At 64.3% G+C, this 220,136-nt stretch carries 235 protein-coding genes, 7 tRNA genes, 1 other RNA gene, 1 pseudogene and 1 riboswitch (1 of these 245 running past the window's edge); of the genes and pseudogenes, 126 read left to right on the top strand and 118 right to left on the bottom strand.

The genetic code is table 11. From position 1 onward, the window contains the following. Positions 1 to 245: 245 nt before the first annotated feature. The 23 genes from HH800_RS05915 to HH800_RS05805 all read right to left on the bottom strand — a co-directional run bounded on the left by HH800_RS05915 (position 246) and on the right by HH800_RS05805 (position 11,684). On the bottom strand, positions 246 to 431 hold the full coding sequence (locus HH800_RS05915) for a hypothetical protein (RefSeq protein WP_063976845.1): 186 nt from the start codon (positions 429 to 431) through the stop codon (positions 246 to 248). Beyond that, on the bottom strand, positions 432 to 764 hold the full coding sequence (locus tag HH800_RS05910) for a hypothetical protein (RefSeq protein ID WP_169860488.1): 333 nt from the start codon (positions 762 to 764) through the stop codon (positions 432 to 434). Further along, the gene (locus tag HH800_RS05905) at positions 761 to 1,159 is read right to left on the bottom strand and encodes a hypothetical protein (RefSeq protein ID WP_063976843.1); all 399 of its coding nucleotides are present in this window, start codon (positions 1,157 to 1,159) and stop codon (positions 761 to 763) included. Before HH800_RS05905 ends, HH800_RS05910 begins: the two co-directional genes overlap by 4 nt. Then, entirely contained in the window at positions 1,156 to 1,365 is a 210-nt protein-coding gene (locus tag HH800_RS05900) for a hypothetical protein (RefSeq protein ID WP_169860487.1), read from the bottom strand. The genes HH800_RS05905 and HH800_RS05900 overlap by 4 nt, the downstream gene beginning before the upstream one ends. Continuing rightward, positions 1,365 to 1,739, bottom strand: coding sequence for a hypothetical protein (locus HH800_RS05895; RefSeq protein ID WP_169860486.1), 375 nt, complete (start codon positions 1,737 to 1,739; stop codon positions 1,365 to 1,367). The genes HH800_RS05900 and HH800_RS05895 overlap by 1 nt, the downstream gene beginning before the upstream one ends. Beyond that, a complete protein-coding gene (locus HH800_RS05890; protein ID WP_169860485.1) occupies positions 1,732 to 2,277 on the bottom strand; it encodes a hypothetical protein in 546 nt (181 codons plus the stop codon). The genes HH800_RS05895 and HH800_RS05890 overlap by 8 nt, the downstream gene beginning before the upstream one ends. Beyond that, positions 2,274 to 2,444 carry a hypothetical protein gene (locus HH800_RS05885; protein WP_169860484.1) on the bottom strand — a complete coding sequence of 57 codons (171 nt, stop codon included), beginning with the start codon at positions 2,442 to 2,444 and terminating at the stop codon, positions 2,274 to 2,276. Before HH800_RS05885 ends, HH800_RS05890 begins: the two co-directional genes overlap by 4 nt. 106 nt (positions 2,445 to 2,550) lie before the next feature. Further along, on the bottom strand, positions 2,551 to 3,309 hold the full coding sequence (locus HH800_RS05880) for a DUF5131 family protein (RefSeq protein ID WP_169860483.1): 759 nt from the start codon (positions 3,307 to 3,309) through the stop codon (positions 2,551 to 2,553). 59 nt (positions 3,310 to 3,368) lie between these two features. After that, positions 3,369 to 3,653, bottom strand: coding sequence for a hypothetical protein (locus HH800_RS05875; RefSeq protein WP_169860482.1), 285 nt, complete (start codon positions 3,651 to 3,653; stop codon positions 3,369 to 3,371). Continuing rightward, positions 3,653 to 3,913, bottom strand: a complete 261-nt coding sequence (locus tag HH800_RS05870; protein ID WP_069338365.1) for a hypothetical protein — start codon at positions 3,911 to 3,913, stop codon at positions 3,653 to 3,655. The genes HH800_RS05875 and HH800_RS05870 overlap by 1 nt, the downstream gene beginning before the upstream one ends. 31 nt (positions 3,914 to 3,944) lie before the next feature. Further along, positions 3,945 to 4,451 (bottom strand): single-stranded DNA-binding protein, encoded by a 507-nt coding sequence (gene ssb, locus HH800_RS05865; protein ID WP_169860481.1) that lies wholly within the window; start codon positions 4,449 to 4,451, stop codon positions 3,945 to 3,947. Beyond that, positions 4,439 to 4,609 (bottom strand): HNH endonuclease, encoded by a 171-nt coding sequence (locus HH800_RS29570; protein WP_419248223.1) that lies wholly within the window; start codon positions 4,607 to 4,609, stop codon positions 4,439 to 4,441. The genes ssb and HH800_RS29570 overlap by 13 nt, the downstream gene beginning before the upstream one ends. Before the next feature lie 344 nt (positions 4,610 to 4,953). Beyond that, positions 4,954 to 6,087 carry an AAA family ATPase gene (locus HH800_RS05855; RefSeq protein ID WP_169860479.1) on the bottom strand — a complete coding sequence of 378 codons (1,134 nt, stop codon included), beginning with the start codon at positions 6,085 to 6,087 and terminating at the stop codon, positions 4,954 to 4,956. Then, entirely contained in the window at positions 6,084 to 6,914 is an 831-nt protein-coding gene (locus HH800_RS05850; protein WP_169860478.1) for a YqaJ viral recombinase family protein, read from the bottom strand. The genes HH800_RS05855 and HH800_RS05850 overlap by 4 nt, the downstream gene beginning before the upstream one ends. A 2-nt stretch (positions 6,915 to 6,916) precedes the next feature. Next, positions 6,917 to 8,161, bottom strand: coding sequence for a hypothetical protein (locus HH800_RS05845; RefSeq protein ID WP_235682031.1), 1,245 nt, complete (start codon positions 8,159 to 8,161; stop codon positions 6,917 to 6,919). A 35-nt stretch (positions 8,162 to 8,196) separates the two neighbouring features. After that, entirely contained in the window at positions 8,197 to 8,337 is a 141-nt protein-coding gene (locus tag HH800_RS05840; protein WP_169860476.1) for a hypothetical protein, read from the bottom strand. Next, positions 8,334 to 8,639, bottom strand: coding sequence for a hypothetical protein (locus HH800_RS05835; RefSeq protein ID WP_169860475.1), 306 nt, complete (start codon positions 8,637 to 8,639; stop codon positions 8,334 to 8,336). Before HH800_RS05835 ends, HH800_RS05840 begins: the two co-directional genes overlap by 4 nt. Beyond that, positions 8,636 to 9,013 (bottom strand): hypothetical protein, encoded by a 378-nt coding sequence (locus HH800_RS05830; RefSeq protein WP_169860474.1) that lies wholly within the window; start codon positions 9,011 to 9,013, stop codon positions 8,636 to 8,638. Before HH800_RS05830 ends, HH800_RS05835 begins: the two co-directional genes overlap by 4 nt. Next, positions 9,010 to 9,309: a hypothetical protein gene (locus HH800_RS05825; protein ID WP_169860473.1), complete on the bottom strand. Its 300-nt coding sequence runs from the start codon at positions 9,307 to 9,309 to the stop codon at positions 9,010 to 9,012. Before HH800_RS05825 ends, HH800_RS05830 begins: the two co-directional genes overlap by 4 nt. 256 nt (positions 9,310 to 9,565) lie before the next feature. Further along, positions 9,566 to 9,748, bottom strand: coding sequence for a hypothetical protein (locus HH800_RS05820; protein WP_169860472.1), 183 nt, complete (start codon positions 9,746 to 9,748; stop codon positions 9,566 to 9,568). Between the two features lie 182 nt (positions 9,749 to 9,930). Then, complete coding sequence (locus HH800_RS05815; RefSeq protein ID WP_169860471.1) at positions 9,931 to 10,458, bottom strand: GNAT family N-acetyltransferase; 528 nt, start codon at positions 10,456 to 10,458, stop codon at positions 9,931 to 9,933. A gap of 4 nt (positions 10,459 to 10,462) precedes the next feature. After that, a complete protein-coding gene (locus HH800_RS05810; RefSeq protein ID WP_169860470.1) occupies positions 10,463 to 10,630 on the bottom strand; it encodes a hypothetical protein in 168 nt (55 codons plus the stop codon). A gap of 313 nt (positions 10,631 to 10,943) precedes the next feature. Further along, a complete protein-coding gene (locus HH800_RS05805; protein ID WP_169860469.1) occupies positions 10,944 to 11,684 on the bottom strand; it encodes a S24 family peptidase in 741 nt (246 codons plus the stop codon). Positions 11,685 to 11,775: 91 nt separating this feature from the next. Between HH800_RS05805 and HH800_RS05800 the strand changes: the two genes are divergently transcribed. Beyond that, entirely contained in the window at positions 11,776 to 11,973 is a 198-nt protein-coding gene (locus HH800_RS05800; protein ID WP_169860468.1) for a hypothetical protein, read from the top strand. Positions 11,974 to 12,036: 63 nt separating this feature from the next. On the opposite strand, the gene HH800_RS05795 is transcribed toward HH800_RS05800, so the two are convergent. Continuing rightward, positions 12,037 to 12,288 carry a hypothetical protein gene (locus tag HH800_RS05795; protein ID WP_169860467.1) on the bottom strand — a complete coding sequence of 84 codons (252 nt, stop codon included), beginning with the start codon at positions 12,286 to 12,288 and terminating at the stop codon, positions 12,037 to 12,039. 154 nt (positions 12,289 to 12,442) lie between these two features. Here HH800_RS05795 and HH800_RS05790 point away from each other — a divergent pair, with 154 nt between their 5' ends. From HH800_RS05790 to HH800_RS05660, 27 genes are all read left to right on the top strand, one after another. Next, positions 12,443 to 12,715: a hypothetical protein gene (locus HH800_RS05790; RefSeq protein WP_169860466.1), complete on the top strand. Its 273-nt coding sequence runs from the start codon at positions 12,443 to 12,445 to the stop codon at positions 12,713 to 12,715. Positions 12,716 to 12,718: 3 nt separating this feature from the next. After that, complete coding sequence (locus HH800_RS05785; protein WP_169860465.1) at positions 12,719 to 13,030, top strand: hypothetical protein; 312 nt, start codon at positions 12,719 to 12,721, stop codon at positions 13,028 to 13,030. Next, on the top strand, positions 13,023 to 13,448 hold the full coding sequence (locus HH800_RS05780; protein ID WP_169860464.1) for a hypothetical protein: 426 nt from the start codon (positions 13,023 to 13,025) through the stop codon (positions 13,446 to 13,448). Before HH800_RS05785 ends, HH800_RS05780 begins: the two co-directional genes overlap by 8 nt. Next, positions 13,445 to 13,681: a hypothetical protein gene (locus HH800_RS05775; RefSeq protein ID WP_169860463.1), complete on the top strand. Its 237-nt coding sequence runs from the start codon at positions 13,445 to 13,447 to the stop codon at positions 13,679 to 13,681. Before HH800_RS05780 ends, HH800_RS05775 begins: the two co-directional genes overlap by 4 nt. Continuing rightward, positions 13,678 to 15,087: a DEAD/DEAH box helicase gene (locus HH800_RS05770; RefSeq protein ID WP_169860462.1), complete on the top strand. Its 1,410-nt coding sequence runs from the start codon at positions 13,678 to 13,680 to the stop codon at positions 15,085 to 15,087. The genes HH800_RS05775 and HH800_RS05770 overlap by 4 nt, the downstream gene beginning before the upstream one ends. Continuing rightward, a complete protein-coding gene (locus HH800_RS05765; RefSeq protein WP_169860461.1) occupies positions 15,084 to 15,404 on the top strand; it encodes a hypothetical protein in 321 nt (106 codons plus the stop codon). Before HH800_RS05770 ends, HH800_RS05765 begins: the two co-directional genes overlap by 4 nt. Then, positions 15,401 to 16,165 (top strand): hypothetical protein, encoded by a 765-nt coding sequence (locus HH800_RS05760; protein ID WP_169860460.1) that lies wholly within the window; start codon positions 15,401 to 15,403, stop codon positions 16,163 to 16,165. Before HH800_RS05765 ends, HH800_RS05760 begins: the two co-directional genes overlap by 4 nt. A gap of 2 nt (positions 16,166 to 16,167) precedes the next feature. Further along, entirely contained in the window at positions 16,168 to 17,343 is a 1,176-nt protein-coding gene (locus tag HH800_RS05755) for a virulence-associated E family protein (RefSeq protein ID WP_235682113.1), read from the top strand. Between the two features lie 265 nt (positions 17,344 to 17,608). Next, positions 17,609 to 17,749: a hypothetical protein gene (locus HH800_RS05750; protein ID WP_155276457.1), complete on the top strand. Its 141-nt coding sequence runs from the start codon at positions 17,609 to 17,611 to the stop codon at positions 17,747 to 17,749. Next, a complete protein-coding gene (locus HH800_RS05745; RefSeq protein WP_164546053.1) occupies positions 17,746 to 17,892 on the top strand; it encodes a hypothetical protein in 147 nt (48 codons plus the stop codon). Before HH800_RS05750 ends, HH800_RS05745 begins: the two co-directional genes overlap by 4 nt. Continuing rightward, positions 17,892 to 18,284, top strand: a complete 393-nt coding sequence (locus HH800_RS05740) for a hypothetical protein (protein ID WP_169860458.1) — start codon at positions 17,892 to 17,894, stop codon at positions 18,282 to 18,284. Before HH800_RS05745 ends, HH800_RS05740 begins: the two co-directional genes overlap by 1 nt. Continuing rightward, the gene (locus tag HH800_RS05735) at positions 18,281 to 18,481 is read left to right on the top strand and encodes a helix-turn-helix domain-containing protein (protein WP_169860457.1); all 201 of its coding nucleotides are present in this window, start codon (positions 18,281 to 18,283) and stop codon (positions 18,479 to 18,481) included. Before HH800_RS05740 ends, HH800_RS05735 begins: the two co-directional genes overlap by 4 nt. Next, entirely contained in the window at positions 18,478 to 19,011 is a 534-nt protein-coding gene (locus HH800_RS05730; RefSeq protein WP_169860456.1) for a hypothetical protein, read from the top strand. The genes HH800_RS05735 and HH800_RS05730 overlap by 4 nt, the downstream gene beginning before the upstream one ends. Next, complete coding sequence (locus tag HH800_RS05725; protein WP_169860455.1) at positions 19,008 to 19,247, top strand: hypothetical protein; 240 nt, start codon at positions 19,008 to 19,010, stop codon at positions 19,245 to 19,247. Before HH800_RS05730 ends, HH800_RS05725 begins: the two co-directional genes overlap by 4 nt. A 142-nt stretch (positions 19,248 to 19,389) precedes the next feature. Beyond that, positions 19,390 to 20,013, top strand: a complete 624-nt coding sequence (locus tag HH800_RS05720; protein ID WP_169860454.1) for a putative metallopeptidase — start codon at positions 19,390 to 19,392, stop codon at positions 20,011 to 20,013. Positions 20,014 to 20,027: 14 nt separating this feature from the next. Further along, complete coding sequence (locus tag HH800_RS05715; RefSeq protein ID WP_169860453.1) at positions 20,028 to 20,528, top strand: DUF2280 domain-containing protein; 501 nt, start codon at positions 20,028 to 20,030, stop codon at positions 20,526 to 20,528. Further along, positions 20,491 to 22,002, top strand: a complete 1,512-nt coding sequence (gene terL / locus HH800_RS05710) for a phage terminase large subunit (RefSeq protein WP_206379194.1) — start codon at positions 20,491 to 20,493, stop codon at positions 22,000 to 22,002. Before HH800_RS05715 ends, terL begins: the two co-directional genes overlap by 38 nt. A gap of 46 nt (positions 22,003 to 22,048) precedes the next feature. After that, complete coding sequence (locus HH800_RS05705; protein WP_169860452.1) at positions 22,049 to 23,998, top strand: anti-CBASS protein Acb1 family protein; 1,950 nt, start codon at positions 22,049 to 22,051, stop codon at positions 23,996 to 23,998. A 1-nt stretch (position 23,999) separates the two neighbouring features. Further along, positions 24,000 to 24,185 carry a hypothetical protein gene (locus tag HH800_RS05700; protein ID WP_169860451.1) on the top strand — a complete coding sequence of 62 codons (186 nt, stop codon included), beginning with the start codon at positions 24,000 to 24,002 and terminating at the stop codon, positions 24,183 to 24,185. Between the two features lie 4 nt (positions 24,186 to 24,189). Then, on the top strand, positions 24,190 to 25,059 hold the full coding sequence (locus HH800_RS05695; protein ID WP_169860450.1) for a phage minor head protein: 870 nt from the start codon (positions 24,190 to 24,192) through the stop codon (positions 25,057 to 25,059). A gap of 70 nt (positions 25,060 to 25,129) precedes the next feature. Continuing rightward, positions 25,130 to 26,494: a DUF2213 domain-containing protein gene (locus HH800_RS05690; RefSeq protein ID WP_235682030.1), complete on the top strand. Its 1,365-nt coding sequence runs from the start codon at positions 25,130 to 25,132 to the stop codon at positions 26,492 to 26,494. Positions 26,495 to 26,506: 12 nt separating this feature from the next. Continuing rightward, positions 26,507 to 26,980: a structural cement protein Gp24 gene (locus HH800_RS05685; protein WP_169860449.1), complete on the top strand. Its 474-nt coding sequence runs from the start codon at positions 26,507 to 26,509 to the stop codon at positions 26,978 to 26,980. Between the two features lie 7 nt (positions 26,981 to 26,987). Then, positions 26,988 to 27,944, top strand: coding sequence for a DUF2184 domain-containing protein (locus HH800_RS05680; protein WP_234781647.1), 957 nt, complete (start codon positions 26,988 to 26,990; stop codon positions 27,942 to 27,944). A gap of 3 nt (positions 27,945 to 27,947) precedes the next feature. Next, positions 27,948 to 28,265, top strand: a complete 318-nt coding sequence (locus tag HH800_RS05675) for a hypothetical protein (RefSeq protein ID WP_169860448.1) — start codon at positions 27,948 to 27,950, stop codon at positions 28,263 to 28,265. A 66-nt stretch (positions 28,266 to 28,331) separates the two neighbouring features. Further along, positions 28,332 to 28,718, top strand: a complete 387-nt coding sequence (locus HH800_RS29565) for an HNH endonuclease (RefSeq protein ID WP_081331792.1) — start codon at positions 28,332 to 28,334, stop codon at positions 28,716 to 28,718. 10 nt (positions 28,719 to 28,728) lie between these two features. Further along, a complete protein-coding gene (locus tag HH800_RS05665) occupies positions 28,729 to 29,187 on the top strand; it encodes a DUF4054 domain-containing protein (protein WP_169860447.1) in 459 nt (152 codons plus the stop codon). Then, positions 29,187 to 29,543, top strand: coding sequence for a hypothetical protein (locus HH800_RS05660; protein ID WP_169860446.1), 357 nt, complete (start codon positions 29,187 to 29,189; stop codon positions 29,541 to 29,543). Before HH800_RS05665 ends, HH800_RS05660 begins: the two co-directional genes overlap by 1 nt. Here the strand turns inward: HH800_RS05660 and HH800_RS05655 are convergent, their stop codons facing one another. Next, positions 29,544 to 29,810, bottom strand: coding sequence for a hypothetical protein (locus HH800_RS05655; protein ID WP_169860445.1), 267 nt, complete (start codon positions 29,808 to 29,810; stop codon positions 29,544 to 29,546). Between the two features lie 85 nt (positions 29,811 to 29,895). On the opposite strand from HH800_RS05655, the gene HH800_RS05650 reads away from it, so the two are divergent. From HH800_RS05650 to HH800_RS05630, 5 genes are all read left to right on the top strand, one after another. Further along, complete coding sequence (locus HH800_RS05650) at positions 29,896 to 30,288, top strand: hypothetical protein (protein WP_169860444.1); 393 nt, start codon at positions 29,896 to 29,898, stop codon at positions 30,286 to 30,288. Positions 30,289 to 30,435: 147 nt separating this feature from the next. Beyond that, positions 30,436 to 30,666 (top strand): hypothetical protein, encoded by a 231-nt coding sequence (locus tag HH800_RS05645; protein ID WP_169860443.1) that lies wholly within the window; start codon positions 30,436 to 30,438, stop codon positions 30,664 to 30,666. After that, entirely contained in the window at positions 30,644 to 31,048 is a 405-nt protein-coding gene (gp17, locus tag HH800_RS05640) for a tail completion protein gp17 (protein WP_169860442.1), read from the top strand. Before HH800_RS05645 ends, gp17 begins: the two co-directional genes overlap by 23 nt. Before the next feature lie 68 nt (positions 31,049 to 31,116). Next, positions 31,117 to 31,572 (top strand): phage tail tube protein, encoded by a 456-nt coding sequence (locus HH800_RS05635; protein WP_169860441.1) that lies wholly within the window; start codon positions 31,117 to 31,119, stop codon positions 31,570 to 31,572. Further along, a complete protein-coding gene (locus HH800_RS05630) occupies positions 31,572 to 32,063 on the top strand; it encodes a gene transfer agent family protein (RefSeq protein ID WP_169860440.1) in 492 nt (163 codons plus the stop codon). The genes HH800_RS05635 and HH800_RS05630 overlap by 1 nt, the downstream gene beginning before the upstream one ends. Before the next feature lie 127 nt (positions 32,064 to 32,190). Here HH800_RS05630 and HH800_RS05625 read toward each other — a convergent pair whose 3' ends face one another. After that, entirely contained in the window at positions 32,191 to 33,222 is a 1,032-nt protein-coding gene (locus tag HH800_RS05625; protein WP_020818605.1) for an IS110 family transposase, read from the bottom strand. Between the two features lie 128 nt (positions 33,223 to 33,350). On the opposite strand from HH800_RS05625, the gene HH800_RS05620 reads away from it, so the two are divergent. Then, entirely contained in the window at positions 33,351 to 33,533 is a 183-nt protein-coding gene (locus HH800_RS05620) for a hypothetical protein (RefSeq protein WP_169860439.1), read from the top strand. A gap of 296 nt (positions 33,534 to 33,829) precedes the next feature. Here HH800_RS05620 and HH800_RS05615 read toward each other — a convergent pair whose 3' ends face one another. Next, positions 33,830 to 34,102, bottom strand: coding sequence for a hypothetical protein (locus tag HH800_RS05615; protein ID WP_169860438.1), 273 nt, complete (start codon positions 34,100 to 34,102; stop codon positions 33,830 to 33,832). A gap of 57 nt (positions 34,103 to 34,159) precedes the next feature. Here HH800_RS05615 and HH800_RS05610 point away from each other — a divergent pair, with 57 nt between their 5' ends. The 12 genes from HH800_RS05610 (at position 34,160) to HH800_RS05555 (ending at position 46,071) form a co-directional block, all read left to right on the top strand. Continuing rightward, positions 34,160 to 37,126: a tape measure protein gene (locus HH800_RS05610; RefSeq protein ID WP_169860437.1), complete on the top strand. Its 2,967-nt coding sequence runs from the start codon at positions 34,160 to 34,162 to the stop codon at positions 37,124 to 37,126. A gap of 73 nt (positions 37,127 to 37,199) precedes the next feature. After that, positions 37,200 to 37,676 (top strand): hypothetical protein, encoded by a 477-nt coding sequence (locus HH800_RS05605; protein WP_235682029.1) that lies wholly within the window; start codon positions 37,200 to 37,202, stop codon positions 37,674 to 37,676. Next, positions 37,673 to 38,062 (top strand): DUF6950 family protein, encoded by a 390-nt coding sequence (locus HH800_RS05600; protein ID WP_169860435.1) that lies wholly within the window; start codon positions 37,673 to 37,675, stop codon positions 38,060 to 38,062. Before HH800_RS05605 ends, HH800_RS05600 begins: the two co-directional genes overlap by 4 nt. After that, a complete protein-coding gene (locus HH800_RS05595) occupies positions 38,062 to 40,386 on the top strand; it encodes a hypothetical protein (protein WP_169860434.1) in 2,325 nt (774 codons plus the stop codon). Before HH800_RS05600 ends, HH800_RS05595 begins: the two co-directional genes overlap by 1 nt. Positions 40,387 to 40,441: 55 nt before the next feature. Continuing rightward, complete coding sequence (locus HH800_RS05590; RefSeq protein WP_169860433.1) at positions 40,442 to 41,128, top strand: hypothetical protein; 687 nt, start codon at positions 40,442 to 40,444, stop codon at positions 41,126 to 41,128. Next, positions 41,118 to 41,465 carry a hypothetical protein gene (locus HH800_RS05585; RefSeq protein WP_169860432.1) on the top strand — a complete coding sequence of 116 codons (348 nt, stop codon included), beginning with the start codon at positions 41,118 to 41,120 and terminating at the stop codon, positions 41,463 to 41,465. The genes HH800_RS05590 and HH800_RS05585 overlap by 11 nt, the downstream gene beginning before the upstream one ends. Then, complete coding sequence (locus tag HH800_RS05580) at positions 41,465 to 43,663, top strand: hypothetical protein (RefSeq protein WP_169860431.1); 2,199 nt, start codon at positions 41,465 to 41,467, stop codon at positions 43,661 to 43,663. The genes HH800_RS05585 and HH800_RS05580 overlap by 1 nt, the downstream gene beginning before the upstream one ends. Positions 43,664 to 43,997: 334 nt before the next feature. Further along, positions 43,998 to 44,309 (top strand): hypothetical protein, encoded by a 312-nt coding sequence (locus HH800_RS05575; RefSeq protein ID WP_169860430.1) that lies wholly within the window; start codon positions 43,998 to 44,000, stop codon positions 44,307 to 44,309. After that, positions 44,306 to 44,659 (top strand): hypothetical protein, encoded by a 354-nt coding sequence (locus HH800_RS05570; RefSeq protein WP_169860429.1) that lies wholly within the window; start codon positions 44,306 to 44,308, stop codon positions 44,657 to 44,659. Before HH800_RS05575 ends, HH800_RS05570 begins: the two co-directional genes overlap by 4 nt. Further along, positions 44,659 to 45,243 (top strand): glycoside hydrolase family 19 protein, encoded by a 585-nt coding sequence (locus HH800_RS05565; RefSeq protein ID WP_169860428.1) that lies wholly within the window; start codon positions 44,659 to 44,661, stop codon positions 45,241 to 45,243. The genes HH800_RS05570 and HH800_RS05565 overlap by 1 nt, the downstream gene beginning before the upstream one ends. Continuing rightward, on the top strand, positions 45,240 to 45,467 hold the full coding sequence (locus tag HH800_RS05560; protein ID WP_169860427.1) for a hypothetical protein: 228 nt from the start codon (positions 45,240 to 45,242) through the stop codon (positions 45,465 to 45,467). Before HH800_RS05565 ends, HH800_RS05560 begins: the two co-directional genes overlap by 4 nt. Before the next feature lie 85 nt (positions 45,468 to 45,552). Further along, positions 45,553 to 46,071, top strand: a complete 519-nt coding sequence (locus HH800_RS05555; protein ID WP_169860426.1) for a hypothetical protein — start codon at positions 45,553 to 45,555, stop codon at positions 46,069 to 46,071. Here the strand turns inward: HH800_RS05555 and HH800_RS05550 are convergent. From HH800_RS05550 to HH800_RS05530, 5 genes are all read right to left on the bottom strand, one after another. Continuing rightward, positions 46,061 to 46,678: a hypothetical protein gene (locus HH800_RS05550; RefSeq protein WP_169860425.1), complete on the bottom strand. Its 618-nt coding sequence runs from the start codon at positions 46,676 to 46,678 to the stop codon at positions 46,061 to 46,063. The genes HH800_RS05555 and HH800_RS05550 overlap by 11 nt on opposite strands. Positions 46,679 to 46,885: 207 nt before the next feature. Continuing rightward, positions 46,886 to 47,089: a hypothetical protein gene (locus tag HH800_RS05545; RefSeq protein ID WP_169860424.1), complete on the bottom strand. Its 204-nt coding sequence runs from the start codon at positions 47,087 to 47,089 to the stop codon at positions 46,886 to 46,888. After that, positions 47,086 to 48,450 carry a class I SAM-dependent methyltransferase gene (locus HH800_RS05540; protein ID WP_169860423.1) on the bottom strand — a complete coding sequence of 455 codons (1,365 nt, stop codon included), beginning with the start codon at positions 48,448 to 48,450 and terminating at the stop codon, positions 47,086 to 47,088. Before HH800_RS05540 ends, HH800_RS05545 begins: the two co-directional genes overlap by 4 nt. Beyond that, on the bottom strand, positions 48,447 to 48,983 hold the full coding sequence (locus HH800_RS05535; RefSeq protein ID WP_169860422.1) for a GIY-YIG nuclease family protein: 537 nt from the start codon (positions 48,981 to 48,983) through the stop codon (positions 48,447 to 48,449). Before HH800_RS05535 ends, HH800_RS05540 begins: the two co-directional genes overlap by 4 nt. A 238-nt stretch (positions 48,984 to 49,221) precedes the next feature. Then, positions 49,222 to 50,547: an NAD(P)/FAD-dependent oxidoreductase gene (locus HH800_RS05530; RefSeq protein ID WP_169860421.1), complete on the bottom strand. Its 1,326-nt coding sequence runs from the start codon at positions 50,545 to 50,547 to the stop codon at positions 49,222 to 49,224. Between the two features lie 86 nt (positions 50,548 to 50,633). Here HH800_RS05530 and HH800_RS05525 point away from each other — a divergent pair, with 86 nt between their 5' ends. Further along, the gene (locus tag HH800_RS05525; protein ID WP_169860420.1) at positions 50,634 to 51,254 is read left to right on the top strand and encodes a TetR/AcrR family transcriptional regulator; all 621 of its coding nucleotides are present in this window, start codon (positions 50,634 to 50,636) and stop codon (positions 51,252 to 51,254) included. 26 nt (positions 51,255 to 51,280) lie between these two features. Here HH800_RS05525 and HH800_RS05520 read toward each other — a convergent pair whose 3' ends face one another. Both HH800_RS05520 and HH800_RS05515 read right to left on the bottom strand, forming a co-directional pair. Further along, positions 51,281 to 52,579 (bottom strand): carbohydrate porin, encoded by a 1,299-nt coding sequence (locus tag HH800_RS05520; RefSeq protein WP_169860419.1) that lies wholly within the window; start codon positions 52,577 to 52,579, stop codon positions 51,281 to 51,283. A 92-nt stretch (positions 52,580 to 52,671) separates the two neighbouring features. Next, on the bottom strand, positions 52,672 to 55,086 hold the full coding sequence (locus HH800_RS05515) for a membrane-bound PQQ-dependent dehydrogenase, glucose/quinate/shikimate family (RefSeq protein ID WP_169863252.1): 2,415 nt from the start codon (positions 55,084 to 55,086) through the stop codon (positions 52,672 to 52,674). Positions 55,087 to 55,390: 304 nt separating this feature from the next. Here HH800_RS05515 and HH800_RS29455 point away from each other — a divergent pair. Then, positions 55,391 to 55,849, top strand: a pseudogene (locus HH800_RS29455) (Lrp/AsnC ligand binding domain-containing protein). A gap of 42 nt (positions 55,850 to 55,891) precedes the next feature. On the opposite strand, the gene HH800_RS05505 reads toward HH800_RS29455, so the two are convergent. The 8 genes from HH800_RS05505 to HH800_RS05470 form a co-directional block, all read right to left on the bottom strand. Continuing rightward, the gene (locus tag HH800_RS05505) at positions 55,892 to 57,583 is read right to left on the bottom strand and encodes an amidohydrolase family protein (RefSeq protein WP_169860418.1); all 1,692 of its coding nucleotides are present in this window, start codon (positions 57,581 to 57,583) and stop codon (positions 55,892 to 55,894) included. Positions 57,584 to 57,623: 40 nt separating this feature from the next. Further along, positions 57,624 to 59,273, bottom strand: a complete 1,650-nt coding sequence (locus tag HH800_RS05500) for an amidohydrolase family protein (protein WP_169863251.1) — start codon at positions 59,271 to 59,273, stop codon at positions 57,624 to 57,626. Positions 59,274 to 59,372: 99 nt separating this feature from the next. Next, positions 59,373 to 61,658 carry a TonB-dependent receptor gene (locus tag HH800_RS05495; protein ID WP_234893254.1) on the bottom strand — a complete coding sequence of 762 codons (2,286 nt, stop codon included), beginning with the start codon at positions 61,656 to 61,658 and terminating at the stop codon, positions 59,373 to 59,375. 239 nt (positions 61,659 to 61,897) lie between these two features. Continuing rightward, on the bottom strand, positions 61,898 to 62,683 hold the full coding sequence (locus HH800_RS05490) for an SDR family oxidoreductase (RefSeq protein ID WP_169860417.1): 786 nt from the start codon (positions 62,681 to 62,683) through the stop codon (positions 61,898 to 61,900). A 20-nt stretch (positions 62,684 to 62,703) separates the two neighbouring features. Further along, complete coding sequence (locus HH800_RS05485) at positions 62,704 to 63,513, bottom strand: NAD(P)-dependent oxidoreductase (protein ID WP_169860416.1); 810 nt, start codon at positions 63,511 to 63,513, stop codon at positions 62,704 to 62,706. Then, positions 63,510 to 64,265, bottom strand: a complete 756-nt coding sequence (locus HH800_RS05480) for an SDR family NAD(P)-dependent oxidoreductase (protein ID WP_169860415.1) — start codon at positions 64,263 to 64,265, stop codon at positions 63,510 to 63,512. Before HH800_RS05480 ends, HH800_RS05485 begins: the two co-directional genes overlap by 4 nt. Further along, positions 64,262 to 65,068, bottom strand: a complete 807-nt coding sequence (locus tag HH800_RS05475; RefSeq protein WP_169860414.1) for a carboxymuconolactone decarboxylase family protein — start codon at positions 65,066 to 65,068, stop codon at positions 64,262 to 64,264. The genes HH800_RS05480 and HH800_RS05475 overlap by 4 nt, the downstream gene beginning before the upstream one ends. Continuing rightward, positions 65,065 to 66,552, bottom strand: a complete 1,488-nt coding sequence (locus HH800_RS05470) for an aldehyde dehydrogenase family protein (protein WP_169860413.1) — start codon at positions 66,550 to 66,552, stop codon at positions 65,065 to 65,067. Before HH800_RS05470 ends, HH800_RS05475 begins: the two co-directional genes overlap by 4 nt. Before the next feature lie 157 nt (positions 66,553 to 66,709). On the opposite strand from HH800_RS05470, the gene HH800_RS05465 reads away from it, so the two are divergent. From HH800_RS05465 to HH800_RS05440, 6 genes are all read left to right on the top strand, one after another. Further along, positions 66,710 to 67,432 carry a GntR family transcriptional regulator gene (locus tag HH800_RS05465; protein WP_169860412.1) on the top strand — a complete coding sequence of 241 codons (723 nt, stop codon included), beginning with the start codon at positions 66,710 to 66,712 and terminating at the stop codon, positions 67,430 to 67,432. A 232-nt stretch (positions 67,433 to 67,664) separates the two neighbouring features. After that, complete coding sequence (locus HH800_RS05460) at positions 67,665 to 70,016, top strand: TonB-dependent receptor (protein WP_169860411.1); 2,352 nt, start codon at positions 67,665 to 67,667, stop codon at positions 70,014 to 70,016. A 141-nt stretch (positions 70,017 to 70,157) separates the two neighbouring features. Then, a complete protein-coding gene (locus HH800_RS05455) occupies positions 70,158 to 70,547 on the top strand; it encodes a nuclear transport factor 2 family protein (protein ID WP_169860410.1) in 390 nt (129 codons plus the stop codon). A 221-nt stretch (positions 70,548 to 70,768) separates the two neighbouring features. Beyond that, positions 70,769 to 71,812 (top strand): choice-of-anchor A family protein, encoded by a 1,044-nt coding sequence (locus HH800_RS05450; RefSeq protein WP_169860409.1) that lies wholly within the window; start codon positions 70,769 to 70,771, stop codon positions 71,810 to 71,812. A 144-nt stretch (positions 71,813 to 71,956) separates the two neighbouring features. After that, positions 71,957 to 72,994, top strand: a complete 1,038-nt coding sequence (locus HH800_RS05445; protein ID WP_004212110.1) for a rod shape-determining protein — start codon at positions 71,957 to 71,959, stop codon at positions 72,992 to 72,994. A 123-nt stretch (positions 72,995 to 73,117) separates the two neighbouring features. Beyond that, on the top strand, positions 73,118 to 74,344 hold the full coding sequence (locus HH800_RS05440) for an NAD(P)/FAD-dependent oxidoreductase (protein WP_169863249.1): 1,227 nt from the start codon (positions 73,118 to 73,120) through the stop codon (positions 74,342 to 74,344). 389 nt (positions 74,345 to 74,733) lie between these two features. Here the strand turns inward: HH800_RS05440 and HH800_RS05435 are convergent, their stop codons facing one another. Beyond that, complete coding sequence (locus HH800_RS05435) at positions 74,734 to 75,375, bottom strand: hypothetical protein (protein WP_169860408.1); 642 nt, start codon at positions 75,373 to 75,375, stop codon at positions 74,734 to 74,736. Between the two features lie 203 nt (positions 75,376 to 75,578). After that, positions 75,579 to 76,082 (bottom strand): 2'-5' RNA ligase family protein, encoded by a 504-nt coding sequence (locus HH800_RS05430; RefSeq protein WP_169863248.1) that lies wholly within the window; start codon positions 76,080 to 76,082, stop codon positions 75,579 to 75,581. Positions 76,083 to 76,189: 107 nt separating this feature from the next. Between HH800_RS05430 and HH800_RS05425 the strand changes: the two genes are divergently transcribed. Further along, complete coding sequence (locus HH800_RS05425) at positions 76,190 to 76,609, top strand: sugar transporter (protein ID WP_169863247.1); 420 nt, start codon at positions 76,190 to 76,192, stop codon at positions 76,607 to 76,609. Positions 76,610 to 76,619: 10 nt separating this feature from the next. Here HH800_RS05425 and HH800_RS05420 read toward each other — a convergent pair whose 3' ends face one another. The 4 genes from HH800_RS05420 to HH800_RS05405 form a co-directional block, all read right to left on the bottom strand. Next, positions 76,620 to 77,546, bottom strand: a complete 927-nt coding sequence (locus HH800_RS05420) for a homoserine O-succinyltransferase (RefSeq protein ID WP_169860407.1) — start codon at positions 77,544 to 77,546, stop codon at positions 76,620 to 76,622. 39 nt (positions 77,547 to 77,585) lie between these two features. Continuing rightward, a riboswitch (SAM-I-IV-variant riboswitch) is annotated at positions 77,586 to 77,694 on the bottom strand. A 60-nt stretch (positions 77,695 to 77,754) separates the two neighbouring features. After that, on the bottom strand, positions 77,755 to 78,726 hold the full coding sequence (mltG, locus tag HH800_RS05415; RefSeq protein ID WP_048937054.1) for an endolytic transglycosylase MltG: 972 nt from the start codon (positions 78,724 to 78,726) through the stop codon (positions 77,755 to 77,757). Positions 78,727 to 78,835: 109 nt separating this feature from the next. Beyond that, complete coding sequence (fabF, locus tag HH800_RS05410) at positions 78,836 to 80,095, bottom strand: beta-ketoacyl-ACP synthase II (protein WP_004212097.1); 1,260 nt, start codon at positions 80,093 to 80,095, stop codon at positions 78,836 to 78,838. 178 nt (positions 80,096 to 80,273) lie between these two features. Beyond that, positions 80,274 to 80,507, bottom strand: coding sequence for an acyl carrier protein (locus tag HH800_RS05405; RefSeq protein ID WP_004212096.1), 234 nt, complete (start codon positions 80,505 to 80,507; stop codon positions 80,274 to 80,276). A gap of 207 nt (positions 80,508 to 80,714) precedes the next feature. Here HH800_RS05405 and HH800_RS05400 point away from each other — a divergent pair, with 207 nt between their 5' ends. Beyond that, a complete protein-coding gene (locus tag HH800_RS05400) occupies positions 80,715 to 81,938 on the top strand; it encodes a glycosyltransferase family 87 protein (protein ID WP_169860406.1) in 1,224 nt (407 codons plus the stop codon). A 12-nt stretch (positions 81,939 to 81,950) separates the two neighbouring features. Here the strand turns inward: HH800_RS05400 and fabG are convergent, their stop codons facing one another. Genes fabG through fabD form a run of 3 tightly spaced genes read right to left on the bottom strand, consistent with a single transcriptional unit; the run spans position 81,951 to position 84,431 of the window. Next, positions 81,951 to 82,691 carry a 3-oxoacyl-[acyl-carrier-protein] reductase gene (gene fabG, locus HH800_RS05395; protein ID WP_004212094.1) on the bottom strand — a complete coding sequence of 247 codons (741 nt, stop codon included), beginning with the start codon at positions 82,689 to 82,691 and terminating at the stop codon, positions 81,951 to 81,953. Position 82,692: 1 nt separating this feature from the next. Beyond that, positions 82,693 to 83,499: a crotonase/enoyl-CoA hydratase family protein gene (locus tag HH800_RS05390; protein ID WP_169860405.1), complete on the bottom strand. Its 807-nt coding sequence runs from the start codon at positions 83,497 to 83,499 to the stop codon at positions 82,693 to 82,695. Beyond that, positions 83,496 to 84,431 carry an ACP S-malonyltransferase gene (gene fabD / locus HH800_RS05385; RefSeq protein WP_097382735.1) on the bottom strand — a complete coding sequence of 312 codons (936 nt, stop codon included), beginning with the start codon at positions 84,429 to 84,431 and terminating at the stop codon, positions 83,496 to 83,498. Before fabD ends, HH800_RS05390 begins: the two co-directional genes overlap by 4 nt. Positions 84,432 to 84,621: 190 nt before the next feature. Here fabD and HH800_RS05380 point away from each other — a divergent pair, with 190 nt between their 5' ends. The 7 genes from HH800_RS05380 (at position 84,622) to HH800_RS05350 (ending at position 91,120) form a co-directional block, all read left to right on the top strand. Continuing rightward, on the top strand, positions 84,622 to 86,073 hold the full coding sequence (locus HH800_RS05380; protein WP_169860404.1) for an efflux transporter outer membrane subunit: 1,452 nt from the start codon (positions 84,622 to 84,624) through the stop codon (positions 86,071 to 86,073). Continuing rightward, on the top strand, positions 86,063 to 87,610 hold the full coding sequence (locus HH800_RS05375; RefSeq protein ID WP_169860403.1) for an efflux RND transporter periplasmic adaptor subunit: 1,548 nt from the start codon (positions 86,063 to 86,065) through the stop codon (positions 87,608 to 87,610). The genes HH800_RS05380 and HH800_RS05375 overlap by 11 nt, the downstream gene beginning before the upstream one ends. Before the next feature lie 4 nt (positions 87,611 to 87,614). Then, positions 87,615 to 88,337 carry an ABC transporter ATP-binding protein gene (locus tag HH800_RS05370; RefSeq protein ID WP_161733605.1) on the top strand — a complete coding sequence of 241 codons (723 nt, stop codon included), beginning with the start codon at positions 87,615 to 87,617 and terminating at the stop codon, positions 88,335 to 88,337. Further along, positions 88,337 to 89,542, top strand: a complete 1,206-nt coding sequence (locus HH800_RS05365; protein WP_004212085.1) for an ABC transporter permease — start codon at positions 88,337 to 88,339, stop codon at positions 89,540 to 89,542. The genes HH800_RS05370 and HH800_RS05365 overlap by 1 nt, the downstream gene beginning before the upstream one ends. 110 nt (positions 89,543 to 89,652) lie before the next feature. Beyond that, a complete protein-coding gene (locus HH800_RS05360; RefSeq protein WP_017501187.1) occupies positions 89,653 to 89,844 on the top strand; it encodes a hypothetical protein in 192 nt (63 codons plus the stop codon). A gap of 28 nt (positions 89,845 to 89,872) precedes the next feature. Beyond that, positions 89,873 to 90,589, top strand: coding sequence for a CPBP family intramembrane glutamic endopeptidase, BDIM_20840 family (locus tag HH800_RS05355; protein ID WP_169860402.1), 717 nt, complete (start codon positions 89,873 to 89,875; stop codon positions 90,587 to 90,589). 177 nt (positions 90,590 to 90,766) lie between these two features. Continuing rightward, positions 90,767 to 91,120 (top strand): RcnB family protein, encoded by a 354-nt coding sequence (locus tag HH800_RS05350; protein WP_010335400.1) that lies wholly within the window; start codon positions 90,767 to 90,769, stop codon positions 91,118 to 91,120. Between the two features lie 55 nt (positions 91,121 to 91,175). On the opposite strand, the gene HH800_RS05345 is transcribed toward HH800_RS05350, so the two are convergent. After that, positions 91,176 to 92,579: a GntP family permease gene (locus tag HH800_RS05345; RefSeq protein ID WP_169860401.1), complete on the bottom strand. Its 1,404-nt coding sequence runs from the start codon at positions 92,577 to 92,579 to the stop codon at positions 91,176 to 91,178. A 246-nt stretch (positions 92,580 to 92,825) separates the two neighbouring features. Here HH800_RS05345 and rpsF point away from each other — a divergent pair, with 246 nt between their 5' ends. Genes rpsF through rplI form a run of 3 tightly spaced genes read left to right on the top strand, consistent with a single transcriptional unit; the run spans position 92,826 to position 94,078 of the window. Continuing rightward, positions 92,826 to 93,230: a 30S ribosomal protein S6 gene (gene rpsF, locus HH800_RS05340; protein ID WP_004212077.1), complete on the top strand. Its 405-nt coding sequence runs from the start codon at positions 92,826 to 92,828 to the stop codon at positions 93,228 to 93,230. Between the two features lie 13 nt (positions 93,231 to 93,243). Then, positions 93,244 to 93,468: a 30S ribosomal protein S18 gene (gene rpsR, locus HH800_RS05335; RefSeq protein ID WP_004212076.1), complete on the top strand. Its 225-nt coding sequence runs from the start codon at positions 93,244 to 93,246 to the stop codon at positions 93,466 to 93,468. Positions 93,469 to 93,481: 13 nt separating this feature from the next. Further along, the gene (rplI, locus tag HH800_RS05330; RefSeq protein ID WP_004212072.1) at positions 93,482 to 94,078 is read left to right on the top strand and encodes a 50S ribosomal protein L9; all 597 of its coding nucleotides are present in this window, start codon (positions 93,482 to 93,484) and stop codon (positions 94,076 to 94,078) included. A 344-nt stretch (positions 94,079 to 94,422) separates the two neighbouring features. Here the strand turns inward: rplI and HH800_RS05325 are convergent, their stop codons facing one another. Next, on the bottom strand, positions 94,423 to 94,692 hold the full coding sequence (locus HH800_RS05325; RefSeq protein ID WP_069336817.1) for a plasmid stabilization protein: 270 nt from the start codon (positions 94,690 to 94,692) through the stop codon (positions 94,423 to 94,425). A 104-nt stretch (positions 94,693 to 94,796) separates the two neighbouring features. Here HH800_RS05325 and HH800_RS05320 point away from each other — a divergent pair, with 104 nt between their 5' ends. The 5 genes from HH800_RS05320 to HH800_RS05300 all read left to right on the top strand — a co-directional run bounded on the left by HH800_RS05320 (position 94,797) and on the right by HH800_RS05300 (position 98,307). Continuing rightward, positions 94,797 to 95,156 (top strand): hypothetical protein, encoded by a 360-nt coding sequence (locus HH800_RS05320; RefSeq protein ID WP_017501193.1) that lies wholly within the window; start codon positions 94,797 to 94,799, stop codon positions 95,154 to 95,156. Next, entirely contained in the window at positions 95,153 to 95,395 is a 243-nt protein-coding gene (locus HH800_RS05315; RefSeq protein WP_169860400.1) for a hypothetical protein, read from the top strand. The genes HH800_RS05320 and HH800_RS05315 overlap by 4 nt, the downstream gene beginning before the upstream one ends. Before the next feature lie 118 nt (positions 95,396 to 95,513). After that, complete coding sequence (locus tag HH800_RS05310) at positions 95,514 to 96,443, top strand: DUF808 domain-containing protein (RefSeq protein ID WP_169860399.1); 930 nt, start codon at positions 95,514 to 95,516, stop codon at positions 96,441 to 96,443. Positions 96,444 to 96,562: 119 nt separating this feature from the next. Next, positions 96,563 to 97,873, top strand: coding sequence for an MATE family efflux transporter (locus HH800_RS05305; RefSeq protein WP_051886708.1), 1,311 nt, complete (start codon positions 96,563 to 96,565; stop codon positions 97,871 to 97,873). 113 nt (positions 97,874 to 97,986) lie between these two features. Further along, entirely contained in the window at positions 97,987 to 98,307 is a 321-nt protein-coding gene (locus HH800_RS05300) for a hypothetical protein (protein WP_004212065.1), read from the top strand. 66 nt (positions 98,308 to 98,373) lie between these two features. Here the strand turns inward: HH800_RS05300 and HH800_RS05295 are convergent, their stop codons facing one another. After that, on the bottom strand, positions 98,374 to 99,144 hold the full coding sequence (locus HH800_RS05295; RefSeq protein WP_010335393.1) for an ABC transporter permease: 771 nt from the start codon (positions 99,142 to 99,144) through the stop codon (positions 98,374 to 98,376). Next, a complete protein-coding gene (locus tag HH800_RS05290; protein WP_169860397.1) occupies positions 99,141 to 100,073 on the bottom strand; it encodes an ABC transporter ATP-binding protein in 933 nt (310 codons plus the stop codon). The genes HH800_RS05295 and HH800_RS05290 overlap by 4 nt, the downstream gene beginning before the upstream one ends. Positions 100,074 to 100,232: 159 nt before the next feature. Here HH800_RS05290 and HH800_RS05285 point away from each other — a divergent pair, with 159 nt between their 5' ends. Further along, complete coding sequence (locus HH800_RS05285) at positions 100,233 to 100,868, top strand: RcnB family protein (RefSeq protein WP_169860396.1); 636 nt, start codon at positions 100,233 to 100,235, stop codon at positions 100,866 to 100,868. A 54-nt stretch (positions 100,869 to 100,922) separates the two neighbouring features. Here HH800_RS05285 and HH800_RS05280 read toward each other — a convergent pair whose 3' ends face one another. The 6 genes from HH800_RS05280 to folE form a co-directional block, all read right to left on the bottom strand. Beyond that, a complete protein-coding gene (locus HH800_RS05280) occupies positions 100,923 to 101,552 on the bottom strand; it encodes a class I SAM-dependent methyltransferase (RefSeq protein WP_169860395.1) in 630 nt (209 codons plus the stop codon). A 119-nt stretch (positions 101,553 to 101,671) separates the two neighbouring features. Next, on the bottom strand, positions 101,672 to 102,901 hold the full coding sequence (locus tag HH800_RS05275) for a dipeptidase (RefSeq protein ID WP_169860394.1): 1,230 nt from the start codon (positions 102,899 to 102,901) through the stop codon (positions 101,672 to 101,674). Then, positions 102,901 to 105,279, bottom strand: a complete 2,379-nt coding sequence (locus HH800_RS05270; RefSeq protein WP_169860393.1) for a TonB-dependent receptor — start codon at positions 105,277 to 105,279, stop codon at positions 102,901 to 102,903. Before HH800_RS05270 ends, HH800_RS05275 begins: the two co-directional genes overlap by 1 nt. 334 nt (positions 105,280 to 105,613) lie before the next feature. Beyond that, complete coding sequence (locus HH800_RS05265) at positions 105,614 to 106,390, bottom strand: enoyl-CoA hydratase-related protein (RefSeq protein WP_169860392.1); 777 nt, start codon at positions 106,388 to 106,390, stop codon at positions 105,614 to 105,616. Positions 106,391 to 106,474: 84 nt separating this feature from the next. Beyond that, complete coding sequence (locus HH800_RS05260) at positions 106,475 to 107,335, bottom strand: SDR family oxidoreductase (RefSeq protein ID WP_169860391.1); 861 nt, start codon at positions 107,333 to 107,335, stop codon at positions 106,475 to 106,477. Further along, the gene (gene folE / locus HH800_RS05255) at positions 107,332 to 107,940 is read right to left on the bottom strand and encodes a GTP cyclohydrolase I FolE (protein WP_017501203.1); all 609 of its coding nucleotides are present in this window, start codon (positions 107,938 to 107,940) and stop codon (positions 107,332 to 107,334) included. Before folE ends, HH800_RS05260 begins: the two co-directional genes overlap by 4 nt. Before the next feature lie 157 nt (positions 107,941 to 108,097). On the opposite strand from folE, the gene HH800_RS05250 reads away from it, so the two are divergent. Beyond that, positions 108,098 to 108,694, top strand: coding sequence for a nucleotidyltransferase family protein (locus HH800_RS05250; RefSeq protein WP_037507878.1), 597 nt, complete (start codon positions 108,098 to 108,100; stop codon positions 108,692 to 108,694). Positions 108,695 to 108,736: 42 nt separating this feature from the next. Here HH800_RS05250 and HH800_RS05245 read toward each other — a convergent pair whose 3' ends face one another. Beyond that, positions 108,737 to 110,407, bottom strand: a complete 1,671-nt coding sequence (locus HH800_RS05245; protein WP_004212052.1) for an MFS transporter — start codon at positions 110,405 to 110,407, stop codon at positions 108,737 to 108,739. A 47-nt stretch (positions 110,408 to 110,454) separates the two neighbouring features. Then, the gene (locus tag HH800_RS05240) at positions 110,455 to 111,189 is read right to left on the bottom strand and encodes a metallophosphoesterase family protein (protein WP_169860390.1); all 735 of its coding nucleotides are present in this window, start codon (positions 111,187 to 111,189) and stop codon (positions 110,455 to 110,457) included. 172 nt (positions 111,190 to 111,361) lie between these two features. On the opposite strand from HH800_RS05240, the gene HH800_RS05235 reads away from it, so the two are divergent. From HH800_RS05235 to pgl, 5 genes are all read left to right on the top strand, one after another. After that, entirely contained in the window at positions 111,362 to 112,570 is a 1,209-nt protein-coding gene (locus HH800_RS05235; protein WP_048937022.1) for an acetyl-CoA C-acetyltransferase, read from the top strand. Between the two features lie 25 nt (positions 112,571 to 112,595). Further along, a complete protein-coding gene (locus HH800_RS05230; protein WP_169860389.1) occupies positions 112,596 to 114,773 on the top strand; it encodes a 3-hydroxyacyl-CoA dehydrogenase NAD-binding domain-containing protein in 2,178 nt (725 codons plus the stop codon). A gap of 67 nt (positions 114,774 to 114,840) precedes the next feature. Further along, positions 114,841 to 115,842: a UDP-glucose 4-epimerase GalE gene (galE, locus tag HH800_RS05225; RefSeq protein ID WP_169860388.1), complete on the top strand. Its 1,002-nt coding sequence runs from the start codon at positions 114,841 to 114,843 to the stop codon at positions 115,840 to 115,842. Next, positions 115,839 to 116,315: a YbaK/EbsC family protein gene (locus tag HH800_RS05220; RefSeq protein WP_169860387.1), complete on the top strand. Its 477-nt coding sequence runs from the start codon at positions 115,839 to 115,841 to the stop codon at positions 116,313 to 116,315. The genes galE and HH800_RS05220 overlap by 4 nt, the downstream gene beginning before the upstream one ends. 5 nt (positions 116,316 to 116,320) lie before the next feature. Beyond that, positions 116,321 to 117,013: a 6-phosphogluconolactonase gene (gene pgl / locus HH800_RS05215; RefSeq protein ID WP_169860386.1), complete on the top strand. Its 693-nt coding sequence runs from the start codon at positions 116,321 to 116,323 to the stop codon at positions 117,011 to 117,013. A gap of 17 nt (positions 117,014 to 117,030) precedes the next feature. Here pgl and HH800_RS05210 read toward each other — a convergent pair whose 3' ends face one another. After that, positions 117,031 to 117,294, bottom strand: a complete 264-nt coding sequence (locus tag HH800_RS05210; protein ID WP_169863246.1) for a hypothetical protein — start codon at positions 117,292 to 117,294, stop codon at positions 117,031 to 117,033. 57 nt (positions 117,295 to 117,351) lie between these two features. Between HH800_RS05210 and HH800_RS05205 the strand changes: the two genes are divergently transcribed. Next, positions 117,352 to 118,488, top strand: coding sequence for a pyridoxal phosphate-dependent aminotransferase (locus HH800_RS05205; RefSeq protein ID WP_169860385.1), 1,137 nt, complete (start codon positions 117,352 to 117,354; stop codon positions 118,486 to 118,488). Between the two features lie 122 nt (positions 118,489 to 118,610). On the opposite strand, the gene HH800_RS05200 is transcribed toward HH800_RS05205, so the two are convergent. Beyond that, a tRNA-Leu gene (locus HH800_RS05200) sits at positions 118,611 to 118,695 on the bottom strand. A gap of 435 nt (positions 118,696 to 119,130) precedes the next feature. Here HH800_RS05200 and HH800_RS05195 point away from each other — a divergent pair. Next, entirely contained in the window at positions 119,131 to 119,286 is a 156-nt protein-coding gene (locus HH800_RS05195; protein ID WP_169860384.1) for a hypothetical protein, read from the top strand. Positions 119,287 to 119,365: 79 nt separating this feature from the next. Here HH800_RS05195 and HH800_RS05190 read toward each other — a convergent pair whose 3' ends face one another. The 3 genes from HH800_RS05190 to HH800_RS05180 all read right to left on the bottom strand — a co-directional run bounded on the left by HH800_RS05190 (position 119,366) and on the right by HH800_RS05180 (position 120,890). After that, entirely contained in the window at positions 119,366 to 119,983 is a 618-nt protein-coding gene (locus tag HH800_RS05190; RefSeq protein WP_169860383.1) for a hypothetical protein, read from the bottom strand. Positions 119,984 to 120,219: 236 nt separating this feature from the next. Beyond that, complete coding sequence (locus tag HH800_RS05185) at positions 120,220 to 120,597, bottom strand: ammonium transporter (RefSeq protein WP_235654697.1); 378 nt, start codon at positions 120,595 to 120,597, stop codon at positions 120,220 to 120,222. Continuing rightward, positions 120,582 to 120,890: an autorepressor SdpR family transcription factor gene (locus HH800_RS05180; protein WP_169860382.1), complete on the bottom strand. Its 309-nt coding sequence runs from the start codon at positions 120,888 to 120,890 to the stop codon at positions 120,582 to 120,584. Before HH800_RS05180 ends, HH800_RS05185 begins: the two co-directional genes overlap by 16 nt. 116 nt (positions 120,891 to 121,006) lie before the next feature. Between HH800_RS05180 and HH800_RS05175 the strand changes: the two genes are divergently transcribed. Next, positions 121,007 to 121,345 (top strand): hypothetical protein, encoded by a 339-nt coding sequence (locus HH800_RS05175; protein ID WP_017503721.1) that lies wholly within the window; start codon positions 121,007 to 121,009, stop codon positions 121,343 to 121,345. A gap of 35 nt (positions 121,346 to 121,380) precedes the next feature. Here HH800_RS05175 and HH800_RS05170 read toward each other — a convergent pair whose 3' ends face one another. Continuing rightward, the gene (locus tag HH800_RS05170) at positions 121,381 to 122,829 is read right to left on the bottom strand and encodes a S41 family peptidase (protein WP_097382709.1); all 1,449 of its coding nucleotides are present in this window, start codon (positions 122,827 to 122,829) and stop codon (positions 121,381 to 121,383) included. A gap of 196 nt (positions 122,830 to 123,025) precedes the next feature. Here HH800_RS05170 and HH800_RS05165 point away from each other — a divergent pair, with 196 nt between their 5' ends. The 6 genes from HH800_RS05165 to HH800_RS05140 all read left to right on the top strand — a co-directional run bounded on the left by HH800_RS05165 (position 123,026) and on the right by HH800_RS05140 (position 129,108). Further along, entirely contained in the window at positions 123,026 to 123,436 is a 411-nt protein-coding gene (locus tag HH800_RS05165) for a MerC domain-containing protein (protein ID WP_169860381.1), read from the top strand. Positions 123,437 to 123,584: 148 nt separating this feature from the next. Beyond that, the gene (gene zwf, locus HH800_RS05160; protein ID WP_125987056.1) at positions 123,585 to 125,048 is read left to right on the top strand and encodes a glucose-6-phosphate dehydrogenase; all 1,464 of its coding nucleotides are present in this window, start codon (positions 123,585 to 123,587) and stop codon (positions 125,046 to 125,048) included. Beyond that, the gene (gene edd, locus HH800_RS05155; RefSeq protein ID WP_169860380.1) at positions 125,041 to 126,873 is read left to right on the top strand and encodes a phosphogluconate dehydratase; all 1,833 of its coding nucleotides are present in this window, start codon (positions 125,041 to 125,043) and stop codon (positions 126,871 to 126,873) included. The genes zwf and edd overlap by 8 nt, the downstream gene beginning before the upstream one ends. A gap of 62 nt (positions 126,874 to 126,935) precedes the next feature. Next, a complete protein-coding gene (glk, locus tag HH800_RS05150; RefSeq protein WP_048937033.1) occupies positions 126,936 to 127,916 on the top strand; it encodes a glucokinase in 981 nt (326 codons plus the stop codon). Next, positions 127,913 to 128,530, top strand: a complete 618-nt coding sequence (eda, locus tag HH800_RS05145; RefSeq protein WP_169860379.1) for a bifunctional 4-hydroxy-2-oxoglutarate aldolase/2-dehydro-3-deoxy-phosphogluconate aldolase — start codon at positions 127,913 to 127,915, stop codon at positions 128,528 to 128,530. Before glk ends, eda begins: the two co-directional genes overlap by 4 nt. 56 nt (positions 128,531 to 128,586) lie before the next feature. Continuing rightward, complete coding sequence (locus HH800_RS05140) at positions 128,587 to 129,108, top strand: hypothetical protein (protein WP_169860378.1); 522 nt, start codon at positions 128,587 to 128,589, stop codon at positions 129,106 to 129,108. A gap of 27 nt (positions 129,109 to 129,135) precedes the next feature. On the opposite strand, the gene HH800_RS05135 is transcribed toward HH800_RS05140, so the two are convergent. The 8 genes from HH800_RS05135 to HH800_RS05100 form a co-directional block, all read right to left on the bottom strand. After that, the gene (locus HH800_RS05135; RefSeq protein WP_125987048.1) at positions 129,136 to 129,555 is read right to left on the bottom strand and encodes a TadE/TadG family type IV pilus assembly protein; all 420 of its coding nucleotides are present in this window, start codon (positions 129,553 to 129,555) and stop codon (positions 129,136 to 129,138) included. Next, a complete protein-coding gene (locus HH800_RS05130) occupies positions 129,552 to 130,067 on the bottom strand; it encodes a TadE/TadG family type IV pilus assembly protein (RefSeq protein WP_037518960.1) in 516 nt (171 codons plus the stop codon). Before HH800_RS05130 ends, HH800_RS05135 begins: the two co-directional genes overlap by 4 nt. Beyond that, positions 130,064 to 132,082, bottom strand: a complete 2,019-nt coding sequence (locus tag HH800_RS05125) for a pilus assembly protein TadG-related protein (RefSeq protein WP_169860377.1) — start codon at positions 132,080 to 132,082, stop codon at positions 130,064 to 130,066. The genes HH800_RS05130 and HH800_RS05125 overlap by 4 nt, the downstream gene beginning before the upstream one ends. Before the next feature lie 140 nt (positions 132,083 to 132,222). Beyond that, positions 132,223 to 132,798: a gamma carbonic anhydrase family protein gene (locus tag HH800_RS05120; protein ID WP_169860376.1), complete on the bottom strand. Its 576-nt coding sequence runs from the start codon at positions 132,796 to 132,798 to the stop codon at positions 132,223 to 132,225. 7 nt (positions 132,799 to 132,805) lie between these two features. Next, on the bottom strand, positions 132,806 to 133,801 hold the full coding sequence (gene hemB / locus HH800_RS05115) for a porphobilinogen synthase (RefSeq protein ID WP_169860375.1): 996 nt from the start codon (positions 133,799 to 133,801) through the stop codon (positions 132,806 to 132,808). A gap of 248 nt (positions 133,802 to 134,049) precedes the next feature. Beyond that, on the bottom strand, positions 134,050 to 134,367 hold the full coding sequence (locus tag HH800_RS05110) for a hypothetical protein (protein ID WP_150131181.1): 318 nt from the start codon (positions 134,365 to 134,367) through the stop codon (positions 134,050 to 134,052). Between the two features lie 96 nt (positions 134,368 to 134,463). Continuing rightward, a complete protein-coding gene (locus tag HH800_RS05105; protein ID WP_037507858.1) occupies positions 134,464 to 135,240 on the bottom strand; it encodes a hypothetical protein in 777 nt (258 codons plus the stop codon). A gap of 117 nt (positions 135,241 to 135,357) precedes the next feature. Continuing rightward, complete coding sequence (locus HH800_RS05100) at positions 135,358 to 135,600, bottom strand: hypothetical protein (protein WP_004212020.1); 243 nt, start codon at positions 135,598 to 135,600, stop codon at positions 135,358 to 135,360. A gap of 114 nt (positions 135,601 to 135,714) precedes the next feature. Between HH800_RS05100 and HH800_RS05095 the strand changes: the two genes are divergently transcribed. The 7 genes from HH800_RS05095 (at position 135,715) to trmB (ending at position 144,408) form a co-directional block, all read left to right on the top strand. After that, the gene (locus HH800_RS05095) at positions 135,715 to 136,236 is read left to right on the top strand and encodes a GNAT family N-acetyltransferase (protein WP_169860374.1); all 522 of its coding nucleotides are present in this window, start codon (positions 135,715 to 135,717) and stop codon (positions 136,234 to 136,236) included. Positions 136,237 to 136,247: 11 nt separating this feature from the next. Continuing rightward, a complete protein-coding gene (locus tag HH800_RS05090) occupies positions 136,248 to 136,883 on the top strand; it encodes a YqaA family protein (protein WP_048937039.1) in 636 nt (211 codons plus the stop codon). Positions 136,884 to 136,893: 10 nt separating this feature from the next. Next, complete coding sequence (gene lnt / locus HH800_RS05085) at positions 136,894 to 138,435, top strand: apolipoprotein N-acyltransferase (protein ID WP_169860373.1); 1,542 nt, start codon at positions 136,894 to 136,896, stop codon at positions 138,433 to 138,435. 57 nt (positions 138,436 to 138,492) lie between these two features. Next, positions 138,493 to 139,692 carry a methionine adenosyltransferase gene (gene metK / locus HH800_RS05080; RefSeq protein WP_004212015.1) on the top strand — a complete coding sequence of 400 codons (1,200 nt, stop codon included), beginning with the start codon at positions 138,493 to 138,495 and terminating at the stop codon, positions 139,690 to 139,692. Between the two features lie 201 nt (positions 139,693 to 139,893). Then, positions 139,894 to 142,095: a DUF3141 domain-containing protein gene (locus tag HH800_RS05075; RefSeq protein ID WP_169860372.1), complete on the top strand. Its 2,202-nt coding sequence runs from the start codon at positions 139,894 to 139,896 to the stop codon at positions 142,093 to 142,095. Positions 142,096 to 142,574: 479 nt separating this feature from the next. Beyond that, positions 142,575 to 143,660 (top strand): hypothetical protein, encoded by a 1,086-nt coding sequence (locus HH800_RS05070; protein WP_235682027.1) that lies wholly within the window; start codon positions 142,575 to 142,577, stop codon positions 143,658 to 143,660. 52 nt (positions 143,661 to 143,712) lie between these two features. After that, positions 143,713 to 144,408 (top strand): tRNA (guanine(46)-N(7))-methyltransferase TrmB, encoded by a 696-nt coding sequence (trmB, locus tag HH800_RS05065; RefSeq protein WP_169860371.1) that lies wholly within the window; start codon positions 143,713 to 143,715, stop codon positions 144,406 to 144,408. A gap of 424 nt (positions 144,409 to 144,832) precedes the next feature. Here the strand turns inward: trmB and HH800_RS05060 are convergent, their stop codons facing one another. Further along, positions 144,833 to 145,735, bottom strand: a complete 903-nt coding sequence (locus HH800_RS05060; RefSeq protein ID WP_169860370.1) for a LysR family transcriptional regulator — start codon at positions 145,733 to 145,735, stop codon at positions 144,833 to 144,835. Between the two features lie 94 nt (positions 145,736 to 145,829). Between HH800_RS05060 and HH800_RS05055 the strand changes: the two genes are divergently transcribed. The 4 genes from HH800_RS05055 to HH800_RS05040 all read left to right on the top strand — a co-directional run bounded on the left by HH800_RS05055 (position 145,830) and on the right by HH800_RS05040 (position 154,065). Further along, positions 145,830 to 146,708: an oxidoreductase gene (locus HH800_RS05055; protein WP_017502316.1), complete on the top strand. Its 879-nt coding sequence runs from the start codon at positions 145,830 to 145,832 to the stop codon at positions 146,706 to 146,708. A gap of 455 nt (positions 146,709 to 147,163) precedes the next feature. Continuing rightward, positions 147,164 to 149,962, top strand: a complete 2,799-nt coding sequence (locus HH800_RS05050) for an EAL domain-containing protein (RefSeq protein ID WP_169860369.1) — start codon at positions 147,164 to 147,166, stop codon at positions 149,960 to 149,962. A gap of 309 nt (positions 149,963 to 150,271) precedes the next feature. Continuing rightward, entirely contained in the window at positions 150,272 to 152,938 is a 2,667-nt protein-coding gene (locus HH800_RS05045; protein WP_155737993.1) for a TonB-dependent receptor, read from the top strand. Beyond that, complete coding sequence (locus HH800_RS05040) at positions 152,938 to 154,065, top strand: Ca2+-dependent phosphoinositide-specific phospholipase C (RefSeq protein ID WP_169860368.1); 1,128 nt, start codon at positions 152,938 to 152,940, stop codon at positions 154,063 to 154,065. Before HH800_RS05045 ends, HH800_RS05040 begins: the two co-directional genes overlap by 1 nt. Here HH800_RS05040 and HH800_RS05035 read toward each other — a convergent pair. From HH800_RS05035 to HH800_RS05020, 4 genes are all read right to left on the bottom strand, one after another. Further along, positions 154,042 to 154,212: a hypothetical protein gene (locus tag HH800_RS05035; protein ID WP_168708713.1), complete on the bottom strand. Its 171-nt coding sequence runs from the start codon at positions 154,210 to 154,212 to the stop codon at positions 154,042 to 154,044. The genes HH800_RS05040 and HH800_RS05035 overlap by 24 nt on opposite strands. Before the next feature lie 279 nt (positions 154,213 to 154,491). Next, positions 154,492 to 154,567 (bottom strand) — tRNA-Ile (locus HH800_RS05030). A 26-nt stretch (positions 154,568 to 154,593) separates the two neighbouring features. Continuing rightward, a complete protein-coding gene (locus HH800_RS05025; protein ID WP_169860367.1) occupies positions 154,594 to 155,634 on the bottom strand; it encodes a polysaccharide deacetylase family protein in 1,041 nt (346 codons plus the stop codon). A gap of 73 nt (positions 155,635 to 155,707) precedes the next feature. Continuing rightward, the gene (locus tag HH800_RS05020; protein WP_169860366.1) at positions 155,708 to 157,441 is read right to left on the bottom strand and encodes a sensor histidine kinase; all 1,734 of its coding nucleotides are present in this window, start codon (positions 157,439 to 157,441) and stop codon (positions 155,708 to 155,710) included. 200 nt (positions 157,442 to 157,641) lie between these two features. Here HH800_RS05020 and HH800_RS05015 point away from each other — a divergent pair, with 200 nt between their 5' ends. Further along, on the top strand, positions 157,642 to 158,115 hold the full coding sequence (locus HH800_RS05015) for an Lrp/AsnC family transcriptional regulator (RefSeq protein ID WP_004207648.1): 474 nt from the start codon (positions 157,642 to 157,644) through the stop codon (positions 158,113 to 158,115). A gap of 94 nt (positions 158,116 to 158,209) precedes the next feature. On the opposite strand, the gene HH800_RS05010 is transcribed toward HH800_RS05015, so the two are convergent. Together HH800_RS05010 and HH800_RS05005 are read right to left on the bottom strand one after the other, a co-directional pair. Then, a complete protein-coding gene (locus HH800_RS05010) occupies positions 158,210 to 159,487 on the bottom strand; it encodes a tetratricopeptide repeat protein (RefSeq protein WP_169860365.1) in 1,278 nt (425 codons plus the stop codon). A gap of 106 nt (positions 159,488 to 159,593) precedes the next feature. Next, complete coding sequence (locus tag HH800_RS05005; RefSeq protein WP_169860364.1) at positions 159,594 to 160,865, bottom strand: hypothetical protein; 1,272 nt, start codon at positions 160,863 to 160,865, stop codon at positions 159,594 to 159,596. Between the two features lie 276 nt (positions 160,866 to 161,141). Between HH800_RS05005 and gyrA the strand changes: the two genes are divergently transcribed. Next, positions 161,142 to 163,877: a DNA gyrase subunit A gene (gene gyrA, locus HH800_RS05000; protein WP_169860363.1), complete on the top strand. Its 2,736-nt coding sequence runs from the start codon at positions 161,142 to 161,144 to the stop codon at positions 163,875 to 163,877. Beyond that, positions 163,874 to 164,221 carry a DUF952 domain-containing protein gene (locus HH800_RS04995; RefSeq protein ID WP_010336100.1) on the top strand — a complete coding sequence of 116 codons (348 nt, stop codon included), beginning with the start codon at positions 163,874 to 163,876 and terminating at the stop codon, positions 164,219 to 164,221. Before gyrA ends, HH800_RS04995 begins: the two co-directional genes overlap by 4 nt. 44 nt (positions 164,222 to 164,265) lie before the next feature. Here the strand turns inward: HH800_RS04995 and HH800_RS04990 are convergent, their stop codons facing one another. Next, a complete protein-coding gene (locus HH800_RS04990) occupies positions 164,266 to 165,381 on the bottom strand; it encodes a glycosyltransferase (RefSeq protein ID WP_169863244.1) in 1,116 nt (371 codons plus the stop codon). 65 nt (positions 165,382 to 165,446) lie between these two features. On the opposite strand from HH800_RS04990, the gene HH800_RS04985 reads away from it, so the two are divergent. The 7 genes from HH800_RS04985 (at position 165,447) to HH800_RS04955 (ending at position 171,874) form a co-directional block, all read left to right on the top strand. Then, complete coding sequence (locus tag HH800_RS04985; RefSeq protein ID WP_169863243.1) at positions 165,447 to 166,298, top strand: lysophospholipid acyltransferase family protein; 852 nt, start codon at positions 165,447 to 165,449, stop codon at positions 166,296 to 166,298. Between the two features lie 38 nt (positions 166,299 to 166,336). Next, positions 166,337 to 166,981 (top strand): phosphoribosylanthranilate isomerase, encoded by a 645-nt coding sequence (locus tag HH800_RS04980; RefSeq protein WP_169860362.1) that lies wholly within the window; start codon positions 166,337 to 166,339, stop codon positions 166,979 to 166,981. A gap of 96 nt (positions 166,982 to 167,077) precedes the next feature. Then, positions 167,078 to 168,331 carry a tryptophan synthase subunit beta gene (gene trpB / locus HH800_RS04975; protein WP_169860361.1) on the top strand — a complete coding sequence of 418 codons (1,254 nt, stop codon included), beginning with the start codon at positions 167,078 to 167,080 and terminating at the stop codon, positions 168,329 to 168,331. A 2-nt stretch (positions 168,332 to 168,333) separates the two neighbouring features. Beyond that, the gene (trpA, locus tag HH800_RS04970) at positions 168,334 to 169,152 is read left to right on the top strand and encodes a tryptophan synthase subunit alpha (RefSeq protein WP_169860360.1); all 819 of its coding nucleotides are present in this window, start codon (positions 168,334 to 168,336) and stop codon (positions 169,150 to 169,152) included. Beyond that, positions 169,149 to 169,997 (top strand): acetyl-CoA carboxylase, carboxyltransferase subunit beta, encoded by an 849-nt coding sequence (accD, locus tag HH800_RS04965; RefSeq protein WP_004207658.1) that lies wholly within the window; start codon positions 169,149 to 169,151, stop codon positions 169,995 to 169,997. Before trpA ends, accD begins: the two co-directional genes overlap by 4 nt. Positions 169,998 to 170,030: 33 nt before the next feature. Further along, positions 170,031 to 171,365 (top strand): bifunctional folylpolyglutamate synthase/dihydrofolate synthase, encoded by a 1,335-nt coding sequence (locus HH800_RS04960; RefSeq protein ID WP_169860359.1) that lies wholly within the window; start codon positions 170,031 to 170,033, stop codon positions 171,363 to 171,365. Positions 171,366 to 171,433: 68 nt separating this feature from the next. Then, the gene (locus tag HH800_RS04955) at positions 171,434 to 171,874 is read left to right on the top strand and encodes a DUF6628 family protein (protein WP_069338132.1); all 441 of its coding nucleotides are present in this window, start codon (positions 171,434 to 171,436) and stop codon (positions 171,872 to 171,874) included. On the opposite strand, the gene HH800_RS04950 is transcribed toward HH800_RS04955, so the two are convergent. The 3 genes from HH800_RS04950 to HH800_RS04940 all read right to left on the bottom strand — a co-directional run bounded on the left by HH800_RS04950 (position 171,871) and on the right by HH800_RS04940 (position 174,542). Beyond that, the gene (locus tag HH800_RS04950; RefSeq protein ID WP_169860358.1) at positions 171,871 to 172,626 is read right to left on the bottom strand and encodes a tetratricopeptide repeat protein; all 756 of its coding nucleotides are present in this window, start codon (positions 172,624 to 172,626) and stop codon (positions 171,871 to 171,873) included. The two genes, HH800_RS04955 and HH800_RS04950, sit on opposite strands and share 4 nt — an antisense overlap. Further along, entirely contained in the window at positions 172,623 to 173,957 is a 1,335-nt protein-coding gene (locus HH800_RS04945; RefSeq protein WP_169860357.1) for an AmpG family muropeptide MFS transporter, read from the bottom strand. Before HH800_RS04945 ends, HH800_RS04950 begins: the two co-directional genes overlap by 4 nt. Before the next feature lie 102 nt (positions 173,958 to 174,059). Then, a complete protein-coding gene (locus HH800_RS04940; protein ID WP_169860356.1) occupies positions 174,060 to 174,542 on the bottom strand; it encodes a response regulator in 483 nt (160 codons plus the stop codon). Between the two features lie 174 nt (positions 174,543 to 174,716). Between HH800_RS04940 and HH800_RS04935 the strand changes: the two genes are divergently transcribed. Further along, positions 174,717 to 176,228: a pseudouridine synthase gene (locus HH800_RS04935; RefSeq protein WP_169860355.1), complete on the top strand. Its 1,512-nt coding sequence runs from the start codon at positions 174,717 to 174,719 to the stop codon at positions 176,226 to 176,228. Further along, positions 176,225 to 176,779, top strand: a complete 555-nt coding sequence (gene rsmD, locus HH800_RS04930; RefSeq protein WP_004207665.1) for a 16S rRNA (guanine(966)-N(2))-methyltransferase RsmD — start codon at positions 176,225 to 176,227, stop codon at positions 176,777 to 176,779. Before HH800_RS04935 ends, rsmD begins: the two co-directional genes overlap by 4 nt. Before the next feature lie 15 nt (positions 176,780 to 176,794). On the opposite strand, the gene HH800_RS04925 is transcribed toward rsmD, so the two are convergent. Then, entirely contained in the window at positions 176,795 to 177,241 is a 447-nt protein-coding gene (locus tag HH800_RS04925; RefSeq protein ID WP_125999766.1) for a globin domain-containing protein, read from the bottom strand. A 107-nt stretch (positions 177,242 to 177,348) separates the two neighbouring features. Here HH800_RS04925 and HH800_RS04920 point away from each other — a divergent pair, with 107 nt between their 5' ends. Continuing rightward, entirely contained in the window at positions 177,349 to 177,843 is a 495-nt protein-coding gene (locus HH800_RS04920) for an Rrf2 family transcriptional regulator (RefSeq protein WP_169860354.1), read from the top strand. On the opposite strand, the gene HH800_RS04915 is transcribed toward HH800_RS04920, so the two are convergent. Next, positions 177,800 to 178,141: a hypothetical protein gene (locus tag HH800_RS04915; RefSeq protein ID WP_169860353.1), complete on the bottom strand. Its 342-nt coding sequence runs from the start codon at positions 178,139 to 178,141 to the stop codon at positions 177,800 to 177,802. The genes HH800_RS04920 and HH800_RS04915 overlap by 44 nt on opposite strands. Positions 178,142 to 178,249: 108 nt before the next feature. Next, a complete protein-coding gene (locus HH800_RS04910; protein WP_169863242.1) occupies positions 178,250 to 178,645 on the bottom strand; it encodes a GFA family protein in 396 nt (131 codons plus the stop codon). Between the two features lie 113 nt (positions 178,646 to 178,758). Between HH800_RS04910 and HH800_RS04905 the strand changes: the two genes are divergently transcribed. Then, complete coding sequence (locus tag HH800_RS04905) at positions 178,759 to 181,035, top strand: ATP-dependent helicase (protein ID WP_169860352.1); 2,277 nt, start codon at positions 178,759 to 178,761, stop codon at positions 181,033 to 181,035. Between the two features lie 199 nt (positions 181,036 to 181,234). Here HH800_RS04905 and HH800_RS04900 read toward each other — a convergent pair whose 3' ends face one another. From HH800_RS04900 to HH800_RS04875, 6 genes are all read right to left on the bottom strand, one after another. Then, entirely contained in the window at positions 181,235 to 181,384 is a 150-nt protein-coding gene (locus tag HH800_RS04900; protein ID WP_169860351.1) for a hypothetical protein, read from the bottom strand. A gap of 179 nt (positions 181,385 to 181,563) precedes the next feature. Beyond that, a complete protein-coding gene (locus tag HH800_RS04895) occupies positions 181,564 to 181,917 on the bottom strand; it encodes a hypothetical protein (RefSeq protein ID WP_169860350.1) in 354 nt (117 codons plus the stop codon). Positions 181,918 to 182,182: 265 nt separating this feature from the next. After that, positions 182,183 to 182,258: transfer RNA gene (locus HH800_RS04890), tRNA-Ala, on the bottom strand. A gap of 71 nt (positions 182,259 to 182,329) precedes the next feature. Continuing rightward, positions 182,330 to 182,405 (bottom strand) — tRNA-Ala (locus HH800_RS04885). A 72-nt stretch (positions 182,406 to 182,477) separates the two neighbouring features. Next, positions 182,478 to 182,553: transfer RNA gene (locus HH800_RS04880), tRNA-Ala, on the bottom strand. A gap of 88 nt (positions 182,554 to 182,641) precedes the next feature. Further along, positions 182,642 to 182,980, bottom strand: coding sequence for a TIGR02300 family protein (locus HH800_RS04875; protein WP_004207671.1), 339 nt, complete (start codon positions 182,978 to 182,980; stop codon positions 182,642 to 182,644). Between the two features lie 176 nt (positions 182,981 to 183,156). Here HH800_RS04875 and aroA point away from each other — a divergent pair, with 176 nt between their 5' ends. From aroA to HH800_RS04850, 5 genes are all read left to right on the top strand, one after another. Continuing rightward, positions 183,157 to 184,467, top strand: coding sequence for a 3-phosphoshikimate 1-carboxyvinyltransferase (gene aroA / locus HH800_RS04870; protein WP_169863241.1), 1,311 nt, complete (start codon positions 183,157 to 183,159; stop codon positions 184,465 to 184,467). Beyond that, positions 184,464 to 185,093 carry a (d)CMP kinase gene (locus tag HH800_RS04865; RefSeq protein WP_017500901.1) on the top strand — a complete coding sequence of 210 codons (630 nt, stop codon included), beginning with the start codon at positions 184,464 to 184,466 and terminating at the stop codon, positions 185,091 to 185,093. Before aroA ends, HH800_RS04865 begins: the two co-directional genes overlap by 4 nt. Positions 185,094 to 185,268: 175 nt before the next feature. After that, a complete protein-coding gene (gene rpsA / locus HH800_RS04860; RefSeq protein ID WP_004207674.1) occupies positions 185,269 to 186,981 on the top strand; it encodes a 30S ribosomal protein S1 in 1,713 nt (570 codons plus the stop codon). 181 nt (positions 186,982 to 187,162) lie between these two features. After that, complete coding sequence (locus HH800_RS04855; protein WP_004207675.1) at positions 187,163 to 187,453, top strand: integration host factor subunit beta; 291 nt, start codon at positions 187,163 to 187,165, stop codon at positions 187,451 to 187,453. Positions 187,454 to 187,500: 47 nt separating this feature from the next. Next, a tRNA-Leu gene (locus HH800_RS04850) sits at positions 187,501 to 187,586 on the top strand. Between the two features lie 19 nt (positions 187,587 to 187,605). Here HH800_RS04850 and HH800_RS04845 read toward each other — a convergent pair. Further along, the gene (locus tag HH800_RS04845) at positions 187,606 to 187,905 is read right to left on the bottom strand and encodes a hypothetical protein (RefSeq protein WP_235682025.1); all 300 of its coding nucleotides are present in this window, start codon (positions 187,903 to 187,905) and stop codon (positions 187,606 to 187,608) included. Between the two features lie 186 nt (positions 187,906 to 188,091). Here HH800_RS04845 and HH800_RS04840 point away from each other — a divergent pair, with 186 nt between their 5' ends. Next, positions 188,092 to 189,876, top strand: a complete 1,785-nt coding sequence (locus HH800_RS04840) for a cation:proton antiporter (protein ID WP_169860348.1) — start codon at positions 188,092 to 188,094, stop codon at positions 189,874 to 189,876. Between the two features lie 259 nt (positions 189,877 to 190,135). On the opposite strand, the gene HH800_RS04835 is transcribed toward HH800_RS04840, so the two are convergent. The 7 genes from HH800_RS04835 to HH800_RS04805 form a co-directional block, all read right to left on the bottom strand. Further along, on the bottom strand, positions 190,136 to 191,077 hold the full coding sequence (locus tag HH800_RS04835; RefSeq protein WP_169860347.1) for a glutaminase: 942 nt from the start codon (positions 191,075 to 191,077) through the stop codon (positions 190,136 to 190,138). A gap of 20 nt (positions 191,078 to 191,097) precedes the next feature. After that, a complete protein-coding gene (locus tag HH800_RS04830) occupies positions 191,098 to 191,604 on the bottom strand; it encodes a DUF2306 domain-containing protein (protein ID WP_169860346.1) in 507 nt (168 codons plus the stop codon). A gap of 42 nt (positions 191,605 to 191,646) precedes the next feature. Next, positions 191,647 to 192,201: a nucleoside 2-deoxyribosyltransferase domain-containing protein gene (locus tag HH800_RS04825; protein ID WP_169860345.1), complete on the bottom strand. Its 555-nt coding sequence runs from the start codon at positions 192,199 to 192,201 to the stop codon at positions 191,647 to 191,649. Between the two features lie 40 nt (positions 192,202 to 192,241). Beyond that, complete coding sequence (gene alaS / locus HH800_RS04820) at positions 192,242 to 194,896, bottom strand: alanine--tRNA ligase (protein ID WP_169860344.1); 2,655 nt, start codon at positions 194,894 to 194,896, stop codon at positions 192,242 to 192,244. A 205-nt stretch (positions 194,897 to 195,101) separates the two neighbouring features. Beyond that, positions 195,102 to 196,361 carry a M24 family metallopeptidase gene (locus tag HH800_RS04815; protein ID WP_169860343.1) on the bottom strand — a complete coding sequence of 420 codons (1,260 nt, stop codon included), beginning with the start codon at positions 196,359 to 196,361 and terminating at the stop codon, positions 195,102 to 195,104. After that, the gene (locus HH800_RS04810) at positions 196,348 to 196,974 is read right to left on the bottom strand and encodes a glutathione S-transferase family protein (protein ID WP_136186878.1); all 627 of its coding nucleotides are present in this window, start codon (positions 196,972 to 196,974) and stop codon (positions 196,348 to 196,350) included. The genes HH800_RS04815 and HH800_RS04810 overlap by 14 nt, the downstream gene beginning before the upstream one ends. Positions 196,975 to 197,039: 65 nt before the next feature. After that, positions 197,040 to 199,154: a malate synthase G gene (locus HH800_RS04805; protein WP_169860342.1), complete on the bottom strand. Its 2,115-nt coding sequence runs from the start codon at positions 199,152 to 199,154 to the stop codon at positions 197,040 to 197,042. 96 nt (positions 199,155 to 199,250) lie between these two features. On the opposite strand from HH800_RS04805, the gene HH800_RS04800 reads away from it, so the two are divergent. Genes HH800_RS04800 through HH800_RS04790 form a run of 3 tightly spaced genes read left to right on the top strand, consistent with a single transcriptional unit; the run spans position 199,251 to position 203,204 of the window. After that, a complete protein-coding gene (locus HH800_RS04800; protein WP_169860341.1) occupies positions 199,251 to 200,168 on the top strand; it encodes a LysR family transcriptional regulator in 918 nt (305 codons plus the stop codon). A 27-nt stretch (positions 200,169 to 200,195) separates the two neighbouring features. After that, complete coding sequence (locus HH800_RS04795; protein ID WP_004207688.1) at positions 200,196 to 202,463, top strand: NADP-dependent malic enzyme; 2,268 nt, start codon at positions 200,196 to 200,198, stop codon at positions 202,461 to 202,463. Between the two features lie 60 nt (positions 202,464 to 202,523). Then, the gene (locus tag HH800_RS04790; RefSeq protein ID WP_169860340.1) at positions 202,524 to 203,204 is read left to right on the top strand and encodes a L,D-transpeptidase family protein; all 681 of its coding nucleotides are present in this window, start codon (positions 202,524 to 202,526) and stop codon (positions 203,202 to 203,204) included. Positions 203,205 to 203,313: 109 nt separating this feature from the next. Here the strand turns inward: HH800_RS04790 and HH800_RS04785 are convergent, their stop codons facing one another. Further along, positions 203,314 to 204,186: an EamA family transporter gene (locus HH800_RS04785; RefSeq protein ID WP_169860339.1), complete on the bottom strand. Its 873-nt coding sequence runs from the start codon at positions 204,184 to 204,186 to the stop codon at positions 203,314 to 203,316. Between the two features lie 184 nt (positions 204,187 to 204,370). Between HH800_RS04785 and HH800_RS04780 the strand changes: the two genes are divergently transcribed. From HH800_RS04780 to HH800_RS04765, 4 genes are all read left to right on the top strand, one after another. Continuing rightward, on the top strand, positions 204,371 to 205,567 hold the full coding sequence (locus HH800_RS04780; RefSeq protein ID WP_004207691.1) for an MFS transporter: 1,197 nt from the start codon (positions 204,371 to 204,373) through the stop codon (positions 205,565 to 205,567). Positions 205,568 to 205,607: 40 nt separating this feature from the next. Beyond that, positions 205,608 to 206,744: an aspartyl/asparaginyl beta-hydroxylase domain-containing protein gene (locus HH800_RS04775; protein ID WP_169860338.1), complete on the top strand. Its 1,137-nt coding sequence runs from the start codon at positions 205,608 to 205,610 to the stop codon at positions 206,742 to 206,744. Positions 206,745 to 206,837: 93 nt separating this feature from the next. Beyond that, positions 206,838 to 207,497 (top strand): YitT family protein, encoded by a 660-nt coding sequence (locus HH800_RS04770; protein WP_004207693.1) that lies wholly within the window; start codon positions 206,838 to 206,840, stop codon positions 207,495 to 207,497. Positions 207,498 to 207,569: 72 nt separating this feature from the next. After that, positions 207,570 to 208,874: a M20/M25/M40 family metallo-hydrolase gene (locus tag HH800_RS04765; RefSeq protein WP_169860337.1), complete on the top strand. Its 1,305-nt coding sequence runs from the start codon at positions 207,570 to 207,572 to the stop codon at positions 208,872 to 208,874. A 36-nt stretch (positions 208,875 to 208,910) separates the two neighbouring features. Here the strand turns inward: HH800_RS04765 and HH800_RS04760 are convergent, their stop codons facing one another. Together HH800_RS04760 and hisI are read right to left on the bottom strand one after the other, a co-directional pair. After that, a complete protein-coding gene (locus HH800_RS04760; protein WP_169860336.1) occupies positions 208,911 to 209,444 on the bottom strand; it encodes a hypothetical protein in 534 nt (177 codons plus the stop codon). Next, positions 209,431 to 209,817, bottom strand: a complete 387-nt coding sequence (hisI, locus tag HH800_RS04755) for a phosphoribosyl-AMP cyclohydrolase (protein ID WP_004207696.1) — start codon at positions 209,815 to 209,817, stop codon at positions 209,431 to 209,433. Before hisI ends, HH800_RS04760 begins: the two co-directional genes overlap by 14 nt. Positions 209,818 to 210,057: 240 nt before the next feature. Here hisI and HH800_RS04750 point away from each other — a divergent pair, with 240 nt between their 5' ends. Continuing rightward, positions 210,058 to 212,334: a TonB-dependent receptor gene (locus HH800_RS04750; RefSeq protein ID WP_169860335.1), complete on the top strand. Its 2,277-nt coding sequence runs from the start codon at positions 210,058 to 210,060 to the stop codon at positions 212,332 to 212,334. A 192-nt stretch (positions 212,335 to 212,526) separates the two neighbouring features. Here the strand turns inward: HH800_RS04750 and HH800_RS04745 are convergent. From HH800_RS04745 to HH800_RS04700, 10 genes are all read right to left on the bottom strand, one after another. Continuing rightward, positions 212,527 to 212,603, bottom strand: a tRNA-His gene (locus HH800_RS04745). An 82-nt stretch (positions 212,604 to 212,685) separates the two neighbouring features. After that, positions 212,686 to 213,270, bottom strand: a complete 585-nt coding sequence (locus tag HH800_RS04740) for a septal ring lytic transglycosylase RlpA family protein (protein WP_169860334.1) — start codon at positions 213,268 to 213,270, stop codon at positions 212,686 to 212,688. 241 nt (positions 213,271 to 213,511) lie between these two features. Continuing rightward, positions 213,512 to 213,784, bottom strand: coding sequence for an HU family DNA-binding protein (locus HH800_RS04735; RefSeq protein WP_004207699.1), 273 nt, complete (start codon positions 213,782 to 213,784; stop codon positions 213,512 to 213,514). 162 nt (positions 213,785 to 213,946) lie between these two features. Then, a complete protein-coding gene (gene lon, locus HH800_RS04730) occupies positions 213,947 to 216,346 on the bottom strand; it encodes an endopeptidase La (RefSeq protein WP_004207700.1) in 2,400 nt (799 codons plus the stop codon). A gap of 155 nt (positions 216,347 to 216,501) precedes the next feature. Then, the gene (locus HH800_RS04725; protein WP_004207701.1) at positions 216,502 to 216,825 is read right to left on the bottom strand and encodes a YbaB/EbfC family nucleoid-associated protein; all 324 of its coding nucleotides are present in this window, start codon (positions 216,823 to 216,825) and stop codon (positions 216,502 to 216,504) included. After that, positions 216,822 to 218,450: a DNA polymerase III subunit gamma/tau gene (locus tag HH800_RS04720; protein WP_169860333.1), complete on the bottom strand. Its 1,629-nt coding sequence runs from the start codon at positions 218,448 to 218,450 to the stop codon at positions 216,822 to 216,824. The genes HH800_RS04725 and HH800_RS04720 overlap by 4 nt, the downstream gene beginning before the upstream one ends. A 73-nt stretch (positions 218,451 to 218,523) precedes the next feature. Further along, an RNA gene (gene ffs, locus HH800_RS04715) (signal recognition particle sRNA small type) lies at positions 218,524 to 218,621 on the bottom strand. Between the two features lie 63 nt (positions 218,622 to 218,684). After that, positions 218,685 to 219,665, bottom strand: coding sequence for an SGM family class A beta-lactamase (gene blaSGM / locus HH800_RS04710; protein WP_169860332.1), 981 nt, complete (start codon positions 219,663 to 219,665; stop codon positions 218,685 to 218,687). Between the two features lie 3 nt (positions 219,666 to 219,668). After that, positions 219,669 to 220,004, bottom strand: a complete 336-nt coding sequence (locus HH800_RS04705; protein ID WP_010337134.1) for a 2Fe-2S iron-sulfur cluster-binding protein — start codon at positions 220,002 to 220,004, stop codon at positions 219,669 to 219,671. Positions 220,005 to 220,023: 19 nt separating this feature from the next. Further along, positions 220,024 to 220,136: the end of a cysteine desulfurase family protein gene (locus HH800_RS04700; RefSeq protein ID WP_169860331.1), read on the bottom strand. Its footprint extends 1,006 nt past the window's final position; 113 of the gene's 1,119 nt are visible here — the last part of the coding sequence; the start codon falls outside the window, past its right edge; the stop codon is at positions 220,024 to 220,026.

Here is a 220,136-nt window from a genome sequence, read left to right as displayed (position 1 = left end):
TCGTGCGCTTACCTAATTCCCCAAATTCGGGGCTGGCGAGATATGCGGTGATGATGCGATCGAGATTGTCGGAAGCGGTTGCCGTCCTGTGCCTGCGCGCATCAGCGGCGGCGTCAAGGATTTCCGGCGTGATGGTCGGGCGCTCACCTTCGCAGCTATGGATCTGCGGGCCGCCTCGATAGGCGTATACGTAGAAAAGCGCTGGCTTGCCGTCACGCAGCTTGCGCACGACATGAAGGCCAGTCTCAACTTTGGTTTTGCGCTTTCCAGATGTCATACGGAGACTGGCCCTGTTCCTTCGCGGGCGGATAGATTGTCACCCCGTCAGGGCGAATGTCGATAGAGCCGATCTGCATCCCAGCGTCACGGGCAGCCTTGATGAGGCGCTTGATCTCGGGAGACTTCGGAAATTTGAGCGCCTGGCTCGCCATTCACCCCTCCCCCACAAGAGCGGCGTCGATGGCGGAAATCATCTTGAAGATCGCGCCGGGCGCAATTCCGCGCAACGGGTTGCCATGCGTCAGAAGTTCGCCGATATCCGCCCCGATGCCGTGCTCGGCAAGCGCGACAATTGCTGCTGCGGCCGCCTGCCAGTCAGGATTCGGCCGCCCCTCGCGCATAGCCTTGATGGCTGCGGCGGCAATGCGGCGATACGGTTCCGGCGACCCCTGACTTTCGTTCAGGTCGGGCCACGGCCACGCCTTGTGCCACGGGTCGTCCTCCTCGTAGATGGCTTTGGCGACACGTTCGATCATCTCGCTCACGGCCTCACCTCCCGGATGGCGGGCAACCGATAGTGGCCTGCTTCTGCAAGCCTGATCCGATCCGCCATGATGGCAAAGACTTCCTCCTTCGACCGGCGTTCGATGCCATTGATCGGGCGCCGCATGTCGAGGAAATCGATAACCCTCTCAGCCGCCTCCAACCGATCCAGCAGGGCCGGGAGGTGGTTGATTGCGGCGACGATGAGGGCGGCGTTAGCGCGAATTTCGCTATCGGAGGTCAGCCCAAAGCCTTCACGATGCCCGTTAGGCAGTAATGCGAGCCATTCGCCCGCACCACCTGCTATCGCGCGCTGGTTCGACCTGACGCCCAAAGCCCATTCCCCCGGCGTCGCCTCCGCGATCAGCCCGCGCAACTCCTGGATGATGTCAGTCATGATTTCTCTCCCGGCGCAGGGGCCAGCATAAGGCGGGTGGACCGGTGGCGACGCTGAGCGCAATTCCACGACCGCATGGCATCCAGCGCGGCCTCTGCGGCGATGCACGATTCCTCGACACCGAAGCGCGCCTGCCCGCTGGGATAGCGACACCGCGCCCGGATATGGCCGGCGACGAAATGCACCATGTCGGGAGCCTCTGCCATCACAAACCTCCCGCCCGCGCGCGCAGCGAAGCCGCCACCAGCGACAGCGCCATATCAGCGCCCCGCCCCACAGCATCCCGGCACGGCTCTTCGTTCTGCGTCAGGCAGCAACTCGGGCTGTCGTCCTCATCGCATTCGGTGAGCATGCCGACGTGCCAGCCTTTGGGGACTAGCGTTTTGGCGGCGTCGAGCGAGGCGGTGTAGGCCGGGGATATGGCAGGGGCCATTTGTCCATCGGCGAAAAGGAGGAGCCTATGCGTGTCGAAGTTTAACAGCCCGAGTGCCATGACGATGTCCCCGTCAATTTCAGCATTCGGATTGCTCAGCGCCTCCACCCGCTCCGCCAAAGCCAGCAGGGTATCGCGATCAGTCATGGCGGGCCTCCTTCATGTTGGTGTCGGCAATGCGGTCGCCGAAGCCATGCCGAAGCGCAGCGTCGATCTCGTCATCAGTGATTGAGCTTTCGCCGATCGCGGAGTGCATCGCGTGGCAGAAATCCGAATGGCCAAGATAGCCGCCGTTCATGTCATGCTCGCAGCCATAATGGACCGAAGCCGCCCATTTGGCCGCCTCGACCGGATCGCTGGAAGCCTTGACCTCGCGCGCCATCTGGAGACTGAACGGTAGAAGTTGGACGCGGGCGTTTCCGACATGCTTCCCATCGCCGCGGTAGATCGGCCCCTCGGTTCGCTCCGACCAGCACCGGCCCAGCTTGGCAAACACGGCGTCGAGAATTTCGCGCGCGTCGTCAGGTCCGACATCGCCCTCGACTTCCAAGGTGATGCGCTTCATGTGCTGCTCAGCCATCGCCCGATCCTCCGCCCTGCACTCCTCGCACATCAGGCCATGGTCGGCAGGCTTGCCAACATGATCCTCCCGCATGACGCAGGTGTCGGTGCCGTGGTGTTTCATGGCCGCGCCTCCATGTATGTGGCGACGATAGCCACCGTTGCCAAAAGGCTCGTGAGGTGCATCGGATCGGTCCACCCGGTGGCGCGCTCCAGGATAATCCCGCCCGCCGTCACGATGAAGAACGACCCAAAGCAGGCCAGAATGGTGATGATCGCTGACCTTTTCATTCCCCCACCTCCACCTTGACGAACTCCCCACCCTTGAGAACCCACTGGCCGGGGCGCTTGGGCGTTGGCTGGAAGGGCTTGGGCGCGGGGTGTTTGCGGGGCGGGGTCATGCGGGCACCTGTTCGACCTGCGGACGGGCGAAATAGGTCTTGCCGTCCAGTTCGTGGCCACCCTTGTCAGCGCCGCGACCGCCGACCTGCTTGAAGTTGAACACCCGGCCCAAATCCAGCGACTGGTCGCGCAGGTCACGCGCCCACTGGATATCCATCGGACGAGCATTGCGGCCGCTCTCGCCTCCGACAATGATCCAGTCGGGCGCATTGCAATCGAGGATCACCGGGCCAAGCAGCGGCTCGAAACTGCCGAAGGTGAACAGCGCATCCAGCGCCGCGCCCGCATTCTTCAGCTTGATCCGGTCGCGGTCATATTCGGCCTGGCTGCCGAACGTCGCGCCCAGCGCCGCATTGGGAGGGAAGCCGCCGCACTCGATAGCCATGTCGATCGCATTGCCGATCCGCTTCGACAGGTAGAGCATGACGAGGTTGGGGCATTCCCGTGCCCGGTCGAACGCTTCGCGGCGCCATGCCATCGGGACGCGGTTGTCCCAGATGTCGCCAAGGCTAAGCGAGAACACGAAAGCGCGCTTGCCTTCCTCGCCGGCAATGCGGTTCCATTTACGCAACTGCGCCCAAGTCGAGGACGAGGTGCGCACCCGGTCGCCGTCGTTGCCCCAGACAACCTTGCCATAGCGGTTGTCCATGAGGTCTTCGGCATAGCAGTTGTCGCACGGCGCGCCGACCTTCGTGCAGCCCATCCACGGGTTCCATGTATGGTCGGCCCATTCGATCTTCGTGTTCTGTGCCATAATCCTTACCCCGCCGCTATCAGCTTGCGCCGTCGCGGCGGGGCCTCCTTGGTGAATGGTTAGGCAGCGGCCGGATCGGCGGTCTTCGCGCGATCCTTCGCCGCTTTGGCGCGGGCACGGTCCTGATCGATCTTGCCGCGCGCCATGTGGATAGCGTCGTAGAGGTGGACAGCCTCGCAGGTCGCTTCGTCGCTGCCGTCGCGGACAGTCGCCACCGCGCTGCCGTTCTTGCAATCGAAGCTGGGAGCGATCACGCCGAACGAAATGACCACGCGGTCACCGCTGAAATGGTCGCGGACCTTGTGGAGCATGGCGCCGAGGTCGTTCACTTCATCGCGGGTCATCACGCCGCCTCCGTCTTCGCGCGCGGGATCAGGCGGCCGGTCTTGGGGTCGCGAAGCTGGCCGTTGGCGCGCCAGTGGGCCAGTTCGGCTTCCTGTGCGGCAACCCTGTCCTGCATCTTGTCCAACTGCCGGCGCAGGTGACGGGCCTCGCCATCCATGCTCTCAGCCATGCGGCGCTTGTTGTCGGTCTGCACGCCGATCTGCCGGCGAAACTCCGCCACCACCGCCTTGTGCTTCTTCACGCTCATCAGTCCGAACATGCTTGTTCTCCTCTAGGCCGCGCGGGCGGCGTTAAAACGGGACTTCATCGTCAAGGTCATCATCGAAGGCGCCGCTGGACTGGCTGCCAAAGCCGCCGCGCTCTTGCTCGGAACGGCGATAGTCACCGCTGCCATGCGAGCCTGCGCCGCCGCCCCAGCCATCGTCCGACTGGCGATTGCCGCCGCCCTGGGCGCCGTCGAGCATGACCAGAACAGCGCGCGGGCCGTTCAACACGATCTCGGTCGTGTATCGGTCGTTGCCGCTCTGATCCTGCCATTTGCGAGTGCGAAGCTGGCCCTCGATGTAGACCTTGCTGCCTTTGCGCAGGAACCGTTCGACCACACCGACCAGCCCCTCGGACTGCACCGAGACGCTATGCCATTCGGTGCGTTCCTTGCGTTCGCCGGACTGCCGGTCCTTCCAGCTTTCGGAGGTGGCAAGGCGCAGGTTCGCGATCTTGCCGCCGTTCTGGAAGGACTTGGTTTCCGGGTCGGCGCCCAGCCTGCCGATCAATATGCACTTATTCACGCTAGACATTGCCCGACTTTCATGAGTTGCTCCTCGCGTCGGTGAAGCCGCGCGTGCCCCGCTCTGGTTAGAAGGGCTAGATTGTCCGAAGTATTGTTCGAACGGTTACCATCGACATGGTGAACCACTTCGTCCGGTAGCAATCGTCTACCTAGCCGCTCCTCCATGAGTACTACGTGCTCAGACCGGCCCTTGTTCGGCCCACGCGTGAACTCGACGTAACCATTCGGCTTTATCGAAACGCCAGCAGCAGTGGCGTCCGCTTGCTTAATTCTGACCGCGCTCAAGTGCGCTTTCGCCTCAGCCGACATTGGCCTGCGCGGCGACTTAGCCCCAAGCCTTCCGCCAGAAGCGGCAAGCTGGACTCCTTCGGCGCGCGTCCTTAACGCTCCGGCATTTTTGATATGATACCGTGCCGTGCTGGTGGCTATCCCATGCTGACGCGCCACCTCAGGCAAGCTCATGCCAGCTCGATAATCCGCGATCAGGCAGACCTTGTTCAGGGAGGCCATTACGCTGCCGCCGCCATCGCATTGGTTTCATCACGGACGCGCTTGGCGATCTCGTCCTCATCGGTGCCATTGAAGGCCTCGCCGCGCTGCTCGTCCGCCGGGCCTTCGTTCGCGAACGGGTCATCGTCCGACTGAGCCGCCGCCTTGTCGGCGTCAGCCGCGATCTGCTGAATTTCGTCCATGATCGGGCGCAGCATCGGTCGGGCGGCCTTGCCCTCGTCCGTCGCCCACCAGGCCTTGAAGGCATCCGAGCCGGCGCGCGCCTTCTCGCGGGCGAAGTCCATCATTTCCTTCTGACGCTGCGCCTCACCCTCGCCCTTTGCCCATTCTGCCATAGCGGCGCCGGTCATTTCGCCCATCGGGCGGCGCGGGTCGAACAGGTTCTTGAACTGGTCGGACACCTTGATCTGGTGGACCGGGCAACCGGGAGCGACGGGATCGAGAATGATCATCGCGGTCATTTCGAACATCAGGTCGCCGTCGCTCGCCGGATCCCACGGCACATCCTTGCGCCGGGTCTTGGTGGCGCGCGCGTTCTCCGCCTTGTCGCCGAACCCCTTCTGCATGACCGGCTTGGCGCGGGTGCAGATGATGATGTTGGTCTTGGCGCGAACGATGCGATCGATCAGCCGGCGATACTTCGGTTTCACCTCGGCCCAGGCCAGTTGCCCGAACTTCGACGGGTCGATCTCGTAGCGGCCGTTGGCGCGCTTCTGCGCCTGCTCGACAAGCCGGTCCAGCGCCAGCGCCTGCTCATCTAGCACGCCGCCGATGCCTTCCCAGGCATGGGAGAAGCTGTCCAGAATGACCACCGGCAGCTTCGCCGCCTCTGCCGCGTCGATCACCTCGATCCAGCGGTCCACCCCGAAGCCGACCAGTTCGCCGTCATCGTTGATGGCGGTGAAGTCGAAGTGCATCATTTCCGGAAACGCTTCCTTGTAGTGAAGCGCGCGCTTGTTCTCGGTGTCGACATAGCCGATCGGGGCGCCCTTCTTGCCGGTCATGCTTTCGGCAATGCCGCGCGCGACGCGCAGGGCGGTGAAGGTCTTGCCCGTGCCGCTGCCGCCGGACAGGCCAAGGGCGATGGTGCGCGGCTCGGTGATTTCGTGGACGGGAATGAACCTGATGGTCATTGTGTCTGCTCCTGATAGATTTCGATGATCTTGGCGATTTTCGCCTCTGCGGCGGCGGCGGCCTCTTCGATCGCCGCCTGAATGATGTGGTCGGGGTAGACCCGGATCACGGCCATCGGCAGCTTGTCGGAGAAGCTGATGAAGTCGATCCAGTCGAGTTCGCCGACCATCAGGCCGGTCTGGTGCTGCATGATGAACTCAGACGGGATCGCGCCGGTCAGGGCATGCTCCACCACCGTCTGCACCTGATACTTCTGCTTGCGGCTCTTGCACTCGATCGCGCCGCGCGTGCCGACAGGGATGCCGTCAGGCGAATAGCCCAGCGTGAAGCCCCATTTGTCGTTGGTGATGAAACCGACTTCCTGGACGGGGCCGAACTGCTCAGCATAGCGCGCCCGCGCTTCCGCTTCGTCGTTCTGACCGCGGATCATGTCGAAGGTCTGGAACAGCGGTTCCACGAAATTGGTGATCCGCTGGGCTGCCAGTTCGTAGATATGCTTCCGGCAAGCATCGTCATCAGCGACAACATTCCATTCGCGCTGCTTGTAGGGTTCACCGTTCTTCTTGACCCGCGTTTCTTCCTTGGGCGGCGCGTTGATGATCAGCTTCATTTCGCTGGCGGTGATCAGGCCGCAGCGGGCTTGCAGCCATTCCATGCTGCCCTGTTCCATGTGGTCGTGGATGACCTTGCCCTTGCCGGTGGCGCCACCTTTCGGTTCCACCTTCGGCTCCGGCTTGATCTGCTCCACGCGCTCACGGTCGAAAGCGTCGAATATGTCGTCCTGGCGCGGCTCGACATAATCGAGGGCAAAGGGATTGTCCGTCATGGTCAGAACCTCAGCGTGACGTTGGGGACTTCGCCGGCAAGGATGGCGACCACGATCTTGCGGGCGGTTTCCTCGTCGGCGCCGCAGGTCATGAGTGCCTGCTTGGCGGCGGTCTTGACGCTGGTGCGGTGCGCTTGGTCAGCCTCGCGGCGCGCCTGCTCGGCGGCGATGCGATTAGCTTCTGCCTGCCGGTCAGCCTCTTCCTTGGCGATCCGGTCGCGTTCGGCCTGTGCGGCGCGCTCGGCTTCCTCGGCACGGCGGTTTGCCTTGTCGATTTCCGCCTGCTTCTCGCGTTCGGATTCTTCGAGCGCCTGCCGCCTCGCTTCCTCGGCTGCTTCACGCTCGGCACGCTCAGCTTGGGCTTTGGCCGCTTCCTTAAGCCGCTCCAGTGTGGAGAACCGGACACGCTCAACATCTTGAGCCATGTCCCCATAGGCCTGCTTCGCGGCCTCCCCCATTTCGATCTTCTCTTCCAGCTCGCGCATGAGAATGACGTATGGGTAGGTTTTGCCGCCGATCATCCCGAGGCCGCACTGCTCGATATGAGCGATGACATCCCGAGCGTGGCGACGCTTTCCTTCCGCGCGCTCCTCCTCTTCTCGCTTCGCTGCATCAGCAGCTTCACGCTCAGCTTCAGCGGCACGCAGGCGCTCCAGTTCAGCGCGATCCGCCTCTTCCTTGGTCAGCCGGGCAAGCGCATTCTTGAGCGCATCCACGGCCTCGGCCTTGATCTGCTCGACCTCGGCCAGGCGCTCCTGATAGACATCGGGATCGAGCGTGATGCACCACACCTGAGTGCCGCGCTCGCGGACCATGGCGGCGGTGTCGAGGCTATCGACGCGGGCATGGGCTTTGAGCTGGGCAATCATGCCCTCGATCGCCGCGATGCGCGACTTCTCCGCCTCTTCCCAATCGGTCAGGGGTTTGCGCGCACTGACGGCCAAATCGTCAAGCCGCGCCTCGATCCCCTTCCACGCGCCATTTACCAGCGCGGTATTGTCCCGCCATTCCTGCGTCAGGCGCTTGCGGTCCCGATCGATGCTGGCCTTCTCGGTGCGCACCTTTGCAGCGGCCGACGCGATGGCATCGCGGCCCTTCTTGGTGGTCAGATCAACCGGCACAGCGTCGATGTCCGCCTGCAGCTTGGCATAGAAGGCGTCAAACTTGTCCTGATCGAACAGGACGACGGCAGCGGCTGCATTGCTGGCTGCGGCGGGCACGATTTCATTCGCAGGCGCGATGGCCATGTCAGTTCCTTTCGCGATATCGGGAGTTTCGGCGGTCAAAGGTGCGACCCCACCAACAACCCCATCATGAACACCACAGCCCCCGCCCCGATCAGCTCGGCATATGGAGGGTGGAGGCCGATGCGGGCGTCGCGGTTGGTCAGGGCGGATATGATCTGGCGGATGGTGTCGGTCATGACCGGGCCTCCATCTTCTCGCGGTGGGCGCGCTGGTGCATTTCATCCATGCTGACCGGCGGTTCACCCTCGCACATGTCAGAAAAGGCATCGGCCGCAGCGTCGTCCATTTCGTCCTGCGTCATCGGACGCCAGCCATGGCCAGCGCAGTCGCTGCACTCGACCATGAAATCATCCGGCGAAAGATCATCCATGCCGACGAAGCGCGACCGTCGGTTCGGGTTGACCCCGCACACTTCGCCATGGCCGTTGCAGGTCGTGCATTCGATGTCTGGCGCAAAGCCGTTGAGGTAGTGCGTCATGCTTCGCTCCTCACAATCCTTATGGCCATCGACACGGAAACCACGTCCCGGCGCAGCGCATCGTTGAACTCTTCGACCGCACCCCATTCGGCTTCGGTCATTTCGCTGGTGCCGCTCACGCTGTGGTCGCAGATGGCTTCCTCGCGGATATCCTCGATCTGCTGGTGCAGGCGGTTGGCGGCCTTTTCGATATGCGGCCAGGCGGCGTCGAAGGTGCGCGGATCGCATCCCGACAACTCGTTCGCGTCCATGTCGAACAGCGCGATCATGGCGCGGATCACGGGCTTGGCGGTCACCAGCCAGTTGCCCGCCTTCTCGGCAGCCGCTCCCAGGGCGGTGTGCGACGTTGCGTCGATGAGGGTGGCGATGGTCATGCCGCAATCCCCCGCCCCGCATTGACCGCGACCGCAATGTCGATCGCTTCATCAACGCTCAGGCCGACAGCGATGCGCGCGGCTTCACGGCCACCAAGGCGTTCTGCGGCAAGGAAATGCTCGTTCTGGATGGCCGACAGCTTGGTGACACGTTCGTCGCTCTCGTCGTAGGCCAGCCATTCGTCGCTGGTCAGGTAGAACTGCTTGACGTGCCGCAGCTTGGCCGGCGGTTCGATCGCGCAGGACGCGAGGATCGCGATCGCCTGCGGAGTGTCCTGCCATGGAATGATGCGCATGTGGTGGCTCCATCTCGCGGTTTCCCGCTGGTGCCGGGTCTGCGCTTTCGGCTCACCGGCTGATGGAGGTGTTATAAGGTGTGTTTTGACACACCGTCAATAGAGAAGTGTGTTTGGGCACACATTTTTATGCGCCCACAAAAAAGCCCCGCAGCGAACGAGCGCGCGGGGCTAGTGGGGGAGGAAGGCGAGCAGGGGTATGCCGCCGTCAGCCGCTAGAGCAGGGTTGTGTTACGACGATGTGGCAGACCGACGCCTAAGCCATCTCAAGATCGCCGCCCTGTTCAGCATCCGCCTCCATTGAGCGAACGTGCTTGAGATAGTTGGCCGCCAGAGCGAGATGAACCCGCTTGGCTGACGGATCGCTGGTCATATTGGCTTTCCGGATCTCAGTCCTGGCGCGGCGCTCATAATAGGCCTTTTCCGAAATTCTGCGCATTTTGCTCCTCCTTGAGTTGAACAAAAGCGACCTCGTTGAGAGACCGCTATCCCAGGCGGCGAGTCTTGGGACGCTCCGAATTTACCAAAGAGCGGCTCGATTCTTCAAGAGGGAGGAGCCATGAAAGACCCCGCCTCGAGCTGGTCGGGCGGGGCGGTGAAGGCGTGGGATGTTCGGAAGGGTTATTCTTGAGGAAAGACTTCTAGCGCTGCTTGGAGTGGCAGGAACATTTTGCTCCCCTTGTCATAGTCCTCAAACCCAAGCGAATGATAGAACGGCTTCACTTCTTCGCTGATTGGGACAAGCACCAGATGCGGTAGCCCGATTTTATAACCGACTTCTGCGAAGGTCGCGATCACACTACCGACAAGCCGCTTCCCAATCTTCTGGCCTTGCATAGGTCGATGCACGCCAAGCCAGACCAGTTGCAGGCAGGGGAACCGATCGCCTCCGCCAAACAAATGATATTTCCCTGGCAGCTTGCTAGCCACCTCGGTTGCGCAAGCGTAAGATGCAAAGCCCGCAGGAGCTTTCGCAGTTTTTAGCGAAGCGCAGGTTATGCGATGGGATCCGCGAGAATGCGCCTTCCACGCTTCGCGCGCGAAATACTTGTCGATGTCCTTTTCGCCACAACTGAAAGCCTGCCCGCACGCTTCCTCGGTGACGTGCCAGAAGTCGATCGGTGGCGGCCCCTCCCCCTGGTCCGCCAAGCCGTTACTCCGCTTTAATGCTTTCCTTATAGAGGCGAGCTACCTCTTTGAGCATCGGCGTGGCGCCGCCGCTCTTCTTGTAGGCCTTCTCGCCCACCTTGAAAGCAGCAGCAGTGGCGCGCTGGGTCACATGACCGCGCGAGAAGCCAAAGGGCTTACGCATCGCTACCATTTCAGTTGCTCCTTTCTAAACGGTTGTAGCGCGGATCGGATTAACGAGGCGTTTCAACCTTCGCTTGAAATAGTGCAATTCGCACTAAATTGACAGGGGCCGATTTATCATTTACGTACCTGAACAGGCGGTACGTAAATGACGCAGCCAGCCGCCCTTCACCCACTTTCCGAATCAACGATCCCACTCAGGGAACGTTCCAGCCGCCCGCTCAGGCGACGGAAGTAACTTCCACTCGGAAATGATTTCCGGATAACGTTGTCCGCCGCGGACTTATCCCCATCCAAATCCCGATAGGAAACGCCCTGCCCCGCTAGGTGTAATCGTCCGCCGTCAAAACCCGATCAATCCGCAACACCTCGGCCATATCGATGCGAAACACTTTTGCCGGATTGTATTGCTCCAGCTCGACATACTGCGCTGATCGCCTGACCAAACGCTTCACCAGCACGCATACCGCGCGCGAGCCATCGTCGCTTTCATCCTTGGGGCGAAGATAGACCACAACATCATCATCGACCCGCAGCCTGGCGTCCCGCTGGGCGAATAGAAACGCACCGTCGCGGTGAGCCGGATACATGCTGGAACCTTGCACGTAGAGGCCATAGACCTTCTCCACGCCATGCGAGATCGGCGGCCGCTTTCTGTATTCGATAACATCGCCGGTGTTCAGCGTCGTCTGCTCGATCCTCTCCCCTTCAATCAGCATCTCCGCTCCCAATGCCGTGCCATATACCGGCAGATTTTCAGGCAGCCGCTCTAGCGACGCACCTTCAAATTCGACAGGCCGCGCGTTCGACTTCGGACGCTCGGGGAGACCGACAGTTGTGGCGGTTCCGGCCATGATTTCGTCAACCGTGACACCATAATGCCTAGCGATAACAGCAAGTTTAGGCCCGCCGACGCTTTTCGTCTTTTCAAGGAAAATGTCGCGAATACCGGTCTCACTGAGGCCGAGACCAATCGCCAGTGGTTTAGCTTTATCGCCCCGCTCATCCATCATTCTTCGGATGGACTCGCGGACTGCATCAATGGGAAACGGCTGCTTAGACATGTGTGTGTTATCACACGACAAAGCGCTATTTATGTAGGGGGCATCGGACACACCTTGACGGTGTGTTTGGACACACCTATAGTCCACATCCATGGACACCATACTCTCAGACATCGAAGCCTTTCTCGACGCTCAGGAGTTGGGAGCCGCCACGTTCGGCGACCTCGCGATGAAGGATAGGCACCTCGTCCGCCAGTTGCGCAATGGCCGCCGGCTATGGCCCGAGACTGAGCGGAAGATCCGCCATTTCATGGCCACCTACCGCCCCACCAAGCAGGTGGCGGCATGAGCGGCGCCCTGTTCGATCCCGTGACTTACGGCAAGCTGCTCGAGCGGCTCAGCGACGCGGAAGCTACTGCAAAGACGCGGGGTTGCCCTGCCGCTCATCCCCAGTCCTGCACGTTTCCAGTATCTGGGCTGCAAGCTGTTCAGCGAGCGCCACAGGAAGCACGAATGGCTGATCGTGCAACTGTTCTGATCCCTGCTCATCTTCTGTCTGATACCGAAGCTGGATTAGAAAATAGTCGTCTATCTTCGCAGTCAGCCAATCTGCGACCGGCGACGCTGCAACATTCTGCCCATCCGGGGTTGTCTTCCACTTCATGCGATTCTCCTTCGCAGGCATCTGAGCCTAGCGAAGCCGGAGAGTCCACCAAGCCCGCGAGCGCGGCGGCGTGAGCTACGCATGCGCATCCGGCGGCGCCCGCGCCTGCAACTGCATCGGCCCGCAGAACGGCGATCCCGTCTGCCCGTGCGCCATGCCAGCCTATCGCGAGCAAGAGCTTGGCCGGCGGGCGCTGGACCTGATCCGTGAGCAGGGCCGTATGCGCGATCTCAAGGAGACGCCAGCGGAGAAGGCGAAGCGCATCGGCGTCCCGCTCATCCCTGCCAAGCCAAAGGTTCCTGCCGCCCCTTTCAATCCGAACCGCACGGTCAGCGTCTGTGGCGAATGCGGCTTGGAAATGAAGGCTGTCATGGGCTTCGTCTGCTCGCGAGCCAATTGCCCCTGTTTCCCGCAGGTAACGGCCTAGCACATGTCCCACCCCCTCACCGATCACCTGTCCCCCACGCCGATCCACGCCCCCTGCGCGGTCAAGGTCGGCGGTCATAGCTTCGGCTTCGGGGCGCGGTTCTTTGCCATCGCCACCGTGCCTAACGGCGGCGTCGGCGGGCGTCCGGTCGCACCCGTTCCCTGCGATCGTTCGTCCGCCACCAATTCTGTTCCTGAGGGTCGCACCCAGGACGGCGCCGAGGGTCGTTCCCCTTCTCCGGCTCTCGGCGCCAATGTTTCCACTCTCGATCATGCTGCAACCGCTAACGGAAAGGCAGTCCGACATCATGCGTGACAGAAACGAGATTGTGCGTGAGCGCCAATCCGCGATCCGCCGTGAACTCGATCGCCGGGGCATCGCCCTCAAGGTCGTCGCGATGGATGCTGAGATCAGCTATTCATCGATCGCCAGCTATTTCCCGCTGCCTGGCGGGGAACGCCCGGCAATGATCCCGATGGGCGTCGTCTATGCGCTGGCAGAGGCTCGCGCCATCCCGGACGATTTGCTGTCGCTCCTGCTGCCTGTCGGCTGCCTCATGGTCCGCGCGCCGGAGGATATCGATCACGACGAAATGGAGCGGGTCGCCCGCGACTATCTCGCCGCCAAGGGCGCCGCGCACCATCCCGATAGCCCCGGCGGGCGCGAGATCAGCGACTGCGAGGACGATGCCCTTGATGCGAAGGCCGCGCGCCTTCGGGCGGTGGCAGCATGACCGGCCCCCAGGAAGCCGCGCTGGCTGAGGCTGTGCGGAAGGCGAAGGCGGCGACCCGCAACGTCGGTCGTGTGATCCTCCAGCCCGCGCACGTCTATGACGATATCCGGGCTGATCGCGATGCGCAGGTCCGTGCACTCAAGGGTGAGGGCCTTAGCCCCATCGCCATCGCTCGCAAGATCGGCTGTTCCCCGCCCACTGTGCGGGAAGCGATACGGAGGTTGGCGCTGTGACCGTCACCCTGCGCCCCTATCAAACCGCCCTTCTCGATGGCGCACGCCAAGCGTTCCGCGAGCGCAAGCGGGCTGTCCTGCTGCAACTCCCGACCGGCGGCGGCAAGACCGTTTCGGGCTCGAAAATGATCGAGGGCAGCAGCGCCAAGGGTAATATCTGCTGGTGGCTTGCCCATCGCCGCGAGCTGATCGGCCAGACCTCCAAGACCTTCGCTGCCATGGGCATCCAGCACGGTGTCATTGCCGGCGGCCACTCCTCCGATCCCGCCAAGCGCGTTCAGATCGGCAGCATCCAGACGGTCGCGCGCCGGCTCGACAGCCTCACGCCGCCTGACCTGATCATCTTTGACGAATGCCACCACCTCGGGGCCAGCCAGTGGCAGAAGGTTTTCGAGGCATTCCCGGATGCCAAGATCATCGGCCTCACCGCTACGCCCTGGCGCCTCGATGGCAAGGGGCTCGGCCAATGGTTCGAGGACATGATCAACGGGCCCACCGTTTCCGAGCTGATGGATGAAGGCGCGCTGTCCCGATATCGCCTGTTCGCCCCGACCCAGATCGATACCGGCGCGATCAAGATTCAGGCCGGCGACTTCAAGAAGGACGACCTGGCCGCCGCCATGGACAAGCCGTCGATCACTGGCGACGCGGTGGCGCATTATCTCAAGCTGTGCCGTGGCAAGCGCGCCGTCGCCTTCGCCGTCAACGTCGAGCATAGCCAGCATATCGCCGCGCAGTTCAATGCCAACGGCGTTCCGGCTGAGCATGTCGATGGCACGATGGACGCCGCATCGCGTGATGGGGCGATCCAGCGGTTCATCGCCGGCGAAACGCTGGTCCTGACCAACTGCGAACTCTTCGGCGAAGGCTTCGACGTCCCCGCGATCGAAGCCGTCATTCTCTTGCGCCCGACCAAGAGCCTGTCGCTTCATCTGCAGCAGGTGGGCCGCGCGCTCCGCCCGGCGCCTGGCAAGGCTGAGGCGATCATTCTCGATCATGCCGGCAACAGCCTGAACCATGGCCTGCCCGACGATGACCGGGAATGGACATTGGCCGACAGAGAGAAGCGCAAGGCCAGTGACAAGGCCACGGTCGCGATCAAGACCTGTCTCGAATGCTTCCATGTCTACCGCCCGGCCCCGAAGTGCCCACAGTGCGGCCATGTGCCTGAAGCACAGGGGCGCGAGATCGAGCAGCGCGACGGTGAACTGGCCGAGGTTGACCCGGCGGTTCTGCGCGCCGCCCGCAAGCAAGAGGAGCGCCGGGCCCAGAGCGTCGATGACCTGATCGCACTCGGCAAGGCGCGTGGATACAAGAACCCGGTAGCTTGGGCGTCGAAATTCCATGCCGCGCGGCAGGCGGCCCGGTCCCGATATCAGCCTGATTACGGGAGGCGCTACGGATGAACGCTGCCCACACTGATCTTGTCCGCTCGATCCTGCTGGCCGTTTCCCCGCTCGGCCTGTGCTGGAGCAACGACACGCCGGGGCTCGCCTATACGCGCGACGGCAAGCCCTTCAAATCCGGCCTGACCGGTTCCAGCGATATACTCGCCTGCATCAAGGGTCGGTTCGTCGGGATCGAATGCAAGACCGGCAAGGGCCAGCTGTCCACACCGCAGCGTCGGTTCCGCGACGCCGTGATCCGCAGCCATGGCGTCTTCATCGAGGCCCGCAGCGTCGATCAGGTCATGGCCTGTCTCAAGTCGGAGGGCCTGGCATGAGGCACCGCGACATCATCGACGTGGCCCAGCCCACACGCCCCTATTTCGACGCCATCGCGGCCGACTGCGCCGAAGTGGTCACCGGATATGCCCGCCATCATGCCTATGGCGAGGCGGCATCATTCCAGCGCCAGATGATCAGCGCCCTCGACGCGATGCTTGGCGACACGATCGGCACCGGCTGGCGCAAGGCTGTCCGTGCGCAGGCGAAAAACCCGCGCGCCGCCACGGCATGGAAGGCTCGCGCGCTCAATCTCGACGCGGAAGACCCGCACATGTCCGTAGCGCTGGCCTGCTTCGCGCCGTTCAAGGCCGAGACATGGATGCTCGCCGTGCCGCTGCCGATCCCCTGCCCCATGGGCCCGAAATTCGCCGAACCGGAGGATATTGTCTTGATCGACCCCGCCACTGGCGCGGCCGCCCTTCATAGTGGCGACACCGACACTTTGATCCGCTGCGATGACGCAGACCGTTTCAGCGTCATGGCAGACGCAAAGGCATGGGCCCGAGAGATCGCCGCCAGCGCCGTGGAATGGTTCTATCGCCGCGAGCAGGCGCACCGCGTCGCCAATATCGCGCCGGATTGGCTTGGCGCACCGTCCGCTCTTGCGATCGGGAACCAGGACAAGATCGCGTGGCCCCGCGTGACCGCCATCACGGCGGGTGACGGCATCGATGCCGCGCGGCTCAAGAAGGCCATCTTCCGCCAGACCCGGATAACCCATGTCGAGAGCGCCATGCAGATCGGGAGGGCGGCGTGACCATGGCGAATGTCATCGACCTGAACGCCTGGCGCCACAACCTCCAGATGGGGGACAAGGGGCCCAAGCGTAACCTGACCAACACGATCGCCCATCTTCGCGGGCTGCAGGGGCTCGGCAAGAGCCTGCGGTTCAACGAGATGACCCAGAGCATCGAGTGGAACGGAAAGCCGATCGAGGATCCCGATATCGTGGATATCCGGCTGATCATCGAGCGCAATAATTACCAGCCCCAGGACCGCGATGTCCGCCCGGCGATCGACCGCGTTTGCCGCGAGAACAGCTACAACCCGGTCACCGATTATCTGAACGCGCTGAAATGGGACGGCACCGCCCGGCTTGAACGCTGGCTGCCGCACCTGCTTGGCGCGCCGGCATCGGACTTCGTGCGCCTGGTCGGGCCCAAAGTGCTGATCAGCGCAGTCGCGCGCGCTTATGAGCCGGGCTGCAAGGTCGACACCGTTCTGGTGCTGGAGGGCGAACAGGGGCTCAAGAAGTCGAGCGCCATCGCCGCGCTGTTCGGCGAGGATTACACCGCCGAATCCGTCAGCCTGTTCGACCAGCACAACAAGATGGTCATGCAGATGATGGGGGCATGGTGCGTCGAGCTGGCCGAGTTCGTCGCCGTGATCCGCAAGGACATGAACGCGGTCAAAGGGCTGATTTCGATGCGCTCCGATCGCGTCGTGCTGCCCTATGCCAAGATGGCCAGCACGCACCCCCGGCGATGCATCTTCTTCGGCACGATCAACCCCGACAGCATGGGCTACCTGACCGACAGCACCGGCAACCGTCGCTATTGGCCGGTCACCGTCACCAAGATCGATATCGAGGGCATCCTGCGCAGCCGGGATCAGCTCTGGGCCGAGGCTGTGCATCGCTACCGCGCCGGCGAGCGCTGGTGGCTGGAGGGCGACGAGAACAAGGTTGCTGCGTCTGAGCAGGTTGAGAGGCAGGAAGAGGACGCATGGGCGCCTATTCTGGAGGCCAAGCTGTATGGCAGGACGGCCGTGACAACCGACGAGGCTCTGACCGAGCTCGGCATCCCCCATGAACGCAAGGACAAGCGCGCCCAGATGCGCGCGGCAACGGCTCTGGGGCAGATCGGGTTTGAGCGGGTGAAGACGCGCCCAACGCCTGGAGCAAAGCCGATATGGGCTTGGAGGCGGTTGCCATGATCGCTGTTCCCACCTCGCGCCTTGTTCCCACCTTTGCGGGAATTCTTGAAACAATATTTCAAGTTTTCGTTCCCGCCTGTCGTGTTCCCACCTCCTGTCACCACCTTTTCAAGAGGTGGGAACGAGGTGGGAACGCACGGTTTTCTGCGCCTTTCACCCTATTTGTTCCCACCTTTGAACAAAAAGGGGAAAGAATAGGGAGAGGGGTAAAATATAAAAGTATTGTGGCGGTGGGAACGTGGGAACGTGGGAACGGAGCCGCCGCATGAGCCCCCTCACCTCCTTCATCTGCTTCGTGCTGAAGAACCGGCCATCGCGCCAGGACGCCGGCAAGGAAGCTCGCCGCCTCAATCTCAGGATCGATTGGGCTCGCTATTATTTCGACACATTGGGAGCAGGACGATGACCCCCACCACCCTCCAGCAAGCCCGCGAGAACGTCGCGGCCCGGTATGCGCAGCCGTATCACCAGCGCGCGATCCTCTCCGGACAGTGGGACGCAGGCTCCCTCGTTCGGGATGAGATCGCCAAGGTTGAGGGGAGGAAGTGATGCATTGGGGAAGGATATCCGCCGCACTCGCAACGGCCATCGTCGGCATCGGTGGCGCATGGATCATTCTGGCGGCTGATGAAGCGCCCAAGGCGCTGATCGCGATTTCGGGGCTACTGGGCATTGCGGGGCTGGCCGGTGCGGCGCTTCTCGTCGCAGCCGTCTCCTACCTCGTATCTGAGGTCATCCGGCCCGCCTTCCGTTTCCGCAAGCCGGCCGTGCCCATGGCGCTTTCCCATCGTGAAGCCGCACTGATCGGCCACAAATCGTTCCGCAACCACCCGGTGAAATTCTGGGGCGGCCTGATCTTGGGCAACAGCTTCTTCTTCGGGTTCATGATCTTCGGCGCGCCTGAATATGAGCGGTTCAAGGTCGAGGAGCAGCGCCCATGAACCCCCGCGCCGCCCGCCAGGCATCCGGCATGACCCGCAACGAATGGGCAAGGGCCATGGGGGTGTCAGTGCTGACCACCAAGCGCTGGGAATCCCCCGGCAGCCGATACGCCCGCGCCCCAACGCAGCAACGCGTCGAGCGCATGGAGCGCGTGCTTACCGGGTGTGGGGTCGATTTGAGGGAGGTGATGGGATGAATGCTGTTGCTGTGATTGAGCCGGCGGTATCGCCTGCCGAGGAATGGATCGACCGGGGCCGCACGCTCGCCGCCAAGCGCCGCGATGTCGATTGGGCCATCGCTGACTGGATGGTCGAGGGCAAAGCCGCCGGGCACCTCGATCAGGCCCGTTTCGACTTCCTGGCAGACAATCTCGGCATCGGTCCGGCCAAGCTGAAGCTGATCCACAAGGCAGCGGCGATCCCGGCGCACCTACGCGACACCAGCCTGACGGTCGAGCATCATGCACATGTGGCCGAATTGCCGGTGCAGGAGCAGATCGAACTGCTGACCGAGGCCAAGCGCCAGCACTGGAGCGATGATGACCTGCGCAAGCAGACGATCAGCCGGCGCGCCCAGATCGGGGGATATGAGATGCTGACCCCGGAGGAGTGGGAATATCACTCCCTCATGGCGATGCAGCACGCATGGAACCGCGCGCCAAAGCAGGCCCGCATCGATTTTCTGGAAATCGCGACCAAGGCAAACGGGGGTTTGATCGACGTATGAAGTGGAAACGCCCATCATCGAAGAAGTTGTGGCCCGTGCCGCCAGAGTTTGCCGAAGCCTTCCGCGAAGGAGGCCACCGCAAGCTTGAGCGATGCTACAACATGCGGAACCACCGCAAGCGCATATGGCAGGAGATGGCCGGCGGCGTTGAGAACCTGAAACTGGAGCGCAAGCAGTTCATGACTGTGGCGCGCAAGGCCCGGCAGGGCGATATGGCTGGGAGGCGGAAGGGATGAGTGATCGTCAAGCGGCGGCTCTGCGCATCATGGAATCGTTCGTCCGTCAGCGTGGCGGCGATCCTCAGGACATCGCGTTGGAGGGCGGCGCGTATCGTTGGGCCGCGCCTGATGGTCGGGTGGCGTGCGTGGGGTGGGAGGCATGAGACCTTACCCGCCCGAGGATCTAGCCACCTTCTCCGATATCGAGATGGCTGACCGCTTCATGCCAGCGCCCGAAGTTCTGGATTGGCTGCGGGACACCTTTCTCGATGAGGGGAGCGAACTGTTCAACGTCGACCACCAGCACCTGCGCGACGCCAAGCTGGGCGTCCTCTGGACCAACTGCGACAACAGCCGTGCCATGCGCAGCGTCATCGGCCAGGCTGAGTTGATGCCGCCCATGGCGATGGGGAAGTGGCAGCGGGCGCGCGCGATTCAGCAGGTCGAAGAATGGTTCGGCGACATGCCGGATTTCCTCATCACGTTCAGCGCGCCGGCAGCGCACGGGATGGACGACGCTTCGTTCTGCGCCCTGGTCGAGCATGAGCTTTACCACTGCGCCCAGAAGATGGACCAATACGGCATGCCCAAATTCAAAGAGGACGGGACGCCATCGTTCGCGATCCTTGGTCATGACGTGGAGGAGTTCGTGGGGGTCGTAGCGCGCTATGGGGCGATCGATCCTGGCGTTGCTGCGATGGTCGAGGTGGCCAACCATAAGCCGCTGATCGGCGCGGCATCGATCGCTGGCGCGTGCGGCACTTGCCTACGCACGGCAGCTTGACGGACATTTGACGCATGGCAGCCCGGCAACCAAGCATTCCAGACGAGATTAAGCGCTTCATCATCAATGCGCTGGCGGCCTTTGACACGCCCAGCCAGGTTGTGGCAGCGGTAAAGGAAGAGTTCGGCGTTGACGTGTCGCGTCAAGCGGTTGAGGGGCACGATCCCACCAAGCACGCCGGCCGCAATCTGGCCGCGAAATGGCGCGAGATGTTTGAGGCGGCGCGTAGCGGATTCATCAATGAGGCAACGCTCGTACCGATCGCTCACAGGGCAACCAGACTGCGCGCCCTTGAGCGCATGGCGAAGGCTGCTGAGAGGAAAGGGAATTACCCCCTTGCGGCCGCCATCAACAAGCAGGCCGCCGAAGAAATGGGCAATGCCTACACGAACCGGCGCGAACTGACCGGGCGAAATGGCGGCCCGATCCAAACCGAGGACCGGACTCCGGCCAACCTGATTGAGGAGGCGAAACGCCTTGGCATCGACCCTAGCGCCCTTGGTATCACCGGCTGACGATCAGGCTGCGCGTCTTGCCTTACTCGCGGCCGTCGTCGCCCAGCGCAAGGCCTCGGCCCTCGCCCCTGAAGGCAAGCTGCTCGACTTCGCGCGCTGGTATTTCCCCGAGCGCGAAGGGATGGAGTTCATCGAAGGACCGCATCACCGGGTGATCGGTGAAACGCTTGATCGCGTCCTGCGCGGCGAAATCACCCGCCTCATCATCAACGTGCCGCCCGGCTACACGAAGACCGAAGCGGCGGTGGTCAACTTCATCGCCAAGGGCTTCCATGTGAACCCCAAGGCCCGGTTCATTCACTCGACATTCTCCGACGACCTGGCGCGCGAGAACAGCGACAAGGTGCTGCAGCTCATCGCCCTGGATGGCTACCAGTCGATCAAGCCCGTCACCATCCGCGTTGACAGCAAGGCCAAGGATCGGTGGAAGACGGCTCAAGGCGGCGGGATGCTGGCGAAGGCAGCAGGCGGCCCTATCACCGGGTTCCGCGCCGGATACATGGACCGAACCATCTTCACGGGCGCGCTCGTCATCGATGACCCGCTCAAGCCCGATGACGCGTTCTCGGTCGCCAAGCGGAAGACGGTCAACCAGCGCGCCACCAACACCTTCCGTTCGCGCCTCGCGCATGACGATGTGCCGATCATCGTCATCATGCAGCGCCTGCATTCCGACGACTTCGTTGGGCACCTCCTGACCGGCGGAACGGGCGAAAAGTGGCATCACCTCAACCTGCCGGTGCTGATCAACAGCACGGACGCTTATCCGCCTGAGTGGACCCATGGCATCCCGATCCTGCATGGCCTGCCTGACGGCCCCTTGTGGGATGAGAAGCACGACGCTGATGAGATCGAGGTGTTGAAAGCTGACGCCTACACCTTCGCCAGCCAATACATGCAGCGCCCGGTGTCGATCGAGGGCGCGCTGTTCAACATGGAGGGCTTCAAATGGTGGACCGACCTGCCGCCCATGGAATATTACTCCATCTTCGCCGATACTGCGCAGAAGACTGGCGAACGCAATGACTATTCGGTCATCCAGCTTTGGGGCAAGGCACAGGGTGCCAAGGCAATCTATCTAGTCGATCAGGTGCGCGGAAAATGGGAGGCGCCCCAACTGGAAACGACGGCACGCGCCTTCTGGGACAAGCATGTCGGCAAGGTCGTTCGGGGCTTCAATGTCGAAGACAAGGCGTCGGGCACCGGCCTGATTCAATCGCTCAAGACCAAGGGCGTCCCTATCATCGGCATCCCCCGCGACCGCGACAAATACACCCGAGGGCTTGACGCCGCACCATGGATCTCGACCGGTATGGTCCACCTGCCAGCCAATGAGGAGTGGACGCCGGCGCTGCGGTCTGAGTTGCAGATGTTCGACGGCCTCGGCACCGGATGGGACGATCAGGTGGACCCGCTCATGGATGCGGTGGCCTCGATGCTGAGTGGCGGCGCTTCGTGGGGCGCCTCCCTATAGCCTACCGTCCGTAGCATATCCCCCCCTGTCGCCGCAGCGTTCGGGCATGGCCCAACTGCTCGACCATCGCGGCAACCCGATCCAATCTGCCGCGCGCAGCAATGTCGTGCCGATGGTGCGGGACGGCCTTGGTGGGCTGGTCAACGGCGTGACCGGCGCAGGCACCGGGATCGACCGCAGCGTCTGGGATTCCTGGCATTTCGTGCCGATGACGCCGCATGAAATCGTCTCCGGCTATCGGACCAACTGGTTGCTCGGCAAGATCGTGGACATTCCCGCCGAGGACATGGTGCGGGAGTGGCGCGACTGGCAGGCTGATGAGGCCCAGATCGAGACGCTGGAAGAGGCTGAACGCAATTTCGATATCGTCGGCAAGGTGCAGCAGGCCATCGCCTACGGGCGCCTGGGCGGCGGCGCGATGCTTCTCGGATATGGTGACGCCAACCCAGAAGCCCCCGCCCCGCAGCCGGGCAAGGACAGCCTGAAATATGTTCACGTCTTCAACCGCTGGGAACTGACGATCGGCGAGGAACAGCGCGACATCACGTCGACATGGTTCGGCCAGCCCCAGTATTTCCAGATCAACGGCAAGCTCGACAACCCGAAGATCCACCCGTCCCGCGTGATCGTCTTCAAGGGTTCGCCTGTGCCCCGTTTCCCCGGCGTGACATGGGAAGATCATTTCTGGGGCGATAGCATCGTCTTCCGCATCGACCGGGCCGTGAAGAACGCGATCAAGGCCAATGACGGCTTCGCGCGCATGATCGATGAGGCGAAGATCGACGTCTACCGCCTGTCGGGCTTCATGCAGAACCTCATCAGCAACGAGGATGAGGTGCGCAAGCGGGTGCAATATACCGATGCGGGCAAATCCTCGCTGCGGGGCGTCTATCTCGACAAGGACGATGAGTTCACCCAGCGCCAGCTTTCGCTGACCGGGATGCCGGAAATGATCGAAGCGCTGCTTTCGGTCGTCGCCGGTGCCGCCGATATCCCCGCAACTCGGCTACTCGGCCGCGCGCCGCAGGGCATGAATAGCACCGGCGACCACGACGAGCAGAACTACCACACGATGATCCGCAGCAAGCAGCGGCTCTATCTGTCGCCCTCGGTCGATCGCCTCGATGCCACGCTGATCCCGTCTGCGCTCGGCAGTCGGCCCAAGGAAATCAGCTATAAGTGGTCGCCGCTCTCGCTCCCCAGCGAGAAGGAGCAGGCGGAAACCAACAAGCTCAAGGCCGAGACGATCAAGATCTACGTCGATGCAGCGCTGCTGCCGTCGAGTGCGATCGAGAAGGCCACGCAGTCCATGCTGTCCGACGACCAGTGGTTGCCGGGCTTGGACAAGGCGCTGGACGAAGCCGAGGCCGCCGGTGAAGAGCCAGGCGGCGAAGAATCCGAACTGGGGATCGTGCCCCTCGGAGAGAAAGGAGGTGGTCAGGGATCTGCCGGCAGCGGCGGGAATGCTGACCCCAATCCCGCCCGCCGTGCTGTGAATGATGCCGCGACCTGGCTATCCGACGCCACGCCGCGCCCGCTCTATGTCCAGCGCAAGCTGCTGAACGCCGCCGACCTGATCGCATGGGCCAAGGACAACGGCTTTGCCACCACCCTGCCCGCCAGCGACATGCACGTGTCCGTCCTCTATTCCCGCAGCCCGGTCGACCCCATGAAGATGGGCCGCGACTGGCGAGAGGATGAGAAGGGCCAGATCATCGTTCGCCCCGGTGGCCCGCGCGTCATCGAGAAGCTGGGCGAGAACGCCGTCGTGCTGCGCTTTGCCTGCCCCGATCTGGACTGGCGACACAAGGATATGATCGAAGCCGGCGGGTCGCATGACTGGCCGGAATACATGCCTCACGTCACCATCAGCTACACTGCGCCCGAGGGTGTCGACATTGACGCACTCAAGCCGTTCAACGGCGCGCTTCGGTTCGGGCCTGAGATTTTCGAGGCGCTCGATCTGGATTGGAAATCGAAGATCGCGGAGGCCTGACATGGACGTTGCCGGACACAAGCGGATCTCTGCTGCGGCAAAAGCGGCCATGCATGAGGGAATGATGGGGCGACGCCACGAAGCATCTGTTTCCATCTCCGGCACCCCAGAAAACATTAGACTGTTCTGGGAGGCGGTCGCATCTGCCGCTATCCGGTCATTTGAAGGCAAGGACGGCGGTCAGTAGTATCATGAGCTTTTCCCTCCCCCGCATGGCTCGCCAGGCAGGCAAGAGGCGGGATATTGTTCTCAGGCCCATCATCCCGACCCAAGCCGCCGCGGCCGACCTAGCCGCGATCTACGCGCCCGCCTGGCAGATATGGGCCGACAACATCGACCGCATCCTTGCCGGCTATGATCCGCAGCCTCTCCCCACCGCTGACACCCTGACCGTCGACACCGTGGATCAGGTGCAGGCCGCCATCAGCAGCGTGGCGCAGGAATTCCTGACGATCCTCACCGCACGGATCGCGCCGGGACTGCGTAATTTCGCGGTCAGGGCTGAAAGGGTGCATAGGAGCAAGTTCGCCGCGTCGGTGAAAGCGGGCGTAGGCATCGATGTAGACATGTTGATGTCAGCGCAGGATGTCGAAGAGACGCTGGGCACGTTTCTCGCGAGGAACGCCGCGCTTGTCCGCAATGTCAGTGACCAGGCGCAGGCGAGAATTTCTGATGCTGTTTTCCGTGGGTATCAGAACAGAACGCCAATCCGAGACGTGGCGAAAGAGATACGATCTGCGACCGGAATGGGGAGAACGCGAGCGACCGGCATAGCCTCCGACCAAGTGTCGAAACTCTCAGGCGCTCTTGATACCGAGAGGATGGCCAATGCCGGAATCAGCTTATGGAAATACCGTCATTCCGGGAAGCTGCATCCGCGATCGACCCACAAGGAGAGGGACGGCCGCATCTACACGCTAAACGGAAACCGGCAAGTGAACGCTGATGGCTCAAAAATGTCTGGCGGGGATGTGATCGAGCCAGGGGATGAGCCGAGTTCACCACCTTGGTGTGGATGCAGGAAGCAGAGCTATATCCCTCTCCTTTCAAAGATCGAATAGTTGACCACCCCGCCGAGGGAAGCCCTCCCGTCCGTAGAGCCTAGCCAAGACCATGCGGCAGACAAGCCCCATGGTGCTATTCTCCGACGCCCTGACCCTTGACGCGCCCCGCCGGACTTCTGACGGCTACATGGCTGTGCGGGCAAAGGCGGCCAGGACCGGAACCTACGCCTACCTTGGCAGCGAAATCGACCCCGACAACAAGCACGGCCTGCGCGACGCTGGTATGGTCAATGTCCTGCGCGATGACAGCGCCGTTTTCGACAACAAATCCGCGCACAGCTTCATCGGCAAGCCCGTAACCGACGATCACCCGCGCGAGGCCGTCAACGCCGGGAATTGGCGCGATCATGCGCGCGGTGTCGTCATGGGTGCGATGCGCGACGGTGAATATCTCGCGTTCGACCTTCTGCTGACAGATGCCAGCGCAATCGCGGCTGTGAATGGCGGCAAGCGCGAATTGTCTAACGGGTATGCCGCTGATCTGGAGTTCGGCGACTTCACCGCCGCAGACGGCACTAAGTGCGTTGCCCGTCAGAAGTCCATCACTGGCAATCACGTCGCAATCGTGGACCGTGGCAGGGCCGGTCCGTCGTGCCGCATCGGCGATGCCGCGATCTGCGACGCGTTGCCTATCGCGTTGCAGGATGGAGCGAAAGAGGCCGCCGCATGGCTCAAGAAGGCCATAGCGCTCCACGAGAAACACATGAACGGCTCTGCCCCGACTACCGGCAAAGAGGGCGAGAAGAGTCAGATGCTCATGATGGAGCAGATGAAGAACGCGCTGGCCGAACTTGGGGGCGGCGACGCCAAGTCCGGCGAGGCCGGCATGAAGATGGACGTTTACCCCTTCCACATCCTTGAACAGGAGAAGCCTGTGAAGACCATGTTGATCGACGGGCTGACCGTCGACGTGTCCAACGCCGATACGGCCGAGGCCACGATCAAGACCCTCATCGCCTCGCGTGATGCGGCCGGAGCGAAGGTTGCCGGCCTCGAAACGCAGGTGGCGACCCTGACCGCTGCCGGCCAGACCAAGGACGCGCAGATCAGCACGCTCGAACAGCAGGTGAAGGACGCCAAGCCGACGCCCGCGCAGCTTCGTGAAGCCGGCAAGTCGCTGATGCAGACCGCCGACAAGGCCAAGACCCTCGGCATCGCCGTCACCGACGCGATGGACGAGGCGCAGATCATGCGCGCCACCGTCGACAAGCACATGGGCGAGAAGGCCAAGGACTGGTCGGATGAATCGATCGCCGCTTCGTTCGCTGTGCTGACCAAGGACGCCAAGCCGGCGGACCCGCTGCGGCAGGTGATTTCGGATGGTGTGCAGACCTTCGGTGATGCCGAGGCCGCGTTCGCCGATGCTCAGCGCAAAGCCAGTGAAGAGCGCCGCAACGCCTGGAAGACCCCCGCCACCTCGGCCGCAGCGTAAGGAAACCGCGACATGGCAATCACCATCCAGACCACTTACGCCGAGGACTATGCCAAGGGTTACCCCGGCATGGTCGCCAATGGCGAAACCTCCAACCGCATCAGCCGCACGGTCGAATCCGCTGCGGGCGCTGCGTTCGGTGCGCCGCTCTATCGTGGCGCAGGCGATCACGGCTGTGTCACCACCGTTGGAACGCTGGCCACCTTCCTGGGCTGGGCCATTGCCGATCGCGGCATCGTCCCGACTGTGGTGACCGGCGCGGTGGACACCTACCCGCAATATTCGACCGCCGGCATCCTCACCGATGGCGCAATCTACGTCACCATCACCGGTTCGGTGGCGGATGGCGCGGCGATCACGGTCGGCACCGGTGCGGGCGCCGCCGATGGCATTGGCGGAACTGCTGCCGACGCAACCCACATCGCGACCGGGTGGGTCGCGGACGAAACCGTGACGAACGGCATCTGCCGCATCGTGCGCCGCTAAGGGGGAAATGACCCAAATGACTGGCCTGATCTTCACCGACGCGCAGCAGGCAATCGGCTTCGCCCGCCCCGCGCTCTATCGCACTCACTCCACCGTCATGGAGGAAAAGTACCCGGCATTCCAATATGCCAAGTACATCCCCACCAACGAAGACGGCGACATGTGGGATGTCGGCACCGTCGTGACCTCGCTGAACGGTCCCGCTGGCCGCGCCGAATATCTCTCGGGCAAGGGCTTCGACATTCCCAACGTGTCGGCCCAGATGTCGCAGGGCGTCAGCAACTTCTACCTGGCGGGCTGCGGCTACGAACTGTCGCTGCAGGAGGTCAATCGCGCCTCCAAGATGGGCGTCGATATCAACACGCGCGACGCCTCGGACGCTCGCAAGATCGCTGAGAAGTTCATCTATGACCGGGCAATGACCGGTTCGACGGAAAAGGGCTTCACCGGCCTCCTTAACAACGCGACCGTTCCCACCGCGAACGTCCCGGCTGATGGCACCGGTTCGGTCACCTCGTGGTCGGCAAAGGACGCCGACAAGAAGGCGCGCGACATCAACCTGGCGCTCACCGATGTCTATACCGCCACCAAGGAAACGGAACTCGCGGACACGCTGCTCCTGCCGACCTCCAGCTTCCTCGATGCCTCGACCACGCGCATGGGCGACACGGGCATGACTGTGCTGGCGTTCCTGCAGCAGAACAACGCCTATACCGCGATCACCGGCCTGCCGTTGAACATCATGCCGGCGCGCGAGCTGGAAACGGCGGGCGCAGGCGGCACCAAGCGCATGGTCGCCTATGCGCGCAATCCGGGTATCCTCGAATTCTTCCTGCCCGGCGCCTTCACCTTCCTGCCGCTGCATCCGCTGTCGTCCATGTCCTGGCGCGTCGACGGGATCATGAACGTCGGCCAGACCGAAATCTATCGCCCCAAGGGCATCAGCTACCGGGATGGGATCTAAGCCATGAAGTCGTTCACGAACCACACCGCCGGCCCCAAGGGCGTCAATATCGTGGGTGGATCGACCGTATGGATCGATCCCGGCCAGACCGTCGAGATCGATCCGAAGACGATCGATGGCAAGGTGCCTGATCTGGGCAAGGCTGCCGACGCTTCGACCAATGGCGATAATGGTGCGGTCGAAGCCCTCACCGCGCAGGTCGCCGACCTCGCCAAGCAGGTCGAGGCCCTGACGACCGAGCGCGACGGCCTGGCGAAGGACAAGGAAGACCTCACCAAGCAGGTCGAGGCGCTGACCAAGCCCGCCGACGCCAAGAAGTAACCGCCACCTCCGGGGGCAAACGGGGCCGCTGCTTCACGGCGGCGGCCCATTCTTTTGGGGCAAGGTATGGGACGACGACCTGCAAATGCTGATCCGGCTACTGTTCGGGGAATCTGCATTGATTGCCTTGCCCGGCCGCAATCGCCAAAGACCAAGACAACGTTTAGGCCACGTTGTAGGCCATGCCATGAAAGGCGCTTCCCACGGAAGACGAGGTGGGTCCGCCCGCCTGGCTTTGCAAGAAGGGCATATCAGCGGCACCGCGGTTCAGCGTGCGAGAAATGCGGCTTTATCGCTGAGCATCCTTGCCAACTCGATGTTGATCACATCGACGGAGATCACGGCAACGATTCGCCAGATAATCTTCAGACGCTTTGCGCCAACTGTCACCGCTTGAAGTCGCACAAAAGCCGAGATTATGTGCAGAAGTCTCGGCGGCGGCCCTATTCGTAAGGACTGACCCATGGCCTACACCCCGCCGACGAAGGCGACGTTCATTGCGATCTTTCAGGCCTTCTCCGCGGTGACGGACGAGGCTTATGCGTTCTGGTCGGCGCGCGCCGGGCGGATCGTGGACCCGATGCAGGACTGTCTGGGCGAGGATGCCGATCTGGCCGCCATGCTGCTCACGGGGCACTATCTGACGCTTCAAGGCGTCGGCATCGGCGCAGAGGCGGAAATGGCTGCACAGGGCGCCAGCGGGTTCAAGCGCATCAAGTCGGGCACGATCGAACTGGAGCGCGGCGATGCGGCGTCCAGTGGTGCCGACATGGGCGAATACGGCGCGACCAGCTATGGCCAGCAGGTCTACCCCATGCTCAAGGCCTGCGTGGCTGGCCCTCGCGTAACCGGCACCGGCGCTGTCATCGGTGGCTGCGGGTTCAACGGGTTCGCTGGACCGCTTCCCTATGGGAGGTTCTGATGGGGTTGTTGGACGGCGGGATAGCCAGCATCTTCGGCGCTGCGCTGGGCGGGCTTTACCTGCCCGCGACGTTGCATGTGCCAGGCGCCCGCACCGACGATGAAGAGGGCAATATCTCCTATGGCCCTGGAACCGATATCGCCTGCCGCGCGCAGATGGACGCCGCGACCTATGCTATGCGCCAGAGCGAGGGCTTCAGCGATGGCGACGTGCGGATCATAATTCTGACCGCCGGGCTTGGCGCGCAGGTGACGACGGACTGCCAGATCAGCGTCAGCGGCAAGCGGTGGATGGTGCAGAGCGCGGAATTGGACGCTGCGTCCAGCCATTGGATTTGCCGGGGGCGGGCGGCGTGATTAGTTCATGGGCCTTTGATTTCTGGTCATCATGTCGGCGACTTGCAAAAAATGCTCGCCAAGCATCCGGCATCCATCTGCATCGAGCAGGAATTGAAGGCCCATCGTCTCAGCCTCATTCGGGACTTCACCTTTGGCCGCGTCTGCCGGGAATGTGGTTTCAAGTCGCAGGGCAGCGACCGGACCAGCAAGAGCAATCCCATATCGCACGATTATGGCGGCCCTGGTCTCATTTTCTGGCCACCAATCACTATCGTCCGGTCTCATTTTCCACCTCCCTGATTCGTGATGACGCATCCTGCGTGGACGAAGGCGCGGAGTCGAATCCGGGGCGGGCGGCGTAGTGGCTCGGATGAAGGGGGCCGATGCGCATCTCAAGCGGCTCAGAAACATGACAAGAGGGATGCGCAAGGAGGCTTCAAAGCTTGTCTATGTGCTGGCCGACATGCACGCGACCGAAGCCGCATTGAGCATTACCGAAGGTGCAGTGAGCGGCAAAGGCCACGTTCCATCCAAGTCTGGCGAAGCGCCAAACGCCGACACCCATTTTCTCGACAGGTCAGTTCATGTCGAGCGCACAGGCGAACTCACCGCGCAATCTATCGCAGACGCCCCTTATGCGGCCAGGCTAGAATTTGAAATGGATCGCCCCTTCATGCGGCCGGCAGCCAAGAAGATCCGCAAGGCCGCTAGTAGGCTGGCCGCGAAGGGCGTTTCCATCATCGTGAAGGGCGGCAAGCTGTAGGCGTCCGTAGCAAATCAGGCCCCTTGCGCGGCCAATAGGCTATGGCCAAAATCACCTTCACCTCCGACTATAACCATCGGTGGCCATCGCGCGCCGTCACCCATTTCAAGGCGGGCTGGAGCGGCACTGTCAAACGCGAGGTGGCAGATGCAGCTATCGCGCTTGGGAAGGCGACAGGCGACGGCAAGCCTGTTAGACAGAAAGCCGATGGGGATCAGGTTCGATATCGACGTGCTGGCGATCTGGATGGATGCCATTCTGGATCGGATGGAGACAGAGCATCCGGAAACGAATTGGAATCTGCTCGCGCTCCTGGGGGAGATGATGTCCTTGCCGTTGTGGTTGGGGGCTGACAATGACAATCAGCCCGACCGTTGAGGCCCGCTCGGCAATCATCAGCGCGCTCAAGTCGTCCCCGTCCGTCACGACGTTGATACCCGCGAGCCGCCTCTACCCCACGGTAACGCCGGCAAGCCCTGAGAAGCCTTTCGGGAAATACGGAGTGGAGGATACAGAGCCACTGCGCGCGTCGGGCTGGCGCGGTGGGGACGTGGACGCATCATACGATGTCGTCGTTGCCAAGAGCGCGGCCATTCCTGATCCCAAGACTTATGCCGAGAAGGCCGTCGCGGCAATCGCAGATGCCATCGACGCGCTGCCAGATTGCAATGTCGATCGAACCGTTATGGTCCAAAGCTCTGAGGCCGATAGCTGGCGGGGTGTCGTCTATTTCACCGTCAGCATAGTCGAGCAGCTTTAGGCGTCCGTAGCGCATAGCAGCCCTCCCCCCGCAAAGTCGGCCAAATCTCATCAACGAGGGTATCGGCAATGGCATACGCGGCGAAGGTAAAGGGCAATTACGCCGACATCATGTTCGGCGATGGCGACAGCCCGGAAGTGTTCACCCAGCTCTGCGGGATCAACACGCGCGGCATCACCATCACCTATGCCAACGCCTTCGAGTTGACCGACTATGATTGCGCTGACCCGGAGGATGCTGGCCAGACGATCCGCGATGTCGGCGCGCAGGACTGGTCGATCACCGGCTCTGGCCTCTATAATCGCGCTCAGATGGCGGCAATCCGCGGTCTGATGGGCGCCACGCAGAACTGGCGATTCGCTCTGGACGAGCCGCCCGCCCCTGCCGCCGCAGTTGACGATGGTTACTGGCAAGGCCCTGGCTTCATCTCGTCGTTCGAAATCACCGGCAACGATGGTGAGTGGACGCAGGCGAGCATCACCATCACCGGCGCCGGCCTGCTCGAATGGGCTGACGCAGCCTGATGCAAAACCATCTGACGCTTGATTTCGGCGACGGCATCTATGATTTCAGGCTGCCCTGGGCGGCCTGCGCCGAGATCGAGCGCAAGGCGGACGCGGGCATCCAGACCATCTATGAGCGCGTGATGGCCGGGCATTCCCGCTTGATCGATGTCTCCGAGATCATCCGCCAGGGGCTGCTCTGCGGCGCGGGCGGAACGGTTGATGGGCAGCCGGTCGAATGCACGCCTCGCGTCGTAACTGCGCTGGTGGAGCGCTACGTGACCGGACCGGAAGCCCGCCCCTTCATCGAGAGTTGGAATCTCGCTGCGTCGGCCCTGCACACCTTCATGCAGGGCTATGAAGACGCACAGGAAGGCTCAAAAAAAACGTATGGCCCGCCCCGTTTGCAAGTAGGATTTTACGGTGTTCTGATCAGTCTGCGTCAACGTATGCGGTCTCACGGGAGCATCCCGTGGCCAAGATGGACATCCGCACGTCTGGAGCCACAATAAGGGAACCGGCAACAGGTGCCATTTTTTTGCCCGGGCTTTCCAGACGCCGATCGACTGTCAGGCCATCTTCACGATCCTTCCTGCAAACATCGTTGGGCTACGCGCGCAGAAGCACGCAGCCGATCCGTTATGCCGCTGCTGGATAGCCGCGTTCGAAGCTCACTTCTTTGCGAAGGGCTGCCCAAGCGATCCGCGCCAGTTTATTAGCCAATGCGACGACGATTGCGTTGCGATGAACTCCTCGCTCGATCATTCCTGTCAACCAACGTCCCAGCGGGGTTTCGCTGCGCGCCAGTGACGGTAATGCTGCCCGGGCGCCATGGATGAGCAAAGTGCGCAAATAGGTGTTGCCACGCTTGGAGATGCCGAGCAGCCGGGGCTTGCCGCCGGTAGTATGTTGCCTGGGTACCAAGCCGAGCCAAGCACCCAAGTCTCGCGCTTTGGCAAAGCTGCTGGCATCGCCCACGGCTGCAATCAAAGCGGTTGCGTTCAACGTGCCGATGCCGGGGATGGACGTGAGCCGCCGGGCAGCTGCATCATTGCGAGCCAGTTCGACAAACTCGCCGTTCAGTGCCTCGACCTTGGTATCAAGTTCGTGCCATTCGGCGCGCAGTTCACCCACCAGTTGCTTCAAGCGTGGTGATAGGGCCGTATCTTCGGCGGCCAGCATGGCATCAATGCCCAACTCCAGCTTGCGCCGGCCGGCCGGAAAAATGGTCCCCCGCTCCAGGAGGATCGCCCGCAGTTGGTTGATAAGGTTTGTGCGCTCGGCTACCAGGCGGGACCTGACGCGGTGGAGGGTCTGGATGTCCAACTGCTCCTGAGTCTTGAGTTCGACGAAGCGCATAGTCGGGCGCGAGGCGGCCTCGGCAATCCCCTCCGCATCACGATCATCATTCTTCTGCGCTTTGACATACGGGCGTACGTACTCCGGCGACATCAATCTGATTTCGTGCCCCTGCGCGGCGAAAAGGCGACCAAGGTTGTGGGCACCACAGCACGCCTCCATTGCAATCACGCAAGCCGGAAGCTTGGTCACGTAATCGATAAGTGTCTGTCGGCGCATCGACTTACGCACGATGACAGCGCCTGCTGCATCAACGCCTACGACACTGCAGGCATTCTTGCCCAAATCAACGCCAAGGATAACAATAGACATCGGTCCGCTCCTTTCCTTTTCAAGCACCGGCATCATACCTGATGCCGGGGAAAAGGGGCGGGCCATCCCATAAAGGAAGACGCGGAAGCGGCCGAATAGACATCGGCCAGATCCTCGCCAATTGCGCCATGATGGGCGGCATCCCCCCATCTGAGGCAAAACAACTCACCCTCTACGAATACCAGGCGATGCTCCATAATTGGGAGCAGGCGCACAAGACTGGTGAAGAACAGCCCGAGCCGCCGTCCATCGAGGAAACGGAAGAGCGTCGCCGCAGGCTGGAGGCAAGAGGTGTCGCGGTTTTGGGTTAGGAAGCCGCGTCGGCGCAAGCGGTGATTTCATCCACGGTCGTTGCCTTTTCCATGCATGAAGATTGGTCATGCATAGTGGGTATGGTCGCGCTCGGGAATGCTCTACCTTGCACATTGAATGCCAGCGCAAATCCCACTGCGCCAAACCAGGCTATCACGGACGCTGCCATGGCAGAGTTAGTCATCTTCCCGTCTGCATTTCTAAAAGATGGATTGGAGGCGATCTCCAACGCTTTCACGACCAGATACAAGCACCCGAGCCAGCCAATTAATTGAAGCACCCACGTCCTCCCAACTCAATCTCTAAGCGCATTCTCTATCCGAGTTTCTGCCCGGTCAAATGTCTCGTTTAAGGCTGTGGCAAGTTCGTCCCACACCTGATCCGCGAAATCGCCACTCGCGCGATCGATATGCTGGAGAGAGCTGAACAAGCCGGTCCTCATAGACTTCAGAGAACTAAGCGGATCGTCTCCGGGTGTTCGCATGCTCATATCCACCAAACTGGTGGTCGCCAGCAGTTCAAGGGCAGCAATCCGGCCCATGAGATGTGCGTGGTCGTCGCTGCTCATTGCGCTTCCTCCGTGTCCGTGCCGTCCGTAGCACAGGCGCCGCCACCATGGCCATCCATGGCCATGCCAACCGCAGACGAAGTGATTGTCGAGTTCGAGGCTCGCGTCGGCAAGTATGAAGCCGATCTTCGTAGGTCGGCAGCCACTTTCGAGCGCGTTACGCAGGCCCAGCAACGCCAGATGGTCGCGCTCGAACGCCAGATTTCAGTGTCATCTGGCCGGATTGGCTCGGCGTTCAAGGCGCTGGCGGGCTTGTTCGGCGCTCAACAGGTCATCGGCCTCTCAGATTCCTACACCCGCCTCCAGAACAGCCTCAAGGTTGCCGGCCTTGAGGGTGAAGCGCTGGCGGAGACGCAGGCAAAGCTGCTCGACCTTGGCGGGAAATACGGCGTTTCGGTCAACACTTTGGCTGACCTCTACGGCAATCTCTCTCAGGTCAGTGGTGAGCTGGGGGCCAGCCAAGCCCAGGTGATGAAGATCAATGAGGCTGTTGCCCAGTCGTTGATCGTCACCGGCAAAAGCTCGCAGGAAGCATCCGGCGCCGTGCTTGGCCTCGTCCAGGCATTCGGCAACGGCAAGCTGCAGGCCGAAGAGTGGGCGCAGATCAACGAAGGTGGCCTTCGCCCGCTGCTTGAAGCTGCGGCGGCTTCCGAGAAATATGGCGGGTCCGTCCAGAAGCTGCGCAAGGCAGTCTATGACGGCAAGGTCAGCAGTCAGGAATTTTTCCAAGCCATCCTGTCTGGCGCCAACGTCATCGAGGGCAAGGCGGCAAATGCAACGCTCACACTGGAAGGCGCGTTCACCAGCCTCAATAACCGGCTGATTGAGTTTGTCGGGTCGGCGGCCTCAACTAGCGGCGCTGCTGGCGCGATAGCATCAGGCCTCCAAGGTCTTTCTGACAATTTGTCGACCGTATCAATGGCCCTTGCCGTCATCGCGACAGCAATGGGTGTGCGCTACGTATCTGCTGCGGTTGGAGCCAAGGCGGCCACGCTTGCTTTGACGATCGAGCAGGTACGAAAAGAACAGAGCGATGTTGCCCTGGCATCATCGACATTCCAGGCAAATCGCGCCCTCTTGGGTGAAGCGGCTGCGGCCCGTTTGGCTGCCAGAGAAGTCACCGCGCTCTCGGTCGCGCAGGGTGTGGTGGCTCGGTCTGGCCAAGCGCTGCTTGCCGCTGTAGGTGGCCCGGTTGGAGCCGCAACTTTGGCGTTGGGTGCGGCGGTGACGGTCCTGTCCACCCGTCAAGCTGAGGCGAAGGCTGCAGCAGATGAGCTAAACGCTTCGATTGCCAGTCAGTCCGCGCAGTTCGATGTAGCGCGCCAGAAGAAGGCGCAGGCCGCGGCCGAAACCAACAATCTCACCAAGAAAGAGCGGGACGCTTTAACCGCGACCGCGAACCTGACTGGTGAGGCAAATCTTCTCGCGCAGGCGTGGGGGCGAGTTGCGGCACAGGCGAAGCAAGCGGCAATCGAACAGGCGAAGGCAGCCCTATCTGCGGCCCGCGTCAACCGCAACCAGGCGCAGGCCGCGATTGATCGGCGCGCGCAGCAGGCCGCGTCGAACCCCGCGAACCAATCGGCAGGTAGCCCTGTTGGGATAATCGGCCGTGGCACCCGCCTAATCCGGGATACTTTGTTTCCCGGTTCGCAGGCGGCCGCTGTGGCCGAGGAAAAGAAGGAGCGCGACAGCCTCAATGCCGCGCTCAAGAATGAGGCCGCGGCCCGCGACGCCTATACCGATGTCGTCAATTCTTCGCTCAAGGAGTTTAAGCAGGACGCCCCCGCCGTCACCACCGACGATCCCAAGAAAACGCCAAAATCCAAAGCTGACAAGCCGGACGCCCTCGCCGCCGATCGCGAGCTGGCACAACTTCGCATTGAGGAATTGCAGGCCCGCCTGGACCTCGCCACCACAGCAGAGGCCCGCGCCCAATTGCAGCGCAAAATTCTCGCGGAAGAACGCGCTCAACGCGTTGCCGAGATTGCGGCAAACAAAGATCTGTCGACCAAGCAGCGGCAGGATGCCCTGGACGCCATCGACCGGCTCTATGGTTCCGGCGGCAACGGCGACGATATCGTTGTTGCGCCGGGCCGATACGATCAGCGGATTTCTCGCGATCTGGAGCGGGAACAGGCCCAGCAAGCGCAGGACATCGCAGATGAGCGGTTCCGCGCAGAGCAGGAAATCCTGCGCAACCAATATGACCTTGCCGACAGCAGCACGGAACGGAAGCGCCTCGCACTGGCCTCGATCGACCTTGAGGAGCGATACCAGCGGGCGCAGCTGCAAGCGATAATCGATCTGGAAGGCAAAAATTCCGCTGAAGGTCAGCGCGCGCAAGCAGGTCTGGATGGATTGGGCGAGATCAGTGATGGCCGACGCCGGATAGCCGAGCGTTCAAATCAATCGCCCCTTGAGGCCTACAGGGACCGCCTCGATCGAGATGGCGGGGAAACCAGCGACATGGTTGAGGGCTATGTCGTGGACGAGCTTCAGCATGTCAGGGACAGCATCCGTGGCGGCATCGAAAAGCAGCTTGGTATCAAAGATCCGCTGATCAGCGGCTTGTTGAATATGCTGATCGAAGACGTGCTGATCAAGCCGATCACTGACGCCTTGTCGGAGGCTTCGACCAACGGAGGCGGAACGGGCGGCTTGCTGAAATCCATCGGTGCTGCCGCAAGTAAACTGTTCGGCGGCGGTCGGGCGATCGGCGGTCCTGTGCGTGCCGGAACCCCCTACATGGTTGGCGAAAGCGGGCGCGAGATGTTTGTGCCTCAGCAATCCGGGGTGATTGTTCCGAACCACAGGCTAAACGGCCGATCAGCAGGCCAGCAGACCGTCATCAACTACATCGGCCCCGGCGCGGACGAGTTCTGGGGTTCGGTCGATGCCCGATCGGCGCGCGTGGCGGCTCCTATCGCTCGCACCGAATCCTCTCGGTCTGGCGCCGCATCCTACGCGCAGGGCCAGAAATCGGCCCCCGGCACCATGTACAAATATTCGCAGTTGAAGGGCTGACATGCGCGAGGCATTTGGCATCCGCATCGATAGCGACCCGGTGGCGAGGCTTTGGACCGGCTTCGGCAGCCTGTTGATCCCTGCCGACATCGTGGAGAGCGCGCCGGCCCTTTATCTCGGCGGCGGGCAGTTGCTCAGCGCGCCGGATTTCGAGCACCCGTTTAACGGGCAGGCCGAGCGCCTGGATATCCGCCTGTCCGGTGTGAGCGCCGATGTGGTCGCCATCGGCACCACGGAGGCGGCATCCGTCAAAGGCGCGAAGGTCCATTTCGCCCGCTTCTACTTCGATGACAATTGGGCGCTCGATGGCGTCGAATATGAGGCGGTATTCCGCGCGGACAAGCTGACGTTCAGCAGCGAGGATGACGGCAACGGCGGCCGCACTCGCACGCTCACCCTGTCGATCGCGACGGATGACACGAACCGCAACCGCTCTCCTGCCGCGTTCTTCACCGATCAGGATCAGCGTCGCCGATCCCCGACCGACGCGATTTTCAGCCATGTCGCGGGCATCACGCAAGGTGTGCTGCGGAGGTTCGGCACGCGATGAACCTTGGCGACTTCCTCAAAGCACCGCGGCCAAAATGGGATTGGCAGTCGCACGACTGCTCGCGCTGGCTCGACCGGTGGCTGGTGCATAACGGCCACGCCAGCGCCATGGAGGCGATCGGCATATCCTATGACAGCGAACGCAGCGCGGTCCGCGTGATCGTGCGCGGCGGCGGCCTCCTGCATCTGTGGCAGCGCGGCATGGAGGCGATCGGCCTGCCCGTGGTCGATGAGCCACAGATGGGCGATGCAGCGATCCTGGACGCGCCGACCGACGACGGGCACAATCGGACGACTGGAATCTGGACCGGAGAGCGCTGGGCCAGCGTCCACCGTAACGGCCTGATCTGCGCGCCCGGCGCTCCCCTTGCGATCTGGAGGGTCTGATGGGCGGCGTCGTCAGGGCGATCGTCTCGCCGCTCAGTCTGATCGACAAGGATCTGGGGCGCATCTCTCTACAGATCGTCGCGGTAGCCGCTGCCTTCATACCCGGTGGCCAGCCCTTTGCCGCCGCCGCTGCGCTGGCGCTGGCCGTCCTCTACAAGCCGAAGGGGCCGAAGCCCGAGCAGCAGGAACGCTCAATCAAGAGCAGCACCCCGCCGCGCATCGGTGCGTTCGGCAGGGTCAGGCTGTATGGCGCCTATATCCTCTATGTCACGAACGAGGATGGCTATGCGGTCGATGTCTGGGCCTATCATGACGGTCGGGTCGACTTCATCGAGCGCATCTATCTGGGTGACAAGCAGGTCAAGCTGAACGGCTCCGGCTTCGTCATCGGCCAGGAAAATGGCGAGTTCGGCTCGGGCAATGACACGATCAAGATCGGAACGCGCCTCGGCCTCGATACCGAAACCGCCTTCGCCGAGGTCATTTCCCGTCTGCCAGGCATCTGGACATCGAACCATCGGGGCGACGGCGTTGTCACTGGATGCATGATCTCTAAGCCGGTGAAGGCGAAGAACTACAACGATGTCTATCCGACCGGCGGGCCGGATGCGAACCAGATGTCGCTTGTCGTCCGTGGCCGCCGCGTGTTCGACTGGCGTGACCCGACCCAGAACATCAGCAACCGCAGCACATGGAAGTGGTCGGAGAACGCGGCGCTCGCCATTGCCTATTACTATCTGAACCACAACAACAAGGATTGGGACACGCATTTCGCGCCGACCCTCTCCTACTGGACCGCGTTCGCTGACGACTGCGATGTTCAGATGGCGGTGCAGAATGGTGCGGGCGTGTTCGTGGATGACGCGGATTCAAACGATCACAGTTTCGAGCTGACCAGCGTCGAAGGCCTCACGCCGGGCAAGACGATCACCCTCGCGGCATATGGCATCAACAAGGTCGTGCAGTCCGTCAGCGGCAATATAGTCACGATCACTACCTCGCTGGGGGATGATTATCGCGCCGGGACCGTGATGCGCTGGACCGGAGGCGGGACCGAGGCGCGCTACCGTGTCGCGCTGGCCTACAAATACACCGACCAGCACAAGGTCACGCTTGGCAATCTGCTGGCGGCCTGTGACGGCATGGTGACGCCGCGCGGTGATGGCGCGCTTATTCCGTGGTCGGGGCGCTATGTCGAGCCAGACCCTGACGATGCGATCGGCCCGGCAGAGATCATCACATGGACCATGGACGATGGCATTGTCGATGAGGATCAGGCCAACGTCGTATCCCTGACCTACCTGTCGTCGGATCACAATTTTACCAGCGTCGACACCACCGCCTGGCGCGACGAGGACAGCATTGCCGATGTTGGCGAGAAGTCCACCAGCCTGGATAACAGCGTCCCGAGCCATGCGCAGGCCCGGCGGCTTGCAAAGCGGCTGCTCGACAAGTCTATGGCGCCCTATCGGGGCACGCTGGTCCTCAACACCAAGGGCCGCAAACTGTTGGGTAAGCGCTTCTTCCCGCTCAACATCACGGAAGCTGGCACCACATTCTTTGCCGGGCCTGCGGAGATTGTGCGCATCCGGCGGACGCAGACGGGCGTTGAACTCGACTGGGTGCGCGCCAATCCGAACATCGACGCCTGGAACCCGGCGACCGAGGAAGGTGAGCCGGCCCCCGTTGGCGCGCGCCCCGCTGCCGTTCCCCTCGACGCCCCCGCCATCACCGAAGCGGTTGCCGAGTTGGGCGACAGCGGTTCTAGCGCCCGCGTTCGCATCACGGTCGACGGCTTCGATCGCGACGACATCACTTGGTATGCCCGCTGGCGCGTCACCACCGACACGACGTGGAACGAGCAAGAGTTTTCCGACATCGATCCCGGCGCGTCCGCAGTCCTGCTGACCAACCTCGTCCCGACCGATCTCGCGGTCGATGTCGCGGTGGCCTATGGCGTTGGTGACGGTCGCGTTTCGCCCTGGTCTGCGCTGGAGACGGTCAGCACCTCTACCAGCGGCCTCGCGCCCGGCCCGGTCACAGATGACGCGGTGTCCTCCCCTGCCACCGGACAGGCGACGATCGCATGGCGTGACCCGACCAACTCCAACTATTCGGCGACCCGGCTCTATCGGAACACGGTCAATAACTTCATCACGGCGAGCCAGGTCAACGGCGACATGCTCGGCTCGCTGGGCGCCACGCAGGTCTATGACGACACCGGCCTGACTGCTGGATCGACCCAACATTATTGGCTCGTCACGGTCAGCCAGTCTGGTGTCGCGGGCAGTCCAACCTATGTCGGATCGGTTGTGATCACATAAATCCCAGCCTTTACCGTCCGTAGCTTGAGCCAGCCCGCATAATCATCGTTCGGCCATGCTGCCAATCTTTCCCACGCACCGGTTCAATCCGCAGAATATCAAGGCGGACGTGGTGCCGACCATGATTGACGGCGGCACCGCGATCAACGGCGACCATACCGTTATCCAGACCGATGGCGGCGGGCGCTGGGAGATCACCTATTCCGGCATCATCTTGCGCAACCCGGCGATCATCCGCCTGTGGGATGCCTGGACAGCCTACATGCCAGGCCGCAGCTTCTGGGTTCCACTGGTGTCGCTCTACACCGGCCCTCGCCCTGCCAATGGCGCGCACCCCGCCCGCCCTTCCGCGATCCACGCCAATGATCCCGATTTTCCCACGGAAGTCGGTTATGCTGTGCCCTACATTGTCGCAGAGGTAGTCACCCCGCCGTCCACGATCCCGACGCAGATGACGGCGAACGTTACTCAAGGCGCGCGGTTGCAGGCTGGTATGAAGGGTAGCGTCGGCGGGCGGGCATTCAAGATCGAGCGCATCCTTTCGCGCGATGGTCAGCAGGCCGAGTTCTCATTCCTGCCCCCTATCCGGGACGTGATCGAAGCTGGCGCACAGGTCAATTTCGACTGGCCTCTGGCGCGGTGCAAACTGGTGTTGGGCCAAGACCTGGCGCCCACCCTCTCCTTCGGCCGCAGCGCGCAGATGGCGATCAGTTTCGTGGAGGACTTCTCCAATGCGGGCTGATCGCCTCGATATTCGCGTGCCTCGCAATGGCGATTATCATGAAGGCTGGCAGCTTCATTCCGGTGGCGAGCCGATCGATCTCACCGGCTGCACGCTGGAACTTTTCGTGCGCTACTCCGCTGGGCAAGGCTTGGTGCTGTCACAGGCATCGTTCGATATCTATGATCGTGCCAACGGCAAATTCGACCTCCTAATCACCGGCAGCGCCTTCGGATCTGTCCCCGGCCCGGCCGAGATCGTCCGCCTCGCCTACGATATCCGGCTCACCTACCCTGATGGCGTGAAGGCCGTCCCGGTTGCTGGGCAAATCCTTCTCACCCCAGGAGCAACCTACTGATGGCTGTGTCACCCACGGTTAGGATCGATGTGTCTGGCGCGCGCGGTAAGAGCGAGGCCGACATCTTGCGAGCGACTGGCGCCTACGGCGTCCTGCCAACCGACGATGACCTGACGGCCGAGCTTAAAAAGAACGCCGTCGCAATCGCAGCGTCGGAATCTGCCGCCGCCTCTGCCGCCCTTGCGGAATCCGCGAGCGGCCCGACCTATACAAGCGTCGCTGCCGGCGAAGCGGCTACCACGGTCGGCCACTCGTTCGCGGTGAGCAACGGCGATGGGACCGTCACTGTCTATCTGCGCACTTCGGGCGGATCTGCGGTGCAAAGGACGCTTGCCACCACCGCCGCCCTTGCGTCTGATGAGACGGGCAAGGGCTCCGATCTCGTCGCATCATCGGGCGCCCCTTTTCCCGCCCACTATCTCCAGATGCTAAGCGATATTGAGATGGGTAATCCCATTTCAATCTACCGCATCTGCGATCGTACCAAGCTGGCCGGCATCCGCGATTTCACCTCGACCTACAATGTGTCGGAGGTGCTTGAGGACGCATGCATGAACGGGGTGCGCCGGTTCATCGGCGAATACGGGCTTTTCAATTTTGAAAGCTCTGTCGTGCTCGACCGGCCCATCACGATCGACGGCGCGGGCGAGGGCACGATCTTCGATCAACGGTCGATCACCGACAAGGCGACGTTCAAGTTCAAGTCGGCCAGCAACGCGGATTTCATCAGCGGGATCAATTTTCGCAATTTCGTGATGCGCTGCCAGACCGGGACGTTTTTTGAACAGCAGCACTTTCTGGAGTTCAACGGTGCCGCGGACGTGAACATTCACGGTATGCAGTTCATTGGCTTCCGTGGTGACGCGCTGTATTTCGGCAGTGGCGTAGGCGGCGAACAGCGGCACAACCGGAATATCAGCATATCCCGCAACCTGTTCGACGGTATTAATCGCGAAAACCGCAACGCCGTTTCGGTGATCGATGGCGACGGCGTTTTTATCACTGAGAACCTTTTCCGTCGCTGCACCCGCCCGAACATGCCCGGGCCAATCGACTTTGAACCAAACGCCAACGCCTGGCACATCATCCGTGCGGTAAGGGTGCTGCGAAACATTTTTGAAGACAATGGCGGTAATGTCGGCGAGGTATCCGTATTTGTGCCTCCAGCCGTCACACTAGCGCCTCAGGATATCGAAGTCAGTGGCAATCATAGCCGGGGCTATGTCGGCACTGGCAACTTCCTCTATTACAACGAGCAGCGAATTTCGTCTGATACTGATCCAGACACCAACCTGCGCGCTGTTGGTAACGTCGCGAAAAATGGCAACCGGCCCTTCTCGATTTTCAATGGTAAGAAGGCGACCCTAGAGCGCAATGGCTGGTCGGATTTCCGGCAGAGCGCCATCGTTGGTTTCGATATCGATGCGTTGCCTTCGGGCCTCCCTAGGGATGTTTCCGTCGCGGACAAGTTCACGCGCGTGGGAACCGTGGACGGTAATGGCATCAGCATCTTCAACGTTGATGGCCTCGACCTAAGCAGGTCTGAGTTCGCAGATTGCGGAACGGGCGCACCGGCTGCGGCAAACGCAATCAGGTTTGGCAAGGGTTCCAGCTCGCGGGTTCGGCTGGACGACATTCGTGCCAGCAGCCCGACCGGCAAAACGCTGGTCGCCGTCCAGAAGGAGGCAACCCACACATTCGCGCCGACTACCAACCGTATGCGCGGAGCAAAGATCGGCAGCCTCCCCAATGGCTTCCAGGCCGACGACAGTGACGTGCTGATGACCAGCTATTCCCCTGTCGTTGAAGGGAGCACGACGCCGGGCACAGGCACCTATGCAGAAGCATATGGTCGCTACCGTTGCGATGGCGATTGGGTTGTCGGCTATTATCGCATGAGCGTAACGACCCATGACGGAACGGGCGCTATCGAAATATCCTTGCCTCGGGAAGTCGCCGCCCCCGGAAGCGCATCCCCTCTGCGCACCGTGGGCGTCGCCAACATTACAGGCCTTAGTTCTATCAATGGCCCTGTTCTGGCTCGGATTAACAAGGATGCTGTGGCTGGCGGCGTAACAGGCGCGCTGCGCTTTTACACGGTGTCATCTGGCGTTGAGACGTTGGTCGGGATGCCGCCTGCCGGCACTGCCTTCGTGGTCGAAGGCCCATTCGCCTATCTCGCCGCGCGTCGCGCGTGATGTCCCCATCAGGAGGAGATTCCATGCCTGACGAACAACCGAAGCGCCCGACGCAGGCTGAGTATGACGCTTATCGCGCGGTTCAGGGGAAGCCCCCCGCCCGATCGAAAACATGGGAGCAGCCGAGTTTTCGGAGCTGGTCTTGAAGCCGTGGACCGGGACCGAATGACCCCAGTTGAGCCAGCGACCCAATCAGTCCTTCGTGAGGTGGGCCGCCGCCTCTGTGTCTGGGTGTCAGGCGGGGGTGGATGCGGGAAGATCGGTGAGTCGCGCTGATGTCACAGGCAATTTCTCATCAAGGAGAGCATGCGATGACGCCATGGAGTGAATCGGGATGAGCGCCGAACCATTCAGCAGCGTGGCCTCTACGATCATGGCGGCTCTCGCCGGCGCGGTGACGGCGCTCGCCTTCCGGCCCTGGAAGAAGATGACCGGGCTGGAGATCGCCCTGACGCTTTTCGTCGGATTCTCCTTCGCGATCTTCGTCAGCCCATGGGTTGCGCATTCCATCATGCAGGTGCCGGCGAACGAGCCGCGTGCTGCATCATTCATCACCTATGTCATGGGAGCAGGCTCGAACATCCTTCTGCCTCGGATCATTCAGTTCTTCGAGCGCCTCCTTGGAGCGAAAGGAGACGGGCAATGACCGAGTTCTTCGTGTTCGATCTGCTCAACACCTGTTTGCGCGTCGCGGTCACGCTGATCGTGGCCTACAAGCTGGTCGAGTTCTACGACGATTATAAGCCTGCCGAGCGCGTCGGACTGGCCCTGATGGGGTCCGGCTCATTCCTGACCGTGCCGCCGATCTGGGCCTATCAGGTCGGCCAGGGCGTGTTCGATGGCTGGGCCGTCACCGTCATGACGCTGGGCATCATCCTCATGCTGTTCGGGCGCATGTCGCGGCATATCCGGCACCGGGCGAACAATGCCAGGCACGCGGCGCAGATGGAGCGGGATATTGCAGAGCGGCGCCGCGCGCGCGGGGGAGAACGGTGATGCACTGGAAGCCGATCCAAACCCGCCTTGGCGTCGTAGCTGATGGCATCGCAGGCCCGAAGACCTATGCCGTGCTGTTCCGGGCCATGGGCGCGCGCGACAATGCCAACGCGCTGGGCAAACAGGCTGCGCGGGATTTCGTTCTCTATGGCATCACCACGCCGCTGCGCATCGCCCACTTCATGGCGCAGGCGGCGCACGAAACTGGCGGCTTCAAATGGCTGCGGGAAATCTGGGGACCAACCCCGGCGCAGCTTCGCTATGAGGGCCGCAACGACCTCGGCAATGTCCAGCCTGGCGACGGGAAGCGCTTCCTCGGCCGCGGCATCTTCCAGCTCACCGGGCGGGCGAACTACGAGCGCGCGGGCAAGGCGATCGGGCAGCCGCTTGCATCGCATCCTGAGCTTGCAGAGCGCCCCGACATCGCCGTCACCACCGCCTGCGATTACTGGCAGTCGCGCGGGCTGTCGGCGCTGGCGGATCGCGACGACGTGCTGGCGGTGACCAAGAAGGTGAACGGCGGCACCAATGGCCTGACTGATCGCAAGGTGCAGTTGGCCAAGGCGAAGGGGCTGCTGCTATGACCGACCGCCACCCCCTCATCGCCTTCGCCCTCCTGCTGTTCGCCATCTGCTACCTCGCCACGGTTGCCGCTTGGCTGGCATCGCAGGGCAAGTATGCCGAGGCGCTGGGCTTCGGCGGGATCACGACCGGGCTTGTCGGCGTGCTTGGCACCTTTCGGCCGCGCAGCAACGTGACGATCGATCAGCCGCCCGAGAAGCCCGTTCCCGTGGAGACGCAGCCATGATCTTCGCCGCCGCTTTCTTCATGGGCGCCGCAGCCGTGGCCGGCGGGCTGGTGATCGCGGCCTGCCTGATCTGGAAGCAACTGGCATGATCCCCCTCCCCACCACCCTACGCCCCTATCTGCTCGGCGCGGCCGGCATAGCGATCCTTGCCGCTGCAATCTTGGTCTGGCGCATCGACAGCCTGCGCGCGTCCCACAAGGCCGACGCGGCGAACGTGCGGCGCGAATACCGCCTGTTCCGCGAGCAGGTGACAGCCAAGGCCACGCAAGCCCTGATAGCCCAGAAGGCGGTCAACGCTGCCCATGAACAGAAGTGGAAGGATGAAGCCCATGCGGCTGACCAGAAGCACGAAACCGAACTGGCTGCGGCAAACGCTGCTGCTGAGCGCTATATTCGCGACAACCGCCTGCTGCGGCAAGCAGTCGATCGAGGTGCGGGCGGGGAAGCCGGTGGAACCGCCCAAGGTGACGGTGCCCAAGGTGGCGACAGATCCCGTGCGGAAGCCGACCTGGTTGCAGTGACGGCGGATGATGTGCGGATCTGCACCGAGAACACCCGCCGGCTGATCGATGTTCGGGATTGGGCGCTGGGGCTTAATCCTTAGCCCCCGCCTCCCGCGCTTCGGAGAGGGCAGCGCGGGCTTGCAAGATCGCTTCGTCATGCTCGCGTTTGCGTCGGCCCATTTCTTCGATCCGCGCCTCCACAGTGTCAGGCATGGGATCGTGCTTGCCCTCAATGACTTCGGCCACAGTTGGGCGATTGGCAAAATAGGTCAGCGCCTCCCGCAGCCGCTCGCCCCGTCCCTTATAATGCTCAATGCAATATTCCGCGTGAGACAACTCTTTTTCGTATTGGTCGATCTCGGCATCCTTCGCGGCGGTTGCAGCGGCGACGGACTGGAGGCGGTGGCGGGCGAAGGCTTGGATAAGATGCCAGCTATCGACAACGCCCTGCCTGACATTGAGCGGGTTCGGGCGGGAAAGACCGTGCTCAACGCATTTTGCCGCCGCCTCCCGATCAGCATCCGTTACCCCGCCAGCGTCCGCGACCGGGTGGGCGGGGAATATGGCGACGATCTGCGCGGCGGCGTCCATGTAGTTGCGCCAGCCCCACCCATTGCGGGCAGCACCGTCAGGATCATAGCCCGCCTGCCGGCACAATTCACGGGCGACGCGCTCTTGAAGCCCCTCGGGTTCGTTCGGCTTAGTCATGGGCGGGTTCCTTGGATAGGAGGTGGGCGCGGACGGCGAGGCCGAGCGGGGTGAGTTGGTCAATCCATCCATCATCCCCTGTGACCCCATGAAATTCCAATTCGTCCAAGCTGATGTCGTTAAGACCGGTCACAGATCGGCCATTTGATCTTTTGATCGCATTCCGCTGCGCCTCTGTCAGCTTCTCGGCTAGCTGGTGGGCGGGGGTCATGGGGCGCCATCCTCCGGGGTCAGGCCGGCCTTCAAAGCAGCATTCGCCAGGCGGCACAGGTCATAGAGTTCTTGCGGGTGGCCGATCCGTGAAAGCTGGGCGATCACGATGTCGTCACTTCCCTCGGGATGCTCGCGGACGATGCTGGGCACGCGAGAGCATTCCCACGCGTCGCTGATGAAGCAGAACCGCCGGATCATGCTGGCGCCCTCATCCGAAGCATCCCGGTCGGCACATTCGTCCCGCTCTCGGAGAAGCTGCCCACCGGCAGGTCGCGCCACTCGCCTGCCAGCTCGCCGTGATCATAATGCGCAGTCGCCGGAAGGATCGAAACCAGCGTGCCGCCCGGCTTCAGGAAGCGCAGGGCATGTTGAACGTGCTTCACATAGTGGCGGCCATAGAACGGCGGGTTCATCACCACCGCGTCAAATTCCGGCGTCGGCGGGTGGTCGAGGAAGTTGGCGGTCAGGACGGCATGACCCTTTGCCTTGGCTTCGGCCGCCCGGCCCGGATGATACTCGATCCCGAAAGCGTTCTGGCGGCGTTCGCGCAGGGCGTCCATGATCCGGCCATCGCCGCAGGATGGCTCCAGCACGCGCAGGACAGGCATATCGCCATCGTAGCGGCTGTAATGCGCCGGGTTTGGAATATGCGCGAACTCCAGCGCAGCGTCGACCACGGCGCGCGGCGTCGGGTAGAATTGCAGATCCTTCGACACGGCAGTGCTGGCGCTCGGCTTCACGCCCTCCGGCTCAACATCAGGCAGCACCTCGCCGTAGAACTCAGCCAGACCGCGATTGATGGCCAGCAACGAATCCCGGTCGAAGAAGACATGCGCGTTGCCATTGGCGAACTTGCGCACCGTGATGCCGCGATCGGGGACAAGGATCGCCTCATCGCCGCGCCCAGCCTTAAACCGCATCAGTTCGCGCGCCGAGAAGGTCGCATCCTCGCCGGCCTTGTGATCCGCCTCCATCGCCTGAATTTCGCACCATTCAAGCGCGGCCTGACCACGAACCGCAGCCAGAGCGTTCACCATGTCCCGGAATTGGTCGAAGCCATAGCCGGAACAGTAATGGCCGAACGAGAAGATGACGCGCTTGGGCAGCCCCTTCACGCCGATGCGCACCTTGCTGTGCGACTTGTATGCCGGGTCCAGCGCGGTGAACGATTCCGCCAGGCCGCGCAGAATGTGGAAGCGCGGGCGCATCAGATAATCGCCAAAGGTCGCCTTCGCCGTCTCCATCGTCAGCGGCGGCGGACTGGCTAGCGTCTGGTCGAAAAGCTTCTTGTCCTTGGCGCTGGCGATCTTGGCGATGTCGAGGCGGCTATAGATCGCGCGCCATCCCGATATCAGCAGGTTCTTGCGGAGCTTATCGGCATAGAGGTAAGACTTGCTGCCCACCGGCTCGACAAAATGCCCCTGGACGGTGGCGGCCATGCCGAGCGCGGTAAAAGCGTCATCGAACGAACTAATCGCCTGCTCGATCGCGGCGTGCTTGGCCTCGTATTCCTCGATCAGGTCAGCGACTGTGCGCTGGGGTGCTAGGGCGGTGCTCATACCCCCCTCCCCAGATCGGCGGGGCGGGTGGCGTTGAGGCGGGCGATCTCGGCTAGGATGGCGGGCGTGCGGGCGAACCATTCGCCGTGCGACCATGACGCTCCGAACTGGGCGTGATAGGCTCGTTCGCGCGCGCCGCCGCCATGAGCAAGCGCCAGTATGCGGATTGGGACCGGGCAATTGATCTGTATCTGGCGCAACCGCTTATCGGGCGCCACGCTCTTGCCGATCTTGATCGCGCCGTCATCGCCGCCGATGAAATAACACATCTCGGGACGGAAATTATCTGCGTCCGCCATGGCGTGGAGGCGGATCGCCTCCTCTTCGAATGATTCTGGCTTGATCTCAGCCCGCAAAGCCACCGGGATCAACGGATGGATATTGCGACCATCCTCCATGAAAATGGCAACCAGCTTGCCGTTCTCGATGATCGGATAAATGCGCGTCGCCCGCCCATATCTGTCGCCACACAAGCCGGTGACGGCAGTCCCAATTTGGTTTACATCGCTCCCCGCAGGTATTTGATTCTGCACGGTCGTTCTCCATTGGGTTTACAGATAACCCGTTGAAAATGACCGCTAAGCACCTGTATCATAATCCGCGTGTCGGGGGTTCAAGTCCCTCCTCCGCTACCATTTCCAAGACATCGAAAATGGCCCTTAGGGGCGCGTTCAGGCGAGAGACCAGGCCGCAGACGCCGCCCGTCTCAACCTGATCGCAGTAATTCTGTGGTGATGGCCCTGTCACTTGCGGCCGCAGCCGCCCGGCGCCTCAGTGCAACTTGAGGCGCGGGCGCACAAAGCGGTTGATATGGCTGACCAGGATCAGCGCGGGACCACGTATGTTGCCGTGAACGGCGAGCAGATGCATGCGATAGAGCGACATATAGACGAAGCGGGCCAGCCGCCCTTCCACCGCCATGCGCCCGCCCACCAGCTTGCCCATCAATGATCCGACCGTCGAATAGCGGCTGAGCGACACCAGCGAGCCATGATCCTTGTAGACGAAGCTCTTGAGCGGGCGATCAGCCATCAGCCGGCCGAGATTGGCGAACACCGTGTCGGCCATCTGATGCGCGGCCTGCGCGCGCGGCGGGATCGGCCGATCGGCGCCCTGTGGCGTGTAGGAGGCGCAATCGCCCATCGCGAAGACGCGGTCGTCAGCCAGGCTCTGTAGCGTCGGGCGCACGATCACCTGGCCGGCGCGGGACAGTTCCAGCCCATCCAGGCCATCGCGGATCGCCGCCGCCTTGACCCCGGCGGCCCAGACCTGAAGATCGGCGGGGACGAAGCCGGCATCCTTCGTTTCCATTCCCTCTGGCGTGGAGGCGGTGACGGCGACGCCAGCGCGCACCTTGACGCCCAGCACTTCCAGTTCCTCCCGCGCGGCGTCGGCCAGCCGGTCCGGCAAGGCCGGCAGGATGCGTGGCCCGGCTTCCAGCAGGGTGACGTCGAGCCGCTGGCGATCGAACACTTCCAGCCCATAATAGCCCAGCGCATCGGCGGCATTATAGAGTTCGGCGGCCAGTTCGACCCCGGTGGCGCCACCGCCGACGATCGCGATCCGCACCCGCGCGTCCGATGCGGGATCGGCCGACATGGCGCGCGACACGCGCAGGCAATGGTCGAGCAACTGGTCCCGGAAACTGTCGGCCTGGGCCCGGCTGTCGAGGAACAGGCAATTGTCGGCGACGCCCGGCGTCCCGAAATCATTGGTGACCGACCCATAGGCCAGCACCAGATAGTCGTAGCGCACCGAATGGGCGCTCACCACCTCACGCCCCTTAGGATCGAACACCGGTGCGACATGGACCCGCCGTGCAGTCCGATCGATGCCCTGCAGCGTCCCATAGAGATAGCGATAGCCCCAGCGATGGCAGTGGCTGCGATAGCCGACCTCGTCCAGGCTGGCGTCGAGCGATCCGGTCGCGACCTCGTGCAGCAGCGGTTTCCAGATATGGGTGCGGTTGCGATCGATCAGGATGATGTCATGCCGCTTGCGGCCGTAGCGGGCGCCGAGCTTGCGCGCGAGTTCGAGGCCGGCGGCGCCGCCCCCGACGATGACGATCTGGGTCTTCTTGTCGGGGATCAAGCGCATTCCTCCTCGATCGGCAGACCGGCGGATCGCGATCCGGCGCGCCGGTTGTGCATTGCAATAGGCCGCCCGGCGTCGCAAAGCGAGGCGTGGACAAGCAGAATTTCACCGAACGCAACCGGCGCGACATCGTCGCGATCGCTACCCAGCATTTCGCGGAAAAAGGCTATGCCGGCGCGCGGGTGGACGAAATTGCGGCCGCGACCGCAACGTCCAAGCGGATGATCTATTATCATTTCGGCAGCAAGGACGGGCTGTATCGCGCGGTCCTGACCGAAGCCTATCGCGGCATCAGATCGGCCGAACTGGAGGCCGAACTGGGCGACCTGCTGCCGCTTGCCGCGCTGGAGCGGCTGACCGCCCTCACCTTCGACTATCATTTCAACCATCCCGAACTGGTGCGGCTGGTGATGGACGAGAATATCCGGGGCGGCCCGCATGTCGGCGAGATTTCGGAAGGGCATAACGAGATCGTCCTGCCCAAGACCCAGGCACTGATCGATCGCGGCATTGCCGATGGCAGTTTCCGGGCCGGGCTGGACGCCGTCGACCTGCACATGACGATCAGCGCCCTCGCCTTCTACTTCGTGTCCAACCGCCACAGTTTCCACGCGATCTTCGGCATCGACATGACCAGCGAAGCGGCGGCCGAACGCCGCCGCGCGCAGGTGATCGACAATGTGCTGCGCTATTGCCGGGCAGACGTCTGAAGGCTGGGCCGAGACCATGAGCCAGGTCAGAACTGCATCTTGACCTGGCCGCCCAGCGCCAGCGCATCATTGGTGCGGCGGTAGGAAAACGCGCCGGGATCGAGAATATATTGGACGTCCGGCCGGATGCTGAGCCAGCGCCGCAGCTGGATGCCATAGCTCATCTCGATCGCGGTCTCGCCCACCGGCAGCGCGGCGTAGCCGCCGGGAATATCCTGCGCAGTGGCGGCTGCGCGGCGCAGGCGTGGATTGACCTGTGCATGGACGATGCCGATCGAGATGCTGTCGGCGTCCCTGCCGGCAAAGGTGCCGGTCTTGACCAGCCCGGCCGCATACCAGTGGGTGATCTGGGCTGACGCCTCCGGGTTGGCGGTGAACTGGGCGAAGATGGAGAGGCCGCGATTGCCCGTCCCTTCGCGCAGGATCATCTGGTCGGCCAGCGCATAGACGCCGTATCGCCCCCGCAACATGCCCTGCTCGCCGCGCCGGGCGGCGCGGGACGTGTCATAATAGGCGCCGATCTTGTAATGGCCCGGCAGCACATGACTGCCCGGCGCGATGCCGGGATCATATTCCAGCTCCAGCGGCAGCAATACGCCGGTCGTGCCGCCGGCAAAGGGACGGAAGGCATTGTCGGGATCGTTGAGGCGGGGATTGACCTGATAGACGCCGGTGCGCAGCGCCAGATCCGGCCGGATGCGATAGCGCACCGCCGCACCCCAGCGGGCATTGGGATAATTATACCAGCCGCTATTGCCCGATTCCGACAGCGGATGGGCACAGAAGGCCGCATTGACGAAATTGCAGCCCAGGATCATACCGCCCAGATCATTGCCCATGGCAAAATAGCCCAGGCGCAGGTTGAGCCGGCCATTGTCGATATTCTGCTCATAGCTGAGTTCCGACAGACGGGTATAATTGCCGCCGGCCGCCTCCTGGATCGGCAGGCGATTGCCGACAATGTCGGAAGAGAGGCCGACGCCGCGCCGGTCGTTGATGGTGACATGCACGATGCCGCCGGAGAGGCCGACGATCCGGTCCATGTCGAAATCGAGGCTGGCGCGCAATTGCTGGGTATAGGCGCTGCCCTGCCGCTGGCCGCCATCGACCGCGGCAAAGGCTTCGCCGACATAGTCCGCGCGCACCGTGACGCCCGCCTGCTTCAGCCGCGTACGCAGCCCGCCCCAGTCGCCGGTCAGCGTTTCGCGCGGGGCCACAACCGGCTTTTCCGGCGCGACCTCCTGCGCATGGGCGCCCGCAACCGGCAGCAGGGTCAGCAACGTCGCCAGGGTCAGGCGGGCATGGAGGTGAAGATGTTGGGCCAAAGCCCCTCCCTTCCGCGCGGCACATCTGCGCGCGGTGACATGAATGATGACGACAGACAGGCGGAGCGGCGCCGGGCCGCCCCGCCCATGGTTCAGCGCAGCGTGTAGGCGATCACATAATCGCCCCGGTCGGGGGACTGGCGCGCACCGCCCGCCGTCACGACTACATATTGCTTGCCGCTCTTGGGCGACTTATAGCTCATCGGGCCGCCCTGGCTGCCGACCGGCAGGCGGGCCTTCCACACTTCCGCGCCGGTCGCCGCGTTGAAGGCGCGCAGGTAGAAATCCTGCGTGCCGGCGATGAAGACCAGGCCGCCCTGCGTCGCCAGCGTACCGCCCAGCGTGGGCATGCCGATCGGGATCGGCAGGCCCATGCGGATGCCCATCGGCCCGGTGTCGCGCACCGTGCCCACTGGCACCTGCCACTTGATGGCCCGGCGCTTGAGATCGATCGCGGTCAGCGTGCCATAGGGCGGCGCCTGACAGGGGATACCCAGCGCCGACAGGAAGCGGTCCTTCACCACCGAATAGGGCGTGCCCTTCAGCGGGACGCTGCCCATGCCGGTATTGACCGCCTCGCCGGCGCTGCCCGACTGGCTCTTCTGCGCCGCGGTCTGCGGGAACATCTGCACCCACAAGCCCAGCCGCATGTCGTTGACGAAGATGGTGCCGCTGGTCGGATCGGTCGAGATGCCGCCCCAGTTCATGCCGCCCAGCGATCCGGGGAAGCTCAGCGACTTGTCGGTGCCCGGCGCGGTGTAGAGCCCTTCATAGCGCATGCCCTTGAAGGCGATGCGGCAGAGCAGCTGGTCGAACGGGGTGGCGCCCCACATGTCCGCCTCGGTCAGCGGACCGACGCCGATCTGCGGCATGCCCAGCGACCTGGGCTGGGTCGGCGAATAAGGCTCGCCCGGAATGTTCGCCGGCTTGACCGGCACTTCCTTGACGTCGGTGAGCGGCTTGCCGGTGGCGCGGTCGAGCACATAGACCTGCCCGGCCTTGGTGCCAAAGACCAGCGCAGGCACCTTGCGGGCAGCATCGACGGGGAAGTCGACGAAGCTCGGCTGCATCGGCAAGTCGAAGTCCCACAGATCATTATGGACCGTCTGGAAATGCCATTTCTCGCGGCCGGTGGTGGCATCGAGCGCCAGCATCGACGCACCATATGTGTGATCGAGCGCGCTGCGGGTGACGCCATAGAGATCGACCGAGGCGCTGCCCACCGGCATGAACACGGTGTTCGACGCCGGATCATAGGACATGGCCGCCCAGACATTGGGGGTCGAGCGGGTGTAGCTCTTGCCCGCCGGCGGCGCGCCGGTAATCGCCGGATTGCCCGGATCGAAGGCCCAGCGCAGCTTGCCCGTGATGACGTCGAAGCCGCGCATCACGCCGCCCGGCATGTCGACCTGCACATTGTCGGCGACGCGGCCGCCGACCACGACGGTCGTGCCCGCCAGCGTCGGCGCGGAGGTGAGCTGATATTGGGGATCGGGCGCATCGCCGAGGCCGGCCTTCAGGTTCACCCGGCCGTTGGTGCCGAAATCGGCGCAGAACTTGCCGGTGTCGGCATCGAGCGCGATCAGTTCGGCATTGATCGTGTTCATCAGGATGCGGCGCTGACAGGCGGCGCCGGTCGGCACCGTCACGGCCGTCACCGGCGTTGCACCGGGCAGGCTGGGCTGCTGGATCGGCGCATGGGCGTCGAAATAGGCAAGGCCCCGGCAGCGCATCCAGACCGATGCCTTGGCATTGATCAGCGTCTTCCACTTCTCGCGCCCGGTATCGGCGTCGAGGGCGATGACGTTATTGTGCGGGGTGCAGATGAACAGCGTGTCGCCGACCTGCAGCGGGGTATTCTGGTCCTCGGCGCCATTGCCGTCGCTCTGCGCGACGTCGCCGGTGCGATAGGTCCAGGCGACCTTGAGCTTGCTCACATTGTCGCGGGTGATCTGGTCGAGCGCGACGAAGCGGCTGCCGCCTGGCGTATTGCCATAGGCGGTCCAGTCCTTCTGCTCGCGCGCCGGATCGACCGGCACCAGCGATGCCATCTGCCCGGCAAAGGGCACGGTCGGATGGACCATGAACATGCCGGCCGCACCAGCCGCCGAGCCGAGGCCGACCAGCGCCGTCATCAGCAATGCAGGCCGCCAGGCGGGCGACGAACCGTCACCGCGCCGCAGCAGCGGATAGGAGAGTGCAACGACGGTCGCGCCGACACCCATCGCCAGCAGGCGGGAGATCAGTGGCCAGAAGCTGAAGCCAACCTCCCACAGCGCCCAGAATATGGTCAGCAGGAAGGTGGCGCCGAACAGCAGGCCGCCGCTGGCCTTGCGCAGGGCGATGAGGCCGCCCGCAAAGACCAGCGCGATGCCGGCGATCAGGAAATAGGGACTACCGCCCAGGCTGACGAGCTTGCCGCCGCCGATGGCGAAAAAGAGGCCAGCGGCAAGGATCACCGCCCCCAACAGAAGCAGCCAACCGCGAACAAGCGGCTGGCCGTGCATTTTCGTGCCTGACACGCGGCACCTCCTTCATCTCTTATGGTCGTCGGAGAGCGGTGCCCACGGGTCCACAGGCCGATCGAGTCGCCCAGCCCTGACGGCTGCGACATTGTGTACCATTTAGTACACTCCTGTCTCGCTGGCAAGTTGGGCGCTAATCCTGCGAGGGACGTGCGATGCCGCTGAGGGTTTCCCACAGCGATACGTTATCCCCGGCATGAGCCCATGGGATCGCAGCCCAGCATTTTCCGCGACTTGCACAGATATCGTTGACGTTTGGCCAACTGCTAGCGTTTTGGGGGTTTCGATGAACCTGGACGAAACTGACCGGAAGATATTGAACAAGCTTCAGACCGATGGTCGCATAACCAACCAGGATCTGGCCAAGCATTGCAATCTCTCGCCATCGGCCTGTTTCGACCGGACGCGCAAGCTGCGCGACAATGGCTATATCTCTTCCTATGTCGCGCTGCTCGACCCGCACCTCAACCAGCGGCCGCTGCTGATCTTCATCGAAGTGCTGCTCAACCGCACCACCGGCGACATCTTCCGCTAGTTTGCCGAAGCGACGCGGCGGCAGCGGGACATATTGGAATGCCATATGGTGGCCGGCGGCTTCGACTATCTGATCAAGGTCCGGATGAAGGACATGGCCGCCTATCGGAAATTCCTGGCCGAGGAATTGGTCGACATGCCGGGTGTGCGCGAGACGCGGACCTATGCGGTGCTGGAAGAGGTCAAGTCGACGACGGCGCTGCCGCTATGACATGAAAGCGGCGCCCTATCCCAGAGCGCCGCTTTCGATCCATTACATGGCGTTGGGATTGGCCGGGCCGGCGCCAGCCTGGCCGGTGCGCGCCTTTTCCGCCTTCACCATCTCGGCCACTTCGGCCAGCAGCTTCTTGGCATCATAGACGATGCCGTCCTTGATCGTGTAGCTGACGCCGCCGACCATTTCCTGCTTGTTGGTTTCCGGGTTCAGGCGCGAATGACCGGTGCCATAGAGCGTCTTGAGATTGGCCAGCGGGTTTTCCCTGGTGATGACCATATCTGCCAGCATGCCGACGCGCAGCACGCCGGTCGGCGGCGCCATGCCCTTGGGCTCATAGAGGGTCTGCGAACCCCACATGGTAGCCGAGCGCATGATTTCCAGCGGCGAGAAGCCGGCTTCCCGCAGCAGTTCCAGTTCCTCGATATAGGCGAAGCCATAGACTTTGTAGATGAAGCCGGAATCGGTGCCGACCGTCACCCGGCCGCCGATATTCTTATAGTCGTTCACCAGCTTGAAATAGTTGTTGTAGAATTTCTTCCACGCAAACTCGTTCTCGGTGCCCCAGTCGTAGAAATAGGAACCGTGATTGTCGCGGGTCGACTGGAAATAGGCCCAGAGCTGCGGCGTGGTGTAGAGATTTTGCCAGTCGGCATTGCGCGCCCGCATCAGGTCGCGGGATGCGGCATAGATGTTCATCGTCGGGTCGAAGGTGACATGCTTCTCCTTCTGATGCTTCAGATAATCCCACCAGCGTTCGGATTCCGGCTCGACCGTCTGGTTCCAGATTTCCGCCACCTCGCCGAAGCGATGCTGTTCATTGTTATAGTCATAGTCGGACGGAAAGCGCTGGATCGTCCCGTCCTTCAGCAGGGATTCGAAATGACCATAATAATGGGTGACGGTATCCAGTCCCGCCTCGGCCGCGTCATAGGCGTTGAAATTGGCGACGCCGGTCTGTGACAGATGGGCCGTGGTGCCCATCTTGTTCTTGTGCGCCTCGTCAATGGCGGCGGCGATGATCTGTGGCGTTTCCTCGGGCCGGTTGAAGAATTTGATGCCGTCGATATTGTGCGCGGCTGCCCATTTGACCCAGGCGCGCGCCTTGTCCGGGCTGTCGATCGGCCCGCCGTCCCAGCCGGCGCCCAATGTCTGATAGTTGAAGATGCGCGGCGCCGCGATCTCGTTGGCGGCGGAGCGGTTCTTTTCCGAACTGGCCACGACCGGATCGGCCAGCGGCACGCCGCGCACGGTAGTCACGCCATGGGCCAGCCACAGCTTGTAGGCATAGCTCATGTCCGGCGCCTTGTCGCTGGCGGGGGTGTGGACATGCATGTCGTTGAAACCGGGCATCACATACATGCCGGTCGCGTCGATCTCATAATCGGCGTCGGTCGGCGCACGCCCCTTCGCCTGCGGCAGGCCGGGCCAGCCGGCCTGGGTGATGGCGGTGATCTTGTTGCCTTCCACCACGATGTCATAGGGCCCCCGCGGCGGCGCGCCGGTGCCGTCGATCAGGGTCGCGCCACGGATCACCAGCTTGCGGAAGGGACCGACATTGTCAGCGCTGCCGCGTGCCGGCGCGGGCACGAAGGTCGGCTTCTTGCCATTAACGATGCCGGCAGCGCCGCCGACATACCATTCATCCGGATCATGCGCGTGGGAGGCACTGGCGACCGTCATGAGGGCGAGCGCAGCAAGGCCCGACCGGATCAGCATCTTCTTCTTCATTCTTTTCCCGTCCCTGTTGAATATATGATGCCCCATCCCGTCACGGGTGAGGCAGCCCCTGTTCCGGCATGCCCATGCGCCGCTTTTCCGCAACGACCATGTCCGCGACATCCGCCAGCAATTTCTTCGCGTCATAGACGATGCCGTCCTTGACCGTGTAGCTGACGCCGCCCACCCGTTCGAGCCGCTGGGTCTGTTCGTTCAGGCGCAGCGTGCCGGTGCCGTAGAGCGTCTTGAAATTCTGCAGCGGATTTTCCTTGAGGATGACAAGGTCCGCCAGCTTGCCGACGCGAACCGTGCCGATCGGTGGCACTTCGCCCCTGGGATCATAGAGCGTCAGCGCGCCGTTCAGCGTCGCCGACTGGATCACCTGTGACGGATTGAAACCCGCTTCCTGCAGCAGTTCCAGTTCCTGGACATAGCCAAAGCCATAGGGCTTGAAGATGAAGCCGGAGTCCGACCCGGTGGTGACGCGCCCGCCGATATTCTTGTAGTCGTTAATCAGGCGCATATATTTGTGGTAGAAATTCCGCCACTTGACCTCGATCGCGGTGGTCCAGTCATAGAAATAGGAGCCGTGGTTCTCGCGCGAGGACATGTAGAAATTCCACAGCTGCGGCATGGTATATTTGTCGTGCCAGTCGGCATTGCGCGCCAACATCAGATCGCGGCCGGCGGCATAGATGGTCATGGTCGGATCGAAGGTGACATGATTGGCCTTCTGATGCTCCAGATAGGCCCACCAACGGTCCGATCCCGGCTCAACGCTTTCTTCCGCCAGATTGGCGACATTGCCGAACCGATCCTGCTCGTCGGCATAATTATAGTCGACCGGCCAGTTCTGGACCGGGCCATTCTTCAGCAGGGATTCGAAATGGCCGTAGAAATGGGTGACGGTGCCAAGGCCCGCATCGCCGGCCTGTTCGGCATTCATGCGCCCCACGCCGATCTGGGAGAGATGCGCCGTGGTGCCCAGCTTCAGCTTCTTCGCCTCATCCATGATGGCGGCCATCACTTCGGGCGGCTGGTCCGGGTCGTCCAGCAGCTTGATGCCGTCGATCCCCTGCTTGGCCGCCCATTGCACCCAGGCGCGGGCCTTTTCGGGCGTATTGGTGCGGCCACCGGTCCAGCCCTTGCCCTGGCCAGGACGCTGATAGGCGAAGATGCGGGGCGCGACGATCTCGTTACGGGCGGAGCGTGCCCGTTCGCTCAGCGACACTTCCATGGGGGCGAGGTCGACACCGCGCACGGCGGTGACGCCATGGGCGAGCCACAGCTTGTAGGAATAGGACAGGTCCGGCGCCTTGTCGTCCGTGGATCCATGGACATGCATGTCGATGAAGCCGGGCGTCACGAACATGCCGGTCGCGTCCAGTTCATAATCGGCGTCGGTCGGTGCGCGCCCCTGCTTGAACGGCAGGCCCGGCGTTCCGGCTGGCAATATGTCGGCGATGACGTCATTTTCGATGACGATGTCGACCGGGCCGCGCGGCGGCGCGCCGCTGCCGTCGATCAGGGTGACACCGCGGATCACCATCTTGCGGAACGGGCCGGCGCCTTCGCCCGCAGCGCGCGCCGGTGCGGGGTTGGCGCCGGCGCGGGGCTTGACCGCTTCCACGGGCGCCTTGGCAGGCTGGGCGATCGCCCCGCCGGCAACCAGCGCGAGCAGTGAAAGGCCGGCGAAACACATGTGTCGCTTGAACATATCATCCCCCTGTGTCGATCATGGGGCCGCCATAAGGCCCCCGAAAAGGGAGGCGACCGACAAGGCCGCCTCCGTGCCAGGCGATCAAAACTTCTTGGTGAGGTTGATGCCGTAGGTGCGCGGCGGCGCGGTAAACACCACCGTCTTGCCGCCAGTGTTGCTGCTGGAGCTGGAGCTGACCACCGCCAGTTCGTTGAACAGATTGTTCACGAAGAAATGGGCGCCCCAGTTGTTGTCGCTGGCCTGCACGCCCAGGCGCAGATTGGTCAGCGTATAATCGTCGAGCCGGCGCCGATAGGTGTCGGTCGGGCTGATCGTGCTGTAGGAACTGCCATTATAGGTGACGTCGGTGCGGATGACGGCATCCATGGCATCGGTCAGCATATGCTTATATTCGGCCGATCCGCCGAAATTCCATTTCGGCACATTGGCGATCCGGTCGCCCTTGCGGCCCGATGCCACGACGATGGTGCTGACCTGGTCCTCGGTCAACTTGGCATCGGTGTAGGAACCGTTGGCGCTGAAGCTGATGCCGGCAATCTCGGTGGAGAATTCCGCCTCGACGCCGCGAATGCGGGCCGCGCCTACGTTGGAAATGAGGCCGAAGACCGAGCCGGTGCCCGCCGTGCGGGCCGACACCTGCATGTTGCTCCAGTCGATCTGGTAGGTCGCCATGTTGAGATAGGTGCGCGGCAGGATCTTGCTCTTGAAGCCCAGTTCATAATTCCACAGGCTGTCCGATGTGTAGGCGGCCAGCGCCGCCGACAGGCCGATCACCTGGTTGACGCCGCCCGGCCGGAAGCCCTGCGCCGCCTGGGCATAGATCATCACATCGGGGGTCGCCTGATAGGAGATGTTGAACTTGGTAAGCACGCCGTCCTCGGACGACTTGGCTTCGGTATAGGGCGTCACGACCGAGGCATAATGTTCCTGGCCCATGTCGATCCGGCCGCCGACCGTCTTCTTATAATCATAATAGCGCGCGCCAGCGGTCAGCGTCAGCTTGTCGAACAGCTTGTAGGAGATTTCGGCGAAGACCGCCTTCTGCTTCAGCTTGTCGTTGATGGTGCGATCATAGGCGAGATTGGCGATATCGTCCGGATCGTAGAGGAAGCCGGTGTCCGGATCGGCCTTGAGCAGGGTCGAGCGCACCACCGTCTTGCGGTCCTCGCTGAACAGGCCGACGGTCCAGTTGAGCGGGCCATCCCCGGTCGAACTCAGGCGGATTTCGTTGAGCCAGTTCTTGACCGATTGCGGCTGATACAGGCTGGACGACAGCAGGGCACGGGTGTCCGACAGATAATCGGCCAGCACGTCAGCGGAGCAGGCGGCGCCATTGCCGCGATAGGTCTGGCAGCGGGCCGCCGTGTCGCGGCCGTTGAACGTATCGCTGACATCGCCGACGACGATGCGGTCGCGATCGGTGTACGTGGTGATGGCGGTCAGCACGACCGGGCCGAAATCATAGTTGAGCGTCGCATTATAGATGCGGTTGGTGTCGTAATTGCCCGATTCCGATCGCGCGTCGGTGGTCCAGCGCTTGCCGGTTTCGGCATACCAGCGCGGCGATTCACCGGCAGCCTTCTCGTAATTGGCGCTCAAGTCCAGCGTCAGCGCCTCGGTCGGCGTGAAGCGCAGCATGATGCGGCCGCCATAGGTGTAGGGATCGTTGATATTCTTGTAGCCATAATAGCTGTTGTCGACATAGCCCGCGACCTGGGTGGCGTTGCCGACGATGCGGATGGCCAGCTTGTCCTCGATCAGCGGGACGTTCAGCATCCCGTCGAAGGACGCGCCCATCGATCCGCCCTCGACCGCCGACATGGTGCTGGCAAAGGCCGCCTCGATCTTGTCGGTCTTGGGCTTGTTGAAGATGATGCGCAGCGTGCCGCCCATCGAACCGGAACCGTAGAGCGTGCCCTGAGGGCCGCGCAGCACTTCGGCGCGCTCCACGTCGAAGATGCGGAAATCGGGCGTGGCGCCGGCGGCGTCGCTGGTGGTGCCGACCGAGCCGGATACCGGCGCTTCGTCATAATAGACGCCGACCGTCGGTTCGCCGGCCGCGGTCACGCCGCGCAGGATGACGCGGCGGTTGCCGGGACCGCCATCGACGATGCGCAGGCTGGGCGTATCGCGGGTCAGTTCGGTAAAGCTGCTGGTGCCGGCCGCTTCCAGGCTGGCGCCGGTGACCGCGGTAATGGCGATCGGCGTGTCCTGAACGCGGGTGTTGCGCTTGAGCGCGGTAACGACGATTTCGCCCTGATCCTGTTCCTGAGCCTGCGCGATGCCGCCAGCCATGGCGACCATGCAGGATAATGCACTGCCGGCCTTCAACAGCTTGAAAAGGCGACCCTTGTGAGATGACAACATAAAAACCCCCTGTTTTTATTTGTTTTCCTCGCCACATTTCTGTTCTTTTCTGGAGGAAACGGTATCAAGGGGGCGGCCGAATGTGTTTCGTAACATTTGACGATTTTGGAAATAATCCGCAGATTATTCGGTAATTACGGTAAAATGCCGATGATCTTGCGAACAGGAATCGCGGGCGCTGATCCGGCAACGGGCATCATGGCCTGATCGGAATTTGTGCCATGACGCCCCGCCTCCGTTCAAGGCCGCAACACCCATCCGCCATCGACATGGATCGTCTGGCCAGTGATCCAGCACCCCGCGTCCGAACAAAGCAGCAGGGCCGTGCCGACAAGTTCATCCGGCTCGCCGCGCGGGCGCAGGGCGCAACTCATCTGCAGGAACTGGATGAACGGGGAATCGTCGGGCACCAGCATCTTGCCGGCGTCCGATGTGACATTGCCCGGCGCGATCGCGTTGCTGGTGATATTGTCCTTGCCCAACTGCTTGGCAAGCGTGGTGGTGAGGCCAACCAGCGCCAGCTTGGAAATGCCGTAGAGGCCTGTCGCTGGAAATGCCCCGCCCGACGTCTGGTTGATGATCCGTCCGCCACCACGCGCCCGCATCGAAGGGATCACCGCGCGGGCACAGAGCAGCGCACCATTGAGATTGACCGCAAAGGCCCGGTTCCAGGCGTCGAGGCTGACGGCTTCGATATTGTCGTAGCTGATGTCGACCATCAGCGCGGCATTGTTGATGAGGATATCGACACCACCAAAGGCATCACTCGCCGCCGTCGCCATGGCCAGCGTCGATGCCTCGTCAGCCACATCGACCTGGACGGCAATGGCCCGTCCGCCACCGGCGCCGATCTCGTCGGCCACCGCCTGCGCGCCTTCGCCATTGAGGTCGGCGACGACGATCGCGGCACCGGCCGCCGCCAGCCCCAGCGCATAGGCCCGGCCGATGGAGTTGCCGCGCCCGCCAGCACCAGTGACGATCGCGACTTTGCCGTCGAGGCGGAACTGATCAAGGGTGAAGGACATGATTGGATCTCCTAAAAAGCTCAGTCGCCGCAGGCGGCGGATAGGAAGGGCATCGCGGCGCGGGCCAGGGCCTCCGCACTGGCATCATCGGGCAGGCTGGCCATCAGCAGACCGACATCCTTGCGCAGCAGCGGCGCGCCATGGGCAAAGGCGCCGGGCGTCGGCAGGCGGGCATAAACCTCGAAACCGAAGCTGCGGCCGCTGCTCGCCTTGATGAGGTCGCGCAGGGCTGCGCCATCCAGGTCCAGCGCCCTGCCCGCCTCCATCGCGGCATGGGCCAGCCCCATATTGGCCGCCATCAGCGCGTTGTTGACGATCTTGGCGCGCTGCCCGGCACCGACTTCGCCCATCCGCACGATCAGACTGGCAAAGCTTTCCAGCACCGGCCGGGCGGCCTCGAAAACATCGACCGCACCGCCACACATCAGGGTCAAGGTGCCGGCCGCCGCGGCCGGGCCTCCGCCGCTGACCGGCGCATCGAGGAAGACGATACCGCGTTCCGCGCAGCGATCGGCCAGTGTGACGCAATGGTCGGGCAATATCGTCGAATGAATGACGATGCGGCTGCCCGGTCGCATCGCCAGCAGCAATTGTCCGACGATCTCGGCCACGCCGGCGTCATCGACGACGCAGATGCCGACATGATCGCAGGTCGCTCCCAATGTCGCGATGTCCGGCGCTGCTGTGGCGCCCTTTTCGAGAAAGGGCGCCAGCGCATCCGAGCGGCGGGCCCAGAGCGTGAGCGGATAGCCGGCGGCCGCGATCCGTTCGGCTATGGGACCGCCCTGGCTACCCAGGCCGATGAAGCCGATCCGTTCCATCCCGCTCATCCTGCGGTTATCCCGGCATCGATCGAGATGCAATTGCCATGGAAGCCACGTCCTGCCGGCGAGGCAAGCAGTGCGACCATGTCGGCGACATCATCGACCTCGACCGTGCCGCGCATGCCGGAAAAGCGCTTGAGCAATTCGAAGTCGCAGCCTTCGGGCGGCCGGAAATTGGTGGCGATGTTGGTGATCATGCCACCGGGCGCGACGGCGTTGATACGGATCGGCTGCTTCTGATACTCCATCGCCATTGCCTTGGTGAGGTTGAGGAGGCCGGCTTTCGACGCGCAATAAGCGGCCGCATAGGCTTCCCCGATGAAGGCGGCGGAGGACACGACATTCACGATCGCGCCATTGACCTTCAGCAGATGCGGGATCGCTGCCTGCGACAACAGGAAGGGCGCGGTGAGGTTGACCGCCAGCGTCTTGTCCCAAAGCAGCTGGGGCATGTCGGGGCTCTTGGCGAGATAGATGAGGCCAGCGACATTACACAGCGCATCAAGCTGGCCGAAATGGGCGACAGCGGCATCGACGGTGGCCCGGCAAGCATCAGCATCGGCCAGATCGACAACCGCCGTCTGATACTCGCCCTCAGGAAGCAGGCTCAGGGTTTCGGCCAACCCTTCCGCATTGACGTCCACCAGCCACAGCCGGGCACCAGCCTGTGCCAGTTTCACCGCCGTCGCGCGGCCAAGGCCCGAGGCTGCCCCGGTCACCAGCGCCAACTTGCCGTGCATGTCGATCGCGATGCTCATCGCCCTTCCTCCCGCTCGTTCCAGGCCAGGCCCTTGGCGACCTTCCCCGCCATTTCCAGCACCACGCCCTGGATCACCGACGCCTTGGGCCAGCCGGCATGGACCGCATATTGGAGGACGAATTCGTTGAGTTCGGCGGCGGTGCAATTGCCGCTCGCCATCGCAGCATGGAAATGGCTGGCGATCGGCACGGTGGCAGCGGAATCTGCGACGCCCACCAGCGTGAGGAAGCGGCGCGACCGCTGATCGAGGCCCGGCCGGCCCCACATTTCGCCGAACACGAAGTTCAATATGCCATCCTGCAAATAAGGCAGGCCGTTGCCGACGTGCGGGCCGTCAAAGGTCATCACCGCGCGAAATTCGGCAAAGCCCTGTTCCATGCGCTGCTGCGCATCCCAAGGTTCGGCTCGGATCGGTGCGAGAAGAACCGGCGCCAGCCCCTGCTCTGCCTCGACCCGATCGATCGCCGCATCGATCGCCCCGCCCTTGTCCCAGCCGGAATAGACCGCGACATGCAGCGCCGCCTCGCGCAATTCGGTCTGAGTCAGCGCGCCGGTCGTCAGTGCCCCACGGACATAGCCGTCCAGCCGGTCGGCGGGCGCATCGGCGCCGGCCGCTGAAGCCAGCGCGATCAGGAAGCGCGCGCGCCGATCCAGCCCGGGACGAGACCAGATTTCGGCATAGATGAAATCGCGCCAGCTCTCGGATACCGGTGATTGCGGCGCGGGATCGTCCCGCCCGGTCAGTTCGGCCTGAAGGCTGCTGCCCAGCGCGCTGCGCGCTGCGGGATCACACAGGCTCATTGCCCGCCCTCCGGCGCGGCCGTGCTCATCCAGACATTCTTGGGCTGGAGAAACTCATGCAGCCCCTCGACCCCGCCGAGCCGGCCATGGCCGCTCTGCTTGAAGCCGCCGAACGGGCAATTGGGCTGCATCGCCTCGCCTGCGCCGTTCACATGGATCATGCCCGCCTGCAGTTCGCGCGCCATATGATGGGCGCGGCGCAAATTCTGCGTGTGGACATAAGCGCCCAGACCATAGTCGGTGCCGTTGGCGAGTGCGACCGCCTCATCCTCATCCTCGAACGGCGTCACGACCAGCACCGGGCCGAACACCTCATTCCGGGCGATCTCGCACTTGTCCGGCACGTCCGCCAGGATCGTCACCGGCAGGAAGAAGCCATCGGAAAAATCGCCGTCCAGTCGCTGGCCGCCCGCGATGATGCGGCCGCCATCGGCGACGCCGCGCGCCACCATGCCGCTGATCCGGTCGAGCGCATTCTGGCTGATCACCGGCCCCAGCACCGTCGCGGGATCGAACGGGTCGCCCGACTGGACATGACCGGCCATCGCCCCGATCAGGTCGAGATAGCGGTCATAAATGCCCCGCTGGACCAGCAGCCGCGTGCCATTGATGCACCCCTGCCCATTGGAGGAAATCGCCCCGGTCAGCCCCTTCTTCGCCGCGAGCATCAGGTCGGCATCATCGAACACGACCACGGCCGACTTGCCGCCCAGTTCCAGGCCGACGGGCTTGAGCGACTGGGCCGCATTGGCCAGCACATGGCGCGCGGTCGCACCCGATCCGATGAACTCGATCTTGTCGATGCCGGGATGGCTGACCATCGCCGCGCCGACATCGGCGCCACCCGTGACCAGATTGACGACGCCGTCGGGCAGGCCGGCCTCATGCAGCAGTTCGACCAGTTGCATGACGCTGTAGGGGGCGAGTTCAGGCGCCTTGATCACCACGCAATTGCCCGCTGCCAGCACCGGTGCCAGCACCATGGTCGCGGCGAACAGCGGCCCGTTCCACGGCACGATGATGCCGATCACGCCATAGGGATCATAGCTGACATAATCATGGGCCGGCGCGCCCCACATCGGGATGGTGCGCCCGTGCAGCTTGTCGCACCAGCCGCCGAAATAGCGGAATTTCTGGGCGGCATCATAACCCATATAGGGCGCCACCATCGCCACCGATCCATTTTCAGCGATCAGGCTCGGCGCGAAATCCGCCGACTTGGCCTCCAGCAGGGCGGCGATGCGGAACATGAGGTCGCGCCTCTTGTCGCCGGGCATCGCACGCCATGCGGGGAAAGCCTTGCGCGCGGCGGCCGTGGCCCGGTCGACATCCTCTGCATCTGCCAACGCCAGTTCCTGCGTCACCTTGCCGGTGCCGGGATAGACATGGGCGTGGCGCGCCGGGCCGGTGGGCACTTCGCGCTGTCCGCCAATGATGATGGGGTGACGCGGCAATGCGTCGGTCACGGGATCCCTGAACGCCATGGCTCTCTCCTTCCGGCGCGGCAAGCGCAGCGGCACCGCTCCAGGACCGGGCGGCGACTCTTAGAATTGATATTAATGTGCATATTATTAGATCATCAAGGCGATCACACTCAGTATCGCCCTTGCGAAATATCAATCAATATGCACATTAATTCATATGAGCCTAATCCAGCAAAATGACCTGACGGAACCGGCGATCGGCAAACGGCAGATCGTCCGCCATACCGCCGACGCCCTGCGCCGGCGCATCCTTGCCGCGCCGGCCGGCGAACAGATTGGTTCACTGCAAACTCTTGCCCGCGAGCTTGAAGTCGGCATCGTCACGGTCCAGCAGGCTGCACGCATCCTGGAGCATGAGGGCTTGCTGGAGGTTCGGCGCGGGCCGGGCGGCGGCTATTATGGCCGACGACCGCAAATGGCCGATCTGGAACGGATGCTGGGCGCCTATCTGTGCGGCGAGCCGGGCTCCTGGCGCGAGATACTCGACATCACCTCGCTACTGTTCAACCGGCTCTGCGCCGCCGCCGCGCGATGCGACGACCAGGCCCTTCATAAGCAATTGCGCGACCTGCGAAACCAGATCGATGCGTGCGACAGCTTGGACAGGCTCGGCCAGTTGGAAGGCCAACTGCAGGACATATTGTTCAAGATGGTCAGCCAGCCCCTGTTCGAGTTGCTGACCCGTGTCGCGCTGGGGAGCGCGCGCGATGTGGAGCGCGACGGCACCGGCGCCGCCATGTTCGATATCAGCATATGGCGCCACGGTCGTCTGCGCATCATCGACGCGATCGCCGATCATGACCCCGCCCTCGCCCATTTCGAGGCCGATCGGCAAAATCGGCAGGTTCTGGCAACCCTGTGCGCATTCGACCGCCTTTGAAGCAACATCACGCGCGACAAAGTAATGCGTTCGGGTGCCACCGACAGGCACGCGCCGCTGATGGCGCCGTCATGATCCATGCATCGGCCATTTAGCCACTTTGCCAACTGTGCGACTTTTACACCATTTAGCAAAAAAGCATCGTCGAACAGATATCCACTCGCAATAGCATTGACAATGCGAATAGGTCGCAATAGCAGCCCCTGCAACAATCGAAAGGGGTTCTGAAACAATGGCGAAATATGGAAACACTCCATCCTTCCTCGCACTGAGCTGCGTCGGCGCAATGGCCTTCGCATCCGGCGCAAACGCACAGGATAATGGCCAGGGCCAGGCACTGGGTGGCGTCACGGTCACCGACACGGCGATCGACGACAACTCCATCAAGGTGGAAAAGCCCGAATCTCCCAAATATGTTCGTCCCCTGCTCGACACGCCGCAGACCATCACGGTGATCGGCAACCAGACCATCCAGAAGCAGAATCTGCTCACCCTGCGCGACGTGCTGTCCACCGTTCCGGGCATCACCTTCGGCGCGGGCGAAGGCGGCGGCGGCTATGGCGACAGCATCAACCTGCGCGGCCAGAGCGCCAACACCGACATCAGCATCGACGGCGTGCGCGACAGCGCCCAATATAGCCGCACCGACCCGTTCAACCTGGAGCAGATCGAGGTCACCAACGGTGCCAACTCCGTCTATGGCGGTTCGGGCGCGATCGGCGGCAACATCAACCTGGTGACCAAGCGTCCCAAGGCCGACAGCGAAACGCTGGTGCAGGGCGGCATCGGCACGTCGGAGTATTATCGCGCGACCATCGACAGCAATGTCCGCGTCAACGACCTGATCGCCGTGCGCCTCAACGCCATGTATCACGAAAATGACGTGCCCGCCCGCCAGGTCGACCGTTACGAGCGCTGGGGCGTCGCCCCGTCGGTCAAGCTGGGCGTCGACGGCCCGACCTCGGCCACGCTGATGTTCGTCCACCAGGAAGACAAGAACACGCCGCTCTATGGCGTGCCCTATTACAAGAATGCGGTCTATGACGGCCCGCTGCCCGGCGTGCCCTATAGCAGCTATCTGGGCTATCCCAATCTCGACAAGCAGGACCAGACGGTCGATCAGGCGACCCTGATCTTCGACCATCAGTTCAGCGACACCGTATCGCTGCGCAACCTGTCGCGCTGGCAGCATGTCCAGCAGGATCTGGTGGTGAACCCGCCCCAGGGCGCCTATTGCCTTGCCAACGGCACCAGCGCGACGGGCACGGCCTGCGCCGCCGGCCAGCAGCCGGGCTATTATTATCCCAGCGGTCCGCGCGGCGGCTTCCGCAACTCGGACAACCAGTCGCTCTACAACCAGCTCGACCTGACCTTCAACATCCCGGGCGGCCACACGCTGGTGATCGGCACGTCGGCGATGCAAGAAGATTATGTCCTGGATAACGGCAATGTGGAACGCAATCCGGGCGGCGCCACGCCCAACCCGACGCTGAACCCGATCCCGATCGGCGTGCCGACCGATTATACCGGTCCCGTCAACGCGATCCAGTCGGGCCACCAGGTCGGCGACACGTTCAATTTCGCAGCCTATGCCTTTGCCGCGGCAAAGATCGTCGACCAGCTCGAACTGAACGGCGGCATCCGCTGGGAGCATAACCGCGCCCGCTTCCGCTCCGACACGATCGCGACGCCGGCTCTTGGCGGCGCGTACACCACCGGCGCGCAGCAGAATGCGACCGACAACCTCTTCTCCTACCGCATCGGCCTGGTGTTCAAGCCGGCAGAAAATGCCAGCCTCTATGCCGCCTATGCCAACAGCCTGACGCCGACTTCCAGCACTGTGCGAGCCGGCTGCGGCACGGCGTCGATCGACCAAATCGACCTTGGCCTCGAACCCTGTGGCGTCGATCCGCAGAAGGCCGAAAATTTCGAGATCGGCGGCAAGATCGACCTGTTCGACAACGGCCTGCAGCTGACCGCCGCGCTGTTCCGCAACAAGCGCACCAATTATTCGGTGGCCAGCAACAATCCTGCGATCGGCAACCTCAACGTCAATGACGGCCGCAACAAGGTGGACGGCATCACGCTGGGCGCAACCGGCAACATCACGTCCAACTGGACGATCTTTGCCAACTACACCTATCTCAAGAGCAAGGTGCTGCAGAGCATTTCGGACTATTGCCTTGCAAATCCGGGCAAGTTCTACACGCCTACCGGCGCGACCCAGCCCGTTACCTGCGCCATGTCCGATCCGCAGGCCGGCAATCCGCTGACCAACACGCCCAAGCATTCGGGCAGCCTGTTCACCACCTACACCCTGCCCTTCGGGCTGCAGCTGGGCTATGGCCTGACCTATCAGGGCAGCTGGTACCTCAGCAATTCGAGCACCGCGACGATGTACAAGGCGGACGATTATCTCGTTCACCGGGCGATGCTGTCCTACACCTTCGCGGAGAAGCTGACCGCCCAGCTCAACGTCCAGAACTTCACCAACGAAAAATATTATACCAGCATCCGCAACAATGGCTGGGCCAATCCGGGCGAAGGCCGCTCCTGGGTGCTGACCCTGGGCTACAAGCTCTAACCCCTCCTCTCCCCGCCAGGCCGGCCATGCCCTCCTCGACATGGCCCGGTCTGGCGAACGGAACGCCCGCAGCCCGCTGCGGGCGTTCTTTTTTGCCTGACGGGCATGGCGATGGCAGCGCCGCCTGCTAAGGGAAGCGCCATGACCGCCACCGCCGATCTTGCCATCCGCCTGCGCCGCGCCAGCTTCAACCGGGCGCTCGCCGATGCCGACCTAGCCGCCATCGGGCCAATCCTGGCACAGGATGTCGTGATGGTGACGGGCACCGACAGCGGCGTCATTACCGGGCGCAAGGCGCAGTTGATGGCCTGGAAGCGCGAATTTGCCGCACCCGACCGCAGCATCTACACCCGCACGCCCGACACGATCCTCGTCTCGCCCATCGAACCGATCGCCTTCGAACATGGCCATTGGCAGGGCGCCGCCGCCTCGTCCGGCATCCTCATCGCCTCGGGCGCCTACACCGCCAAATGGCGGCAGATTGGCAGCGAGTGGCTGATCGAGGCGGAACTTTACCTGACCCTGACCTGAAAAGTCCGCGACTTCCCTTGCCAAGACGAGCGGCCACGCTCTTCGTGCAATAGTTAATAAAATATTGCCGCACTGGCCCGACAGGACTATGGCGCCCCCACCCTGTCCTTGGCGCTCCGGCGCCGGAGTCGGGGCCGACAATCCAGAGAGCGGAAGGGGGGACTTCGCCACGCGTCACGCAATCCATTGTGACGACATGCGAAGACTTGGCGTTATCTATTATGAAAAATACCGGTTTCATGGTTTCGGCGTCGCTGGCGCTGCTGGCCGCCGCCCCCGCTTATGCCTCCCCAGTCACCGGCACCGACGCGCTGCGCGAATGGAATCTGATCGTGCTGGGCGACCTCAGTTCCTCTTCCGAAGTGGAGGGCCGCACCTTCGTTGGCGGCGACCTCACCGGCACCTCCTCCAGCTACCAGATCAGCACCCCCGCCACGTCCGCCACGGGCCAGGCGGGCCTCACCGTGGTCGGCAATGTCACCGGCGGCATCAAGAATTTGAACAACGGGTCGGGCGCACTGGTCGGCGGTAATGTCGAAAGCGGCTTCAACCTCAATGGCGCGGCCCAGACGGTGAAGGTTGGCGGCACCATCAGCAACACCAATATCAACCAGAACAGCGTCCAGTCCGGCCTGGCTACGTCGGACCCCGGCTTCGCATCCAGCCTGGCGACGCAGGGCACGGTGCTGGCCGGCAGCATGAAACAATTGTCGACCAACCTGTCGGGCCTGGCCGCCAACAGCGACATGGTCATCAGCGGCAGCCGCGCCACCTTCAACGCCAGCCCCGACGCCAACGGCCTGGCCGTCTTCTCGATCAGCGCCGCCGATCTCGACAAGGTGGGCGAGATCGCCTTCAACCTGAACGGCGCCGACACCGCGATCGTCAATGTCAGCGGCAGCGCGGTCAGCCTCAACGACAATTTCCTGGGCGGCACCGCCAATCTGGGCGAACATGTGATCTGGAATTTCGGCGACGCCCAGTCGCTCGACCTCACCAACAGCTGGGGCGGATCGCTGCTCGCGCCCTGGGCCGATGCGACCACCGCCAACTATATCCAGGGATCGGCCGTGTTCGGCAACCTGACCCAGAATGGCGAGATGCATCTGGGCACCTATACTGGCGGCTATACCCCGCCGATCGATCCGCCGACCGGCAGCAGCTCGGGCGGCACGCCGGTGCCCGAAGCGCCGGGCTGGACCCTGTTCCTGCTCGGCATCGTCGGTGTGCTGCTGGGTCGCCGCCTGATCCGCAAGACCGCCTGAACCGCCCTTTATCGCGCTTTTCCGTCCCTTCAGCCTCGGCCAGACGCGGGAAACGGACGGACTGGCGCAGCGCCCTTCTGATCGCCGCCGGGCGGCGGCACAGGGAGCCATTGTTTCACAATCTTTGCAGATCGCCGCTTTCCCATGAAAATGCCCCGCTTCTTCTCCTCGACCGCCTGCGACATGGCGATCGATCTTGGCACCGTGAATACCGTCATCCACGCCCGCGACCGGGGCATCGTGCTGAACGAACCCTCCGTCATCGCGATCGAGACCATTCGCGGCATCCGCAAGGTCAAGGTGGTGGGCAATGAAGCCAAGCTGATGATGGGCAAGACCCCGGCCAATATCCAGGCGATCCGCCCGCTGCGCGACGGCGTGATCGCCGACATCGACGTGGCCGAACAGATGATCAAGCATTTCGTCGAGAAGGCGCAGGACGGCGGGCGTTTCGGCCGCCGCTATGATGTCGTGATCTGCGTACCGACCGGCTCCACCATGGTCGAGCGCCGGGCGCTGCGCGATGCCGCCTCCAACGCCGGCGCGGCGCGGGTGCAGTTGATCGAGGAACCGATGGCCGCGGCGATCGGCGCCGGCCTGCCGGTCACCGAACCGCGCGGCGCGATGGTGGTCGATATCGGCGGCGGCACGACCGAAGTGGCCGTGCTGTCGCTCAACGGCATCGCCTACAGCAATTCGGCCCGCGTCGGCGGCGACAAGCTGGACGACGCGATCGCCTCGCACATCCGCCGCGTCCATAACCTGATGATCGGCGAAGCCACCGCCGAGCGCGTCAAATGCGCGATCGGCTGCGCGACCCCGCCCGATGGCGAGGGCGAGCGGATCATCGTCAAGGGCCGCGACCTGGTGAATGGTCGCCCGGCCGAAATGACCATCAGCGAAGCGGAAATCTGCGACGCCCTGTCCGAACCGGTCGGCCAGATCGTCATGGCGGTGATGACCGCGCTGGAACAGACCGCCCCCGAACTCTCGTCCGACATCATCGACGAGGGCATCACCCTGACCGGCGGCGGCGCGCTGCTGCGCCGGCTGGACGAGGCGCTGTCCGAAGCCACCGGCCTGCCCGTGCGGATCGCCGACACGCCCTTGATGTGCGTCGCCATGGGCGCCGGCAAGGCGCTGGAAGACCGTGCCTATGAAGGCGTTCTGACCATGTCCTGATCGGCGCACAGCGCCCCGACGATGGTTGGCGCGCATCGCTTGCCCGCCCCGCCACATCGGCGCTTGCCAGCACCGCCAAATGCCGCCAAGCAAAACCCCGGATAAAAGAGGATGAGCGGGCGGATGAGCTATTATGACGTTCTGATCGTGGGGGCCGGCCATGCCGGCGCGCAGGCGGCGATCTCGCTGCGCCAGCACGGCTTCGAAGGCTCGGTCGGCATGATCGGCGACGAGAAAGATCCGCCCTATGAGCGTCCGCCTTTGTCCAAGGAATATTTCGCCGGCGACAAGAGCTTCGACCGCATCCTGATCCGCCCCGCCGCCTTCTGGGACGAGCGCAAGATCGACATGCTTCTGGGCAAGCGGGTCAGGAGCGTCGATCCGGTCGGCAAGTTCGTCACCGTCGGCGACGCGGAAATCGGCTATGACAAGCTGATCTGGTGTACCGGCGGCAGCCCCCGGATGCTCACCTGCAGCGGCGCCGAAGCCGCCAATGTCCATGCCGTGCGCCGTCGCGACGATGTCGACGCGATGATGGCGAAGATCGACAGCGTGAACCATGTCACCATCATCGGCGGCGGCTATATCGGGCTGGAGGCGGCCGCCGTCCTCTCCAAGTTCGGCAAGACCGTCGTCCTGCTCGAAGCGCTCGACCGGGTGCTGGCCCGCGTCGCGGGCGAGGATCTCTCGCGCTTCTATGAGGCGGAACATCGCGCCCATGGCGTCGATCTGCGCACCGGCGCGAAGATGGACTGTATCGCGGTCGAGGACGGCCGGGCCACCGCGGTGCTGATGCAGGATGGCGAGCGGATCGAGACCGACATGGTGATCGTGGGCATCGGCATCGTGCCCGAAACCGGCCCGCTGATCGCGGCGGGCGCGGCCGGCGGCAATGGCGTCGATGTCGACGAATATTGCCGAACCTCGCTGCCCGATATCTATGCCGTGGGCGATTGCGCATCCCACGCCAACCGCTTTGCCGGCGGCGCGCAGATGCGCCTCGAATCCGTTCAGAACGCCAATGACCAGGCCAAGACCGCCGTCGCCCACATCCTCGGCAAGGAAGAAGCCTATGACGCCGTCCCCTGGTTCTGGTCGAACCAATATGATCTCAAGCTCCAGACCGTGGGCCTCTCGACCGGTTTCGACCAGACGGTACTGCGCGGCGATCCCGCCACCCGCAGTTTCTCGGTCGTCTATCTGAAGGGCGGCAAGCTGATCGCGCTCGACTGCGTCAATGCGGTCAAGGACTATGTCCAGGGCCGCGCCCATGTGCTGTCCGCCGCGCATCTCGATCCTGCACAACTGGCCGATGCCGGCATCCCGCTCAAGGAAGTGGGCCTGGCCTGATCGGTCGGCGACGACGCGACAGTCGGATTTTCCTACGAAGTTCACAGTGTCGTCGCCCCGTTTTTCGCCATTTTCCCTGCTTAGGGTCATCGGAAAGCGACGGCGGCGCGACAATCGCGCGCCTGTGAAGCGACACCGACGCGCCAGCGAAGCGACGATCAGGCGACCAGGACGCGACAGACTTGTTGCGGCAGGACGCTGCAGCAAGGTCGATATCGGGGCAATGGGAGCGGCCAATTCCATCCCACAGGGTGGACCAGAAATATGCCGAGTAGGGAAGCCGGCCGCTTAGCGCGCTCGATAATCGGAATCTCCCGCTTTTTTTTGAACCCGTCGCTCCTTTGAGCGGCAAGTCGAAAGTCGGATGCCCCGATCGGACGAATGCTGATCTAGGCTCGTCCTTGATCCAAAAATACTCGCACCGCATGAAAGGCCCAGGGAACATCTTCCCAAAAGCCCGATGGCTCGCGTGGGAACCTATCACGAATGTCAGCCAGAACCGGCGCGACGTCTGGCGCAGCCAATCGCAGTAGCCAGCGGTCTAGCTGCACCCCGGCTCGAGCCGCGCCACAAAGAACGCTCTCGGCAGCCCATCCGATCCAACCTTCATCTGCTTCTGCAAGATCGCTCGCCAGGGCCAGTTCAAACCACGCTCCGACGAACATTTCGATCACAGCTTTTTCATGCGGTGGCCAGGAGTCCCATCCCGCGAGCGACAGCTTGCCCAGCACTATCTCGGGATTGTTGGCATTCGCTGGATCAGACACTGAAACGTCCAGAATGCGCGGCAGCAGATAGCGAAAGTCCTGCTCGTCACCAACCGTCAAGAACGCACCCGAAACATAGCGCCAGAGAGCCATGCCGCTGATTTCACGCAATGGGGTAGCGAGCAAGACATCGGTGCCGCGCGTATCGATACAGCAAGGGCAGCCTTCGATCGTTGACGGCGCCGGCATCTCGAAAGTGCGATACACGGCGTCCAGCGCCTCGCTGGCGCGGATCGTAGCTTGAGCTAAGACGCCCTTGTTCATGAGGCCAGAATGACCGGCAAACGGGCGCGATGCGAGCAGAATCTGACGTTTCCCACTCCCCTCCCTTTCAGGGAGGGGCCGGGGGTGGGTGCGCCGCATAGCGGCGGCCTACGGTCGATCGGGCAGAATCTCGCTGCGCTCGCCACCCACCCCAACCCCTCCCTGAAAGGGAGGGGCTATCTGTCGTCCCCATTCTGCCGTCGCTACCCCCGAAACCGGGTCTCGCTTGCCAGTTCCCATGGTCCGCCGCGATAGTGCCAGGCGGCCAGGCCCGCGATCGCCAGCGGGCGGGGATGGAAATCGGCGCGCAATCGGTCGGCCAGCGCCCGCGCGACCCTGGGCTCCACCTTGTTCTGCACGGTCAGATGCGGGCGAAAGCCGGCCTGGTCCTGCGGCGTCAGCAGGCCTGTGAAGGCGTCCGCCAATTCGCCACGCAACGCCGCCAGATCGGGACTGTCGATGCGATAGGCGACCCCCTGCCCCAGCAGCAACACATCGCCCAGCCGCGCCCGTGGCGCCGGGCCGGCGCATATCTGTTTCATCCGCGTCCTGAGTTCCGGCAGCAGCGAAGGCGGCAGATGATGGAACAGGGTGACATGCGCCGGCACCTGATTGCGTTCGGGCGGAAAATGGGCGCGGCGCAAGCCATCCGCCCAGGCGAAATCGGCGGCGCCCAGCAGCGCGGTGACAATGATCGGATCAGCCAGAACCGCCTCCCTGCAACGCGATGGCGGACTTTCGCCCGGCCGGGACAGGCTATATGATGACAGATGCCGCGCCCGGCAAGCAGACGCGGCCCAGGAGGGGAAGCATCATGCGCGCACCGGCATCCTTCGTCATCATCGCCGTCATCCTGCTGCTATGGAACCTGATGGGGGTCGCTGCCTTCGTCATGCAATATGGCGCCGATCTTGGCGAACTCGCCAAAACCGATCCTGACACCGCACGCGCCTTTGCCCAGATGCCCGGCTGGGCCTGGGCCGTCTATGCGGTGGCGGTGGGCGCCGGCACGCTGGGCGCAATCGCCCTGCTGCTGCGCCGTCGCGTCGCCGTGCCGCTGTTCCTGCTGTCGCTGCTCGCGGTGATCGTCCAGTTCGGATACACGTTCCTCGGCACCGACCTGCTGGCGGTGAAGGGCGCGGGCGCGGCGATCTTCCCGGCGATCATCGTCCTGATCGGCATCGGCCAGTGGCTCTACGCCCGCAGTCAGGCGGCTAAGGGCCTGCTGCGCTGATCGGCGCCGATCAGGCCGCGCTCTGCAATATCTCCTGGCCGATCATGTCCACGTCGAACGGCGCGGTCTGGTAGAGATCGTTGATCCAGTTGCCGAACAGCAGATGGGCATGGCTGCGCCAGCGATTTTCCGGCGGGCGGGTCGGGTCGTCGTCGGGAAAATAATGGGCCGGCATCTGGCGGCCGCCGTCGCGCGCATATTCGTCGCCCAGGGTGCGCGTGTCATATTCGACATGGTTGAACATGTGCAGGAAGCCATGGCGCGGATCATGGACCAGGCAAGGCCCGGTCTCCGCGCTGTCGGCCAGCAATTGCAGCCCGCGATCGACCGGCAGCGATTCCCGCCGCACTTCCGACCAGCGCGACACCGGGATCGAGAAATCGTCCGAAAAGCCCCGCAGATAGGGCGAGGCCGGGGCATGGTTGCGATGGCGGAACACGCCGAACGCCTTGCGCTCCAGCGCATGTTTCTCGACCCCGTGGAAATGATGGAGCGCCGCCTGCGCCGCCCAGCAGATGCTGAGCGAACGATGCACATGGGTCTGGGTCCAGTCGAAGATCGCGCGCAGTTCCTGCCAGTAGCTCACCTCCTCGAACGCCAGATGCTCGACCGGCGCGCCGGTGATCAGGAAGCCATCGAACCGCTCGTCGCGCACATCGGTCCAGGCGCGGTAGAAGGACTGCATATGATCGGCGGAGGTGTTGCGCGACACATGGTCGCTGATCCGCACCAGCGTCAGTTCCACCTGCAACGGCGAGGCGCCGAGCAGCCGCGCAAGCTGCGTCTCGGTATCGATCTTGTTGGGCATCAGGTTCAGCAGCGCGATCCGCAGCGGGCGGATATCCTGCCGCACCGCATCCGCCTCGCCCATCACGGCAACGCCCTCGGCTTCCAGCGTGCGGCGGGCGGGCAGGTCGTCGGCAATCTTGATCGGCACGTCTCGTCAGTCCTTCCTGTCGGGGCGACGATCGGTGGCTGAGGTCCGCTTTGTTGCCGGATCGGCCACATCCTCCCGGATCGGGAGTGCCACCTTGCCCGGAACGGCAGGTTGGCGTTGGGCGTCGCCCCAACTCTTGATGCTGGACTGTCTCTAGCGCGCGCCGGGCCATGTGGCAAGCCCGGCTATATATCGACCAAGCCGGGCTTTACAGCTCGCCCCGCGCGCGGCGGATCTCGAACCACTTGCGCACATTCTCATTATGCTGCTGATAGGTGTCGGCAAAGATATGGCCGCCCTTCCCGTCCGCGACGAAATAGAGCGCATTCGTCTCCGCCGGGTGCAGCACCGCCAGGATCGACAGCCGGCCCGGATTGGCGATCGGCCCCTTGGGCAGGCCGGTCATCGCATAGGTGTTGTAGTCGTTGACGTCGGCGATCTCGGACTTCTTGATCCGGCGCCCGAGCGGCTTGCCCCTGGTGATCGGATAGATGATCGTCGGGTCGGCCTGCAGCATCATGTTCTTGCGCAGACGGTTGCTGTAGACGCCCGCGACCATCGGCCGCTCCTTGGCGATCGCGGTTTCCTTCTCGACGATAGAGGCGAGGATGATCGCCTCCTGGGGCGACTTGGCGATCGTGTTGGGCGCGCGTTCGGCCCAGAGCTTCGCCAGCGCCTTGTCCATCGCCGCCTGCATCCGCTTCAGCACCGCGGCGCGCGGCTCGCCCTTGTCGAAGGCATAGCTGTCGGGCAGCACGCTGCCCTCTTGCGGCACCGCGACATCGCCGGTCAGCTCGTCATTGGCCATCAGCCGTTCCTGCACCAGGATCGACGGCATGCCTTCGGGGATGGTGACCAGCCGGGTCAGCGTCTTGCCGCCCTGCAGGATCGACAATATCTCGCGGTTGCTGGCGCCCTTGGGCACCACGAACTCGCCGGCCTTGATCGGCTTGGCGCCGCCAAAGACCTTCGCGCGGGTCAGGAAGGCATCGGCCGAACGCACCGCGCCAGCCGATTTCAGCAGCACCGCGGCATCGGACAGGGTCGATCCCTCCGGCACGACGATGCTGATATTCTGGGTGGCCGGCCCCGTCTCGGTCCAGCCATGGACGAAGCGGAAACCGACAAAGGCGACAACGGCCAGGCCGATCAGAAGGATGATGCAGCCCAGTCGCCGCACCGGATTTGCGCCGGATCGTCTTGCCATCATCCCAACTGCCCGACCCAAATAATGCCCAACCGGCTATGGCTTACATGATCCTCCCCTTTTCAGGGGAGGATCAGGCGTATCAGATCGCCTTCATGATGAGCGAGGCGTTGGTGCCGCCGAAGCCGAACGAGTTGTTCAGCACCGCGCGCACCTTGCGCTCCTTGGCGACGTGCGGGACCAGGTCGACGCCCTTGCAGCTTTCGCTCGGCTCGTCGAGATTGAGCGTCGGCGGCACGATCTGGTCGCGCATGGCGAGGATGCAGAAGATGCTCTCCACCGCGCCCGCGCCGCCCAGCAGGTGGCCGATCGCCGACTTGGTCGACGACATCGACATGCTGCCCAGATGATCGCCGAACAGACGCTTGACCGCGCCCAGTTCCAGTTCGTCGCCCAGCGGGGTCGAGGTGCCATGCGCGTTCACATAGTCGATATCTTCCAGGCTGAGGCCCGAGCGCTTGAGCGCCATCTGCATCGAACGGAAACCGCCATTGCCTTCCGGGTGCGGCGCGGTGACATGATAGGCGTCGCCGGTCAGGCCATAGCCGATGACTTCGGCATAGATTTTCGCGCCGCGCGCCTTGGCCCGCTCATATTCTTCCAGCACGACCACGCCCGCGCCTTCGCCCATGACGAAGCCGTCACGGTTGACGTCATAGGGACGCGACGCCTTTTCCGGCGTGTCGTTGAAGCCGGTCGAGAGCGCACGCGCCTGGGCGAAGCCGGCAATGCCGATCGGGCAGATCGCGCTTTCCGCGCCACCCGCCAGCATCACGTCAGCATCGTCCATCGCGATCATGCGCGCAGCGTCGCCGATCGAGTGGGCGCCGGTCGAACAGGCGGTGACGACGGCATGGTTCGGACCCATCAGGCCGTACTTGATCGAGACCTGGCCCGAGATCAGGTTGATCAGGCGGCCATGGACGAAGTGCGGCGAAACCCGGTTGGGGCCCTTGTTGGCCAGCACCAGCGATTCGCTTTCGATGCCCGGCAGGCCGCCGATGCCCGAACCGATCGAGCAGCCGGCGCGCAGGCGCTCTTCTTCCGACATATTGTCCAGGCCCGCGTCGCGCAGCGCCTGGCTGGCGGCGGAAATGCCATAGACGATGAACGGATCGACCTGGCGCTGGATCTTGTGGTCGACGTCCAGCGAGGCGTCATAGCCATATTCATGATCCGCCGGCTTCACTTCGCAGGCGATGCGGCACTTGTAATCGGTGGCGTCGAAGCGGGTGATCGTCGCCGCGCCGGATTTCGACGCGATGATGTTCTTCCAGGTGGTTTCGACATCCCCGCCAAGCGGGCTTACCATGCCAAGGCCGGTTACGACGACGCGACGCATATGCTTGCTCCGAAATTCCAATTTTTGGTTCCGTGCCGCTCATCTAGGCGTTCCACACGCACTTGTGAACGGCAGGCCAGATACGAAAAGGCTCCCCAAGCTCCGGGATCACCGGACAGGAGGAGCCAATCCTTGTGCAAGGAGGGCGGCCCGCCACTGAGGGCAGGCCGCGAAGCCCTTAGGCCTTGCTGTCGATATAGTCGATCGCGTCCTTGACGGTGGCGATCTTCTCAGCCGCATCGTCCGGGATTTCGACGCCGAATTCTTCTTCGAACGCCATCACCAGTTCAACGATGTCCAGGCTGTCTGCGCCCAGATCGTCGATGAAGCTGGCGTCCTCGGTCACCTTCTCGGCTTCGACGCCCAGATGCTCGACGACGATTTTCTTTACGCGATCCGCGGTCTCACTCATGAGTGGTCCTTCTTACTGGGTATCGTTGGTGGTTCTGAATAACCGTTAAGGCATTGCCCTAGTGCCAAGCCCCGATAGAGGCAAGAGGGAAGCCCGCCAAGCCCCTAGATGGAGGAACAGGTGCGTTTCGGCAATAAAAAGCCGGAAAAAACCCGGAAACAACGGGTTGTTTACCAAAATTTCAGCCGCTTGTGCCAGTCAACAGCGATGATCGACCGCCTGTGCCCCGACCAGTTCATCACCCCCGAACGGGTCCGAATGACCGCCTGGCTGATGCTGGCTGCGACGCTGATCGGCCTCACCTACCTGTTCGCGACGGCGCATGGCACGGTAGATTCGCTCGGCCGGCCGCTTGGCACGGACTTCTCCAACGTCTGGACGGCGGGATGGATGGCCGACCATGGCCAGGCCGCCCAGGCATGGAACTGGCCCGCCCATCATGAAGTGCAGAAGGCGATCCATCATGATCCCGCCATCCCTTTCTATGGCTGGCACTATCCCCCGCCCTTCCTGATCCTGGCCACGTTGCTGGCGCAAATCCCCTACACCCCTGCCCTGCTGCTGTGGCAGGGACTGACGCTGGCCGGCGCGCTGATGGTCGTCCGCCATGTCCTGCTGGGTCAGCGCGACGCGCTGCTCATCGCGCTCGGTGCGCCGGTGGTGATGGTGTGCCTGGGCCATGGCCAGAATGCGTTCATGACCGCCGGCCTGCTGGGCGGCGGCATGGCCCTGCTCGACCGACGTCCCTGGATCGCCGGCATGCTGCTGGGCGCATTGGTCTACAAACCGCAATTTGCGGTGCTGATCCCTGTGCTGATCATCGCACGCGGCAATGCCCGCGCCTTCCTGGCCGCCGGTCTGACCTCGGCCGGCCTGTGCCTGCTGACATTGCTGATCTGGGGCTGGCCGGTGTGGCAGGCGTTCATCGATTCTCTGCCCCTGACGCAGCATATCATCATCGAAAATGGTGCCACCGGCTGGGAAAAGATCCAAAGCCCCTTTGCCGCCATTCGCCAATGGGGCGGCAGCATTCCAGCCGCCTATGTGGTGCAGGGCCTGGTGACAGCCATCGCCATCGGCATCGCCGCGCTGGTCGCCCGCCGTGGGACGATGGAAGTGCGGGGCGCCGCTGCGCTCAGCGCCGCCCTGCTCTGCACACCCTATGTGCTCGATTATGACTATGTGCTGCTGGGGATGGCGATCGCCTTCGTCGCCGCCGACATGGGCAAGCGCGGCGCGCTAAGCTGGGAACGAAGCTGGCTGGCCTATGCCTGGATGGCGCCGCTATTCGGCCGGGCCGTGTCGGAATGGACCCATGTGCCGGTCAACCTGATCGCCGCGATCGCGGTGCTGGCGCTGGCGATGCGGCGCGCCATCCTGCTGGACGGCGCGCTCGCTTATAATCTGCCCGGCCGGACAAAGATCGCCTGACCGGGACTTCAGTCAGATCATCGCCATGCCGCCGTTGACGTGCAGGGTCTGGCCGTTGACATAGCCCGCCTCCTTGCTCGCCAGATAGGCGACTGCTGCGCCGATATCGTCGCCATCGCCCAGATCGCCGGCCGGGATCTTGGCCAGGATCGTGCCCTTCTGGGCATCGTTCAGCGCATCGGTCATGGCCGACCGGATGAAGCCGGGCGCCACGCAGTTCACCGTGATACCGCGGCTCGCCAGTTCCTGGCCCAGCGACTTCGACATGCCGATGATGCCGGCCTTCGACGCGCAATAGTTGGACTGGCCCGGATTGCCGGTGACGCCCACGACCGAGGTGATCGAGATGATGCGGCCAAAGCGCGCCTTCATCATCGGCTTGGCGGCGGCGCGGCACAGGCGGAAGGCGGCTTCCAGATTGACCGCGATAACCTGCGACCATTCCTCGTCCTTCATGCGCAGGATCAGGTTGTCGCGGGTGATGCCGGCATTGTTGACCAGGATGTCGATCTTGCCGCCCAGCGCTTCCACCGCCTGCGGCACCAACGCGTCGACGGCGGCCGGATCGGACAGGTTGCAGACCAAGGTCTTGTGATCGCCGCCCAGTTCGGCGGCGAAGGCCTTGAGCTTCTCCTCATTGCTGCCCGACAGCGCCAGCGTGGCGCCCTGCGCGGCCAGCGCCTTGGCGATGGAGGAACCAATGCCCCCCGAAGCGCCCGTCACCAGCGCGGTCATTCCCGTCAGATCGAACATTCTAGTCTCCCTTGAAGTGTGGCGGCCGGCGGTCGAAGAAGGCGTCGATCGCCTCGTCATGATCCGCGGTCGCGTGGGCCAGCGCCTGCATGGCGCCCGCCATTTCCAGTGTCTGTGATAGTTCAGCCGTCTGCGCCGCGCGCAGCAGCCGCTTGGTCATCCGTGTCGCATGCGGCGGGTTGGCGGCGATCGCATCGGCCTGCGCCCGCGCCACCTTCATAAGGTCCGCGTCGGGCACCACATCGCCGACCAGCCCGATCCGCAGTGCCTCGCCCGCGTCGATCGTTTCGCCGGTCAGCGAGAGTTGCGACGCCTTGGAAAAGCCGATGATGCGCGGCAGCAACCAGGCCCCGCCATCGCCCGACACCAGGCCTAGCTTCACGAAGCTTTCGGCAAAGCGCGCGCTTTGCCCCGCGATGCGCAGGTCGCACATGCAGGCCAGGTCCAGCCCCGCGCCGATCGCCGGGCCATTGACCGCCGCGATCACTGGCAGCTCGATCGCCTGGAACAGCAGAGGCAGGCGCTGGATGCCCGCACGATAATTGCGCCGCGTCTGCGCCGGCAGGCTGGCGCGCAGCCCGCCGGCATCCGGCCGCATCGCGTTGAGATCGCCACCCGAGGAGAAGGCACTGCCCGCCCCGGTCAGGATCGCAACATGGATGCCCGCGTCCCGGTCCGCCGCCTCGAACACGTCGCACAGCGCATCCACCATCGCCGGATCGGAGATCGGGTTGCGCCGGTCGGGCAGGTTCAGCGTGACCGTCAGGACGGCCCCGTCACGGTGGGTAAGGACCGGGCTCTCGCTCACAGCGCGCCCAGCACCGCCTCGATATCGTCCATCGTCACCACGCTGCGCACGGTGGCGTCCGGCGCGATGCGCTTGACCATCGGGCCGAGCACCTTGCCGCCCAGTTCGACGAAATCGGTGACGCCCGCGTCCCACATCGCGCCGATCGACTCGCGCCAGCGGACGCGACCGGTGACCTGCTCGACCAGACGCTCGCGAATGTCGGTCGGGTCGCTGATCGGCGCGGCCAGCACATTGGCATAGACCGGCAGCAGCGGCGCGTTGATCGTCGCCTTGGCGAGCGCTTCCGCCATCGCATCGGCAGCCGGCTGCATCAGCGGGCAGTGGAAGGGCGCCGACACCGGCAGCAGCACGCCGCGCTTGATGCCATAATCCTTAACCAGCGCGACGGCGCGCTCGATCGCGCCCTTGTGGCCGGAAATGACGACCTGGCTGGGATCATTGTCGTTGGCGACGGTGCAGACTTCGCCCTCGGCAGCGGCATCGGCCAGCGCCTGTGCCTTTTCGATGTCGGCGCCCAGCAGCGCGGCCATCGCACCCTCGCCCACCGGCACGGCGGCCTGCATCGCCTGACCGCGCAGCTTGAGCAGGCGGGCGGTGGTGCCAAGATCGAACGCCTCGACCGCGCAGAGCGCACTATATTCACCCAGCGAGTGGCCTGCGACATAATCACCCTTGTCAGCCAGGCTGAAGCCGCCTTCCTTCTGCATCACGCGCAGCGTGGCGAGCGCATTGGCCATGATCGCCGGCTGGGCATTCTCGGTCAGGGTCAGGTCGCTCTCGGGGCCTTCCACCATGATGCGGAACAGATGCTGCGACAGGGCGTCATCGACTTCCTGGAACAGTTCCTTTGCCGCCGGGCTTGCCTCAGCCAGCGCCTTGCCCATGCCGACCGACTGGCTACCCTGGCCCGGGAAAAGAAATGCCCTCATCTTCCATCCTCTGATCTACTGGTGTCTTTCCGGAGAAAAACACGGGAATTCACGCACGTTACACTTTGAGACATATATGGCATTGAGGCGTACATTGCTTTTCGGCACGTAACGACCTGATACACCTGCCCCCTGTCTCTCCGGGGGAATATTGCTGGCCCCTTTAACGACGACGGAGTGCAAGGAAAAGGTGCGATATCGCATTGCATGGCTCACGGGATCGGTGCTTGCACTGTCCGCCTGCGCGGCGGGGCCGAACTATCACGCGCCGCAATCCGCCGCGCTGGGCGTGCCTGCCGGCTATAGCCAGGGCAGCGGCGCCGCGCTGGACGACGCCACCCTCGCCACCTGGTGGACGCGGCTCAACGATCCGACGCTGACCGGCCTGATCGATCAGGCGATCGCCGGCAACCTGGACATCGTCCAGGCGCAGGCACGGCTGCGGCAGGCGCGGGAATCCCTGCGCCAGGCCAATGCCGCCTTCCTGCCGCAGGTGAACGGATCGGCCAGCGGCGGCAAGAATTACCGCAGTCAGGCCGGCGGCACGCGTGTCGACGACAGCGGCAACGTCATCTCCACCGGCGCCAGCAACTGGTCCAGCAGCTATTCGGCCGGCGCCAATGCCAGCTGGCAGATCGACCTGTTCGGCGAATTGTCGCGCTCGGCCGAAGCGGCGCGGGCCGATCTTGCCGCGTCCGGCTATGACCTCGCCAATGTGCGGATGACCATCATTTCCGAACTGGTCACCAACTATGTTCAGGCGCGCGCATCGCAGGAGCAGCTGCGCATCGCCCGCGAGACGCAGAAGGTGCAGCAGGACAATTACGACATCGCCCGCTGGCGGTTGCAGGCCGGGCTGGTCTCCTCGCTCGACGAGCAGCAGGCCAGAGCCCAGCTCGCCCAGACCAACGCCACCATCCCCCAGCTCGAAGCCAGCCTGAAGGGCAGCCTCAACCGCATCGCCGTGCTGACCGGCCAGGCGCCGGGCGACGCGACCCGCGCGCTGGAAACGCCGACACCGATCCCCACCGCCGCCACCGACATCGCCACCGGCATTCCGGCCGATACGCTGCGCCAGCGACCCGATGTGCGGTCCGCCGAACGGGCGCTGGCCGCCGCCACCGCGCGGATCGGCGTCGCCCAGGCACAGCTCTATCCCTCGTTCGGCATCAGCGGCAACATCGGCACCACGTCGAACGCCTTCAAGGATCTGTTCGACCTCATCACCGGCGGCGTCTTTGCCAATGTCGCCCAGACCATCTTCGATGGTGGCCGCCTCGCCTCGCAGGTCCGCGCGCAGAAGGCGGCGACCGATGCCGCCTTCGCCGCCTACAAGCAGAGCGTCCTCGGCGCGCTGGAGGATGTCGAAAATGGCATGGCCTCGCTCGACAGTGCCCGCCGACGCAAGGTCGAGTTCGCCACCGCCTATGAAGCGTCGAACAATGCCGCGATCCTGGCGCGCAGCCAGTATCAGTCCGGCCTGATCGACTTCCAGACCCTGTCCAGCAGCGAAACCACGTTGCTGAACGCCCGCAACAGCCTTGCCAGCGCCCAATCGGACGAGATCCTGGCCATCGCCCAGCTCTATAATGCGCTGGGTGGCGGCTGGCAGAATATGGATGACCGCCCCCATGAGCAATGACGCCAGCCCCGACCAGGATCTCAACGACTTTCTGGGCGCCAAGCCGGAAAAGCCGTATCGCAAGTGGATGATGCGCGGAATTATCGGCGTCGTGCTGCTGATCCTGGTCCTGCTTGTCGCCCGCTGCTTTGCCGGCGATGACAAGCCCAATTATGCCACCCGCGAGGCGCGCCAGGGCGACCTGACGGTCAGCGTATCGGCGACCGGCAATTTGAAGCCGATCAACCAGGTCGATGTGGGGTCCGAACAGTCGGGCAAGATCACCGCCGTCTATGTCGACGTCAATGATCGCGTGACCAAGGGGCAGAAGCTCGCCGAACTGGACACCCGCCGCCTGGTCGACACGATCAACCAGACGCAGGCTCAGGTCGCCTCCTCCCAGGCTGGCGTCGCCCAGGCGCAGGCGCAGGTCGCGCTGGCCAAGGCGACGCTCGATCGTCAGCTCAACGTCTATCAGCGTTCGGGTGGCAAGGTGCCGGCCAAGACCGAACTGGATTCGGCCCGCGCCGACTATAATGGCGCGCTCGCCAATCTTCGTTCGGCGCAGGCGCAGGTGAATGTCTCGCGCGCCCAGCTGTCGACCGCCCAGACCAACCTGTCGATCGCCCAGATCGTCTCGCCCGTCACCGGCGTGGTCCTGTCGCGCGACATCGAACCGGGCCAGACCGTCGCCGCCTCGCTCAATGCGCCGGTGCTGTTCACCATCGCCGAGGATCTCACCAAGATGGAGGTCGAGGTATCGGTGGACGAAGCCGATGTCGGCCAGGTCAAGGAAGGCCAGACCGCCAATTTCGCCGTCGACGCCTTCCCCGGCAGCACCTTCCCGGCAAAGGTCACGCGGGTGAATGTCGGATCGAACAGCTCCAGCAGCAGCTCGTCCTCCTCGTCCTCGACTAGCACGACCAGCAGCTCGACCGGCACGGTCGTCGCCTATACCGCCGTGCTGTCGGTCGATAATGCGGACGAAACCCTGCGTCCGGGCATGACCGCGACCGCCGACATCGTGACCCAGGAACTGCATGATGTGCTGCTCGTCCCCAACAGCGCGCTCCGCTTCAAGCCCAGCAGCGGCGCCGGATCGGGCGGCGGCATCACCAGCGTCCTGCCCGGCCCCGGCCGCATGCGCCGCAGCGGTGCCAACCGACAGGTCAATTTCGGCGCGGGTAGCAGCCAGACCCTCTATGTCCTCGACGAAAAGGGCGATCCCAAGGCGATCCAGGTGACCGTCGGCGCCAGCGACGGATCGCGCACCGTCATCACCGGCGGCGACCTGAAGCCCGGCATGAAGGTCATCACCGGCCAGCTTGCCGCCGGCGCGCAGCAGCCCGCCGAGGACCAGAAGGCAGACCCCGCCGCTGGCGACACGAAGGATCGCCCGCGCAATCCCGCCGCCGACGGCAGCCCCGCCAGCGTCAAGTCGCTTGGCAATTCGGGCGATGCCGCGCCCCAGACCGCCCCGGTCGCCCCGACGCCCGCCGCCCCCCAGGGCAGCGGCGGCGCGGAGAGCCGGGGCACCGGCCGGCAGAGCGGAACCTGACCCCATGGCCGCCGATCCCATCATCTCGCTGCGGGGGATCACCAAGATCTTCGGCAGCGGCCCCACCGCCTTTCAGGCACTCAAGGGCATCGACCTCGATATCGAGCAGGGTGATTTCGTCGCCGTCATGGGGCCTTCGGGCTCGGGCAAGTCGACGACGATGAACATACTGGGCTGCCTCGACGTGCCATCGGGCGGGCAGTTCCTGTTCAAGGGCCGCCATGTCGAGACGCTGGACCGCGATCAGCGCGCGCTGCTGCGCCGCCGCTATCTCGGCTTCGTCTTCCAGGGCTTCAACCTGCTCGCCCGCACCAGCGCGCTCGAAAATGTCGAGCTGCCCCTGCTTTATCGCGGCGAGGACAAGAAGACCCGCTATGACATGGGCATGGCCGCGCTCGACAAGGTGGGCCTGAAGGACTGGTGGGACCATACGCCGGCCGAACTGTCCGGCGGCCAGCAACAGCGCGTCGCGATCGCCCGTGCCATCGTCACCCAGCCCGACGTGCTGCTGGCGGACGAACCGACCGGCAATCTCGATTCCGAACGGTCGGTGGAGATCATGCAATTGCTGACCGACCTCAACCAGAATAGCGGCATCACCGTGCTGATGGTGACGCACGAACCCGACATGGCCGAATTTGCCCGCACCATCGTCCATTTCAAGGATGGGCTGGTGGAGCGGGTCGACAAGGGCCAGGGCGGACCGCAGAAGGGAGCCGTGGGCTGATGCTGGGCACCACTGTCATCCTCGCCTTCCGGGCGATCAACCGGCACAAGATGCGCAGCTTCCTCACGACGCTCGGCATCATCATCGGCGTTGCCGCCGTCGTCACCATGGTGACGCTGGGCAATGGCGCGACCGCCGCCGTGCGCGAACAGATCAGCTCGCTGGGCGCCAATGTGCTGCAACTGCGCCCCGGCCAGGGCTTCGGCCGTGGCGGCGGCGGGCCGCGCCCGCCCAATTTCAAGGAAGCGGACCTGACCGCGATCGAGAACCAGCTGACCGGCGTGCGCGCCGTGGCGCCGGTGGTCCAGTCGAGCGGCACCGCCATCTATGAAGGCAATAACTGGTCGACCACTGTCTATGGCACGACCTCCGCCTATTCGCAGGTCCAGTCCTGGAATGTGTCGGAAGGCCGGCTGTTCATGCCGGACGAGGAAGAGGCCGGCAAATCGGTCTGCATCATCGGCAATACGGTGCGCACCAACCTGTTCCAGGGCAATGACCCGATCGGCAAGCGGATGCGCATCAAGGGCGTGAGCTGTCAGGTGGTGGGCGTACTGGCGACCCGCGGCCAGGGCGGCTTTGGCGACCAGGACGATGTCGTCGTCATGCCGATCAAGTTCGTCCAGCGCCGCTTCACCGGCGATCGCGACATCAGCCAGATCATGGTCGCGGTCGACGACGCCTATGACAGCGCGACCGTGCAGGACAGCCTGGAGCAGCTGATGCGCGAGCGGCGCAAGATCAAGGCGGGCGCGGAGGATAATTTCAACGTCTTCGACACCAAGCAGATCAGCGACACGCTGACCGGCACCACCACCATCCTGACCCAGATCGTCGCGGCGGTCGCCGCCATCTCGCTGCTGGTCGGCGGCATCGGCATCATGAACATCATGTTGGTGTCGGTGACGGAACGCACCCGCGAGATCGGCATCCGCCTCGCCATCGGCGCGGTCGCGCGCGAAGTGCTGATGCAGTTTCTGGTGGAGGCGATCGTGCTGTCGTGCATGGGCGGCCTGATCGGCCTGGTCATCGCCCTGATCGCATCGGTCGGCATCGCGCCGCTGATGAAGGTGCCCTTCACCTTCGATCCGCAGGTCAATCTGATCGCCTTCCTCTTTTCGGCGGCGATCGGCGTGGTGTTCGGCTATTTCCCCGCCCGCCGGGCGGCCAGCCTCAACCCGATCGACGCGCTGCGGCACGAATAGGCTGATACATTTTCCGACAAAAGGGCGGTTATCCGGGATAATGCTGCGACATCTTCTGCCTAATCCCTCCCTCCATGGCGCCGCTCCGGCGCCGTGGAAGGAATGCCTCCATGAAGATGATCGCCGCCAGCCTCATCAGCAGTGCGCTGCTGTTCGGGGTCAGCCTCACCCCCTTTGCCGACGCGCAGGCACCGCAAACGGCGCAATTGCTGGAGGGCAAGGATCATCCCATCCTGCTCGCCCGCATGACCGTCACCGCCACGCCCCTGCCCGCCGTCTCTCTGCCCGCCTCCACCGACTGAGCCGCCGCCGCGCGCCGGAGCGGCGCGCATGAACGGCGTCATCGGCCTGCTCGGCACGCTGGCGCTGCTGCTGGCCGCGGGCGGTGCGATCGGCCTGATCGATCGGCGCGGCTTTCGGCCTGGCTGGCTGCTGGTTGCCGTCGCCCTGGTCGCTGCCAATGACGCGCTGCTGACCCGCGCCTATCGCCATATCCCCGACCTCATCCCTGCTGCCGACTGGAACTGGCAGGGCAAGCTGCTAGCCCTTGCCCTCACGCTGCTGGTGGCCGCCCTGCCGGTATTTGGCTGGAAGCGGGTCGGCCTCACCCTCCGGCAAGCACGCGGCAGCCTGACCGCTGCCCTGCCCGTGGCTCTCCTCTATTGCGCCTTCTTCACCGCGCTCGCGCTCTATTTCCCCGACGATCCCAGCAGCGCGGAGGAAATCGCCTTCCAGCTCACCATGCCGGGGCTGGAGGAAGAACCCTTTTATCGCGGCATTCTGCTTTTCGCGCTCGATCGCGCCTTTACCCGGCGGGTTCGCTTTCTCGGCGTCGACTGGGGCTGGGGCGCCCTGCTTTCCTGCGGCCTGTTCGGCCTTGCCCATGCGTTCGGCTATTCGGGCGGCCATTTCAGCTTTGACCCGATGGTGATGGCGCTTACCGCCATCCCCTCGCTACTCACCGTCTGGCTGCGCCTGCGTACCGGCAGCCTGCTGCTGCCGATCCTGCTGCACAATTTCGGCAATGCCATCTCGCTGATGTTGTGAGTCGAACAAGGCATTGAAAAATCGCCATTTCTGAACCGATATTCAGCTTAAATCGGGTTTTGATACAATTTCCGACAAAACTGCCCCACCCTTGGGACAGGCTTGCGACAAGCGCGGCCTATCTCTGTCTTCGACGCCGGAAGCGGCGCCCTCGATTGAAACAAGAGGAATGAAGACATGTTCAAGAAGATCATCCTGGCCCTGACCGCCACCGCCGTTGCCGCCAGCCCGATCGTCACCGCCCAGGCCCAGGCCGCGCCCCATCGCGAGACCGTCCGGGTCGTGAAGGAAGGTCCGCACCGCACCGTCGTCCAGAAGAAGACGGTGGTGCGCAACGATCGCCACTGGGCCAAGGGCCAGCGCTTCGATCGCCGCTACGCGACCAATTACCGGGTCGTCGACAATTATCGCGGCTATCGCCTGTCGGCCCCGCCGCGCGGTTATCACTGGGTCCGCTCGGGCAATGACGCGGTGCTGGTCGCGATCACCAGCGGGATCATCGGCGCGGTCGTCGCCGGCGCCATCCGCTAAGCGCCCCACTTCCTGAAAAGCGCCCTGGAGCCACCGCTCCGGGGCGCTTTCGCGTTCACACCAGCCCGGTCAGATAATAGACGGCGATCACGACGAAGACGGTCATCGTCTTGATGAGCGTCAGCGCGAATATGTCCTTATAGGCCTGACGATGGGTGAGGCCCGTCACCGCCAGCAAGGTGATGACCGCGCCATTGTGCGGCAGGCTGTCCATGCCCCCCGATGCCATCGACGCAACCCGATGCAGCACCTCTCTTGGGATGCCCGCCGCGTCGCCCGCCGCCACGAACTGGTCCGCCATCGCCGCCAGCGCGATCGACAGGCCGCCCGACGCCGATCCGGTGATGCCCGCCAGGGTCGTCACCGTAATGGCTTCGTTGATCAGCGGGTTCGGCACCGCCTTCAGCGCGTCCTTGACGACCAGGAAGCCGGGCAGCGCCGCGATCACCCCGCCAAAGCCATATTCGACCGCCGTGTTCATCCCCGCCAGCAAGGCGCCACCGACCGCCGCCTTCGCCCCTTCCGCAAAGCGCCGTGCCACGACCGGGAAGGCAAAGATCAGGATGGTGGCGATGCCCATCAGCAGCGCCCCCTCCACCGCCCACAGTGCCGCTTGCTGTGTCACCTTCGCTGTCACCGGATCGGGCAGACCCGCCAGCCGAATACTCACCTCTTCCGACCCGCCGGTGATGCGCGGGATCAGCAGGGTCAGCGCCAGATTGCCCAGCCCCACCACCAGCAGCGGCAGCAGGGCGACCAACGGATGAACGGTGATCGCCTCTTCCTGCCGATCGGGTTCGTTGACCAGCGTTTCGGGTGCGCCATAGCCCTCCCCCGCGGCCGCCATCGCCCGGCGCCGCCAGTTGAGATAGGCAAGGCCCGCCGCCGCGATCACCATTGACCCGATCACGCCCAGCACCGGCGCCGCCCAGGCGGTGGTGCCAAAGAAGCTTGCCGGAATGACATTCTGGATCTGCGGCGTACCCGGCAGCGCATCCATGGTGAAGGTCAGCGCGCCAAGGCCGATGGTGGCCGGCACCAGCCGCTTGGGAATATCGGCGCGGCGAAACATCTCGGCGGCGAAGGGATAGACGGCGAACACCGCCACGAAGACCGAGACCCCGCCATAGGTCAGCAGCGCCGTCACGATCATGATCGCCGGGATCGCCCTTCCCGCGCCCACGAAACCGATCACCGCCGTCACGATCGCGCGGGAAAAGCCCGATATCTCGACCAGCTTGCCGAACAGCGCGCCGAGCAGGAAGACGGGAAAATAGAGTTTCAGGAAGGTAGCGACCTTGTCCATGAACAGGCCGGAAAAGGCGGTGGGCACCGCCGCCGGATCGGTCAGGAACACCGCCAGCATGGCGAGCAAGGGCGCCATCAATATGACGCTCATGCCGCGATAGGCCGCCAGCATCAGCAAGATCAGCGCCAGTGCCGCGATCGCGACCGCCATCCGTCTCTCCTTCTCTTTTTCTGGCAGGCAGGATAGAGACAGGTGAAGCCTGACTGCAAGCAGGGCCGCTGCCGCCCATGGCTGCACCGATGCCGCTTGCCTTTCCCCCGCTTTTCCGTCATAGGCGCGCCTTCGCTCGGCCCCGGATTCGGACGTCGAACGATTTCGAATGCTTGAGACGACAGCCGGAGGGGCGTTCCACATGGGGTGGGCGTCAGCGATCGGCCAACAGATGAGGCAATAACCATGGCTCTTTACGAGCATGTGTTCCTTGCGCGCCAGGATCTGGCACAGGCGCAGGTGGACGCTCTGGCGGAAACCGCCACCAAGATCGTCGAGGAAAATGAAGGCAAGGTGACCAAGGTCGAGACCTGGGGCCTGCGTTCGCTCGCGTACAAGATCGCCAAGAACCGCAAGGCGCACTACGTCATGCTGAACATCGACGCACCGGGCAACGTGATTGCCGAGCTGGAGCGTCAGACCCAGATCAACGAAGACATCATCCGCTACATGACCATCAAGGTCGAAGAGCTGGAAGCCGGTCCGTCGGTGATGATGCGCAAGCAGGAACGCGCCGAACGCGGCGACCGTGCCCCCCGTGGTGACCGTGGCCCGCGCCGTGAGCGCGAAGAAGCCCCGGCTGCCGAATAAGGAGATCTGAAACATGGCACGCCCGTTTTTCCGCCGCCGCAAGAGCTGCCCCTTCGCCGCCAAGGATGCGCCGAAGATCGATTACAAGGACGTCCGTCTGCTGCAGGGCTTCGTGTCCGAGCGCGGCAAGATCGTCCCCAGCCGCATCACCGCGGTGTCCGCCAAGAAGCAGCGTGAGCTGGCCCAGGCCATCAAGCGCGCCCGTCACCTGGGCCTGCTGCCCTACATCGTGAAGTAAGGGAGAAAGACCCATGGAAATCATTCTCCTTGAGCGCATCGAAAAGCTGGGCGCGATCGGCGACGTCGTCACCGTGAAGGACGGTTACGCTCGTAACTTCCTGCTGCCCAACAAGAAGGCTCTTCGTTCGAACGCCGCCAACAAGGCCGTGTTCGAAGCCAACCGCGCGAAGATCGAAGCCGACAACGCCGCTCGTCGTTCGGACGCCGAAAAGGCTGCCGAAGGCGTCAACGGCAAGCAGATCGTCCTGATCCGCCAGTCGTCGAACGCCGGCCACCTGTACGGCTCGGTCGCCGTCCGTGACGTCGTCGACGCGCTGCACGCCGATGGCGTGACCAACGTCTCCAAGGCGATGGTCGTGCTGGAGCGTCCGATCAAGACCCTGGGCGTCTTCGACGTCAAGGTCGCGCTGCACCCGGAAGTGGCCGTCACCATCACGGTGAACGTTGCCCGCTCGCCGGAAGAAGCCGAACTGCAGGCGCAGGGCGTCGACGTGATGGCCGACCTGTTCGAGAAGGACGAAGCCGGCTTCACCGAGGATTACGATCCGAACGCCGAGCCGGGCGAAATCGCCGTCGAGGCGGAAGAAGCCCCGGCCGAAGAAGCCTGAGCCTCTTCGCTCTGACAAACGAGAAAGCCGTCCGTCACCGGGCGGCTTTTTTGTTGCCTTGGGCGGCTGATCGAACGCTCACCGAGCTTGGCCTGTCGGTCTATGAGCAGTGCCGCACCGCCGTCACCGCCCCATTGCCCGATTTCCTGACGCTCTATCCCAAGGGCCACGTCCAGATCGTCACGGTCGGGCGCCCTGCGCTACCCTTTCCCGGAATGGCAGGCGCAGGAGGGGATCGTCCACCTCGTCTTCACCACCCGCACCGGGCTACCGCCGCTGGTGCGCGCCTGGATCGATCATCTCGCCGCCCATTTCAGCAACGGCGATATCTTCTCACCCTGATGTCAGCCCTGCGCCCGGCGACGGCGCGTTTCCCAACCCTTCTTCGCTGCGGCCGACCGATCGGCCGCCTTGCGCCGGTCGGCGGCATGGCTGTCGGGCTTGCCCCGCCCCGATCCCGACAGATTTCCGCCGCCCGAATCCTTGTTCACCGTGGCCCAAGCCCGCGCCTCCGCTTCGTCATGCGACACGCCACGCTCTTCATAGCTTTGCGCGATATGCGCGGCCTTGCGCTTCTGCTTGCCAGTGTAACGATCCTTGTCGCCTCTGGGCATGTCTGCCTCCTTTTTTCGTCCCATATCGGTTCAAATACCGAGGGGCGTTTCCCGAGGATTGCCATTAAGTTGCATGGCGAGAAAATGAGGAACGGAGAGTCGCCATGAACGTTCCGGACATCATGGAGCAACGCACCCTGCTTGAGCGCCTCGCCCGGCACCTCGCCGCCGGGGCAACGCATAACTGGCCCTATTGGGTCGAGGACGCCGCCAGCATATTGGCGATGCTCAAGGAGCCCGACCCCGCCATGCGCGAGACGGGCGACGTGACCGCCTGGCAGGCGATGATCGATACCGCCCTGCAACAGCGCTGGACCATCTTTCCGCCCGGCATGACCGGCGCCGACGAGGATCATGCCGGCAGCGCGGACGAAGAGGGCGAAATTCGCCTCTCGCCCGAGGCTATCGACCAGGACGCCGCCAAGTGGGTCCATCTCCACAGTGCGTCGAAGGAGACACCATGAAGGGATTGTTGAAGCTGGCCTTTCTGACCGGCCTTGGCGCCGTTGCCTGGAAGAGCCTGAAGGAACGCGCCGGCAAGGATGATGGTGCCACCGCCGATGATCCGGACGATCGCGGCCCGGTCGGCTCGTCCGGCATCGTCCGCGACGCCGGGCCGCAGGCGGACGACAGCGATTGGGACATGGTCGATGAACAGTCCGACGAATCCTTTCCCGCCAGCGATCCGCCCGGCAATTACTGATATCGCCGACACCCGGTCACGAACCGGCAATCATCGCTCCATTGCCCCCACCCTGCCCGCGCATTAAGAAGCGCGCACGGATGATATCCATCCGTTTCAACAGGGGAATTATTTAACCATGCCTTCGGGTCTGATCGCGCTGCTCGACGATGTTGCCGGTATCGCCAAGATGGCGGCCACGTCGCTGGACGATGTCGCCGCTGCTGCCGGCAAGGCCGGCACAAAGGCCGCCGGCGTCGTCATCGACGATACTGCCGTGACACCCAATTATGTCATGGGCCTGTCGCCCGACCGCGAACTGCCGATCATCTGGAAGATCGCGCGCGGATCGCTGCGCAACAAATTGCTGTTCCTGCTGCCGGCGGCACTGGCGCTCAGCGCCTTTGCCCCCTGGCTGCTGCCGCCGCTGCTGATGCTCGGCGGCGCCTTCCTGTGCTTCGAGGCGGCGGAGAAGCTGCTGGAGGCGATCCAGGGCGGCCATGACGAGGTGGCGGATGCCGCCGCAACCCTCACCTCCAAGGAACTGGAGGACCAGAAGGTCTCCAGCGCTATCCGCACCGACTTCATCCTGTCGGGCGAGATCATGGCGATTGCGCTCGGCACTGTCGCCAGCGAGCCGATCTGGGAACAGGCGATCATCCTGGTCGTCGTCGCCATCGCGATCACCGCCGGCGTCTATGGCGTGGTCGGCTTCATCGTGAAGATGGACGATATCGGCCTGCACCTCGCCCAACGCAGTGGCGCGGCGACGCGCGCCATCGGGCGCGGCCTGGTAAAGGCGATGCCGGTCGTGATGAGCGTGCTGGGCGTCGTCGGTACGGCGGCGATGTTGTGGGTGGGCGGTGGCCTGATCGTCCATGGCCTGCACGAATTTCACTGGGATCTGATCCCCGGCACGATCCATCATCTGGCGCAAGGCGCCGCCCAAGCCGTGCCCGCGATCGGTCCGGTGATCGACTGGCTGGTGAATGCGATCGGCGCGGGCATTGTCGGGCTGGTGATCGGCGGCATCATCGTTGCCGTGCTGCATCTGTTCAAGAAGCACTGAGGCGATTAAGGGGAGCGCCCGCGCCTTTGCCGGCGCTTCCCTCGCTCCGGACTTTCCAAGTGACCCAATCTTCCCCCTGGCGCATCGAGGCGCGCGCGCTAATCACGCTCGCCATTCCCATGATCGCGGGCAATGTCGCCTGGTCGGGGATCGCCGCGACCGATCTGCTGCTCGTCGGTCGACTGGGCGCGGAAGCGGTCGCCGCCGGGGCGCTGGCGATCAACCTGTTCAACGCGCTGCTGATCTTCGGCCTCGGCCTCGTCACCGCCGCCGCGCCGCTGATCGCCAGCGAGCGGGGCCGTCGCCGCCATTCGGTGCGCGACGTGCGCCGCACCGTCCACCAGACGCTGCGCGCCGCCGCCTTCTTCGTGCTGCCGGCCTGGCTGATCCTGTGGCATTGCGAGGCGATCCTGCGCGCCATGGGGCAGGAACCCGATCTGGCGCGCGAAGCCGGCCATCTGATGCGCGGCATGCAATGGGCGCTGCTGCCCTTCCTCTGCTTCACCACGCTGCGCAACTTCATCTCGGCACTGGAGCGCCCGCTCTGGGGCCTCATCATCATGCTGCTCGCCATCCCGTTCAACGTGCTGGTCGGCTGGGCGCTGATCTTCGGCCATCTCGGCCTGCCCGCGCTCGGCCTGCTGGGCGCCGGCATCGCCAGCACCCTCTCCTCCACCTTCCTGTTTCTGGGCCTGCTGACCGTCATCCTGGTCGATCGCCGCTTCCGCCGCTATCGGCTGATGGGCCGCTTCTGGACGCGTGACCGCGACCGGCAGCGGGCAGTGTGGACGCTGGGCCTACCGATCGCGATCACGCTGGGGCTGGAAGTCACCGTGTTCAATGCCTCGGCCTTCCTGATGGGGCTGATCGACCGGGAATCGCTCGCCGCCCACGCCGTGGCGATCCAGATCGCCTCGCTGGTCTTCATGGTGCCGATGGGCATTGGCCAGGCCGCGACCGTACGCGTCGGCGTCGCCTATGGCCGGGCCGATCCTGCCGCGATCGGCCGAGCCGGCTGGCTGGCGCTGATCGTCGGCACCGGCTTCGCCATGGCCGCCGCGCTGATGCTGGTCCTGATCCCGCGACCGCTGGTGTCGATCTTCCTCGACGTCCATGATCCGGCCAATCTCGCCACCGCCAATCTGGCGGTCAGCTTCCTGGCGGTCGCCGCGCTGTTCCAGCTGGTCGACGCGGCCCAGGCCGTCGGCGCCGGCGTGCTGCGCGGTATCCAGGATACCAAGGTGCCGATGATCTTCGCCCTTTTCGGCTACTGGATCATCGGTATCGGCGTCGGCGCCCTGCTCGCTTTCCCGATGGGGCTGCATGGCGTGGGCATCTGGTTCGGCCTGGCTGCGGGCCTCGGCACGGTGGCGATCCTGCTGATCGCGCGCTGGTCGCTGCGCGACCGGCTGGGGCTGGTTCTGCGCTAGGAAAACGGCCGCACAATTCGTCGTGAAAATCCGGCCGGTTGCACGGCAGGCACATGGTGCGACGCACAAAGCAATTGAAACGGGGCCGTGTTTCTTGATATGGGCGGCCCATCATGGACTCTCCGACCCCTATCTTCGAAGCGATCGCGCTTCAGAAGTGCCTCAAGGCGACCTATAACAAGATGGTCGTCACGCTGGCCCCGCACATCCTCTACACGCGCCATGACGAGATGTTCATGGACGCCGTGACCACGGACCGCGACGGCCGCCCGCCGCGCGAGCTGAAGCTGGGCACGTTCAAGCTGGCGGGCCTGAGCGATGTCGAGATTCTGGACGAGACGTTCGAGGCGATGCACGGCCTCTATGACCAGGGCGACGACAAATATAAGGGCGTGACCCTGTTCGCGGTCGATCCGCAAAGCGCCGCGGCCTGACCGGCACTGGCATCGCATCGACCGGAATGAAGAAGGGCGGCCATTGGCCGCCCTTTTCTTTTATCGTTACTTCTTGAGTCGATAGCCGGTGCGGAACACCCAGGCGATGATGCCGAGGCATACCGCCAGCATGCCGCCCACGAACAACAGGCTGAACTCGATCCCGACATCGCCCTTGCCGAAGAAGGTCCAGCGGAAGCCCGAGATCAGATAGACGATCGGGTTGAACAGGGTGATCGTGCGCCACGGCTCGGCCAGCATGTGGATCGAGTAGAAGGCGCCACCCAGGAAGGTCATCGGCGTGATGATCAGCAGCGGGATCACCTGCAACTGCTCGAACCCCTGCGCCCAGATGCCCAGGATGAAGCCGAACAGGCAGAAGCTCACCGCAATCAGCAGCATGAAGCCGACCATGGCGAAGGGATGGGCCACCGGCAAATCGACGAACAGATGGGCCGTGGCAAAGATGATGAAGCCGACGATCAGCGCCTTGGTCGCCGCCGCCCCGACATAGGCGATCACCGTCTCCATCGCCGACACCGGCGCCGATAGCAGCTCATAGATGGTGCCGGTGAACTTGGGCATGTAGATGCCGAAGCTGGCGTTGAAAATGCTCTCCGTGAACATCGACATCATGATGAGGCCCGGCACGATGAAGGCGGCATAGGGAATGCCGTCAATCTCGGTCATGCGCGAGCCGATCGCCCCACCAAACACGATGAAATAGAGCGAGGTGGTGATGACCGGCACCAGCAGGCCGGTCAGCCAGGTGCGTCGGAACCGGTGCAGCTCGAACTTGTAGATGGCGGCGACCGCGCGCAGATTCGGGCCGTTCATGCCGCTTTCTCCTGATGGACCAGGCTCACGAAAATATCCTCCAGGCTGCTCTGCCGCGTGTTGAGATCCTTGTATCCGATGCCGAGATCGCCCAGCTTGCGCAGCAGCGAGGAGACGCCGGTGCGTTCGGCGCGGGTGTCGAACAGATATTCGATCTCCTGCCCCTGCGCCTTGAGCACCACATCCCAGTCGGCCAGTTCGGGCGGCAGCGCCTCGATCGGCTCGGCCAGCATGATCGACAGCGTCTTCTTGCCCAGCTTCTCCATCAGGGCGGTCTTGTCCTCGACCAGCATCAACTGGCCATGGTTGATGACGCCCACCCGGTCGGCCATTTCCTCGGCCTCCTCGATATAATGGGTGGTGAGGATGATGGTGACGCCGGTCTGGCGCAGTTCGCCGATCAGCTTCCACATGTCACGGCGCAATTCGACGTCGACGCCGGCGGTCGGCTCGTCCAGGAACAGCACGCGCGGCTCATGGCTCAGCGCCTTGGCGATCATAACCCGGCGCTTCATGCCGCCGGACAGTTCGCGGATCTTGTTGTGGCGCTTGTCCCATAGCGACAGGTCGCGCAGCACCTTTTCGACATAGGCGTCGTTGCGCGGCTTGCCGAAGAGGCCACGACTGAAGGTGACGGTATCGATGACCCGCTCGAACTGGTCGGTATTGAGCTCCTGCGGCACCAGTCCGATTGCGGCGCGCGCGCCGCGATAGTCACGGATGATGTCATGGCCGGCGACCGTCACGGTGCCGCCAGAGGGGCGGACATTGGCGCAGATGATCGAGATCATTGTCGTCTTGCCCGCGCCATTGGGGCCGAGCAGCGCGAAAATCTCGCCCTCCTCGATATTCAGGTCTACGCCCTTGAGCGCCTGAAAGCCCGACGCATAGCTTTTCGTCAGGCCCTTGATTTCGATGATGGATGCCATGCGGCAGCGCCCCCTTTCCTTGTGTCGGCAAGATAGGAGGCGGACCGCGCCATGCAACCGGCAACGCGGCAAATAGCGAAGCCGGGCAACATATTGGAAAAAGATTGAAGCCGGTGAAGCGCGGGCATAGGCTTGACGCGCCACCATGTGGAGAAGGCTATGAAAAAGGCAGTTCTCTATCTGTCGATCGCGTTGATCGTCGTTCCCGATATCGCCATCGCCCAGCAGGGCGGCCGACCACCATCCGGCGGCAGCGCTCGACCATCTCCGTCCACGCGCCCTGCCCCCGCTCCCTCACGCCCCGGCGGTTCTGCTCAACCATCGCGTCCGTCCGGTCCCTCGACGCAACCCTCGCGCCCGGGCGGGTCCAACAACCAGCCCTCCCGCCCCGATACGTCCCAGCCGAGCCGGCCGGGCGGTTCGCCGAACCAGCCCAATCGCCCGGGTGGTCCTTCGCCCCAGCCTTCGCGTCCGGGCGGCCCCTCCGTCCAACCGCCACGGCCCGGAAACCCCGGTCAGCCGCATCGTCCGGGCGCCGGACGCCCGCCCAATTTCCGGCCCATCCACGGGCCCGCGTTCCGCTATCCGCGCGGCTACAGCTATCGGCGCTGGACGGTCGGCCTGTTCCTGCCGGCGATCTTCTTCTCGACCGCTTATTATTATGACGATTACTGGCGCATGGGTCTGGGCGCCCCGCCTTATGGCTATCGCTGGATCCGCTATGGCCCCGACATGTTGCTGGTCGACGTGCGGTCGCGCCGCGTGGTCGATGTGGTCTATGGCGCCTTCTACTGAGGCAGAAACAGGAAGGGCCGCATCATGCGATGCGGCCCCTTTTTCTTGCCCCGATCATTCGCCCCGTCGGGTGAAGCGGAAGACCGTCGCTGGCGGGAAATTGCGCACCGTATGGCCGGCGCGGACAACCTCCAGACCAAGCTGGTCCAGCACCGCACGGCTGACCGGCGGTCGCGTCGAATAGGTGAACTGCACCAGGCTGCCGCCCGGCTTCAGCATGCGGAAGGCTTCGGACAATATGTCGATATGCATCGCCCGGTCCATCGCCAGCAGCGGCAGGCCGCTGACCACGGTCTGATAGTCGCCAGGGCCACCAGCGGCCGCGACCGAGACGATCTGCGCCGGCGTCTCCAGGATCGATACATGGGGAAAATGACGCCGCAGCCCACGCGCGAAGGCGGGATTGATCTCCACCACCTCCAGCTGGTCGGCGGCAAGCCCGGTTTCCAGGATGGCGCGGGTGAAGACGCCCGTGCCCCCGCCCAGTTCCAGCACGCGGCCGTCCTGCGGATCGATGTCGGCCACCATCAGCCGCGCCAGATAGCGACTGCTGGGCACGACCGAGGCGGTCTGCCGGGGCTTCTTCACCCAGGCGGCGAGGAAATCGAGATATTCGGTGGCGCGGGCGCGAAACTCGCTGTTCGGCAGGGCGATTGCCCGGCTGCGCTTCGGCTTGTGCTGCATGGGCGAAATGCGACCGCTCCTTTCTGGTGCCGACTCCCCTTAGCGGGCCGGAACGCCCCCGTCGATTGGCTTAACAAGATTTCATGCCGGACCAGCAACGGCTGGTCCGGCACAAGTCCTTATTTCTGCTTGCCCGCTTCGGCCGCGGCCAGCACGCGCAGCACATTGCCGGACCAGATTTTCTGTACGTCAGCCTCGCTATAGCCGGCCTTCAGCAGCGCGTCGGTGATCTTGGGCAGATCGACCACATCCTCCATGCCGACAACGCCGCCGCCACCGTCCCAATCCAGGCCGATGCCGACATGATCGGGGCCGACGACCTTCAGCGCATGCAGCATATGCGCCATGAAATCGTCGAAGGTCGGCCGGTCGGTGTCGGGATAGAGCCGGTCGATCTCCTGCCGCTTGGCGAGCATCGCGGCCCGCGCCTCGGGCGAAACCTTGGCGTCCTCGCGCATCTGGCCATAAAGCGCCATCAGCGCCTTCTGCCGCTCGGGATTGGGCTTGGACGCGCGCAGATAGGCGCCATAGGCGTTCATCTGGATGACCCCGCCCTTGGCCGCCAGGGCTTTCAGATGTTCGTCATCGATGTTGCGCGGATGGTCATAGACCGCCTTGCAGCCCGAATGGGTCAGCAGCACCGGCGTGGTCGACAGCGCCAGCAGATCGTCCAGCACCTGGTCGCTACTGTGCGAGGCATCGGGCACGATGCCGAGGCGGTTCATTTCCTTCAGCAATTCCTTGCCGAGCGGGCTGAGGCCGCCATAGCGCGGCTTCTTCGACGGATCGGTCGAGCTGTCGGCAAACTGGTTATGCGCGAAATGGGCAAAACCCGACACGCGCACGCCCATGTCGTAGAATGTCTTGATCAGCGAGACATCCTCGCCCAGCGGATAGGCATTTTCGATCGACATATAGACGATACGCTTGCCCGCCGCGGCGATTGGCGCCGCGTCCTTCGCCTCCAGCGCCAACGTGAAATTGTCGGGGTCGGCCGCCACCATCGATCGGATCGACATTCCACGCAACAACGCGAAATCGCGCGCCTTGCGGAAGCCCTCGATCGTCAGCGGTCCCTGGCCGGTGTAGATCGCCCAGAAGCCGCCATCGAGGCCGCCCTTCTTCATCCGTGGCAGGTCGACCTGGGTATAGTCGCTATGGACGCCATGCTCCTCGTCGATCGACCAGTCGGGCAGGTCGAGCGATGCCGGCGTATCGAGATGGCTGTCGAGCGTAATCAGCTTCTGGTGCAACTGATAGACCTGTTTCGACACGGATTTTGGCTGGGCCTGCGCCGCAATCGGGAGCAGCGCGACCAGCGCTGCCCCCATCAGATAAGCATTCCGCATCAGATCTCGCCCGAAATGGTGAACTGGAAGGTGCGTGGCGACAGCGGACGGAAGGAACCGTCACCCGTGACCGAGGAGGAGATGTAGGACAGCGTGTCCTTGTCGAAGATATTGTCGACGTTGAAGCGCGCCTTGATGCTCTTCACCGGGCCGAAGCTCCAGCCGTCGCCAATATCCACATAGCCGCTGAACACGGTGTAGGCCGGCACGCTGGAGCCTGCCGTGTTGGTGAAGGTCGACCAGCGCTTCGACGTATATTTGCCGCTGATGTTGGCAACCAGCCAGCTTGCCGGCTCGATCGTGACGCCACCGCTGACGATCCACTTGGCGCTATCGGGGATATATTTGCCGGAGGTCGCATAGGTGACCGACGCGACGATATCGTCCTGGAACTTGGCGTTGTTATAGGTGACGTTGGCGTTGGCATAGGCCAAGCCGTTGAGGAAAGCCGGCTTGTAGGTGCCGCTGGCTTCCACGCCGTAGGATTCGACCCGGCCGACATTCTGGTAGAAGGTTTCGGTGGTGCTGCCGCCGCCTTCCTGGAAAGTGGTGATCGACTGGATGCGGTTCTTGAACTTGGTGTAGTAGCCCGCGATCGAGGCGTAGAGTTGCCCCTGGTTGGTGCGGAAGCCGATTTCCATATTCTGCGCGCGTTCCGCCTTGGGCTGGGGCACCAGCGCCGACGTGCCGGTGCGCGTCACGGCATAGATATCATCCATGCCCTTGGGCAGCGCCATCGTCTCGGCATAGGAGGCGAAGATCTGGCTGCGCTCGTTGATCTTGAACAGCAGGCCCGCCATCGGCAGGAACATGTCGCGATAATGGGCCGTGTTATACTGTGGCCCCCAGCCTGCGACCGCCGTGCCACCCACGACGCGATAATAGTCGTCGAAGTCGCGATAGCCGCCAAGGCTGTAGTCCAGCATCAGCCCCTTGAAGCCGGCATCCAGAACCAGCCGGTCATCCATCAGCTTGAGCGTATCCTTCAGGAAGATCTGAAGCGTGTCGCGCTTGGACCGATAGTCGCGGCGCAGATAGACCAACTCGTCCAGATTGGGCTCGCCATCGGGGGCGCCGTCCATCGTGTTGTAGCGCGCCTGGGTGCGGTGATATTTGTCGACTTCGGCCCAGATGCCGCCTTCGACGACATTATTGCCGCTTTCCCAGTGCAGCTTGGTGGTCACGCCATAGCGATCGCCGCCGACGCCCGACCGACCATATTGCACACCCTTGGGCGCGGTCACGTCCAGCCCCGCGGCCGCCTGCGCCGTGTAGCGGCTCAGCGAGTTGGAATAGCTGTCGGGCGAGACGCCATAGCCATTCTTGTCTTCATAATAGAGGGTCGATTCCGCCCACACGCCATCGGCAATACCCAGGTGGAAGGTGCCGCCATAAAGCTTGTCCTTCCGCACGTTGATCGCGAGGTTGTAGACATTGGTGTAGTTGGAATTGGAATAATAGACGCCCGCCGCCGTCGGCGCGAAGCCGGTCGTGGTATTGGGCACATTCTCGATATAGGCGAAGTCGCGGCCGCAGGCGCCGACCACGCTGGTGGCGGTGCAATTATACTGGGCGCGGGTGATCGTCGGCGAGTCATAATCGAAGAAGTCGTTCGACACGAACTTGAAGCGCGCCCAGCTGTCACCGCCCAGATCGGCATGGATCTGGCCTTCCCAATGTTCGCGATCGACCGAACCGGGGCCGCGCCACAGGTCGCTGTCCAGCTTGGTGCGGCTGACATAGGCCTTGAACGGCCCCACCCGGCCCGTGCTGGCGCGGATGAAGGTGCGCTTCATATTATTGTCGCCAAAGCTCTGCGACACGAACAGGCCCATCTCCTCTTGCGGCGCGATGCTGTTATACTGCACCACCGGGCCGAGGCTGGAATAGCTGGGCAGGCCGACATCGGCGGCGCCGACGGAGGCTTCCACCACGCCCAGATTTTCATTGTCGACATAGCGGAAGACAGGGCTGCCACCGAAGGCGTCGCTGCGGCCGGTCGGAATGCCATCGACCACGAAGCCGATCTGGTCGAGGTTGAAGGCGCGGGTCTGGACGCTGTTGCCAAATTCATAAAGGCCCAGTGCACCGTCGGTCTGGACGTTGAATCCGGGCAGTTGCTCCAGCATCTTCAGGCCCGAAATACCCGACGGCGCCGACAGCAGCGCCTCGCGCGTGACGGCGACGACATTGTTGATCTTGTCTTCGCCGATCGCTTCCGACGATTGCGAGATACGACGACCGGTCACGGTGATGCTGTCATTTTCGTCCGTTGGAGCGGCCTCCTGCGCCCAAGCAGCAGAGGATAAGGCACCCGCGCAGCAGGCAAGCAGCAGCGCAGCGCGAGACACACGACGGACGGACGAAATCGAAGGCATAGAGGCTCCCTGTAGGCCCTGCAAAAGGGCAGTTCGCGCCAATCAGGAGCGCCCGCCCCTTCGGGCTATCGCGCCGTTCCTCTCCGGACCCTGGCCTGTCGATCATCCCTTCGGGCGAGCGCAGCCATGTCATCCATTTGTCATCTGAAACGAGCCCTTCGGGAAAATCCACCACGCGCTTATGATGATTTCTCAAGCGGAACGAGGCGCTTCAAAGCGTTGAGATTTCGCAATCAATGCCCGCTTCCTCGCACGCGCGCACAAAAAATCCTCCCCAGGCCTGGCCTGGGGAGGATCAAAAATTGCATGCCCTCTTCTTTCGAAGAAGGATCCCTCAGCGCCCCTTCCAGACGCCCGGACGCTTCTCGACAAAGGCGGTCATGCCCTCCTTCTTGTCTTCGGTTGCAGTCAGGATCTGGAACAGGCGGCGCTCGGTCAAAATGCCCTGGGCCAGGTTGGTCTCGAACGCGATATTGACCATTTCCTTGTTTACCATTGCCGCCATCGGCGGCATCGCGGCGATCGCGGCGGCGGTCTTGAGCGCGTCGTCCAGCAATTCGGCGACGGGCACGATCCGCGCGACCAGGCCAGCGCGCTCGGCCTCCTCAGCGCCCATCATCCGGCCGGTCAGGCACATTTCCATCGCCTTGGCCTTGCCGACCGCGCGGGTCAGGCGCTGCGACCCGCCCATGCCCGGCGCCACGCCCAGCTTCACCTCGGGCTGGCCGAACTTGGCGGTGTCGGCCGCCAGGATGAAGTCGGCCATCATCGCCAGTTCGCAGCCGCCACCCAGCGCAAAGCCGGCAACCGCCGCGATCCACGGCTTGCGGGTGGCAACGACCTTGGTCTGCCAGTCGGAGAAGAAATCCTGCAGAAAGAAGTCGGCCGCTTCCTTGTCCACCATTTCCTTGATGTCGGCGCCGGCGGCAAAGGCCTTTTCGCTGCCGGTCAGCACCGCGCAATGCTGGGTCGGGTCGGCATCATAGGCGGCAAAGGCCGCGCCCAGATCCGCGAGCACCTGGCTGTTGAGCGCGTTGAGCGCCTGCGGCCGGTTGAGCGTGATGAGCGTCACCGCGCCCTGCTGTTCCACCAGGATCGTTTCATATGCCATTGCCGTCTCCCTAAGCTGTCAGCGCCGATCTATGTCGGCCAAAAACGGATCGCCAGCCTTTGCAAAGCGGCGATTTTGCCGATCCTATCGGCAAAGATGCATGAAATCCTGATCATAGCTGCGCATATGCGCGCCGCCATCGACATAGAGGGTCTGGCCCGTCACCGCCGTCGCGCCGGCCAGATAGAGAACGGCCTGCGCGATCTGCTCCGCCTGCGGCAGCCGCCCAAGCGGCATCAACTGCTCCAGCCGCGCCATCTGTTCCGCATCATAGTCGGGCGTGGCGATGGTGAGGCCGGGCGCCACCGCATTGACCCGCACCTGCGGCGCCAGGCTGCTGGCCGCCGTCTTCGTCAGACCGGCGAGCGCCAGCTTGGACAGCGTATAGGCCAGCTGATCGCCATGGGGATGGTCGATCCGCTGATCGAGGATATTGACGATGCAGCGATCGCCCGTCCCGGCCGGAACGGTCGCGAACGCCTTGGTCAGCATCGCGGGCGCGGCGCAATTGACCGCATAATGGCGCATCAGATCATCGGCGGTGACGCTGTCGATCCGGTCCTGGCCGAAGATTGCAGCACTGTTGACCAGCAGGTCGGGCGGCCGGCCGAAGCGTTCGGCAACCTGCGCGACCAGTTCCTCGGCCGCTTCGGGATCGGCAAAGTCGACGACGAAACCTTCCCATTCGGCGCCATTTTCCTCCAGCGCGATCGCCAGATGAGAGTCCAGCCGCGTGTCATGGCTGCCATGGATGGCGAGCGAATAGCCGGCCTGCGCCAGCGTCGCCGAAATGATGCCGCCCAGCCGGCGATGGCCACCGGTCACGAGCGCCAGCCGGCGCGAGGCCAGCGGCAAGGGGCCGGTCGGCCCGGCATCCTTCTTCGCGCCGCCGATCGGGCGATAGGCGGGCTCGGCGCCCTCCCCCTGCTCGGTCACATCATTCACGAGGCGATGAGCTTCAGCACTTCCTCGCGCGACTTTTCATCGTCGCGGAAGACGCCGAGCATGCGGCTGGTCTTCATGATGACGTTGGGGGTGCGCACGCCACGGCCGGTCATGCAGCCATGGGTCGCCTCTATCACCACGGCGACGCCCTGGGGCTTGAGATTTTCCCAGATGCAGTTGGCGACTTCGGAGGTCAGCCGTTCCTGCACCTGCAGCCGGTTGGCATAGGCGTGCAGCACGCGGGCCAGCTTGGAAATGCCGACCACATAGTCGCCCGGCAGATAGGCGATGTGCGCGCGCCCGACGATCGGCGCCATATGATGTTCGCAATGCGACTGGAACGGAATGTCCTTCAGCAGCACGACATCGTCATAGCCGCCCACCTCATGGAAGATGCGCGAGAGATGATAGGCCGGATCATCATTATAGCCGCGGCAATATTCGCGCCAGGCGCGGGCCACCCGCTCGGGCGTTTCCATCAGCCCCTCGCGTTCGGGCATGTCGCCCGACCAGCGGATGAGGGTGCGGATTGCCTCCGACACTTCGGCCGGGACCGGCTCCTTCGAGCCCTCGCCTACGGTTTCCGCATCGGGATCATATGCCATGAACTGGGCCACTCCATAATTGTTGGCCCCGGCATATGGCGACTGCGTGCCCGTCTGACCAGCCCTTTTGCCCCGGCTGGACACAACATCGCTGTGGTGGCAAATCACAGTCTAACGGGAACGCACCACAGAAAAATGTCATTACAATCGCAAGATCATGCGCACTGAACGCATCGCCGCCGTCCTTCTGGCAGCCGGCATGTCGACCCGCTTTGGCGAGGAAGACAAGCTGATGGCCGACCTGCGCGGCAAGCCGGTTGCCGCGCACACGCTGGAAACCATCGCCTCCATGGCCTTTGCCGAGCTGGTCGCTGTCGTGCGACCGGTCGAATTTGCGCCAATATTGCATCGCAAGCTTGACCGACGCGGCTTCGATATCATCGTCAACGAACGGCCCGAGGAAGGCCTGTCGAGCAGCATCCGGCTCGCAGTCGAGCATGTGATGGACAAGCGCAAGGTGCGCGGCATCCTGATCTGCCTGGCCGACATGCCCGACGTGCCGCAGACCCATTATAACCATATCTGCATGGCGGCCGAGGACATAAGATCGGTCGTCGCCAGCACCGACGGCTTCTCTTCCTCGCCGCCCGCCTTCATCGGCCGCAAGCATTTCCCCGAATTGCTGGCACTTAAAGGGGATCAGGGTGCCCGCGCGCTGCTGAGCCACGGCATCCAGATCGAGACGATCGGCAATGTGCTGCACGACATCGATACGCCGGAGGATCTTGGCCGCCCCCCGGTGACGCCGACCTGAGGCCCAAAAGGGGCAGGCGAAGCCGCTTTGCCTTGCCCCGCTTCAGGTCGATCGCGTCGGATCGGTCAGACCGTCGCCCATTTCCCGCGGATCAGGGGCACGACTGAGCGGCAGCGAGCCGGTCTGGCGTTCCAGCATGCGATGCACCACCGGCGGCTTACCGCCACTGTGCAGCGCGTGGATCGTGTCGCTGTTGGTGATGTCGGCGATGGTGCGCCGCTGGTTATGGCGGACATAGTCGAGCCAGGTCGACACATGATAGCGTTCGACCCAGAGTTCCGGATCGCCCAGGTCGCGCATCAGCGACCAGCCATGCGCGCCATCGCGCTTGCGAATGCGGCGGCGCTCGCTCATCGCGCTGAGGAAAGGGACGACCGATCCCACCGGAATGCGATATTCGATGGTGATGACGACCGGGCCGCTGCGCGGTTCGACCGGCACCGCTGTCTCCGGCTCGCGCCAGCGATTCTGGAGATCGAGATTGTCATCGCCGATCTGCGGCAGCGGACGGACGAAGCCGATCAGCGCGGCGACCAGTTGCACCGCGGCGGAGGCATAGAGGGCGTCCACCACCCCATGATCCTCGGCCAGATTGCCGAACAGCCAGGCGCCAATCGCCATGCCACCGAACGCCGTCATCTGATAGATGGCGACGGCGCGGGCGACGACCCAGCGCGGCGCCGACATCTGGACCGACACGTTGAAGGTCGACAGCGCCATGACCCAGCCCGCCCCGGCGAGCAGATAGCCGAGCAGCGCCAGCGCCAGATAGCCCGACATGGCCGTGATCGCCGTTCCCGCCGCAAGCGACAGGGCGGCGGACCGCACGATCGCCTCGATCGAGAAGCGCGCGCGCAACCGCCGGGTGGAGAGCGCCCCGGCTACCGCGCCGACGCCAAAGGCGCCACTGGTAAGGCCGAAGGTCAGCGCGCCGCCGCCCAGCACATCGCGCGCCACCAGCGGCATCAGCGCCGACACCGCGCTGGCACCAATGCCAAAGGCACCGCCGCGCAGCAGCACGAGCTGGATCTTGGGCGACATCGAGACATAGCTGACACCGGCCCACATCGCGACGCCCAGCCGCTCGCGCGGCAGCAGTTTGGGCGGCAATTCCGGTCGCCACCGCGCCAGCACCGCGACCAGGCCGATATAGCTGACCGCATTGGCCAGGAACGCGGCTGCCGCGCCCGCCGCCGCGACGATCACGCCGCCCAACGCCGGGCCGGTACTACGGGCAAGATTGAACCCCATGCTGTTCATCGCGACGGCACTGGGCAGCACGCTGCGCGGCACCATGTCGCCGACCGACGCCTGCCAGGCCGGGCCGTTCACCGCCGTCGCGCAGCCAATGAGGAAGGTAAAGCCCAGCAGCGTCCAGGGCGTCAGCGCACCAAGCCAGGCGACCAGCGCAAGGGCAGTCGACACCAGCAGCATGAAAAGCTGGCAGGCCATCATCACCTTGCGCCGATCCAGATTGTCGGCGACCGCGCCGGCCCAGAGCGAGAACAGCATGATCGGCAGCGTCGTCGACGCCGGCACCAGCGCCACCAGCACCGGCGAAGCGGACAGCGAGGTCATCATCCAGGCCGCACCGACCGACTGGATCAGCCCGCCGAAATTGGACGCCAGGCTCGCGATCCAGATCGCGCGGAAGATGGGAATGGCAAAGGGCGAGGACGGCTGGGGGGACTCGGTGTCAGGCACGAAAACCATCAAGCGGATTTAGGAACGTCGGTCAAACCCGCGACTCGACCTTTGGTTCACATCCGTCCGGTACGCAGTGTCCGTGCCCAGTCGGGCCGGCTGCGAGCATCGGCCGTGGCGGCCGCGCGTTCGACATCATAGGCGACCAGGACGATGTCCGCGTGCCAGCCGTCGGCCGTCCGCTCGACCAATGCATAACGGGCCTCGGGCGATCCGGTCTCCACCATGTGCGGCCAGGGGCGATCATCGTCATAGGCCGGCAGGCCGACGCTGCCCGGATTGACGATCAGCCCGCCATCGGCGCGACGATGAATACGCGGCACATGGGTATGGCCGCACAGGATCAGCGGCGCGACAACGCCCCCTGCCCGCGCTTCGACCTCCGCCTCGGTCGCCGCGCGCAGCCCGGTCGGCTCGACCGTTTCCAGCCAATAATCGATGTCGCTGCCCGGCGTGCCATGGACCATGAGCACCTCATCCGTCAGCCACAGCGTCTCGGGCAAGCCGGCGATCCAGTCGCGATGGCGCGGCGCCAGCAGATCATGGGTCGCCCGGTCTGACGCGCCCATCCGGTCGGGCGCCAGCGTCAGCAATTGTCGCTCATGGTTGCCCCGGATCGTCGGCAAATCCATCGCCATCAGCCGTTCGGCGGTCTCGCAGGGGAACAGCGGCCCCGACAAGATGTCACCGAGATTGACACATAGATCGACATTGCGCGCAGCCACATCCGCCAGCACGGCGTCGAGCGCATCGATATTGCCATGGATGTCGGAAAGAACCGCAATCTTCACCTGATGCTTGTCCCGCTGCGATCGCGCCCCACATCAGGCCCGCACCTGACCTTACGGCAAGGCCATGTCGGCGGAAACCGACCATTTCAGGCTTGCACTTTACGTAAACGTAAATACATTCAGGGCCACTTCCGGTGCGCCAAAAGCCGCCAACGGAGAGGGAAAAGGAACCATGGAAGCCTATATCTACGACGCCGTCCGCACGCCCCGTGGCCGGGGCAAGAGCGACGGTTCGCTCCACGACATCACCCCCATCCAGCTTGCGACGCAGATGCTCGAAGCGGTGCGCGACCGCACCCAGATCGACACTGCCGACGTCGATGACGTGATCCTGGGCTGCGTCAGCCCCGTGGGCGAACAGGGCGCGGACATCGCGCGCGTCGCCGTGCTCAACGCCGATTATGCCCAGACCGTGCCGGGCGTGCAGATCAACCGTTTCTGTGCATCCGGCCTGGAAGCGGTCAACATGGCCGCGGCCAAGGTCTATTCGGGCGAAGCGATGTTCGCGATCGGCGGCGGCGTCGAATCGATGAGCCGCGTGCCGATGGCGTCGGACGGCGGCGCCTGGGCGATGGACCCGGCGGTCGCCTACAAGACCTATTTCGCGCCCCAGGGCATCGGCGCCGACGTGATCGCCACCAAATTCGGCATCAGCCGCGACGATGTCGACGCCTATGCCGTCGAAAGCCAGCGCCGCGCCAAGGCTGCCTGGGACGAAGGCCGTTTCAAGAAGTCGATCGTGCCGGTCCGCGACGTGATCGGCGGCATCGCACTCGATCATGACGAACATATGCGCCCCGACGCGACGATGCAGTCGCTCGGCAGCCTGAAGCCCAGCTTCCAGGCGCTAGGTGAGGACATGCCCGGCTTCGATACCGTCGCCCTGCTGCGCTATCCCGAGCTGGAAAAGGTCAACCATGTCCATCACGCCGGCAACAGCAGCGGCATCGTCGACGGCGCCGCCGCCGTGCTGGTCGGCAACAAGGAAATTGGCGAGAAATACGGCCTAAAGCCGCGCGCGAAGATCAAGGCGATGGCCTCGATCGGGTCCGAACCGCTGATCATGCTGACCGGCCCGGAATTTGTCGCGGGCAAGTTGCTGGCCCGCGCCGGCATGACCACCGCCGACATCGACCTGTGGGAACTGAACGAAGCCTTCGCCTCGGTCGTGCTGCGCTACATGCAGGCGATGAAGCTCGACCACAGCAAGATCAACGTCAATGGCGGCGCGATCGCCATGGGCCATCCGCTGGGCGCCACCGGCGCCATGGTGCTGGGCACCGCGCTGGACGAGCTGGAACGCTCGGGCAAGGGCACCGCGCTCATCAACCTGTGCGTCGGCGCGGGCATGGGCACCGGCATCATCATCGAGCGCGTGTAAGCGGCGGACGCAAGGAGAGACACACATGGAAACCATCCGCTTCGACATCGATGCCGACGGCATCGCCACCCTGACGATCGACGTGCCCGGCCAGTCGATGAACGTCATCGGCCCCGACTTCCTGGCTGACCTCGACACCGCCATCACCCGCATCGCGTCGGAAGAGGGCATCAAGGGCGCGGTCATCGCATCGGGCAAGGACAGCGGCTTCATGGCCGGCATGGACCTGAAATATTTCGGGTCGATGCTGGCCAGCGCCGATGGACAGCGCCCCGCCCCCACCGCGATCTTCGACAATGTGTTCGTGCTGAACCAGCTGTTCCGTCGCCTTGAAACCGCCGGCAAGCCGGTCGCCTGTGCGATCGAGGGCACCTGCGTCGGCGGCGGCTTCGAGCTGGCGCTGGCCTGCCATCGCCGCTTCGTCGGCGACAGCCCCAAGACCCAGCTCGGCCTGCCCGAAATCCTGATCGGCCTGTTCCCCGGCGGCGGCGGCTCGCAGCGCCTGCCGCGCATCATGGGCGTCCAGGCGTCGCTGATGTACATGCTGCAGGGCAAGCTGTTCCGCCCGGCCGAAGCCGCGATGCTGAAGGTCGTCGACGGCGTGGTGCCGCAGGGCACGTCGCTCGCCGCCGCCAAGGACTGGGTCAAGGCGAACCCGACCGCCAATACCCAGCCCTGGGACGTCAAGGGCTTCAAGGTGCCCGGTGGCGCCGGCGGCTTCAACCCCGCCTTCGTCCAGACCATGGCCGGCGCCCTGCCGATGACGCTCAAGCAGACCCAGCGCAACATGAACGCGCCGATCGCCCTGCTGTCGGCGGTCTATGAGGGCATCACCCTGCCGATGGACCGGGCAATCCGGATCGAGAGCAAATATTTCGCCAAGGTCGCCGCCGATCCGCAGGCGTCGAACATGATCCGCACCCTGTTCGTCAACAAGCAGGCGGCTGAGCGCGGCGCACGTCGTCCCAAGGACGAGCCCAAGGCGCCGACCATCAAGCTCGCCATGCTGGGTGCCGGCATGATGGGCGCGGGCATCGCCACCGTCGCGGCGCAGGCCGGCATGGACGTGGTGCTGTTCGACCGCGACCAGGCCTATGCCGAGAAGGGCAAGGCCCATGTCGAGGCGGTGCTGGCCAAGCGCCTGGGCCGTGGCATGACGCCCGAGAAGATGGCCGCCACCCTGGCCCGCGTCACCCCGACCACCGACTATGCCGCGCTCGCCGGCGCCGACTTCGTGATCGAAGCGGTGTTCGAGGATGTCGCGATCAAGGCGGAAGTGACCAAGCAGGTCGAAGCCGTGCTGGGCGCCGACACCATCTTCGGTTCCAACACCTCGACCCTGCCGATCACCAAGCTCGCCAATGCCTGGTCCAGGCCCGAGAATTTCATCGGCGTCCACTTCTTCTCGCCGGTCGAGAAGATGCCGCTGGTCGAAATCATCCTGGGCGAGAAGACCGGCCCGGCCGCGATCGCCAAGGCGCTCGACTTCGTTGCCCAGATCAAGAAGACCCCGATCGTCGTGCATGACAGCCGCGGCTTCTACACCTCGCGCAGCTTCGGCACCTATGTGCAGGAAGGCGCGGAACTGGTCGGCGAAGGCATCAATCCGGCACTGATCGAAAATGCCGGCAAGCAGCTCGGCATGCCGACCGGCCCGCTGGCCGTCAGCGACGAAGTGTCGATCGAACTGGGCGTCAAGATCATGACCGCCGCCAAGAAGGAGCTGGGCGACGCCTATGTTCCCCAGGGGTCGGACGACATCATGCTCAAGATGGTCGAGGCCGATCGCCTGGGCCGCAAGAACGGCAAGGGCTGGTACGACTATCCCGAAGGCGGCAAGAAGCATCTCTCGCCGGTGCTGGGCGAGTTGTTCCCGCGCGCCGACGCCCAGCCGGATGTCGAGGAAGTCAAGGAACGGCTCCTCTATCGCCAGTTGATCGAATGCGCCCGCTGCTTCGAGGAAGGCGTGCTGGAAACGCCGGAAGATGGCGATATCGGCGCGATCTTCGGCTGGGGCTTCGCGCCCTATACCGGCGGTCCGTTCAGCCATATGGACACGGTCGGCATCGCCCATGTCGTGGCCGTGCTGGACCGGCTGGCCGCCGCCCATGGCCCGCGCTTCGCCCCCACGGCGCAGCTGCGGGAAATGGCCGCCAACGGCGCGACCTTCTATCGCCCCGTTCCGTCTCGCGCTGCAGCATGAGCGATTTGTAAATCGTAACGCTTCTGTATTAGGTCTCCCCGGACATATTCGGGGAGACCTTTTCTTTATGAGCAAGCCAACGGTTCTGGTCACGGGCGGCGCCGGCTATATCGGCAGCCATGCGGTGCTGGCGCTGAAGGATGCCGGCTATGGCGTGGTGGTGATCGACAATCTGGTCACCGGCTTCCGCTGGGCCGTGCCGCAGGACGTCCCCTTCGTGCAGGGCGACATTGCCGACCAGGCGCTGGTACAGGCGACGCTGCGCGAACATGGCGTCCAGGCGATCATGCATTTCGCCGGATCGGTGGTGGTGCCGGAATCGGTCGAGAACCCGCTCAAATATTACAATAATAACAGCGCCAAGACCCGCGACCTGCTGGAAAGCGCGGTCGCCGTCGGCGTGCCCCATTTCATCTTCTCCTCGACCGCCGCCACCTATGGCATTCCGGAGGAAAGCCCGGTCAGGGAAACGACGCCGCAGCGGCCGATCAATCCCTATGGCATGTCGAAGCTGATGACCGAATATATGCTGCGCGACGTCGCCGCCGCCCACGCCATGAACTTCTGCGCGCTGCGCTATTTCAACGTCGCCGGCGCCGATCCGCAGGGCCGCACCGGCCAGTCGACGGCGGGCGCCACCCACCTGATCAAGGTCGCGGTCGAGGCGGCGCTGGGCAAACGCAGCCATGTCAGTGTCTTCGGCACCGATTTCGCGACGCCCGACGGCACCGGCGTGCGCGACTATATTCATGTCAGCGATCTGGCCGCCGCCCATGTGCTGGCGCTCGAAGCATTGATCGCCCATCCTGACCGCAATTACATGCTCAATTGCGGCTATGGCCGGGGCTTCTCCGTACTCGAAGTGCTGGATGCGGTCGACCGGGTCACCAACATGACGATCGAGCGCCGGCTGGAAGGACGCCGTGCGGGCGATCCCGACGCGCTGATTTCCGACAATAGCGCGCTCATGGCCGAATTTCCCTGGCAGCCGCGTTATGCCGATCTCACGCAGATCGTCAATCATGCGCTCGCCTGGGAACGCAAACTCAGCGACATCCAGAAGGCATGAGCGAAGCCAGCGTCCGCGCCTTCTTTGCCGCGCAGGCGCCCGATGTCGTCATCATCGACCAGGGCGTCAGCACTGCGACGGTGATCGAGGCGGCGGCTGCGCTGGGTGTCGAACCCGCGCGCATCGCCAAGACGCTGTCGCTGCGCGTCGGCGACAGCGTCGTGCTGGTCTGCGCGCGGGGCGACGCGCGTTTGTCCAATGGCAAGGCGAAGGCGGTGCTGGGCGCCAAGCCGCGCATGCTGGGCGCGCATGAGGTGGAGGAGATTACCGGCCATCCGGTCGGCGGCGTCTGCCCCTTCGGTCTCGCCAGTGCCCTGCCCGTCTATTGCGATGTCTCCTTGCAGGCGTTCGACACCGTGTTTCCGGCGGCGGGATCACGCACCGCCTCGGTCGAACTGACGCCCGACCGGCTTGCCGCCTTGACCGGGGCGCAATGGATCGACATCTGCACCCTTCCTGAAATCGTCGAGTGAGAGCCATGCCGACCGAACATCTTTTTGCCACCGGCGCACAGGCTGCCACCGACATCGCCGCCCGCATCGCCACCCTGTTGTCGGATGCGATCGCCCAGCGCGGCGTCGCGACGCTGGCCGTGTCGGGCGGCCGCTCGCCGCGCCCGGTGCTGGAAGCCCTGTCGAAAGTGCCGCTCGACTGGACGAAGCTGATCGTCACCCTGGTCGATGAACGCTGGGTCGATCCGGTCAGCGCCGACAGCAATGAACGGCTGGTGCGCGAAACCCTGCTCCAGGGCCCGGCCACCGCCGCTCGCTTCGTGCCGATGAAGAATGGCGCCGTCGACGCCTATGCCGGCCAGAGCGCGGTAGAGGCGGACTTTGCCGCTTTGCCCTGGCCGTTCGACATCATCCTGCTCGGCATGGGCGATGACGGCCACACCGCCTCGCTCTTCCCGGAAGGCAAGGAACTGGCCGAGGGGCTTTCCAGTGACGCTTACACCATTGCCGCCACCCCGCCGGTCGCGCCGCACCAGCGGCTGTCGCTGACCGCCCACGCGATCCTGCAAAGCCGTCACATCTTCCTGCAGATCGGCGGCGCGGGCAAGAAGGCGGTCTATGACCAGGCGCTGGCCGGCGGTCCGATCGAAGAACTGCCGATCCGCCTTGCCCTGCTGCAGGACAAGGTGCCGGTCGAGGTGTGGATCGCTGAAGCCTGATGCTTCCGCCCGTTGGTTCAATTTCTCGGCTCATGTTTCGAGATCAGATAGCGCCACACGCCGACCGCGTTGATCGCCAATAGCGCGACATTCTGCCAGCCGATGCCCTCGCTGTCCTTGTCCAGGAAACCCCAGCCGATCAGCGCGATCGAACTGGTGACGAACAGCACGAACGCCCAGCCGGTGATCCGCCGCCCCAGGTTCAGCGACACGACCAGCGCCGCCAGCGTGGCGGCGCCGGCACCATAATATTGCAGGGCGGTGAGCAACGCCTGGTTCATGCCAGACAGAACGTAGCGGCCATGGACATGGTTGCCCGCACAGAATAGGCACCCGGCATGATTGCCCAGATCGATCCCTTCCACGCCATCGCCATCAGCCGCGAGGCCCATGCCCTCAAGGCTGCGGGCCGCTCCATCCTGCACATGGAGTTCGGCCAGCCCTCGACCGGAGCACCCGCCGCCGCCATCGCGCTGGCGCATGAAGTGCTCGACACCGACCCGATGGGCTATTGGGAAAGCCCGGCGCTCAAGGAACGGATCGCCCGCCTCTATGCCAATCGGCACGGCGTGACCGTCGATTCCGAACAGGTGCTGCTGACCTGCGGCGCTTCGCCCGGCTTGGTGCTGGCGCTCACCAGCCTGTTCGCGCCCGGCGCCCGCGTCGCCACCGCGCGGCCGGGCTATGTCGCCTATCGCAATACGTTGAAGGCCCTCTATCTGGAGCCGGTCGAGATCGCCTGCGGCCCGGCCGAACGCTATCAGATCAACGCCGACGCGCTGGCCGCAATCGAGCCAGCGCCAGACGGCCTGATCCTCGCCAGCCCGGCCAACCCGACCGGCACGATCATCCCGGCCGACGAACTGGCGGCGATCGCCAAAGTGTGTGCGACACGCGGCATCCGCATCATCTCCGACGAAATCTATCATGGCCTCAGCTTCGGCGAACCGGCGCGGTCGATGCTGGAATTTGCCCCCGATGCGGTGATCGTGAACAGCTTCTCCAAATATTTCAGCATGGCCGGCTGGCGGCTGGGCTGGATCGTCGTGCCCGCCGACCTGATCGGCGCGGCGCGGGCGCGGATGGGCAATCTGTTCCTGACGCCGCCGGTGCTGGCGCAGCAGGCGGGGCTGGCCGCCTTCGACTGCACCGACGAGCTTGAGGGGCATGTCGACACCTATCGCCGCAACCGGAAATTGCTGCTCGACGCCCTGCCCGCGCTCGGCCTCGCCAGCATCGCGCCGCCCGATGGCGCTTTCTATATCTATGCCGATATCAGCCATCTCACCAATGACAGCCTGGCGTTCTGCCAGAAGCTGCTGCGCGAGACCGGCGTTGCCACCGCACCGGGGATCGATTTCGATCCGGTCGACGGCCATCGTTTCATCCGCTTCAGCTTCGCCGTCTCGACCGATCGGGTCGAGGATGCGATCGCGCGGATGATCCCATGGTTCCAGGCGCAGCCGGGGCGCTGAATTTCAGTAGAAGACCTAGAACCAACGGCCCAAAAGGGTCCGCAAGGCCAAAGTCCGTCCGAGCTTATGCGAGGAAAAGCCAAGGCGGCGGATGCAGCCGACGACGCCTGAGTCCTAATAAGTGGTGCGGGCGGTCGGAATCGAACCGACACTCCTTGCGGAACCGGATTTTGAGTCCGGCGCGTCTACCAGTTTCACCACGCCCGCATTGGAAATCCGTGGGTTGTGGCGCACTAGCAGGTCACGCGGCGGCTGCAAAGCCCTCTTTTCTCCTCAAATGAAGGAAAGGCAACGAACACTTAAGCCACTGTAAAAATTATAGTTTAGAATGTTCCGTCGCATAGAATTTCCCACTTTTCGAGGACGAACACATTGACGTCCGCATCGACCAGAAAGGTAGCGCAGGTGTACCGACAGGCATGGAAGACAAAATCAGAGGCATCCGTGAGGTCCAGATAACTCCTTACCCACTTCCACCATGTCCGGAAGCCTCACCGGGTGGGCGCAGTTCCCGTTTGCAGGAGGTCAATGGGCGTATCGCGGACGCGAGGAATCAGCGGGAACGTGCGGGCGCATCAGTTTTAATCGCCCAGAATGGCGCATTCGCGATGCCTTTCCGACAACTGACTAGGGAAAGCATCAATGACCTTCAACAAGATTTGCATTGTGGAAATCATCGGCGCGGCAGCTGGCTGCTCTCTTGATGGCGATCGGTGCCCGCCACTTCTTCCTCTTCTGAAAGCCCACATAATTCCACGCGACAAACCCAAAGCGGCCATCGTTGAGGCACGGGGCTAGCGCAGCAATCTCGCGAAGATGCTGGCATAGAGAACCAAGATAGAGCTTAAGGCACCCGCGGGGAAACTTGCCTGCCCTTTTACGCATGCTCTACCGCAGGCCCTTCCAAATTCTTCATTACGCTATCGACCGTGGCGCGATACGATGCAGCGTCCTCCAAGCTAACCTCCGCCCGTCCGTGAACCACGTCATTTCGGATCCGACGCAACTTCTGTATGACAGCGAAGGTGGTAAGATCTATCGCCCCCTGTTCGGCAGCTTCTTTCGCCGCTTTTTCCGGAAATGACTTCCAAGTAATTCCGCCCCTACTGCACACGAGCTTCAGCGCTTCTTCGAGCTTAAGCCAAGATGCAACGATGGATCCGGACGCGGACGTGGTAGAAAGAGCTTGCGGAATTTTACTGAGGTAACTCTCTCGAAACACATGCTGCGCCTCTACCGCCCCGTGGTTTGCAGACATTGGCCGCTCAACTTCGAGAGGAATATAGTCCGCCCTCCCTCTCTCCTGAATGGTTTCTCGGGCCTCTTCAATATCTTCCGAAACGTCCATGCGGACCTTCGCGCCAAATGCCTCCGCCGATTTGATGCGGTCGATGAATTTGCCGATAGGTACACGTTGGCAATAGGCGATTGACCCTATCGCTACCGGCCACGCAGCAGACGCAATCAACGCGGCCACGAATTGCATCCAGTCCATCAATCCCCCCTGCCGTCCCTTGCCCCTCTTACCGACCTCATCAGTGATCCCGGGGACCGCCAAGACCCAAGCGCTATTATAGGAAATCGGGCGACACCTTCATAGGCCCCCTAAGACCCTGAAGTGCTCCGAGCTAATATATCTGACCGTCGAAAGCGCTTTGCAGGTCGCGATCCCCCTGCAAAGCCCCCAAAATCACTCCCGCAACAAAGCCGCCAGGCAGGCGAAACAAGGGCCTAGCGGCGAGCCCGCAACCGAGCGCGCAAGGCGAGGCCATAGCCGATCGTCACGGCCATCCCCGCCGCCACCGCGATGCAGCCGCCGACGACCGCCACCGGTATCGGCGCGAACGCCCAGAAGCCGGCATAGATAATGCCGCTGAGCGCCATCGACCAGCCGCCGACGCGTGCCACCTGCCGCGCGCAGGCGTCAGGCAGGAAGGCCTTGGGCATGCGATTGCCATACCAGGCGATCATCAACCCGTTGGCGCCGATCACCAGCCGCGTGACCATGTCACTGTCCAGCCAGTCGAGCTTGCGTCCCTGGCTGGCAGCCAGCGCCAGCAGCAGGATGCCGCCGCCCCAGAGCAGGCCCGCCTTCAATTCCCTGTCCATCCTGCCTTCTCCCGATGCTGATCCGGCGCCTCCACGCCGATGCCGAACGACTGGGCAAAGCCCAGCAGCGCCTCTTCCAGCACCGACAGCTTGAGATGATAGATGACCGACTTGCCGGCCTTTTCCGTATGGACCAGGTCGGCCTCATTCAGCACCGCGAAATGCGCCGACATGGTCGGTTTGGAGACATCGAACTGGTCGCTCAGTTCGCCCGCGCTCATCGGTCCCTGGCGCAGCAATTGCAGCACCCGGCGACGGGTCGGATCGGACAAGGCGCGGAAGACCTGGCTCATGATGAGATAATTAGCTAAATATCGAAATGAGTCAAGCAGCCATGACGATCCCCGTGGCGCTGCCGCGCCGGCTGCGATAGGGAGCCGCCAAAGTTTCCTTCAATCCAGGCAGAGACATGGCCCGCAAATATTCCAAACATGGCCCCTATGAAGATGTGCATCGCGAGGAAGCGGAAGCGCCGCCCCCGCCGCCCTGCTGGCTATGCGGGCGTCCAACGGGCACGACCATCGTGTGGCACCATCCCGTTCCCAAGAGCCGGGGCGGCCGCGATGTTGTGCCGATGCACGGCATCTGCCAGCAGACGCTGATCGCCAATTTCACCAATTCCGAATTGCAGCGCCACGGCATGGACGTGGAGGGCCTGCTGCTCCATCCGCCGATCCGCAAGTTCGTCGATTGGGTGGCGAACAAGGATCCCGATTTCACCGCAACCATCACCAAGAAGCAGCGCTGATCACAGTCAGCGCTGCCACCTGATCGATTGACCGGTCAGAACAGACCCGGCACCTCGCGCTGGGCCGGATTGGGCCGCTGCGGCGCCAGCAATTCGCGCGGGGCGGACACCGGAGACGTCACCGCCTTGCGGCTGAGCGTCGCCACCGCGCCGCCGATCGGCGTGCAGCTGCGCCCGGCGATGAAGTCCAGCGCCTGTCGGACCGACGCTTCGCGCGGGTCGCCCAGCGGATAGCTGATATCGTCCCAGGCCTGGCAACTGGCCTTCACGCTGGTCGCCAGCCCGTCATAATAATCGGCATTGCCCGCGCTGTTCTGGGTGGCGAAGGCCACCACGCGCAACCGGTCGTCACAGGCTTCGCGATCGATCGCGATCTGCCCGACCGGCTTGCCATAGGTGTTGGCGCCGATCAGCCCGGCCTGCGGCCCCAGAAAGGGGATGAAGGCGTTGATCACCAGTTCGCTCGCCGATGCCGTCCCACCGCTGCCGATGAAGGCGATGCGCGTGGGCGCCACCGATTGCGCCAGCGGCTCGAAATTATAGGTCTCGTTCTCCGCGCTCTTTTCCGGGCGGAAGGTCATGCGGGTGAATACGTCGGTCGACGCCCGGTTCGCGCCCATCAGATCGCCCAGCACCTTGGCGGTCGAGACAAGGCCGCCGCCATTATAGCGCAGGTCGAGGATGATGTCGGTCACGCCCTGCGCCTTGAAACCAGCGAAGGCGTCGCGCAGCGGTTGCTCCGCCGACAGGATGAAGGTGCGCAGATTGACATAGCCGACGCGGCGGCCGCCATCGTCGATCACCCGCGCGCCATAGCGGTTCGATACCGGCATCAGGTCGAAGTCGCGTTTGGTCACCGATACGGTCCGCGTGCTGGTCGCGTCGGCAATGCGCAGCAGCCGGGTCGTGCCGGCACTGTCCGGCCCCATCGCATCGGCCACGGCATCGGCACCGCCCGACGCGAACAGCGACGATATGCTGCGCATGTTGGTGATGCTGGTGCCGATCTCCAATATCTCCGCGCCGCGATCGATGCCGGCGGCGAGCGCCGGGCCGTTCTCGAACGATTCGATGACGAACAGGCGGGTGCCCCCGCTGTCGGTTGCGAAGCGCAGGCCGAAGCCGGCGCTCGACCCCGACTGATAATAGGCATTCTCCGCCTTGATGGAGGTAAGATAGGTGAAATAGCGATCCCGCCGCTGCGATCGCGCCCCCTGTGTCAGCGCGTCAATATAGCTGTCGACGCTGGCATAGCCGGCCGGGCTGAGCGCGGACGGCAAGGTTTCGGGGAAAAGATACCACTCCTTGAGCGTCGCCGCCGCCCAATCCTGCCGTTCGCGCAGCGAACAGGTGGCGGTCGGCGTGGGCGTTGGCGTCGCCGTCGGCGGCGCAGTGCCCGCGCTATCGGACCCGCCACCACCACAAGCCGCCAACATCGCCAGCCCACCCGCCAGCAACGCCAGGCGCGCAACCCCATGCTTCATCACTATTCCCCCCAAAGACGGCAGACGGGATAGGCCGCGCTCCGCAGCACGGCAAGATAGCGTTGAAACAAGAGAGCTTTCCGCGCCGTCAACCAACCGCCCCGGCAACGCCTTCCGTCCCCCTGCCCTTGACTTCCCATGCCCCCATATCGATATGGCCGGAGAAAATGTAACATTATATCATTTAGGAAAAATCATGCCCCATTGCGAAGCGCCGGAACGCGATCCGGCCGGCCGCCCCCGCTCCTGGCTGGACGGCTTCGCCATCTGCGCCTCCACGCTCTGCACCGTCCATTGCCTGGGCCTGCCGCTGCTCTTCGCCTTGCTGCCGACCATCGCCGCCCGGATCGATCCGGGCGAATCCTTCCACCTGCTGATGCTCGCCATCGCCGTGCCGACCAGCCTGTTCGCGCTGTTGCAGGGCTGGCGCCGCCACCGCGCCGCGCCGCCGCTGGGCATCGGCCTGGCCGGCCTGTCCCTGATGGCCGTGGGCGCGCTGCTGGCCCGCACCCCATTGAGCGAAGCGATCTGGACCGTCGGCGGCAGTGCCCTGCTGGCCGGGGCGCATATCCTCAACTGGCGTCGGGGCCTGCGCACCGCCTGCTGACCGATACCATAGACCGCCCCGCCTTCCCGCGAGTCGTTCGCAGTTGCAGCATCATTTTCCTGCCTATAGCCTGCTTGCGTAACGAAGCACGGCCGGTATAAGAGCCGCATCGTGCAGACATAGATAACTAACGGAGAAGGACTGTCCTTTGACCGAACCGTCTGCCACGTTCCTGTTGTTCGGTGCCACCGGCGATCTTGCCCGGCGCATGATTTTCCCATCGCTCTACAATCTTCTGTCGGACGGACTGCTGCCCGACGATTTCCTGATCATCGCTTCGGCCCGCACCGAAATGGATGACGAGGCCTTTCGCGAGGAAGTCTGCGCGGCGCTCAAGCAGTTCCTGCCGGCCGACCGCTATGATGCCGACATCGCCGCGCGTTTCCGCGCGATGATCCTCTATCAGCCGGTCGATTCCAGCAACGGCGCGCATTTCGCCGAGCTGGCCGAGCGTGTCGACGGGCGCCTGGAACGCGGCATTTCCGTCTATCTCTCCACCCCGCCCTCGCTGTTCGGCCCGACCGCCCAGGGGCTGGCCGACGCCGGACTGCTGACGCCCAGGACGCGGATCGCGATGGAAAAGCCGATCGGCAAGGATCTCGCCTCCTCCAAGGTCGTGAACGACAGCATCGGCCACCTGTTCGCTGAAGAGCAGATTTTCCGCGTCGACCATTATCTGGGCAAGGAAACCGTTCAGAACCTGCTGGCGCTCCGCTTCGGCAATGTCATGTTCGAACCGCTGTGGAACGCCACCGCGATCGACCATGTCCAGATCACCGTCGCCGAAACCGTGGGCCTCGAAGGCCGCGTCTCCTATTATGACGGCGTCGGCGCGCTGCGCGACATGGTGCAGAACCATATCCTCCAGATCCTTTCCATCCTGACGATGGAGCCACCCGCGCGGATGGACCCCACGGCCGTGCGCGACGAGAAGGTGAAGGCGCTGCGTTCGCTGCGTCCGATGACCGCGGAAACGGTCAAGACCCACAGCGTGCGCGGCCAATATACGCCCGGCGCCGTCGGCGGCCAGATCGTCACCGGCTATGCCGATGAACTGGGCCAGCCGTCCGACACCGAAACCTTCGTCGCGCTGAAGGCGCATATCGACAATTGGCGCTGGCAGGGCGTCCCCTTTTACCTGCGCACCGGCAAGCGGCTGCCCGCGCGCCAGTCGGAAATCATGATCCAGTTCAAGCCGGTGCGCCATTCGATCTTCGGCCGTGACGGGCATGGGTCCGGGCTGGAACCGAACACGCTGGTGATCCGCCTGCAGCCGGAAGAATATATCCGCCTGACCATCATGTCGAAGCGGCCGGGACTGGAGCGGCAGGTGCAGTTGGAGGAAGTGACGCTCGACGTGTCGCTAACCGCCGCCTTTGCCGGCCAGCGTCGCCGCATCGCCTATGAACGACTGATCCTGGACCTGCTCGCCGGCGACCAGACCCTGTTCGTCCGCCGCGACGAAGTGGAAGCCCAATGGGCCTGGATCGATTCCATCATCGACGGGTGGAAGGAGGCGCACATGAAGGTGTCGACCTATTCCTCCGGGAACTGGGGGCCGTCCTCGGCCATTGCCCTAATCGAACGCGACGGAGCCAGCTGGCATGACTGATCTTCACCCCGTGATCGCCAAGGTCACAGAACGCATCACCGAACGCAGTGCGGCGACGCGCCTCAAATATCTCGACCTGATCGAGCGGGGTCGTGACGCCGGCACCAACCGCGCCCAGCTGTCCTGCGGCAACCTCGCCCATGGCTTTGCCGCCAGCGGCGAGGACAAGGCTGTCATTCGCACCGGCCGGGCGATGAACATCGGCATCATCACCGCCTATAATGACATGCTCTCGGCCCATCAGCCCTATGGCCGCTACCCCGAGCAGATCAAGATCGCCGCGCGCGAGATCGGCGCCACGGCGCAGGTGGCGGGCGGCGTGCCCGCCATGTGCGACGGCGTGACCCAGGGTCAGGCCGGCATGGACCTCTCCCTGTTCAGCCGCGATACCATCGCCCTGTCGACCGCCGTGTCGCTCAGCCACGCGATGTTCGAGGGCAATCTGATGCTCGGCATTTGCGACAAGATCGTGCCCGGCCTGCTGATCGGCGCACTGCGTTTCGGTCATCTGCCGACCATCCTGATCCCCGCCGGGCCGATGCCCTCGGGCCTCGCCAACAAGGAAAAGGTCCGCATCCGCCAGCTCTATGCCGAGGGCAAGGTGGGCCGCGAGGAACTGCTGGAAAGCGAAAGCGCCTCCTATCATGGCGCGGGCACCTGCACCTTCTATGGCACCGCCAATAGCAACCAGATGATGATGGAAGTGATGGGCCTGCACATGCCCGGCGCCGCCTTCGTCAATCCGGGCACCAAGCTGCGCAGCGAGCTGACCCGCGCGGCCACCCATCGCATCGCCGACATCGGCTGGGACGGCAACGACTATCGCCCGCTCGGTCACTGCATCGATGAAAAGGCGATCGTCAACGCGATCATCGGCCTGATGGCCACCGGCGGTTCGACCAACCATGCGATCCACCTGCCCGCAATCGCGCGCGCGGCCGGCATCCATATCGACTGGACCGACTTTGCCGAACTGTCGGACGTGGTGCCGCTGCTGGCGCGCGTCTATCCCAATGGATCGGGCGACGTGAACCATTTCCACGCGGCGGGCGGCATGGCCGTCATCATCCGCGAACTGCTCGACGCCGGCCTGCTCCACCGCGACATCATGACCGTCGCGCGCCAGGATTTGACCGATTATGGCAAGGAACCGGTGCTGCAGGATGACGCGCTGGTCTGGCAGGACGTCCCCGCCAGCCGCGACGAGGCGATGCTGCGCCCGGCCTCCAACCCGTTCCAGGCCGATGGCGGCATGAAGCTGCTCCAGGGCAATCTTGGCCGCTGCGTGATGAAGGTCAGCGCGGTCGACAAGGAACGCTGGACGATCGAGGCGCCGGCCGCGATCTTCCACGATCAGGACGATGTGCTGCGGGCCTTCAAGGCGGGCGAACTGGAACGCGACGTCGTCGTCGTCGTCCGCTTCCAGGGGCCGCGCGCCAACGGCATGCCCGAACTGCACAAGCTGACCCCGGCGCTGGGCGTGCTGCAGGATCGCGGCTTCAAGGTCGCGCTGCTGACCGACGGCCGCATGTCGGGCGCATCGGGCAAGGTGCCCGCCGCCATCCATCTGTCGCCCGAGACGCTGGGTGGTGGCCCGATCGGCAAGCTGCGCGATGGCGATCTCGTCCGCGTCTGCGCGGAAAGCGGCCAGGTCGAGGCGCTGGTCGATGCCGCCACCTGGGACGCGCGCGACATTCCCGCCGCCCCGCCCCCGCCCTATGACACCGGCCGCGAACTGTTCGCGCTGTTCCGCCACAATAGCGACCTTGCCGAACAGGGCGCTTCCCCGATCCTCGCCGCGATGGACGCCGAACTCGCGATATAAGCACAGCCATTCGTGCCGGCGCACTCGGATGCGCTGGCGCGAATGTCCGGAGAGAGAGACAAATGACCGACATCATCGCCGCTGACATTGGCGGCACCAATGCGCGCTTCACCCGCGCCTCGCTGGACGACAAGGGCGTGCCGACACTCGGCACCGTCCGCAAATACAAGGTCGCCGACTATCCCAGCCTCCAGGCCTGCTGGGGCGCGTTCGTCGAAGACGAAAGCAAGGACAGCGACAGCCCGCTGCCCGACGCCGCGTCGATTGCCTTCGCCACCGCCATCGGCCGCGAGGTCATCAAGCTGACCAATAGCAACTGGGTCATCCGCGCCGACACGCTGGCGGAGGATCTGGGCCTGCGCACCGTGCGCCTGGTCAATGATTTCGAGGCGGTCGCCCATGCCGTCTCGCGCCTGCCCGACGAAAATCTGCCCCTGCTTTTCGGCGAGGACCGCCCCTTCCCGCGCGACGGCGGCGTCACCGTGGTCGGTCCCGGCACCGGCCTTGGCGTCGCGATGATCGCCTATGACGATGGCCATCCCCATGTCATCGCAACCGAGGGCGGCCATCTCGACTTCGCCCCGCTCGACCAGATCGAGGTGAAGATCCTCGACTATCTGCGCGACAAGTTCCTGCGCGTCTCGACCGAGCGGATCGTGTCGGGTCCGGGCCTCAACTATATCTACAAGGCGCTCGCCACCATCGGCCATGACCGGGTCATGCTGATGGAAGACCCCGAATTGTGGCAGGCCGCGCTCGACGGCAGCGACGAGTTCGCCCGCCGCGCGCTCGACCGCTTCTGCCTCTGCTACGGCTCGGTCGCAGGCGATCTGGCACTGGCGCATGGCCCCCATGCGGTGGTACTGGCCGGCGGCCTCACCCAGCGGATGAAGGATTTTCTCGAACAGAGCGGCTTCCACGCCCGCTTCAAGGCCAAGGGCCGGTTCGAGAGCCTGATGGCGACCGTGCCGATCCGCTGCGCGATCCATGAAGAAATCGGCCTGTTCGGCGCTGCCGCGGCCTTTAGGGAGAAGAATGCATGAGCTTGACCGTCGAACAGGTGATGGAACTGGCCCCGGTTATCCCGGTGCTGGTGGTCGATCGGGTCGAGGATGCGCTCCCCATTGCCCAGGCGCTGGTGAAGGGCGGCCTGCCCGCGCTTGAAGTCACGCTGCGCACCCCCGCCGCGCTCGACGTCATCCGCGAGATGGCAAAGGTCGAGGGCGCGGTCGTCGGCGCCGGCACGGTGCTGAACCCGGCCCAGCTCGACGCCGCGATGGAAGCGGGCGCCCGCTTCATCGTCAGCCCCGGCCTCACCGAACCGCTGGGCAAGGCCGCGATCGCCGCCAACATCCCGTTCCTGCCCGGCACCGCCACGGCGGGTGACATCATGCGCGGCATGGACATGGGCCTGTCCCACTTCAAATTCTTCCCGGCGGAAACCTCGGGTGGTCTTCCGGCGCTCAAGGCGCTGACCGCGCCGCTGCACACCGCCCGCTTCTGCCCGACCGGCGGCATCACCGCCCAGAGCGCGCCCGAATGGCTGGCCCAGCCCTTCATCAAATGCGTCGGCGGCAGCTGGGTCGTGCCCAAGGGGCCGATCGATCCCGCAGTGATCGAGGCACTGGCGCGCGAAGCCGCTGCCCTGCCGCGCTAAATCTATCGCGCGGGACCGGACAAACCCCCATTGCACGCCTTCCGGTCCCGCCCTAGATGCAGATCATGATCACGCGCCGCTTCCTTCCCACCATCGCCCTGATCCTGTCGGGCTGCGCCGGCGCGCATGAAAGCCATCCTTCGCTTGCCAAGCGCCCGGTCGAAAGCGCACCGATGGCCGAGGCGCCGGCCGCCCCGCTGCCCGTGCCGGCCGACGACAAGCTCAAGGCCCAGATCAGCCAGCTCACAAGCCAGGCGCAGAGCGGCGGCGCCAATTTCGACAAGGCCTATGCCAGCGCCGACCGCGCCGTGAACAGCGCCGGCCGCGCATCGGTATCGAGCGACGCCTGGGTCGCGGCGCAGGTCGCGATCAGCGCCGCCGAATCCGCCCGCAACGACAGCGTGTCCGCGCTTGCCAGCCTCGACACCCTGTTCATCGAACGGTCTAACGCGGTCGCCGATGGATCGGAAAAGGGCGGCGTCGCGGATATCGACGCGGCACGCGCCAGCGTCCTGTCGATGGTCGACAGCCAGAATGACCGCATCGACGCGCTGAAGAACCGCCTGCCCCAGCCCTGACCGGAGCATTGGGCATTAGCCCATCTGTCAGCCCGCCAGCCCCGGCAGGCAGGATTTCGCCGACACCGTCGTCGGTAGCGGCACGAGCTGGCTGATCGGCGAGCTGAACGGCTTGTTGATCTCGACCATGCTGGCCTGGCCGACACCGCGACACGCCACATTGGCCTGAATGCTGACATTGGCTGCGGCAATGACGATGCCGTTCGCCTTGGCCCGCGCCACGGCATAGCTGATCTGCTGCTGCGTGGTGCCGCACGCGCTGTCATTGACCATATGGCAACGTGCCGTGCTGTAGGCGGCCTCGCGCAGCGCCTGCTTGGTCCAGGCCAGCCGTCCCAGTTCGATCACGCCGAACAGGCAGGCGAAGAAGACCGGCGCCAGCAGCGCAAATTCGATCGCGACCGCGCCCGTCTGGTTCGATCGGATAGGGTTCAGCCATCGGGTCATTGCAGGCGCACCGTCGTCTTCTGGGTGATGACCGCCTTTTCCGCGAGCGAGGCCGGGACGAATTGCGGGTTGAACTTGTAGCTCGCGACGATGTCGAGATAATAGCCCGACCGGCTGTTCGCGCTCGCGCCGCTGCCACAGCTCTGGCCGCAACTGTTGGTCGGAATGAAGCTGCCCGTCTGGCTGAGGCAGGCGCAGACGCGGGAACTGTTCGTGCAATTGCCGGTCCCGCCATTGCAGCCGACGGTGACGTTGATCGGGCTTTGGCCCGGCGCCGCTGCCATTGCCTGTACATAGGCGGGAATGGACTGGAACTGCACTGCATCGCGCGTCTTGAAGGCCGACAGCGATGCGCCGCTCACCGCCTCGGCCAGTCGCCCGCGCTGGATGGTGAACTGGGCGATGTCGATCGCGACCAGGCTGATCGTGAAGAACAGGGTCAGCCACAGCGCGAACTCGACGGTCGCCACGCCCCGTTCCGAACGGCGCAGTTTCCGCAAGCCGCCGATCATGCCACCAACTCCACATCTGCGCCGCTACCGCCGACCAGATCGCTGATCGACTTGCAGGCGGTGCCGGCATTGGCGCCGCCGCTTGCCGTCACGCGATAGGCGATCAGGGTGAAGCATTGGCCCGCCGACAGGCTGTTGTTGCCGCCCGACATGGTCACGGCCGAATTGGGCAGATGGACGACCCCGGAAAAGATATTCTGCGATCCTGCGCCCCAGTTGGTCGCCTGCGATGTCAGGCTGTCGACCAATATGTCGGCGATGGCGGCCCCTTCGACGGTGCTGGTAGGGGCGATCAGCTTGGTCTTGGCGCCACCGGCCAGGTTGATCGTCCCGCCCAGGATGAAACTTACATTGACGCCGGCCATGTCATAGCCGGACACCGACACGCCCTCCAGCGTCTGGCCCCAGCTCTGGTTGGTGATCGGCGAGGTATAGGGCCAGGTCGTGCCGCCGGTACCGTTGGTCAGGCCGCCGCTCACCGTGTAGCGCCCGGCGCCGAACAGCACTGATCCGGCGATCGACAGATTGCCGTTGATCAGGTGATTGGCGGTCTTGCCGAAGACCAGGCGGCTGCCGCCGGCGGTCGTTATATTGCCATTGGCGCTGAACAGCCCATCCCCCATGAAGAAGCGGCCGCTGCCGCTCAGCGTGATGGCGTCGCCGCCGGCATTGGCCAGCGTGTAGTTGCCGGTGCCCGCGATCAGGGTGGAATCCCCATCGATCCTGATCTGGCCGGCGACGTCCAGATCGCCATCGCCCAGCGTCATCCAGCTGCCGCCGCCGACGCTGATCCCCTTGAAGCCATGACTGCCCGCACCCACCGCCAGGGACGTGCCGCCCGACAGCGTGATGTTGGCAGCGATCGAGACAGGGCCGGTGCCGATCCGGTTGGTGCCCGCAAAGCTGACCGTGCCGGCGCCGATCGACACTTCGCCATTGCCGAAGGTGACGCCGCTCGATCCACTGTTGAAGCCGCCATTGATCCGCCAGACATTGTCACCGAAATTGACAGTCGAACCGCCACCGATCGACACGCCATTGGCGACGGTGATGGTGGAGCCGGCCTGGAAGGTGACAGTGATGCCACCGTCGATCGTGATCCGCGACAGGCAGTAATTGCCGGCCGGCACGGTGAATTTGGCGCTGTTGCCCTGACGGAAGGGGGCAGCACCGGCCGAGGGCGAATTGCCGAAAGTCCATATGTCGGCGCAGGCCGGTGTCACCGGATTGGCGATGGTCCGCGGCGTGCGGAAGGTGCCGAGCAATTGCCGCGCGGTAGCGAGATCCATCGAATTGGCGAGCGGGTCGCTGATCGCGGTCGACTGGTTGATCCGCTTGTCAGCCGCCGGGACATTGCCGTTCCAGCTGGGATTGGAAAAGCTGCCGGCATAGCGGAGCAGATCGGCCGACAAGGTGCCATAATTGTTGATGATGTCGGCCGCGCCCGAGACGATTTCCTTGGCCGTGATGCCCGACCCGCCATTGTTGACTGATCCGGCGCCGACCACCGAACAGTCGGTCGCGTTGATCGTCGCGCCGCCCTGCGTCTCGACCGCACTGCCCGACGAGGCGAGGCCCAGGATGCAGGGCGTAGCCGACGCGCTGCTGGCCAGGCGCGCCATCGCGCTGACCTTCACCGGCATGGTCGCCGCAGCGCCCAATATGCGACTGAGGCTGAGCGGCAGCGGCGTCGTCAGTTCGACACGCACCGCCTTGGCCCCGGCTTCTGGCGTGTCGGCCAGCAGCGCCACGTCGATCGTCGCATCGGTGATGCCATGGGCGGTGACCAGATCGACCGCGGTGGGGCGCAATATCGCCTGCGATCCGTCTGCCTTATAGGCGACGGCTGCGGCCAGCGCCGCCATGTCCGCCACGCGCTGGGTCGCGATCCGCCGCTCATAGCCGCGATTGAGATCGACAGCGAGACCCGCCATGCCGATGACGCCGATCAGCGACAGGGCAGCGACGACACTGACACTACCGTCATGCCTCAGAAATAAATTGCGGAATTTCATGGATAATCCCGAATGAAATGTCGGGACTGCCATTCCGCGCAAAAACTTGATTAATTGCTAATTCACGCAATTTTCGCAAAATAATGTCGGACAATTGGTTGACGACGACGGATCGCCAGAAACCGGAAATGCGCCGGTTTTCAGCCCATCTGGCGCACCGCGCCCTTATGCGCCTTGCCATTATGGACATAATGGTCGACGCCCTCGCGCATGGTGATGATCGCCTCGTCGGTCAGGTCGCGCATATATTTGGCCGGACGCCCGGCCCAGAGCTGCCGATGCAGCACCGTCTTGCCGGGCGACAGCAGCGCGCCGGCCGCCAGCATCGCGTCGCTCTCCACCGTGCAGCCGCTCATCACGATCGCGCCCAGCCCCACGAACGCGCGGTCCTCCAGCACGCAGCCATGGACCATCGCCATATGGCCGATCAGCACATCCTCGCCGATGATGGTGGGATAGCCCTCCGCCGGATAGCCCGGACGGCCGTCGCCGGGGCTATCGCAATGGACAACCGTGCCGTCCTGGATATTGGTGCGCGCGCCGATGCGGATATGGTTCACATCGCCCCGGATCACGCAATTATACCAGATGCTGGCATCCGCGCCGATCTCGACATCGCCGATGATCCGGCATCCCGGCGCGATGAAGGCGCTGGGGTGGATCAGCGGCGTCTTGCCGTTCAGCGGGATGATCGAAACATCGGGATGATCAATCATCTGCGCCTCAACCGTTCAGCAGTCGCGCTGCATGCAGCGCATGATAGGTCAGCACGCCCGAACAGCCGGCCCGCTTGAACGCCATCAGCGTTTCCAGGATCAGCGCATCGCGGTCCCCCGAGCCGGCGGCGGCGCCATGTTCGATCATCGCATATTCGCCCGACACCTGATAGGCGAAGACCGGGACGGAGAAACGATCGCGCACCCGCGCGACGATATCCAGATAAGGCAGCCCCGGCTTCACCATCACGCTGTCCGCGCCCTCGGCCAGGTCGAGCGCGACCTCGCGCAGCGCTTCCTCGCCATTGGCCGGGTCCATCTGATAATTTTTCTTGTCGCCCTTCAGCAGCCCGCGCGACCCCACCGCGTCGCGGAACGGACCATAGAAGGCACTGGCATATTTGGCGGCATAGGCCATGATCTGGACATTGGCATGGCCGGTTTCCTCCAGCGCCTCGCGGATCGCGCCGATCCGGCCGTCCATCATGTCGCTGGGCGCGATGATGTCGGCGCCTGCCGCCGCCTGGTTGAGCGACTGGCCGATCAACATGTCGATCGTCGCGTCATTGATCACATAGCCGGTCTCGTCGAGCAGCCCGTCCTGGCCATGGGCGGTATAGGGATCGAGCGCCACGTCCGTCAGCACGCCGATATCGGGCACCGCATCCTTGATCGCGCGGATCGCCCGACACATCAGGTTATCCGGGTTCAGCGCCTCGGCGCCATCGTCGCTGCGGCGGTCGGCCTGGGTATTGGGGAACAGCGCCAGACAGGGAATGCCGGCGTCGCGCGCTTCCTTGGCCCGCGCCCCCATCAGGTCGACCGACCAGCGCGACACGCCGGGCAGCGCCGCGATTGGCTCCTCGACGCCGTCCCCTTCGGTCACGAAAAGGGGCCAGATGAAATCGCTGGGCGACAGGCGGTTTTCGGCATGCATCGCCCGGCTCCAGGCGGTGGCACGGGTGCGGCGCATGCGCAGCGCCGGATAGGAGGCAATAGTCATGCCGCGGGTGTAGGCCGCGACCGGAAGGGGATCAAGCCGGACCGATTGTCCTGCCCCTGGGGCGATGGGTGGAAACAAGGCATTCCTCCCCGGACCGGGGAGGGGGACCATTTGCGCAGCAAATGGTGGAGGGGCACAGGCCCAATAGCGCAGCGTTAATAGGCACCTTCCCCTCCGTCAGGCGCTACGCGCCTGCCACCTCCCCAAGACAAGCTTGGGGAGGAGTTGGAAACGTCTGCTTCTGGTCGTCAGCGGCTGTTCCGATTTAGTAACCGATCAAGCAGACTGCGCTTGCGGATGGTCTCGCCAGACCACCAGATAGGCGTTTTATGATCCCGATCGAGAAAACCTTGGACCTTAATAAAGATCGGGCCACCTCGCTGCCGCTTCCAATCGGCTTCCCATGTTACGGCCATATAACGGCCTTCAGCTTCCGGCCTGACGTCGGTCCTTCCAACCGGAATGCGATCCGCTAAATCGACCCAAGCGAAATCAGCGACTTCGTAGAGAACATCACTCACCATGAGTTCGAGTTCTTCACGTTCGGAATCGGTGGGGGCATCCATGATGGCAGCTTACTCCAGTCACACTATGTCGGCTATCTGAGAGCGGCCGCTGTCCGATTTATGGATATTTCTGGTCGCTACCCGACCTACCGCGCCTCAGCGTCCGTCATCATCCGCGCCAGCGCTGCCACCGATAACCGTTCGGGTATAATCGATGCGGATGCGGACCCAGGCGCCGACCTGGGGCTTGCCATCGACGCGGGGCGGCCGCACCAGGAATTGCCAGGCGGCCAGGCGCACGGCGCGGCCAAAGCCCGATCCGGTCGGATATTCGCTGATCATCTGGCAATTTTCGACATGATAATGGTCGATCGTCTTGCACGCCACCAGGCCATAGCCCTGCGCCGGCGCATTGGCGGGCAGATAGCTCGACAACTCGGCATGGGTCGGCCGGCGATACCATTCCGCCTCGAACAATTGCACACCGCCCGGCCCCTCGCCCGGCCCCACGATCGCCTTGGCATTGCCGGTGCCGCTGTCGCCGACGCCCGCCGTCTTCTTTTCCATCTTGCCGATGTCCGCCGCGGCCATCTGGCGGCTGTCGAGAGTGATGAAGGGGAAAGGCGATGGCGGCTGTACCGTCGGCGTCTCGACCGGCCGGGGCGGCGTCACCACCGGCTCGCTCTTCTGCTTGGGCGCGGCGGTATCCCGCTCGCGCTTTTCCGCCTTCTGCGCCTTGGACTTTTCCTTGTTCGCCTGCTTGGCCGGCTCGATATCGAAGCTCACCGGATTGCGATCCTCGACCTTCTTGGGGTCGATATGCGGCGCCATCGTCAGCAGCGCCAGCAGCAGGATCGCGTTCAGCACCAGCGCGAATGCCAGGCCGCCGGCCCGCTGCCGCAACTTGTCCCAGGGAATATGCGAAATTATCAAGCGTGCCGACCGGTCTCTATGCGTTGCGCGTCATGCCCAGACGGCACCGCACAGTCAACGCCGTGGCGGCTGACAAATCGGTAATATGGTGGGATTGGCCGCCCGACGCCCTATCCGTCAGCAGACATCCTCTTCGCGCACCACCGGCCGGCTCTCACGCGTGGCGCGCATCCGGCTGGCCTTGTCGTCGACATCGGAGGTCAGCACGACATGGTCGTCATGCACTTCCAGCAGCACCCCGGCAAAGGGAAAGCCCTCCAGACTGCCGGTGACGCGATAGCTGACCGAATCGCCGACCTTGAAGCTGGCCGGGTCCATGTTGAAGCTGAAGGGGCAACTGCCCTCGCCCATGTCCTGCATGTCACTCTCCTCTTTGACGCCGATCCTATCGCGGCCTGCGCGTCCCGATCAAGCATCGCCACATCCATTCTTCAGGGCTTTTGCAGCCATCGCCGCCCCGCTAAAGGCGGGGCCATGGATATCTGCCTTGCCGCCCCCGCCGACCTGCCCCTGCTCCACCGCGTGATCGAGCGCGCCTATCGCGGCGACGAGGCGCGGGCCGGCTGGACATTCGAGTCCGACCTGCTGACCGGAGCCCGCACCGATATCGAGGAATTGCAGGCCATTCTCGCCAGCCCGACCGACCGGCTGCTGGTCGCAATCGACGACAAGGGCATGCCGATCGGCTGCGTCCAGATCACGAAGCGCGAGGAAGATGTCGCCTATCTCGGCCTGCTCTGCATCGATCCCCCGCTTCAGGCCGCCGGGCTTGGCCGCCGCATGATCGCCGCCGCGGAGGATCAGGCCGCCCGCGATTTCGGCGCGACCATGATCGAGATGACAGTGATCGACCGGCGGCCCGAGCTGATCGCCTATTATCAGCGGCGTGGCTATATGCTGACCGACGAGAAGCGCCCCTTCCCCATCCCGCTCGATCCGCCGCTGGAAATGGTCGTCCTGGCAAAAGCGCTGGCGGCACCCGTTCAACTCAGCTAGGCCCGCTCGCGATGCTCACCAAGCTCTATCAGTGGATGCTGGCCAAGGCCGCTCACCCGCACGCCGAACGTTGGCTTTTTGCCTTCAGTTTCATGGAATCCAGCTTCTTTCCGATCCCGCCGCATCCGCTGCTGGGTCTGATGTGCCTGGCGCGGCCGGAAAAGGCGATCCGCTATGGCCTCATCTGCACCATCGCATCGGTGCTGGGCGGCCTGCTCGGCTATGGCATCGGCCACTTCCTCTATCAGGCGGTCGGCGCACAGATCCTGCATCTCCTTGGCCTGTCGGCGAAATTCCCGGTCGCGGCATGTTACCTGCGCGACTATGGCGCGGAGATCATCCTGATCAAGGGCGCGACCCCGATCCCGTTCAAGCTGATCACCATCACCGCCGGCTTCATCGGCCTGTCGCTCTTCACCTTCCTGTGGGCCAGCATCCTGTCCCGCGCCTTCCAGTTCATGATCGTCGGCTTCCTGTTCTGGAAATTCGGCCGCCCGATCAAGGCGTTCATCGAGAAATATCTAGCACCGCTGTCGGCGCTGTTCCTGGTGCTGGTGGTCGGCGGTTTCGTCGCGGCATCGATGCTGTCGGGCGGCGGGCAGAAGAGCGATCGCTGCTCCAATGCCACCATGGCCACCATCTCCTGATCCGCCGCAAATGAACGCCCTGCTCGCGCGCCATCCCCGGCTTGCTGCCCTGCTCGCCGGTTTCGTCTCGGCGACCGGTTTCGAGCCGCTGAAACTCTGGCCGGTCACCATCGCCTGCTTCGCGCTGCTGATCCTGCTGATCGAGCGCGCGCCCGATCGCCGCGCAGCTTTCCTGCGCGGCTGGCTGTTCGGGGTCGGCCACTTCACCCTGGGCCTTAACTGGATCGCCCACGCCTTCACCTATCAGGACGCAATGCCGCACTGGTTCGGCTATGGCGCGGTGGTCCTGCTCTCGCTCTATCTCGCCGTCTATCCCGGTCTCGCGACCTTGGGCGCCTGGTGGGCCGGGCGCCGCTTCGCCTTCACCGGCCCGGCCTTCCTGCTGCTGTTCGCCGGCTGCTGGATCGCCAGCGAATATGCGCGCGCCACCGTCTTCACCGGCTTTGCCTGGAACCCGCTGGGTGTCACCCTGCTGCCGACCGGCGCCGCGATCGCCGCGACCTTGATCGGCACCTATGGCCTGGGCGCGCTGGTGCTGCTTGCCGCCGGCGCCTGCCTGCTCGCCGCGCGCCGCCAATATCGCCCCGCCGCCGCCATCGCCGTGCCGCTCGTCGCTCTCGCGCTCTGGGGCCAGTTCTCGCCCGCGCCGACGACGCCAGCCGGCGCCCCACTGATCCGCGTGGTCCAGCCCAATATCGGCCAGGACGAGAAATATTCGGCCGAGCTGGAACAGGCGCATTTCCGCACCCTAGCGACCCTGTCGGGCAAGCCCCGCCCCGCCCCGCGCCTGATCTTCTGGCCCGAAGCGGCGATCCCCGCCTATCTCGACATGGAACCCGAATGGCGCTGGCGCCTGGCGGACCTGATGGGGCCGGGCGACCTGCTGATGACCGGCGCGACCAAGGTCTATTTCAAGGACAAGGGGCCTTATGGCACGACCGAACTGGCCGGCGCCAACAACAGCCTGTTCGTCGTCACGCCCGATGCCCAGCTTGCCGCCCGCTATGACAAGGCGCACCTCGTCCCTTATGGCGAATATCTGCCGATGCGCAGCATCCTCCAGCCGATCGGCCTGTCGCGGCTGGTGCCGGGCGACGTCGATTTCTGGCCAGGCCCAGGCCCGCAGAGCCTGACCCTGCCCGCCACCCTTGGCCGTCCCGCGCTCAAGATGGGCGTGCAGATCTGTTACGAGATCATCTTTTCAGGCCAGGTGGTCGACCGCGCCCATCGCCCGGACTTCCTGTTCAACCCGTCCAACGATGCCTGGTTCGGCAGCTGGGGGCCGGTCCAGCATCTGGCCCAGGCCCGTCTGCGCGCGCTGGAGGAAGGGCTGCCGATCATCCGCGCCACGCCCACCGGCGTGTCCGCCATCGTCGATGCGCGCGGCCATGTGCTGCATTCACTGTCCAGCCATCGCGCCGGCTATCTCGACAGCCGCCTGCCGCCGCCGCTGCCTGCCACCCTGTTCGCGCGGCTGGGCAGCTGGGCGCCCTTCGCCTTCCTCCTGATCCTGCTCGGGACGGCCCTTGCCTTGCGCAGAGGCAAAAGCTAATAGCCACATAAAGTTTTCTTTATGTTCATTCGTCCGCAAGCACCTTACGGGAGTCTCATGCGTAACCAATTCCTCTTCACCTCGGAATCCGTTTCCGAAGGCCACCCCGACAAGGTCGCGGACCAGATTTCCGACTCGATCGTTGACCTGTTCCTGTCCAAGGATCCCGAAGCGCGCATCGCGTGCGAAACCCTGACCACGACCCAGCTCGTCGTCCTGGCCGGCGAAATCCGCTGCAAGGGCGTCTATGAAAATGGCGAATGGGCACCGGGCGCCAAGGAAGAAATCGAAGCGACCGTCCGCGCCACCGTGAAGCGCATCGGTTATGAGCAGGACGGCTTCCACTGGGAGACCTTCCGCTTCGAAAACAATCTGCACGGCCAGTCGGCTCACATCGCGCAGGGCGTCGATGAAAGCGGCAACAAGGACGAAGGCGCCGGCGACCAGGGCATCATGTTCGGCTATGCGTCGGATGAAACCCCCGACCTCATGCCCGCCACCCTCTATTATTCGCACAAGATCCTGGAACGCATGGCGGCCGACCGTCATGGCAAGGTCGTTCCCTTCCTGGAACCCGATGCCAAGAGCCAGGTGACGCTTGAATATATCGACGAAAAGCCGGTCCGCGCGACCGCGCTGGTCGTGTCGACCCAGCATGCCGCCGGCATGGACAATGACGACAGCCGCGCCGAGCTGCGCGCTTACGTCAAGGGCGTGATGGCCGATGTGCTGCCCGAAGGCTGGCTGCCCGGCGACGAAGCCATCTACGTCAATCCGACCGGCCTGTTCGAAATCGGCGGCCCTGACGGCGACGCCGGCCTCACCGGCCGCAAGATCATCGTCGACACCTATGGCGGCGCTTCGCCCCATGGCGGCGGCGCGTTCAGCGGCAAGGATCCGACCAAGGTCGACCGTTCGGCGGCCTACATCACCCGCTACCTCGCGAAGAACATCGTTGCCGCCGGCCTCGCTCGTCGCTGCACGATCCAGCTCAGCTACGCCATCGGCGTTGCCGAACCGCTCTCGCTCTATGTCGACCTGCACGGCACTGGCACCGTCGAAGCCTCGGCGATCGAAGCCGTGCTGCCGACCCTGGTGCGCCTGACGCCCAAGGGCATCCGCACCCATCTCGGCCTCAACAAGCCGATCTACCAGAAGACCGCCGCCTATGGCCATTTCGGCCGCACGCCCGACGGCGACTATTTCCCCTGGGAAAAGACCGATCTGGTTGACGCGCTCAAGGCGAAGCTCGCCTGAGGCCTGCGGTCTGACGACCAATAGCAAGGGGCGCGGATAGCTATGCTTTCCGCGCCCTTTTCGCATGTCCGTCACAAGTTGTTACCGGCCTGTCGAAATAAGGCGATTTTCCATCGCATTGTCATGACTCGGGGTTATGATGCAGTGCGGTCAGGAATGGGGGTCCGCCGCGACGTCTGAACGCGTTTCGGAAGGCCAGCCATGCCCAGGACGACCAGCGAACCCACAACATCCACCGCTTCCATCCCGCTTTGGCCGCCGCTCGACTGGTTCGGTCAGGCATTCGACTATGGCGTCGACGCGCTGCAACGCGCCGTCCTGTTCGCCGACGTCAAGCGCCAGCGCGGCGACCAGTATAAGGCGCATCTGGCCGAACGCGTGCCCCATGTGCTGAATTTCGATGGCGAGATCATCCTGTCCGGCGCCGATCTACCCCGGCCGGTCAATTATGGTCTGGTCCGCATCACCCCGCCGGAGGGCCTGCCGGTCGACCCCGCCAAGCGCCCGGTCATCGTCGTCGATCCGCGCGCCGGCCATGGCCCCGGCATTGGCGGCTTCAAGCCCGACAGCGAGATTGGCGCCGCCCTGCGCGAAGGCCATCCCTGTTATTTCATCGGCTTCACTCCCAATCCGGTCGCGGGGCAGACGGTGGAGGATGTGATGCGGGCGGAGGCCGCCTTCGTCGCCCATGTCGGCGAACTCCACCCCTCCGCCGATGGCAAGCCGGTGGTGATCGGCAATTGCCAGGCCGGCTGGCAGATATTGATGACCGCTGCGGTCTGGCCCGACCTGTTCGGCCCGATCATCATCGCCGGCGCCCCGCTCTCCTATTGGGCGGGCGACAATGTCATGCGCTATGGCGGCGGCCTGATGGGCGGCAGTTGGGCGACGGCGATGACCGGCGACATGGGCGCCGGCCGCTTCGACGGCGCCTGGCTGGTGCAGAATTTCGAAAATCTCGATCCCGCCAACACGCTCTGGAAAAAGGATTATACCCTCTATTCCCGGGTCGATACCGAAGCTCCCCGCTATCTCGGCTTCGAGAAATATTGGGGTGGCTATGTCTATCTCAACGATGTCGAGATGCAGTATATCGTCGACAATCTCTTCATCGGCAACCGGCTCGCCACCGCCCAGTTGCTGACATCGGACGGCATCCGCATCGACCTGCGCAACATCCGCTCGCCGATCCTGGTCTTCTGCTCGCATGGCGACAATATCACCCCGCCACCGCAGGCCCTGGGCTGGATCACCGATCTCTACCGCAACGATGCCGAAATCGTCAGCCATGACCAGACGATCATCTATGCCACCCATGACAGTATCGGCCATCTCGGCATCTTCGTCTCGGCCAGCGTCGGGCGCAAGGAGCATCGCGAATTCGTCAGCGCCATCGACCTGATCGACGTGCTGCCCGCCGGCCTCTATCAGGCGACGGTGCAACAGGATCCCGACGGTGCCCTGCCCGGCGCGGTCGATGATGACGGCCAATATCTCGCGATCCAGCGGCGCGGCATCGCCGATGTCCAGGCAATAGTGCAGCAGGATTTCGACAGCGAACGGCGCTTCGTTGCCGCCCGGCGTGCGTCGGAAGCCAATCTGGAACTGTATCGCCGCTTCGCCCAGCCGATGATGCAGGCGATGGCCAGCCCGCAACTGGCCGAATGGCTGGCGCAATGGCACCCGATGCGCCTGTCCTACAGCTGGTCGAGCGACCATCCCATGGCGCAACTGATCGAGGGCTGGGCCGGTGTCGTGCGCGACAATCGGCGCCCGGTCGCCCCGGACAATGGCTTCCTGGCCGGCCAGACCATGGTGTCGAACATGATGGTCGGCGCGCTCGACGCCTATCGGGATGCCCGCGACAAGCTCCAGGCACTCAGCTTCGATACGATCTATGGCGCGCCGCTGGTTCAGGCCGCCATGGGCGTCGCCCCGCAGGATGGCCGCCCGCCCCGCCATCACCCCGGCGACACGCCGGAACATCGCACCTTCGTTGCCGAGGAAATGGCCCATCTCAGCGCCGAACTGCACGAAGGCGGCCTGCTGGAGGCGCAGTTGCGGGCGATCTTCCATGTGCTGCGCACACGCGAACAGACCGACGCCCGCCGGTTCGAGGAGGCACGCCGGCTGCATATCGACATGCTCCCCGCGGGCATGACGCTGCCGCTGTTCCGGGCGCTGGTGCGCGAGCAGGCCAAGCTGCTGCGCCATGATCCCGATGGCGCGATTGCCGGCATTCCCGAACTGCTCGCCCGCGTCGATCCCGATGCGGTCCGCGCCGGCGGGCAAAAGCTTGCCGCCCTGTTCGACCGGGACGAAGGGCTGACGCAGGAGGAGGCTGCCCGGCTGGGTGCCATGCTCGACCTGTTCAATGCTGCGGCCGATACCGACCGTGGCTAAGCCATCCTGTCCGGAACATGACGAAAAGTTCATTGGCCTGCGCCCGCGGAACCGCGCATAGAGAGGGCGTCGGGCTCGCACCCCTGTCGAGCCCGACACCCTCCACCCAGGGCAATGCCATGACCCGTCCTCTTGCTACCGCCTTCATCAGCCTTGCTTTTCTGGCTGGCAGTGCCGCTCCTGCACTGGCAGCTCCCTGCAAGGATGCGAAGGGCAAGTTCGTCAAATGTCCGCCAAAGGCGGCCCCGAAAATGGGCCCCTGCAAGGACGCCAAGGGTCGCTTCGCCAAGTGCAAGTGACCTGACGAACTGGACAGACCGGTCGGGCCTTGCCTCCCGGCCAGCCTTCGGGTCGCACCACGGCTAGCCAGCTTCAAGGGCCATCCTGCCGCTCTCCCCTGTTCGGCATCCCATGGCCCTTGTGCTCTGCCCCCTTCCCGCTACCTTGCCTGCATGCATAGCGGGAGGGGGCAGATATTCATGTGGATGCGGATAGTTGGCGGCTTTGCGATGGCAACAGCCCTGCCCCTTGCCCCGTCCGTGCAGGCCCAGCCGAGCCCCATCGCCGTAAAGACCGACAAAAACTGGACGCACAAGCCGTCCGGTATTGCCTTCCCGTCGAAGATTGACGGTTTTGCTCGCAGTGCGGTCGAGGATCTGAGCAACGGCGCGCTCCTCGATACATCGATCGCCTATGACGATCCGATCAGTCGCACCCATGTGAATGTCTATGTCTATCATGCCGCCATGCCGGCCACCGCCATCTGGTTCGATGTCGCGGCCACCATGATCGCGACCAATGACAAGTTCGGGCGCCCCGCAGCCCTGGGCGATCCTGTGGCTTTTGCCCTTCCGGGCAGTTCAGTGCCAGCCGGCCTGCGCCAGAGCTTCGCCATCAGCCAGGTCGGCCGCAGCAGCGGCGTTGCCGTCATCGCGCTGGGAGAATGGGTGGTAAAGCTGCGCGTCACTTCGCCGGTCCATGACGCTTCCCAGCTCGACACCCTGATGGACCGAATGATCGCGCAGCTCGGCTGGCCCCGTGCCCTCCCGCCACTCGCGACGGCCGTTCCGCTCAAGCCCTGCGCCCAACCGCTTGTCTTCGGCGCGCCTGCGGACAAGGTGACAAAGGACAGCGCGTCCGTCATTGCCGGCGCGATGATGGGCAATATCGACCGCAGCGTCAGGGAAAAGACGGCGAAGAATGGAGAAGCCCCGGCCGCACCGGCCTATTGCGTCCACCCCGATCGGATACAGGGCCGCCTCCCCATCTATCAGGGCGAGGCGAATGAGGGCAGCTATGCCATCCCGCTCGGCGACTCGGGCACCATGCTGGTCATCGCCCGAGACACGCTGACCGCCTTGCTCGGCGGCAAGGATGAAAGCAGCGCGCCCTGGACGGTCACCGTCCGCAAGCTTGACCAATGGCTGCAATATCCCAGCTACGCCAGCGCGCCACCCCCAGCCCAGGCGATCGAGATCGTCCAGTCGGAAAAGCCGCTGTCGACCACCAGCGTCTATGGCAAGCAAAGCCAGATCAGCCTGTCTCCGGACGCCGTCGCCAACTGATAGGGCGCACGCCGCTTGCTCCCTCGGCCCGCCCCCGCTATCGGCCCACCCCATGACCGCGCATAAATCGGGCGACCCGACCACCCTCAACCGCCTTTATGGCCGCCAGTCCGGGCCCAAGCTTCGCAAGGGCCAGCAGGAACTGGTCGACACGCTGCTGCCCGCCGTATCGGTGCCGGCCGAAGGCGACGTCACCGCTGCCGACCTGTTCGGCTATGACCGCCCGCTCCATTTCGAGATCGGCTTCGGCGGCGGCGAGCATATGGCCTATCGCGCCGACATGCTGCCCGACCACGGCTTCATCGGCTGCGAGCCGTTCCTGAACGGCGTGGTCCAGGCGCTCGGCCATATCCGCGACGGCGCGCTCGGCAACGTCCGGCTGCACATGGGTGACGCGCTCGATGTACTGTCGCGCATCCCCGACGGATCGCTCAGCTTCGTCTATCTGCTCCATCCCGATCCCTGGCCCAAGGCCCGCCATGCCAAGCGCCGGATGATGAACCCCGGCCCGGTCGAGATGATCGCCAGGAAGCTCAAGCCCGGCGGCGAGTTCCGCTTCGGCACCGATCATCCGGTCTATCTGCGCTGGGCGCTGATGGTCATGAACGGCCATCCCGAATTCGACTGGCTGGCGAGCGATCCCAAGGATTTCCTGACCCGTCCGGGCGGCTGGCCCGAAACCCGCTATGAGGCCAAGGCCCGGCGCCTGGGCCATGAGGTCTGGTATTTCCGGTACCGGCGCATCTAGTGGTCCGATTCCGACATTCGATACCGTTTGCGGCGATGTCGCGCTCGAATGTCAGAATCTTTTCGGACCGCTAGAATTTTTGATTCTCGCGGATTTTACGATTTTGACATTTGCAGACCCATCCCCGCCGACGGGGGATGCACATGTCAAAATCAATCCACTAGGCAAAGACCCGAGAAAATTAGAGATATTCAAGATAGTTAAATCTACCACCGTGCGAAGCGATGGCCGGAATTTTCCGCAACGGTGATTATTTTCGTGGCGCCTGAAATCTTGCCATCGCCACCGGAAAGTCAGCAAGCGAATGCGAGGTCCACGCCTCTCTGGGCAGGTTGCCGCTTTCCAAGGGACGAGGGCCTGCAGGTTTTTGGTCGATAATCGCAGCCGGCGTACGAACACGGGAACCGCTCTGACGCGGCCCCATTTACCATCGCTGCAAGCGAACAAAGTCCACGAAAGCCCGCAAGGGCGCCGGCAAATAACGGCGCCCGGAATAATAGAGCCGGGGACCAGAGAAGGTCTGGCACCAGTCGTCGAGAACGGATTGGAGCGCCCCGCTCTCGATATGCGGCTTGAGCCAATCCTCGAACAGATGCACAATTCCAAGGCCAGCCACGGCAGCATCGATAAGCAATTCGCACGCCAGACCAGGCTGCACCACCAGCGGCCCGGTCGGATCGACAACGAGAATTTCTCCCTCTCTCTCGAATTCCCATCCCGGCATGGCTCCGCCGGAAAAACGGCCGCGCAGGCAATTATGGCCCAACAGTTGCTGTGGGTGCGAGGGGCGCCCATGATGATCGAAATAGGCTGAAGATCCAGCCGTAACCAACCGCTGCGTCGCTGGGCCGATGGGGATCGCGATCATGTCCTGTTCAAGCCGCTCCTCATAACGGATCCCGGCATCCGCACCGGATTTCAATATGTCGACAAACCCATCCTCCACCGTCACCTCCACTCGAATATCGGGATAGACCCGAAGGAATGATGGGAGGATCGATGGGAGCACGGTGCGGGCGACATTAGCTGGAACATTCAGGCGCAATGTTCCAGCGGGTCTGTCACGGAAGATGTTGACGACATCGAGCGCGTCGCGGATTTCCGAAAGGGCCGGCGACAGCCGCTCGAATAGCCGCGCGCCCGCTTCGGTCAGGGCCATGCTGCGCGTCGTGCGGTGGAGGAGACGAACGCCTAGCCGGGCTTCCAGCCGCCTGAGCGCGTCGCTCATCCCAGATGCCGAGGTGCCCGAAATACGGGCTGCATCTCGGAAGCCTCCTGCCCGCACTACTTCCACGAAGGTGGCAAGATCATCGAGTTCCGTCGCCATTGTTCGATTATCCGTACAGCCTGTTCTGATTACTACGACTTATCGTTCGCTGGCCACAAGCCCATATCGCGGTCTCCAAATGAGGAGACAGGACATGATGGATCTTCGCAAAGCCGGCACCTTCAAGCTGGGCGATCATCTCGTGAACCGCATGGGCTATGGCGCGATGCAACTGGCTGGGCCTGGCGTCTTTGGCCCGCCCAAAGATCGCGATGCCGCCGTCGCGGTTCTGCGCGCGGCAGTTGCGGCGGGCGTGAACCATATCGACACAAGCGATTTCTACGGCCCTCATGTGACCAACCAGATCATCCGCGATGCGCTTCATCCCTATAGCGACGATCTCCTGATCGTGACCAAGGTGGGCGCGATCCGCGGCAAGGACGCCTCATGGCTGCCGGCACAAAGTGCCGCCGAATTGCAGCAGGGCGTCGAAGACAATCTGCGAAACCTTGGCCGCGACACTCTCGACCTGGTCAACATGCGCATTATGGGCGACATCCACGCGCCGTCGGAAGGGTCGATCGAGGCGCAGATCGTCGCCCTTGCACAGCTGCGCGAGAAAGGACTGGTTCGACATATCGGCCTCAGCAACGTGACAGAGAGCCAGGTTGCGGAGGCCCAGCGCATCGTCCCGATCGCGTGCGTCCAGAACCAGTATAACCTGGCGCACCGCGCGGATGACGCGCTGATCGACAGCTTGACGAGCCAGGGCATCGCCTATGTCCCATTTTTTCCGCTCGGAGGCTTTTCGCCCATCCAATCGCAGGCATTGGCCCATTTGGCGGATCGCCTAGGCGCTACGTCGATGCAGCTGGCGCTTGCATGGCTGTTGGCGCGCGCACCGAACATGCTGCTGATCCCCGGCACGTCCAATGTCGCGCATCTGACCGAGAATTTGGCAGCAGTGGAGCTGGATCTGTCGCAGGAGGTCAAGGCCGCACTCGAAGCCATTGCGTTCGATCCGGCCCACTGAACCTCGATGATGGGCGCATTCCCGACTGCGGAATGCGCCCTCCGCCTCCCCCCCCTGTCTTTCGAAATCGGACAGCCTGCGGTTCGATGCGCCTGTTATGGGCGCGAACGGTTCGTCTGCCGCTATTCTCAAACGACATGGGGCTGACACTCAATCGGCGGAACGCAGCCATTCTCCTTGCGGCCAGTGCCGGGCATCCAGAGCAGCATAGCGAGTTGGCCGCGACCTGGACCGGAAAATCGGTGACTGAATGGCCGTAAAGGGGCGTTAAAAGATGACCGGAATTCCCCCACGCCTTCCCGCAGCGGAAAATAACATCGCTGTCTTTTCCAGATATCCGCATGCGATCAAGAACTTGTGACGCGACAGGATCTGCAAAATACATAATTTTTCGGGTCATTAACTTCGACTAAAGGCGCGCATGCCAGAGGGGTGTGGTTAAGGGATCCAGCTTCATGTTCGATATCTATTTCTGCATCCGAGACGATCACGATCTTCGCCTCGTCGCGGCTGCAGGGCTAATTTGCGCCATATCCGCGATAGCGATTGTCCTGTTTCTGCGGCGCGCCCGGGATACGAAAAATATCGATCATATACGCTGGGCAATCGCGTCGGGAGGCGTTGGCGGCTTCGGGGTATGGTCGACGCACTTCACCGCCATGATGGGATATGACCCGGGCGTAATACTCGGCTATGCGCTCGTTCCCACAATATTGTCGCTCCTGACGGTCGTGAGCGCGCTCACCCTGGCACATATGATTGCCTTGCGATCCTCCGCCCTCAAGGCCCGCATTCTGGCGGGTCTAGTGGTTGGACTGGGTATCGCCTCGATGCATTATCTGGGCATCTACGCCATCAGGATCGATGCCGATTTCCGGTGGTCGCAACCGATGGTCATCGCATCCATCCTGCTCATAACCGCTCCAGCACCGCTAGCCTTTCATTTCGCCCTCGACCGGCGCGGTTACGCGACCGGGGCGCTAGCGGCCTCGTCCATAGTCACAGGCATATTGTCGCTCCATTTTGCCGGCATGGCTGCGCTATCCCTGCGTCCCAACCGTCTTGAGGAAACCGGAGGGCTTCTTCTTTCCACTCCGCAAATGGGCTTGGCCGTCGCCATTGTTGCATTGGGCGTCCTGACCGTCAGCATCATGGCGGCACTGTCGAGCGCACGACTGCATGCTGCCATCGGGGCTAGCGAGCGCGAGTTCAAGGTTCTTGTCCAAGGCATCAGCGATTGCGCAATCTATATGCTGGACCGGGACGGTCGCGTCGCTTCATGGAATGCCGGCGCACAGCGCCTGAAGGGCTATAGCAGCACCGAAGCCATGGGGTTGGAACTGTCCTCCTTCTACTCCGAAGAGGATCGATCGGCGGGCCTGCCGAGACGCGGCATAGAAACAGCGCGGCAAGATGGTAAATTCAATGCGGAAGGCTGGCGCTATCGCAAAGACGGCAGCCGATTTTGGGCTCATGTGACGATCGAGTCCGTCTTTGACGAAACAGGACTCTTCCGTGGCTTCGCCAAGATCACGCGCGATATGACCCGAATGAGGGAAGATCAATTGCGGTTGGAGGAGACGCGGTCAAAACTCGACGTCGCCCTGTCCAACATGCATCAAGGCCTCTGCCTCTTCGACCAAAATGGGCACCTGACATTGGCAAATGACAGGGTGAGCACGCTGTTCGACGTCTCTCACGAGCAATGCCCGCCTGGAACCGCTTTCGAGGAACTTGTTCGGATTGCGGTAGCCAAGCGCACCGGAGGTGCGGTCGCCGCAGAGGCACTGGAAGAAACTCTGGCCCGACACCGGGCCTGTATCGAAAATCCGGATGGCGGCGTTCTGATTGCTGATTTTGCGGATGGCTCGACCTTTTCCATTGCCCATCATGCGCTGCCAGATGGTGGCTGGGTGTCCACCTTCGACGATATCACGGATCGTCGTCGGGCGGAGCAACGCATCGAACATATGGCACTGCATGACGAACTGACGGGTCTGCCGAACAGATCGAGCTATAATGATAGTCTCGATCTCGCGCTCAGCCAGGCAAGTCGAAATGGCGGAAAGATCGCCGTGATCGGCATCGACCTTGATCGCTTCAAGGAAGTGAACGATGTGCATGGCCATTCAACGGGCGATGCAGTCCTGCAGGAACTGGCTCGACGCATGCTAGGCCTATTGGGTCGAGGCGAGGTCGTCGCTCGCTTCGGCGGCGATGAGTTTGCCGCGTTCAAATCGTTTGAAAATGACGATGCGCTGGACAATTTCATCTCCCGCCTGGAGCGCTGCCTGGTCGAGAAGATCGAAATGGATGGCCTCTCCATCCATCCTGGCGCGAGCCTTGGCATCGCCATTTTCCCAACGGACGGCTCCCGCCGAGAGCCGTTGGTGAACAATGCCGATCTTGCCATGTACCGGGCAAAAGCGACTATTGGTCGTCAGGTCTGCTTCTACGAACAGGGCATGGACGAGGCCGCGCGCGCCCGCCGCACGCTCGCCAATGATCTGCGCGAGGCTGTCGCATGCGACGAGTTCAGTTTGGCATATCAGGTCCAGAAATTGGTCTCCACCGAGGCGGTGGTCGGATATGAGGCGCTATTGCGCTGGCAGCATCCACGCGATGGCTGGATCTCTCCGGCGGAATTCATCCCGATTGCCGAGGAAAGCGGGGAAATTCTGGCCATTGGCGAATGGGTTCTGCGCCAGGCGTGCCGTGATGCCGCCAACTGGCCTGAACCCTGGCGTGTGGCGGTCAACCTGTCGCCGGTACAACTCATGCATGTCGATCTCATCCAGATTGTCACATCGGCACTTCTGGAGAGCGGGTTGCCGGCGCATCGATTGGAACTGGAGATAACCGAAACCGCCCTTGTCAGTGACAAGGCCCGTGCCCTGCATATTCTGCGTCAAATCAAGGCGATTGGCGTTTCCATCGCGATGGACGATTTCGGCACAGGCTATTCGTCGCTCGATACGCTCAACTCCTTCCCCTTCGATAAGATCAAGATCGACCGTTCCTTCCTGCTGGATTCGGAAACCAGCCATCAGGCTCGGGCGATCATTCGTGCGGTCCTTGCGCTGGGACATAGCCTTGAAGTGCCAGTTTTGGCCGAAGGACTGGAAACCGAGGATCAGCTTCGGCTCCTTCGCACCGAAGGATGCGATGAAGCGCAAGGCTATCTATGGGGAAGGCCTACCACGAGCCCTAGCCTGGAACCCGAGCGCGCGCCCCTGAAAATCGAGGCTGCCTGACACCATCCACGACGCGCTGTCACGCCGCCTAATGAGCACAACCCGATTACCGCGCCGTTTTCCCACAACGAACCGATAGGATCGGATCTTATCCGACCTTTCACACAACCAGTGCAATAGCCGACGGTCGACTGATCGCAGGCGCAAACGAGCGTGGATCGGCAGCATCTGGTCGTTCCGTGACAGGATTCCAGGACAGGAACGATCGAGCGGCGGAAAATTCAAGATGAAATATACGCGCCACAATATTGCAATAACAACGGCCTAACCGCGCCCCGTCGGCCTTGGAGCCTTGGGGAGAACCACCACATGTCACGTTCATCGCGCATGCTTTGCGCGCCGCTTCCGCTCGCCATTTTTGCGCTGGTCCTGTCGTCGCCGGTCCAGGCGCAAAGCGTTGCACCGGCTGCCGATCAGGCTGTACCTGCCGATGGGCAGGACGATGGCGCAATCGTCGTCACCGGCACCTATGCCCGCAGCCTGGCGGCCGCGACCGAGACGAAGCGCAAGGCCGCCTATGGCGTCGATTCCATCGCATCCACCGACATCGGCAAGTTCCCGACCCAGAATGTCGCCGAAGCGTTGCAGCTTATCACCGGTGTCGCGATCACCCGTCCGCGCGGCGAAGGCCTGTATGTCAGCGTCCGTGGCCTTGGTCCGCAATTCCAGAGCACGCTGGTCAACGGTCGCACCGTCGCGATCAACGACCTCATCGAAAATGGCGGTGCAGCCGGGCGCCAGTTCCGTTTCGAGATGCTGCCGGCCGAATTCGTGTCGCAGATCGACGTCGTCAAGACGCCGACCGCCGACATGACCGAGGGCGCGCTGGGCGGCAATATCGACGTCAAGACCTTCCACCCGCTGGACGTGGGCAACAAGACCACGGTGAATCTGCGCGGCACCTATACCAGCATGACCGACAAGGTGCGGCCGAACGCCACCGTGCTGACCAGCTTCAAGACCAGGGACGATCAGTTCGGCTTCCTGGTCGGCGCCCAATATTGGGCCAAGTCGGTGCGCAACGACCGTTTCTACAATACCGGCTGGAACCTGAACAAATTCGTGCAGCCCGCCAATCCGGTTGCGGGCGCCGAATATCTGCCTGCCGGCTATTACACGCCGACCCGCACCCGTCCCACGATCGAAACCGAAGACCGCAAGCGTCTTTCGGGCCTGATCTCGGCGCAGTGGCGCCCTTCGGACGAACTGGAAACGACGCTGGACGTGTCGCTGACGCGGCTGGACGTCGAATATGACGAGTTCGGTCTCGACATCTATCCCGACGATCCGGGCACCTATCTGGTGCCGGGGTCGGTGACGCTGGACGGTAATACGGTCACCAAGGCGACGATCAACAATGTCCGCTTCATGGCCTCGCGCGAATATAGCCTCAACCGCCACGACCTGATCAATGTCGGCCTGAAGCAGGTGTGGAATCCGGGCGACTGGCATGTTTCGGCCAATGCCAACTGGTCCTATGCCCATAGCTTCCACCCCAGCTATGCCGAAGGCACGGTGCGCAGCCGCATGCAGATCATCGCGCCGCTGACCTATGACGCGTCGGGCGGGTACAAGGTCGCGCCGACGCTCAGCACGCCGGTCGACGTCAGCAATCCGGCCAATTACATCTATTATCCGTTCAACATCGCCCCCAAGAACAGCAAGGACTGGGACACTTATGCCCGCCTTGACGTGGGCCGCGACCTCAACGGCTTCATCACCAAGATCCAGGCCGGTGGCGAATATCATTGGCGCAAGCGCGACTATTGGCGCCGCGACTTCACCGTGAACATCACCGGCAACCCGCCAATCTCGCAGGTCGTGCCGGGCGGCTATGAAGCACTGCCCTTCGATGATGCCTTCTCGAACATTCCGGGCAATTTCCCGCGCAACTGGGCAACGCCCATCACCAGCGCCTTCTATGACACGCTGTTCACCGACGCGATCGCCAACGCGCCGCTGACGGCGGGCGACATGCGCGCTTCCTATGTCGTCACGGAAAAGATCCTTGGTGGCTATGTCCGCGCGGATTATGGCTTCGATCTGGGCAGCGTGGGCATCACCGGCAATGTCGGCCTGCGCTATGTCCACACCGACCAGGTGGCGAGCGGCACGCTGACGCTGGGCACCACGCCGACCCCGGCAAGCTTCCCCAAGACGTTCAACAACTGGCTGCCCAGCTTCAACCTGCGCGCCGAACTGACGCCCAGCCTGATCGGCCGCCTGGCGGCCAGCCGGGTGCTGACCCGCCCAAACATGACCCAGACCGCGCCGCAGATCAGCGTGTCGACCGATGCCCCGACCGCGAGCGGCGGCAACCCGGACCTCAAGCCGTTCCTGGCGACGCAGTTCGACGGTTCGCTGGAATGGTATTTCCGTCCCAATGCGTCGCTGACCGGCGCGCTCTTCTACAAGAAGATGGACGATTATATCACCGCGCAGAACGTCAACACCGAGATTCCGGGGCGTGGCACGGTGCTGCTGAGCACCCAGGTCAATGGCGGTACGGCCAAGGTCTATGGCATCGAGGCGGCCTATAACCAGGTTTTCGATTTCCTGCCGGCCCCGTTCGATGGCCTGGGGTTCCAGGCGTCCTACACCCATACCGAAGTGGAATCGAACTATACCGCCGGTGCGCGGCCGATCGTCGATCAGTTGATCGGCCTGTCGAAGGACAGCTACAATCTTGTCGGCTTCTACGACAAGGGACCGATTTCGGCACGCCTGTCCTATGTATGGCGCGGCGAATATCTGTCCGGCAATGGCAGCACGACCCAGACCGAATCCTATGTGGCGCCGTTCGGATCGCTCGACGGCAACCTGTCCATCCGGGTGCTGCCCAAGACGCTGGTCAGCCTGGAGGCGATCAACCTCGCCGGGGCCAGGGCCTATTCCTACAATGGCATCAAGGAGCGGTTCAACGAGATCCAATATTATGGCCGCACCTTCCTGTTCGGCATCCGGACCGAATTCTGATGCGCGGGATCGGACCAGCCATCGCCCCTGCCATCGCTCTCGCCACCGCCGCGCTGACCCTGGTCGGCGCGGCGGCCCCCCGGGCCATGAACGATATCCAGGTGGTGGGATCGCATAACAGCTTCAAGGCACGGATACCCGCGGCGGTCATGGCCAGGATCAGAGCGATCGAGCCGCGGCTCGCCGATGGGCTGGACTATTATCATCTGCCGCTCACCCAGCAGCTGGATGCCGGCGTTCGCCAGCTTGAACTCGACATCTTCGCCGACCCGCAGGGCGGCCGCTATGCCGATCCCAAGGGCGAGCAATGGGCGCGGGAGGCCGGCGAACAGACCGGGTTCGACCGTCAGGCGATGCTGAAGCCGGGCTTCAAGACGTTCCACATTCCCGATGTCGACTATCTCAGCACCTGCCCGGCGCTGATCCAATGCCTGGCCGAGGTCGATCGCTGGTCACGCGCGCACCCTGATCACCTGCCGATCATGATCACCATCAATGCGGCCGACACATCGTCGAACCGACCGGGGATCAGCAATCCGATCGGACTGGACGACAAGGGGCTGCTGGATGCGCTCGATGCCGAAATCCGATCCGTCCTGCCGGGCAGGCGGCTCATCACTCCCGATGAGGTGCGCGGCAAGGCCAGGACGCTGCGCGATGCGGTGCGCACCCATGGATGGCCCAGCCTGGATGCCGCGCGAGGCCGCATCTACATCATGCTCGACGTGCGCGATGCGGTCTCCAACGTCTATCGCGATGGCCATGCTTCGCTGGCGGGGCGGGCGATGTTCGGCTGGTATCCCGACGATCAGCCCGAATCCGCGATCCAGATCGTGCAGGATCCGCTGGTCGATGGTGCCAAGATCAGCGCATGGGTGAAGCAGGGCGTCATCGTGCGCACGCGGACCGATGCCAATACGGTGGAGGCACGCGCCGGCGATCATCGCAAGGCACGGGCGGCCATGGCCAGCGGCGCCCAGGCGGTCAGCACGGACTATTATCCCGGTGCGCCCGATCCGTTGCGCCGAAGCTTTTCGGTGACGCTGCCGGAAGGCGTAATGGCGCGGTGCAATCCGGTCCGCATTGCGGCGGGGTGCGCGGCCCTACCTTGCGTTTGCGCTGACTGATTTATCACCTTCGGTGTCGCGCATAGACTCATGATGCCCGGCGTCCTGGACAAATTTGAGCCAGTATCTGGCGGTGGCGCAGTTGATCTTGCGGTGGCCGCGCATGCGCTCGATGCGGCTGCGTTGCTTGTAGAGCACCCCGTTCATGCTCGACTTTCACTGGCAAACAGCGCGTCGGATTTGAGGATTTCTTCGAGATGAGCCGTTTGGCTTCCTCTTTATCCTTAGCCCACAGGAACAGCATGATTTCATGCTTACCGAGGGTGGCGCGCTTTTTATCGGGCACAATCCGCCGAAAATAAGAAACTGCGCCGCCATTAGCGAAATAGGACTGGATACTTCGATAACTGTTACAGATGTAACAGACGTCCGCAAAAAGTCCTTATCTTTCAACGTTTTCCAAGCCTTTCAACAGCTTAGAGACGATGGTGGGCCCGGCAGGACTCGAACCCGCAACCTAGCCGTTATGAGCGGCCAGCTCTAACCATTGAGCTACAGGCCCCACCTTGAACGCGGCGATAAGGAGCATCAGGCGGCTTGGCAAGCCTTCCCGCGCGCCGGAATGGCATCCAGCAACTGATCCAGGCTGACCGCCGCCACGCCGCGCCGCGCCAGATGGCTCAGCACCCTATCCCACCAGCCGTAAAAGGCGGTGCGATCGGACTCGTCACGGACATAGGGCGTGTGGCCCGGCTCCAGCGTGGGCGAATGGAAACTGAAATTAAGGACGCGCACGCCTTCCTCGATCAGCGCGTCGATCGCCGCCGTCGCTTCGGCTGCGGTGATGCCTTCGGGCGTCAGCGGCACGCGCGAAAGCATCCGCGCCCGCGCCAGCGCACCGGCCAGCGGCCCCATCGCCTGGGTCGCGCGATAAAGCCCCTCGCCCCCGCCCCGCAACAGGCCGGTGATCGCCGTCGACAAGGGCAATTCGACCAGGCTGCGGGTCGGCCCCGCCCAATAGGGATTTTGCGGCAGGCCATGGAAATCGGGGCCATGCTGATGGCTGTAATCGAACCGGCTGCGCACCGATGTATCGAGGCGAAAGCCTGCCGCCTCCAGCAGCCGCGCACTGTTGGGGCCGACGCCATAGCGCCCCGCCCGATAGGCGATCGGCCGCTGACCGAAGCGATCCTCGATCCGCCGGCACAGCGCCTCCAGCTTGGCTGCCTCCACCGCCTCGGGCAGCGAACCGACATAGGAATTGGCGGCATTCACATCCTCGACATGGGGCGGATTGACCCAGGGGTGGAGATGCGCGCCGACATCGGCCTCGCCCGCAGCCACCCACGCCCCCATCATCCCGGCGGCCGCATCGCTGTCCACCACCGGATAGTCGGTCACATAGACGGGCTTCACCCCGGCCGCCGCAAAATAGGCCTGACCGCGCGCCATGCCGGCCAGCGCCGTCACCCCATGGCCTTCCCGGCGGAAGGGGGCGTTCCAGTCGAACTCCTCCTCGGTATCGACGAACAGCATGAAACGGGTGCCGAACGCGGCAGGAAGCGCAATCATGTCCTCGGGCAGCGGCGCCCGAAGCAGATTGCCGTCATGATGATGAGCTGATTGCATCGCCCTTCCCTATCCCGCAATGGTTGCGATAGGGTTTCGTTCCGGTCAAGCCCGCGCCCGACCAGCCCGAAAATCAGCCATTGCCAACGACATCCTCTTCCATCCCGTCGACCGGGATGCGCAGCAGGAAACGGTCCGGGCCGACATCCAGGCTGCCGCCGCAACCGGCCGCCAGGCTGCGGATCAGACGCAGCGAGAAGCCCAGCCCCAGCAACGGTCCGTCGGCCCAGTCGCCCTCCGGCGTATAGCCCGGATCGAGCAGATGCGCCTCGTCCATGCCGCTCAGCGTCGACGGGCGATCAATCGCCAGCACCACCTTGCCCGACGCGCCATCAGGCTGGAACCAGCAGGCGCCCGTTACCGCCTCGCCCTCGGGCGCGACCGAAATCAGCGTGCGCAGCAGATGCTGCACCATGCGCTCGCCCTGCACCGGATCGATGCTGATCTGCGGCAGATCCTGCGACACGGCGATGTCGATCGGCGTCACCGCCCGGCCATCCTGGTCGCGGAAACGGGCCGCGACCTGCATCACCAACAATGCCGGATCGATCGTCTGCGGCGCACCGATACCATCGCCGCGCGACACCTTCGCCGCCAGATCCAGATCGTCAAACGCCGCCAGCAAATGGCGCGCATCAACCGCGATATTGCCGGCCATCTCGCGATATTCGACGCCGGCCGGGCCGAACAATTCCTGTTCGATAATCTCGGCAAAGCCCAGGATCGCGTTCAGCGGCGTGCGCAGTTCATGCACCAGCTGGCGCAGCGAATCCGCCGACAGGCCGGCGATCGTCACCGGTCCCGACGGCGTCGTCGCCACTTCGTGCAGATAGGGGCGCCGTGCCTGGCCGCGATAGCCCTGGAACCGGCCGGACCGCGGATCGAAGAAGGGGGTTGCCGACAGGCGCCATTCGCCTGCCATCATCCCGCCGATGATGGTGAAGCGGCCATTCTGGAAGCCGCTGCGGCGCTGGAAGGCGCCGGCGACATGGCCATCGGGACCGCTCGCCCCTTCCAGCGCGATTTCGCCGAGCGACAGGCCGACCAGCGCGGCACGCGGTCCCTGGTCCACCCAGACCAGCACGCCGGTCGAATCCGTCTCGAACGCGAAGAAATGCGGCTGTTCGGCGCGCAGCGCGGGCTGCGTCACCGGCGCGACGATGATGTCCTGCGGCGGCGTCTCTTCGGGCGGGCGCCGGGTGCTGGTGAAGCGCGCGATGCGGTCGACCAGGTTGCGGATCTGGTCGGGGCCAGGTTCGGCCACCGGCTGCGGCGCAACTTCCGGCTCGACCACGGGCTCGGCCGCGAGCGCCATGTCCGCGGTCAACAGCATGTCGGCTTCGCGGACGCTCGTGCCGCTGGTCAGCACCAGGTCGGTCGGGCCAAACGCTTCGAGCCCCTGCCGCGTTTCGGGGCCGATGTCGCGACGGCCGCGCAGCACACCGCGCGCCGTGGGGCTGAGATGCGGCAGCAGTGCAGCCCACAGCGGATCGGACAGGCGGGCGCGTGCCATCGCCGCGCCGGCGATCGCCGGACGGTCACCGGCAAAGAAGCGGATCAGGCTGGCCGAACGCAGCCGGCCACCCAGTTCGACGACGGTCGCGATTCGCTGCATTTCAGACAGTTGCGGCCGCAACTGGGCCAATCGGCCGAGCAGAGCCTCGCGATCGGGTGCGTCCATGGGGGGACGATCATAGCGATCATGCTGCGCCAGCAGGTCGACGCATTGCCGCCACAGCGTCACCGCGCCCACGCCGCTGCGATCGTCAGCAGCCAGCACGGTTTGCATGATGTCGTTGAAGCGCAACCAAAGTCCCCATATTCAAGCGGTAACAGGCGGCATGCCCGCATCGCTGTTCGTTACATCCTAACCGATAAGCAGTCCTTACCCAAAGCGAAAGCGTGATTTCGACGCACAATATGAGCGTCGCATAGTGGGACAATTGCATTGCGCTGAAATATTATTATGATGCGCCCGCAGTAACAGGTAAGGAAATAATCAATCTGATGGCGGGGCCCAATATCGACGACATCGACCTGCAGATCCTGGGCGAATTGCAGGACAATGGCAGGATGACCAATGTGGATCTGGCGCGGAAGGTCGGGCTGACGGCACCGCCGTGCCTGCGCCGCGTCCGCGCGCTGGAGGAAGCCGGCGCCATCACCGCCTATCATGCCGTGGTCGATCCGGCGATGCTGGGCTACACCATCACCGTGTTCGCGATGGTCAGCCTCAAGAGCCAGGCCGAGGCCGATCTCAAGGCGTTCCAGGACCATGTCGACGCCCTGCCCGAAGTGCGCGAATGCCATATGCTGAACGGCGAGATCGACTTCATCCTGAAGGTGGTCGCGCGCGATCTGCAGAGCTTCCAGCAATTCCTGACGTCGAAGCTGACGCCGGCGCCCAATGTGGTGAGCGTCAAGACGTCGCTGACGATCCGCACGTCGAAGAATCTGCCCGGCGTCCCGTTGCCGGTCTGATCCGGCAAGCCCGCGACAGCCGGCACGCAGGCACAACGAAAAAGGGCCGGCCCCGCAGGGGGACCGGCCCTTTTTCTGTCATGTCGCACAGCGATCAGCTGGCCGTCTGGGCCGTGCCCTGCTGCGCCGACTTGCGGTTCTGCAGATCGACCCAGACCGACCAGAAGCCGGCGACATTGCTCCAGTTGCCACTGGTCACCTGGGCCAGCGTGGTCTTGCCACCGGCCAGATCGCCCGAACGGGCCAGCGCGATGCCCAGGCGCGCATTGGCATGGCCCTGATCGACTCCGCCCTTGCTCAGCGCCAGCCGATACTGTTCCACCGCCTGCGGATATTGACCGAGCGAGAAATAGCCGTCGGCCGCATTCAGCGCCGCCTTGCCATCGCTCGCCGCCGCGGCCTTCTTCGCCAGCGCGGGCATGGCGGCGATATCCTTGGTCGCCTTGGGCGTCACCGCCTTCAGCAGCTGTGCCGTGGTCGCCTGGCTGGTCGTCAGCTTGCCGGCCGAACGGCCCGCCTCGATGATCGCCTTGGCTTCGGCAAAATTGCCGGTCTTCTCGGCCAGCTGGGCATAGGTCTGGTAATCGCGCTCGCTCGCCATGGCGCCATTGGCGGCCTGCAGGCGATAGAGGTCCAGCTGGACCTGCGGGTCGCTTTCCTGGCCGGCCAGATAGTTGGTCAGCGCCGAACGCCATTCCGGGGTCGACGGATAGACTTCCAGCCGCTCGCGATAGAGGCTGCTCACCTCATCCCAGTCATTGGCCTGATAGGCCATGGAGATAGCGCGGTCATACCAGGCGGCCGGGATCGGCTGGCCCGATGCCTTCTGCTGCGCCAGCGCCTCCTGCACATAGGCGCGGGCTTCCTTGGACTTGTTCTTGCGCATCGCAATGTCGGCGCGCAGCATGGTGGCGTCGATGCCCGAATAGCCCAGCGTCTTGGCATAATCGAGCTGCGCCACCGCATCGGTATAGTTCGCGACCATATAGGACAGATAGCCGGCGATGAAGCGCAGGCGCGGCGCGTCCGCCTTGGGCACCGAACTGGTCTTGAACATGTCGGTCAGCGCGATCCGCTGGGCCTGGATGTCCCGGCGCAGCACCGCCACCTCGAAGCGCAGGCCGGCCGCGGCATAAGCTTCCATGTCGGTGGTCGGATTGAGCGCGGCGATGCGCAGATTGGCGGTCGACGCGTCACGCGCCTTGATCGCGGTTTCGGCGGCCTGCACATCGGCGCGAAAGGCGTCGGACATCTCGATCGGCGGCCCTGCCACCACGATCTTCTTCTTGGCCGCAGCCGGCGTCGCCAGCATGGCGCCGGCCAGCACGACCGGCAGTCCGATAGTCAGAAAAACAGGATTCCGCTTGGCCATGACAGGCCTCCCCCACTGCAATATCCCGGCCCCCGGCCGGTCATTCAAAAAAATGAAGGCGCACCGACCGCCGAACCAGCGACGATCTGCGCGCCTTATACTAGATTCAGGCCTTGGTGCCCAGATAGGTCAGCCACAGATCGGCGATCTGCTTGCGCGCACCGCCCTGGACTGCCTCGAACGCCGACTTGGCGCCGGCATTGTCGCCACCCATGGTCTTGGCAATGCCCAGGCGGGTGTTGATCTCGTCGGCGTCGACGCCGCCCTTCTGCTTGGCCAGTTCGAACATCGCCGCCGCCTTGGCATAGTCGCCATAGCCCAGATAGGCGTCGCCGGTCGCAGCCGCGACCTTGCCATTGGCGGCCTTGCCGGCATCCGCTTCGGCGGCACCCAGCGACGACTTGTCGCCCGGAATGCGGCCCACGGCGGCCTGATAGATGTCGCCCGCCTGGCTGGCGTTCAGCACGCCCTTGGCGCGGCCGGCGTCGATCGTCGACTTGACCTCGCCATAGATACCCGTCTTCGACGCCATTTCGGCCAGTTCGGTGAAGTCGGCAGCGACCACCAGACCCTTGGCCGCCGACATCAGGCGCAGCACGTCCAGATTTTCGCGGTTGGTGATGTTCGGGTTCGCCTGCTGGAACAGGCGGATCAGCGTGCGCAGATTTTCACCGCTCGGATTGGCGGCATAGACCCACTTGGCCCAATCGGTGACTTCCGGCAGGCGCGCGGCAGCCGCACGGCTGACGCCGATCTGATACCATTGCGCCGGCACGGGCTGGCCCGACGCCTTGGTCGCGTCCGCCGCCGCCTTCAGCGCAGCGAGGCCCTGCTGGTTGAAGCCACGCGCCGGCTCGGCCGAGGCATTGCCGGTGCCGGCCTTGCCGAAATAGGCCTGGGCGATGGTCGGGTTGACCTGTTCCGCCTTGTAGCCGGCAGCCAGCGCCGCCTGGCCACGCGAAATCGCGACGTCGTAATTCTTCTGGGCGAGAGCCGCATCGGCCGCCACCATGTTGAACTGGCCGGTCTGCTCGGGCGGGGTCAGGCCGCTGTCGAGCATCTGGTTGAGGCCTTCCATCTTCAGCGCATCATCCTTGCTCTGGATGCCGGTGTTCAGCTTGATCGCGCCGATCTGATACTTGTCGTCGTTCGACGCCGCCTTGCCGTCAGCCTCGGTCAGCGCCGTCTTGGCACCGGCGAAATCCTGGGCATCGGACGCCTTCTGGGCCGCCTGGAGCGACTTGAGCACTTCTGGCGACACGTTCAGCTTGCGGCCGGCCGGCTTTTCTTCCTTCTTCGCGGCGGAGGCGGGAGCCGAAACGGCGCCGCCGGTCAGCGCCAGAGCCAGCGCGAGCGACAGCGGGGTAACAAAACGCATGATCCTCATCTCCTTTTCGCGCCTGACAGGGGGACCACAGGCGACATCCGGGTTGAACGCCGATTAGGGGTCGGCGCGTGAACGGGCTTTGAACAAGCCTATATCCGCGCATTTTGCAACTGTCATGCTGCCGCTTCGTTCCGCTTTTCTTCGCGCCCGCCAATCACCGCCTTGGCTGCACATGCGGGCGCGCGGGCGCGCGCGAGGGGTGACAGATTTGTTTCGCTCGGCTAGTGGTCGGACAACGCATCACACCCATCCAAAAAGAGAATCGCCTTGACCGACGAGACCGTCCTCGCCGACCCTTCGGACATCAGCCCCATCAGCATCGTTGATGAGATGAAGTCGAGCTATCTCGACTATGCCATGTCCGTGATCGTCTCCCGCGCCCTGCCGGACGTGCGCGACGGCCTGAAGCCGGTGCATCGCCGCATTCTCTTCTCGGCCCAGGAATCGGGCTTCGTCTACAACCGCCCCTATCGCAAGTCGGCCCGTCTGGTCGGTGAAGTCATGGGTAAATATCACCCCCATGGCGACAGCTCGATCTACGACGCATTGGCCCGCATGACCCAGGACTGGTCGATGCGCGTGCCGCTGATCGACGGTCAGGGGAACTTCGGTTCGATGGATCCCGATCCGCCAGCCGCCATGCGTTACACCGAAGCGCGCCTGGCCAAGGTCGCGACCGCGCTGCTGGAAGATCTCGACAAGGACACCGTCGATTTCACGCCCAACTATGACGCGTCGGAAAGCGAGCCGCAGGTGCTGCCCGCCCGCTTCCCGAACCTGCTGGTCAACGGCGCGGGCGGCATCGCCGTCGGCATGGCGACCAACATTCCGCCGCATAATCTGGGCGAAGTGCTGCGCGCCTGCCTTGCCTATATCGAGAACCCGGCAATCTCGACCGACGAGCTGATCCAGATCGTCCCCGGCCCCGATTTCCCGACCGCGCCGCTGATCCTGGGCCAGTCGGGCGCCCGCAACGCCTATCATACCGGTCGCGGCTCGATCCTGATGCGCGCCCGGCACGAGGTGGAGGAAGGCCGCGGCGATCGCCGCTCGATCGTCCTCACCTCCATCCCCTATCAGGTCGGCAAGAGCGGCCTGGTCGAAAAGATCGCCGAAGCCGCCAAGGACAAGCGGATCGAGGGCATCAGCGACATTCGTGACGAATCGAGCCGCGAAGGCGTGCGCATCGTCATGGACCTGAAGCGCGACGCCACCCCGGACGTCGTCCTCAACCAGCTGTGGCGCAACACCCCGGCCCAGTCGAGCTTTCCCGCCAACATGCTGGCGATCCGTGGCGGCCGCCCGGAACTGCTCGGCCTGCGCGACATCATCGAAGCCTTCGTCAAGTTCCGCGAAGAGGTCATCACCCGCCGCACCAAGTTCGAGCTGAACAAGGCGCGCGACCGCGCCCATATCTTGCTGGGCCTGGTCGTCGCGGTCACCAATCTCGACGAGGTGGTGAAGATCATCCGCGGTTCGGCCAGCCCGGCCGCTGCCCGCGAATCGCTGCTGGCGCGCGAATGGCCGATCGGCGAGATCGCGCCCTATCTCGCCCTGGTCGAGGCGATCGAGACCGAAGTCAGCGGAGAGAGCTACAAGCTCAGCGACGTGCAGGTCCGCGCCATCCTCGACCTGCGCCTGCATCGCCTGACCGCGCTCGGCCGTGACGAAATCGGCAAGGAACTGGCCGAACTGGCCGAAGCCATCGCCGAATATCTCGCCATCCTGGGTGACCGGGTGAAGCTCTACGCCGTGATGCGCGAAGAGTTTGAGGCGATCGAGAGCGAATTTGCCACGCCGCGCGTGTCGGTCATCGCCCCTGCCGCCGACGGCATCGATGACGAGGATCTGATCGAGCGCGAGGAGATGGTCGTCACCGTCACCGTGCAGGGCTATATCAAGCGTACCCCGCTGGAGAGCTTCCGCGCCCAGGGCCGTGGCGGCAAGGGCCGTTCGGGCATGGCGACCAAGGATGAGGATGCCGTCACTGAACTGTTCGTCACCTCGACGCACACGCCGGTGCTGTTCTTCTCGACCGCGGGCAAGGTCTATCGCCTCAAGGTCTGGCGCCTGCCCGAGGGCGGCCCCGCCACCCGCGGCCGGCCGATGATCAACCTGCTGCCGCTGGCACCGGGCGAAACCATCCAGACCGTGCTGCCTCTGCCCGAGGACGAGGAAAGCTGGAAGGAACTGCACGTCATGTTCGCCACCGCGAACGGCACCGTGCGCCGCAACAGCATGGACGCCTTCGCCAATGTGCCCAGCAACGGCAAGCTCGCGATGCGCTTCGATGAAGGCAGCGACGATCGCCTGATCGGCGTCGCCCTGCTGACCGAAGAGGATGACGTGCTGCTCGCCACCCGCCAGGGCCGCGCGATCCGATTCGCCGCCACCGACGTGCGCGAATTCCAGAGCCGCACCTCGACCGGCGTGCGCGGCATGACGCTCAAGGACGGCGACGAGGTCATCTCGCTCTCGATCCTCAAGGGCTTCGACGCGACGACCGAGGAACGCGACGACTATCTGCGCGCCGCCCCCTGGAAGGAAAATGAAGCGACCCCGGCGATCAACAACGCCGAACGCATGGCCGCCTTTGCCCAGGCGGAACAGTTCATCCTGACTGTCTGCGCCAATGGCTATGGCAAGATCAGTTCGGCCTATGATTATCGCCGCACCGGTCGCGGTGGCCAGGGCATCACCAATATCGACAATATCGCCCGCAACGGCCTGGTCGTCGGCAGCTTCCCGGTCGCGCATGAGGATCATCTGATGCTCGTGACCGATCAGGCCAAGCTGATCCGCATGGGCCTGTCGTCGATGCGCGTCATCGGCCGCAACTCGGCCGGCGTGCGCCTGTTCAACGTCGCCAAGGACGAGCATGTCGTGTCCACCGCCCGGATCGAGGACGGCGAAGATGACAATGCCGAGGCAGCGGTAGAAGGCTCCGTCGAGGGCGCGCCCGAAGCGGCCCCGGAAACTGGCAGCGAGGGTGGCGAAGCGTGAGCGAGCTGTTCGCCTACAAGATCCTGACCGCCGAGCAATATGACCAGTTCAAGGCCGACGGCGTGTTCAAGGGCGCGCCGATCGACCTGCAGGACGGCTATATCCACATGTCCACGCGCGATCAGGCGGCCGAAACGGCGGCCAAGCATTTCGCGGGACAGGATCGGCTGGTGATGCTGATGATCGACCTCGCCCCCTTTGGCGAGGCGATCAAATGGGAAGTGTCGCGCGGCGGCGCCCTCTTCCCCCATCTCTATGGCGACCTGCCGATCAGCGCCGTCGCCGGCAAGGTGATCCTGCGCCTCGACGACGCCGGCAACCACCTGTTCCCGGCCGGGTTCTGATCCATTCCCCTTCCTTCCCGAGCCAGCCTCGGGGAGGAATGGAGCTACCCCCGCCCCATCTCCACCACCCGGCCACGCACGACGCGATAGGTCCAGCCACCCCAGTGGATGCGATTGGATGTGGCAGCCTGTAGCTGCACCGCCAGATGCGCCCAGCAGACGGCAAAGGGCGTCACCATGTCCCACCAGAGCGATCGTCGCGCCCGCGCCGCCTGCGCCGGCTCCAGCACGGCCGCCAATATCCGCCGCCGCGCCGTCGCTCGGCCCCAGGCCGCGCCATAGCCGATCGCGATCGCCGGCCAGCCGCCCCAGCCCAGCGCCCAGAGCCAGAAACCCGATTGCAGCGCGACCGCGCCGGTCGCCACCGCCCACATGCGCGGGCTGTTGGTGAGGATATGGCGATATTGACGCACGCCAAAACTCCAGAGCGCACCAAGCCCCCCATCCAGCGGGCTTGCCACCAGCAGGTCGCGCACCGGCCGCATCCGCAGCTTCGCGCGCCAGCCAGCCAGCCCGATCGCCATGTCGTCGGACAGGCGCCCGGCCAGCGCCGCGTCGATATCGATCCGCTCGGCCGCTGCCCGCGTCATCGCCATCGCGCCGCCCCAGGGCATGGTGGAACTGGCCGCGCGCGGCAGCGTCGCCAGTTGCAGTTCGACCGCGCCGACCAGTGCCGGCATGCCCTGCCCGGCCGGCAGCAGCAGCCGATAGCCCGTCACGATATCCGCCTTGCCTCGCACCAGCGGAAACAGCAGCCGCCCGGCCAGCCGCGCCGGCGGCTCGATATCCGCATCGATGAAGAACAGGTAACGATCCGCGTCGCGCAGCGCCTTGAGCGCCGCCCGCAGCTTGTGGACCTTCTGCCCCTCGTCGCGCGCCACGCCGGCGCGCACGATCTGCACCCAATCCGGCTCGGCGGCAGCCAGCGCCTCCGCCGCTGCACAGGCGCCGGAGGTCGCGAGCAGCAGTCGGAACGACGCACTCTGCGCCTTCAACCGGGTGACAAGTTCGCTGCCACCTTCCCAGTCATCGCGCACCGACATGATCATGACCGCGCCGTCGGGCGCCTCCTCCTGCCGGTCCGCCGGCAGATGACGCCAATAATTGACCACGCCCATCAGGCTCAGCGCCTGGAGCAGCAGCCACAGCGCCAGCATCATCGTCACCACCAGCCCCCTTCGCGGCTCTTTACCGCCTCAACGGCTCCTGTATGACGGGCAGGACCATGCTCTCCAACCCCTTTCTCTTCACCCTGCTCCGTCTGCTTCCCGCCAGCCTCGCCTCCTGGCTGGGCGGCTGGCTGTCGGCGCATGTCGCCCGGCCCCGAATGAAGCTGCGCGACGCCCGCGCCCGCGCCAATCTGGCGCTGCTGCGGCCCGACCTGCCGCAGGCGGAACGCGAAGCGATCCTGACCCGGCGGTGGGTGAATGTCGGCCGCACGCTGGCGGAACTCGCCAATATCGACCGGCTGGTGAATGCCGACCATGTGACCGTCATCGACCAGCCAGCCTATCAGGCGGTGCTGGACGGTCCCGGCCCGATGATCGCCTTCACCTGCCATATCGGCAATTGGGATCTGCTCGCCGCCCATATCAAATGGTCGACCGACCGACCTGGCCTTGGCGTCTATGAAGATCCCGAAGATCCCCGGATCGCCGCCCAGCTCAAGAAGGCGCGATCCAGCTATATGGGCGAGGCGATCGGCGGCGATGGCGCGGCACGCGGCGTGCTCAAGCATCTGACCCAGAAGGACCGGGCCACCCTCTATATCCTGGCTGACGAACGACGCGACCGACAGGTCTGGTTCCCAACCTTCGGCCGCGCGCTCGAACCATCGGGCAATCTCTCGATCGCGCTGCGCCTCGCGCGCAAGGTCGGGGCGCAATTCCTGCCCTTCTATCTGGTCCGCACCAGCGGCCCGCATTTCGCGCTGCACTGGCATCCGCCGCTCGATCCCCGGACGATGAGCGATGCGGAGATCGTCGCTGTCCTGGATCGCTTCCTGGGTCGGGCCTGCATCGACCATGCCGACCAGTGGCTGGCGCTGCACGACATGGACCTGACCCAGCCTGTCTGAATGTGACTTCCCTTCCCTTACGGTCTAAAGGCCCGCCCATGTCCCGAATCGCGATCAAGATCTGCGGCCTGTCGACGCCGGAGACGGTGGGTGCCGCCGTGCAGGCGGGGGCGAGCCATGTCGGCTTCGTCCATTTCCCCAAAAGCCCGCGCCATGTCGAACCCGACCAGATGCGCGCGCTCGCTGCGGCCGTCCCGACCCATGTCGATCGCGTCGCCGTGGTCGTCGATGCCGATGACGAACAGCTTGCCCGCCTGACCGGCACCGGCGCACTCAGCGCCCTGCAACTCCATGGCAAGGAAAGCCCGGAGCGGGTCGCCGCCATCCGCCAGCGTTTCGGCCTGCCGGTGTGGAAGGCGATTTCGGTCAAGACCCGCGCCGATATCGACGCGGCCCAGGCCTATGCCGGCACGGTCGACCGGCTGCTGTTCGACGCGAAGACACCCGATGGCGCGGCGCTGCCCGGCGGCATGGGCCTGCGCTTCGACTGGACCTTGCTGCGCGGCGTCGCCATGCCCGCACCCTGGGGGCTTTCGGGTGGCCTTGGCATCGACAATGTGTGCGATGCGAGCCGCCTGACCGACACGCCGCTGATCGACGTTTCTTCGGGCGTCGAGGATGCACCGGGCATCAAGAGTGTGGACAAGATCATGGCCTTCTGCAAAGCGGTGTCGGCATGTTGACGCTGAACGCCCCTGCCATGCGCATCGAAGGACGATGGCGCTGATCGCTTCCTGACCACAAGCGAACGCCCATCATTTGTCCCCGGAAAGATATTCATGACCGACACCATCACCCTGCCCAACAGCCTCCCCAATAGCCTGAGGACTCAGCCGGACGATAATGGCCATTTCGGCGCCTTTGGCGGCCGCTATGTCGCCGAAACGCTGATGCCACTGATCCTGGAGCTGGAAAAGGTCTACAAGGCGGCCAAGGCCGATCCCGAATTTCACGCCGAATATGCCGAGCTGCTGCGCTCCTATGTCGGCCGCCCCAACCCGCTTTATTATGCCGAGCGGCTGACCGAAGCGCTGCGCGCCAAGGCCGAGCCGGGCAAGGGTGCCAAGATCTACCTCAAGCGCGAGGAACTCAATCACACCGGCGCGCACAAGATCAACAATTGCATCGGCCAGGCGCTGCTCGCCCGCCGCATGGGCAAGAAGAAGGTCATCGCCGAAACCGGCGCGGGCCAGCATGGCGTCGCCACCGCGACCGTCGCCGCCCTGTTCGGCATGGAATGCAAGATCTTCATGGGCGCCAAGGATGTCGAGCGGCAGAAGCCGAACGTCTTCCGCATGAAGCTGCTCGGCGCAGAGGTGATCCCGGTCCATTCCGGCTCCTCGACGCTCAAGGATTCGATGAACGACGCCCTGCGCTATTGGGTGTCGAACGTCCATGACACTTTCTACATCATCGGCACCGCCGCCGGCCCGCACCCCTATCCCGAGCTGGTGCGCGATTTCCAGTCCATCATCGGCAAGGAAATCCGCTCGCAGATCATGGAGGCTGAAGGTCGCCTGCCCGACATGCTGATCGCCCCGGTGGGTGGCGGTTCCAACGCCATCGGCATGTTCCATCCCTTCCTCGACGATCCCGAAGTCGCGATGATCGGCGTGGAAGCGGCCGGCGAAGGCCTTGACAAGAAGCATGCCGCGTCGCTGGCTGGCGGCGCATCGGGCATATTGCACGGCAACCGCACCTATCTGCTCCAGGACGAGGATGGCCAGATCACCGAAGCGCACAGCATTTCCGCTGGCCTGGACTATCCCGGCATCGGCCCGGAACATAGCTGGCTGCACGAGATCGGCCGGGTGAAATATCTGCCGATCAAGGATGATGAGGCGCTGGAAAGCTTCCAGACCCTCTCCCGCCTCGAAGGCATCATCCCCGCGCTCGAATCCGCCCATGCCGTGGCCGCCGCCGAACAGGTCGCGCCGACGCTGGACGCGGACAAGGTCATCGTCGTCAATCTGTCAGGCCGGGGGGACAAGGATATCTTCACCGTCGCCGACGCGCTGGGAGTGGAGATGTGAGCATGACCGACCGTCTCGCCACCCGCTTCGCCGCCTGCAAGGCACAGGGCCGCGCGGCCCTCATCACCTTCGTGACCGCCGGTGACCCGGACGTTGCCGCGACCCCTGCCATCCTCGATGCGCTGGTCGCGGGCGGCGCCGACATCATCGAACTGGGCATGCCCTTCACCGATCCGATGGCTGATGGCCCGGCGATCGAACTGGCGAACCTGCGCAGCCTCGGCTCGGGAACCAACACCAGGGACGTGTTCGCGCTGGCCGCCGATTTCCGCGCGCGGCACCCGGAAACGCCGCTGATCCTGATGGGCTATGCCAATCCGATGCTGGCGCGCGGGTCCGACTGGTTCGCCGACCAGTGCCAGGCCGCCGGTGTCGATGGCGTGATCTGCGTCGATATCCCGCCAGAGGAAGATGCCGAACTCGGCCCCGCCCTGCGCGCCGTCGGCGTCCACCTCGTCCGCCTGGCCACCCCGACCACGGACGCCGCCCGCCTGCCCGCCGTGCTGAACGGCGCCAGCGGCTTCCTTTATCATGTCGCCGTCGCCGGCATCACCGGCAAGCAACAGGCGGCACAGGCCAATATCGAAATGGCGGTCGATCGGCTGAAGGCCGCCACCGACCTGCCGATCGCGGTCGGTTTCGGCGTCCGCACGCCCGAACAGGCGGCCGCCATCGGCCGCGTCGCCGATGGCGTGGTGGTCGGCTCGGCGATCGTCGACATCGTCGGCTCGCACGGCGATGCCGCCGGCCCCTTCGTCCAGGAATTCGTCGCGTCGCTCAGCGGCGCCCTCACCACTTCTATCCGGGAGACCGCAGCATGAGCTGGATCAACCGCGTTCGTAACGCCCTGCCCTTCACCAAGAAGGAAACCACCGCCGAAACGCTCTGGCATCAGTGCCCGTCGTGCAAGGAAATGGTCTTCATCAAGGAATGGGAGGAAAATCTCTCGGTCTGCCCGCGCTGCGACCATCATGGCCGCATCGGTCCGTCGGAACGGTTCGAGCAGATCCTCGACGCCGGCTTCATCCTGCTGCCGACCCCCGGCGTGCCGGAAGATCCGCTCAAGTTCCGCGATAGCAAGCGCTATCCGGACCGGATCAAGGCCGCCCGCGCCTCCACCGGCGACCAGGATGCGCTCATCAACGCGCGTGGCGCGATCGACGATGTGCCGCTGGTCATGGGCGTGCAGAATTTCGCCTTCATGGGCGGCTCCATGGGCATGGGCGTGGGCGCCGCCTTCATCCAGGGCATCAACGACGCGATCGCGCATAAATGCCCCTATGTGATCTTCACCGCTGCCGGCGGCGCGCGCATGCAGGAAGGCATCCTCTCGCTGATGCAGATGCCGCGCTCCACCGTGGCGATCCAGAAGCTGCACGCGGCGGGCCTGCCCTATATCGTCGTGCTGACCGATCCGACCACCGGCGGCGTCACCGCCAGCTACGCGATGCTGGGCGATATCCAGATTTCGGAGCCCAATGCCCTGATCGGCTTCGCCGGCCAGCGCGTCATCGAAAGCACGATCCGCGAAAAGCTGCCCGAAGGCTTCCAGCGCGCCGAATATCTGCTCGACCATGGCATGCTCGACATGGTGGTCCATCGCAGCGAACTGCGCGACACGCTGGCCCGCGTGATCGGCTATCTGACGCCGCGCGCCGCCGCCTGAGCCTCAAAAGCGCGATAGGGGGATCAGCGCGCCATGGCCGACCATGCCGTTTCGGACGACCCGCAGGTCCAGGCCCAACTTGACCGGCTCTGGTCGCTGTCCCCCGGCGCCGATATATTGGGACTGGAGCGGATCACCCGGCTGCTGGAGCGGCTGGACGATCCGCACCATCGCCTGCCGCCGGTCTTCCATGTCGCCGGCACCAATGGCAAGGGGTCGACCTGCGCCTTCCTGCGCGCCGCGCTGGAGGCAGACGGCAAGACCGTCCATGTCTTCACCTCGCCCCATCTGGTCCGCTTCAACGAACGCATCCGCATCGCCGGCAAGCTGATCGACGATGCCATGCTCGCCGCCTATCTCGCCCGCGTGCTCGACGTGGCCGAAGGGATCGGTGCCAGCTTCTTCGAGGTGACGACCGCCGCTGCCTTCCTCGCCTTTGCCGAACATGATGCCGAAGCCTGCATCATAGAGGTCGGCCTTGGCGGGCGGCTCGACGCCACCAACGTCATCGTCGATCCGGTCGTCTGCGGCATCGCTCAGCTCGGCATCGATCATCAGGCCTTCCTGGGCGACACGCTGCCCGTCATCGCCGCGGAAAAGGCCGGCATCGCCAAGCCCGGCGCGGCGCTAGTGACGCAGCGTTATGATGCCACCCTCGCCCCGGTGATGCAGGATGCTGCGGATCGCGCCGGCACCCTATGGCTCGCCATGGGCACCGCCTGGGACGCCGCCGTCTATCGCGACCGGGTCCATTATCGCGACGAACAGGGCCATGTCGACGTGCCGATGCCGCGCCTGCCCGGCGCGCATCAGGTCCAGAATGTCGCCCTCGCCATCGCCATGCTGCGCCATCAGCAGGCCGTGCCGGTCAGCGAGGCGGCGCTGAAGGCCGCGCCGCTCTGGGCGCACTGGCCCGCCCGGCTGCAACGGCTGGAGCGCGGCCCGCTGCTCGCGGCCCTGCCCGATGCGGCGGAAGCCTGGCTCGACGGCGGCCATAATGAAGCCGCCGGCCAGGCGATCAGCGCCTTCTTCACCGCCGACCGGTTGCACAGCCGCCAGATCCAGCTCGTCATCGGCATGCTCGCCAACAAGGATATGGATGCCTATCTCGCGCCGTTCGGCGGCCGGATCGCCCATATCCATGCGCTGCCGGTGCCGGGGCATGATCATCATCCGCCCGAACGCTTCGCCGCCATCGCCGCCCGCTGGGGCATAGGCTGCACCGCCCATGACGGTCCGGAAGCGGCGATCGCCGCCATCGCGCAGGATGCCGCCCAGGCCCAGGATGCGGCGCCGATCATCCTGATCGCCGGCTCGCTCTATATGGCCGGAGAGATTTTGCGGTTGAACGGACAATTGCCCGACTGATTTAGACTTGCGAATGCCTCGCAATAGCGTAGCTTGTGTGTCCCCGAGTCACACAAAGGCGCACCCGCATGGCATATGGAGAAAGCTACCCCGTCGAACTGCCCCGGCCCATTCCGGGCGGCTATGGCAATCGGCTGTTCCTGTTCGTCATGCGCCGCATGGCGACGGCCGGGGTCAATGATGCCCATGCCGCCAATGCGATGCTGGGCGCCTTCGGCAAAAGCTATCGCCGGCCCCTGGTACTGATGCGCGCGATGATGCTGGAACTGGCGCGCGCCGCCAGCCGCAAGATATTGGTCGCGCCCTGTTGCTGCGCGCGGATGACCGCGGACGAGGCGGCGATCATGCAGGCGGTGGGCGATGCGCTGCGCGATCCGCATACCGCCTTCGACAATGTCTCGGGGCTGCTGGGCAATGACGATGCGCTGGGCGCGCTCACCTGTCTGCAGGCGGTGGCGCAGGCGCATAGCGACCTTGGCCGGCCGCTGGACCTCTACGCCGCCTCTTAAGCCGCCGCCTTCCGCAACTCCGCCAGCCGCTCGCCGGCCCAGCGATACATGTCGGCCTGGGCGGCGCGCTGGGTGCGGTCGAGCCGCCTGGCCCGCTGCTCGACCTCCTCCAATATCTGCCGCGCGCGCAGCCGGTCACCCTGCTCCAGCAGGAAGGCGGCATAATGGCAGCGCGCCTCCTCACTGGCATAGCGGCTCATCACATCCTCGAACAGCAGGCGCGCCTGAGCATCCTCGCCGATATCGGCCAGCATCCGCGCCCGCAGCAGCGCGCGCCGATCCCATTCGCTGCCCCGGCCGACGTCGGGCACATCGTCCAGCTCCGCCAGCCCCTCGCGGCTGCGCCCCAGTTCGAACAGGGTCTGCGCCAGCTTGACCTGCGTCATCGCATCCTGCCCCGGCCCCAGCGCCAGCCCCTTGCGATAGGCCGCCTCCGCCTCGGCAAAGCGGCCAAGGTCCAGCAGCGCATCGGCCAACGCGATCCGGTTGGCCGCGGTCTCGGCCAAGTCCAGATCAGCGCGCGCCTTGCGCAGGCCGCGTTCGGGATCGACCTTGCCGACTACCTGGCTGCGCGCGGTACGCAGATGGCGATTGCCCCAATAGGCCGGCAGCACCTCCAGCATCAGATAGGCAAAGCAGCCCGCCAGCGAGAAGAGGAAGATGAACAGCATCCAGATCTGGTTGCGGCCGCTGCGCACGACATCGACCGCACAGATGATCTGGATACAGATGGACGCGACGAGGAAGATCATGCGGCGCTTCCGCTCGCCTTGTCGCCATCAGCAGTCGCTGCCGTGCCGATACTCGCATCGATCAGCCCGGCCCGCATCATCAGCCAGAACAGCAGGATGCCCGGCACTGCCAGCGCCGTCGTCAGCAGGTAGAAATCGACATAGCCGAACCGCTCGATCAACACGCCGGCAGTCGTCCCGGTCAGGAAACGGCCGACGATGCTCGCCGCCGCCGAGATCAGCGCATATTGGGCCGCCGTGAAGCGCAGGTCGCACAGCGCAGAGAAATAGGCGACGACGGTGACCCCGCCGATGCCGCTCGCGAAATTCTCGAAACCGATCGCCCCGGCCATGCCCCAGTTGCTCTTGCCCAGCGCCGCCAGCGCCGCAAAGCTGAAATTGGACACGCACATCAGCACCAGGCTGATCAGCACAGACCGCTTCATGCCCAGCCGTGCATAGAGGATGCCGCCGACGAAGATGCCGATCAGATAGGCCCAGAAGCCGATGCCGACGTCATAGATGGCAATCTCGTCATTGCTGTATCCCATATCGTCGAACAGCAGGCGGAAGGTCAGATTGGCGAGCGTGTCGCCGATCTTGTGCAGCAGAATGAAGCACAGGACCAGTACCGCGCCCCGGCGGCGGAAAAACTCCACCAGCGGACCGGCGATCGACTGCCACACTTCGCTCATGCCGCGTCGCGCCGCCGCCTCGCGGTGCCGTTCGGGCTCGCCCAGCACCAGCCCGGTCAGCATCGCCGGCAGGGCGAAGACCGCGCAGGCCAGATAGGCGCCATGCCAGCCGATCCGCGCCGCCAGCACCAGCGCCAGCGCGCCGGCCGCCACCGACCCGATCCGCCAGCCATATTGCGACATGCCAGAACCAACGCCCAGTTGTTCGGGCTTCAGCGTCTCGATCCGATAGGCATCGATCACGATGTCGAAGGTCGCACCGGCAGCCCCGACCAGGATCGCGGCATAGGCCGTCTGCAACAGGCCGGTGGTCGGATCGACCAGCGCCAGATTGGCGACCGCGGCCATCACCAGCAGCCCCGTCAGCAACAGCCAGGATACACGCTGCCCCAGCCGGCCGATGATCGGCAGGCGCACGCCATCGACCATCCAGGCCCATAGCCATTTGAGGTTGTAGACGAGGAAGGCGAGCGTGAAGGCGGTCACCGCCTTCTTGTCGATGCCGTCCTGCGCCAGCCGCGTCGTCAGTGTGGCACCGATCATCGCATAGGGAAAGCCTGACGAAACGCCCAGGAAGAAGGCCGCCAGTGGCTCCTTCTGCACATAGGGCTTTACCGCGTCGCTCCAGCTGCGCGTGCCGCCGGCCAATTCCGTCATGATCTGTGATGCCCCCGATGATGCGATCCGGGCGCCACCATATGGGCAAATGCGGCAGAGGCAAGCGGCACGGCCGCCTGCCTGCCCCGGATCAGCCCGGCGTCAGGCGATCTCGGCGAACAGCTTCATGCCGCGCGGCTTGCGTGGTGGCGCGCGACCGGCCAGCACCGCATCGACCACCGCGATCGCCGCCAGCAGGTCGCGCGGGGCGAAGGGCTTGGCGAGACAGCCGACCGCCAGCGATCGCGCATCGGCGGGACAGGCACCGGTGACGAACAGCACCGGCAATTGGCGCGCATGGGCATGACGCGCGACCTCTATGCCGCAGCGGCCACCGCGCAGATTAATGTCGGTGACGACCAGATCGACCGATCCGGCATCGATCACGCGGGCAGCATGGGTGTGGCTGTCGACGGTGGCGGCGATGCGATAGCCTGCCTGCGACAGGATATGCTCATGGTCGAAGGCGACGAGCGGTTCATCCTCCACCACCAGCACGCTGCGAATGACGTTGCGCGGCGCACCTGCCCCGTCTCTCGCCCCGACCCTGGCCGCGTCGTCCCCTCTGATTCGCCCGAAAAACATTTGCTGTCCTGCCCCGTTTCCGCCATGCAACCGACCAACGCCGCGTCCCGGCGCCGGGTTGCGCCCGGCCGGGGCTTTGCCGTTCACATGGACGGCGCTATGGCACCGTTCATCATATTGCACATGCCGCCCTGATATGGGGATGGCCCCCCGTCACGAAAAGGAATGCATCAAGTGGAACCGCCAAAAAAATCTGGTCCGCCGCGCCGGTCAGGTCCGGGCGGTCCCAAGCGTCCCTCCGGCCCCGGATCGCGTGGCGGCGCCGATCGCGGCACGGGCCGTGGCCCCGCCCGATCAGACGCCCGACCGGATAGCCGCAACGAAGGTCGTTTTGACAGCCGGAGCGAAGGCCGTTCGAACCGCCCGGCCCCGCGTGGCGAGCGCCCTGCGCGTGGCGAGCGCCCCGATCGCAATGGCCCCGGCGAGGCCCGTGGCAATCGCTTCGGCGAAGGCCGCAGCGAAAGTCGCGGCGCTCGCCCCGATCGCAGCGCTTCGGGCGAAGGCCGTGGCGGTCGCTTTGCCGGAAACCGCGAAGAAGGCCGTGGCGACCGCCCGGCCCGTGGCGCGCGTCCCGATCGCAATGGCGCTGGCGAGGGCCGTGGCCGCTTCGATGAAGCACGCGCTGAACGCAGCGAACGCCCGGCCCGTGGTCGCCCCGACCGCGTCGCCCAGCCGGATCGTGCCGAACGCCCCGCCCGCAGCGGTCGCCCGACCGAAGGCAAGCGCCCCGAGCGCGCGGCCACTGGAGATCGTCCCGCGCGCGCGCCCTTTGGCGAGCGCGCCGCCCGCCCCGCGTTTGGTGACCGCCCGGCCCGCCCGCGCCCGGAAGGTCGCACTGAAGGTCGTATGGGCGGCACATCCTATCCGCCGCGCCGCCCCGGCAGCAAGAAGCCGGCTGCCCCCCATGTCGCCAACCCGCACCCGGCCCGTGCCGCCGCGGAAACCAGCGGCAAGGGCGAACCCCAGCGCATCGCCAAGCTGCTCGCCCGCGCCGGCATCGCCTCGCGCCGCGAGATCGAGCGGATGATCGAGGAAGGCCGTATCGCCAGGGACGGCGTCACGATCGACACCCCCGCGACGCTGCTGACCTCGCTCCATGGCGTCACCGTCGACGGCGATCCGGTCGCCGCGCCCGCGCCCGCGCGCCTGTTCCTGTTCCACAAGCCGACCGGCTTCCTCACCACCGAGCGCGACCCCGCCGGTCGCCCGACCATCTACGATATTCTGCCCGACGACCTGCCGCGGCTGATGCCGATCGGCCGCCTCGACATGAATACCGAGGGACTGTTGCTGCTCACCACCGATGGCGAGTTCAAGCGCGAGATGGAATTGCCCTCGACCGGCGTGCCGCGCACCTATCGCGCCCGCGCCTTTGGCGAGGTCAGCCAGCAGCAGCTGGAGGATCTGTTCGACGGCATCGAGATTGACGGCATCCAATATGGTCCGATCGAGGCCAATCTGGAACGGCGCACCGGCCGCAACCAGTGGATCGAAATGACCCTGACCGAAGGCAAGAACCGCGAAGTGCGCCGCGTGCTCGAACATTTCGAGCTCAAGGTCAATCGCCTGATCCGCACCAGCTACGGCCCGTTCGAGCTGGGCGAACTGGCCGGTGGCGCGGTCGAGGAAGTGCGCCAGCATGACCTGGTCGCCTTCCGCAGCAGCCTGAAGAAAGCACAGAAATGAGGATCATATCGGGCCAATGGCGCGGCCGTCCGCTGGTCGCGCCCAAGGGCGACGCCACCCGTCCCACCGGCGACCGCACCCGCGAAACGCTCTTTTCGATGCTGGCGAGCCGGCTGGGATCGTTCGAGGGCCTCGCCGTGGGTGATTTCTTCGCCGGCTCGGGCGCGCTCGGCTTTGAAGCCCTGTCGCGCGGCGCCGGCTCCTGCCTGTTCGTCGAGCAGGACAAGGCGGCGATCGACGCGATCCGCGCCAATGGCGACAAGCTCGGCCTGCGCCCCGACATCCGCCAGACCAGCGTGCTGTCGCTCGGCCCGACGAAGACGCCGCTCGACCTCATCTTCATGGACCCGCCCTATGACACCGGCGCGGGCCAGGTCGCACTCGACAAGCTGGCGCGCCTGGGCTGGACCAGCCCGGCCACCTGGATCAGCATCGAAACCGACCGACGCGAAGACGTGGCGGTCAAGGGCTTCATCGTCGACGCCGTGCGCGACGTCGGCAAGGCGCGCCTCACCCTGCTCCGCGCAGAGGACAGCGCGCCCGCCGCGTAACGATCACGCGAGATATCAGGCGGCCTCGGCGTAGGCCGCCTGTTCCTTGCCGATCAGGATATCGGCCAGGAAGCCATAGGCCTCCGCCCAGGCGGCCAGCACCTCATCGGTCGCCACCGCTTCGCCCAGCACCTCGCGGATCGCCGGCAGCAGCGCGGCCGCCACCTTGGGATAATGGTCCGGCTGCACGCCCGTATCGACATGGCGCTGCACCATGCGCGCGATCGCGCCGTCCAGCGCCTGCAACTTATCGACATTCTCGGCAAAACCCAGGATCGCCGCCGCCAGCCGGCGCGGCTGCTCGCCGCTGGCCTGCGCCGCCTGATCGAACATGTCCTTGATCGACGCATCCTCGAACAGCCGTGCATACATGCGGGTGGTGATCTCGACGCCATGACGCCGCAGCGCCGGGCCGGTCGCCTTCACGATGGCGATGGTTTCGGGGGACAGATTTTCGCGCATGACAGGCTCCTTATCGGGGACTCGATAAGGTTCATTTAATATGCATCTTTTAAGATGTAAATTGATTATATGTTTATGACGCTCTGCCCGCAGGATAGGAGGGCGCGATGCAATTGACCCGCCACACCGATTATGCGCTGCGCGTGCTGATCCACCTCGCCGCCGTGCCGGGCGGACGGGCGACGATCCCGGAAATTGCCGACGCCTATGGCCTGTCGCGCAATCATCTGATGAAGGTGGTGCATGGCCTGGCCCAGGGTGGCTTCATCCGCACCCAGCGCGGTCGCGGCGGCGGCTTCAGCCTTTCCGCCGACCCTGCCGATATCCGCATCGGCGCGGTCGTGCGCCATAGCGAACCGGACATGGCGATGGCCGATTGCGCATCCTGTGCGATCCGCCCGGCCTGCGGCTTGTCAGGCATATTAGCCCAGGCGGTCGGCGCCTTCCTGACGGTGCTCGACGGTTACAGCCTGGCCGACGCGGCGCGTGACAGAACAGGCCTCGCGGCGCTCATCGCCGCCCTGCCCGGCCCGGCATCGACCAACCCCAAACCGGATTTCAGCCCGGCCTGCGCATCCTCTTCTTCGCCTCGCCCCGATTGACGCAGCTATCCTGCACACCCTTGCCGCAGACCGGATAGGCCTTCGCCTCGGTCGGCGGCGGCGTCATGTTGCCGCCTACCGTCACAGGATTGACCGCCGTGCCCACAGGCGCGGCGGGATCGCGCGGCACGTCCGCAGGCGCCGGCACCATGCCCGTCTCGGCCGGCACCGCGCCGGTCGGCTGGGCGGCATTGGGATCCTGGTTCTGGGCCGCCGGCGACATCGCCTGCGCCCCGGCCTGACCGGGCAGCGCCGCCATCGACAAAGCGGCAAAGCCGGCGATCATGATGATCTTCATCGGGTTGGTCCTTCTACTCCTTGCCCCGAGCAAGGGAGAAACCGGCCGCCCCACCTCCCTGTTCCGCGTCAGCGACGAACCGTGTCGCCGCTGACGTCGGCCGCACGCTCAGTCTGCCGGATAGCGATCGAACCGGGGCAGGTCATGCGCCGCCGCCATCCACGGCGCCGCCTCGGCATATTGGACATGCACCGCCGGCGGAAAGGCCGCCTGATCGTCCAGCGTCGCGCTCTGGATGTCGATCATACCGGGAAACACCGTCGGGTTGGTGTAGAACAGGCCCGTGCCGCAAGTGCCGCAGAAATGGCGGGTCGCATTGTCCGACGACTGATAGGTGACCGGATCGCCCTCTATCGTCACCTTGTCATGCGGGAACAGCGCCCAGCCGACCATCGGCGCGCCCGCGCTCATCCGGCAATCGCTGCAATGGCACAGCGCGCTGTAAACCGGCTCGCCCTCCGCCGCATAATGGATCGCCCCGCACTGGCACCGCCCCGTCACCATCATCTTGCTCCATTCGCATCTTGCGTGATTCCCTTTTTGTTCTCATAGATTGCGTCCCGCTGCAAGGCCATCCGCCCTTGCCCCCGCAACCGCCCATCCCTAGTTGATCGCCCATGACCGTGCCTGCCCCCTCTCCCAATGACCCGCCCTATCTCAAGGGCCTCAACGAACCGCAGCGCGAAGCTGTGCTGACCACGGAGGGGCCGGTGCTGGTGCTGGCCGGCGCGGGCACCGGCAAGACCGCGGCGCTCACCGCCCGCCTCGCCCATCTGGTCGCGACCCAGCGCGCCTGGCCCTCGGAAATCCTGGCCGTGACCTTCACCAACAAGGCGGCACGGGAAATGCGCGAGCGCGTCGGCCGGATGATCGGCCCGGCGGTCGAGGGCATGCCCTGGCTCGGCACCTTCCACGCGATCGCCGCCAAGATGCTGCGCCGCCATGCCGAACTGGTGGGCCTTCAGTCCAATTTCACCATCCTCGACACCGATGACCAGTTGCGCCTGATGAAGCAGCTGATCCAGGCGGAGGGAATTGACGAGAAGCGCTGGCCCGCGCGCCAGCTCGCCGGCCTGATCGACCAGTGGAAGAACAAGGGCCTCACCCCGGAGGAAGTCGGTGCCGGCGAGGCGGAGGGCTATGCCCATGGCAAGGGACAGAAGCTCTATGCCGCCTATCAGGCCCGTCTTCGCGAGGTTAATGCCTGCGATTTCGGTGACTTGCTGCTTCACTCTCTCACCATCTTGAAGCGTCACCGCTACGTGCTGAAGCAATATCAGCAGCGCTTCAAATATATCATGGTGGACGAGTATCAGGACACCAACTCCAGCCAGTATCTCTGGCTGCGGCTGCTCGCCCAGACCCGCAAGAATATCTGCTGCGTCGGCGACGACGACCAGTCCATCTATTCATGGCGTGGCGCAGAAGTCGCCAATATCCTGCGGTTTGAAAAGGATTTTCCGGGCGCCGTGATCGTCCGGCTGGAACAGAATTACCGCTCCACCCCGCACATATTGGGCGCCGCCTCCGGGGTGATCGCGGAAAATGGCAATCGCCTGGGCAAGACATTGTGGACCGACATCGACGTCGGCGAAAAGGTGCGTGTGCTCGGCGTGTGGGACGGGCCAGAGGAAGCCCGCCGCGTCGGCGACGAGATCGAGGCGATCGTCCGCGCCGGCGGCTCGCTGGACGAGGTGGCGATCCTCGTCCGCGCCCAGCACCAGACCCGCGAGTTCGAAGACCGTTTCATCCAGATCGGCCTGCCCTATCGCATCGTCGGCGGCTTCCGCTTCTATGAGCGCGCCGAAATCCGCGACGCGCTCGCCTATCTGCGCCTCGTCAACCAGCCGGCAGACGACCTGGCCTTCGAACGCATCGTCAACGTGCCGAAGCGCGGCCTGGGCGACAAGGCGGTCGAGAAGCTGCACCGGCTGGCGCGCGCGGAGGGCATTCCGCTCGCCCTCGCCGCCGCGCGCATCCTCGACACCGACGAACTGACGCCCCAGGCGCGCCGTTCGCTCGGCGCCTTCATCGGCGACCTCGCCCGCTGGCGCGATCGCGCCGCACAACTGCCCCATGCCGAACTGGCCCGCCAGATCCTGGACGAAAGCGGCTATACCGCCACGCTCCAGGCCGAACGCTCGACCGAGAGCGCCGGGCGCCTCGAAAATCTGAGCGAACTCACCCGCGCGATGGAGGAATATGAGACGCTGGGCGCCTTCCTCGAACATGTCAGCCTGGTCATGGACAATGAGGCGCAGCAGGATGAGCAGAAGCTCACCATCATGACCATCCACGCCGCCAAGGGCCTGGAATTCGACAATGTCTTCCTCGCCGGCTGGGAGGAAGGCATCTTCCCCTCGCAGCGCGCACTCGACGAAGGCGGGCTCAACAGCCTGGAGGAGGAACGGCGCCTCGCCTATGTGGCGATCACCCGTGCGCGCAAACGCTGTACCATCCTTCATGCCGCCAACCGCCGCATCTATGGCCAGTGGACCAGTAGCATCCCCTCCCGCTTCGTCGGAGAATTGCCACCCGAACATGTGGATGAGGAAAGCAGCATGTCCGGCGGCGCCTCGCTCTGGCGCGCCAACTGGTCGGAACGGGACGATCCCTTCGCCAATGTCGCGCGCGGCTCGTCGCGCGGCCCCGGCTGGCAGCGCGCCCAGACCAGCGGCCAGTTCAGCCGCGAACCCGTGCGAATCGTCGAAGCCCGCACCTCCGCCGTGTCGCTCGGCAACAAGGGCCGCGACGATGTGTCCGTCGGCCAGCGCGTCTTCCACCAGAAATTCGGCTATGGCACGATTGCCGCGATCGAGGGCAACAAGCTGGAAATCGACTTCGAAACCGCCGGCCGCAAGCGGGTGATGGACAGCTTCATCACGCTGGCCTGAACGGCGTTGCCCCGTCCTCATTCGCGAAGGCAGGAATGGCCCAAAGGGGTGGGAAGCTGGCCACCTGTTTCACAACGTCATCCCCGCGCAGGCGGGGATCCATCTCACCAGCTTCGGACCAGATGCGAGGTCAGGAGATGGATTCCCGCCTGCGCGGGAATGACGAAAAGGGTGGTTAGGGGACTGTCAGCTTTCTTGGTCAAAAACCGGCTTGAGGAAGGTCCATACTACGAGCCCGAAACCGATAGTCGTGAAGCATACTGCTGAATGCAAAGCCCATGTCCAGATGGCATCCGGTATCGAAAAAGACCAGCAGGCTGCCGAGGTAAGCAGCGGCAGCAGCATCCATGGGATGAGTTGGAAATTCATCTCATTTACCCACGCCAATCCGCGTAGCGGTATTGCCTTGCTCGAAAGAAAGGCGCGGTATCTGATAAATGCCCTGTGCATCAACCTCGTATCCCATGAGCGATCGGTGACGGCAATTGGTCGGTGTGAGACAGGCAGCTTTCGTAACCAAGGATCGATCTACGGGATAATCCAAGCTTGGGGTAACTTAGCGAAATAGCCCCATTCGCTCCATGGCACATCGATTTTTCCGGCGCTTCGTGAAGCCAATCGCCATTCTGGAGGATCAGGAAAGCCGTGCCATGCAAGCTGCATGAGCAATAGCTGCTCACCGGCATGTTCCGCATAATATTCAACGTCGCGAGAAATGAACCACTGCCTGTCCAGTCCAAACAATTCTGCGGACGATTCTCGAACAGAGGTCCAAAAAATCGGCCATTCGGACCGCTGCTGGAACCCTTTCAACTGACTGTCGGCAATCTCATCACTGGCATCCCAAGGTGCCGCTTCCCAAGCATTGTTCGCGCAGTCCATTCGTTCCTTTTAGCCCATACGACGCCCCCCAGACTCAATTGGTCAAGCTGAACGAATGGCCAGTTGCGGGCAATCCAATTTTCCGAACGGACGGCAAGCAATGGTCGCTTCCAGACCATCCTCCCCTGCAAGGGGAGGTGGCTGGCCGTAGGCCAGACGGAGGGGTGCCCCCTCTCGATACGACACCGCAGCCGGCCCGACCGAATCCGAAGGCCATCAACGCAATCCCATGGGGCGCGTGTGCAGGATTCTATGCGAAGAAAAATGGTGGAGCCTAGCGGGATCGAACCGCTGACCTCCTGCATGCCATGCAGGCGCTCTCCCAGCTGAGCTAAGGCCCCATCCTGATACGGCGCGAACCGCGTCCCGATGGATCAGACCATGTCCGGCACAAGCCGTCGGCCGAAAAAATTGGTGGAGCCTAGCGGGATCGAACCGCTGACCTCCTGCATGCCATGCAGGCGCTCTCCCAGCTGAGCTAAGGCCCCATCCTGATACGGCGCGAACCGCGTCCCGAATGGATCAAACCATGTCCGGCACAACCCGTCGGCCGAAAAAATTGGTGGAGCCTAGCGGGATCGAACCGCTGACCTCCTGCATGCCATGCAGGCGCTCTCCCAGCTGAGCTAAGGCCCCGTACCATCTTGAGGCGCCGTTGGGTCCGGCGCCTCGGAGGTCGCTGCCTCTAGGATCAGGCGATCCCGTTGGCAAGCAGAATTTTCACTTAATTGTCGTCGTCGCCGTCATCGTTGCCGGCATCGACGCCCAGGTCGTCATCGCCGCCCAGATCGACGTCATTATCCGGCGAATCGCCGTCATCATCGACGTCCAGATCAATGTCCAGATCATCGTCCGCCGTCTCCAGCTCGCCATCGGCCGTTTCCACGACCTTCTTGGGCGCGGCCTCTTCATAGGGCAGCGGCTGCTTCGACTTCAGCACCGGTTCGGGCTCCCAGGCGGCGCCGCAGTTGATGCAGGTCACCGGGTCGTCCTTGCCCAGGTCATAGAAGCGAGTCGCGCATTTCGGGCAGGTCCGCTTCGTGCCCCATTCAGCCTTCACCATGTCCGGCCTGTTCCTTCTTCGATGCTCAAACAGAAATCACGCGGCACAACGGAAGTCGGCCACGAAACGTCGGGCGCCTTGCCATAGCGAAACCGCGCTGTCAAAAGCCGGGCGCATTTTTTCGGTTCCAAGATGATGGATACCCCGTGACCAGCCATAATGACCAACCCAGCCCGATGACCTTCACCGCCGCCCCTGCCCTGTCCGGCAGCGTCGCGGTTCCGGGCGACAAGAGCATTTCCCACCGTTCGCTGATGCTGTCCGCCCTGGCCGTGGGCGAAAGCCGGGTCGAAGGCCTGCTGGAGGGCGAGGATGTGCTGGCCACCGCGGCCGCGATGCGCGCGATGGGCGCCGACATCCAGCGCGACGATGACGGCATCTGGCATATTCATGGCGTCGGCGTCGGCGGCCTGCTCCAGCCGCAGGAAGCGCTCGACATGGGCAATAGCGGCACCTCGACCCGCCTGCTGATGGGCCTGGTCGCCAGCCATGGCATCACCGCCACCTTCGTCGGCGACGCATCCCTCAGCAAGCGCCCGATGGCGCGCGTCACCGAACCGCTCTCCCGCGTCGGCGCCAGCTTCACCGCCAGCCCCGGTGATCGCCTGCCGCTGACCATGACCGGCGCCTGCCCGGCCGTGCCGCTCGACTACACCCTGCCAGTCGCCTCAGCCCAGGTGAAGTCGGCGATCCTGCTCGCCGGCCTCAACACGCCCGGCATCACCCGCGTGGTCGAGCCGATCCCGACCCGCGACCATAGCGAACGCATGCTCAGGGGCTTCGGAGCCGACCTTGAGGTCGAGGTCCAGGCCGACGGCACCCGCATCATCACGCTCAAGGGCGAGGCCGAACTCAAGCCGCAGAATATCGTCGTGCCCGGCGACCCCTCGTCGGCCGCCTTCCCGATGGTCGCGGCACTGCTGGTGCCGGGATCGCAGGTGACGATCGCCAATGTCGGCCTCAATGCCACCCGCGCCGGCCTGATCGACCTGCTGCGCGAAATGGGCGGGTCGATCGAGATCATCAACGCCCGCGAAGTCGGCGGCGAGCCGGTCGGCGACCTGGTCGTCACCGCCTCCGCCCTGAACGGCGTCGAGCCCGACCCCGCCCGCGCGCCCAGCATGATCGACGAATATCCCGTCGCCTTCGTCGCGGCCGCGTTCGCGCATGGCCGCAGCATCTTCCGTGGCCTCGATGAACTGCGCGTCAAGGAATCGGACCGCATCGCCACCATGGCCACCGGCCTGCGCGCGATCGGCGTCACGGTCGAGGAACTGGAGGACGGCCTCATCATCGAAGGCAGCGGCGGCCAGCCCCTGCCCGGCGGCGGCCCGATCGCCACCAGGCTCGATCACCGCATCGCCATGAGCTTCGCGGTCGCCGGCCTGGTCTCGCGCGATGGCGTCACCATCGACGACATGCGCCCGGTCGCGACCAGCTTCCCGACCTTCACCACCCTGCTCCAGACGCTGGGAGCCATCGCATGATCATCGCCGTCGATGGGCCCGCCGCATCGGGCAAGGGCACGATCGCCAAGGCGCTGGGGCGCCATTATGGCCTGCCGGTGCTCGACACCGGCCTGCTCTATCGCGCCGTGGGCCTGTCCGTGCTGAAGAATGGCGGCGACCCGGATCATCAGGCCGACGCGCTGGCCGCCTGCGGCTTTGACGACGCCATCCTGGCCGATCCGGCGCTGCGCAGCGAAGCGGTTGGCAGCCTCGCCTCGCGCGTATCGGTGCATCAGAGCGTGCGCGACGCACTGGTCCAGCGCCAGCGCGACTTCGCCACCCAGCCGGGCGGCGCCATCCTCGACGGGCGCGACATCGGCACCGTGATCGCGCCGGATGCCGACGCCAAGATCTTCGTCACCGCCAGCGTCCATGTCCGCGCCGAACGCCGCTTCAAGGATGCTGAGGCCCATGGCGGCGCGCCCGACATGGACAGCCTGATCGCCGATATCCAGGCGCGTGACACCCGCGACATGAGCCGCGACCATGCCCCGCTCAAGGTGGCCGATGGCGCCGACTTGCTAGATACCAGCAATTTGACTATAGACGCCGCCGTCCAGAGGGCCATCGCGCTTGTGGACGCCCAGCTTGAAGGTCGCCCGTAGGCGTGTGACCCGATAAGGCGCGCGGAAATTCCGGGCGCCCTTTTCGCTTTTCCAGGCTTGGCGTTCCAACGCCCAACCCCTTGGATACGCAGGCGGTATTCGGCCGCATGCGTGGTTTGGCCAAAGACCATCGGACACAACCGATTGGCCAGCAATGATGAGTGAAGGACCAACCATGGCCTCTACGGCATTCCCCTCGCGCGACGATTTCGCCGCGCTTCTCAATGATTCTCTCGGTGGCGAAGACGGCGGCTTTGAAGGCCGCGTCGTAAAGGGCACCGTCACCGGCATCGAAAACGACATGGCGCTGATCGACGTCGGCCTGAAGTCGGAAGGCCGCGTGCCGCTGCGCGAATTCGCCGCTCCCGGCCAGAAGGCTGACCTCAAGGTCGGCGACGAAGTCGAAGTCTATGTCGACCGCGTCGAAAACGCCCATGGCGAAGCCATGCTGTCGCGCGACCGCGCTCGCCGCGAAGCCGCCTGGGACAAGCTCGAAGCCGAGTTCACCGAAAGCGCCCGCGTCGAAGGCGTCATCTTCGGCCGCGTCAAGGGTGGCTTCACCGTCGACCTCGACGGCGCCGTCGCCTTCCTGCCCGGCTCGCAGGTCGACATCCGCCCGGTTCGCGACGTCACCCCGCTCATGGACATCCCGCAGCCCTTCCAGATCCTCAAGATGGATCGCCGTCGTGGCAACATCGTCGTGTCGCGTCGCGCCATCCTGGAAGAAACCCGCGCCGAACAGCGCTCGGGCCTGATCCAGACCCTGGCCGAAGGCCAGATCATCGAAGGCGTCGTCAAGAACATCACCGACTATGGTGCGTTCGTTGACCTGGGCGGCATCGATGGCCTGCTGCACGTCACCGACCTGTCGTACAAGCGCATCAACCACCCGAACGAGATGATCAACATCGGCGACACCGTCCGTGTCCAGATCATCCGCATCAACCGCGAAACCCAGCGCATCAGCCTCGGCATGAAGCAGCTGGAAAATGATCCGTGGGAAGGCGCCGCCGCCAAGTACCCGGTCGGTGCGAAGCTGTCGGGCCGCGTCACGAACATCACCGAATATGGTGCGTTCGTCGAACTGGAGCCGGGCATCGAAGGCCTGGTCCATGTTTCGGAAATGTCCTGGACCAAGAAGAACGTCCACCCCGGCAAGATCGTTTCGACGAGCCAGGAAGTGGAAGTCATCGTTCTCGAAGTCGATCCCGAGAAGCGCCGCATCTCGCTCGGCCTCAAGCAGGCCCAGTCGAACCCGTGGGATTCGTTCGCAGAACGTCACCCGATCGGTTCGACCGTCGAAGGCGAAGTCAAGAACGCGACCGAATTCGGCCTGTTCATCGGCCTGGACGGCGACGTCGACGGCATGGTCCACATGTCGGACATCGCCTGGGGCATTTCGGGCGAAGACGCGCTGGCGCTGCACCGCAAGGGCGAGACGGTTCAGGCCGTCGTTCTCGACATCGACGTCGAGAAGGAGCGCATCAGCCTCGGCATGAAGCAGCTTGAGCGTGGCGGTCCGGCCGCCGGCGGCACCACCGCCGCTGCTGCTGGCCTGAACAAGAACGCGATCGTCACCGTGACCGTTCTGGAAGTCCGCGACGGCGGCCTGGAAGTCCAGGCTGGCGAAGATGGCGCCACCGGCTTCATCAAGCGCAGCGACCTGGGCCGCGACCGCGACGAACAGCGTTCGGAACGCTTCCAGATCGGTCAGAAGTTCGACGCCATGGTGACCGGTTTCGACCGCGCCAAGAAGCCGACCTTCTCGGTCAAGGCGATGCAGATTGCCGAAGAAAAGCAGGCTGTTGCACAGTATGGCTCGTCGGACAGCGGCGCGTCGCTGGGCGACATCCTGGGCGAAGCGCTCAAGGCCAAGAACGAAGGCTAATCCCTTCCTTCCTGCCAACAAGCAAAGAAAAGCCCGCCGGAACCCATGTTCCGGCGGGCTTTTTCATGCCCTTCCACCACTTCCTTGCCCTATCGAAACGATTTCGTTGCTCCCCGATTGTCAACAGCTTTCCAATTGTTTATAAATGTCGGCAGGGGAAATTAGGGGTGCTGGAGGAACTATGATCCGTTCTGAACTGATCCAGAAACTCGGCGAAGAAAATCCGGGCCTCAGCCTGCAGGAAGTGGAAAGGATCGTCGATCTTTTCTTCCGCGAGATTGTCGATCGCCTGTCGAGTGGCGGCCGGGTCGAACTGCGCGGCTTCGGCGCCTTCACCACCCGCGCCCGCGATGCCCGCACCGGCCGCAATCCCCGCACCGGCGAACAGGTGCCGGTCTCGGCCAAGCGCGTGCCCTATTTCAAGCCGGGCAAGGAAATGCGCGAACGGCTGAACGGCAAGGCCGCCGACTGATCAGCCCCTTGACCTGCCGCGCCTGAGCCTTCAGGGGAAGGCGCAGCGCGGACGTGGCGAAATCGGTAGACGCAGCGGACTTAAAATCCGCCTCCCCCTGGGAATATGGGTTCAAGTCCCATCGTCCGCACCAGGCGGCTTTTTCTCGACAATCAGAAATCGGCGCTGATCAGCGCCAGGCGATCGAGCGCCAGCATTTCCCGGCGGGTCGGATGTTCGGGATCGTCGGCGCCCAGCCACAGCCTGACCAGTTGCCCCTCCTCCATCCGCGCCAGTTCGGACGCAATCTCGACATCGGCGGTGGGGTTCATGCTGCGGCCGCATGTGCGGGCATTGATCTGCGCCGCAAGCGCGGCATTCTTGCCGGCCAGGGCCTGCTCGACCCTTGCCCAGATCAGGATATCCCCGGCACTGATCGGCGCATCTTGAAGCGGCGCAGCCATCATTCCCATCACCATTCGTCCATAGCAAAACCGACCGCCCTTCTAGCGCCGCCGATTTTGCACCGGGATGTCCGGAAAATTACAGGCCGGTAACGCAAATGTCACATCGCCCTGCGCCCGCCTGTGCCGGCGATTTGCCCGGAATTCTTTTGGCAAAAGGCTGGCATTTCCGTGCGTCACCCGCAATGATGCCTCATGACCGATGCAATCAATCCGCAAAGCTTCAGCGACTCCCTCGTCATCCTGGGTGCAGCGGGCCTGGTCATTCCCGGTTTCGCCCGCTTCCGCATCAGTCCCGTCATCGGTTTCATCCTGGTGGGACTTGCCGTCGGTCCGGCAGGACTTGGCTCGCTGGTCGGCCAATATCCCTGGCTCTATCATGTCACCATCTCCAATCGGGCGGCGATTGAGCCATTTGGCGAATTGGGCGTCATATTATTGCTCTTCTCCATCGGGCTGGAACTGAGCTTCCGGCGATTGTGGAGCATGCGCGCGCAGGTGTTCGGCGTCGGCGCGACCGAATTGCTGGGCAGCGCCGCGCTCATTGCCATGGGCCTCTATCTATTGGGGCAGCCGACCGCCGGCGCGATCGGCCTCGGCCTTGCCCTCGCCCTGTCCTCCACCGCCGTGGTGCTGCCGATGGTCGGCACCCAGAGCGCCGTAGGCCGCTCCGCCTTCTCGATGCTGCTGTTCGAGGATCTGGCGCTGGTGCCGATCATCTTCATGCTCGGCGCCTTGGCGCCATCGGTCGCGACGAGTCCCGACGCCGCCTGGAACGAACTGGCGACCACCCTGCTCAAGGGCGGCCTCACCATCGCGGTGATGCTGGTCTTCGGCCGCATCTTCCTGCCCCATATCTTCCGTCAGGCCGCGCGCACCAAGAGCCCGGAAGTCTTCCTCGCCGCCAGCCTGCTGGTCGTCATCCTCTCCAGCCTCGCCACCTCCATCGCCGGCCTGTCGCCGATCGTCGGCGCGCTGCTCGCCGGCCTGCTGATCGCCGAAACCGACTATCATGGCGAGGTCGAGGTGATGACCGCGCCGTTCAAGGGCCTCGCGCTCGGCGTCTTCCTCATCACCGTGGGCATGAGCCTGGACCTGCGCGTCATCCTGGCCAACTGGCCCAGCCTGCTGCTGGCCGTGCTGGGCGTCGTCGTTGCCAAGACGCTAGTGACCGGCCTGCTTCTCTATTTCTCGGGCGTGCGCAAGGGCGTCGCGCTGGAAGTCGGCGTGCTGATGTCCAGCCCGTCGGAAACCACGCTGATCGTGCTGTCGGCGGCGGCGGCGGCGAAGCTGATCCTGCCCTCCACCGCCGCCTTCTGGCAGATCGTCACCGCCATCGGCCTCACCATCACGCCGCTGCTCGCGCGCTTTGGCCATGACATCGCCCAGCGGCTGGAAAATGCCATTGGCGAGGAACGGGTCGAGACCGAACCGGACCAGACCGAGGCGGCGGCCGTCGTCATCGGCTTCGGCCGCGTCGGCCAGATGGTCTGCGACCTGCTCAAGACCCATGGCCAGCGCTTCATCGTCGTCGAATCCGATCCCGATGTCGTCGCCGAGGCCCGCCGCCTGGGCTATCCGATCCTCTTCGGTGACGTCGCGCGCGCGGAAATGCTCGACCGCCTGCGCCTCGGCCATGCCCGCGCGCTCATCCTGACGATGGACGATCCGGTCCTGTCGGTGCGCGTCACCAAGCGGGTGCGTGGCTGGGTGCCTGACCTGCCGATCATCGCCCGCGCCCGCGACGCCGATCATGCCGCGCAACTCTACAAGGCCGGGGCCAGCGACGCCGTGCCCGAAACGCTCGAAAGCTCGCTGCAACTGGCCGAAACCGCGCTGGTCGACCTCGGCGTCGCCATGGGGCCGGTGATCGCCTCGATCCACCAGGCGCGCGAGGATCTGCGCGTCGGCATCAAGGAAGCCGCCCAGCTACAATCCGCCCCCCGCCTGCGCCGCCTGCGTCAGGACGAAGTGCCCTGAGGGCATCAGCCTTTCCTATTGCGCTGATCTCTGTTCTATCCTCCGCGATGAAGCGCGCGCACGACATCGCCCCATATCGACCGCAACTGCTGCGTCGCTGTCGCCTGGCTGTCGCTTCACTGTCGCGTCGAAGGCGCGTGGCCGTGACCCGATTGTTACGTCACTGTCGCGTCGGTGGCGCGTGGCAGGCGCGTTTCCGGTGCAAATGGCCCAAATCCATGCTGACGACACTGTGAACTTCGACTGTCGCGTCGCCGCGTCAGCCCTGATGCACTTCGGGCGGGCTGAACACCGACCAGCCGGTCCGCCGCGCCAGCATCTCCAGCCCCTTTGTGCCCAGCGCGCTGTTGCCACTGGCGTTAAGACCGGGCGACCAGACCGCGATCGCCGCGCGGCCGGGCACGATCGCCAATATGCCACCGCCCACGCCCGACTTGCCGGGAATGCCGACCCGGAACGCAAAATCGCCCGACGCATCATAATGGCCGCAGGTCAGCATCAGCGCATTGATGCGCCGTGCCCGGCTGGGCGACACGACCCGTCCGCCCTCGGGATGGCGTCCGTCGAGCATCAGGTAACGGCCCGCCAGCGCCAGTTGCCGGCAGCTCATCTCGATCGCGCATTGATGGAAATAGCTGCCCAGCACCAGATCGACCGGGTGGCGGACATTGTTGAAGGCGCGCATGTAATTGGCCAGCGCCATGTTGCGATAGCCGGTCGCCGTTTCCGACGCGGCAACCTCCTCATTGATGCGGATCGCGTCGTCGCCGGCCAGATAGCGGACGAAGCGCAGCATCTCGCCGATCGCCACGCGCGGCTGATGCCCGCCCAGATTGACGTCGGCGACCACGATCGCCCCGGCATTGATGAAGGGATTGCGCGGGATGCCATGTTCCTGCTCCAGCTGAACAATGGAGTTGAAGGCATTGCCCGACGGCTCACGCCCGACCCGATCCCACAACTGGTCGCCGACCTTGCCCAGCGCCAGCGTCAGCGCGAACACCTTGGAAATGGACTGGATCGAAAAGCCGATGTCAGCGTCGCCGCCGGTCAACAGCCGCCCGTCGGCGGTGGCGATGGCGATCCCGAACTGGCCGGCATCCACCTTCGCCAGTTCGGGGATATAGCTGGCGACCGTGCCCCGCTCCGTCTCTTTGGCCATGGCGGCCACGATATCGTCGATCAACGCTGTCAGATCCATGGCAGCCTCTTAGGCCCGGCTCAGCCAAACAGCCAGTGGCCCAGCATCCGATCGAACGGGAAGGTGAAGAAGCCGGCGATCAGCAGCGCGCCCGTCACCATGCCGCGCACCGACCGGCGATGGCGCTTGAGGTCATGGCGCCGCGCAGACAGCACGATGATCGGCACCTGGATCAGGGTGAAGATCGACAGGATATGGATGATGCTGAACCGGCTGCCCGGCCCGTGCAGCAGGAAACTGTCGAGCGCGGTCAGGAACAGCGCGCCGCTCCACACCCAGCCCAGCCAGCGATGCCGCCCGTCGCCGCGCCGCCGCAACAGCATCACCGGCGTCAGCGCCAGCGCGATCAGGATCGTCAGCAGATGGAACCAGACGAGGCCCGGCACCTGCCCCCACTGCCCATGCCCCCGCCCGATCGCGGTCAGCACCACGGCGAGCAGGATGATCGCGGCGACCGCCAGAAACCGCTCGAAACGATCTGGCGCGATACCCTTGGGCTGCGACGATGTGTTTGCAATGCTGGCCATATATCCCCCTGAACCGCACCCTGTCAGGCGCGCAGGGGCGGGTCAATCGGCTGCGGACAGCGCCGTGTTGACCGCGCCGATGCGCCGACGGACCACGGCCGTCAGTTCCTCGATCGTCGACACTTGCTCCACGCCATAGCGGGCGGCAGTGATGTCGACATTGCCCTTGCGCCAGAAGCCGTCGGGACACAGCACGATGAGCTTCCCGCCGCGCGCATGCAGGCCCATTTCCAGCAGGCTTACCGGGCTCTGCGTGCCCGGCGCCAGATAGAGGATGATGATGTCGGCGCTGTCGAGCGCCGCCAGTTCCCACTCCACCTGCTGGCGGAAATGGGGATCGCTGGCTTCGGGCTTCCAGGCCGGGTTCCAGTCGGCCCGGCGCGGGTTCAGGATCGTCACCTTCTCGTCGGCCAGCGCCGCGATCATGTCGCGCTGCCAGTCGGTCGCCTTGCCCATGTCGATGCTGCCGCCCAGGAACAGGCGCGCGCGATCATGCGCGGCCGGCAACGGCACGGGCGAGGTGATGGTCACCGCCTCGCCCGCCCGCGCCGTCATCGGCAGGGCGAGCAGACAGGATGCAAGGATCAGGCGCAGCATAGGGACGAAAGGCGCACCGGCGGCGCGCCTCCCCATCTTGTCAGGCCGGAACGCTGGCGAGTGCGGCCTTGACCGCGTCGATCGCGGCCTGCGCCTTGTCGCCATCGGGGCCGCCGCCCTGGGCCATGTCGGCACGGCCACCGCCGCCCTTGCCGCCCAGCGCCTCGACGCCCGCACGGACCAGATCGACCGCGCTGAAGCTGCCGGTCAGGTCGTCGGTCACGCCCACGGCAATAGTCGCGCGGCCATCGACCACGGCCAGTACGGCCGACACGCCGCTGCCGAGCGTCTTCTTGTTGCCGTCTACAATGCCGCGCAGTTCCTTGGGGTCGAGGCCGTCGATCACCTGGCCCAGGAAGTCGACGCTGCCGACCTTCTCGGGACCGGCCGGCTTGGCCGAACCGCCACCGCCCAGCGCAAGCGCCTTCTTGGCTTCGGCCAGTTCCCGTTCCAGCTTGCGGCTCTGCTCGACCAGCGCGGCGATGCGCGCGGGCACCTCTTCCGGCGTGGTCTTGAGCGCGACTGCGGTCTGGCGCAGCTTCTCGTCACGCTCGACCAGCCACAGGCGCGCCGCCTCGCCGGTCAGCGCCTCGATCCGGCGCACGCCCGAAGACACGGCGCTTTCCGACACGATCTTGAACAGAGCAATGTCGCCCAGCGCGCGAACATGGGTGCCGCCGCACAGTTCGACCGAATAGCTATGGTCGTCGCCCTTGCCCATCGAGAGAACACGGACCTCATCGCCATATTTCTCGCCAAACAGCGCCATCGCGCCGGCGGCGATCGCGTCGTCCGGGGTCATCAGCCGGGTCATCACCTCGTCATTATGACGGATCTGTGCGTTCACATCGGCCTCAACCTTGGCGATCTGCGCCTGGGTCAGCGCCTCGGGATGCGAGAAGTCGAAGCGCAGGCGGTCGGCCGCGACCATGCTGCCCTTCTGGGTGACATGGCCACCCAGTTCCTTGCGCAGCGCAGCATGAAGCAGGTGGGTGGCGCTGTGATTGGCGCGAATGCGATCGCGGCGTTCGACATCCACCGTCAGGTTGACGGTGTCGCCGACCTTGACGCTGCCCGCGCTGATCACGGCCTGATGCGCATGCAGGCGGCCAAGCGGCTTGGATGTGTCGGCAACTTCGGCCACCAGGCCGCCCAGCGTGGTGATCGTGCCGGCATCGCCATTCTGGCCGCCGCTCTCGCCATAGAAGGGCGTCTGGTTGGTGATGATTGTCACCTTGTCGCCGGCCGACGCCGTATCGACCCGCGCGCCATCCTTGAGGAGGGCCAGCACTTCGCCCTCGCCCTTGGTCGAGGCATAGCCGATGAACTCGGTGCTGCCGAGCGTTTCGGCGATGTCGTACCAGATCTCGTCCGACGCCTTCTCGCCCGATCCCTTCCAGGCGGCGCGCGCCGCGGCCTTCTGCTCGGCCATGGCGGCGTCGAAGCCGGCTCGGTCGACAGACAGACCCTGGGTGCGCAGCGCATCCTCGGTCAGGTCATAGGGGAAGCCATAGGTGTCATAGAGCTTGAACGCGGTCTCGCCCGGCAGGGTCGCCCCCTCGGCCAGATCGGCGGTCGCCTCATCCAGCAGCTTGAGGCCGTTTTCCAGCGTCTTGCGGAAGCGGGTTTCCTCGCGCAGCAGCGTTTCCTCAATCAGCGGCTGGGCGCGGACCAGTTCGGGATACGCGCCGCCCATTTCCGACACCAGGCTCGACACCAGGCGATACATCAGCGGATCCTTGGCACCGATGATGTGCGCATGGCGCATCGCGCGGCGCATGATCCGGCGCAGCACATAGCCACGACCTTCGTTCGCCGGCAGCACGCCGTCGGCGATCAGGAAGCTGGTCGAGCGCAGATGGTCGGCGATGACGCGGTGGCTGGCCTGGAACTCGCCATCGGTCGCGGTGCGGGTCAGCGCCCCGCTCTCGGCGATCAGCGCCTTGAACGTGTCGATGTCATAATTATTATGGACGCCCTGCATCACCGCGGCGATGCGCTCCAGCCCCATGCCGGTGTCGATCGAGGGCTTGGGCAGTTCCGAAACGATCTCGTTGGCTTCCTGCTCATATTGCATGAAGACGAGATTCCAGATCTCGACGAAACGGTCGCCATCTTCTTCCGGCGATCCCGGAGGGCCACCCCAGATATGGTCGCCATGGTCGTAGAAGATTTCCGAGCAGGGACCGCACGGGCCGCTGTCGCCCATCGCCCAGAAATTATCCTTGGTCGGGATGCGGATGATCTTGTGATCGGGCAGGCCCGCGATCTTCTTCCACAGGTCGAACGCCTCGTCGTCCGTGTGATAGACGGTCGTCGTCAGCTTTTCCGCGGGCAGGCCCCATTCCTTGGTCAGCAGGGTCCAGGCATGATGGATCGCCTGCTCCTTGAAATAGTCGCCGAAGCTGAAATTGCCCAGCATTTCAAAGAAGGTGTGGTGGCGCGCGGTATAGCCGACATTGTCCAGATCGTTATGCTTGCCGCCGGCGCGGACCGACTTCTGGCTCGACGTCGCGGTCTTGTAGGGGCGCGTTTCCAGACCGGTGAAGACATTCTTGAACGGCACCATGCCGGCGTTCACGAACATCAGCGTCGGGTCGTTGTGCGGCACCAGCGGCGCGGACGGAACGATGGTGTGGCCATTGGCCCCGAAATAATCGAGGAAGCTGCGGCGAATGTCGTTGGTCGAGGTCATGCGCGCGATTTAGTGGGAAGCGGCCCGCCGCACAAGCGGGGGATTTGGTCTATTCCTCCCCGGCACGGGGAGGTGGCGGCGCGAAGCGCCGACGGAGGGGCACCGGCGGGCAGTCGGAGACTTTCAGTCACGCGAAGCGCTCATGGCGCCTGCCCCTCCACCACGCCCTTCCGGGCGCGGCCCCCCTCCCCGTTCCGGGGAGGAATTACCCCATCGGCTCTTCGATCGACATCGGCGGTCTGGAGAACCATTGCGGCCCCTGCGCGGTCATGTGGAAGCAGTCCTCCATGCGCACGCCCATCGCGCCGGGCAGGTAGAGGCCCGGTTCGTTGGAAAAGCACATGCCGACGTCCAGCTTCGTCGTTTCGCCATGGACGAGGTTGACCGGCTCATGCCCCTCCATGCCGATGCCATGGCCGGTGCGGTGAGACAGGCCGGGCAGCTTGTAGCCGGGGCCATAGCCCAGTTTCTCATAATAAGCGCGGACCGCATCGTCGACCGTACCGGCCGCCACGCCTAGCTTCGCCGCCCGGATCGCGACCTGCTGCCCCTGCGCCATCTCGTCCCACACCTTGCGCTGCTGCGCGGTGGGCGCAGCGCCATAGACGAAGGTGCGGCTGATGTCGGACTGATAATCCTCGACCGTGCAGCCGCAATCCATCAGCACCACCTCGCCCGCGCGCACCGACTGCGGCTTGCCCGAGCCATGCGGATAGGCGGCCGCTTCGCCCAGCAGGATCAGGTTGAACTCGCCCTTGCCGCCCAGCGCACTGGTCGCGGCCGTCATCAGCGCGCCGATATCGGCCGGGGTCATGCCCGCCTTCACCTGCGGATGGGTCCAGCGATAGGCGCCCATGGTGACGTCCGCTGCCTTCTGCATCAGCGCGATCTCGGCCGCCGTCTTGCGCATGCGGATGGCCCGCGTCACCGGGTCTTTCACCAGGGTCGCGGCGGGCAGCGCGGCCTTCAGCCCGTCGACCGCGAAATAGCGGACCGTCTCCTCGATGCCGATCCGCCCCTTGTCCAGGCCCCGTGCCTTCAGATAGTCGGCGATCGGCGCATAGGGGCTTTCATGTTCCTGCCAGACGCGGACCTCGGCCGGGATGGCGAGCGATTCGTCGATCGAGGGCTTCTCGAAAAATGGGCAGACGACCAGAGGCGTGCCGCTGGCCGGAATGACCAGCGCGGTCAGCCGCTCGGAGCGCCACCAGCGAATGCCGCTATAATAGATGAGGCTCGCGCCCGGCTCGACCAGCAGCGCGTCGATGCCCTGTGCCTGCATCATCTTCTGCGCCCGCGCCAGCCGGTCGGCGCGCTCGGCCTTGCCGATCGGGGTGACGTCGCGCGTGATCGACTGGAGCGCCTCGATTGCCTTTTCCTGCGCGAATAGGCGCGGACTGACCAGCGCGGTGGCGACCCCGGCAGCGGCATAGCGAAGCAAGGTGCGGCGATCAGGCGTAAGCATAATGTCCCCCGGTGCGCAGCGCGGCCTGATAGGCGGGCCGCGCCTGTATTCTCTCCAGCCACCCGATCAGATGCGGACGCGATTCGTCAAGCCCGCCGCGTGCCCGCGACGCCTCGATCGGAAAGCTCATCATCATGTCGGCGGCGGAGAAGTCCGGCCCGGCGAAATAGGGCCGGCTTGCCAGTTCGCTTTCCAGCCAGTCGAGATGATCGTCCAGCATCCCCTGAACCGTCGGCCGTGCCGGTCGGCCAAGCAGGCCCAGCTTGCCGACCACCAGCAGGGCCAGCAGCGGCGGCATCATCGATCCTTCGGCATAATGGAGAAACTGGCGCCAGCGGATCGCGCCCTCTGCATCGGTCGGCGCGCCGAAGCGACCACCGGCCCGCGCGACCAGATATTCCATGATCGCCCCGGTCTCGATCAGCCGATGACCATCCACCTCCACCACCGGCGACCGGCCGAGCGGATGGACGGCGCGCAGGGCAGCGGGCGCCCGCATCGTCTTGCGGTCCCGCTCATAGCGGCGCACGTCATAAGCCTCGCCCAGTTCCTCCAGCAGCCACAAGATGCGCTGCGAACGACTATTGTTCAGATGATGGACGATGATGGTCATGGCGCCTCTCCCATGCTGCGACCCGATCAGGGCTAACGCAGCATGGGAAAGAGTGACAGCGAAGTTTACGCTATCTCGAGGACTTCCTCCGCCTTGGCACGGGCGCGATAGGCGTGCAGCAACGGCTCGGTATAGCCATTGGGCTGCTCTACACCCTCGAACACCAGGGCGCGCGCCGCCTGGAAGGCCAGGCTCTCGCCCTCGCGCCCGCTCATCGGCTGATAGAGCGGATCGGCTTCATTCTGCGCATCGACCTTGGCCGCCATGCGGGTCAGCGCAGCATCAACCTGTTCCGCGGTGCAGACGCCGTGCAGCAGCCAGTTGGCCATATGCTGCGAGGAAATGCGCAAGGTCGCGCGATCCTCCATCAGGCCGACATCATGGATATCGGGCACCTTGGAACAGCCGACGCCCTGGTCGATCCAGCGGACGACATAGCCCAATATGCCCTGCGCATTATTGTCCAGTTCCTGCGCGATCTCTTCTTCGGAGAAATTGCGGCCGACCGCGACGGGAATGGTCAGCAACTTGTCGAGCGACGCAATGCCCTCGGCCTTGCGTTCTTCCTGACGGGCGAAGACGTCGATGCGATGATAATGGGTCGCGTGCAGCGTCGCCGCCGTCGGGGACGGAACCCAGGCGGTGTTGGCGCCACTCTTGGGATGGCCGATCTTCTGCTCCAGCATGTCGGCCATGCGATCGGGCGCCGCCCACATGCCTTTGCCGATCTGCGCCCGGCCCGACAGGCCGCAGGCGAGGCCGATCTGGACATTGCGATCCTCATAGGCCGTGATCCAGTCGCTCGCCTTCATCTCGCCCTTGCGGATCATCGGCCCGGCCTGCATCGACGTGTGCATCTCGTCCCCGGTGCGGTCGAGGAAGCCGGTATTGATGAAGACGATCCGGTCGCGGACGGCGTGGATGCAGGCCGCCAGATTGGCCGATGTGCGCCGCTCCTCATCCATGACACCGACCTTGATCGTGTGGCGCGCCATGCCGAGCATATCCTCGATCGCGTCGAACAGGCGGTTGGTGAAGGCCGCTTCCTGCGGCCCGTGCATCTTGGGCTTGACGATATAGACGCTGCCCGCGCGGCTGTTCCCATCCGCCTTCGCCAGATCATGCAGCGCGATCAGGCTGGTGACGATGCCGTCGATGATCCCCTCGGGCGCGTCCTGCCCATCGGGCAGCGCGATCGCCGGCGTCGTCATCAGATGACCGACATTGCGGACGAACAACAGGCTGCGCCCCGGCAGCGTGAAGCTGCTGCCATCGGGCGCGCTATAGCTGCGATCGGGATTGAGCGCGCGGGTCATCGACTTCCCACCCTTCTCGAACGTCTCGGTCAGGTCGCCCTGCATCAGCCCCAGCCAGTTGGCATAGGCGGTAACCTTGTCCGCCGCGTCAACCGCCGCGACCGAATCCTCCAGGTCGCAGATGGTGGTCAGCGCGGATTCCAGGATGACGTCGGATATGCCGGCGGGATCGGTCGCGCCGATCGGGTGGACCGGGTCGAAGACGACCTCGATATGCAGGCCATTATGACGGAACAACCTGCCCTTCTCGCTGGTGCCGACAAACTGCGCCGGATCGGCCAGGACGATTTCTCCGCCCGCCAGATCGGCCCAGCTTCCTGTCGCCAGCGGAACCGCATCGTCCAGAAACGCCTTGGCCCAGGCGATGACCTGCGCCCCGCGCGCCGCATCATAGCCCTTGCCCGAAGCCGCGCCCGCAATGGCATCGGTGCCATAGAGCGCGTCATACAGGCTGCCCCAGCGCGCATTGGCGGCGTTGAGCAGGAAACGGGCGTTGAGGATCGGGACGACCAGCTGCGGCCCGGCCATGCGGGCGACTTCGGCATCGACATTCCCGCTGCCGATCTCGAACGGCGCGGGTTCCTCGACCAGATAGCCGATCTCGCGCAGGAAGGCCTGATAGGCGGCGGCATTATGCGCCTGTCCCCGGCGCACCTGATGCCAGGCATCGATCTGCGTCTGCAGGTCATCGCGCGTGCGCAGCAGCGCCGCATTGTCGGGGGTGAAGCGCGCCAATATGTCGGCAGTGCCCGCCCAGAAGGCGTCGGCATCAATGCCCGTGCCCGGCAGCGCGCGCTGCTCGATGAAGTCGGCCAGCGTTGCGGCAACCTTCAGGCCGGCGCGGTCCGTCATACGGTCGGTCATGCAATCCACTCCTTGCTATGCCGTCCTTTTACGCCTTTCCAATTATGCCGTGTAGACGCTATTATTCGAATAGAGACTTTCCTGTGGTGAACGAATATGATGGACCCGGACCATGAATTGTTCGTGAGCATCGTCGATGAAGGCGGGCTGGCGGCCGCCGGACGGCGGCTCCACATTTCCCCCGCGATGATGTCCAAGCGGCTGGCCCGGCTGGAGGACAGGCTGGGCGCCCGGCTGATCCACCGCACCACCCGCCGGCTCGCGCTGACCCCGGCGGGCGAGCGGCTCCATGGCGACCTGCGCGCGGTCCTCGCCTCTCTCGACGAAGCCGAACGTCGCGTGTCGGGCGTGTCGGCGATTGCGTCCGGCCCGCTGCGAATCACCGCCCCGACCTCCTTTGGCCGCATGCATCTTGCCCCCTATCTTCAGCCTTTCCTGGACGACCATCCCCGCATCGACCTGCGGCTCGACCTGTCCGACGACTATGTCGACCTGATCGAAAGCCGGGCGGACCTGGCCATCCGTATCGCCGCCGATCCGGGTGCCGGCCTCACCGCCCGGCGGCTGGCGCCCAATCGCCGCATCCTGTGCGCCGCGCCCGCCTATCTCGACCGCTTCGGCACGCCGCGCCGCATCGCCGACCTCAAGCAGCACCGCCTGCTCGCCGCCGACGGCCAGTTGCCCTGGCGGCTGATCGGCCCCAAGGGGCCGGTCGCGATCGATGGCCACAGCCATATCCGCACCAACAGCAGCGAAGTCGTGCGCGAACTGGCGTTGTCGGGCAGCGGCATCGCGCTGCGTTCGCTGTGGGACATCAGCGACGCGCTGGCGCAGGGCGACGTGCGCCAGATCCTGCCCGATCATGAAGGGTCGAGCGACGTCGCCCTCTATGCCGTGCAACTGCCACAGGCCAATCCGCCGCTGGCCATAACCGCCTTCGTCGACTTTCTTGCTGCGCAATATGCCCTTGCGCCGCCGTGGGAGTCGCGGACGGACCGCACTGGCTTGCCCTAGCGGAACACAGTCTCTAAGGCGCATCGCATGGACGATAACACCCGCCGCGCCGCCCTAGACTATCACCGCCTTCCCCAGCCCGGTAAGCTCGCGATCGAGCCGACCAAGCGCATGGTGAACCAGCGCGATCTGGCGCTGGCCTATTCGCCGGGGGTGGCCGCCCCTTGCGAGGAGATCGCTGCCGATCCCGCCAAGGCGCTGGACTATACCGCGCGCGGCAATCTGGTCGCGGTCATCTCCAACGGCACCGCCGTCCTCGGCCTCGGCGCGATCGGCGCGCTGGCGTCGAAGCCGGTGATGGAAGGCAAGGCCGTCCTCTTCAAGAAGTTCGCCGACATCGACGTGTTCGACATCGAAGTCGACACCACCGACACGGACAAGTTCGTCGAAGCCGTCGCCCTGCTGGAGCCGACCTTTGGCGGCATCAATCTGGAAGACATCAAGGCGCCCGAATGTTTCGAGATCGAACGGCGCCTGAAGGAACGGATGAACATTCCGGTCTTCCATGACGATCAGCATGGCACCGCCATCGTCGTCGCCGCCGCCGTGCGCAACGCGCTGGTGCTGCAGGGCAAGACCCTGGCCGATGCAAAGCTCGTCACCTCGGGCGCGGGCGCTGCCGCGCTCGCCTGCGTCGACCTGCTCGTTTCGATGGGCCTGCCGATCGACAATGTGACGATGACCGACAAGGACGGCGTCATCCATTCGGGCCGCGAAGGCATGCTGCCCAACATGGCGCGCTATGCCCGTGACACCAACGCGCGCACCCTGCCCGACGTGCTGCCGGGCGCCAACCTGTTCCTGGGCCTGTCGGCGCCGGGCGTGCTGAAGCCGGAATGGCTGCCGCTGATGGCGCCCAATCCACTGATCTTCGCGCTCGCCAATCCGGAGCCGGAAATCCGCCCCGAAGCCGCGCGCGAAGTGCGCCCGGACGCGATCATCGCCACCGGCCGGTCGGACTATCCGAACCAGGTCAACAACGTCCTGTGCTTCCCCTATATCTTCCGCGGCGCGCTGGATTGCGGCGCGACCCAGATCAACGAAGCGATGAAGGTCGCCGCCGCCGACGCGATCGCCGCCCTCGCCCGCATGCCCGCGCATGACAGCGTGGCGCAGGCCTATGGCGGTCGCAAGCTGGTGTTCGGCGCCGATTACATCATCCCGACCCCGTTCGATCCGCGCCTGATCGGCGAGATTGCCGGTGCTGTGGCCAAGGCGGCGATGGACAGCGGCGTCGCCACCAAGACGCTGGATCTGGAAGAATATAAGCGCGCCCTGTCGCACCAGAACACCCGCTCGGGTCAGCTGATGCTGCCGGTCTTCCATGCCGCGCGCGGCAGCCAGTGCCGCATCGTCTATGGCGAGGGCGAAGATGAGCGCGTGCTGCGTGCGATCCAGGACGGTCTGGACGAAGGCATCGTCAAGCCGACCATCGTCGCACGCCGCCGCCTGCTGGAACAAAAGCTGGCCGACATGGGCCTCAGCTTCCAGCTCGACCGCGATGTCGAGGTGATCGATCCCGAGACGGATCATGACATCATGCGCGAACTGGTCGAGGCCTATCGCGCCATCGCCGCGCGCAAGGGCGTGCCGCCAGACGAAATCCTGCGCCATGTCTATCGCCGCCCGACCGTCACCGCCGCCATGCTGCTGCGCACCGGCCGGGTCGACGCCGCGCTGGTCGGCGGCCGCTCCGAATATTGGGGCCAGGTCGAACATGTGCTGCGCATCATCGATCGCGCGCCCAACCACAGCCGCATCTATGCGCTGTCGGGCCTGATCCTCGACGCCGGCGCGCTGTTCATCACCGACACCCATATGGTGCCGGACCCGACGCCCGACCAGATTGCAGAAATGACACTGCTGGCCTCGACCGAGTTGCAGCATTTCGGCCTGAAGCCGCGCGTGGCGCTGCTGTCGCACTCCAATTTCGGTGCGTCGAACAGCCCCAGCGCCCGCAAGATGCGCGCCGCGCTCGACCTGGTGCGCCAGGCCGCGCCGGAGCTGGCGGTCGATGGCGAAATGCACGCCGACGCCGCGCTCAGCCAGGCGCTGCGCGAACGGCTGATCCCCGACTCCCGGTTCGAGGGGCCGGCCAACCTGCTGGTGATGCCGAACCTCGACGCCGCCAATATCACGCTGACGGCGCTCGGCGCCTCGTCCAGCTCGCCCACGGTCGGGCCGATGCTGATCGGCACCGCCCAGCCGATCCATGTGCTGACGCCCGGCGTCACCGCGCGCGGCATCCTCAACCTGACCGCCATCGCCGCCGCCGAAGTGGCGCGCGAAGGCTGACCTTAACCTTTGCCGGTTAGGCTATTAGCTTGACCGGCAAAGGATGAAGCGAGGAAGATCATGGCAGGCGTCATCGGCACATTGGCTCGCAGCCTTGGCCCGAAACTGCTGATCGGCGCCGTCTTGGGCGGCGGCGCGTTGCTGCTGACCGACAAGATTGATCGCAACGGCGGCAACGCGACCCAGGCCAAACCGGCCGAGGCCGCCGCCGCGCCCAAGCCGCTGCCGCTGGTCGAGCGGCGCAGCGACCAGGGCATGAAGGTTGATCCCCACGCCCTGGCGGTCAAGCGCGTGCTCAAGATCGAGGGGCCTTTCGAACATGGCGACTATGCCTGGGACGAGGAAGGCGCACCGGCCAAGGGGCCGGTCATCATCACCGTCGACCTGAAAGCCCAGACCCTTTCCGTCTTCCGCGACGGCTATGAAATCGGCGCCGCCGTCATCCTCTATGGCGCGACCGACAAGCAGAGCCCCTTGGGCGCCTTCCCGATCATGCAGAAGGACGCCGACCATTATTCCAGCACCTACAACAACGCGCCCATGCCCTATATGCAGCGGCTGACCAGCGACGGCGTCGCCATCCATGGCAGCGACGTCAAATGGGGCTATGCCACCCATGGCTGCATCGGCGTGCCCAAGGAATTTGCGCAGAAGCTGTTCGGCGTCACCAAGGTCGGCGACATGGTCATCATCACCAACGGCAAGATGCTGGATACCAGCAAGGCCGTCGTCAGCGGCTGACCGGCCCTAGAGCATCGTGCGCAAAAGTGGGAACCGGTTTTGCGCTTAAAACGATGCGACAACAAAAACTTAGAGCGCGCGACCTGCGTCGGATTTAACGCAGCGCGCTCTATTGCGGCGCATCCTCGATCGCCGGCGCATGACGCACCGTCAGCGCGCTGCCGCCTGATGCCGCGATGATGCAGAATATCGCCACGCCCTGCAGCGCCGTCAGCCGCTCACCCAGCACGACGAAGCCCGCCAGTGCGCCGATCGCCGGCGCCGCGCTCAGCAACAGGCCGAACACCGGCGCGGGCAGGCGCCGCATCGCCTCCATCTCCAGCGAATAGGGCAAGGCGCTCGACAACAGAGCGATCGCCAGCCCGACCATCAGCACCCAGGGCGAAAAGAGCGACGCGCCGGCATGGGTCAGCCCGACCGGCAGCACCAGGACCGCCGCCGCCAGCATGCCCCAGGCGACCGCATCGCCGCGCAGCGCGCCCGACACCCGCTTGCCGGTCAGGATATAAAGCGCCCAGCAGGCCGCCGCCCCGACAGCGAAGATGACACCCAAAGGATCAAGCACGGCGTCGCTGCGCAGTGGCAAGAGCAGCAGCAGGCCGATCACCGCCGCCCCCAGCCACAGGAAATCGCGCGGCCGGCGCGACCCGAACAGCACGATCGCCAGCGGCCCCGTCACCTCGATGGCCATGGCAATGCCCAGCGGAATGCGGGCGAACGCCTGATAGATGAGCAGGTTCATCAGCGCGAGGGTCGCGCCATAGATCAGCAGCGGCCAGCGCACATCGGCCGGAATCGGTCGGCGCCATGGCCGCCGGAACAGCATCAGCAGGATCGCCGCCAGGAAGATGCGCAGCGCCGCAATGCCATAGGCACCGACGATCGGGAACAGCGTCTTGGCAAAGGCCGCGCCCATATTCATCGACAGCAGCGAGGCCAGCACGGCACCCGCCCCCGCCAGCACGGCACCCTGCCCATTCATCTCATTCCTGCCCATGCCTGTCGAATACCATATACGATAAAATGAAAAAGCGTCATTCGATGCCGCGTTGCACCAGATGCGTTGCCAGTTGCAAGAATCTCATACGTATGCAGCCTTGACCATCGCTGTCACTCGGCCCATCTGGCGGACTTCCGTCATTTTGCATTGCAGCATGGAGCTTGTCATGGGCAGCCAGTCCCACAAGGCGCACCCCGCGCTCGTCCTTTTCGCGCTGTCCGTGGGCGCCTTTGCGATCGGCACGACCGAATTCGCCTCCATGAGCCTGCTGCCCTTCTTCGCGCGCGACCTCCACATCGACCTGCCGACCGCCGGCCATGCGATCAGCGCCTATGCGTTGGGCGTGGTGGTCGGCGCACCGCTGATCGCCGCCTTTGCCGCGCGCCTGCCGCGCCGCACATTGCTGATCGCGCTGATGGCGATGTTCGCTGTCGGCAATGGTCTGTCGGCGCTGTCGCCCAGCTATCACTGGATGCTGCTTTTCCGTTTCCTTTCGGGCCTGCCCCATGGCGCCTATTTCGGTGTCGCCGCCCTGGTCGCGGCCAGCCTGGTGCCGATCGAGAAGCGCACGCTGGCGATCGCCAAGGTGATGTCGGGCCTGACCATCGCCACGGTGCTGGGCGTGCCGGTCGCCAACTGGATGGGCCAGATACTGGGCTGGCGCTCGGGCTTCTTCGTGGTCTGCGCGCTCGCCGTGCTGACCATGAGCCTGGTCGCCCTCTACGCTCCGCGTGACGCCGGCGATCCGAAGGCCAGCCCGATGCGTGAACTGAGCGCGCTCGGCAAGTCGCAAGTCTGGCTGACCCTGCTGACCGGCGCGATCGGCTTTGGCGGCCTGTTCGCGGTCTACACCTATGTCGCCTCGACCATGATCGAGGTGACCCATGTGTCCGAAACCCTGGTGCCGCTGATCCTGATCGTCTTTGGCCTGGGCATGACGGTCGGCAATCTGGCCGTCGCCTGGCTCGCCGACCGCGCGCTCAACCGCACCGTCATCGGCATCCTCGTGTGGAGCGCGGTTGCGCTGGCTCTCTTCCCCTTCATGGCCGGCAATATCTGGAGCCTCAGCCTCATCGTCTTCCTGATCGGCATTGGCGGCGGCATGGGCACGCCGTTGCAGGCGCGACTGATGGATGTTGCGGGCGACGCCCAGACGCTGGCCGCCGCGCTGCACCATAGCGCCTTCAACATCGCCAATGCGCTCGGCCCCTGGCTGGGCGGCCTGTCGATCGCGGCGGGCTATGGCCTGGTGTCGACCGGCTGGATCGGCTGCGCCTTGTCGCTGGGCGGCCTGGCCATCTATCTGGTCGCGATCGCCACCGCACGGCGCAGCGCCCAGCCCGCGCTGGTGCCCTGCGAATAAGCCGCTTCCTTCCATCCGTTCCGCTGGCTAAGGCGGGCGGATGACGGATCGGGCACGCGAACAGACCTTACAGGACGCGGCAATCGCCGCATTGCGCCGCGGCGACGCGGCCGTGGCGCGCGCCACCCTCTCCGAAATGGCCGATCCCCCGGCCATGCTGCTGGCCCAGGCCTGCAATCGGCTGGGTGACCTGGACGGCGAACAGGCAGCGCTCAACCGCATCCTGCAACAGGATATGCGCAACCTGCCCGCCATGCTGGCAATGGGCCAGAACCTGATCCGGCGCGGCGACGAGCGCGGTGCATCGATCTGGTTCCGCGGTGCCCTGGCGCAGGCGGCGGCCACCGGCGCGCCCCCCGCGCTGCAACCGCTGCTGCAACAGGCGCAGGCCAGCATTGCCCAGTCCGGCCGCAAGTTCGAGGATCATCTGAGCGCCGCCATCGCCGATCTTCCTGCCCTGCCCCGGATTGCGCAGGCGACCGATCTGCTGCTGGGGAAAAGCGAACTCTATCTGCAACAACCCAGCATGTTCTATTTCCCCGGCCTGCCGCAGCGCGCTTTTTACGAGCGCAACGAATTTGCCTGGGTGCCAGCAATAGAGGCGGCAACCGACGCCATCATCGCCGAACTCAACGACGTCCGTGCCGGCGCCCCCGATTTCGCGCCCTATGTCCAGACGCCGACCGATCGCCCGGCGCCCAACAACCCGCTGCGCGACGATCCCTCCTGGGGCGCCTATTATTTCTGGCAACAGGGCGAGATCGTGGCGGACCATGCCGCCCGCTGCCCCGCCGTCATGGCCGCGCTCGACCATGCCGATCGCCCGATGATTGCCGGCCGTTCGCCCATGGCGCTCTGGTCGCTGCTCAAGCCCGGCACCCATATCCAGCCGCATCATGGCCTGCTCAACACCCGCCTGATCTGTCATCTGCCGCTGATCGTGGCCGACAATTGCGCGCTGCGGGTCGGCGCCGAAACCCGCGCCTGGGCGCCGGGCGAGATGCTGATCTTTGACGACAGCATCGAACATGAGGCCTGGAACCGGGGCAATGACACCCGCGTCGTCCTGCTGTTCGAAGTCTGGCGCCCGGAAATCCACGCGGAGGAACGGATCGCGCTCACACGCCTGTTCGAAGCGATCGACCAGTTCGGCCCGAAACAGGTCGACGCCGGTTAACGCCCCTTTTCAGAATGCCCGTCTGCGACTATGGGCGCGGACAAAGACGACAAGAGAGGATGGCACGGGGCGCTCACGCTTTTCGGACATGCCATGACCTCGATCGACCCGACGCCCCCGGCGCCGTCTCCTGCCCTGCCCGTTCCGCCCGCCCATGTCGCGCGGCCGCATAGTCCTGCCGAGGATTTCTATGCGATCGCCATCGGCTGCGCTTTCATCGCCATGGGGCTGATGCTGCTGAAACAGGCAAAGCTGGTGACCGGCGGCATGGCCGGGATCGCGCTGCTGCTGTCCTATCTGATCCATCTTTCGCCCGCGACGCTGTTCCTGCTGATCAACATTCCCTTCTTCCTGTTCGCCGGGCGGGCGATGGGCATGGCCTTCGGCCTCAAGACCCTGTTCGCCAATATCGCGATCATGGGGGTCGGCCTTGCCATGCCCTATGCGATGGAAATCGCCCGGATCAGCCCCTTCTTCGCCGCGCTGTTCGGCGGCTCGATCATCGGCTTCGGCATCCTGGCCATCGCCCGCCATGGCGCGGGCGTGGGCGGTGTCGGCGTGGTCGCGCTGATCCTGCAGAAATCGCGCGGCTGGAATGCCGGCCGCACCCAGATGGCCTGCGACGTGCTGATCCTGCTCGCCTCGCTGCCGATCCTCAATGCCGAGCGTTTTGGCCTGTCCGTCCTGTCGGCCGCCGCGATCAACGCCGTGCTGTTCGTCAACCACCGCCCCGGCCGCTATATCGGCCATTGATGCGCGCCGGCCTCCCCGGCTAGACGGACCCCGGCGCCCATGCCGGTGCGCCCATCATAAAAGGGGTCCAGAATGAAGCGGTTCGCGCTCTGTATAATATTGGCCAGCACGGCCCTGTCGGTTCCGGTCCGTGCCGCCACGCCCACCAGCGCGACCGCACCGGCCGATGCCCGCGCCATTGCCGCGATCCGCGCGCGTCCCGCGGTCAAGGCCGCCTTCGCCGCGCTGGAGGCCGAACATGACCAGTGGGTCGACAATATCGTCACCCTGACCCAGATTCCGGCGCCCCCCTTCAAGGAAGAGGCGCGGGCCAAGGCCTATGCCGACATGTTCCGCGCCGCCGGCCTTACCGATGTGGAGATTGACGAGGGCGGCAATGTGCTGGGCCTGCGCCGTGGCAGCGGCAAGCCCGGCGGCAAGCTGATCGTCGTGTCCGCCCATCTCGACACCGTTTTTCCCGAAGGCACGCCGGTCACGGTCCGGCGCGAGGGCAACAAGCTCCACGCGCCCGGCGTCGGGGACGATGTCGCCGGCCTCGCCACCCAGTTGAGCCTGATCAAGGCGATCGTCGGCGCCAATATCAGCGCGCCGATGGACATATTGTTCGTCGGCGATGTCGGCGAGGAAGGCCTGGGCGACCTGCGCGGCATGAAGCAGCTGTTCCACAAGGGCAAATATAAGGACCGCATCGCCAGCTTCTTCTCGATCGACGATGGCTCGGTCGATGGCCTGATCAATGGCGGCGTCGGATCAAAGCGCTATCGCCTGACCTTCACCGGCCCCGGCGGCCACAGCTTCGGCGCCTTCGGCCTGGTCAATCCGATGACGGCGATGAGCCAGGCGATCGTCGATCTCTACAAGATCCCGGTGCCCCAGTCGCCCAAGACGACCTACAGCGCCAGCGTCGTGGGCGGCGGCTCCTCGGTCAACGCCATCCCGCAGGAAGTCTGGCTGCAGGTCGACATGCGATCGGAAAGTGCTGCCGAACTGGCCAAGCTGGAACAGGCGTTCCTCGCCACGGTGGACAAGGCCGTCGCGACCGAAAATGGCGCCCGCTCGATCAAGGAAGGCCCGATCCGCGTCGACAAGAAGGTCGTGGGCGATCGTCCGGCCGGCAGCACTGCCGCCGATACGGCGCTGGTCCGCCAGACCGCCGCTGCCTATGCTGCCGAAGGCGTCACCGCGCGGATGAGCTTCAGTTCGACCGATGCCAATGTGCCGATGAGCCTGGGCATCCCGGCCATCACCATCCCGCGCGCGGCGACCGGCGGCCGGGGCCATTCGCCCGACGAATGGATCGACGTGGCGGCGCCGGAATCGCTCAAGGTCAAGCGCATGGACCTGGTCGCCCTGCTCGCCGCAGCCGGCTATCGCTGATCAACCTGATGGGGCTGGTAGATATGCCGGCCCCGTTCAGTCCGCCTCGCACAGCGGTTCATCCTCGCGATCGCGCGCACGCAGGGCCGCGCCCGCATCATTGGCGATGCGCGGGAAGGTCACCCCTTCCAGATTGCCGCGCCCGTCGCACAGCCGGTCACAGGCCATGTCGACCACGCCGGGCAGCGCCACCTGGTCGCCATCATATTGGGCGACGATGATGCACTTCTTGCCCCCGGAAAAGCTCAGGATCAGCTTGTCGCCGGCCCGCCGCGCCGTGCCTGCGCCATGGCAGCTCTGCTCGGTGCCGAAAATCGCCTCCAGCCCGAAACGATAGTCGCCCGACTTGGCGGGTAGGACGCAAAGCGAATCCCGCCCTGCCTCATGCCTCCGCTGATACAGCCCGACCGGCGCGACCTTCGACGCATCGGCAATGGCGCCGGTCGCGATCGCCGCGCGCTCCAGCCCCGAAGCCGCGGCCCCGGCGCGATCGGGCGCGGCTGCGCCCGGCGTCGCGGCCTGCTGGCACCCGGCCAGAAGACATGCGAGGAAAAGGCTAGTGCGCCGCATCGACACCCGGTTCATCGACCGCGCTCAGCCCATCGGGTCCGATCCGGCGGAAGAAGCAGGACCGCGCGCCGGTGTGGCAGGTCGGTCCCGCCGGCTCGGCCAGCACCCAGACGGCATCCTGGTCACAGTCGATCCGGATGTCGCGCACGCCAAGCATATGGCCGGAGCTTTCGCCCTTCTTCCACAGTGATTGGCGGCTGCGCGACCAGAAATGGGCCAGGCCGGTCTCGACCGTCAGCGCCAGCGCCTGCGCATTCATATGCGCCACCATCAGCACTTCCCCCGAGGTGACATGGGTCACCACCGCAGTGATAAGGCCATGATCGTCATATTTGGGGTTGAGGGTCAGCCCCCGGTCGCGTGCGTCATCCATCCGCGCGCTATAATCGCCAATGCAGCCCGTGCGAAGTCCCTTCGGCGCTTTGCATTGGGGCACGGCCTGACAGCGCCATCGGGTCGGACTGTCGCATTTTGGCAAATCTGTTGCACGGATGCTACAGAATGGCGACAGTCCTGCTTGCTCCCAGGCCCGCGCGCGCATAGCGTCGCGCGCGATCCGCAACAGCGGACACCAGCAGGGAAACGGATGCCAGGCCAATCAAGGGGGCCAAATATGACATCTTCGCATATCTTCACCAGCATTTCGCGCGGCGCGCTCGCCGTCGCTCTCACCGCTCTGGCGCCGATCGGCGCCGCCCATGCCCAGACCGAAGCGCCCGCCGCATCGGGCGAAGGCCTGGGTGAAATCGTCGTCACCGCCTCGCGCCGGGCTGAAAATGCCAAGGACGTGCCGGTCGCCGTGACCGCCATCGGCGGCGAAAAGCTCGACGCGCTCAACAGCAGCGGCCTCGACATTCGCTTCCTCGCCGCGCGCACGCCCAGCCTTCAGGTCGAAAGCTCGTTCGGCCGCACCTTCCCGCGCTTCTACATCCGCGGCCTTGGCAACACCGATTTCGATCCCAATGCCGCCCAGCCGGTCTCTGTCGTGCTCGACGATGTCGCGCTCGAAAATCCGATGCTCAAGAGCTTCCCGGTCTTCGACCTTGCCAGCGTTGAAGTGCTGCGCGGCCCGCAGGGCACGCTGTTCGGCCGCAACACCCCGGCGGGCGTCGTCAAGATGACCTCGGCCGCGCCGACCGATCATTTCACCGGCTATGCCAGCGCCTCCTGGGCCACCTACAACACGGTCAATGCCGAAGCCGCGATCGGCGGCCCGATCGCCGACGGCCTCAGCTTCCGCGTGTCGGGCCTGCTCCAGCGTCGCGACGACTGGGTCAAGAACGACAATGAAGGCGGCAACGCCGCCAGCGAGCTGGAAGGCTATCGCGACATGGCCGGCCGCGTGCAATTGGCCTATGAAGCCGGCGACTTTAAGGCGGTGCTGAGCGGTCATTATCGTGACCTGGACGGCAGCCCGCGCGTGTTCCGCGCCAACATCTTCAAGCAGGGCAGCAACCATTTCGTCGACGGCTTCGACAAGGATCATGTCAACCTGGACGGCTATACCAGCCAGTCGATGAAGCAGGGCGGCGGCAATCTGCGCATGCAGCTCCATGTCGACGGCCTGGGCACCTTCTTCTCGACCACCGGCTATGAGAAGGCCAGCGTCGAGAGCACCGGCGACATCGATGGCGGCGGCTGCTACCCCTATACCGGCTGCACCGCCGGCCAGCTCGGCGTCGGCTCGTTCGACTCCAACACCGGCGGCGTGACCAAGCCGGAGGAATTCAGCCAGGAATTCCGCTTCGCGACGGACGACATGAACGGCATCCGCCTGCAGGCGGGCACCTATTTCTTCCACCAGCGCCTGAAATATAACGAATATGCCTATGATCTCGCGGGCAACCGGGTGAGTGCGATCCTGCACAACAACACCAACGAGAATATCGGCCTGTTCGCCTCGGGCGAAGCCAAGGTGACGTCGGCCCTGACGCTGCGTGCCGGCGTGCGTTATTCGCACGACGACAAGCGCGACACGATCACGCTCGATCCGGCGCTCGCCGCCAGCAGCATCTCGTCGCAGCTGATCGGCGTCGACCTGCCGCTCAGCAACACCGCGCAGGGCAGCAACCTGTCCTGGGACGTCAGCGCCACCTATGCGCTCAGCCCCGACGTGAACCTCTATGGCCGCGTCGCCACCGGCTATCAGGGCCCGGCGATCCAGGACCGCGTGACCTTCTTCAGCGTCCCCTCGGTCGCCAAGAAGCAGACCACCATCTCCTATGAGGGCGGCATCAAGGGCGCGATCGCCAACATGGTCCGCTTCGACCTGTCGGCCTATTACTGGAACACCGACGATCTGCAGCTGACGGCTGTCGGCGGCGTCGGCAACTCGGCCCGCCTGATCAACGTGAACAAGGCGGTCGGCTATGGTCTGGAAGGCAATCTGGAGGCGCAGCCGCTCGATCACCTGAACCTGACCGTGGGCGGCAGCTACAACTTCACCGAAATCCGCGACAAGAACGCCTTCGTGGCGGTCTGCGGCTCGGGCATGTGTACCCCCACCGGCAACACCTTCGTCGATGGCGGCACCACCTACAGCTATCTGGACGGCAATGACCTGCCCCAGGCGCCGCGCTACATCGCCAATGCGACCCTGCGCTATGGCATTCCGGTCGGCGATGCGGGCGAAGTCTTCGCCTATACCGACTGGGCCTATCGTAGCAAAATCAACTACTTCCTCTACTCGGCAGCCGAATTCCGCGGCCGTTCGTCGCTGGAGGGTGGCCTCAAGGTCGGTTACAAGTCGAACCATGGTTATGAGATCGCGGCCTTCGCCCGCAACATCACCAACCAGATCCGCGCCGTCAGCGCGATCGACTTCAACAACCTGACCGGCATGATCAACGAGCCGCGCATCATCGGCGGCATGATCAAGGCCAGCTTCTAAACCCCAGTCTAAACGCCCCATAGGCGTTAGTCGGCAGAGGAAGGGCGTTCCGCAAGGGGCGCCCTTTCTTGTTGCGCCCAGGGCAGCGGAAAGCCGCCGCCACGCGCCAGGAAAATCACCGAAGCCAGAAACGCGAAAACCCCATCCTGCCGAGGCAGGACGGGGTTTCATTTCGCGCATTCCCGAAGGAAATGGGGCGATCGACGGGATCCGAACCCGCGACCTCCGGTACCACAAACCGGCGCTCTAACCAACTGAGCTACGATCGCCACAGGGGCTGTTGCCCCGCGAGAAGGGCCACATATGCGGCCGCCCCTCCCCCGTCAAGCAGCTTATGTCAAAGGATGAAAATTATCGCCCGGCATCGTTGCCGGACGCCGCCAGACGGGCGCGCAGCACGGCCAGTTCGTCCGCCCCGACGCGCGGCCGCCCCTCCGCCGGCTTGCCCTTGCGCAGCTTCTTGCGATCCTTTTCCGACGGATCGACCGCACGAACCCGGACCGCCGCATGGCCCTGGCCGCGAATCCCCAGTTCCTCTGCCGCGCCGCGCGACAGGTCGATGATCCGCCCGCGCGAAAAGGGACCACGGTCGTTGATCCGCACCAGGATCGTGCGCCCGGTATCGAGCGCCGTCACCTCGACATAGGCGGGCAAGGGCAGGCTGGTGTGCGCCGCCGTGATCCAGCCCGGCCGGAAGCGTTCGCCATTGGCGGTGCGATTGCCCGATTCCGACCCATACCAGCTGGCATAGCCGACCAGGTCATAGCCCGGCTGGTCGGCCGGCACATAGGTGGTGCCGCGCACCGTATAGGGCTTGCCGATGCGCACCGGCATATCGCTCACCGGACGGAAATTCCCGCCGCCACAGGCCGACAATGTCCCCAGCAGCGCCAAGGCCGCCCCCGAAGTCCCGATACCCCGTCTGATCGCTCTCATGCCCCCTCCTACCCCCGCAGGCGGAGCAGGTCGAGGGCAGCGGACCGGTCATCGCCGCGATCCGCCGCACAAGGCCATGAAAAAAGGGGCAGAGGCCCCCGGCCCCTACCCCTTCCTTTCGACATGCATGCGCCGGGCGGGTTTCCCCTGCCGCAGCGCCACTCTCCCGCAAACCTACTTCCGACCGCGACGCCGGCAGATCATCAGACGTAAACGCGCCCGAGCGGGCGCGCCTGCATCCTTAGTTGACCGAATCCTTCAGGCCCTTGCCGGCCTTGAACTTCGGCTGCGACGACGCCTTGATCGTCATCGTCTCGCCGGTGCGCGGGTTGCGACCGGTCGAAGCCTTGCGCTGCGACACGGAGAAAGTGCCAAAACCAACCAGGCGCACTTCGTCGCCCTTCTTCAGCGCGCCGGTGATGGCGTCGAACACGCCCTCGACCGCCTTGCTGGCGTCGCTCTTGCTGAGACCGCTGCTTTCAGCGACCGCGCTGATAAGATCCTGCTTGTTCATGCCTTGGGAACCCCCTTTATAGATGTTGGATAGTCAAGGAATCGCGGCGTAGGCGGGGCAATAAGGCCCAGCTTTCAAGCGGTGTCAAAGGGAAAGCGTCAAAAAAGCCGGCTCCGGCGCGTTTTTGCCCCCATGGGCATAAACGCGCCGAAAACCGGGCTTTTAGTGACGGATAGCGGGATCGCCGTCGCGACCCTGGCCGGCGCTGGGCTGCGCCGCCAGATCATCTTCCTCGGTCCAGGTGATCGCTTCGGGCTTGGACACCAGCGCGCGCGCCAGCACCTCGTCGACGTGGGACACCGGAACAATCTCCAGTCCCTCGCGGATGTTGGCCGGAATTTCCGCTAGGTCTTTCTCGTTTTCCTGCGGGATCAGCACCGTCTTGATGCCACCACGCAGCGCCGCCAGCAGCTTCTCCTTGAGGCCGCCGATCGGCAGCACCCGGCCGCGCAGCGTCACCTCGCCGGTCATCGCCACATCCTTGTGGACAGGAATGCCGGTCAGGGTCGACACGATGGTCGTGACCATGCCGATACCGGCCGACGGACCATCCTTGGGCACCGCGCCCTCGGGCAGGTGGATATGGATGTCCTTGCGGTTGAACAGGCTCGGCTTGATGCCATAGCCGGGCGAGCGCGCCTTCACATAGGAGAAGGCGGCCTGCACCGATTCGTTCATCACTTCGCCCAGCTTGCCGGTCGTCTTGATGAGGCCCTTGCCGGGCACGGTCACCGCCTCAATCGTCAGCAGTTCACCGCCGACCTCGGTCCAGGCCAGGCCGGTGACGGCGCCGATCTGATTCTCTTCCTCGCCCACGCCATGGCGGAATTTCCGCACGCCGGCATAGTCGGCCAGGTTTTCAGGCGTGATCTCGACCTTGTCGAACGCGCCTTCCAGGATCTTGCGCAGCGCCTTGCGGGCCAGACGCGCCACCTCCCGCTCCAGCGTGCGGACGCCGGCTTCACGGGTATAGTAACGGATCAGGTCGCGCACCGCGGCCTCGGTCACCTCGAACTCGCCATTCTTCAGGCCATGGGCGTCGATCTGCTTGGGCACCAGATGGCGCTGGGCGATCTCGACCTTCTCGTCCTCGGTATAGCCTTCGAGCCGGATGATCTCCATGCGGTCGAGCAGCGGCTGCGGCAGGTTCAGCGAGTTGGCCGTCGTCACGAACATCACGTCGGACAGGTCGACGTCGATCTCCAGATAATGGTCCTGGAACTTGCTGTTCTGTTCGGGGTCCAGCACTTCCAGCAGCGCCGATGCCGGATCGCCGCGGAAATCCTGGCCCAGCTTGTCGATCTCGTCGAGCAGGAACAGCGGGTTCATGGTGCCCGCCTTCTTCAGGTTCGACACGACCTTGCCCGGCAGCGACCCGATATAGGTGCGGCGATGGCCACGGATCTCGGCCTCGTCGCGCACGCCGCCCAGCGACTGGCGCACGAATTCGCGGCCGGTCGCCTTGGCGATCGAACGGCCCAGCGACGTCTTGCCGACGCCCGGCGGGCCGACGAGGCACAGGATCGGCCCCTTCAGCTTGTTGGTGCGCGCCTGCACCGCCAGATATTCGATGATCCGGTCCTTGACCTTCTCCAGCGCGAAATGATCCTCGTCCAGGATCGCCTGCGCCTTCTTGAGGTCGGTCTTGACCCGGCCCTTCTTGCCCCAGGGCAGGCCCAGCAGCACGTCGAGATAGTTGCGCACCACCGTCGCTTCGGCTGACATGGGCTGCATGCCCTTGAGCTTCTTGAGCTCGGCGGTCGCCTTGGCGCGCGCTTCCTTGCTCAGCTTCGCCTTGGCGATCTTGTCGGCCAGTTCGGCAAGCTCGTCGCCTTCCTCGCCCTCGCCATTGCCCAGCTCGCGCTGGATCGCCTTGAGCTGCTCGTTCAGATAATATTCGCGCTGGGTCTTTTCCATCTGGCGCTTCACGCGGCCACGGATCTTCTTCTCGACCTGCAGCACGCCCAGCTCGCCTTCCATGAAGGCGAACACCATCTCCAGCCGCTTGACCGGATCGGGTTCGACCAGCAGCGACTGCTTGTCGGCGACCTTGACGTTGATGTTGGCGGCGACGGAATCGGCGAGGCGACCGGCATCGTCGATCTCGCGCAGCTGCACCGGCGTTTCGGCCGGCAGCTTCTTGTTGAGCTTGGCGTAATTCTCGAACTGCTCGGCCACCGAGCGCATCAGCGCAGCGGCTTCCGGACCTTCGGCGACGATCTCCTCGACCGGCGCGACCTCGGCGACCAGATAGCCCGCCTCGGCCGGCGCCAGATCGGCCAGCTGGGCGCGATGCTTGCCCTCGACCAGCACGCGCACCGTGCCGTCGGGCAGCTTGAGCAGTTGCAGCACCACCGACACCACGCCGGTGTCATACAGCGCGTCCTTGCCCGGATCATCCTCGGCCGGGTCGAGCTGGGACACCAGGAAGATTTCCTTATTGCCCTCCATCGCCGCTTCCAGCGCGGCGACGCTCTTGTCGCGACCGACGAAGAGCGGGACGATCATCTGCGGGAAGACGACGATGTCGCGCAGCGGCAGAAGGGGATATTGCGTAGTCATTCACTCTCCAGGGCCGGACTTGCGGCCCGTCATGCGGTTCATCGCCTTTATGGGGATGCCCGTCGCGTCAATCAATCAGCGATCACCATATTGCTGCAACGATGAACAAGGGCTTATCCGCCAGCGGCAGCCCCGGAACGGCAATGCGCGCCGGCTCAGAAGGGCAGCTTGAAGCCCGGCGGCAGCGGCAGGCCGGCGGTCATCTTGCCCATTTCGGTGTTGCTGACCTCGTCCGCCTTCTTGCGCGCATCGTTGAACGCGGCGGTGATAAGGTCTTCCAGCATCTGCTTTTCCGACGGTGCCAGCAGGCTGTCGTCGATCGACACGCCCAGGATGCGGCCCTTGGCCGACGCCTTCACCTTGACTAGGCCGCCACCGGCCGCGCCCTCGACTTCCAGCTTGTCCAGATTGTCCTGCGCGCGCTGCAGCTCTTCCTGCACGCGGCTGGCCATCCCCAATATTTCGTTCAGATCCTTCATGCTTCGGCACTCCATTGTTCCGGCTCGTCCGAATGGACCAGCTCGGCATCGGGGAAGGCGTCCATTGCCGCCTTGACCACCGGGGTTTCTAAAATTGCGGCGCGACTGTCGGCCAGCTGGCGCTGTTCATTGGCCAGCAGGGTCGGCTTGGCCTCCCCCTCGCCCTGCGTCACCGTCCAGGCGACGCCGGTCACCTCGCGCAGCGCCGGGATGATCCGGGTGGCGAAGTCGGGCGACAGGCTGGCCGTGCCGCGATACTCCAGCATCGGCGGATCATAGCGGATGATCCCCACGCAATCATGCATTTCCTGCGCCAGATGCCCCTTGCTCTTCTGCCAGAAGGCTTCGATCAGATCCTCGAAGGTGGCGGGCAGGCTGGACGCGGGTTCCGGCGCGGGCGCGGCGGCGGCGGCCGGCGCCTGGCCCGGCATCGCCGGCGCGGCCATCGGCACCCCGCCCTGCAGCATCCGGGCAAGGTCGCTGGGATCGGGCATGGTCGCGGCATGCATCACGCGCAGCAACGCCATCTCGCACGCCTCGATCGGCAGGGCGGCGGTCGCCACCTCGTCATGGCCCTTCAGCATCAGCTGCCACAGCCGATGCAGCGGGCCAAAGCCGATCTGCGACGCCCAGTCGGCCAGCGCGCCGCGTTCCTCGTCGGACTGGCCCGGCGTCGCAATGTCGCGCCCGGCCTTCACCAGCGTGACCGCATGCACCAGCTCCAGCAGGCCGCGCATCAGCGACAGCGGCTCGACCCCCAGCGCATATTGATCGCGCACCCCGCCCAGCAGCGCGGCGGTATCGCCCTCCAGCAGCAGGCCGAGCAGCCGGCGCGTCGAGCCGCGATCCGACAGGCCCAGCATCTCGCGCACCTGCGCCGCCGTAACCATCGGCTCGCCCTCGCCCATTTCGGCATGGGCGATCGCCTGGTCCAGAATCGACAGGCCGTCACGGGCGGAGCCCTCGGCCGCCTGCGCGATCAGCGATAGCGCATCGGGCTCGGCCGCGACCTGTTCGGCCTCGACCACATGGGCGAAATGGCCGGCCAGCATCTCGGCCGGGATGCGACGCAGGTCAAACCGCTGGCAGCGCGACAGCACCGTCACCGGCACCTTGTTCACCTCGGTCGTGGCGAACAGGAATTTCACATGGGCCGGCGGCTCCTCCAAGGTCTTGAGAAGCGCGTTGAACGCGTTCTTCGAGAGCATATGGACTTCGTCGATGATGTAGATCTTGTAGCGCGCCGACACAGCGGCATAGCGCACCGCCTCGATGATCTCGCGCACGTCGTCGACGCCGGTATGGCTGGCGGCATCCATTTCGACCACGTCGATATGCCGCCCCTCGGCAATCGCCATGCAGGGTTCGCACACGCCGCACGGGTCGATCGTCGGCCCGCCCTGCCCACCCGGGCCGATGCAGTTCAGCGCCTTGGCGATCAGCCGCGCGGTCGACGTCTTGCCGACTCCGCGCACGCCGGTCATCAGAAAGGCATGGGCGAGGCGGCCGCGCCGGATCGCATTGCCCAGCGTCTGGACCATGGCGTCCTGCCCGATCAGCTCGCGAAAGTTGCGCGGACGATATTTGCGCGCAAGCACGCGATAGGGCTGAGGGGAATCGGACATGCCTGTTTCCTAACCGTTCAGATGCGGCTTGTCGAAGCCCGTTCGGACCTTGCGAAGAGATGATGCTGTGCGGAAAGGTGGGAGCCGGAACGACCCGCAGAAAAATCGTTGTGGCTGCTTCCGTCAGGACCTGACCAGGTTGGCGACGACTACGTCCGCCCGACTCCCGGCCGGGCATATGGCGAACTCATGACAGGAAGGCAAGGGCTTCCATGCCCTTGCCATGCCATAAGCCTAGTTCAGCCCGCTCTTCTGCGCCTTGCTGACGAATTCCAGCGCCGAATGGGCGGCCTCGGCGATCGCTGCCTCGGCCTTCTTGTCGTCCACGGTCGGCCGGTCGAGATAGATGGCCAATATATATTCCTCGCCCGCGGGCGACTTCACCAGCGCGACGTCATTATAGGCGGTGCCGCAGCTGCCGGTCTTGCTGCCCGACGTCCAGCCTTCGGGCAGGCCCGCCTTGATCCTTTTGTCGCCGGTGGTGCTGGCATTCAGCCAGCCGCGCAGCCTGTCGGCATCGGCCGCAGCCATGTCGCGGAACAACAACCGTCCCATCAGCCCGGCCATCGCCGCCGGACTGGTCGTGTCGCGCGGATCGCCCGCAATATTCTCGTTCAACTCGGGTTCGATACGGTCGAGCCGCGTGATCTTGTCGCCATGGGCACGGATGAAAGAGGTCAGCCCCTCCGGCCCGCCCAGCATCGGCAGCAACAGGTTGGCGGCGCTGTTGTCGCTCACTTCGACTGCCGCCTCGGCCAGTTCGGCCATCGACATGCGGCCGCGCTTCTTGTTCTTCTTCACCACCGGCGCGTAATCGAGAATATCATCCTTGGTGAAGGGTATCTCCCCCTCCAGCCCGAACTTGCCGCCCTGCGCGCCGATCAGCACAGCAGCCGCCAGCGGTGCCTTGAAGGTCGAGCACATGGCAAAGCGATCATCGCGGTTGAAACCCAGGATCAGCGCGCCGTCGCGATCGACCAGCGCGATGCCCATGCGCCCGCCGGTCTCCTCCTCGATCTCCTTGGGATTGCGGACGGAGGTGAGCGCGGATTGCGGCACCAGATAGCGTGGTGCGGACGGCATCAATGTCGGCAGGGTCGGCACCTCTTCGGCCTTCTTGGCCGGCGCCTTCTTCTTGGGCGCGGCCGACAGCGGCAGGGCCACGACGAGACAGGCGGTCAGCGCCACGAGCGAGAGGGATTTGCGCAGCACCATGGCTCACATACCTTGCATATTGTTGAATTCGCCGGGAATACGGACGGTCAGTGCGTCCAGTTGCTCGGACAGGATGATCTGGCAGGCCAGGCGACTGGTGCGGGTCGCCGCAGCGGCCAGGTCCAGCATATCCTCCTCATCCTCGCTCGCGCGCGGCAGCCGGTCGAAATCGGCGGCATCGACGATGACATGACAGGTCGAACAGGCCATCTGCCCTTCGCATGTTCCTTCCAGCGGCTGACCCGCCGCCTGTGCAACCTCCAGCAGGACGGACCCGGCAGGCGCATCGACCTCCAGTCGATTTTCGCCGTCGGCGCTGATGAAGGTGACCATGGTCATGCTATGCGATGCTCCCTGCTCACGGCGCCGCTTGTGCGGTCGCCGCCCCGTTAATCACCTTCGCAGCCTCCTCCAGTTCGGCCGATGTCGTGTATCGGCCAAAGCCGATCCGCACCGATCCGCGCGCCTGAC

This window comes from Sphingobium yanoikuyae, assembly GCF_013001025.1.
Lineage (GTDB): Bacteria > Pseudomonadota > Alphaproteobacteria > Sphingomonadales > Sphingomonadaceae > Sphingobium > Sphingobium yanoikuyae_A.
Note: the sequence above shows the minus strand (reverse complement) of the source record. Positions and strands in the feature narration are given on the sequence as shown.

Excerpts from the sequence above, each read along its gene's own strand:
- glk (WP_048937033.1), top strand. The coding sequence starts at position 126,936 with ATGACCGACATCATCGCCGCTGACATTGGCGGCACCAATGCGCGCTTC.
- HH800_RS04800 (WP_169860341.1), top strand. The coding sequence starts at position 199,251 with ATGATGGACCCGGACCATGAATTGTTCGTGAGCATCGTCGATGAAGGC.
- HH800_RS05500 (WP_169863251.1), bottom strand. The coding sequence starts at position 59,273 with ATGTGTTTCGCCGGCCTTTCACTGCTCGCGCTGGTTGCCGGCGGGGCG.
- HH800_RS05235 (WP_048937022.1), top strand. The coding sequence starts at position 111,362 with ATGGAAGCCTATATCTACGACGCCGTCCGCACGCCCCGTGGCCGGGGC.
- HH800_RS05735 (WP_169860457.1), top strand. The coding sequence starts at position 18,281 with ATGAACCCCCGCGCCGCCCGCCAGGCATCCGGCATGACCCGCAACGAA.
- HH800_RS04900 (WP_169860351.1), bottom strand. The coding sequence starts at position 181,384 with ATGGATGCTGCTGCCGCTGCTTACCTCGGCAGCCTGCTGGTCTTTTTC.
- HH800_RS05650 (WP_169860444.1), top strand. The coding sequence starts at position 29,896 with ATGAAGGGGGCCGATGCGCATCTCAAGCGGCTCAGAAACATGACAAGA.
- eda (WP_169860379.1), top strand. The coding sequence starts at position 127,913 with ATGAGCTTGACCGTCGAACAGGTGATGGAACTGGCCCCGGTTATCCCG.
- HH800_RS05505 (WP_169860418.1), bottom strand. The coding sequence starts at position 57,583 with ATGAAGAAGAAGATGCTGATCCGGTCGGGCCTTGCTGCGCTCGCCCTC.
- HH800_RS05495 (WP_234893254.1), bottom strand. The coding sequence starts at position 61,658 with ATGTTGTCATCTCACAAGGGTCGCCTTTTCAAGCTGTTGAAGGCCGGC.
- HH800_RS04760 (WP_169860336.1), bottom strand. The coding sequence starts at position 209,444 with ATGCGGCGCACTAGCCTTTTCCTCGCATGTCTTCTGGCCGGGTGCCAG.
- HH800_RS05190 (WP_169860383.1), bottom strand. The coding sequence starts at position 119,983 with ATGGACTGGATGCAATTCGTGGCCGCGTTGATTGCGTCTGCTGCGTGG.
- HH800_RS05885 (WP_169860484.1), bottom strand. The coding sequence starts at position 2,444 with ATGAAAAGGTCAGCGATCATCACCATTCTGGCCTGCTTTGGGTCGTTC.
- HH800_RS05840 (WP_169860476.1), bottom strand. The coding sequence starts at position 8,337 with ATGACCGACACCATCCGCCAGATCATATCCGCCCTGACCAACCGCGAC.
- HH800_RS05745 (WP_164546053.1), top strand. The coding sequence starts at position 17,746 with ATGACCCCCACCACCCTCCAGCAAGCCCGCGAGAACGTCGCGGCCCGG.
- HH800_RS05290 (WP_169860397.1), bottom strand. The coding sequence starts at position 100,073 with ATGGCATCCATCATCGAAATCAAGGGCCTGACGAAAAGCTATGCGTCG.
- HH800_RS05205 (WP_169860385.1), top strand. The coding sequence starts at position 117,352 with ATGATTGCCCAGATCGATCCCTTCCACGCCATCGCCATCAGCCGCGAG.
- HH800_RS04955 (WP_069338132.1), top strand. The coding sequence starts at position 171,434 with ATGGCATATGGAGAAAGCTACCCCGTCGAACTGCCCCGGCCCATTCCG.
- HH800_RS05590 (WP_169860433.1), top strand. The coding sequence starts at position 40,442 with ATGCTGCCAATCTTTCCCACGCACCGGTTCAATCCGCAGAATATCAAG.
- HH800_RS29570 (WP_419248223.1), bottom strand. The coding sequence starts at position 4,609 with ATGGAGGAGCGGCTAGGTAGACGATTGCTACCGGACGAAGTGGTTCAC.
- HH800_RS05830 (WP_169860474.1), bottom strand. The coding sequence starts at position 9,013 with ATGACCATCGCCACCCTCATCGACGCAACGTCGCACACCGCCCTGGGA.
- HH800_RS05265 (WP_169860392.1), bottom strand. The coding sequence starts at position 106,390 with ATGGCATATGAAACGATCCTGGTGGAACAGCAGGGCGCGGTGACGCTC.
- HH800_RS05315 (WP_169860400.1), top strand. The coding sequence starts at position 95,153 with ATGAAGGGATTGTTGAAGCTGGCCTTTCTGACCGGCCTTGGCGCCGTT.
- HH800_RS05275 (WP_169860394.1), bottom strand. The coding sequence starts at position 102,901 with ATGCGGAATGCTTATCTGATGGGGGCAGCGCTGGTCGCGCTGCTCCCG.
- HH800_RS05220 (WP_169860387.1), top strand. The coding sequence starts at position 115,839 with ATGAGCGAAGCCAGCGTCCGCGCCTTCTTTGCCGCGCAGGCGCCCGAT.
- HH800_RS05440 (WP_169863249.1), top strand. The coding sequence starts at position 73,118 with ATGAGCTATTATGACGTTCTGATCGTGGGGGCCGGCCATGCCGGCGCG.
- HH800_RS05755 (WP_235682113.1), top strand. The coding sequence starts at position 16,168 with ATGGCGAATGTCATCGACCTGAACGCCTGGCGCCACAACCTCCAGATG.
- HH800_RS04795 (WP_004207688.1), top strand. The coding sequence starts at position 200,196 with ATGGACGATAACACCCGCCGCGCCGCCCTAGACTATCACCGCCTTCCC.
- HH800_RS05690 (WP_235682030.1), top strand. The coding sequence starts at position 25,130 with ATGGTGCTATTCTCCGACGCCCTGACCCTTGACGCGCCCCGCCGGACT.
- HH800_RS04780 (WP_004207691.1), top strand. The coding sequence starts at position 204,371 with ATGGGCAGCCAGTCCCACAAGGCGCACCCCGCGCTCGTCCTTTTCGCG.
- HH800_RS05375 (WP_169860403.1), top strand. The coding sequence starts at position 86,063 with ATGAGCAATGACGCCAGCCCCGACCAGGATCTCAACGACTTTCTGGGC.
- HH800_RS05475 (WP_169860414.1), bottom strand. The coding sequence starts at position 65,068 with ATGAGCCTGTGTGATCCCGCAGCGCGCAGCGCGCTGGGCAGCAGCCTT.
- HH800_RS05740 (WP_169860458.1), top strand. The coding sequence starts at position 17,892 with ATGCATTGGGGAAGGATATCCGCCGCACTCGCAACGGCCATCGTCGGC.
- folE (WP_017501203.1), bottom strand. The coding sequence starts at position 107,940 with ATGGCATATGATCCCGATGCGGAAACCGTAGGCGAGGGCTCGAAGGAG.
- HH800_RS05140 (WP_169860378.1), top strand. The coding sequence starts at position 128,587 with ATGCAGATCATGATCACGCGCCGCTTCCTTCCCACCATCGCCCTGATC.
- HH800_RS04740 (WP_169860334.1), bottom strand. The coding sequence starts at position 213,270 with ATGAGAGCGATCAGACGGGGTATCGGGACTTCGGGGGCGGCCTTGGCG.
- HH800_RS05015 (WP_004207648.1), top strand. The coding sequence starts at position 157,642 with ATGGCGGGGCCCAATATCGACGACATCGACCTGCAGATCCTGGGCGAA.
- HH800_RS05695 (WP_169860450.1), top strand. The coding sequence starts at position 24,190 with ATGAGCTTTTCCCTCCCCCGCATGGCTCGCCAGGCAGGCAAGAGGCGG.
- HH800_RS05305 (WP_051886708.1), top strand. The coding sequence starts at position 96,563 with ATGATCGCGGGCAATGTCGCCTGGTCGGGGATCGCCGCGACCGATCTG.
- HH800_RS05705 (WP_169860452.1), top strand. The coding sequence starts at position 22,049 with ATGGCCCAACTGCTCGACCATCGCGGCAACCCGATCCAATCTGCCGCG.
- HH800_RS05450 (WP_169860409.1), top strand. The coding sequence starts at position 70,769 with ATGAAAAATACCGGTTTCATGGTTTCGGCGTCGCTGGCGCTGCTGGCC.
- HH800_RS05900 (WP_169860487.1), bottom strand. The coding sequence starts at position 1,365 with ATGGCAGAGGCTCCCGACATGGTGCATTTCGTCGCCGGCCATATCCGG.
- trpB (WP_169860361.1), top strand. The coding sequence starts at position 167,078 with ATGACCGACACCATCACCCTGCCCAACAGCCTCCCCAATAGCCTGAGG.
- HH800_RS05820 (WP_169860472.1), bottom strand. The coding sequence starts at position 9,748 with ATGCGCAGAATTTCGGAAAAGGCCTATTATGAGCGCCGCGCCAGGACT.
- hisI (WP_004207696.1), bottom strand. The coding sequence starts at position 209,817 with ATGGATGACGCACGCGACCGGGGGCTGACCCTCAACCCCAAATATGAC.
- HH800_RS04830 (WP_169860346.1), bottom strand. The coding sequence starts at position 191,604 with ATGGCCAGCATTGCAAACACATCGTCGCAGCCCAAGGGTATCGCGCCA.
- HH800_RS05120 (WP_169860376.1), bottom strand. The coding sequence starts at position 132,798 with ATGATTGATCATCCCGATGTTTCGATCATCCCGCTGAACGGCAAGACG.
- HH800_RS05445 (WP_004212110.1), top strand. The coding sequence starts at position 71,957 with ATGAAAATGCCCCGCTTCTTCTCCTCGACCGCCTGCGACATGGCGATC.
- HH800_RS05620 (WP_169860439.1), top strand. The coding sequence starts at position 33,351 with ATGATGGGCGGCATCCCCCCATCTGAGGCAAAACAACTCACCCTCTAC.
- HH800_RS05425 (WP_169863247.1), top strand. The coding sequence starts at position 76,190 with ATGCGCGCACCGGCATCCTTCGTCATCATCGCCGTCATCCTGCTGCTA.
- HH800_RS05350 (WP_010335400.1), top strand. The coding sequence starts at position 90,767 with ATGTTCAAGAAGATCATCCTGGCCCTGACCGCCACCGCCGTTGCCGCC.
- HH800_RS05355 (WP_169860402.1), top strand. The coding sequence starts at position 89,873 with ATGAACGGCGTCATCGGCCTGCTCGGCACGCTGGCGCTGCTGCTGGCC.
- HH800_RS05045 (WP_155737993.1), top strand. The coding sequence starts at position 150,272 with ATGTCACGTTCATCGCGCATGCTTTGCGCGCCGCTTCCGCTCGCCATT.
- HH800_RS05905 (WP_063976843.1), bottom strand. The coding sequence starts at position 1,159 with ATGACTGACATCATCCAGGAGTTGCGCGGGCTGATCGCGGAGGCGACG.
- HH800_RS05195 (WP_169860384.1), top strand. The coding sequence starts at position 119,131 with ATGACCTTCAACAAGATTTGCATTGTGGAAATCATCGGCGCGGCAGCT.
- HH800_RS05780 (WP_169860464.1), top strand. The coding sequence starts at position 13,023 with ATGCGTGACAGAAACGAGATTGTGCGTGAGCGCCAATCCGCGATCCGC.
- HH800_RS05435 (WP_169860408.1), bottom strand. The coding sequence starts at position 75,375 with ATGAACAAGGGCGTCTTAGCTCAAGCTACGATCCGCGCCAGCGAGGCG.
- HH800_RS05675 (WP_169860448.1), top strand. The coding sequence starts at position 27,948 with ATGAAGTCGTTCACGAACCACACCGCCGGCCCCAAGGGCGTCAATATC.
- HH800_RS04910 (WP_169863242.1), bottom strand. The coding sequence starts at position 178,645 with ATGGTGACGGGGCGGTGCCAGTGCGGGGCGATCCATTATGCGGCGGAG.
- HH800_RS05070 (WP_235682027.1), top strand. The coding sequence starts at position 142,575 with ATGTGGATGCGGATAGTTGGCGGCTTTGCGATGGCAACAGCCCTGCCC.
- HH800_RS05400 (WP_169860406.1), top strand. The coding sequence starts at position 80,715 with ATGATCGACCGCCTGTGCCCCGACCAGTTCATCACCCCCGAACGGGTC.
- HH800_RS04770 (WP_004207693.1), top strand. The coding sequence starts at position 206,838 with ATGACCTCGATCGACCCGACGCCCCCGGCGCCGTCTCCTGCCCTGCCC.
- HH800_RS05850 (WP_169860478.1), bottom strand. The coding sequence starts at position 6,914 with ATGACGGACAATCCCTTTGCCCTCGATTATGTCGAGCCGCGCCAGGAC.
- HH800_RS04785 (WP_169860339.1), bottom strand. The coding sequence starts at position 204,186 with ATGAATGGGCAGGGTGCCGTGCTGGCGGGGGCGGGTGCCGTGCTGGCC.
- HH800_RS05300 (WP_004212065.1), top strand. The coding sequence starts at position 97,987 with ATGGACTCTCCGACCCCTATCTTCGAAGCGATCGCGCTTCAGAAGTGC.
- HH800_RS04805 (WP_169860342.1), bottom strand. The coding sequence starts at position 199,154 with ATGACCGACCGTATGACGGACCGCGCCGGCCTGAAGGTTGCCGCAACG.
- HH800_RS05875 (WP_169860482.1), bottom strand. The coding sequence starts at position 3,653 with ATGACCCGCGATGAAGTGAACGACCTCGGCGCCATGCTCCACAAGGTC.
- HH800_RS05825 (WP_169860473.1), bottom strand. The coding sequence starts at position 9,309 with ATGCGCATCATTCCATGGCAGGACACTCCGCAGGCGATCGCGATCCTC.
- rplI (WP_004212072.1), top strand. The coding sequence starts at position 93,482 with ATGGAAATCATTCTCCTTGAGCGCATCGAAAAGCTGGGCGCGATCGGC.
- HH800_RS05550 (WP_169860425.1), bottom strand. The coding sequence starts at position 46,678 with ATGACTAAGCCGAACGAACCCGAGGGGCTTCAAGAGCGCGTCGCCCGT.
- HH800_RS05760 (WP_169860460.1), top strand. The coding sequence starts at position 15,401 with ATGAGGCACCGCGACATCATCGACGTGGCCCAGCCCACACGCCCCTAT.
- HH800_RS05040 (WP_169860368.1), top strand. The coding sequence starts at position 152,938 with ATGCGCGGGATCGGACCAGCCATCGCCCCTGCCATCGCTCTCGCCACC.
- HH800_RS05325 (WP_069336817.1), bottom strand. The coding sequence starts at position 94,692 with ATGCCCAGAGGCGACAAGGATCGTTACACTGGCAAGCAGAAGCGCAAG.
- HH800_RS05565 (WP_169860428.1), top strand. The coding sequence starts at position 44,659 with ATGCACTGGAAGCCGATCCAAACCCGCCTTGGCGTCGTAGCTGATGGC.
- gp17 (WP_169860442.1), top strand. The coding sequence starts at position 30,644 with ATGACAATCAGCCCGACCGTTGAGGCCCGCTCGGCAATCATCAGCGCG.
- HH800_RS05165 (WP_169860381.1), top strand. The coding sequence starts at position 123,026 with ATGCCCCATTGCGAAGCGCCGGAACGCGATCCGGCCGGCCGCCCCCGC.
- HH800_RS05245 (WP_004212052.1), bottom strand. The coding sequence starts at position 110,407 with ATGGTTTTCGTGCCTGACACCGAGTCCCCCCAGCCGTCCTCGCCCTTT.
- HH800_RS05880 (WP_169860483.1), bottom strand. The coding sequence starts at position 3,309 with ATGGCACAGAACACGAAGATCGAATGGGCCGACCATACATGGAACCCG.
- HH800_RS04980 (WP_169860362.1), top strand. The coding sequence starts at position 166,337 with ATGTCCCGAATCGCGATCAAGATCTGCGGCCTGTCGACGCCGGAGACG.
- HH800_RS04985 (WP_169863243.1), top strand. The coding sequence starts at position 165,447 with ATGCTCTCCAACCCCTTTCTCTTCACCCTGCTCCGTCTGCTTCCCGCC.
- HH800_RS29565 (WP_081331792.1), top strand. The coding sequence starts at position 28,332 with ATGGGACGACGACCTGCAAATGCTGATCCGGCTACTGTTCGGGGAATC.
- HH800_RS05635 (WP_169860441.1), top strand. The coding sequence starts at position 31,117 with ATGGCATACGCGGCGAAGGTAAAGGGCAATTACGCCGACATCATGTTC.
- HH800_RS05050 (WP_169860369.1), top strand. The coding sequence starts at position 147,164 with ATGTTCGATATCTATTTCTGCATCCGAGACGATCACGATCTTCGCCTC.
- HH800_RS05700 (WP_169860451.1), top strand. The coding sequence starts at position 24,000 with ATGGACGTTGCCGGACACAAGCGGATCTCTGCTGCGGCAAAAGCGGCC.
- HH800_RS04750 (WP_169860335.1), top strand. The coding sequence starts at position 210,058 with ATGACATCTTCGCATATCTTCACCAGCATTTCGCGCGGCGCGCTCGCC.
- HH800_RS05175 (WP_017503721.1), top strand. The coding sequence starts at position 121,007 with ATGGCCCGCAAATATTCCAAACATGGCCCCTATGAAGATGTGCATCGC.
- blaSGM (WP_169860332.1), bottom strand. The coding sequence starts at position 219,665 with ATGGTGCTGCGCAAATCCCTCTCGCTCGTGGCGCTGACCGCCTGTCTC.
- HH800_RS05365 (WP_004212085.1), top strand. The coding sequence starts at position 88,337 with ATGCTGGGCACCACTGTCATCCTCGCCTTCCGGGCGATCAACCGGCAC.
- HH800_RS05580 (WP_169860431.1), top strand. The coding sequence starts at position 41,465 with ATGGCTGTGTCACCCACGGTTAGGATCGATGTGTCTGGCGCGCGCGGT.
- HH800_RS05800 (WP_169860468.1), top strand. The coding sequence starts at position 11,776 with ATGGACACCATACTCTCAGACATCGAAGCCTTTCTCGACGCTCAGGAG.
- HH800_RS05795 (WP_169860467.1), bottom strand. The coding sequence starts at position 12,288 with ATGAAGTGGAAGACAACCCCGGATGGGCAGAATGTTGCAGCGTCGCCG.
- HH800_RS05665 (WP_169860447.1), top strand. The coding sequence starts at position 28,729 with ATGGCCTACACCCCGCCGACGAAGGCGACGTTCATTGCGATCTTTCAG.
- HH800_RS04705 (WP_010337134.1), bottom strand. The coding sequence starts at position 220,004 with ATGACCATGGTCACCTTCATCAGCGCCGACGGCGAAAATCGACTGGAG.
- pgl (WP_169860386.1), top strand. The coding sequence starts at position 116,321 with ATGCCGACCGAACATCTTTTTGCCACCGGCGCACAGGCTGCCACCGAC.
- HH800_RS05130 (WP_037518960.1), bottom strand. The coding sequence starts at position 130,067 with ATGATCGGCGGCTTGCGGAAACTGCGCCGTTCGGAACGGGGCGTGGCG.
- HH800_RS05230 (WP_169860389.1), top strand. The coding sequence starts at position 112,596 with ATGGAAACCATCCGCTTCGACATCGATGCCGACGGCATCGCCACCCTG.
- HH800_RS05685 (WP_169860449.1), top strand. The coding sequence starts at position 26,507 with ATGGCAATCACCATCCAGACCACTTACGCCGAGGACTATGCCAAGGGT.
- HH800_RS05890 (WP_169860485.1), bottom strand. The coding sequence starts at position 2,277 with ATGAAACACCACGGCACCGACACCTGCGTCATGCGGGAGGATCATGTT.
- HH800_RS05075 (WP_169860372.1), top strand. The coding sequence starts at position 139,894 with ATGCCCAGGACGACCAGCGAACCCACAACATCCACCGCTTCCATCCCG.
- HH800_RS05810 (WP_169860470.1), bottom strand. The coding sequence starts at position 10,630 with ATGGTAGCGATGCGTAAGCCCTTTGGCTTCTCGCGCGGTCATGTGACC.
- fabD (WP_097382735.1), bottom strand. The coding sequence starts at position 84,431 with ATGAGGGCATTTCTTTTCCCGGGCCAGGGTAGCCAGTCGGTCGGCATG.
- HH800_RS05750 (WP_155276457.1), top strand. The coding sequence starts at position 17,609 with ATGAGCCCCCTCACCTCCTTCATCTGCTTCGTGCTGAAGAACCGGCCA.
- HH800_RS05460 (WP_169860411.1), top strand. The coding sequence starts at position 67,665 with ATGGCGAAATATGGAAACACTCCATCCTTCCTCGCACTGAGCTGCGTC.
- HH800_RS04720 (WP_169860333.1), bottom strand. The coding sequence starts at position 218,450 with ATGTCCGATTCCCCTCAGCCCTATCGCGTGCTTGCGCGCAAATATCGT.
- HH800_RS05035 (WP_168708713.1), bottom strand. The coding sequence starts at position 154,212 with ATGAACGGGGTGCTCTACAAGCAACGCAGCCGCATCGAGCGCATGCGC.
- HH800_RS04960 (WP_169860359.1), top strand. The coding sequence starts at position 170,031 with ATGGCCGACCATGCCGTTTCGGACGACCCGCAGGTCCAGGCCCAACTT.
- HH800_RS05025 (WP_169860367.1), bottom strand. The coding sequence starts at position 155,634 with ATGCAATCAGCTCATCATCATGACGGCAATCTGCTTCGGGCGCCGCTG.
- lon (WP_004207700.1), bottom strand. The coding sequence starts at position 216,346 with ATGACTACGCAATATCCCCTTCTGCCGCTGCGCGACATCGTCGTCTTC.
- HH800_RS05285 (WP_169860396.1), top strand. The coding sequence starts at position 100,233 with ATGAAAAAGGCAGTTCTCTATCTGTCGATCGCGTTGATCGTCGTTCCC.
- HH800_RS05465 (WP_169860412.1), top strand. The coding sequence starts at position 66,710 with ATGAGCCTAATCCAGCAAAATGACCTGACGGAACCGGCGATCGGCAAA.
- HH800_RS05775 (WP_169860463.1), top strand. The coding sequence starts at position 13,445 with ATGACCGGCCCCCAGGAAGCCGCGCTGGCTGAGGCTGTGCGGAAGGCG.
- HH800_RS05280 (WP_169860395.1), bottom strand. The coding sequence starts at position 101,552 with ATGCAGCACAAGCCGAAGCGCAGCCGGGCAATCGCCCTGCCGAACAGC.
- HH800_RS04725 (WP_004207701.1), bottom strand. The coding sequence starts at position 216,825 with ATGAAGGATCTGAACGAAATATTGGGGATGGCCAGCCGCGTGCAGGAA.
- HH800_RS05870 (WP_069338365.1), bottom strand. The coding sequence starts at position 3,913 with ATGTTCGGACTGATGAGCGTGAAGAAGCACAAGGCGGTGGTGGCGGAG.
- HH800_RS05615 (WP_169860438.1), bottom strand. The coding sequence starts at position 34,102 with ATGAGCAGCGACGACCACGCACATCTCATGGGCCGGATTGCTGCCCTT.
- rpsR (WP_004212076.1), top strand. The coding sequence starts at position 93,244 with ATGGCACGCCCGTTTTTCCGCCGCCGCAAGAGCTGCCCCTTCGCCGCC.
- HH800_RS04735 (WP_004207699.1), bottom strand. The coding sequence starts at position 213,784 with ATGAACAAGCAGGATCTTATCAGCGCGGTCGCTGAAAGCAGCGGTCTC.
- HH800_RS05630 (WP_169860440.1), top strand. The coding sequence starts at position 31,572 with ATGCAAAACCATCTGACGCTTGATTTCGGCGACGGCATCTATGATTTC.
- aroA (WP_169863241.1), top strand. The coding sequence starts at position 183,157 with ATGACCTTCACCGCCGCCCCTGCCCTGTCCGGCAGCGTCGCGGTTCCG.
- HH800_RS05090 (WP_048937039.1), top strand. The coding sequence starts at position 136,248 with ATGCTCACCAAGCTCTATCAGTGGATGCTGGCCAAGGCCGCTCACCCG.
- HH800_RS05485 (WP_169860416.1), bottom strand. The coding sequence starts at position 63,513 with ATGAGCGGGATGGAACGGATCGGCTTCATCGGCCTGGGTAGCCAGGGC.
- HH800_RS05855 (WP_169860479.1), bottom strand. The coding sequence starts at position 6,087 with ATGACCATCAGGTTCATTCCCGTCCACGAAATCACCGAGCCGCGCACC.
- HH800_RS04920 (WP_169860354.1), top strand. The coding sequence starts at position 177,349 with ATGCAATTGACCCGCCACACCGATTATGCGCTGCGCGTGCTGATCCAC.
- metK (WP_004212015.1), top strand. The coding sequence starts at position 138,493 with ATGCGTAACCAATTCCTCTTCACCTCGGAATCCGTTTCCGAAGGCCAC.
- HH800_RS05895 (WP_169860486.1), bottom strand. The coding sequence starts at position 1,739 with ATGACTGATCGCGATACCCTGCTGGCTTTGGCGGAGCGGGTGGAGGCG.
- HH800_RS05530 (WP_169860421.1), bottom strand. The coding sequence starts at position 50,547 with ATGCGCTTGATCCCCGACAAGAAGACCCAGATCGTCATCGTCGGGGGC.
- HH800_RS05560 (WP_169860427.1), top strand. The coding sequence starts at position 45,240 with ATGACCGACCGCCACCCCCTCATCGCCTTCGCCCTCCTGCTGTTCGCC.
- HH800_RS04855 (WP_004207675.1), top strand. The coding sequence starts at position 187,163 with ATGATCCGTTCTGAACTGATCCAGAAACTCGGCGAAGAAAATCCGGGC.
- alaS (WP_169860344.1), bottom strand. The coding sequence starts at position 194,896 with ATGACCTCGACCAACGACATTCGCCGCAGCTTCCTCGATTATTTCGGG.
- rpsA (WP_004207674.1), top strand. The coding sequence starts at position 185,269 with ATGGCCTCTACGGCATTCCCCTCGCGCGACGATTTCGCCGCGCTTCTC.
- HH800_RS04765 (WP_169860337.1), top strand. The coding sequence starts at position 207,570 with ATGAAGCGGTTCGCGCTCTGTATAATATTGGCCAGCACGGCCCTGTCG.
- HH800_RS05370 (WP_161733605.1), top strand. The coding sequence starts at position 87,615 with ATGGCCGCCGATCCCATCATCTCGCTGCGGGGGATCACCAAGATCTTC.
- HH800_RS04775 (WP_169860338.1), top strand. The coding sequence starts at position 205,608 with ATGACGGATCGGGCACGCGAACAGACCTTACAGGACGCGGCAATCGCC.
- HH800_RS05790 (WP_169860466.1), top strand. The coding sequence starts at position 12,443 with ATGCCAGCCTATCGCGAGCAAGAGCTTGGCCGGCGGGCGCTGGACCTG.
- HH800_RS04915 (WP_169860353.1), bottom strand. The coding sequence starts at position 178,141 with ATGAAGATCATCATGATCGCCGGCTTTGCCGCTTTGTCGATGGCGGCG.
- HH800_RS04810 (WP_136186878.1), bottom strand. The coding sequence starts at position 196,974 with ATGACCATCATCGTCCATCATCTGAACAATAGTCGTTCGCAGCGCATC.
- HH800_RS04790 (WP_169860340.1), top strand. The coding sequence starts at position 202,524 with ATGGCAGGCGTCATCGGCACATTGGCTCGCAGCCTTGGCCCGAAACTG.
- HH800_RS04945 (WP_169860357.1), bottom strand. The coding sequence starts at position 173,957 with ATGACGGAATTGGCCGGCGGCACGCGCAGCTGGAGCGACGCGGTAAAG.
- HH800_RS05585 (WP_169860432.1), top strand. The coding sequence starts at position 41,118 with ATGCGGGCTGATCGCCTCGATATTCGCGTGCCTCGCAATGGCGATTAT.
- rsmD (WP_004207665.1), top strand. The coding sequence starts at position 176,225 with ATGAGGATCATATCGGGCCAATGGCGCGGCCGTCCGCTGGTCGCGCCC.
- HH800_RS05715 (WP_169860453.1), top strand. The coding sequence starts at position 20,028 with ATGGCAGCCCGGCAACCAAGCATTCCAGACGAGATTAAGCGCTTCATC.
- HH800_RS05005 (WP_169860364.1), bottom strand. The coding sequence starts at position 160,865 with ATGCGTTTTGTTACCCCGCTGTCGCTCGCGCTGGCTCTGGCGCTGACC.
- HH800_RS05180 (WP_169860382.1), bottom strand. The coding sequence starts at position 120,890 with ATGAGCCAGGTCTTCCGCGCCTTGTCCGATCCGACCCGTCGCCGGGTG.
- HH800_RS05645 (WP_169860443.1), top strand. The coding sequence starts at position 30,436 with ATGCAGCTATCGCGCTTGGGAAGGCGACAGGCGACGGCAAGCCTGTTA.
- lnt (WP_169860373.1), top strand. The coding sequence starts at position 136,894 with ATGAACGCCCTGCTCGCGCGCCATCCCCGGCTTGCTGCCCTGCTCGCC.
- HH800_RS04815 (WP_169860343.1), bottom strand. The coding sequence starts at position 196,361 with ATGCTTACGCCTGATCGCCGCACCTTGCTTCGCTATGCCGCTGCCGGG.
- HH800_RS05570 (WP_169860429.1), top strand. The coding sequence starts at position 44,306 with ATGACCGAGTTCTTCGTGTTCGATCTGCTCAACACCTGTTTGCGCGTC.
- HH800_RS05480 (WP_169860415.1), bottom strand. The coding sequence starts at position 64,265 with ATGAGCATCGCGATCGACATGCACGGCAAGTTGGCGCTGGTGACCGGG.
- trmB (WP_169860371.1), top strand. The coding sequence starts at position 143,713 with ATGACCGCGCATAAATCGGGCGACCCGACCACCCTCAACCGCCTTTAT.
- HH800_RS04865 (WP_017500901.1), top strand. The coding sequence starts at position 184,464 with ATGATCATCGCCGTCGATGGGCCCGCCGCATCGGGCAAGGGCACGATC.
- HH800_RS04905 (WP_169860352.1), top strand. The coding sequence starts at position 178,759 with ATGACCGTGCCTGCCCCCTCTCCCAATGACCCGCCCTATCTCAAGGGC.
- ssb (WP_169860481.1), bottom strand. The coding sequence starts at position 4,451 with ATGTCTAGCGTGAATAAGTGCATATTGATCGGCAGGCTGGGCGCCGAC.
- HH800_RS04925 (WP_125999766.1), bottom strand. The coding sequence starts at position 177,241 with ATGCGCGAAAATCTGTCCCCCGAAACCATCGCCATCGTGAAGGCGACC.
- fabG (WP_004212094.1), bottom strand. The coding sequence starts at position 82,691 with ATGTTCGATCTGACGGGAATGACCGCGCTGGTGACGGGCGCTTCGGGG.
- HH800_RS05170 (WP_097382709.1), bottom strand. The coding sequence starts at position 122,829 with ATGAAGCATGGGGTTGCGCGCCTGGCGTTGCTGGCGGGTGGGCTGGCG.
- HH800_RS05655 (WP_169860445.1), bottom strand. The coding sequence starts at position 29,810 with ATGAGACCGGACGATAGTGATTGGTGGCCAGAAAATGAGACCAGGGCC.
- HH800_RS05360 (WP_017501187.1), top strand. The coding sequence starts at position 89,653 with ATGAAGATGATCGCCGCCAGCCTCATCAGCAGTGCGCTGCTGTTCGGG.
- HH800_RS05405 (WP_004212096.1), bottom strand. The coding sequence starts at position 80,507 with ATGAGTGAGACCGCGGATCGCGTAAAGAAAATCGTCGTCGAGCATCTG.
- HH800_RS04940 (WP_169860356.1), bottom strand. The coding sequence starts at position 174,542 with ATGTTTTTCGGGCGAATCAGAGGGGACGACGCGGCCAGGGTCGGGGCG.
- HH800_RS05805 (WP_169860469.1), bottom strand. The coding sequence starts at position 11,684 with ATGTCTAAGCAGCCGTTTCCCATTGATGCAGTCCGCGAGTCCATCCGA.
- HH800_RS05060 (WP_169860370.1), bottom strand. The coding sequence starts at position 145,735 with ATGGCGACGGAACTCGATGATCTTGCCACCTTCGTGGAAGTAGTGCGG.
- HH800_RS05610 (WP_169860437.1), top strand. The coding sequence starts at position 34,160 with ATGGCCATGCCAACCGCAGACGAAGTGATTGTCGAGTTCGAGGCTCGC.
- HH800_RS05210 (WP_169863246.1), bottom strand. The coding sequence starts at position 117,294 with ATGAACCAGGCGTTGCTCACCGCCCTGCAATATTATGGTGCCGGCGCC.
- HH800_RS05595 (WP_169860434.1), top strand. The coding sequence starts at position 38,062 with ATGGGCGGCGTCGTCAGGGCGATCGTCTCGCCGCTCAGTCTGATCGAC.
- HH800_RS04845 (WP_235682025.1), bottom strand. The coding sequence starts at position 187,905 with ATGGGAATGATGGCTGCGCCGCTTCAAGATGCGCCGATCAGTGCCGGG.
- HH800_RS05730 (WP_169860456.1), top strand. The coding sequence starts at position 18,478 with ATGAATGCTGTTGCTGTGATTGAGCCGGCGGTATCGCCTGCCGAGGAA.
- HH800_RS05100 (WP_004212020.1), bottom strand. The coding sequence starts at position 135,600 with ATGCAGGACATGGGCGAGGGCAGTTGCCCCTTCAGCTTCAACATGGAC.
- rpsF (WP_004212077.1), top strand. The coding sequence starts at position 92,826 with ATGGCTCTTTACGAGCATGTGTTCCTTGCGCGCCAGGATCTGGCACAG.
- HH800_RS05625 (WP_020818605.1), bottom strand. The coding sequence starts at position 33,222 with ATGTCTATTGTTATCCTTGGCGTTGATTTGGGCAAGAATGCCTGCAGT.
- HH800_RS05835 (WP_169860475.1), bottom strand. The coding sequence starts at position 8,639 with ATGACGCACTACCTCAACGGCTTTGCGCCAGACATCGAATGCACGACC.
- HH800_RS05725 (WP_169860455.1), top strand. The coding sequence starts at position 19,008 with ATGAAGTGGAAACGCCCATCATCGAAGAAGTTGTGGCCCGTGCCGCCA.
- HH800_RS04825 (WP_169860345.1), bottom strand. The coding sequence starts at position 192,201 with ATGCTGCGCCTGATCCTTGCATCCTGTCTGCTCGCCCTGCCGATGACG.
- edd (WP_169860380.1), top strand. The coding sequence starts at position 125,041 with ATGACTGATCTTCACCCCGTGATCGCCAAGGTCACAGAACGCATCACC.
- HH800_RS05110 (WP_150131181.1), bottom strand. The coding sequence starts at position 134,367 with ATGGATGCCCCCACCGATTCCGAACGTGAAGAACTCGAACTCATGGTG.
- accD (WP_004207658.1), top strand. The coding sequence starts at position 169,149 with ATGAGCTGGATCAACCGCGTTCGTAACGCCCTGCCCTTCACCAAGAAG.
- HH800_RS04950 (WP_169860358.1), bottom strand. The coding sequence starts at position 172,626 with ATGATCTTCCTCGTCGCGTCCATCTGTATCCAGATCATCTGTGCGGTC.
- hemB (WP_169860375.1), bottom strand. The coding sequence starts at position 133,801 with ATGACTATTGCCTCCTATCCGGCGCTGCGCATGCGCCGCACCCGTGCC.
- HH800_RS05470 (WP_169860413.1), bottom strand. The coding sequence starts at position 66,552 with ATGGCGTTCAGGGATCCCGTGACCGACGCATTGCCGCGTCACCCCATC.
- HH800_RS05010 (WP_169860365.1), bottom strand. The coding sequence starts at position 159,487 with ATGGCCAAGCGGAATCCTGTTTTTCTGACTATCGGACTGCCGGTCGTG.
- HH800_RS05575 (WP_169860430.1), top strand. The coding sequence starts at position 43,998 with ATGAGCGCCGAACCATTCAGCAGCGTGGCCTCTACGATCATGGCGGCT.
- galE (WP_169860388.1), top strand. The coding sequence starts at position 114,841 with ATGAGCAAGCCAACGGTTCTGGTCACGGGCGGCGCCGGCTATATCGGC.
- HH800_RS05055 (WP_017502316.1), top strand. The coding sequence starts at position 145,830 with ATGATGGATCTTCGCAAAGCCGGCACCTTCAAGCTGGGCGATCATCTC.
- HH800_RS04990 (WP_169863244.1), bottom strand. The coding sequence starts at position 165,381 with ATGATGCTGGCGCTGTGGCTGCTGCTCCAGGCGCTGAGCCTGATGGGC.
- HH800_RS05785 (WP_169860465.1), top strand. The coding sequence starts at position 12,719 with ATGTCCCACCCCCTCACCGATCACCTGTCCCCCACGCCGATCCACGCC.
- HH800_RS05660 (WP_169860446.1), top strand. The coding sequence starts at position 29,187 with ATGGGGTTGTTGGACGGCGGGATAGCCAGCATCTTCGGCGCTGCGCTG.
- HH800_RS04875 (WP_004207671.1), bottom strand. The coding sequence starts at position 182,980 with ATGGTGAAGGCTGAATGGGGCACGAAGCGGACCTGCCCGAAATGCGCG.
- HH800_RS05720 (WP_169860454.1), top strand. The coding sequence starts at position 19,390 with ATGAGACCTTACCCGCCCGAGGATCTAGCCACCTTCTCCGATATCGAG.
- HH800_RS05320 (WP_017501193.1), top strand. The coding sequence starts at position 94,797 with ATGAACGTTCCGGACATCATGGAGCAACGCACCCTGCTTGAGCGCCTC.
- HH800_RS05545 (WP_169860424.1), bottom strand. The coding sequence starts at position 47,089 with ATGATCCGGCGGTTCTGCTTCATCAGCGACGCGTGGGAATGCTCTCGC.
- HH800_RS05455 (WP_169860410.1), top strand. The coding sequence starts at position 70,158 with ATGACCGCCACCGCCGATCTTGCCATCCGCCTGCGCCGCGCCAGCTTC.
- HH800_RS05680 (WP_234781647.1), top strand. The coding sequence starts at position 26,988 with ATGACCCAAATGACTGGCCTGATCTTCACCGACGCGCAGCAGGCAATC.
- HH800_RS05185 (WP_235654697.1), bottom strand. The coding sequence starts at position 120,597 with ATGGACAGGGAATTGAAGGCGGGCCTGCTCTGGGGCGGCGGCATCCTG.
- HH800_RS04895 (WP_169860350.1), bottom strand. The coding sequence starts at position 181,917 with ATGGACTGCGCGAACAATGCTTGGGAAGCGGCACCTTGGGATGCCAGT.
- HH800_RS05915 (WP_063976845.1), bottom strand. The coding sequence starts at position 431 with ATGGCGAGCCAGGCGCTCAAATTTCCGAAGTCTCCCGAGATCAAGCGC.
- HH800_RS05345 (WP_169860401.1), bottom strand. The coding sequence starts at position 92,579 with ATGGCGGTCGCGATCGCGGCACTGGCGCTGATCTTGCTGATGCTGGCG.
- HH800_RS05095 (WP_169860374.1), top strand. The coding sequence starts at position 135,715 with ATGGATATCTGCCTTGCCGCCCCCGCCGACCTGCCCCTGCTCCACCGC.
- HH800_RS05600 (WP_169860435.1), top strand. The coding sequence starts at position 37,673 with ATGAACCTTGGCGACTTCCTCAAAGCACCGCGGCCAAAATGGGATTGG.
- HH800_RS05540 (WP_169860423.1), bottom strand. The coding sequence starts at position 48,450 with ATGAGCACCGCCCTAGCACCCCAGCGCACAGTCGCTGACCTGATCGAG.
- HH800_RS05270 (WP_169860393.1), bottom strand. The coding sequence starts at position 105,279 with ATGCCTTCGATTTCGTCCGTCCGTCGTGTGTCTCGCGCTGCGCTGCTG.
- HH800_RS05765 (WP_169860461.1), top strand. The coding sequence starts at position 15,084 with ATGAACGCTGCCCACACTGATCTTGTCCGCTCGATCCTGCTGGCCGTT.
- HH800_RS04840 (WP_169860348.1), top strand. The coding sequence starts at position 188,092 with ATGACCGATGCAATCAATCCGCAAAGCTTCAGCGACTCCCTCGTCATC.
- fabF (WP_004212097.1), bottom strand. The coding sequence starts at position 80,095 with ATGCGTCGCGTCGTCGTAACCGGCCTTGGCATGGTAAGCCCGCTTGGC.
- HH800_RS05555 (WP_169860426.1), top strand. The coding sequence starts at position 45,553 with ATGATCCCCCTCCCCACCACCCTACGCCCCTATCTGCTCGGCGCGGCC.
- HH800_RS05490 (WP_169860417.1), bottom strand. The coding sequence starts at position 62,683 with ATGTCCTTCACCCTTGATCAGTTCCGCCTCGACGGCAAAGTCGCGATC.
- HH800_RS05845 (WP_235682031.1), bottom strand. The coding sequence starts at position 8,161 with ATGGCCATCGCGCCTGCGAATGAAATCGTGCCCGCCGCAGCCAGCAAT.
- HH800_RS05250 (WP_037507878.1), top strand. The coding sequence starts at position 108,098 with ATGCGCACTGAACGCATCGCCGCCGTCCTTCTGGCAGCCGGCATGTCG.
- HH800_RS05515 (WP_169863252.1), bottom strand. The coding sequence starts at position 55,086 with ATGCACGGCCAGCCGCTTGTTCGCGGTTGGCTGCTTCTGTTGGGGGCG.
- HH800_RS05135 (WP_125987048.1), bottom strand. The coding sequence starts at position 129,555 with ATGACCCGATGGCTGAACCCTATCCGATCGAACCAGACGGGCGCGGTC.
- HH800_RS05295 (WP_010335393.1), bottom strand. The coding sequence starts at position 99,144 with ATGAACGGCCCGAATCTGCGCGCGGTCGCCGCCATCTACAAGTTCGAG.
- trpA (WP_169860360.1), top strand. The coding sequence starts at position 168,334 with ATGACCGACCGTCTCGCCACCCGCTTCGCCGCCTGCAAGGCACAGGGC.
- HH800_RS05310 (WP_169860399.1), top strand. The coding sequence starts at position 95,514 with ATGCCTTCGGGTCTGATCGCGCTGCTCGACGATGTTGCCGGTATCGCC.
- HH800_RS05125 (WP_169860377.1), bottom strand. The coding sequence starts at position 132,082 with ATGAAATTCCGCAATTTATTTCTGAGGCATGACGGTAGTGTCAGTGTC.
- HH800_RS04835 (WP_169860347.1), bottom strand. The coding sequence starts at position 191,077 with ATGGATCTGACAGCGTTGATCGACGATATCGTGGCCGCCATGGCCAAA.